This is a genomic window from Arthrobacter sp. 05L44, assembly GCF_056397605.1.
The window spans coordinates 1-220356 of record NZ_JBFTNS010000003.1 but is presented as its reverse complement, the minus strand read 5'-3'; the positions used below and the strand labels follow the sequence as shown (position 1 = coordinate 220356).

Annotated in this window: 217 protein-coding genes, 4 tRNA genes and 1 pseudogene (1 of these 222 only partly in view); 101 read left to right on the top strand and 121 right to left on the bottom strand. The window is 68.9% G+C overall.

What is annotated here, in order from left to right; all coding sequences use genetic code 11:
- The 4 genes in view from AC1DHY_RS09815 to AC1DHY_RS09800 are tightly spaced (at most 20 nt apart) and all read left to right on the top strand, a layout consistent with a single transcriptional unit that may run on beyond the window.
- Nucleotides 1-676 carry the 3' end of a DUF4118 domain-containing protein gene (locus tag AC1DHY_RS09815; RefSeq protein ID WP_476878959.1) on the top strand. 2057 nt of this gene lie to the left of the window's left edge, so only the last 676 of its 2733 coding nucleotides appear in the window; its start codon lies off the left edge, out of view; its stop codon occupies nt 674-676.
- Complete coding sequence (locus tag AC1DHY_RS09810; protein WP_476903538.1) at nt 673-1347, top strand: response regulator; 675 nt, start codon at nt 673-675, stop codon at nt 1345-1347. The genes AC1DHY_RS09815 and AC1DHY_RS09810 overlap by 4 nt, the downstream gene beginning before the upstream one ends.
- A gap of 20 nt (nt 1348-1367) precedes the next feature.
- On the top strand, nt 1368-1970 hold the full coding sequence (locus AC1DHY_RS09805) for a DinB family protein (protein ID WP_476878113.1): 603 nt from the start codon (nt 1368-1370) through the stop codon (nt 1968-1970).
- 11 nt (nt 1971-1981) lie between these two features.
- The gene (locus AC1DHY_RS09800) at nt 1982-3757 is read left to right on the top strand and encodes a sensor domain-containing diguanylate cyclase (RefSeq protein WP_476878112.1); all 1776 of its coding nucleotides are present in this window, start codon (nt 1982-1984) and stop codon (nt 3755-3757) included.
- Here the strand turns inward: AC1DHY_RS09800 and AC1DHY_RS09795 are convergent.
- Nucleotides 3754-4887, bottom strand: coding sequence for an acyl-CoA dehydrogenase family protein (locus AC1DHY_RS09795; RefSeq protein ID WP_476878115.1), 1134 nt, complete (start codon nt 4885-4887; stop codon nt 3754-3756). The two genes, AC1DHY_RS09800 and AC1DHY_RS09795, sit on opposite strands and share 4 nt — an antisense overlap.
- 360 nt (nt 4888-5247) lie before the next feature.
- On the opposite strand from AC1DHY_RS09795, the gene AC1DHY_RS09790 reads away from it, so the two are divergent.
- The 4 genes from AC1DHY_RS09790 to AC1DHY_RS09775 all read left to right on the top strand — a co-directional run bounded on the left by AC1DHY_RS09790 (nt 5248) and on the right by AC1DHY_RS09775 (nt 8872).
- Entirely contained in the window at nt 5248-6978 is a 1731-nt protein-coding gene (locus AC1DHY_RS09790) for an AMP-binding protein (RefSeq protein ID WP_476903537.1), read from the top strand.
- Between the two features lie 2 nt (nt 6979-6980).
- A complete protein-coding gene (locus AC1DHY_RS09785) occupies nt 6981-7487 on the top strand; it encodes a MarR family winged helix-turn-helix transcriptional regulator (RefSeq protein WP_476878110.1) in 507 nt (168 codons plus the stop codon).
- 60 nt (nt 7488-7547) lie between these two features.
- Entirely contained in the window at nt 7548-7976 is a 429-nt protein-coding gene (locus tag AC1DHY_RS09780; RefSeq protein ID WP_476878109.1) for a DUF1761 domain-containing protein, read from the top strand.
- Between the two features lie 263 nt (nt 7977-8239).
- Nucleotides 8240-8872 carry a class I SAM-dependent methyltransferase gene (locus AC1DHY_RS09775; RefSeq protein ID WP_476878108.1) on the top strand — a complete coding sequence of 211 codons (633 nt, stop codon included), beginning with the start codon at nt 8240-8242 and terminating at the stop codon, nt 8870-8872.
- Nucleotides 8873-8909: 37 nt separating this feature from the next.
- Here the strand turns inward: AC1DHY_RS09775 and AC1DHY_RS09770 are convergent, their stop codons facing one another.
- The 5 genes from AC1DHY_RS09770 to AC1DHY_RS09750 are packed head-to-tail and all read right to left on the bottom strand — an operon-like array spanning nt 8910 to nt 13831.
- On the bottom strand, nt 8910-9509 hold the full coding sequence (locus AC1DHY_RS09770; RefSeq protein WP_476878107.1) for a hypothetical protein: 600 nt from the start codon (nt 9507-9509) through the stop codon (nt 8910-8912).
- Between the two features lie 6 nt (nt 9510-9515).
- Nucleotides 9516-10292 carry an enoyl-CoA hydratase gene (locus AC1DHY_RS09765; protein ID WP_476878106.1) on the bottom strand — a complete coding sequence of 259 codons (777 nt, stop codon included), beginning with the start codon at nt 10290-10292 and terminating at the stop codon, nt 9516-9518.
- Nucleotides 10289-11269 (bottom strand): 3-hydroxyisobutyrate dehydrogenase, encoded by a 981-nt coding sequence (gene mmsB / locus AC1DHY_RS09760; protein WP_476878105.1) that lies wholly within the window; start codon nt 11267-11269, stop codon nt 10289-10291. The genes AC1DHY_RS09765 and mmsB overlap by 4 nt, the downstream gene beginning before the upstream one ends.
- Nucleotides 11262-12332, bottom strand: coding sequence for an enoyl-CoA hydratase/isomerase family protein (locus AC1DHY_RS09755; RefSeq protein WP_476878104.1), 1071 nt, complete (start codon nt 12330-12332; stop codon nt 11262-11264). The genes mmsB and AC1DHY_RS09755 overlap by 8 nt, the downstream gene beginning before the upstream one ends.
- A complete protein-coding gene (locus AC1DHY_RS09750) occupies nt 12332-13831 on the bottom strand; it encodes a CoA-acylating methylmalonate-semialdehyde dehydrogenase (RefSeq protein ID WP_476878103.1) in 1500 nt (499 codons plus the stop codon). The genes AC1DHY_RS09755 and AC1DHY_RS09750 overlap by 1 nt, the downstream gene beginning before the upstream one ends.
- Before the next feature lie 155 nt (nt 13832-13986).
- On the opposite strand from AC1DHY_RS09750, the gene AC1DHY_RS09745 reads away from it, so the two are divergent.
- Both AC1DHY_RS09745 and AC1DHY_RS09740 read left to right on the top strand, forming a co-directional pair.
- The gene (locus AC1DHY_RS09745; RefSeq protein WP_476878102.1) at nt 13987-14793 is read left to right on the top strand and encodes an exodeoxyribonuclease III; all 807 of its coding nucleotides are present in this window, start codon (nt 13987-13989) and stop codon (nt 14791-14793) included.
- Nucleotides 14794-14824: 31 nt separating this feature from the next.
- Nucleotides 14825-15754 carry a DUF8083 family protein gene (locus AC1DHY_RS09740; protein ID WP_476878101.1) on the top strand — a complete coding sequence of 310 codons (930 nt, stop codon included), beginning with the start codon at nt 14825-14827 and terminating at the stop codon, nt 15752-15754.
- Here AC1DHY_RS09740 and AC1DHY_RS09735 read toward each other — a convergent pair.
- The 12 genes from AC1DHY_RS09735 to AC1DHY_RS09680 form a co-directional block, all read right to left on the bottom strand.
- Nucleotides 15733-16818, bottom strand: a complete 1086-nt coding sequence (locus AC1DHY_RS09735) for a LacI family DNA-binding transcriptional regulator (protein ID WP_476878100.1) — start codon at nt 16816-16818, stop codon at nt 15733-15735. The genes AC1DHY_RS09740 and AC1DHY_RS09735 overlap by 22 nt on opposite strands.
- A gap of 86 nt (nt 16819-16904) precedes the next feature.
- Nucleotides 16905-17159, bottom strand: a complete 255-nt coding sequence (locus AC1DHY_RS09730) for a hypothetical protein (protein WP_476878099.1) — start codon at nt 17157-17159, stop codon at nt 16905-16907.
- Nucleotides 17160-17178: 19 nt separating this feature from the next.
- Entirely contained in the window at nt 17179-18069 is an 891-nt protein-coding gene (locus tag AC1DHY_RS09725) for a carbohydrate ABC transporter permease (protein ID WP_476878098.1), read from the bottom strand.
- Entirely contained in the window at nt 18066-19103 is a 1038-nt protein-coding gene (locus AC1DHY_RS09720) for a carbohydrate ABC transporter permease (protein WP_476878097.1), read from the bottom strand. Before AC1DHY_RS09720 ends, AC1DHY_RS09725 begins: the two co-directional genes overlap by 4 nt.
- A 6-nt stretch (nt 19104-19109) precedes the next feature.
- Nucleotides 19110-20393 (bottom strand): ABC transporter substrate-binding protein, encoded by a 1284-nt coding sequence (locus AC1DHY_RS09715; RefSeq protein ID WP_476878096.1) that lies wholly within the window; start codon nt 20391-20393, stop codon nt 19110-19112.
- 202 nt (nt 20394-20595) lie between these two features.
- Nucleotides 20596-21207: a hypothetical protein gene (locus tag AC1DHY_RS09710; protein WP_476878095.1), complete on the bottom strand. Its 612-nt coding sequence runs from the start codon at nt 21205-21207 to the stop codon at nt 20596-20598.
- Nucleotides 21204-21872: an Asp23/Gls24 family envelope stress response protein gene (locus AC1DHY_RS09705; protein WP_476903536.1), complete on the bottom strand. Its 669-nt coding sequence runs from the start codon at nt 21870-21872 to the stop codon at nt 21204-21206. Before AC1DHY_RS09705 ends, AC1DHY_RS09710 begins: the two co-directional genes overlap by 4 nt.
- The gene (locus AC1DHY_RS09700) at nt 21869-22237 is read right to left on the bottom strand and encodes a hypothetical protein (RefSeq protein ID WP_476878093.1); all 369 of its coding nucleotides are present in this window, start codon (nt 22235-22237) and stop codon (nt 21869-21871) included. The genes AC1DHY_RS09705 and AC1DHY_RS09700 overlap by 4 nt, the downstream gene beginning before the upstream one ends.
- Nucleotides 22234-22425, bottom strand: coding sequence for a hypothetical protein (locus AC1DHY_RS09695; protein WP_476878092.1), 192 nt, complete (start codon nt 22423-22425; stop codon nt 22234-22236). Before AC1DHY_RS09695 ends, AC1DHY_RS09700 begins: the two co-directional genes overlap by 4 nt.
- Nucleotides 22422-22952 (bottom strand): Asp23/Gls24 family envelope stress response protein, encoded by a 531-nt coding sequence (locus AC1DHY_RS09690; RefSeq protein WP_476878091.1) that lies wholly within the window; start codon nt 22950-22952, stop codon nt 22422-22424. Before AC1DHY_RS09690 ends, AC1DHY_RS09695 begins: the two co-directional genes overlap by 4 nt.
- A gap of 99 nt (nt 22953-23051) precedes the next feature.
- Nucleotides 23052-23495, bottom strand: coding sequence for a hypothetical protein (locus AC1DHY_RS09685; RefSeq protein WP_476878090.1), 444 nt, complete (start codon nt 23493-23495; stop codon nt 23052-23054).
- Between the two features lie 149 nt (nt 23496-23644).
- On the bottom strand, nt 23645-24346 hold the full coding sequence (locus tag AC1DHY_RS09680; RefSeq protein ID WP_476878089.1) for a TetR/AcrR family transcriptional regulator C-terminal domain-containing protein: 702 nt from the start codon (nt 24344-24346) through the stop codon (nt 23645-23647).
- Between the two features lie 266 nt (nt 24347-24612).
- On the opposite strand from AC1DHY_RS09680, the gene AC1DHY_RS09675 reads away from it, so the two are divergent.
- From AC1DHY_RS09675 to AC1DHY_RS09650, 6 genes are all read left to right on the top strand, one after another.
- Nucleotides 24613-24870 carry a hypothetical protein gene (locus AC1DHY_RS09675; RefSeq protein WP_476878088.1) on the top strand — a complete coding sequence of 86 codons (258 nt, stop codon included), beginning with the start codon at nt 24613-24615 and terminating at the stop codon, nt 24868-24870.
- Nucleotides 24871-24941: 71 nt separating this feature from the next.
- Nucleotides 24942-26030, top strand: coding sequence for a helix-turn-helix domain-containing protein (locus AC1DHY_RS09670; RefSeq protein ID WP_476878087.1), 1089 nt, complete (start codon nt 24942-24944; stop codon nt 26028-26030).
- A 493-nt stretch (nt 26031-26523) separates the two neighbouring features.
- Entirely contained in the window at nt 26524-26931 is a 408-nt protein-coding gene (locus tag AC1DHY_RS09665) for a (R)-mandelonitrile lyase (protein ID WP_476878086.1), read from the top strand.
- Between the two features lie 28 nt (nt 26932-26959).
- Complete coding sequence (locus AC1DHY_RS09660) at nt 26960-27946, top strand: aldo/keto reductase (RefSeq protein ID WP_476903535.1); 987 nt, start codon at nt 26960-26962, stop codon at nt 27944-27946.
- A 32-nt stretch (nt 27947-27978) separates the two neighbouring features.
- Entirely contained in the window at nt 27979-29202 is a 1224-nt protein-coding gene (locus AC1DHY_RS09655; RefSeq protein ID WP_476903534.1) for an MFS transporter, read from the top strand.
- A gap of 130 nt (nt 29203-29332) precedes the next feature.
- A complete protein-coding gene (locus tag AC1DHY_RS09650) occupies nt 29333-29671 on the top strand; it encodes a YciI family protein (RefSeq protein ID WP_476880286.1) in 339 nt (112 codons plus the stop codon).
- Nucleotides 29672-29708: 37 nt separating this feature from the next.
- On the opposite strand, the gene AC1DHY_RS09645 is transcribed toward AC1DHY_RS09650, so the two are convergent.
- Nucleotides 29709-30413 carry a class I SAM-dependent methyltransferase gene (locus AC1DHY_RS09645; protein ID WP_476880287.1) on the bottom strand — a complete coding sequence of 235 codons (705 nt, stop codon included), beginning with the start codon at nt 30411-30413 and terminating at the stop codon, nt 29709-29711.
- A 513-nt stretch (nt 30414-30926) separates the two neighbouring features.
- On the opposite strand from AC1DHY_RS09645, the gene AC1DHY_RS09640 reads away from it, so the two are divergent.
- Nucleotides 30927-31541: a polysaccharide deacetylase family protein gene (locus tag AC1DHY_RS09640; RefSeq protein WP_476880288.1), complete on the top strand. Its 615-nt coding sequence runs from the start codon at nt 30927-30929 to the stop codon at nt 31539-31541.
- Nucleotides 31542-31757: 216 nt separating this feature from the next.
- On the opposite strand, the gene AC1DHY_RS09635 is transcribed toward AC1DHY_RS09640, so the two are convergent.
- The 3 genes from AC1DHY_RS09635 to AC1DHY_RS09625 form a co-directional block, all read right to left on the bottom strand.
- A tRNA-Phe gene (locus AC1DHY_RS09635) sits at nt 31758-31833 on the bottom strand.
- A 48-nt stretch (nt 31834-31881) separates the two neighbouring features.
- Nucleotides 31882-31955 (bottom strand) — tRNA-Asp (locus AC1DHY_RS09630).
- Nucleotides 31956-32069: 114 nt separating this feature from the next.
- Nucleotides 32070-32142, bottom strand: a tRNA-Glu gene (locus AC1DHY_RS09625).
- Nucleotides 32143-32338: 196 nt separating this feature from the next.
- On the opposite strand from AC1DHY_RS09625, the gene AC1DHY_RS09620 reads away from it, so the two are divergent.
- A complete protein-coding gene (locus tag AC1DHY_RS09620) occupies nt 32339-33400 on the top strand; it encodes a PHP domain-containing protein (RefSeq protein WP_476880289.1) in 1062 nt (353 codons plus the stop codon).
- Nucleotides 33401-33427: 27 nt separating this feature from the next.
- Here the strand turns inward: AC1DHY_RS09620 and AC1DHY_RS09615 are convergent, their stop codons facing one another.
- Nucleotides 33428-34030 carry a LysE/ArgO family amino acid transporter gene (locus AC1DHY_RS09615; protein ID WP_476903533.1) on the bottom strand — a complete coding sequence of 201 codons (603 nt, stop codon included), beginning with the start codon at nt 34028-34030 and terminating at the stop codon, nt 33428-33430.
- Between the two features lie 68 nt (nt 34031-34098).
- Here AC1DHY_RS09615 and AC1DHY_RS09610 point away from each other — a divergent pair, with 68 nt between their 5' ends.
- The 4 genes from AC1DHY_RS09610 (at nt 34099) to AC1DHY_RS09595 (ending at nt 38192) form a co-directional block, all read left to right on the top strand.
- On the top strand, nt 34099-34980 hold the full coding sequence (locus AC1DHY_RS09610) for a LysR family transcriptional regulator ArgP (RefSeq protein WP_476903532.1): 882 nt from the start codon (nt 34099-34101) through the stop codon (nt 34978-34980).
- A gap of 94 nt (nt 34981-35074) precedes the next feature.
- Nucleotides 35075-36094 (top strand): DMT family transporter, encoded by a 1020-nt coding sequence (locus AC1DHY_RS09605; RefSeq protein WP_476903531.1) that lies wholly within the window; start codon nt 35075-35077, stop codon nt 36092-36094.
- A gap of 9 nt (nt 36095-36103) precedes the next feature.
- Nucleotides 36104-36544 (top strand): metallopeptidase family protein, encoded by a 441-nt coding sequence (locus AC1DHY_RS09600; RefSeq protein WP_476903530.1) that lies wholly within the window; start codon nt 36104-36106, stop codon nt 36542-36544.
- A 214-nt stretch (nt 36545-36758) separates the two neighbouring features.
- On the top strand, nt 36759-38192 hold the full coding sequence (locus AC1DHY_RS09595; RefSeq protein ID WP_476878140.1) for a C40 family peptidase: 1434 nt from the start codon (nt 36759-36761) through the stop codon (nt 38190-38192).
- A 54-nt stretch (nt 38193-38246) separates the two neighbouring features.
- On the opposite strand, the gene AC1DHY_RS09590 is transcribed toward AC1DHY_RS09595, so the two are convergent.
- The 5 genes from AC1DHY_RS09590 to AC1DHY_RS09570 form a co-directional block, all read right to left on the bottom strand.
- Entirely contained in the window at nt 38247-39092 is an 846-nt protein-coding gene (locus AC1DHY_RS09590) for an ABC transporter permease (protein ID WP_476878141.1), read from the bottom strand.
- Nucleotides 39093-39132: 40 nt separating this feature from the next.
- Nucleotides 39133-40128 (bottom strand): ABC transporter ATP-binding protein, encoded by a 996-nt coding sequence (locus AC1DHY_RS09585; RefSeq protein WP_476903529.1) that lies wholly within the window; start codon nt 40126-40128, stop codon nt 39133-39135.
- Nucleotides 40125-41270 carry a LolA family protein gene (locus tag AC1DHY_RS09580; protein WP_476878143.1) on the bottom strand — a complete coding sequence of 382 codons (1146 nt, stop codon included), beginning with the start codon at nt 41268-41270 and terminating at the stop codon, nt 40125-40127. The genes AC1DHY_RS09585 and AC1DHY_RS09580 overlap by 4 nt, the downstream gene beginning before the upstream one ends.
- Before the next feature lie 66 nt (nt 41271-41336).
- Complete coding sequence (locus AC1DHY_RS09575; protein ID WP_476903528.1) at nt 41337-44111, bottom strand: PEP/pyruvate-binding domain-containing protein; 2775 nt, start codon at nt 44109-44111, stop codon at nt 41337-41339.
- A gap of 51 nt (nt 44112-44162) precedes the next feature.
- On the bottom strand, nt 44163-45197 hold the full coding sequence (locus AC1DHY_RS09570) for a universal stress protein (protein ID WP_476878145.1): 1035 nt from the start codon (nt 45195-45197) through the stop codon (nt 44163-44165).
- Nucleotides 45198-45587: 390 nt separating this feature from the next.
- Here AC1DHY_RS09570 and AC1DHY_RS09565 point away from each other — a divergent pair, with 390 nt between their 5' ends.
- Nucleotides 45588-46268 carry an FAD-binding protein gene (locus AC1DHY_RS09565; RefSeq protein WP_476878160.1) on the top strand — a complete coding sequence of 227 codons (681 nt, stop codon included), beginning with the start codon at nt 45588-45590 and terminating at the stop codon, nt 46266-46268.
- A 72-nt stretch (nt 46269-46340) separates the two neighbouring features.
- Here the strand turns inward: AC1DHY_RS09565 and AC1DHY_RS09560 are convergent, their stop codons facing one another.
- On the bottom strand, nt 46341-47000 hold the full coding sequence (locus AC1DHY_RS09560) for a copper resistance CopC family protein (RefSeq protein ID WP_476878146.1): 660 nt from the start codon (nt 46998-47000) through the stop codon (nt 46341-46343).
- Nucleotides 47001-47112: 112 nt separating this feature from the next.
- On the opposite strand from AC1DHY_RS09560, the gene AC1DHY_RS09555 reads away from it, so the two are divergent.
- Nucleotides 47113-48555 (top strand): NCS2 family permease, encoded by a 1443-nt coding sequence (locus AC1DHY_RS09555; protein ID WP_476903527.1) that lies wholly within the window; start codon nt 47113-47115, stop codon nt 48553-48555.
- Nucleotides 48556-48726: 171 nt separating this feature from the next.
- Entirely contained in the window at nt 48727-49674 is a 948-nt protein-coding gene (hutG, locus tag AC1DHY_RS09550) for a formimidoylglutamase (RefSeq protein WP_476878148.1), read from the top strand.
- Nucleotides 49675-49709: 35 nt separating this feature from the next.
- Here hutG and AC1DHY_RS09545 read toward each other — a convergent pair whose 3' ends face one another.
- Nucleotides 49710-51014, bottom strand: coding sequence for a cation:proton antiporter (locus AC1DHY_RS09545; protein WP_476878149.1), 1305 nt, complete (start codon nt 51012-51014; stop codon nt 49710-49712).
- A gap of 189 nt (nt 51015-51203) precedes the next feature.
- Between AC1DHY_RS09545 and AC1DHY_RS09540 the strand changes: the two genes are divergently transcribed.
- Nucleotides 51204-51440, top strand: a complete 237-nt coding sequence (locus tag AC1DHY_RS09540; protein WP_476878150.1) for a hypothetical protein — start codon at nt 51204-51206, stop codon at nt 51438-51440.
- 128 nt (nt 51441-51568) lie between these two features.
- Here AC1DHY_RS09540 and AC1DHY_RS09535 read toward each other — a convergent pair whose 3' ends face one another.
- From AC1DHY_RS09535 to AC1DHY_RS09520, 4 genes are all read right to left on the bottom strand, one after another.
- Complete coding sequence (locus tag AC1DHY_RS09535) at nt 51569-51805, bottom strand: hypothetical protein (RefSeq protein WP_476878151.1); 237 nt, start codon at nt 51803-51805, stop codon at nt 51569-51571.
- A 151-nt stretch (nt 51806-51956) separates the two neighbouring features.
- Nucleotides 51957-53549 carry a histidine ammonia-lyase gene (gene hutH, locus AC1DHY_RS09530; RefSeq protein ID WP_476903526.1) on the bottom strand — a complete coding sequence of 531 codons (1593 nt, stop codon included), beginning with the start codon at nt 53547-53549 and terminating at the stop codon, nt 51957-51959.
- 34 nt (nt 53550-53583) lie between these two features.
- Nucleotides 53584-55281 carry a urocanate hydratase gene (locus AC1DHY_RS09525; protein WP_476878153.1) on the bottom strand — a complete coding sequence of 566 codons (1698 nt, stop codon included), beginning with the start codon at nt 55279-55281 and terminating at the stop codon, nt 53584-53586.
- A 154-nt stretch (nt 55282-55435) separates the two neighbouring features.
- A complete protein-coding gene (locus AC1DHY_RS09520) occupies nt 55436-56287 on the bottom strand; it encodes an IclR family transcriptional regulator (protein ID WP_476878154.1) in 852 nt (283 codons plus the stop codon).
- Between the two features lie 364 nt (nt 56288-56651).
- On the opposite strand from AC1DHY_RS09520, the gene AC1DHY_RS09515 reads away from it, so the two are divergent.
- Nucleotides 56652-56909 carry a hypothetical protein gene (locus tag AC1DHY_RS09515; RefSeq protein ID WP_476903525.1) on the top strand — a complete coding sequence of 86 codons (258 nt, stop codon included), beginning with the start codon at nt 56652-56654 and terminating at the stop codon, nt 56907-56909.
- 130 nt (nt 56910-57039) lie between these two features.
- Here AC1DHY_RS09515 and AC1DHY_RS09510 read toward each other — a convergent pair whose 3' ends face one another.
- Both AC1DHY_RS09510 and AC1DHY_RS09505 read right to left on the bottom strand, forming a co-directional pair.
- Nucleotides 57040-57789 (bottom strand): 3-hydroxybutyrate dehydrogenase, encoded by a 750-nt coding sequence (locus AC1DHY_RS09510; RefSeq protein WP_476903524.1) that lies wholly within the window; start codon nt 57787-57789, stop codon nt 57040-57042.
- A gap of 63 nt (nt 57790-57852) precedes the next feature.
- A complete protein-coding gene (locus AC1DHY_RS09505; protein WP_476878157.1) occupies nt 57853-59232 on the bottom strand; it encodes an MFS transporter in 1380 nt (459 codons plus the stop codon).
- Between the two features lie 133 nt (nt 59233-59365).
- Between AC1DHY_RS09505 and AC1DHY_RS09500 the strand changes: the two genes are divergently transcribed.
- Entirely contained in the window at nt 59366-60283 is a 918-nt protein-coding gene (locus tag AC1DHY_RS09500; protein ID WP_476878158.1) for a LysR family transcriptional regulator, read from the top strand.
- A gap of 28 nt (nt 60284-60311) precedes the next feature.
- On the opposite strand, the gene AC1DHY_RS09495 is transcribed toward AC1DHY_RS09500, so the two are convergent.
- Nucleotides 60312-61268 (bottom strand): spermidine synthase, encoded by a 957-nt coding sequence (locus AC1DHY_RS09495; protein WP_476878159.1) that lies wholly within the window; start codon nt 61266-61268, stop codon nt 60312-60314.
- Between the two features lie 182 nt (nt 61269-61450).
- Here AC1DHY_RS09495 and AC1DHY_RS09490 point away from each other — a divergent pair, with 182 nt between their 5' ends.
- From AC1DHY_RS09490 to AC1DHY_RS09465, 6 genes are all read left to right on the top strand, one after another.
- Nucleotides 61451-62341, top strand: coding sequence for a hypothetical protein (locus AC1DHY_RS09490; RefSeq protein ID WP_476903523.1), 891 nt, complete (start codon nt 61451-61453; stop codon nt 62339-62341).
- Nucleotides 62338-62769 carry a phage holin family protein gene (locus AC1DHY_RS09485; RefSeq protein ID WP_476877874.1) on the top strand — a complete coding sequence of 144 codons (432 nt, stop codon included), beginning with the start codon at nt 62338-62340 and terminating at the stop codon, nt 62767-62769. The genes AC1DHY_RS09490 and AC1DHY_RS09485 overlap by 4 nt, the downstream gene beginning before the upstream one ends.
- Nucleotides 62770-62784: 15 nt before the next feature.
- A complete protein-coding gene (locus AC1DHY_RS09480; RefSeq protein ID WP_476877875.1) occupies nt 62785-63381 on the top strand; it encodes a DUF3618 domain-containing protein in 597 nt (198 codons plus the stop codon).
- An 81-nt stretch (nt 63382-63462) separates the two neighbouring features.
- Nucleotides 63463-64584, top strand: a complete 1122-nt coding sequence (locus tag AC1DHY_RS09475) for a YihY/virulence factor BrkB family protein (RefSeq protein ID WP_476877876.1) — start codon at nt 63463-63465, stop codon at nt 64582-64584.
- Nucleotides 64585-64659: 75 nt separating this feature from the next.
- Nucleotides 64660-65511 carry a universal stress protein gene (locus AC1DHY_RS09470; protein WP_476903522.1) on the top strand — a complete coding sequence of 284 codons (852 nt, stop codon included), beginning with the start codon at nt 64660-64662 and terminating at the stop codon, nt 65509-65511.
- A gap of 66 nt (nt 65512-65577) precedes the next feature.
- Nucleotides 65578-66582: a zinc-dependent alcohol dehydrogenase family protein gene (locus tag AC1DHY_RS09465; RefSeq protein ID WP_476877878.1), complete on the top strand. Its 1005-nt coding sequence runs from the start codon at nt 65578-65580 to the stop codon at nt 66580-66582.
- On the opposite strand, the gene AC1DHY_RS09460 is transcribed toward AC1DHY_RS09465, so the two are convergent.
- Nucleotides 66563-69454 (bottom strand): glycosyl hydrolase family 65 domain-containing protein, encoded by a 2892-nt coding sequence (locus AC1DHY_RS09460; RefSeq protein WP_476877879.1) that lies wholly within the window; start codon nt 69452-69454, stop codon nt 66563-66565. The genes AC1DHY_RS09465 and AC1DHY_RS09460 overlap by 20 nt on opposite strands.
- Nucleotides 69455-69596: 142 nt before the next feature.
- Here AC1DHY_RS09460 and AC1DHY_RS09455 point away from each other — a divergent pair, with 142 nt between their 5' ends.
- Nucleotides 69597-71669: a heavy metal translocating P-type ATPase gene (locus AC1DHY_RS09455; RefSeq protein ID WP_476903521.1), complete on the top strand. Its 2073-nt coding sequence runs from the start codon at nt 69597-69599 to the stop codon at nt 71667-71669.
- Here the strand turns inward: AC1DHY_RS09455 and AC1DHY_RS09450 are convergent.
- Entirely contained in the window at nt 71666-71839 is a 174-nt protein-coding gene (locus AC1DHY_RS09450) for a cation-transporting P-type ATPase (RefSeq protein ID WP_476903520.1), read from the bottom strand. The two genes, AC1DHY_RS09455 and AC1DHY_RS09450, sit on opposite strands and share 4 nt — an antisense overlap.
- A 296-nt stretch (nt 71840-72135) precedes the next feature.
- On the opposite strand from AC1DHY_RS09450, the gene AC1DHY_RS09445 reads away from it, so the two are divergent.
- The 6 genes and pseudogenes from AC1DHY_RS09445 to AC1DHY_RS09420 all read left to right on the top strand — a co-directional run.
- Nucleotides 72136-72516, top strand: a complete 381-nt coding sequence (locus AC1DHY_RS09445; RefSeq protein WP_476877881.1) for a hypothetical protein — start codon at nt 72136-72138, stop codon at nt 72514-72516.
- Nucleotides 72517-72595: 79 nt separating this feature from the next.
- Complete coding sequence (locus tag AC1DHY_RS09440; protein WP_476877882.1) at nt 72596-73120, top strand: RNA polymerase sigma factor; 525 nt, start codon at nt 72596-72598, stop codon at nt 73118-73120.
- Nucleotides 73117-74334: a LysM peptidoglycan-binding domain-containing protein gene (locus tag AC1DHY_RS09435; protein WP_476877883.1), complete on the top strand. Its 1218-nt coding sequence runs from the start codon at nt 73117-73119 to the stop codon at nt 74332-74334. Before AC1DHY_RS09440 ends, AC1DHY_RS09435 begins: the two co-directional genes overlap by 4 nt.
- 110 nt (nt 74335-74444) lie before the next feature.
- The gene (locus AC1DHY_RS09430; RefSeq protein WP_476903519.1) at nt 74445-75017 is read left to right on the top strand and encodes a hypothetical protein; all 573 of its coding nucleotides are present in this window, start codon (nt 74445-74447) and stop codon (nt 75015-75017) included.
- Nucleotides 75018-75383: 366 nt separating this feature from the next.
- Nucleotides 75384-75905: a hypothetical protein gene (locus tag AC1DHY_RS09425; RefSeq protein WP_476877885.1), complete on the top strand. Its 522-nt coding sequence runs from the start codon at nt 75384-75386 to the stop codon at nt 75903-75905.
- 180 nt (nt 75906-76085) lie between these two features.
- A pseudogene (locus AC1DHY_RS09420) lies at nt 76086-76166 on the top strand (Type 1 glutamine amidotransferase-like domain-containing protein); the annotation flags it as partial.
- 138 nt (nt 76167-76304) lie between these two features.
- Here the strand turns inward: AC1DHY_RS09420 and AC1DHY_RS09415 are convergent.
- The 4 genes from AC1DHY_RS09415 to AC1DHY_RS09400 form a co-directional block, all read right to left on the bottom strand.
- The gene (locus tag AC1DHY_RS09415; protein WP_476877886.1) at nt 76305-77108 is read right to left on the bottom strand and encodes a glycosyltransferase family 2 protein; all 804 of its coding nucleotides are present in this window, start codon (nt 77106-77108) and stop codon (nt 76305-76307) included.
- A complete protein-coding gene (locus AC1DHY_RS09410; protein ID WP_476877887.1) occupies nt 77105-78484 on the bottom strand; it encodes a PIG-L family deacetylase in 1380 nt (459 codons plus the stop codon). The genes AC1DHY_RS09415 and AC1DHY_RS09410 overlap by 4 nt, the downstream gene beginning before the upstream one ends.
- On the bottom strand, nt 78478-79581 hold the full coding sequence (locus AC1DHY_RS09405) for a hypothetical protein (RefSeq protein WP_476877888.1): 1104 nt from the start codon (nt 79579-79581) through the stop codon (nt 78478-78480). The genes AC1DHY_RS09410 and AC1DHY_RS09405 overlap by 7 nt, the downstream gene beginning before the upstream one ends.
- 129 nt (nt 79582-79710) lie before the next feature.
- Nucleotides 79711-80388 (bottom strand): O-methyltransferase, encoded by a 678-nt coding sequence (locus tag AC1DHY_RS09400; protein WP_476877889.1) that lies wholly within the window; start codon nt 80386-80388, stop codon nt 79711-79713.
- 105 nt (nt 80389-80493) lie between these two features.
- Between AC1DHY_RS09400 and AC1DHY_RS09395 the strand changes: the two genes are divergently transcribed.
- Nucleotides 80494-81153 (top strand): GntR family transcriptional regulator, encoded by a 660-nt coding sequence (locus AC1DHY_RS09395; RefSeq protein WP_476877890.1) that lies wholly within the window; start codon nt 80494-80496, stop codon nt 81151-81153.
- On the top strand, nt 81150-82337 hold the full coding sequence (locus AC1DHY_RS09390) for an MFS transporter (RefSeq protein ID WP_476903518.1): 1188 nt from the start codon (nt 81150-81152) through the stop codon (nt 82335-82337). The genes AC1DHY_RS09395 and AC1DHY_RS09390 overlap by 4 nt, the downstream gene beginning before the upstream one ends.
- A gap of 10 nt (nt 82338-82347) precedes the next feature.
- On the opposite strand, the gene AC1DHY_RS09385 is transcribed toward AC1DHY_RS09390, so the two are convergent.
- Nucleotides 82348-82674, bottom strand: coding sequence for a thiamine-binding protein (locus AC1DHY_RS09385; protein ID WP_476877892.1), 327 nt, complete (start codon nt 82672-82674; stop codon nt 82348-82350).
- 131 nt (nt 82675-82805) lie between these two features.
- Between AC1DHY_RS09385 and AC1DHY_RS09380 the strand changes: the two genes are divergently transcribed.
- Together AC1DHY_RS09380 and AC1DHY_RS09375 are read left to right on the top strand one after the other, a co-directional pair.
- Nucleotides 82806-83474 (top strand): TetR/AcrR family transcriptional regulator, encoded by a 669-nt coding sequence (locus tag AC1DHY_RS09380; RefSeq protein ID WP_476877893.1) that lies wholly within the window; start codon nt 82806-82808, stop codon nt 83472-83474.
- Nucleotides 83475-83478: 4 nt separating this feature from the next.
- Complete coding sequence (locus AC1DHY_RS09375) at nt 83479-83895, top strand: YkvA family protein (RefSeq protein ID WP_476877894.1); 417 nt, start codon at nt 83479-83481, stop codon at nt 83893-83895.
- Nucleotides 83896-83904: 9 nt separating this feature from the next.
- On the opposite strand, the gene AC1DHY_RS09370 is transcribed toward AC1DHY_RS09375, so the two are convergent.
- The 5 genes from AC1DHY_RS09370 to AC1DHY_RS09350 form a co-directional block, all read right to left on the bottom strand.
- Nucleotides 83905-84627 carry an ANTAR domain-containing protein gene (locus AC1DHY_RS09370; protein WP_476877895.1) on the bottom strand — a complete coding sequence of 241 codons (723 nt, stop codon included), beginning with the start codon at nt 84625-84627 and terminating at the stop codon, nt 83905-83907.
- Nucleotides 84627-84869, bottom strand: coding sequence for a hypothetical protein (locus AC1DHY_RS09365; RefSeq protein ID WP_476877896.1), 243 nt, complete (start codon nt 84867-84869; stop codon nt 84627-84629). The genes AC1DHY_RS09370 and AC1DHY_RS09365 overlap by 1 nt, the downstream gene beginning before the upstream one ends.
- Before the next feature lie 65 nt (nt 84870-84934).
- Entirely contained in the window at nt 84935-85246 is a 312-nt protein-coding gene (locus AC1DHY_RS09360; protein WP_476877897.1) for an AzlD domain-containing protein, read from the bottom strand.
- A complete protein-coding gene (locus AC1DHY_RS09355) occupies nt 85243-85998 on the bottom strand; it encodes an AzlC family ABC transporter permease (protein WP_476877898.1) in 756 nt (251 codons plus the stop codon). The genes AC1DHY_RS09360 and AC1DHY_RS09355 overlap by 4 nt, the downstream gene beginning before the upstream one ends.
- Complete coding sequence (locus AC1DHY_RS09350) at nt 85995-86447, bottom strand: DoxX family protein (protein WP_476877899.1); 453 nt, start codon at nt 86445-86447, stop codon at nt 85995-85997. Before AC1DHY_RS09350 ends, AC1DHY_RS09355 begins: the two co-directional genes overlap by 4 nt.
- A gap of 156 nt (nt 86448-86603) precedes the next feature.
- On the opposite strand from AC1DHY_RS09350, the gene AC1DHY_RS09345 reads away from it, so the two are divergent.
- The 5 genes from AC1DHY_RS09345 to AC1DHY_RS09325 all read left to right on the top strand — a co-directional run bounded on the left by AC1DHY_RS09345 (nt 86604) and on the right by AC1DHY_RS09325 (nt 92105).
- On the top strand, nt 86604-87602 hold the full coding sequence (locus AC1DHY_RS09345; protein WP_476877900.1) for an ABC transporter ATP-binding protein: 999 nt from the start codon (nt 86604-86606) through the stop codon (nt 87600-87602).
- Nucleotides 87595-89187 carry an ABC transporter permease gene (locus AC1DHY_RS09340; RefSeq protein WP_476877901.1) on the top strand — a complete coding sequence of 531 codons (1593 nt, stop codon included), beginning with the start codon at nt 87595-87597 and terminating at the stop codon, nt 89185-89187. Before AC1DHY_RS09345 ends, AC1DHY_RS09340 begins: the two co-directional genes overlap by 8 nt.
- A gap of 126 nt (nt 89188-89313) precedes the next feature.
- Nucleotides 89314-89688, top strand: coding sequence for a DUF7793 family protein (locus AC1DHY_RS09335; RefSeq protein WP_476877902.1), 375 nt, complete (start codon nt 89314-89316; stop codon nt 89686-89688).
- 86 nt (nt 89689-89774) lie between these two features.
- Complete coding sequence (locus AC1DHY_RS09330) at nt 89775-91301, top strand: putative bifunctional diguanylate cyclase/phosphodiesterase (protein ID WP_476877903.1); 1527 nt, start codon at nt 89775-89777, stop codon at nt 91299-91301.
- Nucleotides 91302-91310: 9 nt separating this feature from the next.
- Entirely contained in the window at nt 91311-92105 is a 795-nt protein-coding gene (locus AC1DHY_RS09325; RefSeq protein ID WP_476903517.1) for a class I SAM-dependent methyltransferase, read from the top strand.
- 39 nt (nt 92106-92144) lie between these two features.
- On the opposite strand, the gene AC1DHY_RS09320 is transcribed toward AC1DHY_RS09325, so the two are convergent.
- Entirely contained in the window at nt 92145-92687 is a 543-nt protein-coding gene (locus AC1DHY_RS09320; protein ID WP_476877905.1) for an ArsR/SmtB family transcription factor, read from the bottom strand.
- A 73-nt stretch (nt 92688-92760) separates the two neighbouring features.
- On the opposite strand from AC1DHY_RS09320, the gene AC1DHY_RS09315 reads away from it, so the two are divergent.
- Both AC1DHY_RS09315 and AC1DHY_RS09310 read left to right on the top strand, forming a co-directional pair.
- Entirely contained in the window at nt 92761-94011 is a 1251-nt protein-coding gene (locus tag AC1DHY_RS09315) for an MFS transporter (protein WP_476877906.1), read from the top strand.
- Between the two features lie 57 nt (nt 94012-94068).
- A complete protein-coding gene (locus tag AC1DHY_RS09310) occupies nt 94069-95415 on the top strand; it encodes an MFS transporter (protein ID WP_476877907.1) in 1347 nt (448 codons plus the stop codon).
- 15 nt (nt 95416-95430) lie between these two features.
- Here AC1DHY_RS09310 and AC1DHY_RS09305 read toward each other — a convergent pair whose 3' ends face one another.
- Together AC1DHY_RS09305 and AC1DHY_RS09300 are read right to left on the bottom strand one after the other, a co-directional pair.
- Nucleotides 95431-96111, bottom strand: a complete 681-nt coding sequence (locus AC1DHY_RS09305; protein WP_476877908.1) for a DNA alkylation repair protein — start codon at nt 96109-96111, stop codon at nt 95431-95433.
- Nucleotides 96112-96189: 78 nt separating this feature from the next.
- The gene (locus tag AC1DHY_RS09300; protein ID WP_476877909.1) at nt 96190-97077 is read right to left on the bottom strand and encodes a glycerophosphodiester phosphodiesterase; all 888 of its coding nucleotides are present in this window, start codon (nt 97075-97077) and stop codon (nt 96190-96192) included.
- A 50-nt stretch (nt 97078-97127) separates the two neighbouring features.
- On the opposite strand from AC1DHY_RS09300, the gene AC1DHY_RS09295 reads away from it, so the two are divergent.
- Complete coding sequence (locus AC1DHY_RS09295; protein ID WP_476877910.1) at nt 97128-98438, top strand: DUF445 domain-containing protein; 1311 nt, start codon at nt 97128-97130, stop codon at nt 98436-98438.
- A gap of 665 nt (nt 98439-99103) precedes the next feature.
- On the opposite strand, the gene AC1DHY_RS09290 is transcribed toward AC1DHY_RS09295, so the two are convergent.
- A complete protein-coding gene (locus tag AC1DHY_RS09290) occupies nt 99104-99880 on the bottom strand; it encodes an SDR family NAD(P)-dependent oxidoreductase (protein ID WP_476903516.1) in 777 nt (258 codons plus the stop codon).
- Between the two features lie 255 nt (nt 99881-100135).
- Here AC1DHY_RS09290 and AC1DHY_RS09285 point away from each other — a divergent pair, with 255 nt between their 5' ends.
- The 6 genes from AC1DHY_RS09285 to AC1DHY_RS09260 all read left to right on the top strand — a co-directional run bounded on the left by AC1DHY_RS09285 (nt 100136) and on the right by AC1DHY_RS09260 (nt 105285).
- Nucleotides 100136-101473: an MFS transporter gene (locus tag AC1DHY_RS09285; RefSeq protein ID WP_476880425.1), complete on the top strand. Its 1338-nt coding sequence runs from the start codon at nt 100136-100138 to the stop codon at nt 101471-101473.
- A 35-nt stretch (nt 101474-101508) separates the two neighbouring features.
- Entirely contained in the window at nt 101509-102387 is an 879-nt protein-coding gene (locus AC1DHY_RS09280) for a transketolase (RefSeq protein WP_476880426.1), read from the top strand.
- On the top strand, nt 102384-103403 hold the full coding sequence (locus AC1DHY_RS09275; RefSeq protein ID WP_476903515.1) for a transketolase family protein: 1020 nt from the start codon (nt 102384-102386) through the stop codon (nt 103401-103403). The genes AC1DHY_RS09280 and AC1DHY_RS09275 overlap by 4 nt, the downstream gene beginning before the upstream one ends.
- A gap of 124 nt (nt 103404-103527) precedes the next feature.
- Nucleotides 103528-104187, top strand: a complete 660-nt coding sequence (locus AC1DHY_RS09270; protein WP_476903514.1) for a GntR family transcriptional regulator — start codon at nt 103528-103530, stop codon at nt 104185-104187.
- A gap of 566 nt (nt 104188-104753) precedes the next feature.
- Nucleotides 104754-104948 (top strand): hypothetical protein, encoded by a 195-nt coding sequence (locus AC1DHY_RS09265; protein ID WP_476878162.1) that lies wholly within the window; start codon nt 104754-104756, stop codon nt 104946-104948.
- Nucleotides 104949-105039: 91 nt separating this feature from the next.
- Entirely contained in the window at nt 105040-105285 is a 246-nt protein-coding gene (locus AC1DHY_RS09260) for a hypothetical protein (RefSeq protein ID WP_476903513.1), read from the top strand.
- Nucleotides 105286-105863: 578 nt separating this feature from the next.
- On the opposite strand, the gene AC1DHY_RS09255 is transcribed toward AC1DHY_RS09260, so the two are convergent.
- The 12 genes from AC1DHY_RS09255 to AC1DHY_RS09200 form a co-directional block, all read right to left on the bottom strand.
- Nucleotides 105864-107087, bottom strand: coding sequence for an MFS transporter (locus AC1DHY_RS09255; RefSeq protein WP_476903512.1), 1224 nt, complete (start codon nt 107085-107087; stop codon nt 105864-105866).
- A gap of 42 nt (nt 107088-107129) precedes the next feature.
- On the bottom strand, nt 107130-107978 hold the full coding sequence (gene narI, locus AC1DHY_RS09250; protein WP_476878164.1) for a respiratory nitrate reductase subunit gamma: 849 nt from the start codon (nt 107976-107978) through the stop codon (nt 107130-107132).
- 2 nt (nt 107979-107980) lie between these two features.
- Nucleotides 107981-108601, bottom strand: coding sequence for a nitrate reductase molybdenum cofactor assembly chaperone (gene narJ / locus AC1DHY_RS09245; RefSeq protein ID WP_476878165.1), 621 nt, complete (start codon nt 108599-108601; stop codon nt 107981-107983).
- The gene (narH, locus tag AC1DHY_RS09240) at nt 108598-110298 is read right to left on the bottom strand and encodes a nitrate reductase subunit beta (RefSeq protein ID WP_476878166.1); all 1701 of its coding nucleotides are present in this window, start codon (nt 110296-110298) and stop codon (nt 108598-108600) included. The genes narJ and narH overlap by 4 nt, the downstream gene beginning before the upstream one ends.
- The gene (locus AC1DHY_RS09235; RefSeq protein ID WP_476903511.1) at nt 110298-114008 is read right to left on the bottom strand and encodes a nitrate reductase subunit alpha; all 3711 of its coding nucleotides are present in this window, start codon (nt 114006-114008) and stop codon (nt 110298-110300) included. The genes narH and AC1DHY_RS09235 overlap by 1 nt, the downstream gene beginning before the upstream one ends.
- A gap of 95 nt (nt 114009-114103) precedes the next feature.
- Nucleotides 114104-114853: a LamB/YcsF family protein gene (locus AC1DHY_RS09230; RefSeq protein WP_476878168.1), complete on the bottom strand. Its 750-nt coding sequence runs from the start codon at nt 114851-114853 to the stop codon at nt 114104-114106.
- The gene (locus AC1DHY_RS09225; RefSeq protein WP_476878180.1) at nt 114843-115652 is read right to left on the bottom strand and encodes a hypothetical protein; all 810 of its coding nucleotides are present in this window, start codon (nt 115650-115652) and stop codon (nt 114843-114845) included. The genes AC1DHY_RS09230 and AC1DHY_RS09225 overlap by 11 nt, the downstream gene beginning before the upstream one ends.
- Nucleotides 115653-115768: 116 nt before the next feature.
- A complete protein-coding gene (locus AC1DHY_RS09220; RefSeq protein WP_476878169.1) occupies nt 115769-116359 on the bottom strand; it encodes a hypothetical protein in 591 nt (196 codons plus the stop codon).
- 64 nt (nt 116360-116423) lie between these two features.
- A complete protein-coding gene (locus tag AC1DHY_RS09215) occupies nt 116424-118754 on the bottom strand; it encodes a glycoside hydrolase family 65 protein (protein ID WP_476878170.1) in 2331 nt (776 codons plus the stop codon).
- A 69-nt stretch (nt 118755-118823) separates the two neighbouring features.
- The gene (locus AC1DHY_RS09210; RefSeq protein ID WP_476878171.1) at nt 118824-119570 is read right to left on the bottom strand and encodes an HAD family hydrolase; all 747 of its coding nucleotides are present in this window, start codon (nt 119568-119570) and stop codon (nt 118824-118826) included.
- A 231-nt stretch (nt 119571-119801) separates the two neighbouring features.
- Nucleotides 119802-120812: a LacI family DNA-binding transcriptional regulator gene (locus AC1DHY_RS09205; protein WP_476878172.1), complete on the bottom strand. Its 1011-nt coding sequence runs from the start codon at nt 120810-120812 to the stop codon at nt 119802-119804.
- Between the two features lie 232 nt (nt 120813-121044).
- A complete protein-coding gene (locus tag AC1DHY_RS09200) occupies nt 121045-121662 on the bottom strand; it encodes an alpha/beta hydrolase (protein WP_476878173.1) in 618 nt (205 codons plus the stop codon).
- 227 nt (nt 121663-121889) lie between these two features.
- On the opposite strand from AC1DHY_RS09200, the gene AC1DHY_RS09195 reads away from it, so the two are divergent.
- From AC1DHY_RS09195 to AC1DHY_RS09170, 6 genes are all read left to right on the top strand, one after another.
- Complete coding sequence (locus tag AC1DHY_RS09195; RefSeq protein ID WP_476878174.1) at nt 121890-122153, top strand: DUF6458 family protein; 264 nt, start codon at nt 121890-121892, stop codon at nt 122151-122153.
- 836 nt (nt 122154-122989) lie between these two features.
- Nucleotides 122990-123841 carry a DeoR/GlpR family DNA-binding transcription regulator gene (locus AC1DHY_RS09190; protein WP_476878175.1) on the top strand — a complete coding sequence of 284 codons (852 nt, stop codon included), beginning with the start codon at nt 122990-122992 and terminating at the stop codon, nt 123839-123841.
- A complete protein-coding gene (locus tag AC1DHY_RS09185; RefSeq protein ID WP_476878176.1) occupies nt 123838-124824 on the top strand; it encodes a 1-phosphofructokinase family hexose kinase in 987 nt (328 codons plus the stop codon). The genes AC1DHY_RS09190 and AC1DHY_RS09185 overlap by 4 nt, the downstream gene beginning before the upstream one ends.
- A gap of 2 nt (nt 124825-124826) precedes the next feature.
- The gene (locus AC1DHY_RS09180; protein WP_476878177.1) at nt 124827-126905 is read left to right on the top strand and encodes a PTS fructose transporter subunit IIABC; all 2079 of its coding nucleotides are present in this window, start codon (nt 124827-124829) and stop codon (nt 126903-126905) included.
- A 59-nt stretch (nt 126906-126964) separates the two neighbouring features.
- Nucleotides 126965-127243, top strand: coding sequence for an HPr family phosphocarrier protein (locus AC1DHY_RS09175; RefSeq protein ID WP_441402245.1), 279 nt, complete (start codon nt 126965-126967; stop codon nt 127241-127243).
- Nucleotides 127244-127426: 183 nt separating this feature from the next.
- Nucleotides 127427-127714: a DUF7218 family protein gene (locus tag AC1DHY_RS09170; protein ID WP_476878178.1), complete on the top strand. Its 288-nt coding sequence runs from the start codon at nt 127427-127429 to the stop codon at nt 127712-127714.
- A gap of 34 nt (nt 127715-127748) precedes the next feature.
- Here the strand turns inward: AC1DHY_RS09170 and ku are convergent, their stop codons facing one another.
- Nucleotides 127749-128834 carry a non-homologous end joining protein Ku gene (gene ku, locus AC1DHY_RS09165; RefSeq protein ID WP_476903510.1) on the bottom strand — a complete coding sequence of 362 codons (1086 nt, stop codon included), beginning with the start codon at nt 128832-128834 and terminating at the stop codon, nt 127749-127751.
- 109 nt (nt 128835-128943) lie between these two features.
- On the opposite strand from ku, the gene AC1DHY_RS09160 reads away from it, so the two are divergent.
- Complete coding sequence (locus AC1DHY_RS09160; protein ID WP_476903568.1) at nt 128944-131433, top strand: ATP-dependent DNA ligase; 2490 nt, start codon at nt 128944-128946, stop codon at nt 131431-131433.
- A 49-nt stretch (nt 131434-131482) separates the two neighbouring features.
- Here the strand turns inward: AC1DHY_RS09160 and AC1DHY_RS09155 are convergent, their stop codons facing one another.
- Complete coding sequence (locus tag AC1DHY_RS09155) at nt 131483-131737, bottom strand: hypothetical protein (protein ID WP_476880048.1); 255 nt, start codon at nt 131735-131737, stop codon at nt 131483-131485.
- A 78-nt stretch (nt 131738-131815) separates the two neighbouring features.
- Here AC1DHY_RS09155 and AC1DHY_RS09150 point away from each other — a divergent pair, with 78 nt between their 5' ends.
- Nucleotides 131816-132319 carry an N-acetyltransferase family protein gene (locus AC1DHY_RS09150; protein WP_476880047.1) on the top strand — a complete coding sequence of 168 codons (504 nt, stop codon included), beginning with the start codon at nt 131816-131818 and terminating at the stop codon, nt 132317-132319.
- A gap of 314 nt (nt 132320-132633) precedes the next feature.
- On the top strand, nt 132634-134223 hold the full coding sequence (locus tag AC1DHY_RS09145) for an MFS transporter (protein WP_476903509.1): 1590 nt from the start codon (nt 132634-132636) through the stop codon (nt 134221-134223).
- A 116-nt stretch (nt 134224-134339) separates the two neighbouring features.
- Here the strand turns inward: AC1DHY_RS09145 and AC1DHY_RS09140 are convergent, their stop codons facing one another.
- From AC1DHY_RS09140 to AC1DHY_RS09120, 5 genes are all read right to left on the bottom strand, one after another.
- Nucleotides 134340-135128, bottom strand: coding sequence for an SDR family NAD(P)-dependent oxidoreductase (locus tag AC1DHY_RS09140; protein WP_476880045.1), 789 nt, complete (start codon nt 135126-135128; stop codon nt 134340-134342).
- Nucleotides 135129-135159: 31 nt separating this feature from the next.
- Nucleotides 135160-136002, bottom strand: coding sequence for a hypothetical protein (locus AC1DHY_RS09135; RefSeq protein WP_476903508.1), 843 nt, complete (start codon nt 136000-136002; stop codon nt 135160-135162).
- A gap of 55 nt (nt 136003-136057) precedes the next feature.
- A complete protein-coding gene (locus AC1DHY_RS09130; protein ID WP_476880043.1) occupies nt 136058-136402 on the bottom strand; it encodes a GNAT family N-acetyltransferase in 345 nt (114 codons plus the stop codon).
- Complete coding sequence (locus AC1DHY_RS09125; protein ID WP_476903507.1) at nt 136399-137727, bottom strand: acyltransferase family protein; 1329 nt, start codon at nt 137725-137727, stop codon at nt 136399-136401. The genes AC1DHY_RS09130 and AC1DHY_RS09125 overlap by 4 nt, the downstream gene beginning before the upstream one ends.
- Nucleotides 137728-137842: 115 nt before the next feature.
- Complete coding sequence (locus AC1DHY_RS09120) at nt 137843-138100, bottom strand: metal-sensitive transcriptional regulator (protein WP_069950339.1); 258 nt, start codon at nt 138098-138100, stop codon at nt 137843-137845.
- Nucleotides 138101-138303: 203 nt separating this feature from the next.
- Between AC1DHY_RS09120 and AC1DHY_RS09115 the strand changes: the two genes are divergently transcribed.
- From AC1DHY_RS09115 to AC1DHY_RS09095, 5 genes are all read left to right on the top strand, one after another.
- Complete coding sequence (locus AC1DHY_RS09115) at nt 138304-139125, top strand: SGNH/GDSL hydrolase family protein (RefSeq protein ID WP_476877871.1); 822 nt, start codon at nt 138304-138306, stop codon at nt 139123-139125.
- Between the two features lie 86 nt (nt 139126-139211).
- Nucleotides 139212-139421: a dodecin gene (locus AC1DHY_RS09110; RefSeq protein WP_476877838.1), complete on the top strand. Its 210-nt coding sequence runs from the start codon at nt 139212-139214 to the stop codon at nt 139419-139421.
- A 17-nt stretch (nt 139422-139438) separates the two neighbouring features.
- Entirely contained in the window at nt 139439-140410 is a 972-nt protein-coding gene (locus AC1DHY_RS09105) for an aldo/keto reductase (protein WP_476877839.1), read from the top strand.
- Nucleotides 140411-140626: 216 nt separating this feature from the next.
- Complete coding sequence (locus AC1DHY_RS09100) at nt 140627-140890, top strand: GlsB/YeaQ/YmgE family stress response membrane protein (protein WP_476877840.1); 264 nt, start codon at nt 140627-140629, stop codon at nt 140888-140890.
- 121 nt (nt 140891-141011) lie between these two features.
- Nucleotides 141012-141437 (top strand): YtxH domain-containing protein, encoded by a 426-nt coding sequence (locus AC1DHY_RS09095; protein ID WP_476877841.1) that lies wholly within the window; start codon nt 141012-141014, stop codon nt 141435-141437.
- Between the two features lie 57 nt (nt 141438-141494).
- Here AC1DHY_RS09095 and AC1DHY_RS09090 read toward each other — a convergent pair whose 3' ends face one another.
- The 5 genes from AC1DHY_RS09090 to AC1DHY_RS09070 form a co-directional block, all read right to left on the bottom strand.
- Nucleotides 141495-142298, bottom strand: a complete 804-nt coding sequence (locus AC1DHY_RS09090) for a putative protein N(5)-glutamine methyltransferase (RefSeq protein WP_476877872.1) — start codon at nt 142296-142298, stop codon at nt 141495-141497.
- 220 nt (nt 142299-142518) lie between these two features.
- On the bottom strand, nt 142519-143439 hold the full coding sequence (locus AC1DHY_RS09085) for a serine/threonine-protein kinase (protein ID WP_476877842.1): 921 nt from the start codon (nt 143437-143439) through the stop codon (nt 142519-142521).
- Nucleotides 143436-143732: a hypothetical protein gene (locus tag AC1DHY_RS09080; RefSeq protein WP_476877843.1), complete on the bottom strand. Its 297-nt coding sequence runs from the start codon at nt 143730-143732 to the stop codon at nt 143436-143438. Before AC1DHY_RS09080 ends, AC1DHY_RS09085 begins: the two co-directional genes overlap by 4 nt.
- A gap of 108 nt (nt 143733-143840) precedes the next feature.
- On the bottom strand, nt 143841-144344 hold the full coding sequence (locus AC1DHY_RS09075) for a MarR family winged helix-turn-helix transcriptional regulator (RefSeq protein ID WP_476877844.1): 504 nt from the start codon (nt 144342-144344) through the stop codon (nt 143841-143843).
- A 132-nt stretch (nt 144345-144476) separates the two neighbouring features.
- A tRNA-Lys gene (locus tag AC1DHY_RS09070) sits at nt 144477-144549 on the bottom strand.
- A gap of 202 nt (nt 144550-144751) precedes the next feature.
- Here AC1DHY_RS09070 and AC1DHY_RS09065 point away from each other — a divergent pair.
- The 3 genes from AC1DHY_RS09065 (at nt 144752) to AC1DHY_RS09055 (ending at nt 147416) form a co-directional block, all read left to right on the top strand.
- The gene (locus AC1DHY_RS09065) at nt 144752-145408 is read left to right on the top strand and encodes a hypothetical protein (protein ID WP_476877845.1); all 657 of its coding nucleotides are present in this window, start codon (nt 144752-144754) and stop codon (nt 145406-145408) included.
- Nucleotides 145409-145780: 372 nt separating this feature from the next.
- Nucleotides 145781-146398: a DUF47 domain-containing protein gene (locus tag AC1DHY_RS09060; RefSeq protein ID WP_476877846.1), complete on the top strand. Its 618-nt coding sequence runs from the start codon at nt 145781-145783 to the stop codon at nt 146396-146398.
- A gap of 1 nt (nt 146399) precedes the next feature.
- Nucleotides 146400-147416 (top strand): inorganic phosphate transporter, encoded by a 1017-nt coding sequence (locus tag AC1DHY_RS09055; protein ID WP_476877847.1) that lies wholly within the window; start codon nt 146400-146402, stop codon nt 147414-147416.
- A 45-nt stretch (nt 147417-147461) separates the two neighbouring features.
- Here AC1DHY_RS09055 and pstB read toward each other — a convergent pair whose 3' ends face one another.
- The 4 genes from pstB to pstS form a co-directional block, all read right to left on the bottom strand.
- Complete coding sequence (pstB, locus tag AC1DHY_RS09050; protein ID WP_476877848.1) at nt 147462-148241, bottom strand: phosphate ABC transporter ATP-binding protein PstB; 780 nt, start codon at nt 148239-148241, stop codon at nt 147462-147464.
- A 46-nt stretch (nt 148242-148287) separates the two neighbouring features.
- The gene (pstA, locus tag AC1DHY_RS09045; RefSeq protein WP_476877849.1) at nt 148288-149397 is read right to left on the bottom strand and encodes a phosphate ABC transporter permease PstA; all 1110 of its coding nucleotides are present in this window, start codon (nt 149395-149397) and stop codon (nt 148288-148290) included.
- A complete protein-coding gene (gene pstC, locus AC1DHY_RS09040) occupies nt 149398-150330 on the bottom strand; it encodes a phosphate ABC transporter permease subunit PstC (protein WP_476877850.1) in 933 nt (310 codons plus the stop codon). It lies immediately after the preceding gene.
- A gap of 119 nt (nt 150331-150449) precedes the next feature.
- On the bottom strand, nt 150450-151568 hold the full coding sequence (pstS, locus tag AC1DHY_RS09035; RefSeq protein ID WP_476877851.1) for a phosphate ABC transporter substrate-binding protein PstS: 1119 nt from the start codon (nt 151566-151568) through the stop codon (nt 150450-150452).
- Nucleotides 151569-151829: 261 nt separating this feature from the next.
- Here pstS and AC1DHY_RS09030 point away from each other — a divergent pair, with 261 nt between their 5' ends.
- The 5 genes from AC1DHY_RS09030 to AC1DHY_RS09010 all read left to right on the top strand — a co-directional run bounded on the left by AC1DHY_RS09030 (nt 151830) and on the right by AC1DHY_RS09010 (nt 157585).
- A complete protein-coding gene (locus AC1DHY_RS09030) occupies nt 151830-152957 on the top strand; it encodes an FUSC family protein (protein WP_476877852.1) in 1128 nt (375 codons plus the stop codon).
- Nucleotides 152958-153021: 64 nt separating this feature from the next.
- Entirely contained in the window at nt 153022-154395 is a 1374-nt protein-coding gene (radA, locus tag AC1DHY_RS09025) for a DNA repair protein RadA (RefSeq protein ID WP_476877853.1), read from the top strand.
- A 134-nt stretch (nt 154396-154529) separates the two neighbouring features.
- The gene (locus AC1DHY_RS09020) at nt 154530-154871 is read left to right on the top strand and encodes an SHOCT domain-containing protein (RefSeq protein WP_476877854.1); all 342 of its coding nucleotides are present in this window, start codon (nt 154530-154532) and stop codon (nt 154869-154871) included.
- A complete protein-coding gene (locus tag AC1DHY_RS09015) occupies nt 154871-156943 on the top strand; it encodes a copper-translocating P-type ATPase (RefSeq protein WP_476877855.1) in 2073 nt (690 codons plus the stop codon). Before AC1DHY_RS09020 ends, AC1DHY_RS09015 begins: the two co-directional genes overlap by 1 nt.
- A 9-nt stretch (nt 156944-156952) precedes the next feature.
- Complete coding sequence (locus AC1DHY_RS09010) at nt 156953-157585, top strand: class I SAM-dependent methyltransferase (protein WP_476877856.1); 633 nt, start codon at nt 156953-156955, stop codon at nt 157583-157585.
- Between the two features lie 40 nt (nt 157586-157625).
- Here AC1DHY_RS09010 and AC1DHY_RS09005 read toward each other — a convergent pair whose 3' ends face one another.
- Both AC1DHY_RS09005 and AC1DHY_RS09000 read right to left on the bottom strand, forming a co-directional pair.
- Nucleotides 157626-158798 (bottom strand): fatty acid desaturase family protein, encoded by a 1173-nt coding sequence (locus AC1DHY_RS09005; protein WP_476877857.1) that lies wholly within the window; start codon nt 158796-158798, stop codon nt 157626-157628.
- Nucleotides 158799-158811: 13 nt separating this feature from the next.
- Nucleotides 158812-159882, bottom strand: a complete 1071-nt coding sequence (locus AC1DHY_RS09000) for a ferredoxin reductase (protein WP_476877858.1) — start codon at nt 159880-159882, stop codon at nt 158812-158814.
- A 98-nt stretch (nt 159883-159980) separates the two neighbouring features.
- On the opposite strand from AC1DHY_RS09000, the gene AC1DHY_RS08995 reads away from it, so the two are divergent.
- Complete coding sequence (locus AC1DHY_RS08995; protein WP_476877859.1) at nt 159981-161183, top strand: PucR family transcriptional regulator; 1203 nt, start codon at nt 159981-159983, stop codon at nt 161181-161183.
- 50 nt (nt 161184-161233) lie between these two features.
- Here the strand turns inward: AC1DHY_RS08995 and AC1DHY_RS08990 are convergent, their stop codons facing one another.
- Nucleotides 161234-162592, bottom strand: a complete 1359-nt coding sequence (locus AC1DHY_RS08990; RefSeq protein WP_476903506.1) for a protein kinase domain-containing protein — start codon at nt 162590-162592, stop codon at nt 161234-161236.
- Nucleotides 162593-162794: 202 nt separating this feature from the next.
- The gene (locus AC1DHY_RS08985; RefSeq protein ID WP_476877861.1) at nt 162795-164408 is read right to left on the bottom strand and encodes a peptide chain release factor 3; all 1614 of its coding nucleotides are present in this window, start codon (nt 164406-164408) and stop codon (nt 162795-162797) included.
- A gap of 331 nt (nt 164409-164739) precedes the next feature.
- On the opposite strand from AC1DHY_RS08985, the gene disA reads away from it, so the two are divergent.
- A complete protein-coding gene (disA, locus tag AC1DHY_RS08980) occupies nt 164740-165816 on the top strand; it encodes a DNA integrity scanning diadenylate cyclase DisA (RefSeq protein ID WP_476877862.1) in 1077 nt (358 codons plus the stop codon).
- A gap of 19 nt (nt 165817-165835) precedes the next feature.
- Here disA and AC1DHY_RS08975 read toward each other — a convergent pair whose 3' ends face one another.
- A complete protein-coding gene (locus tag AC1DHY_RS08975; RefSeq protein ID WP_476877863.1) occupies nt 165836-166525 on the bottom strand; it encodes a hypothetical protein in 690 nt (229 codons plus the stop codon).
- Nucleotides 166526-166792: 267 nt separating this feature from the next.
- Here AC1DHY_RS08975 and AC1DHY_RS08970 point away from each other — a divergent pair, with 267 nt between their 5' ends.
- Entirely contained in the window at nt 166793-167629 is an 837-nt protein-coding gene (locus tag AC1DHY_RS08970; protein WP_476877873.1) for an HhH-GPD family protein, read from the top strand.
- Between the two features lie 7 nt (nt 167630-167636).
- Here the strand turns inward: AC1DHY_RS08970 and dhaM are convergent, their stop codons facing one another.
- From dhaM to AC1DHY_RS08945, 5 genes are all read right to left on the bottom strand, one after another.
- Nucleotides 167637-168311: a dihydroxyacetone kinase phosphoryl donor subunit DhaM gene (dhaM, locus tag AC1DHY_RS08965; RefSeq protein ID WP_476877864.1), complete on the bottom strand. Its 675-nt coding sequence runs from the start codon at nt 168309-168311 to the stop codon at nt 167637-167639.
- Entirely contained in the window at nt 168308-168934 is a 627-nt protein-coding gene (gene dhaL, locus AC1DHY_RS08960; RefSeq protein WP_476877865.1) for a dihydroxyacetone kinase subunit DhaL, read from the bottom strand. The genes dhaM and dhaL overlap by 4 nt, the downstream gene beginning before the upstream one ends.
- Before the next feature lie 2 nt (nt 168935-168936).
- Complete coding sequence (dhaK, locus tag AC1DHY_RS08955) at nt 168937-169938, bottom strand: dihydroxyacetone kinase subunit DhaK (RefSeq protein ID WP_476877866.1); 1002 nt, start codon at nt 169936-169938, stop codon at nt 168937-168939.
- Nucleotides 169939-170352: 414 nt separating this feature from the next.
- Nucleotides 170353-170862, bottom strand: coding sequence for an amino-acid N-acetyltransferase (locus AC1DHY_RS08950; RefSeq protein WP_476877867.1), 510 nt, complete (start codon nt 170860-170862; stop codon nt 170353-170355).
- 69 nt (nt 170863-170931) lie between these two features.
- Nucleotides 170932-173055, bottom strand: a complete 2124-nt coding sequence (locus AC1DHY_RS08945) for an alpha/beta fold hydrolase (protein ID WP_476877868.1) — start codon at nt 173053-173055, stop codon at nt 170932-170934.
- A 124-nt stretch (nt 173056-173179) separates the two neighbouring features.
- Between AC1DHY_RS08945 and AC1DHY_RS08940 the strand changes: the two genes are divergently transcribed.
- Nucleotides 173180-173626 carry a Rieske (2Fe-2S) protein gene (locus tag AC1DHY_RS08940; protein WP_476877869.1) on the top strand — a complete coding sequence of 149 codons (447 nt, stop codon included), beginning with the start codon at nt 173180-173182 and terminating at the stop codon, nt 173624-173626.
- A 120-nt stretch (nt 173627-173746) separates the two neighbouring features.
- On the opposite strand, the gene AC1DHY_RS08935 is transcribed toward AC1DHY_RS08940, so the two are convergent.
- The 4 genes from AC1DHY_RS08935 to lysS all read right to left on the bottom strand — a co-directional run bounded on the left by AC1DHY_RS08935 (nt 173747) and on the right by lysS (nt 178733).
- A complete protein-coding gene (locus AC1DHY_RS08935) occupies nt 173747-176239 on the bottom strand; it encodes an ATP-dependent Clp protease ATP-binding subunit (protein WP_476903505.1) in 2493 nt (830 codons plus the stop codon).
- 307 nt (nt 176240-176546) lie between these two features.
- Nucleotides 176547-176873, bottom strand: a complete 327-nt coding sequence (locus AC1DHY_RS08930) for a histone-like nucleoid-structuring protein Lsr2 (protein ID WP_476903504.1) — start codon at nt 176871-176873, stop codon at nt 176547-176549.
- Between the two features lie 136 nt (nt 176874-177009).
- Nucleotides 177010-177198 (bottom strand): hypothetical protein, encoded by a 189-nt coding sequence (locus tag AC1DHY_RS08925; RefSeq protein WP_476878551.1) that lies wholly within the window; start codon nt 177196-177198, stop codon nt 177010-177012.
- 2 nt (nt 177199-177200) lie between these two features.
- On the bottom strand, nt 177201-178733 hold the full coding sequence (lysS, locus tag AC1DHY_RS08920; RefSeq protein ID WP_476903503.1) for a lysine--tRNA ligase: 1533 nt from the start codon (nt 178731-178733) through the stop codon (nt 177201-177203).
- A 66-nt stretch (nt 178734-178799) separates the two neighbouring features.
- On the opposite strand from lysS, the gene AC1DHY_RS08915 reads away from it, so the two are divergent.
- Genes AC1DHY_RS08915 through AC1DHY_RS08905 form a run of 3 tightly spaced genes read left to right on the top strand, consistent with a single transcriptional unit; the run spans nt 178800 to nt 181249 of the window.
- The gene (locus tag AC1DHY_RS08915; protein ID WP_476878549.1) at nt 178800-179696 is read left to right on the top strand and encodes an alpha/beta fold hydrolase; all 897 of its coding nucleotides are present in this window, start codon (nt 178800-178802) and stop codon (nt 179694-179696) included.
- 45 nt (nt 179697-179741) lie between these two features.
- A complete protein-coding gene (locus AC1DHY_RS08910) occupies nt 179742-180368 on the top strand; it encodes a thymidine kinase (RefSeq protein WP_476878548.1) in 627 nt (208 codons plus the stop codon).
- A 47-nt stretch (nt 180369-180415) separates the two neighbouring features.
- Nucleotides 180416-181249, top strand: a complete 834-nt coding sequence (locus AC1DHY_RS08905; protein WP_476903502.1) for an alpha/beta fold hydrolase — start codon at nt 180416-180418, stop codon at nt 181247-181249.
- Nucleotides 181250-181303: 54 nt separating this feature from the next.
- On the opposite strand, the gene AC1DHY_RS08900 is transcribed toward AC1DHY_RS08905, so the two are convergent.
- The 15 genes from AC1DHY_RS08900 to dacB all read right to left on the bottom strand — a co-directional run bounded on the left by AC1DHY_RS08900 (nt 181304) and on the right by dacB (nt 196627).
- The gene (locus tag AC1DHY_RS08900) at nt 181304-182776 is read right to left on the bottom strand and encodes an MDR family MFS transporter (protein ID WP_476903501.1); all 1473 of its coding nucleotides are present in this window, start codon (nt 182774-182776) and stop codon (nt 181304-181306) included.
- A 93-nt stretch (nt 182777-182869) separates the two neighbouring features.
- Nucleotides 182870-183757, bottom strand: a complete 888-nt coding sequence (gene panC / locus AC1DHY_RS08895) for a pantoate--beta-alanine ligase (RefSeq protein WP_476903500.1) — start codon at nt 183755-183757, stop codon at nt 182870-182872.
- A gap of 1 nt (nt 183758) precedes the next feature.
- Entirely contained in the window at nt 183759-184679 is a 921-nt protein-coding gene (locus AC1DHY_RS08890; RefSeq protein ID WP_476878544.1) for a Rossmann-like and DUF2520 domain-containing protein, read from the bottom strand.
- Nucleotides 184672-186195 carry a PH domain-containing protein gene (locus AC1DHY_RS08885; protein ID WP_476903567.1) on the bottom strand — a complete coding sequence of 508 codons (1524 nt, stop codon included), beginning with the start codon at nt 186193-186195 and terminating at the stop codon, nt 184672-184674. The genes AC1DHY_RS08890 and AC1DHY_RS08885 overlap by 8 nt, the downstream gene beginning before the upstream one ends.
- A gap of 74 nt (nt 186196-186269) precedes the next feature.
- Complete coding sequence (locus AC1DHY_RS08880) at nt 186270-186782, bottom strand: PH domain-containing protein (protein WP_476878543.1); 513 nt, start codon at nt 186780-186782, stop codon at nt 186270-186272.
- Entirely contained in the window at nt 186763-187287 is a 525-nt protein-coding gene (locus AC1DHY_RS08875) for a DUF3180 domain-containing protein (protein ID WP_476903499.1), read from the bottom strand. The genes AC1DHY_RS08880 and AC1DHY_RS08875 overlap by 20 nt, the downstream gene beginning before the upstream one ends.
- The gene (gene folK, locus AC1DHY_RS08870) at nt 187284-187841 is read right to left on the bottom strand and encodes a 2-amino-4-hydroxy-6-hydroxymethyldihydropteridine diphosphokinase (protein WP_476878541.1); all 558 of its coding nucleotides are present in this window, start codon (nt 187839-187841) and stop codon (nt 187284-187286) included. Before folK ends, AC1DHY_RS08875 begins: the two co-directional genes overlap by 4 nt.
- Nucleotides 187838-188197, bottom strand: a complete 360-nt coding sequence (gene folB / locus AC1DHY_RS08865) for a dihydroneopterin aldolase (protein ID WP_476878540.1) — start codon at nt 188195-188197, stop codon at nt 187838-187840. The genes folK and folB overlap by 4 nt, the downstream gene beginning before the upstream one ends.
- A gap of 12 nt (nt 188198-188209) precedes the next feature.
- On the bottom strand, nt 188210-189145 hold the full coding sequence (gene folP / locus AC1DHY_RS08860) for a dihydropteroate synthase (RefSeq protein WP_476878539.1): 936 nt from the start codon (nt 189143-189145) through the stop codon (nt 188210-188212).
- Between the two features lie 12 nt (nt 189146-189157).
- Nucleotides 189158-189760: a GTP cyclohydrolase I FolE gene (folE, locus tag AC1DHY_RS08855; RefSeq protein ID WP_476903566.1), complete on the bottom strand. Its 603-nt coding sequence runs from the start codon at nt 189758-189760 to the stop codon at nt 189158-189160.
- A 63-nt stretch (nt 189761-189823) separates the two neighbouring features.
- Nucleotides 189824-191887: an ATP-dependent zinc metalloprotease FtsH gene (gene ftsH, locus AC1DHY_RS08850; protein WP_476878538.1), complete on the bottom strand. Its 2064-nt coding sequence runs from the start codon at nt 191885-191887 to the stop codon at nt 189824-189826.
- A gap of 201 nt (nt 191888-192088) precedes the next feature.
- The gene (gene hpt / locus AC1DHY_RS08845; protein WP_146336115.1) at nt 192089-192640 is read right to left on the bottom strand and encodes a hypoxanthine phosphoribosyltransferase; all 552 of its coding nucleotides are present in this window, start codon (nt 192638-192640) and stop codon (nt 192089-192091) included.
- 31 nt (nt 192641-192671) lie between these two features.
- Nucleotides 192672-193709 carry a tRNA lysidine(34) synthetase TilS gene (tilS, locus tag AC1DHY_RS08840; RefSeq protein WP_476878552.1) on the bottom strand — a complete coding sequence of 346 codons (1038 nt, stop codon included), beginning with the start codon at nt 193707-193709 and terminating at the stop codon, nt 192672-192674.
- Between the two features lie 98 nt (nt 193710-193807).
- Nucleotides 193808-194938 carry a zinc-dependent metalloprotease gene (locus AC1DHY_RS08835; protein WP_476878537.1) on the bottom strand — a complete coding sequence of 377 codons (1131 nt, stop codon included), beginning with the start codon at nt 194936-194938 and terminating at the stop codon, nt 193808-193810.
- A 165-nt stretch (nt 194939-195103) separates the two neighbouring features.
- Entirely contained in the window at nt 195104-196627 is a 1524-nt protein-coding gene (gene dacB, locus AC1DHY_RS08830) for a D-alanyl-D-alanine carboxypeptidase/D-alanyl-D-alanine endopeptidase (RefSeq protein WP_476878536.1), read from the bottom strand.
- A 153-nt stretch (nt 196628-196780) separates the two neighbouring features.
- On the opposite strand from dacB, the gene AC1DHY_RS08825 reads away from it, so the two are divergent.
- From AC1DHY_RS08825 to AC1DHY_RS08810, 4 genes are all read left to right on the top strand, one after another.
- On the top strand, nt 196781-197269 hold the full coding sequence (locus AC1DHY_RS08825) for an inorganic diphosphatase (protein WP_441406094.1): 489 nt from the start codon (nt 196781-196783) through the stop codon (nt 197267-197269).
- A gap of 127 nt (nt 197270-197396) precedes the next feature.
- Complete coding sequence (locus AC1DHY_RS08820) at nt 197397-198737, top strand: carboxylesterase family protein (protein ID WP_476903498.1); 1341 nt, start codon at nt 197397-197399, stop codon at nt 198735-198737.
- Nucleotides 198738-198787: 50 nt separating this feature from the next.
- Complete coding sequence (locus AC1DHY_RS08815) at nt 198788-199420, top strand: DUF429 domain-containing protein (protein WP_476903497.1); 633 nt, start codon at nt 198788-198790, stop codon at nt 199418-199420.
- The gene (locus AC1DHY_RS08810) at nt 199393-199548 is read left to right on the top strand and encodes a hypothetical protein (RefSeq protein ID WP_476879339.1); all 156 of its coding nucleotides are present in this window, start codon (nt 199393-199395) and stop codon (nt 199546-199548) included. The genes AC1DHY_RS08815 and AC1DHY_RS08810 overlap by 28 nt, the downstream gene beginning before the upstream one ends.
- Before the next feature lie 33 nt (nt 199549-199581).
- Here the strand turns inward: AC1DHY_RS08810 and AC1DHY_RS08805 are convergent, their stop codons facing one another.
- Nucleotides 199582-201969, bottom strand: coding sequence for a phosphoketolase family protein (locus AC1DHY_RS08805; protein ID WP_476903496.1), 2388 nt, complete (start codon nt 201967-201969; stop codon nt 199582-199584).
- A gap of 215 nt (nt 201970-202184) precedes the next feature.
- On the opposite strand from AC1DHY_RS08805, the gene AC1DHY_RS08800 reads away from it, so the two are divergent.
- Nucleotides 202185-202784, top strand: a complete 600-nt coding sequence (locus AC1DHY_RS08800; RefSeq protein ID WP_476903495.1) for a hypothetical protein — start codon at nt 202185-202187, stop codon at nt 202782-202784.
- A gap of 27 nt (nt 202785-202811) precedes the next feature.
- Here the strand turns inward: AC1DHY_RS08800 and AC1DHY_RS08795 are convergent, their stop codons facing one another.
- Nucleotides 202812-203666, bottom strand: a complete 855-nt coding sequence (locus tag AC1DHY_RS08795) for an HAD family hydrolase (RefSeq protein WP_476879342.1) — start codon at nt 203664-203666, stop codon at nt 202812-202814.
- 92 nt (nt 203667-203758) lie between these two features.
- A complete protein-coding gene (gene serS, locus AC1DHY_RS08790; protein ID WP_476879343.1) occupies nt 203759-205039 on the bottom strand; it encodes a serine--tRNA ligase in 1281 nt (426 codons plus the stop codon).
- A 78-nt stretch (nt 205040-205117) separates the two neighbouring features.
- Between serS and AC1DHY_RS08785 the strand changes: the two genes are divergently transcribed.
- The gene (locus AC1DHY_RS08785; RefSeq protein ID WP_476879344.1) at nt 205118-206227 is read left to right on the top strand and encodes a diacylglycerol/lipid kinase family protein; all 1110 of its coding nucleotides are present in this window, start codon (nt 205118-205120) and stop codon (nt 206225-206227) included.
- 28 nt (nt 206228-206255) lie between these two features.
- Here AC1DHY_RS08785 and AC1DHY_RS08780 read toward each other — a convergent pair whose 3' ends face one another.
- From AC1DHY_RS08780 to AC1DHY_RS08770, 3 genes are all read right to left on the bottom strand, one after another.
- Entirely contained in the window at nt 206256-206471 is a 216-nt protein-coding gene (locus AC1DHY_RS08780; protein ID WP_476879345.1) for a hypothetical protein, read from the bottom strand.
- 94 nt (nt 206472-206565) lie between these two features.
- Nucleotides 206566-207546, bottom strand: a complete 981-nt coding sequence (pheA, locus tag AC1DHY_RS08775; RefSeq protein WP_476903494.1) for a prephenate dehydratase — start codon at nt 207544-207546, stop codon at nt 206566-206568.
- Between the two features lie 15 nt (nt 207547-207561).
- Nucleotides 207562-207888 (bottom strand): rhodanese-like domain-containing protein, encoded by a 327-nt coding sequence (locus tag AC1DHY_RS08770; RefSeq protein WP_476903493.1) that lies wholly within the window; start codon nt 207886-207888, stop codon nt 207562-207564.
- A 191-nt stretch (nt 207889-208079) separates the two neighbouring features.
- Here AC1DHY_RS08770 and AC1DHY_RS08765 point away from each other — a divergent pair, with 191 nt between their 5' ends.
- From AC1DHY_RS08765 to AC1DHY_RS08750, 4 genes are all read left to right on the top strand, one after another.
- Nucleotides 208080-209534: an amidase gene (locus AC1DHY_RS08765; protein WP_476903492.1), complete on the top strand. Its 1455-nt coding sequence runs from the start codon at nt 208080-208082 to the stop codon at nt 209532-209534.
- A 108-nt stretch (nt 209535-209642) separates the two neighbouring features.
- A complete protein-coding gene (locus AC1DHY_RS08760; protein ID WP_476903491.1) occupies nt 209643-210755 on the top strand; it encodes an alcohol dehydrogenase catalytic domain-containing protein in 1113 nt (370 codons plus the stop codon).
- A 102-nt stretch (nt 210756-210857) separates the two neighbouring features.
- Nucleotides 210858-212327 carry a peptide MFS transporter gene (locus tag AC1DHY_RS08755; protein ID WP_476879575.1) on the top strand — a complete coding sequence of 490 codons (1470 nt, stop codon included), beginning with the start codon at nt 210858-210860 and terminating at the stop codon, nt 212325-212327.
- Nucleotides 212328-212332: 5 nt separating this feature from the next.
- Nucleotides 212333-213199: an aminoglycoside phosphotransferase/kinase family protein gene (locus tag AC1DHY_RS08750; protein WP_476879574.1), complete on the top strand. Its 867-nt coding sequence runs from the start codon at nt 212333-212335 to the stop codon at nt 213197-213199.
- Here AC1DHY_RS08750 and AC1DHY_RS08745 read toward each other — a convergent pair.
- The gene (locus tag AC1DHY_RS08745) at nt 213183-213644 is read right to left on the bottom strand and encodes a DUF4190 domain-containing protein (RefSeq protein ID WP_476879573.1); all 462 of its coding nucleotides are present in this window, start codon (nt 213642-213644) and stop codon (nt 213183-213185) included. The two genes, AC1DHY_RS08750 and AC1DHY_RS08745, sit on opposite strands and share 17 nt — an antisense overlap.
- 130 nt (nt 213645-213774) lie before the next feature.
- On the opposite strand from AC1DHY_RS08745, the gene pgm reads away from it, so the two are divergent.
- Nucleotides 213775-215448, top strand: coding sequence for a phosphoglucomutase (alpha-D-glucose-1,6-bisphosphate-dependent) (gene pgm / locus AC1DHY_RS08740; RefSeq protein ID WP_476879572.1), 1674 nt, complete (start codon nt 213775-213777; stop codon nt 215446-215448).
- Nucleotides 215449-215551: 103 nt separating this feature from the next.
- On the opposite strand, the gene AC1DHY_RS08735 is transcribed toward pgm, so the two are convergent.
- From AC1DHY_RS08735 to AC1DHY_RS08720, 4 genes are all read right to left on the bottom strand, one after another.
- Complete coding sequence (locus AC1DHY_RS08735; protein ID WP_476879571.1) at nt 215552-216718, bottom strand: GGDEF domain-containing protein; 1167 nt, start codon at nt 216716-216718, stop codon at nt 215552-215554.
- A gap of 103 nt (nt 216719-216821) precedes the next feature.
- A complete protein-coding gene (locus AC1DHY_RS08730; protein WP_476879570.1) occupies nt 216822-217343 on the bottom strand; it encodes a 2'-5' RNA ligase family protein in 522 nt (173 codons plus the stop codon).
- Nucleotides 217344-217389: 46 nt separating this feature from the next.
- Nucleotides 217390-217995, bottom strand: a complete 606-nt coding sequence (locus AC1DHY_RS08725; RefSeq protein ID WP_476879569.1) for a malonic semialdehyde reductase — start codon at nt 217993-217995, stop codon at nt 217390-217392.
- A 128-nt stretch (nt 217996-218123) separates the two neighbouring features.
- A complete protein-coding gene (locus AC1DHY_RS08720; protein WP_476879568.1) occupies nt 218124-218912 on the bottom strand; it encodes an aminoglycoside phosphotransferase family protein in 789 nt (262 codons plus the stop codon).
- Nucleotides 218913-218967: 55 nt separating this feature from the next.
- Between AC1DHY_RS08720 and AC1DHY_RS08715 the strand changes: the two genes are divergently transcribed.
- On the top strand, nt 218968-219465 hold the full coding sequence (locus AC1DHY_RS08715) for a hypothetical protein (protein ID WP_476879567.1): 498 nt from the start codon (nt 218968-218970) through the stop codon (nt 219463-219465).
- Nucleotides 219466-219767: 302 nt separating this feature from the next.
- A partial coding sequence (locus AC1DHY_RS08710; protein WP_476903490.1) for a DUF222 domain-containing protein occupies nt 219768-220356 on the top strand: 589 nt, incomplete at its 3' end.

The window sequence follows — 220356 nt, the reverse complement described above, 5'->3', positions numbered from 1 at the left end:
ACAGGAACTGCTCGAAACCATCGATGAGTGCTCGGACCGGCTCGATGCCCTGGTGGGCAACCTGCTGGACATGTCCCGGATCACCTCCGACACGGTCACCCCGCTGCTCCGCCCGACGCGCTGGTACGAGGTGGTCAGCGGCGCCCTGCACGGGATTGACGCCGGCCGGGTCCGGGTGGAACTGCCCGCCAACATGCCCGAGGTGGATGCCGACCCCGGGATGCTCGAACGCGTCATCGCGAACATCGTCGAGAACGCCGTCAAATACGCCCCGCACTCGGACATCGTCCTGACGGGCACCGCGGGCGGTCTGGGCGCCGGCGCAGTCGCGGGCCGCCCCGCCGGAGAAATGCGGATCATCGACCACGGCACGGGGGTCCCCGCGGAGCAGGTGGTGGAGATGTTCCGTCCCTTCCAGCGGCTGGACGACGCGAACCGGGCCACCGGCGTCGGCCTCGGGCTGGCCGTCGCGAAGGGGTTCACCGAGGCGATGGGCGGCCGGCTGACCGCGGAAACCACCCCCGGCGGCGGCCTGACGATGGTGGTCAGCCTGCCGCTGTCCGAGGGTGCGCCTGTCGCTGAGCGGCCCGAGCAGGCACCGTTGGAGCCGCAATCCGCCCTGCTGGGACGCCACCACGCGCCGCCGATCCTTTCCTCCCCCACGGACATGCCATGACCGCCGTCCTGGTGGTCGACGACGACCCGTACCTGCTGCGGGCCCTGCGGATCACGCTGCGCGCCCACGGCTACGACGTCACGGCGGCCGAGGACGGGCAGTCCGCGCTGGCGGCCGCGGCCCGGACCCCGCCGTCGCTGGTCATCCTGGACCTGGGCCTGCCGGACATGGACGGCGCCGCCGTCCTGGCGAAACTCCGGGGCTGGAGCCAGGTCCCGGTGCTGGTCCTGTCGGCCCGCCACGGCTCCACGGACAAAGTGCAGGCCCTGGACGCCGGCGCGGATGACTACATCACCAAACCGTTCGGGCTGGACGAACTCCTGGCCCGGCTGCGGGCCCTGCTGCGGCGCAGCGCCGACAGCAAGGAACCGTCCGTCGTCGCCACGGACGCGTTCACCGTGGATCTCGGCAAGCACCGCGTCACACGCGGCGGCGAAGACATCCGGCTCACCCCGACGGAGTGGAAAATGCTGGAGGTCCTGGTGCGGAACCCCGAGAAACTCGTCACCCAGCAGCAGCTCCTGTCCGAGGTCTGGGGTCCGGCCTACGCGAAGGAAACCAACTACCTTCGGGTGTACATGGCCCAGCTCCGCCGCAAGCTCGAACCCGACGCCGCCGCTCCCCGGCACCTCCTGACCGAGGCCGGGATCGGCTATCGGTTCCTGCCCTGAGCACGGGTAGGATGCCGGGCATGGACCAAAAAGCGATACTGCGCCGCTACCTGCGCCTGCGCCGGGAAGAACTGCTGGCCAAGCTGGACGGACTGGACGAATACAGCATCCGCCGCCCGCTGACCCCCACCGGAACCAACCTCCTGGGCCTGGTCAAGCACGTGGCCAGCGTCGAGATCGGCTACTTCGGCGAGGTGTTCGGCCGTCCCCACGGCCAGCCCCTGCCCTGGCTGGACGACGACGCCGACCCGGACGCGGACCTCTGGGTCACCGCCGATGAAACCCGGGACCAGATTGTGGAACTGCACCGCACCTCTGCGGCCCACAGCGACGCCACCATCGAAGCACTTCCCCTCGACGCCCCGGGCGAGGTGCCGTGGTGGCCCGAGGAACGCCGGAACGTGACCCTGCAGCAGATCCTGGTGCACATGTGCGTCGAAACGGCCCAGCACCTGGGCCACGCGGACATCCTGCGCGAACTCATCGACGGGACCGCCGGGAAGGGCCCGGGCGACCCGAACCTCACCCCGCGCACTGCCGGGGACTGGGCCGAACACACCGCCAGGATCGATGCTGCCGCGCAGGCCGCTTCCTCGGTTTCCGGAAGCGCAGCGCCGCAATAGATACTTGGGCAATGAATATTCACAGCGCTCTCGCCCGGGAGAACGCTCGGCAGCCGCCGCTGCCCGAGGTCCCCGCGCAGATGCGGGCCGTTTTGAACGGCATCCCGGCGATGGTCGGCTACTGGGACCTCGACCTGCGCAACCGGCTGGCGAACGACGCCTACCGCGAGTGGTTCGGCGTTTCCCCCGAAGAATTGCACGGCATCCACATCCGGGATCTGCTCAGCGACACCGTGTACGAGGCCAACCAGGGCTACATCCAAAAGGTGCTCGACGGCGAACCCCAGCTCTTCACGCGCACGCTCACGGACGCCTCCGGCACGGCCCGTTTCACCGAGGTCTCCTACATCCCGGACCTGCGCGAAGGCGGCAACGGCGGGGTGCAGGGCTTCTTCGTGATGGTCACGGACATCACCGAGCGGGTCCTCGCCGAGCGCCGGCAACAGCGCGACACCGACCGGTACCGCGCACTGGCGCGCAGCGTCCCCGGCGTTTTTGTGCTGCTCTTCGATTCGGACCTGCGCTACCTGATCGCCGAAGGCCAGGAGCTGGAGTCCTTTGGCTACCGTTCCGACGAGCTCGAAGGCAGGCTCATCCACGAGGTCCTCGACGGATCCCTCGCCAGGGAACTGGAGCCCCGCTACCGTGCCGCCCTGGCCGGCCAGGAGGTCTCCTGGAACCGGAAAATCGGGCCCCGCACCTACCGGCTCAAAGCCGGCCCCGTGTATTCGGACAACGACGCCACCGCGGGCATGGTGGTGGCGGTCGACATCACGGACCGGCTCCGGCAGGAACACATGTGGTCCGGCCTGCACGAGATCGCCACCGCCGTCGCCCGCAACGCCGCCCCCGCGGCCATCTCGGAGCGGGTCGCCTTTATTGTCCGGGACCTCTTCAGCGTGGATTCGGCCGCCGTCGTCCGCTTCACCGGTCCGCTGGCGGCCGAAATCGTGGCGATGGCGCCGGCGCTGCCGCCAACGCTGAGCCGCACCCATGTCTTTTCGCCGACCGACATCTCGGCCACTGTCCGGGTGGCCGTGACCGGCAAACCCGCCCTGGTGGTCTACAGCCCGGAAGGCGGACCGGCCGCGGAGCAGATGCGGGCGGGCGGTTTCCAGTCCGGGGCCGGGGCGCCCATCCGGGTCCACGGCAGCCTCTGGGGTGTGTTGAGCCTGACCTCGAAGTCCAGCGCCGGCGTCACCGAGGCCATGCTCGAACGGCTCGCGCAGTTCGCCGAGCTGGTGGAGATCGCGATCGGCAACACCGAGGCCCGCGCCAGCCTGGAGCTGCAGGCCACCACGGACGAACTCAGCGGCCTGCCCAACCGGCGCGCGCTGGAACAGCACCTCTCGCACGAAATCGAACTGGCGGCGTCGCGCGGAACCAGCCTCAGCGCCGTCGTCATCGACATCGACCACTTCAAAACAGTCAACGACACCCACGGCCACCTGATGGGCGACGTCGTCCTCGCCGCCGTCGCGGACCGGCTGCGCGGCGTCGCCCGCCAGGACGAGATCGTGGCCCGCTTCGGCGGGGAGGAGTTCGTTTGGCTGATGCCCGGGACGGACGGCGCGGAGGCCCTCATCGCGGCCGAACGGGCCCGTGCCGCCATCGAAACGGAACCGTTCGGGGAGGTCGGATCCATCACGGTCTCGGCCGGGGTGTGCGAACTCCGCGACGCCGGCAGCCACAGCCTGCTGGCCTGCGCGGACCGGGCGCTGTACGCGGCCAAGCACGCCGGACGGAACCGCAGCGAGCGCTACGGTGCGACCGGCCAGGCCTCCTAGACGAAGGCCGACTTCCCGGTCACGGCGCGGGCCACGATCAGCGAATTGATCTCGTAGCTGCCCTCGTACGTGTACAGGATCTCGGCGTCACCGAAGAGTTTGCCCATCTCGAAGTCGCTGCTGATCCCGTTCCCGCCCATCAGCGAGCGCCCCATCGCGACGGAGGCCCGGGCCAGCCGGGTGGTGGTGGACTTCGCCATGGCCGCCTGCACCATTTCCAGCTTGCCCTCCTGCTGGATCCGGGCCAGCTGGGCCATCAGGGCCAACGAGACGCTCGCGTTGCCCAGGATCTCGGCCAGCTGCTGCTGGACCAGCTGGAAGCGGGCCAGTTCCTTGCCGAACTGCTTACGCTCCAGCGCGTAGGCCCGGGCGACGTCGAACGCGGCCAGCTGGATACCGGCGCCCTGCCATCCCACCCAGGCGCGCGAGTCGCGGAGCAGTTCGTTGGCGCGGGAAAAATCAGTGGCGCCGGGCAGCAGGTTCGACTCCGGGATCCGGACCTCGTCCAGCACGATGTCCGCGTTCTGCATGATCCGCAGCCCGATCTTGTTCGCGATCTTGGTGGCGGTGTACCCGGGGCGGTCCGTCTCGACGATGAAACCCTTGATCTGCTGGTCGGCGACGTCACGGGCCCAGACCAGGGCGAAGTCGGCGATGGTTCCGGCGCCGATCCAGCGCTTGGCGCCACTGATCACCCATTCGCCGCCCTCCAGCCGCGCAGTCGTGGACAGGCCGCCGGCGATGTCCGAGCCGTGATCGGGTTCCGTGAGGGCAAACGCGCCCAGCTGGCTGAAGGCGGTCAGTCCGGGGAGCCAGCGGGCCTTCTGCTCCGCCGAGCCGAGTTCGTCGATCATTCCAACGATCAGTTCGTTGTGGATCCCCACGAGGGCGGACAGGGAGACGTCCGCCCGGGCCACCTCCACGTACATCAGGCCCTTGAAGAGCTTGGACGTCCCGTCCGTCTGCAGGCCGCCGAGGCCGTACTTGCCCAGCTCCGCCAGCAGCCCGAAGGGGAACTCTTCACGGTTCCAGTAGTCGATGGAAGCCGCCCGGATCCTGCTCTGCAGGAACTCGCGGATCTCCTGGTACCGTGCCCGCTCGTCGGCCGGCAACAGGTCCACGATGTACATCAGGTCCGCGTCCGGGAACGGGGGTGCTGCGGGCGGTGCGGCGGGCGGTGCGGCCGGTGCCGGCGCCTGCGCCGTCGCCGTGGCCGGACGTTCGGCGGAACGCTCCCCTGTACGCTCCCCGGCGCTGCTGCGGCCGGGGGCCGCCGGGACGGCGGTCTGTCCGCTGACACTTCCTTGTGACTGCACGGGCACGTATCCCTTCGTAATGTGCGGCGCATTGGCAGCAACATCGACTCTTCCAAACCCTTGGATGTCCTAGTATATTGCACAGTGACATTGATCACTAGGGATGTGAATCACAAGGCCAGCGGCGGCCGTCACCGGACCGCCCGGCTGAGACCGGCTGCGAAAGGTGCACCCATGACCGTCACCGAGGAATTCCGCGCTGCGAGGGACCGGCTGCTGGCCCTGCGCGGGGACTACACCGCCGCCCGCGAGGAGTTCCAGTGGCCGCGCTTCCGGGAGTTCAACTTCGCACTCGACTGGTTCGACACGATCGCCGCCGACCCGGCCAAAGCCGACCGTCCGGCCCTCGTGATCGTGGAGCAGGACGGCACGGCCACCCGGCGGAGCTTCGCGGACCTCGCCGCCCGCTCCGCCCAGGTGGCCAACTGGCTCCGCAGCCAGGGCGTGCGCCGCGGGGACCGGATGATCATYATGCTCGGCAACCAGGTGGARCTCTGGGAGCTSATGCTGGCCGGCATCAARCTSGGSATCGTGATGATCCCGACCACCACGTTGATGGGCCCGGACGACCTGAAGGACCGGGTGGAACGCGGCGGAGCCAATTGGGCCGCCGTCGGAAGCACCAACATCGACAAGTTCGCCGGCGTCCCCGGCGACTACACGCTGATCGAGATCGGCGGGAACGACGCCGGCGGGACGGCGCAGGCCCTGCAGTACAGCGGGGCCGGCGGCGCGGCGACGGACTTCGTCCCGGACGCGCCGACACTGGCCGACGAAACCCTGCTGCTCTACTTCACCTCGGGCACCACATCCAAGGCCAAACTCGTGGAGCACACGCACACGTCCTACCCGGTGGGCCACCTCTCCACCATGTTCTGGATCGGGATGGAACCGGGTGACGTGCACCTGAACGTAGCCTCCCCCGGCTGGGCGAAGCACGCCTGGTCGAACGTCTTTACGCCCTGGATCGCCGAGGCCTGCGTTTTCATCTACAACTACGGCCGCTTCGACGCGAAGGCCCTGATGGAGCAGATGGACCGCGAAGGGGTCACCAGTTTCTGCGCCCCGCCCACTGTCTGGCGGATGCTGATCCAGGCCGACCTCACCCTGCTGAAGAACCCGCCCACCAAGGTGGTCTCCGCCGGCGAGCCGCTCAACGCCGAGGTGATCGACCAGGTCAACCGTGCCTGGGGCCAGACCATCCGGGACGGTTTCGGCCAGACCGAGTCCACAGTCCAGATTGCCAATACCCCGGGCCAGCCCATCAAGATCGGCGCCATGGGGAAGCCGCTGCCCGGCTATGACGTTGTGCTGGTGGACCCGGCCACCGGCGCGGAGGCCGACGACGGCGAGCTCTGCCTGCGCCTGGACCCGCGCCCCGTGGGGCTGATGAAGGCCTACTACGGCGACCCGGAGAAGACCGCGGAGGCCTTCCGGGACGGTTACTACCACACGGGTGACATGGCGAGCCGGGACGAACGCGGGATCATCACCTACGTGGGCCGGGGCGACGACGTCTTCAAGTCCTCCGACTATCGGCTCTCCCCCTTTGAACTGGAGAGTGTGCTGATCGAGCACCCGGCGGTGGCGGAAGCCGCCGTCGTCCCCTCCCCCGACCCGCTGAAACTCTCCGTCCCCAAGGCCTTCGTGGTCCTCGCCGCCGGCCACGAGCCCGGACCGGAGCTCGCCGAGGACATCCTGCGCTACTGCCGCGAGCGCCTGGCGCCGTTCAAACGGATCCGCCGGCTGGAGTTCGCGGAACTGCCCAAGACGATTTCCGGCAAAATCCGGCGCGTGGAACTGCGGCACAGCGAGGAACTGCGCCACGGGCCCGGCGGCCTGTCCACCGGCCTCGGCGTCGAATACTCGGAGGCGGATTTCCCCGCGCTGAAGGGACAGGGCTAGGCGTGGGCACGCCGCTGCCGCGGGATCCGATCGCCGACGCCCAACGGAACTGGGAACGGCACGGGTGGGCCGACGTCGCCGCCCCGATGGCGGCGATCACGGCGATCATGCGGACCCAGCAGATCCTGCTGGCCCGGATCGAGGCCGCGCTGAAGCCGTTCGGGCTGACGTTCGCGCGCTACGAACTGCTGGCCCTGCTCAGCTTCGCCCGCAGCGGCGCGCTGCCCATGAACAAGGCAAGTGCCCTGCTCCAGGTCCATCCCACCTCGGTGACCAACGCCGTCGACCGCCTGCAGGACGCCGGCCTGGTCCTGCGGTCCCCGCACCCCACCGACGGCCGGACCACCCTGATCGAACTTACTTCGGAGGGCCGCACCCTCGCCAAACGGGCGACGGCGGTGCTCAACGCGGAGGTCTTCGGCCAGTCGGGGTTCGCGGACCCGGACGTGGAGCAGCTGATCCGCATCCTGGGCCGCTTTCGGAGCAATGCCGGGGACTTCAGCGGCTAGGCCATACACTTCCCTTGCGGGGCCCGTCGGCCGGATGGACCCGGAGCTGAGGAGAACGCAATGATTCCCGAGATCAACATCTGGGCGGTACTGCTGGCAACCTTGTCCAGCATGGTGGTCGGGTCCGTCTGGTACACGCCCAAGGTGTTTGGCAACTACTGGATGCGCGTCGCCAAGGTCACGCCCAGCGGAGAGGCCCGGGACGCCGTCAAGCCCATCCTCATCACGCTGCTGGTGAGCCTGGTCAGCGCCTGGGTGCTGGCCGGATCGGCGGCCATTTCGCAGAACTTCTACGGCGGCAATTTCCTGGCCAACACCCTGGTGACCGCCCTGATCCTCTGGGCCGGGTTCACGGCGGCCCGCTTCATCACGCACGACGCCTTCGAGGGGCGCCCCGTGGGCCTGACGGTGCTCAACTGCGCCCACGAATTCGTGACCCTGATGGTGATGGCCCTGATCATCGGCCTGTTCGGAATTTCCGCCACGTAGGTACCCGGACTGGCGGGCTGGTCGCCGGGGGCCGTCGCCGGGGCAATTGCGCGTCGGCGATACGCATCCGACCCAGCGACGCTCAAATAACCCGGCGCTACGGGTATTACCGCCGCGTGGGGTCTTTTCCGCGTCGCGAAGGGGTTTGCTGGTCGCCGGGGCAAGTGCGCGTCGCGGCGGCGCGGGTGCCCGCCTAGACTGGGTTGGCGGCCGGAGCGGCAGGCGCCCGGCAGTGTGGGACGGCGCCCGGAGGAGAGCTGCACATGGAATTCGACGAATCGTTCTGGGACGAACGGTACCGCGAGCACGGCCGTCACGGGTCAGTGTGGAGCGGGCAACCGAACGCCCAGCTGGTGGCCGAGGCCTCGGATCTCCGGCCGGGTTCCGCGCTCGACGTCGGGGCCGGAGAAGGCGCCGACGCCGCGTGGCTGGCCCGCCGCGGCTGGCGGGTGACGGCGGTCGATATCTCGTCAGTGGCCCTGGCCCGGGCATCCGCCGCGCTCGACGACGAACCGGAGACCGCCGCCCGGATCACCTGGCTGCACGAGGACCTGACGGCGTCGCCGCCGCCGGCCGGTACTTTCGACCTCGTCTCGGCGCAGTATCTGCATTTGCCGGCACCCCAGCGGGAGGGCGTGTACAGCCGGCTGGCCGCGTCCGTCGCTCCGGGCGGGACACTGCTGATCGTGGGCCACCACCCCGCGGACCTGGAAACGTCAGTGCGCCGGCCCTCCACCCCCGGGTTGCTCTTCACCGCCGAACAGATCGCGGCGGACCTCGACCCGGTGGAGTGGGAAATCCTCACCTGCACGGCACGGCCGCGCGCCACCAGCGATGCCGACGGCGCCCCGGTGACGGTCCAGGACTCGGTTCTCCGCGCCCGCCGCCGGGCATAACGCCGCCACCCGCCCGCGGGCTGGCCAACCCGGGCGGCTACCGGCCCGTGCCCAGCCGCTCCCGCAGGCCGGCCGCGAGCCCGGCGATGGTCAGGAGATCGAACAGGCCGCCGCCGACTTCCACCAGTCGGCGGCGCTTGACCCCGGCGAGCCGGAGCCTCAGGTGAACCCGCGTCCCGGCCACCGCGCCAGCGCTCTTAGCCGCCCCAACCGCGCCCTCCGCCCCATTCTGGAGCGGCACCGGCCGCAGCACAATTGCCCAGCTGATCCGCAGCGCCCCGCGCTGCGACCGGTGGACCAGGGCACGCGGCGGATCCACCGTGACGATTTCAAACGTGGCGCCGGGGCCGCCCCAGTCGGGAATGACGTCGCCGGGCCGGAGCCCCTGCAGCACCGGGTCAATGGTGCGGAGCGCCCGGCGGCCAGCCGGGAGGACGGCTTCGACCCACCGGGGCAGGTACCACCCGGACCGCTGCTTACCCAGCTGCACCATCCACGGCCAGACGGTCCCGGGCGGCGCCGGCAGGTCGAACCCCCGGTCCATCACCACATCGGCGTCGGGCACCAGCGCGTCCCCGGGGAGCAGGGCATGGGTCTCGTCCGCTGAGGCCCCGACGCCAAGAAACCCGGTGTTCACGGCAACCTACCGGTGGTTGAATTCGGGCTGCCGCTTCTCGCTGAACGCGGCCATGCCTTCCTTCTGGTCCTCGGTGGCGAACAGCGAGTGGAACACACGGCGTTCGAACAGCACACCCTGCGCCAGTCCGGTTTCGAAGGCTGCGTTGACCGCTTCCTTGGCCACCATCGCAACGGGTTTGGACTTGGACGCGATGACCTCGGCGGCCTTTACGCCTTCCTCTACGACGTCCGCGGCCGGCACCACGCGGGACACCAGGCCGGCGCGCTCGGCCTCCTCGGCGTCCATAAAACGGCCCGTGAGGATCATGTCCATCGCCTTGGCCTTGCCGACGGCGCGGGTGAGCCGCTGCGACCCGCCCATCCCGGGGAGGACCCCCAGGTTGATTTCGGGCTGGCCGAACTTGGCGTTGTCCCCGGCAATGATGAAGTCGCACATCATGGCCAGTTCGCAGCCGCCGCCCAGGGCGAACCCGGAGACGGCAGCGACCACGGGGATGCGCAGCCGGGTGAAGTCCTCCCAGCCACGGAACCAGTCCGCCGCGTACATCTCCATGTAGCCCTTGGACTGCATCTCCTTGATGTCGGCGCCGGCGGCGAAAGCCTTGGCCGAACCGGTCAGCACTACGGCCCCGATGCCGGGATCGGTGTCCATCGCGGACACTGCGGCCACGAGCTCGTCCATGGTGTCCTTGTTCAGGGCGTTCAGCGCCTGGGGCCGGTTGAGCGTCACGACGCCCACGCGGCCGCGGCGCTCCACCAGGATGTTTGTGTACTCGGTCATGCCTGTCCCCTCGACTGCTGGTCGGTTTTGTCCCGGATGTCGGTGATGATGCCGGAGAAGTCCCGCCCGGCACCGCCTTCCGCGGCAAACGTATCGTAAATTTCCGAGGCCAGGGGTCCCAGCCGGGCGGCGACGCCGGTGCTTTCGAGCGCGTTGAGCGCCAGCTTCAGGTCTTTGGCCATCAGCGCCCCGGCGAAGCCCGGCTGGTAGTCGCGGTTCGCCGGGCTGGTCGGCACCGGTCCGGGGACGGGGCAGTTGGTGGTCAGCGCCCAGCACTGGCCCGAGGCCGCGGAGGCGACGTCGAAAAGGGCCTGGTGCGTCAGGCCAAGCTTCTCGCCGAGGACAAAGGCCTCGCTGACCGCGATCATCGAGACGCCCAGGATCATGTTGTTGCAGATCTTAGCGGCCTGGCCGGCGCCGTGGCTGCCGCAGTGGACCACGCGTTTACCCATGACTTCGAGCATCGGCTTTACCGCGGCGAAGTCCTCCTCAAGCGCGCCGACCATAAACGTCAGGGTCCCCGCTTCGGCGCCCACCACGCCGCCCGACACCGGAGCGTCGACGGCCCGGTGGCCGGCCTCGACGGCCAGGGCGGAGGCCTCGCGGGCCTCGTCCACGTTGATGGTGGAGCAGTCCAGGAACATGGTTCCGGGTTCCGCCGCGGCCAGCAGCCCGGGCTGGCTTGGATGTCCCGGCTCGCCGGGGGTGCCGCGGTAGGCGTCGAGCAGGTGTTTGCCGCTGGGCAGCATGGTCAGCACGACGGCGGCGCCAGCCACGGCCTCCGCGGCGGTGTCCGCGGTGGTGATCCCGTGGGCACGCGCGGCTTCCAGCGCTGCGGGCACCACGTCAAAGCCGGTAACGGTGTAGCCGGCCTTGACCAGGTTGACGGCCATCGGCCCGCCCATGTGGCCCAGACCAAGGAAGGCGACGGTTCCTGCCACGGGCGCGGGGGTCTCCGGCGCTGCGGTCTCAGACATTGTTTTTCTCCTTCGGAGCGAGCTGCAGTTCACGGTCACCGAGCGGGGCGAAGTAGGCCTCGACGTCGTCCTGGCGTACCTCGGCGAGGCTGGCCGGCGTCCAGCGCGGGGTGCGGTCCTTATCCACCACCTGCGCGCGGATGCCTTCGCGGAAGTCGGCGCCGGCCAGGAAGCGCAGGCCCACGCGGTACTCCTGTGCCAGGGCGTCCGCCAGGCTCAGGCCCCGCGCGCGCCGCAGCGATGCGAGGGCCACTTTGACCGCCGTCGGGGACTTTGCCTCGATTGTGTCGGCCACGTCCGCGGCCTCCCCGCCGACGGTGCGCAGCCGGCGGAGGATTTCCCCGGCGTCGTCGGCCGAATAGCAGGCGTCGATCCACTCCTGCTGCGCGGCCAGGACCGACGGCGGGGCGTCCTCGGCGAACCGGGCGACGGCGGCGTCCACCGGTTCGGTTTCGAGCGCTTCGGCCAGATCCGCGAGTTGCGCGGCGGGGACAAAGGTGTCCGCGAGTCCCAGGAACAGGGCCTCGGAGCCGCTAAGGTGGGCGCCGGTCAGGGCCGCGTGCGTGCCGGTTTCGCCGGGCGAGCGGGAGAGCAGCAGGGTCCCGCCGACGTCGGGCACAAAACCAATGGTGGTTTCCGGCATGCCCATCCGGGTGCGTTCGGTGACGATCCGGACCGAGCCGTGCGCGGAGATCCCCACCCCGCCGCCGAGGACCAGCCCGTCCATAAAGGCCACGTAGGGTTTGGGGTATTCGGAAATCAGCAGGTTCAGCCGGTATTCGACCGCCCAGAAGTCCGCGGTGGCATCCCCGTCGCCGTCCACCATGTCCCGGTAGATGGCCACGATATCCCCGCCGGCGCACAGGCCGCGCTCACCGGCCCCGCGGACCAGGACGGCGGCGACGGCGTCGTCGTCCGCCCAGAGGGTGAGCTGGTCCAGCATTGCCGCAGCCATCCCGGCGGTCAGCGCGTTGACCGCTTTGGGCCGGTTCAGGGTGACGACGCCGAGCCGGCCGCGGCGCTCGAACAGGACTTCTGCGCCGTCGGCCGCCTGCTCCGTCATCAGCTGCCTTCCGGCATCACGAAGCTGGCGCCCTGGCGGATCCCGGAGGGCCAGCGGGTGGTGACGGTCTTGGTCTTCGTGTAGAAGCGGAACGCGTCGGCGCCGTGCTGGTTGAGGTCACCGAAGCCCGAGGCCTTCCAGCCGCCGAAGGTGTAGTATGCGATGGGCACCGGGATGGGGACGTTGATGCCCACCATGCCCACCTGGACGCGGCTGGCGAAGTCGCGGGCGGCGTCGCCGTCGCGGGTGAAGATGGCGACGCCGTTGCCGAACTCGTGCTCGCTGCAGAGCCGGAGCGCCTCGTCGTAGTCCTCGGCGCGGAGCACGCTGAGGACCGGGCCGAAGATTTCCTCCTGGTAGATCGTCATGTCCTTGGTGACGTTGTCGAAGAGCGTCGGCCCCACCCAGAAGCCGCCGTCGTAGCCGTCGACCTTCAGGCCGCGGCCGTCTTCGAGCAGGGTGGCGCCCTCCTCGACGCCGGCGGCGATGTAGCCCTCGATCCGTTCCTTGGCGGACGCGGCGACCACCGGGCCGAAGTCCGAGTCCTTGGCCAGGCTGTGGCCGACCTTCAGGTCCGCGATGCGTTCCTGCAGCTTGGCCACGAGCGCGTCGCCGGTCTTTTTGCCGACGGGGACGGCGACGGAGATGGCCATGCAGCGTTCCCCGGCGGATCCGAAGCCGGCGCCGATCAGGGCGTCCGCGGCCATGTCCAGATCGGCGTCCGGCATGATGACCATGTGGTTCTTGGCGCCGCCAAAGCACTGGGCGCGCTTGCCGTTCGCGGCGGCCGTGGCGTAGATGTACTGCGCGATCGGGGTGGACCCGACGAAGCCGATGGCCTGCACGCGGGGGTCTTCCAGCAGCGCATCCACGGCTTCCTTGTCGCCGTTGACCACGTTGAACACACCGTCCGGCAGCCCGGCCTCGGTGAACAGCTCGGCCAGCCGCAGCGGCACCGACGGGTCCCGTTCGGAGGGCTTGAGGACAAATGAGTTGCCGGCGGCCAGGGCCGGCCCGGCCTTCCAGAGCGGGATCATGGCCGGAAAGTTGAACGGTGTGATGCCAGCGACGACGCCGAGCGGCTGGCGCATGGAGTGGACGTCGATGCCGGTGCCGGCGCTGTCGGAGAACTCTCCCTTGAGCAGGTGCGGTGCGCCGGCGGCGAATTCCACCACCTCGATGCCGCGCTGGATGTCACCCTTGGCGTCCAGGAAGGTCTTGCCGTGCTCGGAGGAGAGCAGGGTGGCCAGTTCGTCCATGTTCTGGTTGACCAGGTCCACGAACTTGAGCAGGATCCGGCCGCGGCGCTGCGGGTTCATCGCGGCCCACTCCAGCTGGCCCTTCTCCGCGTTCGAGACCACGTTGCGGACCTCTTCGGCGCTGGCCAGCGGCAGCCGGGCCTGGACCTCGCCGGTGCAGGGATCGTAGACGTCGCTGAAGCGCCCCGAGGTGCCCTCGATGTGCTGTCCGCCGACGTAATGGGAAAGCTCACGAACCATGATGGAATGCTCCTTTGCATGTGACCTAGATCATCTCTGCACCCGAATATACTCGGACTTCCTACTAATTTCCAGAGTGCTCCGCCGCCGCGGACAGCCGCCCCCGCCGGTCCCGGCAGCGCCGCCCCGCGGCCAAGTTCGGTAAGTTAGGACCTGTGAAGATTGCTACCTGGAATGTGAACTCGCTCCGTGCCCGTGCCGACCGCGTGGAGGCATGGCTGCAGCGCACCGACTGTGACGTCCTGGCCATCCAGGAAACCAAGTGCAAGGACGAGAACTTTCCCTGGGAACTCTTCGAGAGCATGGGCTACGAGGTGGCCCACTTCGGCCTGAGCCAGTGGAACGGGGTGGCCATCGCGTCCCGGGTGGGACTCGAGGATGTTGAGCGCACCTTTATGGACCAGCCCTCCTTCGGCAAGGGCGGCAAGGACGAGGTCCAGGAGGCCCGTGCCATCGGGGCCACCTGCGGCGGCATCCGGGTCTGGAGCCTCTACGTCCCGAACGGCCGGGCGCTCGATGATGAACACATGCCCTACAAGCTGAGCTGGCTGGACATGCTCCGGGAACACGCCGAGGGCTGGGTCCGGTCCGACCCGGCGGCCCAGATCGCCCTCATGGGTGACTGGAACATCGCCCCGCGCGACGAGGACGTCTGGGACATCGACTACTTCCGCTCCGCGGGCCTGACCCATGTGAGCGAACCCGAACGCGCCGCCTTCCACGCCTTCGAGGCCGCCGGCTTCACCGACGTCGTCCGCCCCCACACTCCGGGCCCCGGGGTCTACACCTACTGGGACTACACCCAGCTGCGCTTCCCGAAGAAGGAAGGCATGCGGATCGACTTCGTCCTGGCCTCCCCCGCCCTCGCCGACCGGGTGACCGGCGCCTCGATTGACCGCGAGGAGCGCAAGGGCAAGGGCGCCTCGGACCACGCCCCGGTGATTGTAGAGCTGGCCGGCTGATGACCGCCCGCCCGGCAAGCGCAGGCCCGCAATGACGGGCAACCTCTACCGGGGCCAGGCCGGGCTGCCGTTTTCCTCCACGCTCCGGGTCTACGAACCACTCGAGGCCTTCCCCGCCGAGCAGCAGCGTGCCCTGCGGGACGCCGGCGCCCGGTCGGAATCACGCGCGGCGGTCGAAAACGCGGAGCTGCTGGCCTCCCTGGGCCGCATCACCCGCCCGGGCGGCGACCCTTTCCCCACCGGGCAGACCGACCTGGTGCGGATCCTCGCTGTCAGCGGCGCCACCGGTTCCGGCGCCACCGGGAACCCCGGCTCCTGTAACGACGACGGCGGCTCCCATAAGGACGACGACGGCGTGGTGCCCGCCGCGCTGCTGTATTGCCCCAGCCAGCTGGTGCTCCGGGCCGGACTGGCCGCCAACGCCCTGATGGAAGGCATCCACGGCCCGCTGGCCCAGCTGCTGATCCCCGAAGAGCAGCGCGACCGCCACCAGGAGCGCATTGACCAGGTCAAGGCCCGGGAAGGGACCGGGCGGGTCCACACCCGTGCCTCCACCTGGGGGATCCCGTTCAGCTGGTTCTGCCTCTTCCAGGAATCGGACCCCACGGATGTGGTGGAGGCGGGCGGCCGGATTCTCACGGTGCGCATCCGGGCCACCCTCGGCGCCGCCCTGCAGCGGGTCCGGCACGCCGTCGCGCACCTGGCCCTCGCGGCGCCGGACCTGGACATGCTGGAGGACCTGACCCAGCTCACGGAGTGGCTGGAACTCTTCCACCCCGGGTCGGTGGTCGAACTCGACTACGGCGCCGTGGCGGACAAGGTCTACCCGGACGATTCGCCGCTGGATGTCAGGCTGGGGATCGAGTGCCTGGCCGAGGGTGACATGACCGGAGCTGCGGCCGCCTACCGCCGGCTGGCCTCCCGCTGGATTCCGATCCGTCAGTTGGCCCGCGCCTCCTGAGCATGGCGTGAGGGCAGCGGCGGGGCCGCCGTCGTATCCCGGACAATCAGCCGGTGCGGCGCCACGGTGGAGTGCACCGACCCGGCGATCCCGTCGAGCTCATCAAGCAGCATCTTGGTGCCGAGCTCGGCTTGTTCATCCGGGCGCTGGCCGACCGTGGTGAGGCCGATGGCGGCGGAGAATTCGTGGTCGTCGATGCCCACCACGGAGAGATCCTCCGGCACACGCACCCCGGCGCGGCGGGCTTCGAAGAGCACGCCCATGGCCATCTCGTCCGAGGCGCAGAAGATCGCCGTCGGCTTGGGCCCGGGCTGGTCCCACAGCCGCTGGAAGGCGTCCTGGCCGCTGCGGACGGTGAAGTCCCCCCACTCGTCCCACTCCGGCCGGACGTCCAGGGCTGCCTCGGCCATCACGTCCTGGAAGGCTTTGATGCGCACCCGTGGAACGTCGAAGTTCAGGTCTGTTTCGTCGTCGCCGTGCAGCAGCGCGATCTCGGTGTGACCCAGGCCGATGAGGTGCCGGACCGCCGTGGCGGCGGCCTCGTAATCGTCGATCCCGATGTAGGCGCAGCCCTCGACGTGGCCGCCCACCACAACCAGCGGGATGTCGATCTTCTGCAGGTGCTCGAGTTCCTCGCTGCTGAGAGCCATACAGAGGACCAGGAGGGCGTCGATCTGCTTGTAGACCATGGTCTTGCTGAACAGGCGTTCGCGGTGGCTGCCGTGGCCGCCGAGGTTGAAGAGCGAGAGGTTGTACTGGCGGCCGTGCAGTTCCCGGTCGGCGCCCTCAATAGCCTTGGAGAAGAACCAGCGGCTGACGAACGGGGCCAGCACGCCGATGGTCCGGGTCCGGCCGGTGGCCAGCCCGGATGCCGAGGAGGAGGCCACATAGCCCAGGGCCTCGGCCACGGCCAGGATTTTCTCCCGGGTGGCGGGTGAGACCCGGGGCAGTCCACGGACGGCGCGGGAGACGGTGGCGGTGGAAACGCCGGCCGCGGCTGCGACGTCCTCGATACTGACGCCGGAGTGTCCGCCGCGTTGCGCCCTGTCAGTTGTCCGTGCCACCGTGTCCCCTTGTCGACCGGCAGCAGGTGCGCTGCCGGCGTGCCGCCCCCACGGCGCCCATCGTTCCTAGTCGAGTGCCGCCGCCCTCACCGCCGCCGGGATCCGGTGCGGCCGGGCAAACGCCGCCGCAGCCGGACCATCCCATAGAGGGCCAGCAGGGTTGCGAGCAGTCCCAGCGCCCAGCCGAGGGCCGGCTGGGCGGTCACCTCCATCCAGACGGTGACCGCCAGCAGGACCACGGCCCAGAAGCCCAGGAACCCGATAATGATGTCGAAGTCCTCGCCCGAACGCACCCTGCGGTGCGTCGGGTGGATTTCGCCCTGGCCCTGTCCGTGTGCCATCAAGCTGCCGCCACAGCCATCACTTGACGGCGCCGGCGGTCAGGCCCGCGACGATCTTGCGCTGGAAGACCAGCACCAGGATCACGAGCGGGATGGTCACGATGGTGCCGGCCGCCATGATCGCGGTGTACGGGATCTGGTTGGGCTGCGCGCCGGCGAAGCTCGCGATCGCGACGGTGACCGGCTGGGTCGCGTCGGACGAGAGCTGGCTGGCGATCAGGAATTCATTCCACGAGGAAATGAACGCCAGGATGGCCGTGGTGAAGATGGCCGGCGCCGCGAGCGGCATGATCACCTTGCGGAATGCCTGCCCCTGCGTGCAGCCGTCCACCCGGGCCGATTCCTCGAGCTCCCACGGCATTTCGCGGAAGAAGGAGGTCATGGTGTAGACGGTCAGCGGCAGCACGAACGAGATATTCGGGATGATCAGGGCCTGGTAGGTGCCCATCCAGCCGATGTTGGTGAACAGCTGGAACAGCGGGGTGATGAGGGCGACGCCGGGGAACATGGATGCGCCCAGGATGAAGCCGAGCACCAGGTACTTGAACCGGAAGTTCAGCCGTGCCAGCGCGTAGGCCGCGAAGACGCCGATGAGCAGCGACACCACGGTGACGACGACGCCGATGAACACGCTGTTGAGCAGCGCCTGGCCGAAGTGGTTGCCGAACGACGTGTCGAACGCGGTCTTGAAGTTGTCCAGGGTCACGTGCGACGGCAATACCGAGGTGTCGTAGGTGAACCCCACGTCGCGGAACGCCGTCACCACCATCCAGTAGGCCGGCGCCAGGCACCAGATCAGGATGACAACCGCACTGATGTAGGTGCGGCCCTGGGCCCATTTCTCCCGGTTCTGGGCCGTCTTGCGCCCCCGGTCCTGCTGCGCGCGCAGCTCGGTCGCGGCGGTGGTCATTTCTTCCCCTTACTAGCGCCGGTCTGCTGCTCCACAACATTCGCGCCAAGGAAGCGCACGAAGATGAAGGCGACAAGGAAAATGATGATGAACGTGATGGTCGATAGCGCCGCCGCCACGTTGAAGCCTTGCCTGATCTGGTTAATCACCAGGATCGAGAGCGTGGTGGTGTTGTTGGCCCCGCCGGTGAGGATGTACGGGAGGTCGAACATACGCAGCGCATCCAGGGTGCGGAAAAGGATGGCCACCATCAGCGCCGGCTTCACCAGCGGCAGGGTGATCATCCGGAACCGCTGCCAGGCCGATGCGCCGTCAACCTTGGCTGCCTCGTACACCTCAGCGGGAATCATCTGCAGGCCGGCCAGGATGAGCAGCGCCATAAACGGCGTGGTCTTCCAGACGTCGGCAATGATGACCGCCCACTTGGCCGGCCACTCACTGCCGGTCCACAGAATGGAGGTGTTGAAGAGCTTGTTGGCGATGCCCTCGAAGGCGAAGATGAACAGCCACAGCTTGGCCGTCACGGCGGTGGGGATGGCCCACGGCACCAGCACGGCCGCGCGGACCATGCTGCGGCCCTTGAAGGTGCGCGCCATGATGATGGCCATCCAGAAACCGAGCACGGTTTCCAGGGTGACCGTGACGATGGTGAAGAAGAAGGTGGTGGCGGTCGCGGACCAGAACTGGGAGCCGAGGGTGCCCGGCGGGCAGGCCACGCTGCCGCCGTTGGGCGACGTACACTGCTGGCCGAGCCAGTTGACGTAGTTCTTGAAACCGGCCGGGCCGCCTTCGGCGAAGAGGCCGGTGGCCGGGTCCAGCCCGGCGTCGGCCTGGAAGGACATGATGATGGCGCTGACGATCGGGTAAACAATGACGACGGCCAGCGCGATGATGGTGGGGGCGAGCAGCCACGAAGCCCACTTACCCTGGCTCGCGATGGCGTTGTCCTCCCCCACCCCCTTCGGTGCGTGGTGGGGTTCGACCCCGCCCGACGCCGGCTTCTTTACCGGCGTCGGGCCCAATTCGGTTGCCATGAGTGACTACTTTGTCTGGGTTTCGATGGACTTCTGCATATCGGACAGCGCTGCGTCCACTGCCTTCTCACCCTTGATGGCCGAGTATGCGTTGTCCTGGATGGCCTTGGTAACGGCCGGGTAGAACGGGGTCACCGGACGCGGGACGGCGTTCTCAATGGAGGTCTTCAGCACGGGCAGGTACGGCAGCTTGGCGACCAGTTCCTTGTCGTCGTAGAGCTTGCTGAGCACCGGGGCGAGGGAGCCCTGCGTGGCGAAGAACTTCTGCGTTTCTTCGGTGGTGAGGAACTTCAGGAAGTCCAGCGCGGTGGCCTTGTTCTTGGAGTAGACGCTCATGCCGGCGCTGTGGCCGCCCAGGGAGGAGGCGCCGGGGCCGTCCTTGCCCGGGAGGGCGGTCATGCCGAGGACGTCCTTGACCTTGGACGAGCCTTCGGTGGTGGCCAGGTTGTAGACGTACGGCCAGTTGCGCAGGAACAGCAGCTTGCCGTCCTGGAACGCCTGGCGCGATTCCTCTTCCTTGTAGGTGATGGCTTCCTTGGGGATGTTGCCGTCCGCGTAGGCCTTGGCGAGGTTACCCAGGCCGGTCTTGGCTTCCTCGGTGTTCAGGCTCGGCTTGCCGTCCTTGTCGAGCACGGACCCGCCGAAGGAGTTGATCGCCTCGGAGGCGTTCACGGTGAGGCCCTCATACTTCGAGAACTGGCCGGAGTAGCATCCGATGTTCTTGGCCTTGGCGATTGAGCACATGCCCATCATTTCGTCCCACGTCTTGGGCGCGGTGGGGACGAGGTCCTTGCGGTAGTAGAGGATGCCGCCGTCGGAAGACTCGGGTGCGGCGTAGAGGGTGCCCTTGTAGGAGGCGGCCTCGAGCGTCGGCTTGAGCATGCCGGCGGTGTCGAGGGCCATCTTGTCCTTGAGCGGCTGGAGCCAGCCCTTGGCCGCAAACTCGGCGGTCCAGACGACGTCCACGCTGACAACGTCGTAGTTGGCGTTCTTGGCCTGGAAGTTCTGGACCAGGTCATCGTGCTGCTGGTCGGCCTGGTCGGTCTGTTCCTTGAACGTGACCTTCTCGTTCGGGTGCGCCGCGTTCCACTTTTCGATCAGCGGCCGCACAACGTTGCTGTTGTCCTTGCCCTGTACGTAGGTGATGGGGCCCCGGCCGTCCAGGTTTGCTGCCGCGTCGCCGCCGCCCGCGGAGTTACCACCGCCGCCTCCACCGCCTGCACAGGCCGAGAGGGAGAGGGCCAAAACACCGGCCGCGGCTACGGGAAGTAGGTATTTACGGGTTTTCATGCAGGTGCTCCTCGCTGAGTACCGGTTCGTACCGGTGGTGCAGTTGGTGTGGTGGCAATCACACTAGCGACACGATGGTGAGGAATGCAAGCGTTTACATTAAACCTTTACGCAACGGAGACCGGTGCAGGCCGGTCCGGTGCTGGTGTTCCGGGTGGGGCACATGTTTCCGGCGGCTAACCGCACGTGCCAGCGGATGCGTTTAGCGGACGCGCTCGGCGCGCCCGAACCGGGACCGGGCGCCGGCCCCGAGGTGGATCAGCACGGGGGTTCGTTTGCCCACGACGGCGTCGAGGGCCTCGACCAGCGCCGACACCTCGGCGGCGAGGGCGTGCGGCGCGACACCCTGGCGGGGCTGCACCCGGATCCGGAGAGCCGGCTCGCCGTCGAACTCGTAGGTCCCGACAGTGGCGCCGGCCAGGTCCGGCCGGTCGGCAAGGGCGGCCCGGAGGGCCTGCGCCGCCACACCGCCGCCGATCCGGACGTTGCCGGGCACATCCCCGGCATCGTCCTCGGCGACCAGCAGGTTGGCGCGGCCTTTGCCCTGTTGGGCAAGCCAGGCGACCATGGCCACGATCACGGCCAGCAACAGGACCACGATGAGGATCCACAGCCAGCTTTCGGGGCGGCCGGGGAGCCGGGTGCGGTCCACGAGTCCGCGGACCCCGCTCCATGCCCCTGCCGACCAGCCCTGCCACCAGCGGCCGACCGCCGGCACCGTCGCCAGCAGGATCAGTAGCCCTCCGATCGCCAGCAGCTTGGCGCCAAGGATGGCGAGCAGAATCCGGTTGAGGATCCGGGGTGTGCTGTTCACGCGCCGATCACCCCCGACGAGGCCAGATTGACCCGCACCTCAGGCCGGGGCGTGAGCGCCATGTCCGTGAGCTCTGCCTCTACGGCGGCCTGGATGTCTGCCGCGCGAAGGGGCACGCCGGAGGTCGGCCGGACGTTCACCAGCACCTGCCGCCTGGAGACCACCACCATCACCTGTTCCTGGGTGACGTTGGCGGCGAGCCGTGCACGCCGCGCCAGGGCGGAGGCGATCACCTCATCGTCGACCACGACGCCGGCCCTCGGATCGGCCAGCACGTGGCGGGCACGCCGGCCCGGCAGCACGGCGTTGAGGAAGAAGAACAGTCCCGCGGCCAGCAGCACGGCCCCGGTGACGCCCAGCAGCAGCGGCGGGACGCCGGCGGGGAGCTCGATGATGCGCTCGGCCGCGGCCTGCGGGTCAATCAGCCACGGCGGCTGCCCGACCGCACGGACGGCGGTCTCGAGCAGGGCGTAAACACACAGCCCGATCACCAGGATGGCCGCAATGACGGAGGCGGCAGCCCTGGAAGAGCTGGTTTCCCGGGCCAGGACCTTGGCCATCCCGGGGGCACTCGTTCCGGTGTCCGGTCCGGACGTGGGATCCGACGCCGGGGCGGCCGGCCTGCTCCCTGTTTCGCCATACTGGCGCTCGGCTGCCTGGCTCACCGGACCCGCCCTCCCTCTGTGATGCTTGCTCCGCTGATGCGGATGTCCACCCGACTAAGCTGCGCGCCGCTCAGTTCGGTGACCCGCCGCAGGATCTCCGCTTTGGCTGCCACGGCACGGTCCCAGATGGGGCCACCGAAGGCCGTGACGCGGGCCGGATCACGGAGCACCGAGGAGAGCGACGGGACGGCGATCGGGGTGACCAGCGAAAGGGCCAGCAGGCCGTCGTCGTCCGTCCAGTCAGCCCTTACGTCGGGGGCGGGGACGCCCAGCGCTTCGGCGGCCGCGGCGCGTGCCACGCTGGTCAGCGCCTGGGTGCTGATCCGGTTGTGTCCGGCCAGGCTCCGTCCGGTGCCGTCAGTCATGAGGAGGAACGCCTGCCCGTGATGGCGTCGACGACGCCGCGCAGGTCCAGTTTCCCTTCCGCCGCGCGGCCCAGCAGGGCTCCGATAGCCATAAAGAGCAGGGATCCGAGGAAGCCCCAGACCCCAAACGCGAAGGACATAAAGGCAAGGAAAGCGCCGGCTGCGATGCCCGCCACGGTCAGGTTCACTGCAGGGCCTCCCTCACGGGCCGCACGTCTCCGGCGGCCGCCGGCTTGGGCGGTCCGGGGACGAAGACGTCGTGGATTTCGATGTTCACTTCAATGACCTGCAGTCCCACGAGCTCCTCCACAGCGGCGTACACGGCGGCGCGGATCTGGTCCGCGAGGGGGTGCAGCGGGGTGCCGTAGAGGGCCACGAGGTCAATGTCGACGGCCACCTGGGTCTCGCCCACCTCGGCCCGGACGCCGGCGGCGTGATCCGGACTGCCCACGGCGTCGCGGATCGCACCCAGAGCGCGGGACGGTCCAGTGCCCAGGGAGTACACGCCCGGAACCGAGCGGGCGGCGATGCCGGCCACCTTTGCGACGGCGGCTTCGGAAATCACGGTGCGGCCGGTCGCGGCGGACGCCGCGAAGGGCAGCCCTGCCTCCGGCAACCGCGTCTCCGGCAGGCGGGTCTCCGGCAGGCGGGTCTCCGGCAGTCCTGCCGCCGGACCGGCAGCCGGGTTGGTGGATTCAGGATTCTGGTACTCCATGAGGCACTCCCCCTTCTCTTTGACACCACCCTAGCCCTTGGGGCCCACCGCGGGGCCACATCACCGGGATTTCCGGAGCGGGCCTGCGGCGGGAGCGCCCTACTTGCAGTTAGCGGCGATCCAGCCGGTCACAGGAGCCATGGCGTCCTGGAACTTGCCGCTGGAGAAGACGGTCTGGTCGCTCAGGCCGGCCACGGCCACCTGGTTGAGCCTCGCGAAGGCGGCCTTGAGGCTGTCCGGAACCCGCTCCGCCGTGCGGCTCAGTTCGGCCTTGTGCTGCTCGAGTTCGGCGGTCTTGCCCTGCGCGGCGGAGAGCGGGAGCAAGGACGCCCCCGTGGCCTGCTCGGAGATGGTCTTGCAGGCTTCGGCCGCGGTCGCAAAGTCACCGAAGGGTCCGGAGGTCTTGGTGGGGCTGGGGGTGGGAGTCGCCGTCTGCGCAGGGGCCGACGACGGCGGGGCCGCAGCTTCCGGCGCCGAGCACGCGGTCAGTGCCAGGGCGGCGAGGAGGGCGGTAACGGTCAGCTGGTGTGCAGTTTTCTTCACAATCACTTTTCTGGTCGAGATTGCGCCGCAGGCCGCCAGGGGGCGGTCCGCAGCGATGGCGTTCTTCCCCAGCGTGCGAGTCTAGCCGTGGCGGCCGGCGTGTCCCCAACCCGGGCGCCGTCGCCGACGCATCAACATGCGATGCCCGGTCAGGGCTGCGGGAGCCCGGCGGGCGGAGAAAGGCGTGCGGCGAGTCCGGTCAGCAGGATGGTGATTCCCTCGTCCAGTTCGCCGGCGCCGTCGTACTCGGCCAGGACCGGGGCCAGCGCGCGCAATCGGGGGAACTCCTTTGCGGGCAGCCGGTGCAGGCCCAGGCGGAGCACGGCCTCGTTTTCATCGGGATCCACAATGAATTCCTGCAGTTCGTTGAGGATGTGCCCGTAAAGGTAGCCGTAATAGGCGCGGTAGACGTGCAGCGCGTCCGCTGGGGCAAATCCGGCGTGGATCAGCAGCGCCAAAATCTGTTCGAGCGGCCGCAGGGTTCCCAGCGGCCGCAGCCCCAGCGGCGTCGACAGCGGCCGGGTCACCAGCAGGGGCACCACGTTGGGGTGGCGGAGTGCCAGCAGGCGGAAGTCGTGGGCGGTGCTGCGCAACTGCGCCTGCCAGTCGGCGGCGCCGGCATCGATCACCAGCTCATTCAGGACCAGCTCCGTCACACCGTCCAGTAGTGCGGCCCGGTTTTCCGCGTACCGGTACAGGCTCATCGGGTCCCGGCCCAGCCGCTGTCCCAGCCGGCGCATCGTGAGTGCCTCCAGCCCCTCGGCGTCCACCAGGGCCAAGGCTGCGGAGATAACGAGTTCGCGGCTAAGCGGCTTCCGCTCGCCGGGTGCCTGGTTCTCGTCGCGCGTCATGGGATTCCGTTTCGGGTGGGTGCGGCAATTCGCCGAATGGCAGGAACCGCATTGCTTAATGCCTAGTCTGCGCCTAGAGTCTACAACGTAGGGTTGTTGTTTCGGCCGGTCTCCCCCGGACCGGATGGCAACGCCCACCCCGGGAATCAGCTGCACAGTCAGCGCACCGGGAGCACCACGCCTCAGCGCCGCGTGCACGAAGTTGAGGCTCCCGCTGCTATAGCCACATGGCGGCGCCCAATGCACTCCGAGGAAATGAGCCGATCATGGCAACTTCTCACTACGACCAATTCCTGCAGGAAGCCATCACCCGCGATCCTGCATCCAACCACGCCATGGGCCGGGACCGCCTCTACGGCCTGTACACGAGCTGGTGCGTCCTTGGCGAGACCACCCCGGGCCCCGAAAATGCCTTCTGGGCCGCAATGAAGAAAAAGCGCATCCACCCCACCCGGACAGGCCTGCGGATGACTGGCACGGCCGCGGCCGATTACATCCTCACCAGCTACCCGGACATGGTCTAACCCCACAGTCCGCCCGCGAATCGGGTCCATAGGCCGTTACCTCAGGCAACCGGACCGACTATGATCCGGTCATGCTCAATCCTGCAGGTGGCCGCGGTACGCCTGAAAACCTGACTTCCGGCACCGGCCCCGTTGGCGCGGATGCCGGCCAGGGAGGCCCCGGCCACGGCTTCCGGCGCCTCTACGACGTTCCGGAGCGGTTGACGCCGCCCCAACGCTTCGAGCACTGGCGCCACTGGTACAGCCAGGCGGTGGAAACGCCCGTGCGGCTGGAAGCTACCGGCCCCGTTTCGCCGCATTTTGCCCCCACCGCCACCAGCTTCAGCGGGCCTGGATTCAGCTTGATTGAGCTCCGGAACGGGCCTGCCGCGGGTGCGTGGGAGGCCAACGGCGACCTGGATGATCTGCGGCTTGCGTATTTCGTGAAGGCACCTTCCGGGACCTACAACTTCTCGGGCGAACCGGTCTCCATCCAGTCGCCGCGGGTCCGGTTCCTTGACCTCACCCACGGCGGCAAGTTCCGCGCCCCGGCGGGAATGCACGTTATTCAGCTCAACCTTGCTAAATCCGGCCTGGGCGTGGACGGGGTGAGGGCCACGAGGCTGGCCGAGGTGGAGAACCTCATTCAGCATCCTGTGCTGCGCTCCCTCCTGATGCCCCTGCTCTTGAACTGCAGGGCCGCGGGGATGGAGGCGCATGCGGAGGCCGCCAGCGCCGTCCTGCGCTCCGCGGTGACCGCGCTGACCTCGTCCTTGCTCGGCGTCCCAGCCGCACCGGAATCGCTGGCGCCCTCGCAGCGGCTGGCGGTCAAGAACTACCTGCACAGGAACTATGCCTCGGAAAACATGGGTTCGGAAGCAATAGCGGACCACTTTCACGTGTCCCGGCGCACCCTGTTTACCCTGTTCGAAGGCGAGGACTTGGGGATCGCCGCACGGGTCCGGCTCCTGCGGACCGCACGGGCCCTGGAGTTGCTTCGTGACCCGGAGTGGCGGCTCCAGACGGTGGACCGGATTGCCGCTACGGCAGGTTTCGCCAACACGCAGGCCCTGCGACGGGCGCTCAAGGATGTCACGGGCCTTGGGGTGCGGGAATTGCGGGATGACCACTCAGCGCTCGAGGAGCGGCTTGCCGCGCTCCGGCGAACGCTCGGCGCCTGAAGGCGGCAGCGACCCCGGTCCCCCCAATGACGACCGGGGGCACTCCCTACCCCGCTGTTGGAAGCCTAAATCAGCCTTCGGGCCGCCGTCCCGGACAGGGCACAAGGCCGCACGAAGTGATCGAAATTCGGGCAGAAACGCATTATCTGAGCCATCGGGCGTTCAGCGACGACGACGGCGGTGCGCAGGCCGGAACGCGGCCGCACCCGCCGCCTTTGGAAGTTTTTAGGGCGCGAGATGTCGCACCGCTGATCGCCGACATGGCCCGGGAGGGGAACAGGTGGTCGGGCGACTGCATTGGGGGGTCAATCGCCCGACACATTTTGGATTATTCGCCGTCGCGGCCGGTTTGTCCACGGTGTTTTTCTTCCCACACTTTCGGACCCAGAGTGGCCCTGCCAAGGGTGGTACTGACGGAGACTCCCTCAGCGCCGAATGCGGCCGTAGCGTGGGTGGGACGTTGCAATTCCCCGGATAGTGAGAGCAGGCCCGCATGAACATCGAACCCACCAAACCCACCGGCAAGAACCCGCCCGAGCAGTTCGTCGGTGATGTCTGGCTGGATCCCATCGCGCTGCCGCACGAAACCGACCAGCGCATGGTGGTCGCCACGGTCCGCTTCGCTCCCGGCGCCCGGACTGCGTGGCACTCCCACGCCCGCGGGCAGTTCCTCCGTGTCACCCAGGGCATTGCCCGGTTCGGCGGACGCGACGGCAAGATCATCGAGGTCCACCCCGGGCAGACGCTGTACACCCCGCCGGGCGAGGAGCACTGGCACGCCGCGGCACCTGGCTGCTATATGGAGCACATCGCCATGCTGGAGAACGGCGATGACCCCGCCAAGACCACCACCTGGCTTGAGCACATCACGGACGACCAGTACAACGGCACCCGCCCCTGATACCGACCGACCTGCAAGGAGACCAATCATGCACACACGTACCCTCGGACAAGGCCTGACCGTCTCGGCCGTCGGCCTGGGCTGTATGGGCATGTCGCAAAGCTACGGGCCCAACCCGGGCAGCCGTGAGGACATGATCGGCGTCATCCGCTCCGCCGTCGACCTCGGGGTGACCTTCTTCGACACGGCCGAGGTGTACGGACCCTACGTGAACGAAGAACTCGTGGGCGAGGCCCTGGAGCCGATCCGCAGCCACGTCCAGGTGGCCACCAAGTTCGGCTGGCGTATCGAGGGCGGCAAAAGCGTGGGCCTCGACAGCCGGCCGGAACAAATCCGCCGGGTCGCCGAGGCCTCGCTGCAGCGGCTGCGCACCGACGTCATCGACCTCTTCTACCAGCACCGCGTCGACCCCGCCGTGCCCATCGAGGAGGTCGCCGGCACCGTCGGTGAGCTAATCGCGGAAGGCAAAGTCCGGCACTTCGGGCTCTCAGAGGCGTCGGCAGGAACCATCCGCCGGGCGCACGCGGTGCAGCCGGTGACGGCGGTGCAGAGCGAATACTCGCTCTGGACCCGCGACCCGGAGGCCGAGGTGCTGCCAACGCTCGCCGAGCTGGGTATCGGGTTCGTGCCGTTCAGTCCGCTGGGCAAGGGCTTCCTGACGGGGACGGTGGGCACGGCCACCACCTTCGCCGAGGGCGACGTCCGCGCCACCATTCCCCGCTTCACCGAGGAGAACCGGTCCGCCAACGCCGCACTCGTCGGGCACGTCACCGGCCTCGCCAGCAGCAAGGGAACGACGCCGGCGCAGATCGCCCTGGCATGGCTGCTCGCCCAGCACCCATGGATCGTGCCGATTCCGGGCACCCGCAGCACCGCCAGGATCGAGGAAAACGCCGGCGCCACGGCGGTGGCCCTGTCCGCGGACGACGTCGCCGACCTCGACGCCCTCGCCCGGCGGATCGGTGTGCAGGGCGCCCGCTACAACAGCCAGCACCTGGGCTACGTCAACCGCTGACGCCAACAGGTCCGCACCTACCCAGAAACCCCATGACCCAAACACACCCCAGCCCCGCCCGCTCCACCGCCCCCGCCCGTGGCCGCGGCTTCATCGCGGCCACCGTGTCATTTGTTTCCGTGTTCGCTGCGGGGGCCTCGCCAATACCTCTGTACGACGCCTACCGGAAAGCCGACGGCCTGACGAACGACCAGTTCTCGCTGGCCGCCGTCGCCTATTTCGTCTGCGCCGTATTCGCCCTGGTGTTCCTGGGCCGGCTCTCGAACCACTTCGGCCGCCGTCCGGTGTCCCTCGCCGCCCTGCTGATTGCCGTCGCCGGCTGCCTCACGTTGCTGGCGGTCCACAGCTTCCTGCCGCTTCTCGCCGGCCGCGCCCTTCAGGGACTCGCGGCCGGCCTGGCATCCAGTGCCATCGGCGCGTACGTCGTCGACACCGCACCGCGTCGCCCACCGTGGCTGGTCGCGGCCGTCACCACCGCCGCTGCGACTATCGGGCTCGCCCTCGGCGTCTTCCTCTCCGGACTGCTCGTCGAGTTCGCAGCGGTTCCGCGTGCACTCACCTATTGTGTGTTTGCGGCGCTGCTGCTCGCCTGCGCCGCAGCCCTTGCCACCCGCCCCGAAACCGTTCCCCGCGCCCCCGGCGCCTGGTCCTCGCTGAAGCCGCACCTGGCGGTGCCGGCCGCGTCCCGCCCCTACCTGCCCCTGGCGTCGGCCATCTTCGTCGCCACCTGGGCCTTCGGCGGCTACTTCACGTCCTTCGGGCCCTCCATCGCCGCGGACAACCTCGGCTCGCACAGCCCCCTGGCCGCAGCCGCCGTGTTCGCCTCCTACATGGCGCCCGGTTTCCTCGGCGGTTTCATCGCCGGCCGCTTCACCCCGGCGGCCGCCCAGCGGACCGGGATGACGCTGGTCGCCGTCGCCGGCGTCGGCCTGACGGTGGCCAGCACCGCCGGAATCCTCGGACTGTTCATCGGGGCAGGCGTCGCCGGCGGCATCGGGATGGGCATCGCCACCTCGGGCAGCATCAACACCCTCCTGCCCGAGGCGCTCCCCCGGGAACGCGCGGGCCTACTCGCCGTGATCTACTCCATTTCGTACACCGGATCGGCAGTCCCCAGCCTCATCGCCGGGCAGGCCAGCCGGGTGATCAGCCTCCCGGTCATCACCGCCGGCTACGCCGTCCTCGCCCTGGTGGTTTGGATCGGAACGCTTGTTGCTGCCCGAAGCCCCCGGGCAATCCCATCCCACAGCAGCTAGGCGGCCGGTCCCTGCACCTGCAGGGAGATTGCCGCCCTTGGACTAGCGTGGGAAAAAGTTCGCCGCCGCCTGTCGTTTTGACGGTGTCCCGGGCGTCGTACTGGTGTAGCGACCGCCAAGAAGGAGAGAAATGAAACACCTGCTCTTGATCCCGAACAATGCCGACACCTGGAACGCGCTCCCGGAGGCCCGGATCAACGCGATTATGCAGGCCCACACCTCGCTGCAGCAGGAACTCAGGGCCTCGGGCGAATTCGTGACGGCCCATGAGCTGAGCGAGGAGGCGAAGTTTGTCTCCTCGGACGGCGGCCGGCCCACAGTCACCGACGGGCCCTTTGTGGAGACCAAGGAATTCCTGGCCGGGTACTACATCGTGGACTGCGTGGACATGGACCGGGCGGGGGAAATCGCGGCCAAGCTCGGGGAGGCAGAACTGTGGCCGATCGAAATCCGCCGGATCGACGCATAACCACGGCGCCGCCGGCTGACCACACTTTCGCCTGCTGTCAGGTGGCTTCGAGGACGAAGAAGATGAAGGACAGGAATGCCGACTTCTCACCGCTCAGGATGCGCGGCGGAAGGAGCTCTTTGGGCGTGTCCGGAACCGGCTCTGGTTCGCTGACGGCGGCCACGCGGTAGCCGGCCGCCGTGAACGCGCTGAACATCGCGTGCAGCGGGCGGTGCCAGAAGGTCAGGACCGCCGGTTCGCCGTCGAACTCGTAGTCCTCGGAGTACTGCCGGATGGCGAAATAGTCTTCGGCCGGTTGGGTGACGACGGTGACCGTGGGGTGGTTGACCGACAGGATCAGGCGGCCGCCGGGCTTCAGCACACGCCGGAGGTCTTCGAGGGGCGCCGACCAGTCCTCGAGGTAATGCAGCACCAGGGAACAGACGACGTCGTCGAAAGAGTTATCGGGGAACGGAAGCGGCCCGCCGAGGTCGGCCACGTGGAGGTCCGCGGCCGCCCCCAACCGCTGCCGCGCAAGCTCGAGCATCGCCGGGCTGGCGTCGAAGCCGGTGACGGCCGCGCCCCTGGCACTGAGGGCAGCCGAGAGGGGCCCGGAGCCGCACCCGGCGTCCAGGATCCGGCGGCCGTCGACGTCGCCGGCGAGGGCCAGCATCGCCGGCCGCTCGTAGTAGGCGTTCAGGAGGCTGGAGTCATTCTCGGCCGCGTAGCGCTCGGCGAAGTTGTCGTAGTGGTTGGCCTTCACGGAAACCCGCTCTCAGGAGAACACTGCTGGTCGTTACGGTCAGCCCGATCGTAACAACACGGCCGGCGGCGGCTGACCCAGGGTGAACGACGTGGCCGCCTTGAAGCACGGGGGCATGCCCGGGCAGCCGGGCCTAAAATACGCACGGCACGGATTGGCGGGGCATCAGACCCGCTGAGGAGTCGTACCCTTAGCCTCAGGCGGGACTCTTCACCGGGGCCAGCCGTTGCGTGCCAAATTCCTGGCGCGGCCAGCTTCCCCGCTGGGTTTCACTGTGAAGAGATCGGACCATTTGCTGTGGCATGGACTCCGGACCGGAGGTCATTCATTTTGACCGCCGCCGCCCTGGCACTGACCGGCTGCGCCCCTGATCGCCAAGGAACCGGGACGGCCGGACCGGACGTACCCCGCCGGGCGGGACCGCCGCGGGTTGATACCCCGGGCAAGAGAGCCGCGGCCGCGGCCCACATCGGCACTCCCTCCGCAACCGCTTCACCGTCGGATCAGCATCCGTTGGACCTCCCCGCGCTGCCGGGACCGATGTTGACCCGGAACCAGGTGACGGCGGCGTTCGCCCGACGCCCCGCGACGTACTGGGGAGTGGAAGCGCCCGGGGTGCTGACCCGGCTGCCCCCGGCAACCGCCGGGGTGGCGCTGACGTTCGATTTTTGCGGCGGGATAAATGGCACTGGAGCGGACCTGGCCCTCCTGTCCGTCCTGCGGCAGCAGGAGATCCCGGCCACCTTGTTCCTGAACTCCCGGTGGATCACCGCCAACCAGGCGCTGGCCCAGGACCTGGCCGCTGACCCGCTCTTCGAACTCGCCAACCACGGAACCGCCCACCGCCCCCTGTCCGTCACAGCTAGGAGCGCATACGGGATCCGGGGCACCAGGAACCCCGGCGAGGTCTACGACGAGATCATGACCAACGACGCTCGCCTCGCCGACCTCACCGGGGCCCGTCCACGCTACTTCAGGCCCGGAACCGCGCATCTGGACGAGGTCTCCGCCTCAATCGTCCGTTCCCTGGGTTGTCGTCCCGGTCGGATTCAGCATCAACGGCGACGCCGGCGCCACATTTCCCGCCGCGACGGTCACTCGCGAGATATCCCGGGCACGGGCGGGTGACATTGTCATCGCCCACGGCAACCACCCCGCCGGTGGCACCGCCGCCGGGCTCACGCACGCCCTGGCCCTCATGAAGGACCGAGGCGAGACCTTCCTCCCGCTCCCCCGGACAAGTAGCACCTGATTTCACCGGGGGTTTGTGCGGGAGACAGGACGCGAGACAACGAAAAAACCCCGCCGTTCCCGTGTAGACACTGGGAACTGCGGGGTTCTAGCTGGTGGCTCCGACCGGCGTCGATCCGGTGACCTTTCGATTTTCAGTCGAACGCTCTACCAACTGAGCTACAGAGCCTAGGTGACATGTCACCTTGACGGCCGGAATTTCTTCTGGCAATCAGAGCGACCCTGACGGGACTTGAACCCGCGACCTCCGCCGTGACAGGGCGGCGCGCTAACCAACTGCGCTACAGGGCCTTACTTTTACTACGTTTTCCTGCTGTTTCTTGCATCTTGCGGAATCGCTTCCGCAATTTTTCAAGGCCTTTAGCCTACCAGACTTTTTCATCCGGCTTGACCAGTTTCCTTGCGTACCCCCAACGGGATTCGAACCCGTGCCGCCGCCGTGAAAGGGCGGTGTCCTAGGCCGCTAGACGATGGGGGCCAGGACGCCATCCGGTAAAACCGCGTGAACGAGGGCAAAAATGTAGGGCCGAAGCCTGCCGTTTTTGTTCCCTTCGGGTTCCTCCGAACTGGACCTATAAAACTATAGGGCCAAGTTCCGGAATCTCCAAAATCCCTCCCTCCTCCCGGGAATAGGCTCTGGACACAGCCACTGTGGCTGTGCAATTGATGGTCGGATGGACGCCACTGCTGCCCTCAACGAGATCGCCTTCTGGCTCGAACGTGAACGCGCCACCACCTTCAAAGTGCAGGCATTCCGGAAGGCGGCCGAACTCATCGGCGGCCTGGCGCCCGCCGAGTTGGCGGCCCGCACGGCCGACGGCCGGCTGAAGCGGACGAAGGGCATCGGCGACAGGACGTTCGCGGTCATTGCCCAGGCGGTCGACGGCGGCGTCCCCGACTATCTGGCGGACCTGCGCGAGCGCGGCGCCGCTCCCCTGGCCGAGGGCGGCCAGGAGCTGCTGGCGAACCTGCGCGGGGACCTGCATATGCACAGCAACTGGTCCGACGGCGGCTCGCCGGTCGAGGCCATGCTGGACGGGGCCCGGATGTTGGGCCGCGAATACGTGGCCCTGACCGATCATTCCCCCACGCTCCGGATCGCCAACGGCCTGAGCGAAGAGCGGCTCGCCGCGCAATTGGAGCTGATCGCCACCATCGAGGAGCACCGCCAGGCAGCGCCGGCCGGGAGCAAGGCTGCGCCTGCCGGTCCGGCGCAGCCCCGCCTGCTGGCCGGGATCGAGGTGGACATCCTCGAAGACGGGACGCTCGACCAGGCTCCGGAACTACTGGACAGGCTGGACGTGGTGGTGGCCAGCGTCCACTCAAAGCTCCGCTCGGACCGGAAAACCATGACCCGCCGGATGCTGGCCGGGATCGAGAACCCGCACACCAAGGTGCTGGGACACTGCACGGGCCGGCTCCTGAACGGGAGCCGCGGAACCCGGCCGCCGTCGGAGTTCGACGCGAAGCGGGTGTTTGCCGCGTGCGCGGAGCACCACGTGGCCGTGGAGATCAACGCACGGCCGGAGCGGCAGGATCCTCCCGATGAGCTGATCCAGCTGGCCCTCGACGCCGGCTGCCTGTTCAGCATCGACAGCGACGCGCATGCTCCGGGCCAACTGGACTTTCTGCAATACGGGGCGGAGCGGGCCGCCCGGAACGGCGTCCCGGCGGAGCGGATCATTACCACCTGGCCCGTCGACCGGCTCCTCCAGTGGACCCGCGGGGAGCACTGACCCGCCGGCCCGCGGCGGCAGCGGCGCTCAGGTCAGCAGCAGGACGGCGAGGGTAACCATCACCACGGCGATGCCGGCGTCGAGCACCCGCCATGCCGTGCGGCGCCGGAACAGGGCCGTCAGGAACCGCGCCCCCACACCGAGCGCGGTGAACCAGGCGATGCTGCCCAGCCCGGCCCCGGCGGCGAACCACCAGCGCCCCGTCTCGCCCTGCGCGGCCGCGAGGGAACCGAGCAGCAATACGGTGTCGAGGTAGACGTGCGGGTTCAGCCATGTGAAAGCCAGGCAGGTGCCCAGCACGGCGCCCCGGCTGAGGATCTTGTTCCCTTTCTCCGGATCCAGCTGTTCGCCGCGGACCGCGCGCCGTGCCGCCAGCAGCCCGTAGGCCAGCAGGAAGGCCGCGCCGGCCCACCGGATGACCACCAGGGCCGCCGGCGCCCGGTCCAGCAGGACTCCTATCCCGGCGACGCCGAGGACGATCAGCACGAGGTCGGACACGGCGCAGACCGCCACCACCAGGGCCACATGGGAACGCTGGATCCCCTGGCGGAGGACGAAAGCGTTCTGCGCGCCGATGGCAACAATGAGGGACAGGCCGGCGGAGAGGCCGGACAGCAGGGGAACGATCACCAGTCCACGGTAGGTCCCGCACCAAAATGAAACCAGTTAAAGTTTCTCCACATACATAAGATGAGCTAATGATCGATATCGCCCCCGAGCAGGCCCGGACATTGGCGGCCATCGTCGCGCTCGGTAGTTTCGACGCCGCGGCCGAGCACCTCTCCGTCACCCCGTCGGCCGTCAGCCAGCGGATCCGCGCCCTTGAGGCCGCCGTCGGCCGCCCGGTGCTGACGCGGGCGCGTCCGCCCGGCCCCACGGAGTCCGGGAAGGCCGTGGTCCGGTTCGCCCGGCAACTGGAGCTGCTGTCTGCCGACCTCGCCGAGGAGCTGCGGCCGGGCGCCGGGTCACAGCTGGTCCGCCTGACACTGGTCATCAACAGCGACTCCCTGCATACCTGGGCGCTTCCGGGGCTCGCGGCCGTCGCGGGACGGGTCCAGCTCGAAATCCTCCGCGAGGACCAGGATTACTCCCTGGAACTCCTCCGCAGCGGCGCCGCGGCAGCCGCTGTCACGACCACCGCCAAGGCAGCACCCGGCTGTTCCTCCCGGCGGCTCGGCGTGATGCGCTACCTGCCGGTCTGCACGCCGGACTTCGCCGCCCGGTGGTTTCCCGACGGGGTTTCCCCGCACACCCTGGCCGTGGCTCCGGTGATGGTCTTTGACCGCAGGGACGGTCTCCAGGACCGGTACCTGCGGTCGGTGGGCACTCCGGTCCCCCGGCCGCCCCGGCACTTCGTCCCGGCGGCCCATGAGTTTGCCGAAGCCATCCGCTGGGGGATGGGGTGGGGGCTGCTCCCCGAGATTGAAGCCGCCGAGGAACTGCGGGACGGCGCCCTTGTGTCGCTGGATCCTGCAGCCCATGTGGACGTGCCGCTGCATTGGCAGCAGTGGCGGCACGGCTCGGCCGCACTCGACGAAGTCGCGGCGGCGATCCAGGCCGCCGCACGTCCGCTCCGCTGAGCCGGAGACCCGGCGCCGCGGTTTGGCAGGAACTCGACTAGACCTGACCGATTTCCGCCAGCCCCGGTGTCCGTCCACCGGCTAGATTGGCACCATGGCAACAACCGCCGAGACAGGCACCCCCCACCCGGACCACCCCCAGCCGGACAGCACCCACGAAGCAGCCTCACATGCGGCACCCCCGGCCACACCCCCGGCCCCGATCAAGACCGGACAGATCAGCCGGCTCGGCATCGCAGCCGTTGTGGTGACGGTGGTGCTCTGGGCGTCGGCCTTCGTCGGCATCCGGGCAGTCGGACCCAGCTTCTCCCCCGGGTCCTTGACCCTCGGGCGGCTCGCAGTCGCCGCCGTCATCCTGGGCCTGGTGGTGCTGCCCCAGTTCCGGAAGTCCGCCGTGCTGCCCCGGGGGCGCGAGTGGTGGCCCATCCTGGCCTACGGTGTGATGTGGTTCGGGGGCTACAACCTGGCCCTCAACGCCGCCGAGCACATGCTCGACGCGGGCACGGCAGCCCTCCTGATCAACGTCAACCCCATCCTCGTCGCCGTGATGGCCGGGATCATCCTGAAGGAAGGCTTCCCGCGCTGGCTGATCATCGGCAGCCTGGTGGCCTTCGGCGGAGTGGCGGTTATTGCCCTGGGATCCGGCCAGCGTTCGACAGCGGATGTCGCCGGAGTGCTGCTGTGCCTGCTCGCCGCAGCCCTCGCGGCGGTCAGCGTAATCGTGCAGAAGCCGGTCCTGCGCAAGTTCCCCGCCGCCCAGGCCACCTGGTTCGGGATTATGGTGGGCGCCGTCTGCTGCCTGCCCTTCAGCGGACAGCTCGTCACCGAAGTGCAGGCCGCACCCCTGTCGGCAACGTTGGGGCTGGTCTATTTGGGCGTCTTCCCCACCGCCATCGCCTTCACCACGTGGGCCTACGCCCTCTCGCTGATCGACGCCGGCCGGCTGGCCGCCACCACCTATCTGGTCCCGGGCACCACCATCCTGATCTCCTGGCTGGTGCTCGGCGAAATTCCCACTGTCTGGGGCCTGGTGGGCGGCGTGATCTGCCTCGCCGGCGTCGCCCTGACCCGGCGCCGCTCCCGGCCCGCCGCGGGCTCGCGGAGCAGGGCCTAAAGTGAGGGGATGACCGGCTCCCTGCCTCCCGGCCTGCCCATTGTGCCCGAGGGCGGCGGCCCCACGGACGACGGCGGCGGCCCGTTCCCGATGTCCGAGGACGAGTTCGAGACCGCGGTGGGCGAGGCCCTGGACCGGATTCCGCACGAACTGGCCCGGACCATGACCAACGTGGCCGTCTTCATCGAGGATGACTACACCCCGCAGCCCGGGGAGGATCCGGACACGGTGCTGCTGGGGCTCTATGAGGGGGTGCCCCTGACCGAGCGGGACTCCTGGTGGGACGCCGGCTCGCTGCCGGACCGGATCACCATCTACCGCCGGCCCATCCTGGAGCTCTGCGCCTCCCGCGAGGACGTGGTCGAGGAGGTGACGGTGACCGTGGTCCACGAAGTCGCCCACCATTTCGGCATCAGCGACGAGCGCCTGCACGAACTCGGCTGGGGCTAGCCCCCGGGCTCCTTCTGCAGCCGGATCAGGCGACACGCCCGCCGCAAATCCGGCCAAATGACATTCTTGTTGTTTATGTTACTGATGTGACCTTTGTTGCCAAAGTTGCATTTGGCACGTAGCCTCGTGCCTGCTGGGCGATCCGCAGAGGTGGCATTTTTATGTGCCAATTTCAGACCTCGCTCGTTCCAGCCTGACTGCAGCGAGGTTTTCCATGGCTTGGACCCGACCCGGCGGCAGGGCTGCGGCCCTAGGCACCGCCGTCGTACTGCTTGGTACGCTGGCGCTCCCCGCACAAGCCTCGCCGGCGACGTCCGTTTCCGCCATCCGGGTGCCGGCTACCGAGGATCTCCCCACGCCGGGCGACATCGCTGCCGCGAAATCCAATGAACACGCCACGGCGGACCAGGTGACCCGCATCGACCGCATCCTGGCCGAAGCCTCCGCCGCCAAGGAGACGGGCCTAGCGACCTCGCTCGCTGCCAACAACGCCTACGCGGATGCCCTCGTTGAGCTCGGCATCCGCCGGGACGCCGCGGCGCTGGCCGAGGCAAAAGCCACCGCCGCCGAAGCCGCGCAGGCCAAGGCACGCAAACTGGTCGGCCAACTGGCCGGGGACCTCTACCGCAACGGCGGTATGACGCCTGCACTGGACAGCCTGGTCGGCGGGGACGGCAGGGCCCTCCAGCAGGCCGCGACCCTGGAAGCCCTGGCAGCCAACCGGAGCCGCGCTTTCCAGGAGTCGGAGACGGCTGCGGCCGCGGCACAGTCCGCGAAAGATGCCGCGGCCGACGCTGACCGGGCCGCCGACGACGCCGCCCGTACGGCGGAATCACGCAAGGCCGACGCCGAACGCGCCGACGCGGACCGGCTGAAGGCGGTCTCCGACGCTGCGGCGCAGCGGACGGTCCTGGTCAGCCAACTGGCGACGCTCCGCAACACCACGGTGGCCCTGGAGTCGGCACGGGTGGACGCCCTGGACCGGCAGCGCCAGCAGGCCCAACTGGCCGCGCTGACGGCCGCGCCCGCGTCCGGCGGGCAATCCGCCCCGGACGCACCCCCGGCACAGGCCGGTTCCTCGCCGGCAGCCCCGGACCGGCCGGCCGCCCCCGCGCCGCAGCCGCCCGCAGCAAATACCCCGGCCCCCGTGGCGCCCGTGGCCCCCGAGCCCGCGCCTGCACCCGCTCCCGCGCCCGCTCCTGCTCCTGCACCTGCTCCTGCACCTGCACCTGTTCCCGCTCCTGCCCCCGCCCCCGCTCCCGCGCCTTCGCCGGGCGGCTCTAACGAGGTGGCCATTTCGTCCGCCCTCGGCAAGGTGGGCGCACCGTACTTCTACCTCTACGGCGGGACCGGCGCCCGTGGTTTTGACTGCTCCGGCCTGGTCCAGAACGCCTTCGCGGCCGCCGGGAAGAGCCTGCCACGCACCGCTGCCGAGCAGTTCGCGCAGGCGCCCGTGAAAGTACCCCTGGCTGCGGCCCAACGCGGGGACCTCCTGGTCTGGGGCTCGGCGCCGGGCTTCTACCACGTCGCCATCTACCTTGGCGGGGGCCGGGTGGTCCAGGCGCTGAATCCGGAGAGCGGGATTACCGTGACGGACCTGGCGTCCATGGCCGGGATGCAGCTGTACCCGTACGCCGCCCGGTACTGACCAGCGCGCCGGGACGTCTCCGACGGCCGTCCTAACCGTGGGCGGGCAGTGCGTCTACGAGAGCACGTCCTTCGTCGCGAAGCGGGCGTAAGCGAGGGAGCCGAACACGGCCAGATATGCCCCCTGCAGCAGTGCGTTGGCCCCGAACGAGTCCCACACGACCGGCAGGCGCAGCAGGTCGCCGAAGTCCAGCCAGCGGTGGCTGAAGAGCCACGGATGCAGCCAGTCCAGCTGCGGCAGGGCGTCCGCGACCTGGGACACAACGGCCAGCACCACCGTGGCGGCCATCGCCCCGACGGGCACGTCGGTGAGGGTGGACATAAACAGGCCGATCGCTGAGAGCCCCACGAGGGACACGGCCAGGTAGGCGGCGATCAGGAGCAGCCGCACGAAGGCGTCGGCGGCGCCGATGGTGTCCCCCGACAGCAGGGTCACAGGCCCCACCGGGAACAGTGCGGCCCCGATCCCGGCTCCGACCAGGGCCACGGTCAACGGCGCCACGACGGCGAACACGACGGCGCCCGCATACTTGACCACCAGCAGCCGGACCCGCCCGGCCGGGGCAGCCAGCAGGTACCTGAGGGTCCCGAGCCCAGCCTCGCCGGCCAGGGTGTCGCCCGCCACCACTCCGATGGTGAGGGGCAGGAACAACGGAACAGCCACCAGCATGGCGGTGACGCCGACAAACAGGCCGTTCTGGCTGATCCGGTCCAGGAAAGCCGGGCCTCGTCCGGGCGGCACGGCCGAGGAAAGCCGGACGGCCAGGGCAATCAGCACGGGGATGGCAGCCAGGGCGAGCAGCATGGCCCAGGTCCGGCGCCGGCGGAACAGCACGGCCAGCTCGGAGCCGAGCAGCCGCAGCCCCGGCGTGCGGCGGCCAGCCGGTGCCGCTGCTGGCACTGCTGCAGGCGCGGGTGCCGGTAGCGGTTCCGGCAACGGTTCACTGGGCAACGTCGAACCCCTCCCCCGTCAGCTCCACGAAGCGGTCCTCCAGACTGCCCTGTTCCACGGTGAAGCCGCGCACCCGGACGCCGGCCGCCACGAGGGCGGCCACCATTTCCTCAGGCGCGGGCTGGCCCGCACCGGGCCCGGCCGGCAGCGGCGCCGTCAGCACCTCGCCGACCGCCCCGGAACCCCCGCCGTCGGGATTCCAACCGTCAGCGGTCAGTCCCAGGCCGGCCAGCACCCCGGCAGCAGCGCCGGGGTCGGGGGTGAGCAGGCGGATCCTGGCCCGCCCGGCACGCCGGAGTTCCGGGAGCGGGCCCTGGGCGACCAGCCGGCCGGCGCTCATGATCGCGGCGTGGGTGCAGATCTGTTCCACCTCGGCTAGCAGGTGGCTGGAGACAAAGACAGTGGCCCCGTCCGCGGCGAGGGAACGCACCAGGTGGCGCACCTCGCGAGTGCCCTGCGGGTCCAGGCCGTTGGTTGGCTCGTCCAGCACCAGCAGCTCCCGCGGCGCCAGCAGGGCGTTGGCAATCCCCAGCCGCTGCTTCATGCCCAGCGAATATGCCCGGACTTTTTTGTCCGCCGCGTGGGCCAGGCCCACCCGTTCCAGCGCCGACCGCACCCGGGCCCGGCGCGTCCCCGCCGCGGTTTCCGGGTCAGCGGCGTCGAACCGGGCGAGGTTGGCGGCCCCGGAGAGGAAAGGGTAGAAGGCAGGACCTTCCACCAGCGCCCCGACCCGGGGCAGGACGCTGCGGAGCTGCCGCGGCATGTCCTCGCCCAGGACACGCACTGAGCCGCCCGACGCCGCGGCCAGGCCCAGCATGATCCGGATGGTGGTGGTTTTCCCCGAGCCGTTGGGGCCCAGGAAACCAAAGACGGAACCTTTGGGGACGGCGAGGTCCACGCCGTCGACGGCCAGTTGCCGGCCGAAGCGTTTGCTCAGGCCGCGGGTTTCAATGCTCAGCTCGGTGGATGGCGCGACGGCGGTCACCGGGCGGCGGCCGCGGCCTGGAGCCGATCCAGCGGGACGGACCCGGCGAACACCCGGCCGTCGTCGAGGATCAGCAAGTTCACCAGTGCACTGGAGAGAAGCCGGCCGCCGGCTACTGGGACCGCCGCCCTGGCCAGCAGGGATGCAGCCGCGCCCGGTCCGCTGGTTTCCGGGGCGCCCGTCTCAGGACCGCCGGATCCGGGGGCGCCCGCCGGCAGTTCGACGACGGATTCCCACCCGGTGCCGGTGACTTTGGCCCGGTTCTTCATCAGTTTGGCGGGCTCTTTGGACATCTTGTTATGGTCCTTCGCGGCCGCGCCGGACCGGTCCTTCGCAGCTCCCGGCTTGTGGTCCGGGACCGGGATCTCCTTGACGGTGGCGCCGGCGGGCGGGCTGAACCGGAAGAGCGCCGGGTCCGGGGTATCCAGGGACAATTTGGTGAAGGCTACGCTGAACGCCGGTTCCGACTGCCCGCGGGAGGTCACCTCGACGCCCAGCGGCATACCGTTTTGGCCGTCCACCGAGATCTCGACGGATTCCAGCAACGTGACCTGTGACCGGGGTTTGAGCACCAGCTGGTACGCCGCGCGCCCGGCCACCTCGGTGTCCGGCCCGACCGTCAACTCGCTGCTGCGGTCCAGTTTGGCAAGCAGCTTGGCCGCCAGCGCATCGGGGGTGGGCATTGCGTCCTTCCCCGGCGCGTGCCGGGTCCCGGCTCCGGCCGGAAGGACCGCGTGCTCGGCGGTGTTGTCCTTGGAGTTGTAGAACCAGACGTCGTTCCCGTGCCGGACGAGGTCGCGCTCGGCGAGCCGGTCCATCACCTGGATGCGGGCGTTGTCCGCCCCGTCCCGGTAGACCCGTGCGGTGTGCGGTGCGGTCAGCAGCTCCAGCCACGCGGTGTCTGCAGTTGCCGTGCCCGGCCCGGATTGGGGAAGTGCCGGGAGCCCCAGGCTGGAGGTCTGTTCCAGGGTTCCCGAGTAGGACGCATCCCGGTGCTGCGCGATCAGGGCGAGCACCTGCTCCGGCGTCTTGGCGGGCAACGGATCCCCGGCGCTGGCGGGCAGGGACCCGGCGAGCGCTCCGGCGGCGATCACGGCAGGAACGGTTGCGGCCGGCAGCCAGCGCAACCAGGTGCGGGTCATAACGACCGCGCTCCAACATGGCAGCTCATAAATCAACAGTACGCCCGGAACGGACGGCTGCGACCGTCAGCGGACAGATTCCTCCGGCGGCCCCGCAGCGGGCCGGCCGGCGGCCGGCGGCGGCTCCGGGACCACGGTTCCGGCGGCGCCGTCGACCGTGACGCGTTGCCCGGTTGTGATCAGCGAGGTGGCGTCGGGGACGCCGACCACGGCCGGGATGCCGTACTCCCGGGCGACGACGGCGCCGTGTGAGTTGGGGCCGCCCATTTCCATCACGAGTCCGCCGGCCGTGAGGAACAACGGGGTCCAGCCCGGGTCGGTGGAGGGTGCCACGAGGATCTCGCCGGGCTCCAGCCGCGCCCCGAGAGGCTCCAGGATCACGCGGGCGGCGCCGCTTACCGTGCCGGCCGAGGCAGGACTGCCCGTCAGCACACCGGGTACTCCTGCCCCTCCCCCGGCAGCGCCGGACTGCACGGCCTCGGGTTCGGTCCCGTCCGAAAGAAGGACCCGGGGGATGTGCCGCCGGCCAAGTTCGTGGTCGTAGGCCTCACGGCGCCGGGCCACCAGCTGGTGCAGCACCTCTCCGGCGAGTGCTGCCCGGACCTCCACCAGGTCGAGGAAAAAGACGTCGTCCGCGGCCCCGATACGGCCCGCCGCCGCCAGGTCGCTGCCGATGGCCTGCAATTGCGCCCGCACCGCCGCGAGCGCTTCAACAATGTGGTACTTCGGGAGTTCGCGCAGGCCGGCGAACATCCGGACGCGCCGGAGCGCAGCGCGCACCAGTGCACCCCGCAGCCTGCTCCGCTGTCCCGCAGCCGCGCTCAGGCGGTCCACCTGCGCCTCGGCCTCGCGCGCAGCCTTGCGGAACTGCCGGTCCGGGGCCTGGTCCGGGTCCTCCAGCCGCAGGTAGTTGGCCAGGACGCCGAGGATGTGCGCCGGGTCGTCGGACCAGCGGGGCATCCCCAGGTCTATCTCGGCCACGGCCCGGTGCCCGTAACGGCCCAGGAAACCGGCCAGCCCGGACTGCACGACGGCGGGCAGGGCGTGTTCGCGGTAGCGCCGGGCGAGCTCCTGCACCCCGGCGCCGGGAGAAGCCTCGGCGAACACGGCGGCCCCGGCGGCATCCTCCCGGATGGCCATGGCGAGGTGCCAGAGGGCCAGGTCCATCTCCGTGGTGACGTTGTCCGGGAGCCCGCGCAGGACCGGCTGCAGCGCCCCCGGCCCGGCGGCGGAGCCCAGCAGCTTCCCGGCGGCGGCCAGCAGGGCAAAGCCCAGCGCCGGCACCGGCAGGATATTGGGCACCACCGGGAACAATTCACGGCCGAGGATGCGCTCCACGTGGTCCAGCCGCTGCTCCGCCGTCGAACCGGCCTGAACCACCAGGGCGGCGCGGAAGCGTTCACCGAACGCCTCCACCCGGCGCAGCGCGGCATTCGGCCGGAACAGCGCCCGGAGCAGGGACGCCGGGACCCGGGCCCGCGCCGCCACGGGGACCACGTGCCTCAGCAGCCGCCACGGGGACCTGCTGGTCACCGAGAACCGCGGGTCATCGAACAAGCCGCGCAGCACCGTGGCGGAACGGGCCTCCATGACGTCAAAGACCCGCGGAACAATAGCCCGCCCGACGCCGCTGCGCGCCACCGCGGTCAGGTCAAAGAACAGCCGCTGCCCGGCCTGGACGTAGGGTGGCGGACCGTCGTGGGGTACCGGCACCTCAAAGTGCGCGGCCCGTGCCACCGACGCGGCGATCAGCCGGAAGCCCGCCAGTCCCATGGGGGTCAGCGGCCGGGTCAGGCCCTGCGCCAGGCTGAAGCACAAGTAGACGCGGGTTCCGTTGTGGACGGCGGCCCGCTCGGGCAGCGGATACAGGGTGGTGATCGGCCGTGACTGCGTCAGCCACACCCCGCCCGCGTCATCGATTGCCCATTCGATGTCCTGCGGGGCACCGAAGTGCAGTTCCGCACGGCGGCCCAGCAGCTCGAGCGCCAGCAGTCCGGCGTCGTCAATGCACGGTTCCGCGCCGGCGGCCGGCTGGACGATCCGCTCGGTGCCGCCGCCCGGCAGCGCCCGGATCGCCACGCCCTTGCTGCCGATGCGGCGCTCCAGGATCCTGCGGGTCGCGCTGTCGACGACGAAGTGGTCCGGGTTGACGGCCCCGGACACCACCGACTCGCCGAGGCCCGGACTGGCATCGATCACCGCCTCGTGCCGGCGGCCGGTGACAGGGTTGGCTGTGAACAGGACGCCGGCCACGGTGGCGTCCACCATCGTCTGGACCACCACGGCCAGCGACACCGTGTCCGGGCTGATCCGGTGGGTGGCGCGGTAGCTCACGGCGCGGTCGGTCCAGAGGGAGGCCCAGCACCGCCGCACGGCGGCCAGGACGTCGTCGGCCCCGACAACGTTCAGGAAGGTGTCCTGCTGCCCGGCGAAGCTGGCGAAGGGAAGGTCTTCGGCGGTGGCCGAGGACCGGACTGCGACGGCGGCGCCCGGTCCCAGCGCGGCGTAGGCGTCGCGGACGGCCCCGGCAATATCGGCCGGCATCTCCGCGGCCAGGACCAGGGCGCGGGCGTCGGCGGCCAGTGCGGCGAGCGCCGGGAGGTCGTCCGGGGCGGCCGCGGCCAGTGCGGCGTGGACGGCGTCCAGGCCGGCGGACGACGTCGCCTGCCGGTACGCCCGGGTGGTCAGGCAGAAGCCCGCCGGGACCGGGAGCCCGGCACGGATCATTTCCCCGAGGTTGGCGCCCTTGCCGCCGACCTCCGGCAGCAGTGCGGCCTGCTCCAGGCCGAGGACCAGCCGGGGCTCCGGCCGCGGCCCGCCGGGAACGGGTGACTGGCCCATCTGCCGCTCCTTCCTTCGCTGCGAAAGCGCCTGTCCCGGGGTGCGGGGCTGTTAGTCCCCGAGCATGGGTCCGAAGCTGGGCCTGTCGGCCAGCCGCGGGTCCTCCCGGTCCGGGACCACCATCACGGGGCCCTTGGCGTGGTGCAGGATGCCGTCGGAGGTGGATCCCAGGAGCATCCCGGCGAATCCGCCGCGGCCGCGGGTGCCCACGACAACCAGCTCGGCGTGCCGGCTGGCCTCGACCAGGATGTCGATCGGGGACCCGTCGACCAGCTGGGTGGTGACCTCCAGCCGCGGGTAGTGGCTCTTGAGCCAGGCGACACCCGCGTCGAGCTGGACCCGGATATCGGCGAACAGGGCTTCGCGGTCCATCGGGGCCGGAACCCAGGCCAGAGAGCCGCTGTACTGCGGGACGGCGCACACCAGGCGCAGCGGCGCGCTGAGGCGTTCGGCCTGGGCCGCGGCCTCGAGGACCGCCACCCGGGCCTGTTCGGAGCCGTCGACGCCCGCCACCACCACGTTTTCAACGAGCTGCCGGCCGGACTTCTCCCGCTCGGCCCGGACGTGTTTGTCGTCAGTGGTCTCGCCCAGCCGGTCACCGCATATCAGCGGCACGGTCACCGTGGGGCATTTGGCGTGGGCGGGCAGTGCGCTGGAGACCGAACCGAGCAGCCGGCCCACAAAACCGCCCCGGCCGCGGGTGCCGAAGACCAGCAGCTCGGCGGTTTCGGTCATCTCCAGCAGGACCCCGGAGGCGTCGCCGTTTTCCACCGAGGCGTCGACTTCAATGTTGTAGCGGGCCACCTTGTCGAGTGCCTGCTTCAGGATGGCTTCTGCGCCCTCGCGGATCACCGAGTCGTCCACCGTGGCGTAGCCGCCGTCCAGGCCGGATGCCGCGAAGACCGGGACGGAGTATGCGGTGACAATATGCAGCGGCCGCTGGCGACGCTCGGCTTCGCGGGCAGCCCACACCAGGGCGCAGTGGCTGTGGTCCGAGCCGTCCACGCCGACCACGATTCCCCGGGGCGCGGGGCGCTCGCCGGGGGCATCGCCCACCGGATCCGGATGCACCTGTTCTCGGGCCATGGGGTCCGCCTCCTCGCGTTACGTGGCTGTGTTGCGGCTATTCTGCCAGATCAGTCCTGCCGCGGGCGCCATCGGGGGCACGGGCAAGGTTTACCCAGTGTTTACACGGCCGGCCGCCGGCACACATACGCGGGGATTCGGGGCCGGAGGGGCTCCGCCGCCCGGCGCGAGGCCGCAAAATCCGCGCGGTTCCGGGGCAAACAAGCACGTCTGATGACCCCCTAGGCACGGCCGACAATCTTGGGTATTCTCTGAGGCATTGCCGAACCGAGATTCGTCTTTCAGATCGCCGACTTCCCTGGGAGCGCGACCGGACGGATTGGCGGAGAGGCGTTCCGGGCACTGGCCCGGGATGACCCATTTTTCGAGGAGGACCCCGGAGTGTCGAGCATGCCTGTGTGCGGCGGAATCGAGCGGACCAACACTGTGGTCATCGGTACGGGTCTGTCCGGTCTGGCGGTCGCCAGTGAGCTGCAGCGCCGCGGCGTCGGCGCCATTGTGGTGGACGGGCTGGACCTGCTCGGGGCCGGGAATCCGGCCAACACCTCATCGCTGCAGCGGTGCGACGCCGCGGACGCCGCGTCCCTGCGCGAGCGCAACGAGATCCTCCGGCACCTGCGCAACTACGCTGCCAGCCACAACCTCGATATCCGCAGCAACGTCCGCGCCCTGCAGCTGGACCACCTGGAGGCCGACGGCGGATTCGCCGCGGACGGATTCAGCGGGTTCCAGGGCGCCGGTTTCGACGCGCCCGGGCTGCCGGGCCCGGCCCAGCAGTGGGCCGTGAGCACCCCCAATGGCGTCCTGTACGCGGACCATCTGGTCCTCACACGCTGCGCGCACAGCCAGTTGCGCCGCATGCTGGCCGAGCTCGGGGTCGCCGCGGGACAAAACCTGATGGCCGCCATGCACGCGCTGGGCATGTACCTCGTGGGGGTCGGCGAGCTGATTACGCCGACGCCGAAGGAAGTCCTGCGTCAGGCCAAGCTGGTGGGGCAGGCGATTTCGGCGAAGGTCCACCCGGAGGGGATGCCGGCGCTGCTGTCCGGCGGGCTGGCCCTGCCGGCCTGAGAGCCCGACTCTTCCGACGCCGGTCGCCGCCCGCTGGCGCCAGCTGCTGCTATCGGCGTCCCTGCGCCTCCGTCAGCTTTTGCTGCTAACGTCCGTCCCGCCGTCGTCGCCGGCAGCGTCAGCCTCGCCGTCGTCGCCGTCCTTCAGGCGCCGCTTCGCCATCAGCCCCAGCGTCACCAGGATGCCGACCGCCACGGCGACGAACAGCACGATGCTCCAGGGGAAGGGTTGGGAGGCGTCGGGCACTTGCGTGGGCGCGATGGTGGTGCCCGGGGGCGCGGTGCCCAGGGTCGGAACCGACCCGCCCGCGGTTCCGGCTCCCGCCGTCGAACCTCCGGCCGCTGCGGTGGCCGTAAACGTGAAGGTACCGTCGATCGGGTGCCCGTCCGAGCTGGCCACCCGCCACTGCACGGTGTAGGCGCCGGCCGGAGCGCCCGACTTGAGCTTCTGCGAGACCACGTTGTCCACGATCTCCGCCGCGCCGTCGGCCCAGTTGGTTCCGCCGGCGTCGTTGACCTTGATCTGGGTGCCGAGCGCCAGGGGATGGTTGCTGAGGGTTAGCGATACCGCGGCCGGCGGAACGGGAACTGTCGCGTTCGCAGCCGGGCTGGTCGACTCAACGGCGTCGTGGGCCGACGCCGGACCGGCACCCAGCAGGGCGGTGCCCAGCAGGACCACCGCCACCGTAAGGAGGCCCAGCAGGGCGCCCGGAAGTTTTCGGATGAAACGCATGGCAGGCCCGCTCCTCGTGTTGGCTTCCTTACAGACTAGGCGAGTTTGGCGGGTGGGCGCCGTCACGCCTAATAGGATTTAGCTAACACCCCTTTTCCCTCCCGGAGGACCAATGCTTAAGCAGGGCTCTGCACTCGACCGGTATTTCAAGATTTCCGAGCGGGGGTCGAACTTCTCCCGCGAGATCCGCGGCGGGTTCGCCACCTTCTTCGCCATGAGCTACATCGTGGTGCTGAACCCGTTGATCCTCTCCGGCCCGGACTCGTCCGGCGGAACCCTGGGCTTCGCGGCCGTGGCCGCCGTGACCGCCTTTGTGGCCGGCATCCTGACCATCCTCATGGGGGCCTGGGCCAAGCACCCCTTCGCGCTGGCCACCGGCCTGGGCGTCAACGCGTTCGTGGCCGTCACGGTCGCCACCAACCCGGGCCTGACCTGGCCGGACATGATGGGCCTGGTGGTCCTCTCCGGCGTCACCATGCTGATCCTGGTGCTGACCGGTTTCCGGACCGCCGTGTTCAAGGCCGTCCCGGAGGGGCTGAAAACGGCGATCGTGGTGGGCATCGGCCTGTTCATCGCCCTGATCGGCCTGGTCAACGCCGGCTTCGTCCGCCGCATCCCCGACGTCGCGGGCACCACCGTCCCGGTGGGCCTCGGCTTTGACGGCAAGCTCCTGGGCTGGCCCACGCTGGTGTTTGTGGTGGGCCTGATCCTGACCATCGCCCTGGTGGTCCGCAAGGTCAAGGGCGCCATCCTGATCGGCATCATCACCTCCACCATCCTGTCCGTGATCCTGGAATTCACCCTGCACATCGGCCCCAGCTTCGACGGCAAGAACTTCAACCCGCAGGGCTGGTCCCTGGTGGCGCCCAAGTTCACCGAGTGGGCCGCCCCGGACCTCTCCCTGATCGGCAAGGCCAACCCGTTCGGCGCCTTCGAGCACCTCGGTGTGGTGGCCGCGACCCTGCTGGCCTTCGTGATCCTGCTGAGCATCTTCTTCGACGCCATGGGCACCATGGTCGGCCTGGCCACCGAGGCCGGGACCATCGACAAGGACGGCAACATCCCCAACGTGGACCGGGTCCTGCAGATCGATGCCCTCGGCGCGATCGTAGGCGGCGGCGCGTCCGTTTCGTCCAACCAGATCTACGTTGAGTCAGGCGCCGGCATCGGCGAAGGCGCCCGCACCGGCCTGGCTTCGATCGTCACAGGCCTGCTGTTCCTGGTTGCCATGTTCTTCACCCCGCTGATCAACCTCGTGCCGTTCGAGGCCGTGGCCCCGGCGCTCGTCGTCGTCGGTTTTATGATGGTCTCCCAGGTCGGCAAGATCGACTGGCAGGACTGGGGCATCGCGATCCCGGCCTTCCTGACCTTCACCCTGATGCCGTTCACCTACTCGATCGCCAACGGCCTCGGCGCCGGGTTCATCTCCTTCGTCGTCATCCGCCTGGTCCAGGGCCGTGCCCGCGAAGTGCACCCGCTGATGTGGGCCGTGGCCGCCGCCTTCCTGCTGTTCTTCGGCATCGGCACCATCGAGGCTGCGCTCGGTATCCACTAGGACCCGGCTTCCGCCTTCCCGCCCGCCGAGTTGGTACTTCGCGGCAGTGTTTCGCCAAAACATCGCTGCGAAGTGCCGACTCGGCGGCGTTTAAGCGTGGTTTCCGGGATTTCGGACACCCCGACGGCGGCGCTGCTGGCTTTCCGGGCCCGGCTGCGGTGAGCTTGGAGCATGCTTTCCGCCGCCCCCCTCACCGATGTCCCGCCGCAGCCCTGGACAGGCAGGTTCGACGGCGACGGCGCTGAACACCGCCGCTGGTGGCAGGCGGTGTCGCCCTGCACCGCGGACCGACTCGCCGCGGCGCGGCCGGCCGTCATCCTCGGCTTCGGCAGCGACGCCGGGGTGCGCCGGAACAAGGGCCGGACCGGGGCGGCGGCCGCGCCGGCCGCCATCCGCGCCGCCCTCGGCCCGCTGGCCTTCCACCTGGACCGGGACGTCCTCGACGCCGGCGACGTCACCGTGGACGGGGACGCCCTGGAGGCCGGGCAGGAGCGGGCGGGCCGCGCCATCACGGGGCTGCTCGACGCCGGTGCACTGCCCGTGGTCCTGGGCGGCGGGCACGAGACCGCGTTCGCCAGCTACCTCGGCGTCGCCGGTTCCGCGGCCGTCCGCGGCGGCGTCCGGTTGGGCGTGCTCAACATGGACGCCCACTTCGACCTCCGCGACGAACCGGTGCCCAGCTCGGGAACCCCGTTCCTCCAGATGGCCCGGGCGGAAGCCGCCGCGGGCAGGGAACTGCAGTACGCCGTCGTCGGAATTTCCGAGCCCAACAACACCCCTGCGCTGTTCCGGACGGCCGCGGAACTCGGGGTGGACTACCTGCTGGACGAGGACTGCGCACCGGACGCTGTGCAGGACTTCGTGGCGGGTTTCCTGGACCGGGTGGACGCCCTGTACCTGACCATCGACCTGGACGTGCTCCCGGCATCCGTGGCGCCCGGCGTCAGCGCCCCGGCCGCGTACGGTGTCCCGCTGCCGGTGATCAGCGCCGTCTGCCGGCAGGTCGCCGCGAGCGGGAAGCTGCTGCACCTTGACGTCGCGGAACTGAACCCGGAGTTCGACGTCGATGGCCGCACCGCCAAGGTCGCAGCCCGGCTGATCAACACCCTCCTGCGCTAACCGCCAGCCCGGGCCAGGCCCGAGAGATCAGGGGATCAGATGGCCGTGTGCGGCGCCTGGCCCTCGTCGCCGTGCTGTTCGACGGCCCGGCGCTGCCGCAGGCGGTCGAGCCGGTTCATCACGGGCGCGGTCGTGGCGCCGTGCAGCACAATCGACAGGGCCACCACCAGCCCCACGAACGCCCAGAGCTGTTCGGCCTGCGCGCTGAAGTTCCCGTGGCCGAGGGCGAAGGCGAGGTAGTAGAGCGAGCCGATGCCGCGGATGCCGAAGAAGGAAATGGCGGTCCGTTCCCGCGGGCCGGTCTTGCCCCGCGCGAGCCCGGCCCAGCCGGCCAGCGGGCGCACCAGCAGCAGGAAGGCCAGCGCCACGAGCACCTCGGCCCAGCCGATGCCGGCCAGCAGGCCGCGGGCGATCGACCCGCCCAGGAGCACCAGGATCACCACGGTCATCAGCCGCTCGAGCTGCTCGACGTAGGAGTGCATCACCCGGTGGAACCCGTGGGTGCGCTCGGCGGCCCGGATGGTGACGGCGCAGACGAAGACCGCCACGAACCCGTAGCCCTCCAGCATCTGCGTCACGCCGTAGGCCAGGAACGTCGCCGCCAGCGCCACGAACCCCTCGGAGTGGTCGGAGAGCCGCACGCTCTCGTGCCGGGCCCCGAAGAAGAGGCGCCCCAGGAGTTTCCCGGTTCCCAGACCCAGCACCACGCCGATCCCGATCCGCCAGAGCACGTCCATGGCGAACCAGTGCCCCAGCCAGTCCGTCGTCCCGGCGCCGGCCAGGCTGATCGCGATGGCCAGGTAGACGAACGGGAACGCCAGGCCGTCGTTCAGGCCGGCCTCGGAGGTCAGACCGAACCGGATCTCGTCCTCGCGCTCGGTTTCCCCTTCCTCGTCGGCCGGCTCCCCCACCTGCACCTCGGAGGCGAGGACCGGGTCGGTCGGGGCGAGCGCGGCGGCCACCAGGAGTGCCGCGCCCAGGCCGAAGCCCAGGAACCAGAGCCCCAGCAGCGTCAGGCCGACGATGCACAGCGGCATGGCCAGGCCGAGCATCCGCCAGGTGGTGGACCACGCCCGGCGGCCGAGCGGACGGTCGAGCGCCAGCCCGGCGCCCATAAGGGAGATGATGACGCACACTTCTGTCAGGTGGGTGACGAATTCCCCGTGTTGCAGCGGGTCGGGGTCCGGCAGTGACGGAATTACGGTGAAGGCCAGCATGCCGGCGCCCAGGAACACCATGGGCATCGAGAGGGGCGCGTTGCGCAGCAGTTTGGGCAGGACAGCCGCGATGAACACGGCAACACCGGCCGCGGCGAAGACAATACTGGGAGCATCGAACATGCGTGCGTTCTCCTTCCGATCCCGGGCGCCGGCCCGGAATGGGTCGGGGCGCCGTTCCAACGGAACGGCGCCCCTCGCCTCAAAACATATACCGCCTTCTGCACACTATCTGCTCAGGGCGGGGACGCCACGCCGGACAGACTAGAATGTAGGGTGGCCAACCGGCCTGATTCTAGGAAAGACCAGTTAATGAACACACACACCATGCAGACCCAGGCCTCTGACGCCACGTCGATCAAGCTCTCGTTTGCCAGCGCCCACGAGGTCCACCACGGCCTCGAGAAGGCCGTCAACACCCTTATCGCGTCGGCCGTCCAGGACCGCCGCTGCGGGATCCGGGTTACCCGCCACGAGCCGGGCGCCTACACGGTAGCGCTCGACGAAACGGTTCCTTTCGGTGAAACCCACGAGGACATCGCCGCCTAGTCTGGCGGCACACGCGAACCAGTTTGGCGGCACACACGAAGGGCCGGTGGGGATACTCCCCCACCGGCCCTTCGTTTTTGCCCGGCCGCGCTGAGCCGCGCTGCTTCGCCGCAGATACCTGCAGGTACCTAGCTGCGCCGCACCTGCACGCCGTCGGACTTCAAAAACAGCTGCGCCTCGGACGGGGTGCCCGGCACCAGCCACAGCACGTTGCCGCTGGATGACACTTCTTCGACTTCCCCGGCCGACAGCACCTGGGCGTGCTTCAGGATTTCCACCCGGTCACCCGCCTTCAGGCTTTTCCAGTCGGAAACCGTGGCGGCGAACGCCGTGCGCCTGGACAGGACAGTCCCGCGTGCTTTCATGAACTTCTACCCCTTTGTAGGTTCCTGCCACAACATCTTTGGTGTGGGCTTACTCATATTTTTACTACACTTCCCGGGCCCCCGCCGACCGTGTCGCCGAACATTTCGGGGGCGCCGGGAAATCCCCGCATGCCGCGTATTTTCTTTGCCGTCAGGCCAGATTTCCGACGGCGGATTCGGCGGCCGCCCGGACCTTCCCGGAGGCGACCAGCACGTCCGCCGCTTCCAGTTCGGGTGACAGGAACCGGTCCGTGCCCGGGCCCTCCACCACGGAGCGCAGCACGTCGATGACGGCGGCGCCGGCCGGGCCCGGGGTGAGCTCCCCGCCGGAGAGCTGTGTCCGGATGTCCAGCGCGCGGGCCGAGGTCACCAGTTCGATCGCGAGGACCCGGCGCAGGTTCTCCACCGCGCGGCGGAGCTTGCGGGCCGCGTGCCAGCCCATGGAGACGTGGTCCTCCTGCATCGCCGAGCTCGGGATCGAGTCCACTGACGCCGGTACGGCCAGCCGCTTGTTGTCCGAGACCAGCCCGGCCTGCGTGTACTGGGCGATCATCAGGCCGGAATCGACGCCGGGATCGGCGGCGAGGAATGCCGGGAGGCCGTGTGAGCGGGCCGGGTCCAGCATCCGGTCGGTGCGGCGCTCGGCGATGGAGCTCAGGTCCGCGACGGCGATGGCCAGGTAGTCCAGGACATAGGCCACCGGGGCGCCGTGGAAGTTGCCGTTGGAGCTGACCCGGCCGTCCGGGAGCACCACGGGGTTGTCGATGGCGGCGGCGAGCTCGCGGGAGGCCACCAGGGCCGCGTGGTCCACGGTGTCGCGGACTGCGCCGGCCACCTGGGGTGCACAGCGGAGCGAGTAGGCGTCCTGGACCTTGGTGTCGTTGATGCGGTGCGAGGCCACAATCGGAGAGTTGGACAGGACCCGCAGCATGTTATCCGCCGAGGCGGCCTGCCCCGGATGCGGCCGGAGCGCGGCGTGCAGCTCGGGCAGGAACACCTGGTCCGTGCCGAGCAGCGCCTCGACGCTGAGCGCGGCGGTGATGTCCGCCGTCGTCAGCAGCTGGCGGAGATCGGCGATGGCCATCAGCAGCATGCCGAGCATGCCCTCGGTGCCGTTAACCAGCGCCAGGCCTTCCTTCTCGGCCAGGGTGACCGGTTCGATCCCGTGCGCGGCGAGGAGCTCGGCGACCGGGCGGGCACCCTTTACGCCGTACAGTTCCCCGTCCGGGCCAGTGGCTTCGCCTTCACCCATAAGGACCAGCGCGCAGTGCGAGAGCGGGGCGAGGTCGCCGGAGCAGCCGAGGGAGCCGAATTCGCGGACCACGGGGGTGATGCCGGCGTTCAGGACGTCCACCATGGTCTGCAGCACCACGGGACGGACCCCGGTGCGGCCGGAGGCGAGGGTCTTGGCGCGCAGGAACATGATGCCGCGGACCACTTCGCGTTCCACGGCCGGGCCCATACCGGCGGCGTGGCTGCGGATGAGCGACTTTTGCAGCTGGGTGCGCAGTTCGCCGGGGATGTGCCGGTTGGCCAGCGCCCCGAAGCCCGTGGAGATGCCGTAGGCGGGGACGTCGCTGTGGGCGAGGTCGTCGATGTGGGCGCGGACCTTCGCGACGGCGTCGAGGGCGTCCTGGGCGATGGTTACGTGCGCGTCGAGGCGGGCGACGGCGACGACGTCCTCGGGGGTCACGCCGCTGGAGCCGAGGGTGACGGTGAGCGGTGAGTGGGTGGTGAGGGTCATTGCGACCTTCCTAAATTTGAGGGTGGGGGCTGGGTTAGCGGGTTTCCAACATGGGGATGCGGACGCCGCGTTCGTTGGCGACCTCGACGGCGCGGTCGTAGCCGGCGTCGGCGTGGCGGATAACGCCCATGCCGGGGTCGTTGGTGAGGAGGCGTTCGAGCTTCTGCGCGGCGAGGTCGGTGCCGTCGGCGACGGAGACCTGGCCGGCGTGGATGGAGCGGCCGATGCCGACGCCGCCGCCATGGTGCAGGGAGACCCAGGTGGCGCCCGAGGCGGTGTTGAGCAGGGCGTTGAGCAACGGCCAGTCGGCGATCGCGTCGGAGCCGTCGGCCATCGCCTCGGTCTCGCGGTACGGGGAGGCGACGGAGCCGGAGTCCAGGTGGTCGCGGCCGATCACGATAGGGGCCTTGACCTTGCCTTCCTTGACCAGCTGGTTGAACAGCAGGCCGGCCTTGGCGCGTTCGCCGTAGCCGAGCCAGCAGATGCGGGCCGGCAGGCCCTCGAATTCAACGCGCTCGCCGGCGGCGTCGATCCAGCGGTGCAGGTGCTTGTTCTCGGGGAAGAGTTCCTTGATGGCCTTGTCCGTGACGGCGATGTCCTCCGGGTCGCCGGAGAGTGCCACCCAGCGGAACGGGCCGAGCCCCTCGCAGAACAGCGGCCGGATGTAGGCCGGGACGAAGCCGGGGAACTCGAATGCACGGTTGTAGCCCCCCTTGCGGGCCTCGTCGCGGATGGAGTTGCCGTAGTCGAAGACCTCGGCCCCGGCGTCCTGGAATTCGACCATGGCCTGGACGTGCTTGGCCATGGACGCCTGGGCCTTCTTGGTGAAGCCCTCGGGATCGGCGGCGGCCTCGCGGTGCCATTCCTCGACGGTGATGCCCTCCGGCAGGTAGCTCAGGGGGTCATGCGCGGAGGTCTGGTCCGTCACGATGTCCACGGTGAGCTCGCTGGCGTTGTGGCGGCGCAGGATTTCGGGGAAGACCTCGGCGGCGTTGCCGACGTAGCCCACGGACCAGCCGCGGCGTTCTTCCTTGGCTTTGAGGACCTTGGCGATCGCGGTGTCGAGGTCGGTCTCGACCTCGTCGAGGTAGCGCTTGCCGGCCCGGCGGCGCAGGCGGGTCTCATCGACGTCGACGATCAGGCAGGCGCCGTCGTTGAGGGTGACGGCGAGCGGCTGGGCGCCGCCCATGCCGCCGCAGCCGCCGGTGAGGGTCAGGGTGCCCGCGAGCGTGCCGTTCTCGTCCCCGGTGAGTTTCCGGGCGATCGCGGCGAAGGTTTCGAAAGTGCCCTGCAGGATGCCCTGGGTGCCGATGTAGATCCAGGAGCCCGCGGTCATCTGGCCGTACATCATGAGGCCCTCGGCCTCGAGGCGGCGGAATTCGGGCCAGTTGGCCCAGTCGCCGACCAGATTGGAGTTGGCCAGCAGTACGCGGGGCGCCCATTCGTTGGTCCGGAAGACACCGACGGGTTTGCCGGACTGGACCAGCAGGGTCTCGTCCTTCTCCAAGGTTTCCAGGGTGCGGGTGATCGCGTCGAACGCCGCCCACGAGCGGACGGCCCGGCCGGTGCCGCCGTAGACCACGAGGTCGTCCGGGCGTTCTGCCACCTCGGGGTCCAGGTTGTTCATCAGCATCCGCAGCGGGGCCTCGGTCTGCCAGCTCTTGGCGCTGAGCGTGGTGCCGCGGGCTGCTTTGACCGGGCGGGCACCGGTGGTGAAATCGGCGGGTGCCATGGTGGCTCCTTCGTATCTGGTGTTCGGGAAGAGGTTCTGTATCAACTAAAGCCTGTCGGCCGCACCGGAAACAGGGGGTTCAAACGGGTACTGTCCGGAATGCCAGACCCGACCGGCCGCGCTAAAGCGCCGGTTCCCGGACCCGGAACGGAGCCTAGTGCGCGCTGGTGGGGCTGGGGCGGCCGTGGATCCGGACGGAGAGGTCATCGGCGACTTTTTTGACCCGCGCGGCGAGGACCGGCCACTGTTCGGCGGGCAGTTTGTCCTCCAGGAATGTGACGGCGACGGCGGCGGTCGGCCAGCCGGTGTGGTCGGTGACGGCGGCTGCGATCGATCCGAATCCCGGGGTCACCTCGCCGTGCTCGGTGGCGTAGCCCCGCTGCCGGACCTGGTCCAGGTGGGAGGACAGCACCGAGTACTTGGTAATGGGCGTTTCCGTCTCATGCCGGGCACTGAAGGCCGCGGCGTTCGGGTACAGCGCCCGGACCTGGGACTTCGGCAGCGCGGCCAGGATGGCCCGGCCGCTGGCGGTGAGGTGGCTGGGCAGCCGGACGCCGACGTCGGTCACGAGGGAGGGCCGGTTCTTGGCCCGCTCCTCCACGATGTAGAGCACGTCCCGGCCGTGCAGCACCGCCAGGTGGGCGCTCTCGCCGATGACATCCACGAGTGTCGCGAGCATCGGCCGGCCCAGCCGCGAGAGCGGTTCCTGCCGGGAGTACGCGGAGCTGAGCTCGAAGGCGCTGATGCCGAGCCCGTAGCGCTGCTCCTCGTGCAGGTGCAGCACAAAACCGTTGGCCTCCATCACCCCCAGCAGGTGGTAGACGCTGGAGCGCGGCAGCCCCAGGGACGTGGCAATGTTCGACGCCGCCATCGGCCCGCGCTTGGAGGCCAGCAGTTTCAGGATGCGCAGCGTGTTCTCGGCCGCTGGCACCTTGGAGGCGGGCCTGGCGGCTGCCGCCTTAGGCTCGACGGCGGGTGCCTCCGCGGGCAGGGTGGTGGTGGTCATGTGGTCCTCTTCAGCATCGGCCGGTGTCCGGTATCCCGTACTTAAGCATGCCTCCGGATGGTGCCAGCCGGGAGGATCCCGTTCGCACGCGTGTCTGGAATCCCAGACAATCCTGCTGCCTGCTGGGCGGAAGGAAGCTCCGCGGCCGGAGCCTCCGGAGCGGGCGCAGCGTCCAAGTATCCCGCGCCGCCGCCCAAGTGGTGCCGGGCAGGGAAGGGGTAAACGTTACTCGTGTGACTGGTGGGACCGGAGCCTAGGGTGGCTGCACGGGGGCACCGGAACGGCGGCGGTCAGGCTGGGGAGCCCGCATCACCCGGGCCGGGCCCCCGCGAAGGATGTCGGTTCGCGGGCAAGGAGCACTCCCATGGGTCATTCACAGACGGCAGGCACGCGGTCTGCGGGACGGCTCGGCCGGGTCCTTGGCCGCGCCGCACACACTCTTCGCGGCGAGCGGGTCCCGTTCCGGATCGGCCAGGTGGTGGTGGGCGACGACCCCTTCAATGGCCGCCGGCAGGGGACCGTGGTGGCGGTCAGGGCACCGTTCGTGGGGCTGCGCATCCCCGGGACACCGGCCGGAACCCTGATGTTCTTCGATTACCGGGACGTGCGGTCCGCCGAATAGGCGGGCAGGCGGGCCCGCCGGGAGGACCGCAAGGCCACCCGGCCACTCCGGCCGCCCCGGCCTTAAGACGGAAGACCCGCCCGGGCAGGAATGCCCGGGCGGGTCTGCAGCCGATCCCTGTTGCGCAGGGTTAGCGGGCGGACCAGCCGCCGTCCATCGTGTAGCTGGCGCCGGTGACCATACCGGCGTCGTTCGAGGCCAGCCACGCCACCAGGGAGGCGACCTCCTCCGGCTCCACCAGGCGCTTGACGGCGGCCTCGGTAAGCATGATCTTGGTCAGCACCTCGGACTCGGGAATGCCGTGTACCTTGGCCTGGTCGGCGATCTGCGACTCCACCAGCGGGGTGCGGACGTAGCCGGGGTTGATGCAGTTCGAGGTGACCCCGTGGGCGCCGCCTTCCAGGGCCGTGACCTTGCTGAGCCCCTCGAGGCCGTGCTTGGCGGACACGTAGGCCCCCTTGAACGGCGAGGCCCGGAGCCCGTGGACCGAGGAGAGGTTGATGATCCGGCCGAACCCGTTGGCGTACATGTGCGGCAGCGCGGCGCGGATCAGCAGGAACGGCGCTTCCAGCATGAGGGTGATGATGCGGCGGAAGTCGGCCGGATCGAACTCCTCGATCGGGCTGATGCGCTGGATCCCGGCATTGTTGACCAGGATGTCGCAGTCCAGGCTGAGCGTCTGCAGGGCCTCGACGTCGAGCAGGTTGACGGCCCAGGCGGTGCCGCCCACCTCGTCGGCGAGGGCGGTAGCGGCGGCCTCGTCGACGTCGGCGACCACCACCTTCGCTCCCCTTGCCGCGAGGGCGCGGACGCTGGCCGCGCCGATCCCGCCTGCACCGCCGGTGACCAAGGCCTTGCGGCCGTTGAGCGTATTTTCCATTACCCAGCCTTCCAGTTCAGAGATTCAGCGTGATCAGAGTCAAGCACGTCGGGGTGATGCGGGTCAGCGGCTGGCCGCGACGGCCAGGCCTTCGCGTTCGGCGTCGGCCCGGTCAACGTCCTCGAGGGCGACGCCCTTGGTTTCCTTGAGGCTGAGCACGGCCACCGTGGTGATGGCGCACGCGACAACGAGGTAGATGGCGGTGGGCAGCCAGGATCCGGTGTCCTTCAGCCACGCCGTGGCCAGGAGCGGCGCCAGCGAGCCGGCGAAGATCGAGGTGACCTGCGAGCCGAGGGAGACGCCGGCGTAGCGCATCCGGGTGGGGAACAGCTCGGACATCAGGGCGGGCTGGCCGGCGTACATAAAGGCGTGCAGGCACAGGCCGATCGTCACCGCGAGCACGATGATCACCGGGTTGCGGGTGTCGAACATCGGGAACGCGAAGAACGGCCAGGTGGCCCCGGTGATGGCGCCGACCAGGTAGACCGGCTTCCGGCCCCAGCTGTCCACCAGCCGGCCCACCTGCGGGATTACGAGGAAGTGGATAACGTGGGCGATCAGCAGGGCCAGCAGCAGCGAGGAGGTGTCGTACTTGTGGACGGACTTCAGGTAGACGATCGCGAAGCTGACCACGAGGTAGTACATGATGTTCTCGGCGAAGCGGAGGCCCATGGCCTGCAGGATGCCCTTGGGGTACTTGCGGATCACTTCGCGGACCCCGAAGCTCACGGCCTGCTCCTGCTCGAGCTGCGCCTTGGCCTCAAGGAAAATCGGCGACTCGGAGACGTGGGTTCGGATGTAGTAGCCGACGAACACGATCACCGCGGAGAGCCAGAACGCCACGCGCCAGCCCCAGCCGAGGAAGTCGGCGGCGCTCAGGACGTTGGACATGATGAACAGGACCAGGGTGGCCAGCAGGTTGCCGACAGGGACGGCGGCCTGGGGCCAGCTGGACCAGAAACCGCGGGACTCGTTGGGGCTGTGTTCGGCCACGAGCAGCACGGCGCCGCCCCATTCACCGCCGAGCGCAAAGCCCTGGATGAAGCGCAGCGCAACCAGCAGCGCCGGGGCGAGGTAGCCGATGTCGACGAAACCCGGCAGGCAGCCCATCAGGAAGGTGGAGACGCCAATGATGACAATGGTCAGCTGCAGGGTGGGCTTGCGGCCCAGCTTGTCGCCGATCTGGCCGAAGACGACGCCGCCGAGCGGGCGGGCCACGAAACCGACGGCGTAGGTCAGGAAGGCCTGGATGATGCCGTCGAGCTCGTTGCCGGAGGCGGGGAAGAAGTACTTGCCGAACACCAGGGTGGCGGCGGTGGCGTAGAGGAAGAATTCGTACCATTCCACGACGGTGCCAACCATGGATGCGGCGACGATTTTCTTGAGGCCTGCACCCTTGGGGGCTGCGGCGGGGGGTGTTGCGGAGCGTTGGTCTACGCTCATGTCGATCTCCTTAGTGTCCACGATGACACGCGCTGTGATGCACGGCACTGAAAATGGGCTTCATCGAGTATTGCCGCAGATTTAGAGCGGTTCAATGGCCAAAGCGGCACCATGTATGTGCAGAATTGCAGATATGAACGCTAACCCGGATGACCTGCTGGTCCTGCTGGCCGTCTCCCGTTCGGCAAAATTCACGACGGCGGCCCAGGCCCTGGGCCTGAACCACACCACCGTCTCCCGCCGGATCGCGACCCTTGAGAAGGCCCTTGGCGGCCGGGTGCTGTCCCGGGCCGCCGGCGGCTGGGAGCTGACCGAGCTCGGCGCCGCCGCCGTCGCCGTCGCGGAACAGGTGGAGGGCGCGGTGCGGTCGCTCGAGCAGCCCGGAACGACGCCGGACCCGGTCACCGGCGTCGTCCGCATGACGGCCACCGACGGCTTCAGCGCCTATATCGCCGCCCCGGCGGTGGCCCGGCTCCGCCGGCACCACCCCGGGCTCAGCGTCGAAATCATCACGGTGACGCGGCGGGCGTTGCAGCAGCGCTCCGGGCTGGACATCGAGGTGGTGGTCGGCGAGCCACAAGTGCACCGGGCGGAGGCGGCCCGGCTGGGCGAGTACATGCTGGGCATGTACGCCTCGCGCAGCTACCTGGCCGAGTACGGAACCCCGGCCTCGGTGGAGGAGTTGAAGGCGCACCCCCTGGTGTATTTCGTGGACTCCATGCTGCAGGTTGATGACCTCGATGCGCCGCGGCGGCTGGTGCCGACCATGCGGGACGGGCTGAGCTCCACCAACGTGTTTGTCCACGTTGAAGCGACCCGCGCCGGGGCCGGAATCGGCTTCCTGCCGTGCTTCGCCGCGGACCTGCACCCGGACCTGGTCAGACTGCTGCCGGACGAGTTCGCGGAGCGGCTCCCCTACTGGATGGTGCTGCGGCCGGACTCAATGCGCCGGCCGGCAGTGGCCGCCGTCGTCCAGGCCCTGCGTGAGCAGACGGACGCCCACCGCGAAGCGCTCATGGGGCGCGGCGGCTACGCATCGATTGCTCCGTAGGCGCCGTTTTGGGGCGTAAAAAGGGCAGTTACGGAGCAGTCGGCGACGACGGCGTCGGGCCGGGTGCCGCCGGTGCCGTCGCCGGGGACGCCGGGGCTTCGGGGTCGTGGCGGACGGCGGCACCACCGGCGAAGGCCCGGACCTTGGCGTCGTTCCAGATGTGGGCGGGCACAGCGCCGCCCAGCAGGCGCCGGGCCAGGCCCGGGTCCTCGTCGAACGGCAGGTCGCTGCCGGCGATGATCATGTTGCCGTAGCGCCGGCCTTTGAGCATGGCGGGGTCGGCGATGATCATGGTGTGCGCAAAGGCCGCGGCAATGGTGGCGGCGTCCTCGCGGGCGTTGCTCAGGGCCGGGGCGTCGCCGGAGTTCACCACGTAGATCCCGCCCGGGGCCAGGACGTGCCGGGCGTGGGCGGTGAACTCGCTGGTGGTCAGGGGCCGCGGGGTGACGGAGCCGGCGAAGACGTCCCGGATGATGAGGTCCCGCGTTTGTGGCGTGAGGGCCTCGGTCACTTCCCGCGCCTCGCCCACCCGCAGGCGCAGGAGCGGGGCCTTGGGGAGGTCGAACCAGCCGCGGACGTACTCGGCGAGCTTGCCGTCCAGCTCCACCACCACCTGGCGGGCCTCCGGATAGGCAGCATGGAAGTAGCGTGCCAGCGAGCACGCCCCGCCGCCCAGGTGCAGGCCGCGCAGCTTGGGCCGTCCCGCCGGCGGCCAGCGAGATTCCACCAGGGCCGCGATCCAGCGCATGTATTCGAAGTCGAGGAACAGCGGATCGGCGAGGTCGATGTGGGAGCTCATCACGCCGTTGATCCGCAGCAGCCACCCGGTGGAATTGTCCTGGTCCGGGATCAGCTCGCAGTCGCCGGTGTCGATGTAGTAGACGCCCGCGGCGGGACCGTCCGGGCGGGTGCCCTTGGGCGCATCCACCACTCCCGGCGTCGAGGTTCCGGCGTTGCGGCCGGCCGCCCTGCCCCGCTTTGCCATCAGGCGCCCGCCGTTCCGTCCATGCTTCAACCCTAACCGGCGGGAACCCAGCAATTTCAAAATGGACCTTGCAACCAGATGCCAAGCATGCTTACCATCTAAAGGTAATCATGCTTACTATTCGCGTTCGGCGCTGCCGGTGCTCCTCCCCGGCGGCAGATCTACAAGGAAAGAGAGCGACGATGACAGAGAACCAGTGGCCCCAGGACAGCGGCTACGGCACCCCGGGAGCGCCAGCGGGTACCCAGTTCGGCGCGGAGCCGGAGCTGCGGCCAAGCACAACTTTCCCGTCGGCCGCAGGGTCGGCCTCCAAGACGGACACCGCCAAGGACGAGGCCGGCGAAGTGAAGCGGCAGGCCGCCGATTCGGCGCAAAACGTGACCGAGACGGCGAAGGCCGAGGCCGCGAATGTGGCCGGCGAAGTCAAGAGCAACGCCAAGGACCTCCTTAACCAGGCCCGGAGCGATCTCACCGCGCAGGCCGGGACCCAGCAGCAGAAAGCCGCCGAGGGCCTGCGCTCCATCTCCAACGAACTCCACACGATGGCCGCAGCCTCGGACCAGCCCGGCGTCGCCACCGACCTCATCCGCCAGGCCGCGGAGCAGTCCTCCTCAGTGGCCTCATGGCTGGACAACCGTGACCCTGGGTCGCTGCTGAACGAAGTGAAATCCTTCGCCCGCCAGCGTCCGGGCACCTTCCTGCTGGCCGCCGCCGGCGCCGGCATCCTCGCCGGCCGCCTGAGCCGCAGCCTCAGCGCGGGAGCTCCGGACACGGCCGCGACGGCCTCGTCCCCGTCAACCCGGCCGGCCGCCCCCATCACCCGGGTTCCCGATGCCGGCGTCGCGGTCCCCCCGCCGCCGGTTAGCTACCCGGAAACGACGACGGCGGGCGCCGCCGGAACGTACCCGGAGACCACGACGGCGGGCGCCGAGACCTACCCGCCCAGCCCGCTCGAGGGTTCCGGCACGCAGGCGGACCCGTGGGCCAACGACCCGCTGGCCGCCGATCCCTACCGTATTGACCCGGCCATTGATCCCGACCGTAAGGATCCGTTCGACGGAGGCCGTCGATGAGCAGCGAGATGCCTACGGGCGCCCCGATGCCTCCAACGGAGGCCCACGTCAAAGCCGAAACCAACTCCCTGGGCGATCTGCTCGGTGACGTTACGCGGGACATGTCCACCCTGATGCGTCAGGAAGTGGAACTCGCGAAAGCCGAGCTGAAGCAGACCGCCGGCCGGGCCGGCAAGGGCAGCGGCATGTTTGCCGGTGCCGGCATTGCCGGCCACTTCGTCCTGCTGTTCCTCTCCCTTGCCCTGTGGTGGGGACTCGGAACGCTGATGGGGCTGGGATGGTCCGGCGTCATCGTCGCAGTTCTCTGGGGCATCATCGGCGCCGTCCTGGCCTCGGTGGGGCGCAAGGAACTGAAGGCCATCAAGGGTATGCCGCAGACGGCGGAGACCCTCCAGGAGATCCCCCCGACCCTCAAGCCCAGCCACTAGAGCGAGGAAAACACCATGAGTGAAAACCCGGATGCCATCCGCGCAGACATCGAAGCAACCCGCGCCCGGCTCGGCACCAACGTCGATGCCGTCGCGGACAAAGTGACCCCGTCCCACATCGTCCAGCGCCAGACGGACAAGGTAAAGGACGCAGTCTTCGGAGTGAAGGAGAAAGTCATGGGAGCAACCGACCACACGGCCGGCAACGTGCACTCCGCCGGCGGCAGCGCCGCCGCGCACCTGAGCGATGCCGGCTCTGCCGTCGCCGACGCGCCGCACCAGGTAAAGGTAAAGGCCCAAGGCAATCCCCTCGCCGCCGGTCTTATTGCCTTCGGCGCTGGCCTGCTCGTGTCCTCGCTGGTCCCTGCCAGCCAAAAGGAACGCGAAGCGGCCGACGCGCTGAAGACGGCCGCCGAGCCGCTCACCAACGAGCTGACCGAAGCCGCGAAGCACGTGGCCGAGGGCCTCAAGGAGCCTGCCCAGGACGCCATGGAGAACGTCAAGGCCACGGCCTCCGACGCCGCCCAGAACGTCAAGGGCGAGGGCCAGGTTGCCGTCGCCGACGTGAAGGACCGCGCGGCCGACGCCAAGGACAACGTCCAGCAGGCCTAGCCAGACCCGGCAGACGGCCGGCTGCCCCGCTGACGCGTGTGGGCAGCCGGCCGCTGCGCTTAACCACGAAAGAAGATTCCGATGGCCAAGAACCACACTCCGGCTCAAACCGGCTCCATGGACGACGCCGAAACCGCCGAGAGCAGCACCGCCAAAGCCCGCACTGCGCCCGCACCGGATGACTCCCGCAAGCCGGAGCGCCCCACGGATGTCAGCAAGCCCTCCTGGAAGTACATCGCCAAGAAGACCCTCCGCGAGTTCACCAAAGACCAGTGCCCCGACCTGGCCGCATCGCTGACCTACTACTCGGTGCTCTCGATCTTCCCGGCCCTGTTGGCGCTGGTTTCCCTGCTGGGCCTCTTCGGAGACGCCCAGAAAACCACATCGGCGCTGCTGGACATCGTTCAGGGAATCGCGCCGGGCGAGACGGTCAAGACGCTCCGCCCGGTGGTGGAGGAGCTGGCCGGCTCACCGGCTGCGGGCCTCACGTTCATCCTCGGCCTCCTCACCGCACTCTGGTCCGCCTCCGGCTATGTCGGGGCGTTCGGCCGGGCCATGAACCGCGTGTACGAGATCGACGAGGGCCGGCCCTTCCTCAAGCTGCGCGGCACCATGCTCGGCGTCACGGTCGTCAACCTGCTGATCGTCGTAGTGCTGGCCGCGATGCTCGTGCTCAGCGGGCCCGTGGCGGAGTCCGTCGGGAACATCATCGGCCTGGGCGCGGCCTTCCTTGCCGTCTGGAACATCGCCAAGTGGCCGGTGATGCTGGTGCTGGTCATTGTGGCGATTGCCATCCTCTACTACGCCACCCCCAACGTGAAGCAGCCGAAATTCCGCTGGATGAGCATGGGATCAGCCATTGCCCTCGTGGTCTTCCTGGTGGCTTCCGTGGCCTTCGGGTTCTACGTGGCCTACTCCAACAGCTACAACAAGACCTACGGGGCCATCGGCGGAGTGATCATCGCGCTGCTCTGGCTGTGGATCCTGAACATGTCGCTGCTGTTCGGCGCCGAGTTCGACGCCGAAACCGAGCGGGGCCGCCAGCTCCAGGCCGGCATCGAGGCCGAGGAGACCATCCAGCTCCCGCCGCGGGACACCAAGCAGAGCGACAAGCTGCAGGCCAAGGAGGAAGAGGACATCAGCCGCGGACGGGAGCTGCGGGAAGAACACAGCGGCCGCGGTCCGCGGGACCAAAGCCCCTAGCCGCCGGGGGCCGCGCCGGTTGTAATAGGCACACGCACCGCTGGGGGTGCTACGTCCGCCTAATCGGGAGGATCCATGCCGGCGCCCGCAGCAGGTTCAGGTAGAGCCGCCGTCGCCGTGGGCTATGACGGCTCCGAATCCTCGCAGCTGGCCGTCCGCTGGGCCGCCGAGTACGCCGCCGCCCATGATCTTCCGGTCCGTGTGGTGCACGTCTGGGTCTGGCCGATGTTCACCAAGGACCTGGGCCCGGTCAAGGGTGTTGCCGGCAGCGGCCTCCGCCACTCGGCGGAAGCCATCCTCGCCGAAGGTGTCGGCCTGGCCTACGGCGTGGACCCGGGGCTCGCCGTCGAGGGCGTGATGGAGGCTGGACTGCCGTCGAAAGTCCTGCGGGAGGCGGCCGACGGCGCGGCCCTTCTGGTGGTGGGCAGCCGCGGGATGGGCGGGGTCCTCGGCCACCTGGCCGGATCGGTGTGCCTGGAGCTCGCCGGCGCCGCGCCGTGCCCGCTGATGGTGGTCCGCCGGCCGCACCTGCCCGGCCGGCCCGTCTTCGCCGGCATCGACGCCGAACCCGGCAGCTCGGCGGTGCTGGCTGCCGCCGCCGGGTTGGCCGCCGCCACCGGCGCCGAACTCAGGCTTATCCACGTGGACCCGGGCCGCGGCGGGGAGGGCACGGACCATGGCCGGCACGCCCCGCTGCACGGCCAGGAGCTGTTGGATTACGCGCTGGGGGCGGCCGAAAAACTTGCCCCGGCCCTGCCCGTCACCGGAACCCTGAAAGAGGGCCACGCCGCGGCCCGGGAACTGGTGGACGCCGCCGAGGACGCGGATGTGCTGGTGCTCGGCACCCACCACCGCGGGCGGGGCATAGGCAACACAGTTTCTGCAGTGCTGCACAAGGCGGCCTGCAATGTCATGATTACCCGCTGATTCCGGGCTCCGGGACACGCGGCCGCCGCACCCGGGATCTGGAGTCGGGCCAGAAAGGGAGGCTCCGTGCGAGCCTGGTGGGTTGCGCAGCCGGGACCGATCGACACTGGTCCGCTGCTGGCCGGCGAGCGCCCCGACCCCGTCCCCGGCCGCGGGGAGGTCCTGGTGCGTGTCCGGGTCTGCGGGGTGTGCCGCACCGACCTGCACTTGGCCGAGGGTGACCTGGCGCCGCGGCGTCCCGGAGTTATCCCCGGGCACGAGGTGGTCGGGGAGGTCATTGGCAACGGCGCGGGCGCCACCCGGTTCCGTCACGGCGAGCGGGTCGGCGTGGCGTGGCTCGGCGGGACGTGCCGTTCCTGCCGTTTTTGCCTGCGGGGCCAGGAAAACCTGTGCTTGTCCCCCACGTTCACCGGCTGGGACCGGGACGGCGGCTACGCCGAGCTCATCACGGTCGCCGAAGACTTCGCCTACCGGGTGCCCGATTCTTTCCGTGATGAGGAGGCGGCGCCGCTGCTGTGCGCCGGCATCATCGGCTACCGGGCCCTGCTCCGTGCCGAGCTGCCCATCGGCGGGCGGCTGGGCATTTACGGCTTCGGCGCCTCCGCCCACCTGGCCGCGCAGCTTGCGCTGAACCAGGGGGCCAGGGTGTACGTGATGACGCGGTCGCCCGCGGCGCAGCGCCTGGCCCTGCAGCTCGGGGCCACCTTCGCCGGCGGCGCCGACGACGACCCCCCGGACCCGCTCGACGCGGCCATCCTGTTCGCCCCGGCCGGCAGCCTGGTGCCGCCCGCGCTGCGGGCCCTGGACCGGGGCGGAACCCTCGCCGTCGCCGGCATCCACCTCAGCGAGATCCCGCCACTGGACTACGCCGCGGACCTGTTCCAGGAGCGGCAGCTGCGCAGCGTCACGGCCAACACCCGGGCCGACGGTGAGGAGTTCTTCCGCCTCGCCGCGGAGATCCCGCTCCGGCCCACCACCGTGGTCTACCCCTTCGACGCCGCCGACCTTGCCCTGCAGGACCTGGCCGGCGACCGGGTGACCGGCGCCGCAGTCATCCGCGTTGCCCCGTGACCGGCTGCGGGAATTCGTGCTGCTCCCCGGCCCGGAGCAGGATCTCGCGGTTCCCCACCCGGACCAGGACGGGGGCCGCGTCCCCCGGGGCGGCGGCCACCAGCAGCCGCCCGGTGTCCAAGTGCACAGCCAACAGCTGGTCGCGGTAACGGACGCTGAAGTCGACGCGGCGGAGCTCGGCCGGGAGCCGCGGCGTGAAGCCGAGGGCGTCGCGGGTGATCCGCAGCCCCGCGAAGCTGCGCTGGACAACGTCGATCGTGCCGGCCATGGCGCCCAGGTGGATGCCCGAGCTGGTGGTGCCGCCCTGGGTGTCGTCCAGGTCCGCGTCCAGGGCCTCCCGGAAGGTGGCCCAGGCGCGTTCCGGATCGCGCTGCGCGAGGACCGAGGCGTGGGCCACCCGGCTCAGGGTGGAGCCGTGCGCCGTGCGGGCAAGGTAGAAGTCCACGGTCGCGGCCATCTGCTGCGGGGTGACCGGGTACCCCAGCCGCCCCAGGAACCCCACCAGCTGGTCCTCGCCCAGGAGGTAGAACAGCATCAGGACGTCCGCCTGTTTGGCCAGCCGGTAGTGGTTAGTGCTGTCCCCCTCCGCCTCCAGGATCAGGTCCAGCCGCTCAATGTTGCGGTACCGGCGGCGGTAGCCGGCCCAGTCCAGTTCCCGGAGCCCGCCGTAGCCGGCGAACTGGCTGATGATGCCCCCGCCGTGGAACGGCACGAACATGCGCCGGCTCAGGGTCGCCCAGTGCGCAATCTCGGCCGCGGTGATGCCCAGCCGCGCCCGGAGGTCCGCCATGTCAAAGCCCTGGACCGACCGCATGATCCACTCCGCCTGGTCGAAGACCCAGGCGGCCATGACGTTGGTGTACGCGTTGTCGTCCAGGCCGCCGCCCGGACGGTCCGGCGCACCGGTGTGGTACTCGTCGGGGCCCATAACGCCGCGGAGGTGGAACCTGTCGCCGGCGGCGTCGTAGTCCGCCATGGAGGCGAACAGGCGTGCGACCTCGACAATCAGTTCCGCCCCGTGCCGGGTCAGCCAGCCGCGGTCCTGGGTGGCTTCGAAGTATTGCCATGCGTTGTAGGCCACTGCCAGGCCCACGTGCCGCTGCAGGTGCGAGTAGTCCGGCAGCCAGTGCCCGGAGAGTTTGTTAAAGAGCAGCCGGGGTGTCTGCTCGGTGCCGTCGCTGCCGCTTTGCCACGGGAAGAGCGCGCCGCGCAGCCCGGCCGCCCTGGCCGCGTCGCGGGCTGTACCGAGCCGGCGCCAGCGGTAGTCGATCAGTTCACGGGCAACGGCGGGAAGCCGGGAGTTCAGCACCGGCAGGACGAACAGCTCGTCCCAGAACACGTGGCCGCGGTACCCCTCGCCGTGCAGCCCGCGGGCGGGCACCCCCGCGTCCAGCTCGGCGGTGTGCGTGGTCAGCGTCTGGAGCAGGTGGAAGACGTGCAGGTTCAGGATCAGCTGGGCCTGGGCCGGGGCATCCGATTCGATGACGAACGGTGCCAGGAGCAGGGACCAGGCCTTTTCGTGCTCCGCGAGGAGCGTCTCGAAGCCGCCCGCGCGCGCCAGCACGGCCTGCGCCCCGGTGAGTGGCGAGGATACGGCGTGGTCCCGCGAAGTGGCGATCCCCACCGTCTTGGTGACCGTCACCGGGGTTCCGTCCGCCACCGGGATCTCGAAGCGGTGCGCGTACAGTCCGCCCTGCCGTTCAAAGGTGCCGTTGGCCGGGCCGGAGACTTCGGTGCGCAGGGCCAGGGCGACGCCGATCCCGCTTTGGCTCGTCTGCACCTGGACGCAGAGTCCGACGGCGCCGCGTCCGGCGTCGCTGTCCGCCGCCTGCACGTCCGTCAGGTGCCGTTTGGACAGCTGCGCATCCTCCGGGACGTTGGCATTGGTGACGTCTGTATCGCAGCCGCTGCGGACGCTGATGCTTCCGCTCCACCCGTCGGCGGTGAGCACGGTCTGCAGGGCGGCGAGGTGGGGGTCGGCCATCGAGACGATCCGGCGCTGCACCAGCTGAAGCCGCCGCCCGGCGTCGTCCTCCAGTTCCGCTTCCCGGGTGAGCAGTGCGCGCGTGAGGTCCAGCGTGCGGCGCTCCCGGCGGAGCGCCAGGCCGCCCTCGGACCACCAGCCGCCGTCGCCGATCCGCACGTCCAGGTGCAGCCAGTCGGGGATGTTGACCACGTGTTCGTCCACGGTTTTTTGGCCCTGCACCACACTGTCCAGCCGGTTGTAGACCCCCGCCAGGTAGGTGCCGGGATAGTGGATGGCGCCGCCGCGGTGTTCCGGGGCGGCGCCGCGGGTGGCCAGGTATCCGTTGCCGAGGGTGGTGAGGGCCTCGCGGTGGCCCTCGTGGGCCGGGTCGAAGCCCTCATAGACCAGCTTCCACGGGTGGGTGATGACCAGGCCGATGTCGAGTTCACCGACGTCCTCCACCACGATGTCCGCGCCGGCGGCCTCCAGGGCGGCCCGCCGCCCGGCCCGGTCGATGCCGACCACCAGGCCGAAGCCCGCCGCCATGCCCGCTGCCACGCCGGCCGCTGTTGCTTCCACCGCCATGGCCCGGTGCGGCGCGATGTCCAGGCGGCGGACCGCTGCCAGGGCGGGCGGGACCGCGCCGGGGTCGTCCCGCCCCGGCCCGCGTCCCTGTCCGCTGACGACGACGTCGAAGACGCTGTCCAACCCGGCGGCCGCGAGCAGCGCGCCGGCGTCGGGGGCGGAGGTGGCCAGCAGCACCGGGACCCCGCCGGCGCGGAGCCGGTCGAGGAGCGCCACGGTGCCCGGGTATGCCCGCTGAACGGTGTCCAGGACCACCTCGAGGGCAAAGACCACCCCGTCGACGGGCGCCAGTGCGGCTGCGGCTGTGGGCGACTCCGTCATGCGCTATTCGTACCAGTCATCGCGGCTGCGTGACAGTGGCGGGCGGCCCGGGGATTGGGCCGGTCCGCGCAGTAGGATGCAGGTATTCGCAGATGCCGGGTCTTGGACGAGGGTCTTGTACGAGGGACGAGGCGGGACAGCCGTGAAAATTGCGCTCCGGTATCCGCTGGTTGCGGGTACGGTCGCCGCCCTGCTGGCGGTGGTGCTGCTGCTGGCTTCCGGGCAGGAGCCCATCGCGCGGATCGCGGCGAGCATTTACGCCCTTGCCGTCGCCGCCTATCTCGGGGTGGGTATGGTCCGCAGGCTGGTCCGCGGCCAATGGGGCATCGACATCCTGGCCGTCACCGCGATCGTCAGCACCGTCCTGGTGGGCGAATTCGTGGCTTCAATGATCATTGTGCTCATGATGGCCGGCGGAACGGCCCTGGAGGACTACGCGGCGGGCCGGGCCAAGGGTGAGCTGACGGCCCTGCTGGAGCGGGCGCCGCAGACGGCCCACCGGGAACGCGCCCCGGACCAGGACCCGGCAGCCACTGCCGGAGAAACCGCCCCCACCACGGACGGCCAGCATGAGGACGTGGCGGCCACCGACGTCGCGGTCGGCGACATCCTGCTGGTGCGGCCCGGCGAGGTGGTGCCCCTGGACGGGGTGCTGCTCTCCGGATCCGGGACATTCGATGAGTCTTCGCTGACGGGCGAGAGCCTGCCGGTGGAGCGGGCCGCCGGCGACGGACTCATGAGCGGGTCGGTGAACGGCGAGGCGGCCATCCGGATGCGGGTGACGGCGCGGATGGAGGACTCCCAGTACAGCCGCATCATCGCCCTGGTGAAGGAGGCCGCGGAGAGCAAAGCGCCCATGGTCCGGCTGGCCGACCGGTATGCGGTCCCGTTCACTGCGCTCGCCTACGTGCTGGGCGCCGTCGGGTGGATCATCAGCGGCAGCCCGGCCCGTTTCGCGGAAGTACTGGTGGTCGCGACGCCGTGCCCGCTCCTGATCGCCGCGCCGGTAGCGTTCCTGGGCGGCATGAGCCGGGCGGCCCGCGGCGGAATCATCGTCAAATACGCCGGGGTCCTGGAGCTGCTGGGCCGGATCCGGACCGCTGCGTTCGATAAAACGGGAACCCTCACGTACGGCCGGCCCGCGCTGGTCGAGATCCGGACCGCCGGCTCCTTTTCCGAGGACGAGGTCCTGCGCCTGGCCGCCTCCGCCGAGCAATATTCCTCCCACGTGCTCGCCGCATCCGTTATGGACGCCGCCCGGTCACGGACCCTGGCCTTCGAAAGCGGCTCCGGGGCCACCGAATACGCCACGCACGGGGTGCGGGCCAGGTTTGGCGGCCAGGAGGTCGCCGTGGGCAAGCCTCAGTTTGTGGCGGAGTCGGCCGCCGGAGTGGAGGAAACGGACCTGGCCAGCGGGCAGCTCGCCATCTACGTCGGTGTGGGCGGGGAATTCGCCGGCTGCCTGGTGATGAGCGACCCGATCCGCGGCGAGGCCCGCCGCACGCTGGCCGAGCTCCTCGCCCTGGGCGTCACCGAAACGGTCATGCTCACCGGCGATGCCCGGCCCACCGCCGAACACATCGCCCAGGCAGCCGGGCTCACCGACGTCCGGGCGGAGTGCCTGCCGCCGGACAAGGTGGAGGCGGTGCGGACGCTCCCCCGCAGGCCGGTCATGATGGTGGGCGACGGCGTCAATGACGCACCGGTCCTGGCAGTCGCCGACGTCGGGATCGCCATGGGCGCGCGCGGCTCGACGGCGGCCGGTGAGTCCGCCGACGTCGTGATCATCCTGGACGACCTGTCCAAGGTGGCCTCGGCGGTGCGGATCGGGCAGCGGACGGTGAAGGTGGCGTTGCAGAGCATCTGGATCGGCATCGCGTTGAGCGTTGCGCTGATGATCGCCGCGGCGGCGGGCTACGTTCCGGCGATTGCCGGCGCCCTGTCCCAGGAGCTGGTGGACCTCGCCACCATCCTGAACGCGCTGCGGGCCCTCAGTTCCGGGCAGCCGCGGGGCCCGGGTGGGACCCGCCACGAGATGCCCACCAGCAGCGAGAGGACAAAGAAAAAGCGCCCCAATGCCCAGGGCCACGGCGGCAACAATCCGGACGATCCGCTGCAGTTCCAGTGCCAGGGGGCTCGGCGGACCGTGACTATGGCGGGGAGGAGTTCACGGAGTTTGGCAGCGGCATGTTGGGCCCGCTCCTGCTGGATCTAGGCGAACACCCCGTTGACCACGATCACCACCACGATCGCGACTCCCAGCTGCGGCATCCCGGCGAAGAAATGTGTCAGCTCCGCGAGCAACTTCCGCCAGGCGGGCACCGCACGGACCTGGGGCAGCCGGTTGGGCCCGGTACGCCCTGCAGGATTGGGATTTGGGGGCACTTGGTTCCCCGTCTCCGAATACGACACTGAAGTCGACCGTGCCAGCTCGTGGCTGATGAAGGGCCTACCGCCGGAGGACGCAGCCGCCCGGACCGTTCGCTATCTTGAGCGGGACTGGGGTGTCCAGATTCTGGCCGGCAAGTTGGAACTACTTGCTCAAGGCCTCGGCGGCGTCGACCTGTCCGAATAGTACGCAGGCAGCTAAGGGTCAGGGCGCCGAGGCTGCCAGGAATCCCCATCGAATTCGGGAGCGCCTTCCAGGCCACCGGCGTACACCACCCGGTACTCTTCAATTCATGACGCCAGCGATCGCCCTAGCTTTCTGTGCCTTGCTCGGACTTCTTGCCGTGTTTCAGCTTCTGCTCATCATCGGCCTCCCGTTCGGCCGGTTCGCGTGGGGCGGCCAAAACCCGGTGCTTCCGGCGAGGCAACGGATCGGAAGTGCAGTCGCAATCGTGGTCTACGCGGCCTTTGCGGTGGTCGCGCTCGAGCGGGCGGCGCTGGTTTCGATCCTGCCGGAACCCCTCATAGCTGTTGTCGCAATGTGGGTAATTGCGGCCTATCTCTTGGTTAGCGTGCTGCCGAACCTTGCATCAAAGAGTAAGTACGAAAGGCGCACGATGGCGCCCGTGTCACTTGCGCTTGCTGGTCTCGCATTCCTGGTCGCCGTGAGTTGAGCTGGCCGCGAGCGCTTGCGCCGGTACGGAGTTTTCGAATTCTCGTTACATTTTTCTGTCTGCCGGACATTAACTGGGCATGAGCCTGCAAACTATGGGGGAAGGCGTGGATCTGGAGAGGGAACAACGGTTCCTGGCCGCTCACGCGGAGACTCATGACCGTATCTATCGCTATTTTCGTCGAAGGACGGACAGCGCCGCCACCTCCGAGGACCTGTCTGCAGAGGTCTTCAGGATTGTCTGGGAGAAGTCCGGACATGGGGATGACCTCGCGGCCATCGTCATCTTCGGCGTGGCCAAGAACGTGCTCCGAAACCATGACCGGTCGATGTCCCGGTCCGCCGGACTCATCGGGGCTTTACGGCTGGAGCGCATGGACGGAACATCCGCGGAAGGATCTGACGTCCTGGACGGCATCGGCCTCTTGGACCCGAAGGAGCGGGAGGTGTTGCTGCTGACGTACTGGGACGGACTGACCGCTGTGGAAGTATCCCTGCTCCTGAACATCTCAGCGGCTGCGGTGCGCATGCGCTTGCACCGTGCCCGAAAGGAACTCGCCCGAATACTTCCGAAACAGACGGTGCCAAAGGGAGCAGCAGAATGAAACAAGACCAAACTGTCGCCGAGCTGCTCTCAGCTGCCGATCCTGCCCTCGCGGTCACCGAAGACGAACTGGTTCACAGCCGCCAGCGGTCACTAGCCTTCGCGGATTCCGAGGTGACCCACATCGCCGTCGGCGGTTCCGTCCACGATTTCCACCGCGCGCCCGCCAAACGACGTTGGGGCCGGTTGGTCGCGGCCGGACTTGCGGCTGCGGCAGTCGCTTCCTTGATACTCGTCGCCTCGAACCTCGCCTTGCACTCCGACGACACGGCGGCCGGTCCGGCTGTCGCCGATGCCACGGCCACGGCCACCACGGCTGCTACACCGGCCAGCACGGGGAAATCGTCCCTGACCGGGGCAACGGTCGCAGATTCGTTCGGGAATGTGGACTACTACACCACCGTCCGTGGTGACACGGCAGCGGACGTTGCTACGTCCTTTCGCATATCCGAAGAGAAGCTCGATGAATTCAACGGGCTTCTACCCGGGAACGTGCTCGCACCGAACACTAAGCTTCGACTGATCCCGCCGCCGGGGCCGATGACGGGCGCAAAAGGGACGGCCGCCGTCGACGGCAACGGCATCCCCACGAGTTACACCATCGAACCCGACGACACCCTTGGCGGGATCACGTACCGGTTCGGCATAACCGAGGAGCAACTGGCCGAGGCGAACAAAGTCCCGTACGTGTACGAGAAGGGCAACAGATACTTTGTCGTTGCCGGCAAACACATCCGGCTGCAGAAGAATCCCGTTGACAGCCGATCCGGCACGGGACCAACCGTCAACAACTCATTCGGACTGGCCGTCTTCTACAGCACCGTTGACGGCGACTCCCCCGACAGCCTGGGCTACAAGTTCCGCGTCACCACCGGCCAGCTGCTGCAGTACAACCCGTTCCTGGCCGCGGACCGGCCCATCCCTCCGGGGACCAGGGTGAGGCTTATACCCGGTGAGCTAAAGATCGACGGCGCGCAGGGCACGTTCACGGCCGACGCCAACGGGATTCCCCAGACCTACACCACCGCGCCCGGGGACACCGAACGCCAGATAACCTTCCGGTTCGGGCTCTCGGAGGTGGCTAACTTGGATTCGGCGAACCGCCCGCTCACCGGCCCCGGCCGGGTCTGGTACGAGTTCAGCGACCTGCCCTCCGGGGAGGTGGCCCCGGGCCAGACCATCAGCCTCAACCTGACCAGGCCCCTTCACAAATGACCCACGGAATCCACGGACCATGCCGTTGCCGCGTATAGGCTCTGCTTGTTGTAGCCCGCCAGGGCTGTAGCGGTCCGTGTCCCGCCCGTGAGAAGGAAGCGCCTACCCGCATGAGCTACGAACAGCCGTCCCCCTACCAGCAACCGTGGCCGGCTCAGCACCCGGGGCCGCTGAGTCCTGCCGGGTTGCTCTCCCCGCGGGACGCCCAAAAGTCCCAAAGGTGGAGGCTCATCCTGGGTTGCACTTCGTTGGTCCTCACCTTGTTCTCTGGCTTCTATGCCTACACGAACATCGCCTCAGTCATCCGTGCGAAGAACGCCATCGAGGCTTCTGGCGGCTTCGTCTCGGAGAGCGCCATGGCCCTGGCCGTTGCGATCATCGGGATCTTCTGTGTCCTTGCCATCGCGTACACGGGCATCGGTGCTTGGAACATCGCCGCCCGGCACTCTACAGCTAAGCCTCCCCTCATCGCCGCGATTATCCTGGCCGCCGCGGCCTGCGTCCTCATTGTCGTCTACATTGCGGCCAAGCCGGCCGGGGGATTCCAGATCGGCGGTCTCAGCCTGAATGCGCTCATCGTTGCCCGCGCTGCTATTGTCCTGCGGCTGAAGCCGACCGCCGCCCATACCCCGGCGCCCGATTGGGCCAACTGGCCGGCCGCCCGACGAACCTTGGGGGATTGATGCGGCAGGAACTTTTGGATCTCCGTCCGGCACCTCAGGCAAATAGGCCGCCTGCGCTACCCATCGTTTACCTCGTTCTCAGTATCTGCGCCCTGGCAACAACAAGCACCGCCGCCCTCCTGTGGTCTCCCATCGACACGGACTTTATTTCCCGCGCCGACGACGCCGGGTGGGATACAACCATGCTCCTGCCCCACCAAATGGAACTCTCCATCGTCGTGGACGCGTCAGTGCTCCTTGCACTTGCCCTGGTAGTAACCGCGACCTATGGAGTCTGGGCCTCCCGCCGACGGGTGAAATCGCCACGCTAGCCGAGGAGAATCATCATGAATCTTTTCCGGGCTGGCGGCGATGGAGAGTCGGGGAATGATCAGCGCAGCGGATGGTGAGGGTTTCGTGGTTCGTGTGGGGGGCCGGCCGCGGGATGAGGTCATGCAGTTGCTGCGCCGAGCCGACGTCCTGCTCAATGTTCACGCCGAAACGCTGCTGGCGCACCCCGCGTTCGACGCCCCGGAGGGTCAAAGCCTCCGAATCGTGGAGCGAACGGTGGAGCAACTCGGCTTCACGCATGGCGCGGTTCAGTCCGATGTCTTCAGCGCTGCAGAAAGTCAAGGCCTCGCGCTCTGCCCCCTGGTGACGGGCCCCCATCTCCGGTTGGCGATGATGGGCCAGTCGAACGCGCCGGACTCCAACTTGTCTGCGGGCCGCGCACCGGCAGGAGCAATCCACGTCGCTTCCGAACCGCCTAGCGAGGACGTGGAGTACCCCAAGGGTTTTTACCTCCGTGTCGTGGACGGCCGGCCCTGGTTGCGGGGTTACCGGTGCGATGACGCGTACACGTGGACACCAGACCAACGCCTTGCCTTTGTCATGCCAGGCGGCGCCTAAAGGCCGACGCCTTCTCTGATTTCTGGGAGACAGTCCGACGTGTGGTCTGGCTCCATGCCGGACTGTGGACAACTGCTGACTAGGTGTGTAGCTATTGAAGGGCCGCACGCCCGTGAGTCCCAGCCTGCGGCCCACAGCCGTAGTCACATCCACTATTCAAGCCGCGACCCTGGAGGCACAGTGAAGCTCCTGCTCACCTCGGGCGGTGTGACAAATCCGAGCATCCGGTCGGCGCTCGTCCAGCTTCTCGACAAGCCGATCAACGACCGCCCGATCGCCGGCGACCAGCGCTACGGCGGTCCCGGCTACTCGAAGGCGGAGATCGACGCCGCCCGCAGCCTTGACCGCTTGGCACGGGGCTGGGCACCCATTGAGCCGCCACAGTCCGGACGGATAGCCTCAGTTGCCGGCGGCGGCAGGCCTCTGGCGGCCCAGCGAGCGCAGGTACGCGCCGAATCCCTGCGGCGCCCGCGCCTGGGTCCGGCCGGAGGTCACCACCCGCATGGTGTCTGTGGCGAGGACGGTAAACGCGAGGCCGCGCAGGCTCTGGACCAGGGTGCGGTCCTCGTGGGATTCCAGCGGGGAGAAACCGCCCGCGGCGAGGTAGGCCGAGGCGCGGACACCGAAGTTTGCCCCGTAGATGTGCGGGTGGTTTTCCTCGAAGGGGTGCCGGTCGAGCCAGCGGCGCAGCAGCTCGGGATCCATCCCGGCTGGATCGGGTTCCACGGATCCCAGCACGGCGTCGGCGCCGGCTTCGGCGAACTCGAGTTGACGCAGCAGCCAGTTGGCCGGGACCTGCGAATCGGCGTCGGTGTTGGCCAGCCACGTCCGCCCGGGCCACGGCAGCGGTGTGGTGCGCTGGCCTGGGGTGCGCCGCGGGGGTTTTAGCACGGCCGCGCGAACACCGGCGGCCCGGCTCGCCCCGGCGCTCCCCAGCCGGACTTCAAGGGCGCTGAAGCGCGGATCGGCGTCGACGTACCGTGCGGCGATATCCGCGGACCCGTCGGTACAGCTGTCCAGGACCACGGTTACCCGGACGGCGACGTCGGGGCGCCGGCGCTGCAGCCCGTCGGCGGCGCACTGCACCGCCGCAAGCGCGCGCTCAAGATGCTGGTCCTCGTTGTGGGCGGGCATCACCACGGCGATGGCGTCGATGCCGGGCCGGCGTTGCGGGGCCAGGGCGGAGGCCGCCTGGCCGCTCACGGGAGCGCCCCCGGGGCCCGAAAGACCTCCAGCACGAAGTCGCGCTCCCGGTACTGCCCGGCGTCGGCCCACCCAAGCTGCTGGCGGGCAGCGGCGTGGACCGAATCGCCGTCGAGCTCCCAGCCGTCAATCGGGTGCCGCCAGTGGCACAGCGCCAGGGTGCCACCGGGCAGCAACGCCGCATCGATCCGCGCGAACAGTCCGGACAGTTCCTCCGGCGAGAGGTAATAGCCCACCTCGGAGACCACAATCAGGTCAAAGTTGCCCTCCGGCCAGTCGTCCGGCACGGTAAGGTGGCGGGTCCGGGCGTCCGGCAGGTGCGCCAGCCGCCGCGCCGCGTGCGCCAACGCCGCGCTGCTCGCGTCGACGGCCACGAAGCTGCCGCAGCGTTCCGCGAGCTCCACGCTCAGGGTTCCGATCGAGCAGCCGATTTCCAGCCCCGCAGAGTAGTTACGGCCCGGCAGCGCCGCGAGCGTCAGGGCCCTTTTGCGGTGTTCGTACCAGCTGGTGGTGTACTCCCAAGGGTCCTCGGCGCGGGCGTGGACCGCATCAAATAAGCCCTCCGCGTCCGCTGCGGCGTAGCCCCGGCCGGCTCCTGCGGGCGCCTGCGGGCGCTGCCAGGCGAAGGTCTCCCAAGTCCGGGAGAAGTGCTCCAGGAACGGCGCCGGGAGCAGCACCTCATCTCCCGGCTGCCCGGAGAGCGGCAGAACCTGGGAGGTGTGCGCCGCCATGGCCTGCGCCTTGGCGTGCTGCTCCGCCGGAGTCAGCGGGAGCCGCAGCCAGGTCTGCCAGGCCGGGTCCTGGGCGCCCGCCCACAGCCAGTACCAGACGGGGTACTCCAGCAGCCCGTGGCCCGCGGCGGCGGCCGCTTCCGCCGCGGCCGATCCCAGGGCGTCGTGGTCCGTGTGCCCGTCGTTCCGGTAGGGCGCCACGAGCACGATCCGGTCCGCGGGCAGGCCGGTGGCGGCGGCAGCCTCCCGGACCGCGGCCAGGACCGCCGCCCGGTGGTTGGCGAGTTCCCCGTCCGGAAGCCCGAGGTACCGCCAGCCGGCATCCGGGACAAGGACCCCGAGCGCCCCGGCGAATTCGCGCAGCCGCAGCTGGGCCAGCTCCGCCGGAGTGGTGCTGGGCGAATCGGGGTGCGAGGCTTCCCCGGCCGTGCAGAGCACCACCCGTACGTCCGCGCCGAGCCTTTTCAGCCGGGCCATGAGACCGCCGGCGCCGAGGGATTCGTCATCCGGATGGGCGGCCAGGACAATAAAGGCCCTGCTGGCCAGGCCGGCGTCGTCCAGCGGAAGCTCGGGCAAAGCGGTGAGACCGCTCTGCGCCCACTCGGCCTCGCTGGTTCCGGCGTCCTGGTGCGAAAAGGTCACCATGCGTGGTCCCCCTTGAACGTCAGGGCACCCAGCTGGGCGTCGTCGCGCATCGCGTGGTGCTGCCGGATGTAGAGCGCGAGGTCGGCCATCCGTTTGCCGTAGCGCCGGTCGAACGCCAGCGGCCCCGGCCCGAGGTTCTGGCTGACCAGCGCCTGGATGCGTTCGACGGCGGTGGCCACACTGCCGCGGATGCGCAGCGCCTCACTCCAGGCGCCCGGTCCGGAAAGTTCACCCGCGTCGATCCGGGCCGCCGTCCGGGCGAGGTACTGGGTGAGGCCGGCCAGGGTGCGGTCGATCTCGCCGAGGTGCGCGAGGGCCAGCTGGTCCGGTTCGCGGCCGGCGTCAGCGGACTTCTGCAACGCGTCCAGGTAGCCGCGGGCCACGGCGACGGCGCCGCCCAGCCAGCAGGCGGCGACCCCCATCCCGCCCCAGGCGAAGCCCGGACGCCGGTAGTACCAGCCGTCGCCCCCCAGCGGGACGGCCGGGACTGAAGCAAAGTGCACCGTGCCGCTGGGGATTTCGCGCAGCCCCAGGCTGGTCCATTCGGGGTCCGCGAAGCTGACGCCTGCGTCGTGCAGGTCCACGGCGAAGGCAGCACGGCCGCCGCCGTCCAGGTGCGCGGTCACCACGGCGTGGTCGAGTTGCGCGGCGATGGAGCACCACGGTTTGGAGCCGGTCAGCACGACGCCTGCGGCGTGGTCCTCGGCGTTCAGGGCCAGCCCGGGCCCTTCAGCGGCGAAAACCCCCCAGGTGCCCTCGAATCCGACGACGGCGCATCCGGCGCCTGGTTGTTGTTCGCCCGGCGGGGCAGCCGCCTGGGCGAGGATTGCCCCGGCGTCCAGGTGGGGTTCGAGGATGCGGCCGGCGGCAACGTCGACGGCGGTCACTGAGGCCAGGAGCTCCCAGAGGAAGGCGGTCCGGCCGCCGCCGGGCCGGGGCGCGGCCGCTCCCGCATCCGTGGCAAGGGCCAGAAGGGCAGGCACGTCCCCGACGGCGGCCTCGGCGGCGGCCAGCAGCGGCCCGAGTGCGGCCAGCTCGTCCGGCGCGGAACTGATCCGCACAGGCCCGGGGTGGGGGGCATTCTGGGTCGGGCTCATTCTCTGGCCTGCTCCTTTGCGACGATGGTCCGTGCGGTAAGTGCTGTCAGTGCCGGAACGGCTGCCGCAGCAGTCCGCCGGCGAACTCTAAGCATACTTACCATTGTGCAGGGCCGTGTCGCGGGGAACCTACCGGACCAGGGCGAGGGCAAACCCGTCCCAGCCCTTGGAGCCCACGGTCTGGATGACCGTGGCATCCAGCCGGGGGTCCGAGCCCATCATCTCCAGCGAGGCAACAATCCCCGGGGCGTTGACGGGGTCCAGGGCCGGCTCGAGGACAGCGCCCTCCCACACCACGTTGTCCATGACCACCGTGGTGCCCGGCCGGCCCAGCCGGATGGCCCACTCCAAATACTGCGGGTTGTTTTCCTTGTCCGCGTCGATGAACACAAAATCAAAGGGCCCGGCCCCCTCTTTTTCCAGCGCGGGCAGCGTGTCCAGGGCCGCGCCCACCCGGATGTCAACGAGGTGCCCCAGCCCGGCGTTCTCGAGGTTGGCGCGGGCCACCTCGGCGTGCCTGGGCTCGTATTCGCAGGTGACCAGGCGGCCGCCGTCGGGCAGGCCCTCCGCCATCCAGAGGGTGCTGAACCCCGCCAGCGTTCCGATCTCCAGCACCCGGCGGGCGCCCGAGAGCTGGACCAGCAGCTTCAGCAGCTTGCCGGCGTTCGGGGCGACTTCGATGGGCGGCAATCCGGCGTCGAGGGCCGCCGCGGCGGCATGCCGCAGCGAGTCGTCGGGGCGGATTACGGCACCGGAGAGGTAGTCCTCGACGGCGATCCAGCGGGACGTGGGCTGATGCTCGATCATGCGGCCAGTCTTCCAGCTGGGTCCGCCGGTGGGTAGGCCCCAAAACCACGGGTCGGCCCCATCTGTATAGTTGTATACAAGTATATTTTTTAGCGGGACAGCACAATGTCAGAGGCACAGGCACGCAACACCGGAGCCCACTACGTATATGGGGAGCTGAAGCGCCGCATCCTGGACCTGGAACTCAAACCCGGGGAGCGCCTGTACGAGCCAGCCATGGCTGCCGCCCTCCGGGTCAGCCGCACACCGCTGCGTGAAGCCATCCGGCGGCTCATCTCGGAAAGCCTCCTTGAGCAGCAGCCCACCGGCGGCGTGGTGGTGCCCGCCCTCGACGAGACGGTCATTTCGGAGCTCTACTCAGTCCGCGCCGCCCTGGAATCCCTGATGGCCCGCGAGGCCTGCGCGAAGGCCACAAAGGCGGACATCGAGGCGCTGGAGGGAATCGTCGAGCGGAACGCCGCCCTGGTGCACTTCGCCGATGAAACCATGAAGCACGGCACGGCCCTCCACGCCAAGATCGCCAGCATCGCGGGCAACTCCTGGGCGCGGCGCTTCCACGACCAGATCAGCAGCCAGATGGAGCGTTACCGGTACTTCACGAACAATGCCCAGCAGCGCAGGGACGTGGCGCTGGCCGAGCATCGCGTCCTGTTGGACGCGATCGCCGGCGGCGACCCTGAGGAAGCCGCCCGGATCGCGTTCAGCCACGTGATCGGCGCGAAGGACGAAGCCCTGCGCGCCATCTCCGGCCGCGACCTCTCATGATCGACAACCTCGGCCGCGGCTCGGCGACTGCACTCCTGATTCATTCGGCCCTGATCCAGGCGGTGACCTTCCTGGTCCGCCCCGCCGCGACATACCGGGCGCTGGAGCTGGACGTTCCGGGTTTTGCCTTGGGCCTGCTAGCGGCCAGTTATGCGGTGTTCCCCCTGCTCCTTGCCGTCCCGACCGGCGGTCTGGTGGACCGGCTGGGCGAGCGACGGCTCATGGCCATTGGCTCCGCCGTCGTCTTGTCCTCGTCCGTGTTTCTGGTGCTCTGGGGTACCTCGGTCCCGGCGCTGGTGGCCGGGACCTCCCTGCTCGGCGCGGGCCAGCTGGCCTGCGTGGTGGGCCAGCAGGCCGTGGTGGCCAACAATGCGTCACCGGCTCGGATGGATTCCGCGTTCGGCTTCCTCACATTCGCCGCCTCGCTGGGGCAGGCGCTTGGTCCCTTGGCCATCTCGCTAGTGGGCGGCGCGTCCATCCGGCCCGACACGCAGGCGATTTTCCTGCTCGCCGCGGGCATGAGCCTGGTGATGTTCGTGACGACGTTTGGTGTGTCCGCGAAGGTCAGCAGCGGAAACCGCAGGGTCAGGGCGGCCGACGGCGGCCCGGGCGGTGTGCGGTCCCTGCTGCGGACCCCCGGGGTGGTCCAGGCGCTGGCGACGAGCGCCGCCGTCCTCGCCGTCGTTGACCTGACCGTGGTGTACCTGCCTGCGCTGGGTACCGAACGCGGCCTCACGGCCGCCACCGTGGGGCTTCTGCTCACGGTCCGGGCCTGCTTCTCCATGGTCTCCCGGCTGGGGCTGGGCGCGGTCTCCCGGGCGCTGGGGCGGACCCGCCTGCTGGTGCTGAGCCTGGTCCTTTCAACGGCAGCCCTCGCGGTCGCCGCCATACCGATGCCCGAATGGCTGCTGTTTGCGGTCATGGCGGCGCTTGGCCTGGGCCTGGGCATCGGCCAGCCCCTGACCATGTCCTGGCTCTCGTCGCGGGCCCCGGACGGGCAGCGCGGACGTGCCCTGGCGCTCCGGCTTGCCGGGAACCGGGTGGGGCAGGTGATCCTGCCCAGCGCCGTTGGTGCCGTCGCGGCGGGGCTGGGCGCGGGCGGGGTGTTCCTGGCGTCGGCCGCCGTGATCGGCGGGACGCTGCCCCTGGTCCGCAGTGTCAGGCTCGACGGCGAGCCGGACTAGGGACTCGCGGCTACTCCCCCAGCGCCTGTTCGAGCCGGTCGAGCTTTCCGGTCAGTTCGCCGGTGTAGCCGGGCCGGATGTCGGCCTTGATCACCAGGGAGACGCGGCTGCCGAAGCGGCCCACGGCCTCGGTGGCCCGCTTCACGACGTCGAACACCTCATCCCAGTCCCCCTCGATGGTGGTGAACATGGAATCGGTGCGGTTCGGCAGCCCGGATTCCCGGACAATCCGCACGGCCTCGGCGACGGCTTCGTGGACCGAGGCGTCATCCGCCCCGGAGCCGGCGGGCGCGTTCGCGGGGAGGCCGGAGGGTGCGACAGAAAATGCAAGCAACATGGCTTTAGTCTGCCACGCAGAACGCGGCGGGCAGGCTCCGAACGGGGACCAGCCCGGCCCGCGACACGTCACAAAGCGCGGTACCGGCCGGTAACAGGTTTCCTCAACCTTTGCGTTGCTAACCTGAGCAAATGAACCGGGGAGTAGACCGCAGGCCGCTCCGAGCGGACGCTGCACGCAACGTGAACAAGATTATTGCCGCGGCCCGCCAGTGTTTCCGCGAGCATGGCCCCGAGGTGCCGTTGCAGACCATCGCCGTCACGGCGGGCGTAGGCCCGGCCACGCTGTTCCGCAATTTCGCGGACAAGGAAGAACTCGTCCTCGCGGCCCTGCACCAGCAACTGAAACTGGTGGTCAACCCGGTGATCGACCAGGCCCTGGCCGGCCCGGATGCCGCCGAGGGCCTGTTCCGGGTGGTCGAGGCGCTGATGGGTGTTGCCAGCAACGAGGCCAACCTGCTGGGCGCGGTGGCCGGCCGGCGCGGTGTGCTCACCGGGATCACCGGCGACCTGATCGAGTCCGTGGCCGTGCTGCTGGGCCGCGGCCAGGGCCAGGGAACGCTGCGCAGCGACATTTCGATGACGGACATGATCCGGCTGATGGCCATGCTGATCGGGGTGGTGGACACCATGGAAGCCGGATCGGATGCGTGGCGCCGTCCGGTGGCCCTGGTGGAGGACGCCATCCGCGCCGAGCGGCCCGACCGTCCGCTGCCGGCCCAGTCGCTGGTGCCCGGCACCACGTACGGGACGGCTTTCGGCGTCGGATTCGGGGCAACCTACGGGACCACGTACCGTTGACCCCATGACGTGGGAAACCGCTGCCGGCGTGCTGGGCGGCCTATTGCTGGTGTATGCCGTGCTGTTGCTGCTGCTGTGGGGGTATGCCCGCCGGCACCCCGAGACGGTCACCATGAAGGATGCCCTGCGGCTCCTCCCGGACCTGCTGCGCCTGATCCGGCGGCTGCTGGCCGATGGCACGGTGGCGGTGGGAGTCCGCGTCCGGCTGGCCCTGCTGCTGGTGTACCTGCTGTCCCCGATCGACCTGGTGCCCGATTTCCTGCCCGTGATCGGCTACGCGGACGACGTCATTATTGTTGCCCTGGTGCTGCGCTCGGTCATTGCCCGGGCCGGCGTGGACGCCGTGGAACAGCACTGGCCCGGCACCCCGGAGGGCCTGCAGCTGATTCTCAAGCTGGCGGGGCTTGGCACGGCCCGGTAGCCGGCCCGGCTAGCCCCGGAAGTCCGCGGGACCGGGCCCGGAGTCGAACCGGTGCAGGATTTCCTCGGCGACGTCGCGCAGTTTGATGTTTCGGTTGTTGGAGGCACGGGTCAGGAGGGCAAAGGCTTCGGCCTGGGAGCACCGGCTTTGGCCCATCAGGATCCCGGACGCGAGGCTGATGATCGAGCGCGACTGCATGGCCTGCAGCAGGTCCCGGTTGGCGGCCTGGGTGGCGGCGATCCGCACCGCGAGGCGCGTCGCCCGCCCGGCCATCTCGGCGAACGCGGTGCAGCGGCTGGCGATGCCGGCGTCGAAAACGCCGGACCCTGCCGCATAAAAGCCCAGGGACGCCTTGGCGTTCTTCTCCAGCCCCAGGCCGATGCCCAGCAGGCTGTGATGGCCCCGCAGTGCCGCCGCCCGGAGGTACTTACTCCACCGCCCGTCCGCGGCGGCGTCCCGGACCACCGCCGAACCGCCGTGTTCCAGCACTTCCAGCCCGGGGCCCTGCAGGAGACGGTCCTGGAGCTGTTCGAGCACCAGCGCCTCGGGGCAGGAGCCGGCCAGGATGGTCGCGTTCCTGGGCCGCCGCAGCCGGACCGAACACCGCACGGGGCCTCCGACAATCTCCTCCGCGAAGTCCGCAGCGGCACCGGACAGGCGCTCGGCGGAGGCCTGGAGGTCGGCGCTTTCCAGCACCAGGTCCTGCAGGCGGTCCGAAAACTGAGGCTGCATCAATCCTCCGCGGGTTTGTCCTTGGCCTCGTGCTGCTGATGGGCCTCCTGGAGGTGCTGCTGCAGTTTCTCCTCGGCGTCGCGGCGTCGGCGGGCCATCTCCCGCAATTCCCGGGTGGATTCGGTGCCGGGGGAAACGAAGTGTTCATGCGGCTTCGAGTGCTGCTCCTTGCCGGAGGCGGCCGCGTCGGCGGGGTCCGGGCCGGGGGCAGCCGGGGTCGGAGCGTCGTTGTCAGTCATCATCAGATGCTCCCACCGGGCATCCGGTCCAGCTAGGGACTAAAGACCGTTGAGGAAATGGATCCGCGTCAGGGCCAGCCGAGCAACCGGAGTCCGGCCGCGGCGCCGGCACCGGCCAGGACCACCACCAGGAACGGGGCACGGAACCAGAGGGCGATCGCCGCGGCGGCGAGGGCACCCAGCCGGGCATCCAGGGCCAGGGACTGTCCTGACGCGACCGTGTTGACCACCGTCAGGGACGCCAGCAGCCCGATTGTCATGGTGCCCGCGACCCGTGACATCCGCGGATTGCGCAGCAGGCTGGCGGGCACAAGGTAGCCCACCAGCTTCCAGGCGTACGCCAGCACGCAGGAGAGCAGGAGCCAGAGCCAGAGCGTCATGACGCCTCCCCCCGGCGGCCGTGGAGGCGCCGGTCAGCCTCGTGCTGCTCGGCGTAGGGGTCGACGTCGGGCTCCAGCCCTTCGTCGCTGCGGCCGTGGCTGAACCAGCCAACCAGTGCCGCGACGAACGCGGCGACCAGGATCGGCACGCCGGCCGGCACGAACGGGACGGCCAGGACGGTGGCGAGGGCACAGACGACGGCGATCGCGACGGGTTCACGGCCTTTGAGCCGCGGCCACAGGAGGCCAAGGAACGCCGCAACGGCGGCGCCGTCGAGCCCCCACTGTTTCGGGTCCCCGAGCGCACTCCCGGCCAGCGCTCCGATGGCGGTGAACAGATTCCAGAGAACGAAGATGCCGATACCCGCGGTCCAGAAACCGCGGCGCTGCTCCACGGGGTCGGTCTGGCCGGTGCTGGTGGCGGTGGATTCGTCGATGGTGACGTGGGCGGCGGCGAACCGGCGCCAGCCGCGCGGCTGCAGCAGGGCGTTGAGCTGCATACCGTAGATGCCGTTGCGCATCCCCAGCAGGGTGGCCGCGCTCATGGCCGCGACCCCGGAGCCGCCGCCTGCCACGACGCCGATGAACGCGAACTGCGAGCCACCGCTGAAGAGCAGCAGGCTCAGGGCCATGGTCTGCCAGAAATCCAGGCCGGACGTGACCGACAGCGCCCCGAAAGACACCCCGTAGAGTCCGGTGGCGATGCTGATGGAAAGTCCCACGCGCACCGCCGGGGACTGCGTGAACTTCACCGGAGCCGCTTCGGCGCCGGTTTTGTCAGGCTCCAGGCCCAGGCGATGAGGGGTGCCTGCAGCGGTAGGCGGATGCTGTGCACCCGCCGTTGCGTCGGGGTTCCCGCCGGGCCGAAGGCCGTACGGAGCGCCTCGAGGTGCCCGGCGAGGAAGGCCGTAAACATTACGGCCACACCGGAGGCCGCAACGCGGCGGGTCTGCGGGACCAGGAGTCCGGCCGCGGCGCCCGCTTCCGCGAACCCGCTGACGGCCACCCACTCCTCGCGGGACAGCACGGCAAGGGGGCCGTTGGACCGGGTGCCGGAGTCGTCGCGGCAGAGGTACCCGGGAACCACCTGCGCAAAGAACCCCGGGTCGCGGAAGTGTTTTGCCGCACTGGCAAGCAGCAGTCCGCTGAGGGCGGCCGCGGAAAGTGTCTGGGTGGCCCGGGGTGACCAGCGGAAAGGCATGGAACCATGCAACCACAGCCGCGGCGCACCGGGTAACCGGGCCTGTAACCTGCCCGCCGGCGGGTCACCCGCCGCCGGACGGCAGGCGCTGTGACCTGCGAAAACGGGACTTTGCGCAGGGGTCCGCCGGGCCTCAGCCGGAGTACCTTGTTGACTATGAGCAGTGTGGTGGAGCTGACCGGCGTCGTGAAGCGGTTCGGGGCCGTGACGGCTCTGAATGGACTGGACTTCGAGGTGGCTGCCGGGGAGGTGCACGGCTTCCTGGGCCCCAACGGTGCCGGCAAATCCACCACGCTGCGCCTGCTGCTGGGAATGCTGCGCGCCAGCGCCGGATCCATCCGGGTGCTGGGGCTCGATCCCTGGCGCGACGTGGCCACGCTGCACCGGCGCCTCGCCTACGTTCCCGGCGATGTCGCGCTGTGGCCCAACCTCACCGGCGGTGAGGTCATCGAGCTCCTCGGCCGGCTGCAGGGCGGGCAGGACCGGGCCCGGCGCGACCAGCTGCTGGAGTTGTTCGAGCTGGACCCCACGAAGAAAGCCCGGACCTACTCGAAGGGCAACCGGCAGAAAGTGGCCCTGGTGGCCGCACTGGCCACGGACGCCGAATTGTTCCTGCTGGATGAACCCACCAGTGGCCTGGACCCGCTGATGGAGGACGCCTTCCGCGGGTGCGTCCGCGAGCTCAGGGCGCAGGGCCGGACCGTCCTGCTCAGCAGCCATATCCTCAGCGAGGCCGAGGCGCTCTCCGACAGGGTCAGTATTATCCGGGCCGGCCGGGTGGTGGAATCCGGTCCCCTTGAACAGCTCCGGCACCTGACCCGCACCTCGGTCACGGCCGACGTCGCCGCGGTGCCGCCGGAACTGGACCGTTTGGCGGGGGTGCACGACGTCGTCGTGGCCAACCACCGGATCAGCGCCCAGGTGGATCCGGTCGGCCTGGGGCCGTTCCTGCAGGCCCTGACCGGCGCCGGGCTGCAGGCCCTCACCAGCCGGCCGCCGACGCTCGAGGACCTGTTCCTGCGGCATTACGGCTCGGGAAACGGTGCGGACGTGCCGGGTTCCGGGAACGACGCCGAGCACTCCGCCGCCGCCGGTTCCGGCCGCGCGGCCGCCCGCGGACGGGGAAGCGGAGGGACGGGGGCCGGGGATGCCTGAGACGTTGGCCGGCACCGGGATGCTGGTGCGGCTGGGGCTGCGGCGGGACCGCTGGCTGCTTCCCGTGTGGGTGTTCGGGTTTGCCCTGGTGGCGTTCTCCACCTCGGTGGCCGGCGCGGACCTCTACCCGGACGTGCGCAGCCGGACTGAGGCCGCCAACGCCCTGAACGCCACCGCCTCCATGGTCGCGATGTTCGGACGGATCTACGATCCCGCCTCGCTGGGCGCCCTCTCGCTGATCAAGTACACCGCGTTTATGACCGCCATCCTCGCGGCCCTGATGGTCATCCTCATCATCCGCCACACCCGCGCCGACGAGGAGAGCGGCAGGCTGGAACTGCTCGGGGGCGGCCGGCTGGGACGCGACGCCGCCCTCACCGCGGCGCTTGTCATCGGCCTCGTCGCGAGCCTCGGCGTCGGGTTGCTGTCGGCCGCGGCACTGGCCGCCGGCGGGCTGCCCGCCGCGGGGTCCCTGGCGTTCGGCCTGGGCTGGGCCGCCACCGGGATGGCGTTCAGCGCCGTCGCCGGGGTCGCGGCGCAACTGACCGCGAGCGCACATGCCGCCACCGGCCTGAGCGTAGGCGTCATCGCCGTCACTTACGGCCTGCGCGCCGTCGGCGACCTCGCAGAACCCGGCCCATCAGTGTTCTCCTGGCTCTCCCCGATCGGCTGGAACCAGCAGATCCGGGCTTTCGCGGGCGACCAGTGGTGGGTGCTTATCCTGCCGGTCGCGCTCTGCGTCCTGCTGATTCCGGCGGCTTTCGCCCTGCGGGCGCGCCGGGACCTGGGCGCCGGGCTGCGGGACGAGCGCCCGGGGCCGGCCGTCGGCTCATTGACCGGCGTCTGGGCCCTGGCTGTGCGTCTGCAGTACCGGGTGTGGCTGGCGTGGGCCGTCGCGTTCGCCGTGTTCGGGGTGGTGATCGGGTCCCTGGTGGGAAACGTCGAGCAGATGCTGAGCTCCCCGAATGCCCGCGACCTGATCGCGCTGCTCGGGGGCGCCTCGGCGCTCCGCGACGCCTTCCTTGCCGCGGAAATCAGCATCATGGGCCTGCTCGCCGCGGCCTATGGCGTGTCGGCGGCGAACCACCTGCGCGGCGAGGAGTCCGCGGGCCACACCGAGGCGTTGCTCGGCACGGCCGCCACCCGCATCCGCTGGGCGGGCAGCCACTTAGTGTTCGCGCTGGCCGGGGTGGCCGTGCTGATGGCGCTGGCGGGGGTCTGCATCGGTGCGGGCGCGGCGGCCGCCGTCCAGGACTCCGGGCTGGTGGGCCGCTCCGTCGTCGCCTCGCTGGCCCAAATACCGGCGGCGTGGGTGCTGACCGGCGTGGCGCTGGCGGTGTTCGGCTGGGCGCCCCGGTTGGCCGGCGCGGTCTGGGGAGTGCTTCTGGGCTTTGTGGCGCTGGGAGAGTTCGGGGTGCTCTGGAACGCCCCGGGCTGGCTGATGGACCTCTCGCCGTTCCGGCATTCTCCGCTGCTGCCGGTCGGTGCCGATGCGCTGCCGGCCCTGGCGGCCCTGACCGTCACGGCCGCCGGCCTGGCCGCGCTGGGGTTCCTGGGCTGGCGCCGGCGTGACCTGGCCGCCTAGCTGTAAGTGCCGGTGCCGCGACGTCTGCACAGCCACATGGCGACTTTTGGCCGGGAAATACGCCGTCAGGGGTACCTTTGAGGAGTTGCAGAAGGTCTCGACGACTGATGGGGATGGGATGTGGTCATGGCACCGGTGACTGTCGACGGCGGAAAAGGCAGTGTCGAACTGAGCGACGGCGGCTTCGTCCACCTGCGCTGGCTGCCCAAGGTCGACATCCTCGTTGAGGATGCGCGGGCCGCCATGGCGACAGTCAACGAGGTCTGCCAGGGCCGGGAGTACCCGATGCTTGTGGACATGGAAGCGGTGGCGTCGGTGAGCCGGGAGGCCCGCGCCGTGTGGTCCATCCCCTGCAGCGCCTCGCGCATCGCGTTGCTGGGCCGCTCCCCTGTGGACCGCGTCCTGGCGAACTTCTTCCTCGGGGTGCACATTCCGCCGTGCCCCACGCGGTTTTTCACCTCCCGCAGCGAGGCATTGGATTGGCTCCATGTCGACCGCTGACCGGCCGGCCGCGCCCGCTACGGGGCGCACGACGGCGGACCGGACCGCCGCCGTCGAACGCTCCTTTCGAAGACGCGACCACTCGCATGGGAGTTGATGACCCGCGGCTTGAGCAGCTGGTCGATGGCATCGTCCGGCTCGCCGCGGGCGAACTGGCCGCACGCATCGAGCCGTCCGAGCTGGGCGACGCGATTGACGCCGTCATCACCGGTATCAACCTCCTGGCCGAGGAGCTCGGCCATATCCACGCGGAGCTGGAAGATAGGGTGGCCGCCCGCACGGCCATGTTGCGCAGGACCCAGGTAAAACTGGAGTTGATGGCCAAGACGGACGCGTTGACCGGGCTCGCCAACCGGCACCTGCTCAGCGAGCGCATCCACGAGGCGATCGTCGGCGCCGACGACGGCGTCAGCGTTCCGGCGGTGCTGGTCCTGGACCTGGACACCTTCAAGGCCATCAACGACGCCCTGGGACACAGTGCCGGGGACGCGGTGCTGACCGAAGTGGCCAGCCGCCTCAACTCGGTGGTGCGGATCTCCGACACCGTTTCGCGCCTGGGCGGCGACGAATTCGCCGTCCTCATCAAAGCTGCCAGCGAGGAGGAAGTCCTCCACATCGCGCACCGCGCCCGGGACGCGCTGCGGGAGAGCATCAGGATCGGCGCCGAAACCGTGTGGACGTCGGCCAGCATCGGCGTTTGCGTCTTCCGGCCCGGTAATTCACCGGAAGAACTGATCCGCAACGCGGACATCGCCATGTACCAGGCCAAGGCCGCCGGCCGGAACAAGGTCATGCTGTTCCATCCCGACATGCTTAACGCCGTCCAGGAACGGTCCCGGATCACGGCCGAGCTCCGGAGCGCCGCGGCCGGCGGGGAGCTGGCGCTGCTCTATCAGCCGGTGATTGAGCTGGCCACGGGCAAAGTCGCCGGCGTCGAGGCCCTGGTCCGGTGGCATCACCCCGTGCACGGGACCATCATGCCGGACCGTTTTATCGGCATCGCTGAAGAAACCGGCCTGATCCTTGAGCTGGGCCGGTGGGTCCTGAACGAGGGAATCGCTCAGCTTGGCCGCTGGCGGGACGCCGCGCCGGACCTGCCGGACTTTGGCGTGCACATCAACCTGTCCGCCGCCGAGCTCCTGCGCAGCGACCTGGTGGACGACGTCCGGGAAACGCTGGCCAAGTACAGCCTGGACCCGAGCCGGCTGGTCCTGGAGATCACCGAGACCGTGCTGATGTCCCGGGGCGCCGGCGAGGAACAGGTCCTGGACCGGCTGCGGGCCCTGGGCGTGGGCCTGCAGATCGATGACTTCGGAACCGGCTACTCATCCATCAGCTACCTCAGGTCGCTGCCGGCAGACACCGTGAAAGTCGACCAGTCGCTGATCAAGAACCTGGAGTCCGATCCGCAGCAGCAAAAGTTTGTGGCCGCCGTCCTGCAGCTGATCTCCTCCGTTGAGCTCAAAGCCATCGTGGAAGGCATCGAAACGGCCGGCCAGGCTGCCCAGCTGCAGGCCATGGGCTGCCTCTACGGCCAGGGCTACTACTTCGGCCGCCCCATGGCGGCCGACCAGATCCTGGACTTGCTCCGCGGCCCGGGACTGCGCCGATAGAGTTAGGCCATGTCCAAGTTCTGGCACCACGTGCTGATGGTCCCCACCGTGGTGCGCCTCGCCTCGAAGGCACCGAAAGACCCGAACACCGCGTGGGACCGCTACTGGACCGGCATCAGCAGCACCGGCCGCACCGGGGACGTTCTCTGGGACTCCGGTTCGGCGCTCGAGCACAACCAGTACAGCGCCCTGGTCCTTGACCACTTCGACCCGGCCCTGGCGGTGATCGACGTCGGCTGCGGCAACGGCACCCACACCCGCTGGCTGGCCGGGCTCTTCCCCGGCACCCGGGTCCTCGGGATCGACGTGTCGCCGTGCGCCATCGACCGGGCGGTCATGGAGGCCCGGGACGTGCCCAACGCCGAGTTCCTCGTGCTGGACGCCACCGAACCGGGCGCCGGCGAGGCCCTGCTCGAACGGCTGGGACCCGCCAACGTCTTTGTCCGCGGCGTCTTCCACGTCCTGAAAACCGATAAACAGGCGGCCCTGGCCGCCAACCTGCGGACCGCGGTGGGAACCCGGGGGCGGGCGTTCCTGACCGAGACCAACTTCCTGGGCAGCAGCCTCGACTACCTCTCCGAGCTGGGCGCGACACACCACAACGTGCCCCGGCAGCTCCGGCGGGCGCTCGAGAACCTCCCCCGGCCGGGACGTTTCGGCGCGCCGGAGCGGCAGGGTGTGTTCCCGGCGTCGGACTGGCAGCTGATCACGGACGGCCCGGTGAGCATCGACGTCGTCCCGATGAATCCGGGCGGACTGCCGCAACAGGTCCCCGGCTATTTCGCGCTGCTCTCAGGCGCCTGACCAGCGCGGATGCTCCGCCATTGGTTAGCGGCTTCGCGCCTAGTCGGGCGAGCGGTGCAGGACGAAAATCCCGCCGTAGGCGGGCTGGTCCGGCCTCTGCCGGTCGCTGTCCATGTACTCGCTGAGCACGGCGTGGATCCGCGTGGCCACGTCCTCGGCGTCGGCGTCGGAGAGGTGCAGGACAAACCGCGACAGGCTGGCCAGGGCATCCGGGCCAGCCTCGGCCAGCTCCTCCCGGAACGCTTCGAGCGGAGCCAGCGGGCCGTCCGGGCCGGCATCGCGCAGTGCAGTGTCCAGGTTCCAGGACCGCCCGGTGGACCGGTAAGGCTTCTCCAGCGCACCGCTCTCCCCCGTGCGGACCTCGGCCGGCTCAAGGAATCCGGCCGACAGCAACTGCCTAACGTGGTAGAGCATGGTCCCCGGGTCCTGGCCCAGCCGGTCCGCGAGCTGCTTATTGGTCAGCTCATGCAGCCCGCAGAGGCGCAGGACGCGCAGGCGCAGCGGGTGGGCGAGGGCTTTGATTTCGCGGGCGTTCGCGGTGGGATTCTTAGAGTCCGCTCCCGTTGGCTTGGCGTCCGTCATGGCTCGATCCTACAACTGATGTACTGAATTCAACCCCCTTGAATTTTCTCAATCAATAGGGGAGGGTTCAGCTATGACAACCGACGCCGTACAGGTCACGACCCGGGACCGGGCACCGCTCGGCGCCTCTTACTGGAAGCTGTGGACTTCCTCCGGCCTGTCCAACCTGGCCGACGGCGTCTTCAAGATCGCCCTACCCCTGCTGGCCATCCAGCTGACGCAGTCGCCCACCCTGATTGCCGGATTGAGCGTCGCCGCCACCCTCCCGTGGCTCCTCTTCGCGCTCACCGCCGGTGCCTTGGCCGACCGGCTCGACCGCCGCAAGCTGATGCTGTGGGCCAACCTCAGCCGCGCCGTCCTTCCGGCCCTGCTGATCGCCGCGCTGCTCCTGGGCTTCGGGTCCATCTGGGCGCTGTACGCCGTCGCGTTGCTGGTGGGTGTTGCCGAGACGCTGTACGACACCTCGGCGCAGTCGATCATGCCGCAACTGGTGGGCCGGGATCAGCTCTCGCGCGCCAATGGCCGGCTTTACGCCGTCGAGCTCACCACCAACCAGTTCGTCGGCCCGCCGCTGGGCGGGCTCCTGGTGGGCCTTGGCGTGGCCGCTGGATTCGCCGTGCCGGCCGCTCTATGGCTCGCCGCCGTCGGAGGCCTGTTCCTGGTCCGGGGGACATTCCGGGTTGAACGGGAGCAGAAGACCACCCTGCGGTTCGACATTGCCGAGGGCCTGCGGTTTCTGTGGCACCAGAAAATTCTCCGCACCCTCGCAATTATGACCGGGGTGTTCAACTTCGCCTCCAGCGCGGCGTTCGCGGTCCTCGTGCTGTTCGCCGTGGGGCCGGCGTCGGCCATGCGGCTGTCCGAGGCCGGCTTCGGCCTACTCCTGACCGCCTCCGCCGTGGGTGCCCTCATCGGCTCGCTCGTTGCCGAGCGGGCCGAGGCCAGGCTCGGCCGGCCGATGTCCCTGGCCCTCACGATCGTCGGCGGCGCGCTCTTCGTGGGCGCCCCCGCCATCACGGACAACCCCTACATCCTGGCCGTTTTCCTCTTCGTCGGCGGCATGCTGGTGGTGCTCTGGAACGTCATCACCGTCTCCCTGCGCCAGCGCATCACCCCGAACCGCCTCCTCGGCCGGATGAACAGCGCCTACCGGCTGCTCGCCTGGGGCACCATGCCGCTCGGGGCGGGGGCCGGCGGCCTGCTCGCGCAATGGCTGGGCCTGCAGGCCATGTTCGGCATCATGGGTGCCCTGACCCTGGCTCTCCTTGTCATGATGCCCGTACTCACGGAGAAGGCCATCGCCGCGGCGGAAAGTCCCGCGTGACCGGCATGCTAACGGCCCCTGCAGCTAGGCTCTAGGCCTATGGGGTGAGGGGGAATCATGGGCACCGCTGACGACGGATCGCCGGCAAAGGAGGCGAAGCTGCGCCACTATCCGGCGTTTGTCCGGTTCTGGCTGGCCTCCACCGTGTCCGACTTCGGCACCTACATCACCACCGTCGCCCTCTCCGTTCTGATTCTGGTGACGATGAACGGCACGCCGCTGGACCAGGGCCTGGTGAATGCGGCGCGATGGGCCCCCTACCTTCTCTTCGGCCTGGTCGCCGGCGTCTGGATTGACCGGTTTCCGCGCCGGACGGTCCTGATCGGCGGAGACCTCGGCCGCGGCCTGATCCTCGCCACGGCGTGCGGGGCAGCGCTGACCGGGATCCTCACCATCCCCGCGCTGGTGGTCCTGATGTTCGTTTTCGGAACCCTCGCGCTGACCGGCGATGCCGCGTTCCAGAGCTTCATTCCCCAGCTGGTCCCCCGGCCGCTGTTGGTCCGGGCGAATGCCCGGCTGCAGCAAAGCGACACCGTGGCACAGACCACCGGAAGCGCGGTGGCCGGCGGCCTGGTGGCCCTGATCACCGCCCCTCTGGCCCTCCTGGTGGATGCGGTCTCCTATGTCTTCTCCGCCGCGGCGCTCTTCACCCTGGAGCAGCCGGCAGGCCGGCTTCCGCCCCGCAGCGGCGAACGGCTCCGGCACAAGATTGCGGAGGGCCTGCGGTGGGTCTGCCGCCATCCGCACCTGACGCCCCTGGTGTGGAGCACCCACATCTGGTTCATCGGGTCGGCCATCCTCGGAACCGTCCTGCCCACCCTGGTCCTGCATGACCTCGGGCTGGGGGCACTCGGGCTGGGACTGGTGATGGGCTGCGCCGGGGTCGGCGCCGTCGTGGGGACGACGCTTTCCACCCGCCTCGGGGACCGCTGGGGTACGGGCCGGGCCATCGTGGCCTCGCGCCTGGTCGAGCCGCTGGCTGTTGCTGTGGTGGCCCTTTCGCCGCTCGTCGCGGGCGCCGCCCCCGCCGGCGGGGCCACCACGCCACCGCTGGACTGGCCCGGAGAACTGTGGGCCGCATTTGTCCTGGCCGGCGCCGGGCAGCTGCTGTTCGGCCTGGCCATGGGGGTCGAAGGGCCGTTGGAGATGGGCTACCAGCAGGCGGTCACCCCGGACCGGCTCATCGCCCGGATGAGTGCAACCAGGCGGTCGGTGAACCGCGGAATGATCGTCGTCGGAGCCCCGCTGGGCGGCCTCATCGCCGCGCGCGCCGGGACGGATGCCGCACTCTGGGTATCTGTAGCGTTCCTGCTGGCGGCGTTGCTGGTCCTGCTGTTCTCGCCCTTCAGGGATGCCCGGATCGAGGCGCAGCAGCTCACCGACGAGGAAGCCGTGGCACCCTAGCGGCGCGCCATGGCTCTAACCCGCCCGGCGGACCATCTCGGTAATCCAGACGGGGGCGAACGGCGAGGTGCAGCCCGGCGCCGTCGGATAGTCCTTGAGTACTTCCAGGCGTTCGCCGATCCCGATGGCACGGCTCCGCTGCCCGGCGTGCTCGATGCCGATCTGCGCCAGGCAGTGGTTCATGGCCCACTGCAGGCGGTCCGGGGCATCCTTCATCTGCGCCTCGATGATGTCCAGAAGCCCGTCCAGGTCGAGGCCGGCAGGGTCCTTCGCGACCCGCTCGGTGGTCAGCGCCCAGCCGCCACTGGCGACCACCGGGTCCGGATCGGAGAACCAGCGCTGCCGCAGCTCCTCGGCGTGCGGGTTCTTCTTCACCACATAGTTCACCAGCCAATCGTGCACCTTCGGGGCGATCGCGTCCCGCAACATGGCGTCCAGATCGTCGGGACCGAACGACGCCGGGCGGCAAACCAGGATTGCCAGGAGCCGGGCGGGCGTTCCTCCGGTTTCCCATAACCGGACGGCGAGTTCCTGCTGCGTCTTCAGCCGCTTGGCGATGGCGCGCAGTTCACTGAGTTTCACGCCGTGATCGTCGCCGTGTTTTTCGTTCACCCGCCGGACCTTCGGGTCCTCGAGCAAAGCCAGCTCGGCCAGCACCGCGTGCACGGACGCCGGGTCCGCTGCTGCCTTGGTCATGCCCGTCTCCTGTCCGGCAGCGGGCGTCGCCCGCCGCCAAAATCCGCCGCCTCTAGACCCCAGCCTAATCTCGCCCGGCTAGAGCGGCGCCAGCACCCGGGCGAGGACGTCGGCGGGCCGGTTGGTGGTGATCTCCTGGATGCCCAGCTCCCGGCACAGGTCGACGTCGGCCGCCGAGTCCACTGTCCAGACCCGGAACCGGCGCCCGGACTCGAGCCAGCGCTTGACGGTGCGGGCATGCCCGCGCACGTAGCTGATGCCGGGCCCGGCCAGTCCCACGCGGCATTCGTCGAGGATCTGTTCGCCCTGGGTCTGCGCAGCCTTGAGGACGTTGGCCACGGCGCCGCCGGTGAGCGCTCCGAGGCCCAGTTCCTCCCGGAGCTCCTCTACGTTTACGTCGTCGATGAGCTGGCAGACGGCCTCGGCCGGAACGGACTGCAGCAGGTGGTTCACCGAGTCGGGGCTGAAACTCATAAAGGACACCCGGATGTTGTCCAGCCGCGAGGTACTGCGGTCCCAGCCCTCGGCCTCGAGGATCTCCAGCACCCGGTCCTCGAGCTTGAGCTGGTAGGGGCTGGGGTGCTTGAGTTCGATCGCCAGCCCGATCTCCCGGCCGGCCAGGCGCAGGATGTCCAGCAGCTCCGGGAGCGTCAGGAACTGCTCGGACCGGGCACCGTACTCCTCCGGAATGCGGGCGCCCTTCCATGAACTGAAGTCCAGCAGCCGCAGTTCGGCCAGGGTCCGGTCCGCGACAGGGCCGGTGCCGTCCGAGGTGCGGTCGAGGTTGGCGTCGTGGAGCAGCACGGCGTGCTGGTCGCGAGTGAGGTGGACGTCGCATTCGACGCCGTCGGCGCCGTCGGCGATTGCCTGCAGATATGCGGCCCTGGTGTGCTCGGCGAAGGCGCCGCTGGAGCCCCGGTGGGCATAGATCAACGGGCGGGCGGCGGCGGAGTCCTCGGTGCTCATGCTGACACGTTAGCGGACGCCGGTGGCCGGTGCCGGGCTAGGCTGGGCACATGCAGGTGAACACTGAGCGACCCGTCCGCCCCGCTGCCGCCGAAGCGGGCGTCGAACACACGCTGTCCGCCGCGGATGCCGGCAAAGCCGCGGCGCTGCGGAAGATGAAGCTGGTGGCCGTCTCCCTGCTGATCGGCATGGCTGTGATCTTTGTTGTCGCGTTCGCCTTGCAGAAGCAGTACCCGTGGCTTGAGTACGTCCGGGCCGCGGCCGAGGGCGGCATGGTGGGCGCCCTGGCCGACTGGTTCGCCGTCACGGCCCTGTTCAAATACCCGCTGGGCCTGAAGATCCCGCACACCGCCATCATCCCGCGCCGCAAGGACCAGATCGGGGCGTCGCTGGGCGAATTCGTCGAGACCAACTTCCTCTCCGAACAGGTGGTGAAGGAAAAGCTCGCCAGCGTGGACATCGCAAGGAAAGTGGGCGGCTGGCTGTCCGGGCCGGGCGGCCCGGAGCGGGTGGCCAAGGAGGGCGCCGCCGTGATCCGCGGTGCGTTCACGGTCCTGAACGACGACGACGTCCAAGCAGTCATCGAGGGCATGGTCCGCAAGCACCTGCTGGCTCCGCCGTGGGGGCCGCCGGTGGGCCGGCTCGCCGAGCGGGTGTTCGACGACGGCCACCACCACGCGCTGGTGGACCTGCTGGTGGACCGCACGGTGGACTGGGTGCGGGACAACCACGAGACAGTCAACCGGCTGGTCACGGACCGCTCCCCCACCTGGGTGCCCAACTTCGTCGACGGGCTGGTGGGCGACAAGGTGTATCTGGAGATCCTGAAGTTCACCCGGGCGGTGCAGTCGGACCCGCAGCACCAAGTCCGGGTCTCCATCGACAAGTACCTCAAGGAACTTGCCCGGGACCTGCAGCACGATCCGGTCATGATCGCCCGCGCCGAAGGGATCAAGGCGCAAGTGCTGGGCGATCCTGAGGTCCGCGAACTGGCCTCGCGCACGTGGGGCACGGTCAAGGCAGCGCTGCTGGCCGCCGTCGACGATCCGCACAGCGAGCTGACCGTCAAGTTCAAGGCCGCAGTGCACGACTTCGGCACCCGCCTGGTGGTCGACCCCGAGCTGGCCGGCAAGGTCAACACGTGGATCGGTGACGCCGCCGGGTATCTCGTAAACAACTACCGCGCGGACATCGCAGGCGTCATCACCGACACCGTCGCCCGCTGGGATGCCGAGGAAACCTCGCAGAAAATCGAACTGCAGGTGGGCAAGGACCTGCAGTTCATCCGGATCAACGGCACCGTGGTGGGCGCCCTGGCCGGGCTCGCCATTTTCACCGTGGCGCACCTGCTCTTCGGCTAGGGTCCGGCACGGGCCAGAAATATTTGGGTGTCTCCTCGCCTTAGCAGCGCAACTGCCGCACCCCTTCGTCTCGAAACCCTAGGGATTCGAGCCACTGAAGTTATGAGACACATGGATCCAGGCGCCCAGGTATGCAAAGGGGCGCCGTTTCGGGCTGAAAGCCTCGGGACATGAGGAAAGCCCCTCGGGAGGGGCTTTCAATGGGAATGGACGTGCTTGCGTGGATTGGTCAGCGGTGACGCGCTCCTAGGACTCATGTCGTTTGCGGCGGAAGGTGTGCCGCCGCCAATTTGTAGCAAAGCTTTCCGTCCAGTTCCCGCGGTCGGATCCACACTTGGTAGCCTTCCGCTGCGGCGAAAAGTTCTCGTCCGTTCCTGCTGTCGGGAGCCAGCCACAGGGCGGAAGAATCGGGCATGACGTCCTCAACAATCCCTGCCCGGACGACCGAGAAGTCCTTGCGGATTTCCACCGGTGTACCGACCAGCCGACTCCAGTCATGGTAGGGGTATGGGTTAGCAGTCATCTTCGAACCTCGTTTCTCGGGCCTGGCGCCGGGATTTTCGTCGTACGCCCGGATAGACGTAGCGGGGACCGGGCACCACTCCCCTGAGGGCTTGAGGGTTCTTGAAGTCGTGTCCCCCGGCCCTGCAGGCGCAGGGACTTCGTTAGTGGAGGTGGCTCCCACCGTTGATGTCGATAGTGGTGCCGGTGAGATATGCGGAATCCTCGGAGGACAGGAAGGTGATGACTGCGGCCACTTCGTCGGTGGTGGCGTTTCGGCCAAGGGGGATGCCGGCATTGATGGCGGCTTCCTGTTCCTCAGTGCTGCCGACGCGGATGTTGGTGTCCACAGCCCCGGGGGTGATGGCGTTGATGGTGACGCCGGTGGTGCCGAGTTCGCGGGCGAGTGCCTTGGTGAAGCCAAGGATGGCGGCCTTCGCGGCGGAGTAGGGAACCTTGCCGAACACGCCCCCTCCACGCTGGGCAGAGACAGAGGACATGTTCACGATCCGGCCCCAGCGGTTGGCGATCATGTCCGGGAGGAACGCCTTGGTCACCAGGTAGGTGCCGGTGGCGTTGACATCCATGATCTTGTGCCAGAGCTCCAGAGTGGTTTCGAGGAACGGGACCGGGGAGGTAATGCCGGCGATGTTGGCCAGGGCGCCCACCGGGGGAAGATTGCCCTGCTTGACCTCGGCCGCTACTGCGGCCTGGGCGGTGATGACGGAGGCTTCGCTTGCTACGTCGATTTCGTGCCCGAAAGCGGGGACGTCGAATTCGTTGCCGATCTCGGTTGCGACTTTGGCAGACTTCTCGCCATCGAGATCCAAGATCACGACCGCCCACCCCTGACTGGCGTAGCGGCGGGCAGTGGTGATGCCGATGCCGCGCTCAGAGGTGGCCCCGGTCAGGACTGCGGTGCGCTGGTTGGTGTGGCTCATTGGTGCTCCTTGAAAACCTAGGGGGTATTGCGTTCGGCAGACAGAGCGACCCGCCGGTGTTACTCGTCGGCGAGACCGCCCTAATTTGCAGGGTGATGTGAATCACTGTAAGCCGACCGACTGTCAACAGTCAACTCTAGACATTGACTGTTGACACTGTTCATGACCTGCGTCACTATTGTTCGTGTCAGGTTTGTTAACAGTCGACAGCGTCGGAGCCCCGGGCCCCTCGCTCATCGAAAGGGACGAAACTCCATGAGCAATGAAGCTCTGAAAATGCGGGGCCATGTACACGGCACCAAGGACGCCAAAAGGGTCGCCATTGGCTCCAGCGTCGGCGCAGTGATTGAGACGTATGACTTCATCGGTTTCGGCACCGCAGCGGCGCTGTATTTCGGAACGGCCTTCTTCCCCGGCAGTGACCCGGTGACCGGGACGCTGGCCGCATTCGCCACCCTCGGCGTCGGCTTTGCTGCCCGTCCGATCGGCGGCATCATCGGCGGCCATCTCGGCGACAAGCTCGGCCGCAAGCCGGTGCTGGTCTCCTCCCTTATTCTCATGGGAATTGCCACCTTCGTCATTGGACTGCTCCCCACCTACAGCCAGGTCGGCCTGCTGGCCCCCGCCCTGCTGGTGTTCGTCCGCATCGTCCAGGGCTTGGCCTTCGGCGCGGAATGGGGTGGCGCCATCCTGATGAGCTACGAACACGCGCCTTGGAAGTCGAAGGGCAAGTTCACAGGCATGGTCCAGGCCGGCTTCCCGGTCGGGCTTCTGCTGGCCAACCTGGTTTTCCTCTCGAGCGCACAGCTCGGCGGCGAGCTGACCTGGCGCATCCCGTTCCTCGCCAGCATCGTGCTGGTGATCGTAGGCCTGATCATCCGTTCCAAGGTCCCCGAGTCCCCGGTCTTCGATGAGGTCAAGGACTCCGGCACCATCGTGAAGTCCCCCATCGTGGAGGTCATCAAGACCGACTGGCGGAACATCGTCAAGGGCATCGGGCTGCGCATTGCAGAGACCGCCGGCTACGCCGTGTCCATCACCTACATGATTTCCTACCTGAACGCCCAGCACCTGGCGGACAAGACCCAGACCCTGCTGGCCCTGTGCATCGCCTCGGCAATCGGCATCTTCGCCACCCAGGCCTGGGGAGCGCTAACCGACCGGATCGGCCGGCGGCCCCTCTATGTGTGGTCCTGCGCCTTCGCCCTACTGTTCGCGATTCCGATGTTCCTCTTGGTCAACACGGGAATGTTCTTCTTCATTATCGCCACCCTCGTGATCTCCTACGCCGTCTGCCAGAACTCACTCGCCGGCGCCCAGGGCGCGTGGTTCCCCGAGCTGTTCCGGGCCAACACCCGCTCCTCCGGGGCTTCGCTGGCCTACCAGATTTCGGCCACCGTCTCCGGTTTCACCCCGTTCATCACCACACTGCTGTTCGTGAGCTTCGGCTGGATGGGCCCGGCGCTGCTGTTCGCCTTCTACGCAGCCATCGGCCTCTTGGCCGCCATCAACACCAAGGAAACCTGGGGCAAGCGTGAGCGCGAGTTCGCTGACGAAGCCACCAAAAGCACCCCCAACATGGTGAACGTTTGATCACCGCAACGACCCAAACGAAATCGGAGCTAACAATGCCAACACTTACCGCCGAGCGCGTGGACCAGGACCGCGTGACGAAGATCAGCGCCGCGGCCTACCGGATACGGCACCACGCCCTCAACATGGGGGAGGTGCAGGGACAGGGCTACGTGGGCCAGGCACTCGGCGCAGCGGACATGCTCGCCACCGTCTACGCGGACCAACTGAACTTCCGCGCCGAGGACCCGCACTGGGAAGCCCGCGACCGGTTCCTGCTCTCCACCGGCCACTACGCCATCGGCCACTACGCCGCGTTGGCCGAGGCCGGAATCGTGCCCGTGGAGGAACTGGAGACCTACGGCTCCGATGACTCACGCCTGCCCATGTCCGGGATGTCCACCTACACCCCCGGCATGGAAATCTCCGGCGGCTCCCTGGGTCACGGCCTGACCATCGCCGTCGGCATGGCCCTGGGACTGCGCTACCAGGGCTCAAACGCCCGAGTGTTCAACTTCCTTTCCGACGGGGAACTGGACGAAGGCTCCACATGGGAGGCCGCCATGGGGGCCCACCACCACGAGCTCGGCAACCTCACCGCGATGGTGGACATCAACGCCCTGCAGGCGGACGGCAAAACAGATACCGTGCTGCGGACCGAACCAGTGACGGAAAAATGGGAAGCGTTCGGCTGGTACACCCAGCGGGTAGACGGGAACGACGTCAGCGCGCTGCTGGCGGCATTCGACAACGCCGCCGCCCAGGCCGCCGCCGTCGGACGCCCCTCAGTAATCCTGTGCGATACGAAGGTCGGCCGCGGCGTTCCGCTGCTCGAGAACCGCGAAAAGGCGCACTTCATGCGCATCGAAGAACACGAATGGCAGACCTGCCGCGAACAACTCACCGCCGGCTACGAAGGAAAGGCTTCAGCATGAACACCACCACCGAGGCCCCCGACACCAGCACAGCCGCCAAGCCGAAGCTGAAGACCTCGGCGATGATCGCGTCCTTCGCGGACGCCGGCCAGAAGACCGACTCCGCACCGTTCGGGCACGCCCTGGTCAAGGCCGCGCAGGAAAACGACAAGATCGTGGGCCTCACCGCCGACCTGGGCAAGTACACCGACATGCACATCTTCGCCCAGGCCTTCCCGGAGCGGTTCTTCCAAATGGGCATGGCCGAACAGCTCCTCTTCGGCGCAGCCGCCGGCTTCGCCGAAACCGGGCTTGTCCCCTTCGCCTCCACCTACTCGGTGTTCGCCGCCCGGCGTGCCTACGACTTCCTCTGCTTGGACAGCGCCGAACCGAACCTGAACGTAAACATCGTAGGCGGCCTCCCCGGACTGACCACAGGGTACGGGCCCAGCCACCAGGCCACCGAGGACATGGCTATCTTCCGTGGTATGCCCAACCTGACCATCGTGGACCCCTGCGACTCGATCGACATTGAACAAGCCGTCCCCCAACTGGCGGCCAGCGACGGCCCGACCTACCTGCGCCTGCTGCGCGGCAACGTCCCTACCGTCCTCGACGAGTACGGCTACACCTTCGAACTTGGCAAGGCCAAGGTTCTGCGTGGCGGCAACGACGTCGTGTTCATCTCCTCCGGCCTGATGACCATGCGCGCCCTTCAGGCCGCCAAGGCACTTGCAGCCCACAACGTTGACGTCGCGGTCGTCCACACCCCGACCATCAAGCCGTTCGACGCCGAAACGGTCCTCGCCGAGATCAACACCGACCGCCTCGCCGTCACGCTGGAAAACCACTCTGTTATCGGCGGCCTGTTCGAAACGGTGGCCTCCGCCGTCGTCACCGCAGGGGTGGGCAAGCGCGTGGTTCCCGTGGCGCTGCCGGACCAGTTCCTCGACGCCGGCGCCCTACCCACCCTGCATGACCGCTACGGCCTCGCCGTGGACCGCATCGTCGCCAAAGTCCTCGCCGAACTCAGCTGACCGCCCGGGATTGGCTGCTCAGAACTCAGAAAGCACGGCCCCGGCGCCCGCCGGAGCCGTGCTTTCTGCCGTATCATCAAACAACCAACTGTAAACAGTCGACGTATAACACTGAGGACGGGCCATGGCCGGAACGACAGCCCCGCTGCTGGGATTGCAGAAGCAGAACCTGCGCGAGCAGGCGGTTTCAGCACTGCGCACCGCCATCACCAGCGGAGAGCTGGAGCCCGGACGGCACCTGGTCGAAACCGAACTTTCGGAAATGCTGCAAATCAGCCGAGGAACGCTGCGTGAGGCGCTCCGCCAGTTGGAACAGGAAGGTCTGCTGTCCTCGGGCCCGCGCGGCCGACTCTCGGTACGGCACCTGGACGGAAAAGAGATCCGCGACATTTTCGCCGTCCGGGCCGCCCTCGAATCTCTGGCCGCACGCACCCTGTGTGAGCTCGCTGACCGCGAAGCTGCGATCGCCTCCCTGCACCTGACAGTTGACGCAATGGAGGCGGCTCAGAACGCGTCATTGGAAGAGCGGATCGAATCCGACATGGAATTCCACCGGACCCTGTGCCGGCTGACCGGAAATGAAACACTGCTCCACTCCTGGGAATCACTGGAGGGATCCATCCGGATGTCCATCATGTTCGCTGGGCGGGAAAAAGGAGTCAGGAACATGGGCGTGGATCGGCACCGCGAGATCGTCGCGGCCATCGAAACCGGTGACGCCACCTTGGCCCGCAAAACGATCCGCGAGCACATGGACGGAGCCGCGGACAACCTCGTCGCCTAGGTGTACGCAGAGGGCAGTCCCTTCCACCTTCATACGGCGAGCAATGCCGCTACAACCAGCTCTTCACGGTAACGCGGCCACGAATTGCTGTGGGTTGCACCGCGCAATCAGAGGCGCTTCAATCTCCGTGCGCCGATCCCCCAGCAGCCGTCCGTCATGCGACTTTCGGCGGTATCGCGGTCTGTTTGCGACCCTATTTGGCGCCGACGCCAAGAATCTAAGGACCCGCTGCCTAGCGGCGCGTGGCGTGTAGCTGAGGCCCGCCAGGCTCCGTGACATGCCTTCCTCCCGGACTGTTTTGATCTCTCTACTCGCCATAGCCGCCGGCTACGCGGTGATCTTCGGAGCCGTGAACCTGCAGCGCCAGACCGAAGGCGGCAGCTTTCATAGGACTGTGGGTCGAATCTGGGTTGTTGCTATGTACGTCGCGGTTCTGACCTCGTTCGGACTCAGGACCATCGAAGGCGGGTCAATTGGCTCCACGCACTCTCGGCGCTGACCGTCTGAACACTGACGGCCAGGACTGCGGGCCATCTCAAAGAAAACATCAAGGCCACCGAAGTTTCATGACCGGAAGCTACTCCGGCCTAATCGGCGCCTTTGTGGGCCTTCTGGCAGTGGCATCGCGCCGCATTTCCCAGCTCGCCATCTATGATCTACCCCTCAGTGGGCTGCTGATCGTGGCCCTCCTCGGCACGGCCGCAATGACACTCTTTGGTATCGCCCAATTCGGCAAGACACAGACGTTCTCAAGCGCTTGAAAAGGGATCCCTAAACGAACGCAAGGGGGACCGCCGGGCCAGATCCGGGTAATACACTCGATGCAAGAAGTCAGCTGAAAGGAAACACGAAATGACCGGAGTTGGTTCGGTATTTAGTCGGGAACCTGGTATCAAGACGTTCTACCTTATTGACGATGCATCTGCCGCAGGGTCCTATGATCTGTTGCAAGATGAAAGGTATTCGACAGTCGTTGATGAACTAATAGCGGGTCGGGATATAAAGGCGATTGAGGTTTACTGCGAGGTTACCGGCGGAAATATCGCCGAGGGCAAGGCTGCGGTAGACGAATTCCGCTACTTACTCAGCGGGAAGTAGTTGGATTGATTCGAGCCCGGGCGCTTTTCGACAGGCGGCCCGCGACCAACATCACGGCAAACGACGGCGCTGTGCTCAAGCCCCGAGACACGGCCGTCGCCTACCTAGTGGCGGTGCCAGGTAGCCGTGCCGCAAGCCGGTCGTCGAAAGCGCAGCCTGGCAGAAATTCTTCCTTCGGCGCTGTTGCTCGCCTTTAAAGGCACGTTTACCCTGCGCTATGAGATGCACGGTGAAGGTGCCCTAACCGCTACCCTCCGGACCGTCTTTCGTCGGAATTTCTTGGGATCCTCCCGACGGGGCGATTCTCATAACTACGTCTCGAAACCTTTTGGCTGAATCGTTGTATCCGACGTCGGTTATGAGACAGCCATCGGGCAGCCATGACAAAACTCATCCGCATGCACGCGTTTCAACGCGGCAGCAGTCGACCGAGCGGCAGCAGGCAGTTCTTCTGGCCTGAGGAGCACTGCCGGCTGGCCCCCTCCGTTGATCGCGGCGCATCCACCCGCCCCTGCCCATCGGCCGGTCGCGGCAAAGGCATGGGGGCAGCCCGGCGGCTGTCAGACTGGCGGCGCGGCTCAGGCGGGCGCGACCGTGGCCCGGGGCCGGCCGTGCAGGGCGAAGACCGTGAAGGCCAGCGCCGCGAGCGCCGTGACCACCAGCAGGAAGAGCCCGATGGAGTAGCTGTGGGTCGCGGCGTCGTACGTGGCCCCCATGACCAGCGGCGGGAAGTACCCGCCCAGGCCGCCGGCGGCGCTGACCACCCCGCTGATGCTGCCCACCTTCCCGGCCGGGGCCAGCACCCCCACCCAGGCGAACACGCCGCCGGTGCCCAGGCCCAGGGCCGCCGCCATGGCCACGAACGTCAGGCCGGCGGGCACATCGCCGTCGGGCTGCAGGTTCACCACCCAGGCCAGCAGGGCGACGCCGGCCAGGGAAAGCACCACCACGGGCTTGGGGCCGAACCTGTCCGCCAGCACCCCGCCGACCGGCCGCGCCAGCACGGCGGCAAGGGCGAACCCCGCCGTCCGGGCACCGGCGGCGCTCGGATCGAAGCTGTACACGTCCCGCAGGTAGGTGGGCAGATACGTCGCAAAGGACACGAAGCCGCCGAAGACCACGGCGTAGAGGAAACACATCTTCCAGGTGACCGGTGTCTTCGCGGCGTCGAGGAGTTTGGGCAGCACCGGGGCGTAGTTCCGGCTCCAGCCCGGCGCCTCCCGCATCAGGAACCATACGAGCGCCGCCATAACGGCCAGGACCCCGGCGATCAGCAGGTGCGTGGGAAAGTAGCCGATCCAGGCCACAAGCCGCGGGTTCAGGAACGCGGCCAGGGCCGTGCCTCCCATCCCGGCACCGAAAACTCCGGTCGCGAAGCCGCGCCGGGAAGGTTCGTACCAGGCGCTGACGAAGGGGATGCCGACGGCGAACACCGTCCCGGCGATGCCGAGGACCAGGCCCGCGCCGAGCACCAGCGCGAAGGAGCGGATGGTGCCGCCGACGGCCACCAGCAGGATCGGGACAATGGCCGCCAGCAGGACGAAGCTGAACAGGACCCGGCCTCCGTACCGGTCCGTCAGGGCCCCGACGACGATCCGCCCGAGCGAGCCGACGAAGACCGGCATCGCGACCAGGATGCCGGTGGTGGCCGGGTTGAGCTGGAGGTTTTGGGTGTAGAAAGCCCCGAGGGTGGCCACGGAGTTCCACGCCCAGAAGCCGGCCACGGAGGCCGCGGTGGCGAGCACGAGGTTGAGCATCCGGCCGTGCGGGACGGCCGCGGCGGGGTTCGCTGTTCCGGCCACGGGGGCCTCCTTTCGGTGGGGCGGGGACTCGGGCGGGTCCGGTTACCGGTTCCTGGTATCCCGGTCCCGGGTTCCGACGGCGGACCAGCCGCGCCGGGCGGCGGTGCCGGAGGGCCGCGGGGCCCCGGCGCTGTTCCGGCCCCGGGTGCCGCCGGCCGCAACTGGGGCGCGGTCCCGGGACCGGTACACGATGTAGGGGCGGAAGAGGTAGTGGAACGGCGCGGTGAAGGCGTGGACCAAGCGGGTGAACGGCCAGATCACAAAGAGCGCCATGCCCACCAGGGTGTGCAGGTGGAAGGAAAACGGGGCTGCCGCCATCGCCCCAATGTCCGGCTGGAAGATGAACAGCGACCGGAACCACGGGGCCACGGTCTCACGGTAGTTGTGGCCGTGCTCGCCCTCGAACACGCTCGCCAAAGTGGTCCACAGCCCGAACACCAGGGCCGCCGTAAGGACGACGTACATGGTTTTGTCGTTGGTGGTGGTGGCCATAAAAACTGGGCCGGTGGTGCGGCGGCGGTAGATCAGCAGGAGGATGCCGCCCAGTGTGCCCACCCCGGCGATGCCGCCCACCAACAGGGCATTCAAGTGGTAGAACTCCTGGCTCATTCCCACGGCCTGGGTCCACGCCATGGGGATGACCAGGCCGAAGAAGTGCCCGGCGATGACGGCGAGCAGGCCGAAGTGGAACAGCGGCGAGGCGATCCGCAGCAGCCGGGATTCGTAGAGTTGCGAGGAGCGGGTGGTCCAGCCGAACTGGTCGTACTTGTAGCGCCAAACCAGGCCTCCCACCAAAACCACCACCATCACGTACGGCAGGACGCCCCAGAGCACAATGTCCAGGGTGGAAAGTGCGGCTGCCGGGTCGGTCCCGGTCTCGGCTGCGAGCATGGTCAGGCCCCTTTCACGGGCAGCAGGCGCGGGTCGTAAGGGTCCAGGCCCACCGACTCGGCGGGGGGTCCGTAGCCGGCCATCCGCATCACAGCCTGTTCATCCGCGGGCGATTTCCCGGGCAGGGTGGCGCAGATGGCCTGCAGGATCCGGGCGTGCGGGAGCTTGTCACGGAGCAGCCCGAGCCGCAGCATCTCCAGGCTGGCCCGGAACCGGCCCAGCAGGCCGCGGCCGGCGTCGAGGTCCACCAGTGCGGCGAACTCGAGCACCATGGGCAGGTAGTCCGGGAGTTCCCCGTGGGTGTCCACCAGGATGTCGCTTTGCCGGTAGGTCTGCTTGAAGTTCCCCAGCACCTCGCCGCGGTGCCGGGTGTCGCCGTCGGTCCAGTAGGACAGGTGCAGGGCGTGCCGCTTGCCGAGGTCGAACTCGCGGACGTAGTGGGCCTGCACCTCCATCAAGGGCCTCGTTTCCAGCAGGTCCAGCACCTCGGCGAAGTCGGCCACCGCCCCGGGAAACTCGGCGAGTGCGGCCCGCATCAGCGGCACCTTCCCGGTCAGGTCCTCGTCCGGGTAGGACAGGCACCAGGCGGCCGCCAGGTAGACCACCTGCTCGCGGCGGCTCATGGCTGGTCCTCCGCCGCTGCCAGGGTGTCCGGCTCCGGTTCCGGGCCTTTCGGCGGGAAAAGCCCCTGAGGTGCACCCGTCCCGTCCCAGTTCAGCAGGTTAACCCGCCCCCGCAGCGTGGTCTCTCCGGGGGCCGCCCCGGAGGTCTGCCGGTCCCGCAGGGCGTGGAAGGTCTCCACCGCGACGGGCACGGGACGGCCGCTGGCTTCCCCGAAGGGCGAGGAGTCCTGCATGCCGGGGCCGCCGTCGAAGTCCAGCGAGCACCCCATTTCCTCAAGGTCGTGGGCCTGTTCCACGTGCGCCTTGGGAATCACGTACCGCTCGTCGTACTTGGCGATCGCCATCAGCCTGTACATCTCGTACATGCTCTGGCTGTCCATCCCCACGGTTTCGGGGATGGCGTCGTCGGGGTCGTTGCCGAGGCTGATGCCACGCATAAAGGAGCGCATCGCCGCGAGTCTCCGGAGTACCGCGGTGACCCGGTCCGTGTCCCCGGCGGTGAACAGCTCGGCAAGGTATTCCACCGGGATGCGCAGGGCGTCGATGGCGCCGAAGAGGTTGCCGGCGTCCTCACCGTCGTGCCCCTGGTCCCGGAGCAGGTCCACCACCGGCGACAGCGGCGGCACGTACCAGACCATGGGCATGGTCCGGTATTCCGGGTGCAGCGGCAGCGCCACCTTGTAGACCTTCGCGAGGGCGTAGACCGGCGAGCGCCGCGCGGCGTCGATCCAGTCCTCGGGGATGCCCTGCGCCCGCGCCTCGGCCTGCACCGCGGGGTCCTCCGGGTCCAGCAGCACGTCCATCTGGGCGTCGTAGAGTTCCTGCGGGTCGGTGACGGCGGCCGCGGCGGTGACGGCGTCGGCGTCGTACAAAAACAGCCCCAAATACCGCAGCCGGCCCACGCAGGTCTCCGAGCACACCGTCGGCAGCCCCACCTCGACCCGCGGGTAGCAGAAGGTGCACTTCTCGGCTTTCCCGGTCTTGTGGTTGAAGTAGATCTTCTTGTACGGGCAGCCGGTGATGCACTGCCGCCAGCCGCGGCACCGGTCCTGGTCCACCAGCACGATCCCGTCCTCGACGCGTTTGTAGATGGCCCCGGACGGGCAGGAGGCCATGCAGGACGGGTTCAGGCAGTGCTCGCAGATCCGCGGCAGGTAGAACATAAACGTCTGCTCGTAGGCGAACTTGATCTTGTCCTCGGACTCGCGCCGGACCTTTTCCACGATGGGGTCCAGGTGGCCGTGCTCGGCGGAGCCGCCGAGGTCGTCATCCCAGTTCGCGGACCAGGTGATCTTGGTATCCTCGCCGGTGATCAGGGACTTCGGCCGGGCCACGGGGAAGTCGTCCCCCAGCGGGGCGTCCACGAGGGTTTTGTAATCGTAGGTCCACGGCTCGTAGTAGTCCTTGAGCTCCGGCTGGACCGGGCTGGCGAAGATCCCGAGCATTTTCTTGACCCGGCCGCCGGCTTTGAGCACCAGTTTGCCGCGTTTGTTCAGCACCCAGCCGCCGTGCCACCGCTCCTGGTCCTCGTAGCGGCGCGGATACCCCTGGCCGGGGCGGGTTTCGACGTTGTTGAACCAGACGTACTCGGTGCCGGCCCGGTTGGTCCAGGCCTGTTTGCAGGTCACGGAGCAGGTGTGGCAGCCAATGCACTTGTCCAGGTTCATGACCATGCCCATCTGGGCCATTACACGCATCAGTACTGCACCTCCTGGGACCGGCGCCGGACGGTGGCCACCATGTCCCGCTGGTTTCCGGTGGGGCCAAGGTAGTTGAACGCGTACGCCAGCTGGGCGTAGCCGCCGATCAGGTGCGAGGGTTTGACCAGCAGCCGGGTGACGGAGTTGTGGATGCCGCCGCGCCGTCCGGTGGCCTCGGATTTGGGGACGTCGATGGTGCGTTCCTGCGCGTGGTGGACGTAAACCACCCCGGCGGGCATCCGGTGGCTGACGATCGCCCGGGCCACGAGGACGCCGTTGATGTTCAGGCACTCCACCCAGTCGTTGTCCTTGACCTCGATCGCGGCGGCGTCGGCCGGGCTCATCCAGACCGTGGGTCCGCCGCGGGAGAGCGAGAGCATCAGCAGGTTGTCCTGGTATTCGGAGTGGATGGACCATTTGGAGTGCGGCGTCAGGTAGCGGACCACCACTTCCATGGACCCGTCGCGGCCCAGTTTGGGTTCGCCGAAGAGCCGGTGCATGTCCAGCGGGGGCCGGTAGATCGGCAGGGCCTCGCCGATATCCCGGATCCAGTCGTGGTCCAGGAAGAAGTGCATCCGCCCGGTCAGGGTGTGGAAGGGCTTGAGCCGCTCGATGTTGATGGTGAAGGGCGCGTAGCGCCGGCCGCCGGTCTCCGAGCCCGACCATTCCGGCGAGGTGATGACCGGGACCGGGCCGGCCTGGGTCTGGGCGAAGGTGATGAACTTTTCCTCGGAGCCTTCGGACAGGTCCGCCAGTTTCCGGCCGGTCCGGACTTCCAGATCCTTGAACCCCTGGACGGACAGGGCACCGTTGGTGGTGCCGGAAAAGGCCAGGATGGCTTCGGCCAGCTTCGCGTCGGTGTCCAGCGCCGGCCGGCCGTCGGCGGCGCCGCCGAGCATCACGCCGTTGGCTCGCCGGAGCCGCTCCAACGGGCCGGCGAGTTTGTAGGTGACGTTCTTGACTGTGAAGCCCAGTTTGTCGGCCAGCGGCCCGACGGCGGCCAGCTTGTCCGCGACGGCGGTGTAGTCCCGCTCCACCACGGAGAAAATGGGCATGTTCTGTCCCGGGACCGCCGGGATGGACCTGTCCCGCCAGTCCCGGACCGTCCCGCCGGGCTGGGCGAGCTGGCCGGGGGTATCGTGCTGCAGGGGCACGCTGACCAGGTCTTTGCGGACGCCCAGGTGGGTTTTGGCCTGCCGGGAGAATTCCTCCGCGAGCAGGTGGAAGGTGTCGAAATCCGTTTTGGTTTCCCACGGCGGGTCGATCGCGGGGGTAAAGGCGTGCACAAACGGGTGCATGTCGGTGGAGGAGAGGTCGTTCTTCTCGTACCAGGTGGCCGCGGGGAAAACGACGTCGGAGAGCAGCGTGGTGGAGGTCATCCGGAAATCGGCGGAGACCAGGAGGTCCAGTTTCCCCTCCGGGGCGTGGGCGTGCCATTTCACGTCGCGGGGTTTAAGGACCTCGGCGTTGTCCTCCCCCAGGACGTTGTGGTGGGTGCCCAGCAGGTTCCGCAGGAAGTATTCGTTGCCTTTGGCGGAGGAGCCGAACAGGTTGGAGCGCCACAGCACCAGGGTCCGGGGCCAGTTTTCCGGGGCGTCCACGTCCTCGATCGCGGGGTTCAGGGTGCGGTTCTTGAGGGCCTCCGCGATGTACCCGGGGGTGTCCGCCGCGGTCCCGGCGGCGACGGCGGCCTCGGCCTCGTCCGCGAGGTCCAGCGGGTTCCGGTCGAACTGCGGGTAGAACGGCATCCAGCCGAGCCGGGCGGACTGGGCCATGGCGTCCGCGGTGTGCATGCCGTCCAGGGCGCCGGTGGAGAGCGGGGACTTCAGCGCATCGGCCGAGTAGCCGTCCTGCCGCCACTGGCCGGTGTGCATGTACCAGTAGCCGGTGCCGATCATGGTCCGCGGCGGCCGGGACCAGTCCAGCGCGTTGGCCAGCGAGACCCAGCCGGTGGCGGGGCGGGCCTTTTCCTGCCCGACGTAGTGCGCCCAGCCGCCGCCGTTGCGGCCCAGGCAGCCGGTCAGCATCACGAGCGCCAGGACGGCCCGGTAGGTGGTGTCGCCGTGGAACCACTGGCAGATGCCGGCGCCCATGATGATCATGGACCGGCCCTTGGATTCCTCGGCGTTGCGGGCGAACTCGCGGGCCACCCGGATGCAGGCCTGCGCGGGGACGGAGGTGATCTCCTCCTGCCACGCCGGCGTGTAGGGGGTCCCGGCGTCGTCGTACCCGGCAGCCCAGTCCCCCGGCAGCCCCTCCCGGCCGACGCCGTACTGCGCCAGCATCAGATCGAAGACGGTGGTGGCCAGTTCCCCTTCGAGTTCGACGACGGGTACCCCGCGGCGGAGGACGCTGCCGTTGCCGCCGGCGTCCTCGAAACAGGGCAGCAGGATCTCGGCGCTTTCCCCGGATACCTCGCGGAGGGACAGTGCCGGTTCGATGCCCTCAAGGTCCAGGTTCCATTTGCCCTCGCCGCTGCCGGAGTAGCGGAACCCCATGGAACCGTTGGGGACGGCGGGGCGTCCGGAGGCTTTGTCGAACACAACGGTGCGGAAGGCCGCGTCCTCGGCAAGCGACTCGGCCGGCAGGTCCTGTGCGGTGAGGAACTTGGCCGGGGTGAGGGTGCCGTCCCCGCGCCGTTCCAGCCGGACCAGGAACGGCAGGTCGGTGTACTGCCGGACGTAATCGGTGAAGAAGGGGACCTCGCGGTCGACGAAGAATTCCTTGAGCATCACGTGCCCCATCGCCATGGCCAGCGCGGCGTCGGTTCCGGCCTGGGCGGGCAGCCACTCGTCGGCGAACTTGGTGTTGTCGGCGTAGTCGGGACTGACCGTCACCACCTTGGTGCCGCGGTACCGCACCTCGGCCATCCAGTGCGCGTCGGGGGTGCGGGTGACCGGGACGTTTGAGCCCCACATCATCAGGTACCGCGCGTCCCACCAGTCCCCGGATTCGGGGACGTCGGTCTGGTCCCCGAACACCTGCGGGCTGGCCACCGGAAGGTCGGCGTACCAGTCGTAGAAGGATGTCATCACCCCGCCGATCAGCTGGATGAAGCGGGTGCCCACTGCGTGCGACACCATGGACATCGCCGGGATGGGCGAGAACCCGGCGCAGCGGTCCGGGCCGTAGGTCTTGATGGTGTTGACGTGGGCTGCGGCGGCGATTTCCACGGCTTCCCGCCAGGAGACGCGGACCAGGCCGCCCTTGCCGCGGGCCTGCTGGTAGCGGCGGCGTTTCTCCGGGTCCCCGGCGACGTCCGCGAAGGCGAGCACGGGGTCGCCCAGCCGGGCTTTGGCCTCCCGGTACATTTCGACGAGCACGCCGCGGGCGTAGGGGAAGCGGACCCGGGTGGGTGAGTAGGTGTACCAGGAGAAGGCCGCCCCTCGAGGGCAACCCCGGGGCTCGTATTCGGGACTGTCTGGGCCGACGGAGGGGTAGTCGGTCTGCTGGGATTCCCAGGTGATGATGCCGTCCTTGACGTACACCTTCCAGGAGCAGGAGCCGGTGCAGTTCACCCCGTGTGTGGAGCGGACCACCTTGTCGTGGCTCCAGCGGTCCCGGTAGAAGATGTCGCCCTTGCGGCCGCCTTCCCGGAACACCGCCCTGCCGTCCGCGGTCTGGTCCCACTTCGTGAAGAAACGGCCCAGCTTCAACATTGCATCCGAGGCGGGTCCGTCCAACCCCGCGGCGCCTTCGGCAGTCATGCCCCCAAGCTAGGGGCCACCTATCGGCTTCGATAGGGCCTTACGGCACTGGGGGTCCCGGGGCGTGCGGGCCGCATGAGACCCGCTGCGAGGGCCTAGGCGAAGGGTTCGAGTTCGACGCCGGCCTTCTCCAGGGCGGCGCGGATCGCGGCGGCCACCTCGACCGACCCGGGGGTGTCCCCGTGCAGGCAGATAGAGTGCGGCGTGCGGGTGACCACGGTGCCGTCGACCGCGAGGACTTCGCCCTTGAGGGCCAGCCGGAGCGCCCGTTCGACGATCTCGTCGGGATCCTCAATGACGGATTCCTCCTCCTGGCGCGGCACGAGGCTGCCGTCCGGGAGGTACGCGCGGTCGGCGAAGGCCTCATGGAACACCGGGTTCCCGGCGTCCCGGGCGATGCCCAGCAGCGCCGAGCCTTCCAGGCCGAGGATGGGCAGTCCCGGGTCGTAGGCCTGGATGGCGGCGACGACGGCGGATGCCTGTTCGGTGTCGTGCGCCGTGCGGTCGTAGAGGCCGCCGTGCACCTTGACGTAGTCCACCGAGGCACCCACGGCATGGGCCACGCCGTCGAGCGCGCCCAGCTGGTAGAGCACGGCGCCGAAGAGGTCGTCGAAAGTCATGTCCAGGGAGCGCATGCCGAAGCCGGCGAGGTCGGGGTAGCCCAGGTGGGCGCCGACCCGAACATCGAGTTCGTAGGCGGAGCGGCAGGTGTCCAGCATCGTCACGGGGTCCCCGGCGTGCAGGCCGCACGCGACGCTGGCGCTGGTGACCAGCCGGAACATCGCGGCGTCGTCGCCCATGGTCCAGGAGCCGAAGGACTCCCCAAGGTCAGCGTTAAGATCCAAGGGTTTCGCCTTCCACTACTGGCCCGGCGTCGGCTGTCCCGGTGCCGGGTTTCAGCTCTCCGGGGATGGTCTCCGGCATGGGGCCGAAGGCTTCCTTGGCGTTCTCGACGACGGCGCGCCCCATCATCCGGTTGCCGACGCCGCCCACCACTGCGCCGACGCCAAAGGGCAGCGCCCGGCCCAGCAGCGCGGTGCCCTGGCGCTTGAGCAGGTTCTGCAGGAAGGCCCGCTGGATCCGCTCCCGGACCGACCCGAACCCGATCATCGGCGCACGGCGGGCGAAGAGGGTTCCCCAGGCCTGGGTGGGTCCGCGGCCCTGGCCGGCAGCCTGCCCGCTGAGCGAACTCAGCAGCGCCGTGCCTTCTTCGCCGAGCATGATGGCCATCACCACGGTGCTGGCCTTTTCCGGGTCGACCATCCGCACCCCGTGCAGCTCGGCCAGCGAGGTGGCGAACAGGGCGGTGGCTTCGAGGAATCCGACGGTGGCGGCAGCGGAGAGGCCAAGGGCGGCCACGGTGCCGACGCCGGGGATCACGGCAGAGCCGCCCACGAGGGCGCCGCCGCCGGTGACGGCGGTCAGGTAGTTGCGTTCCAGGATGGCGGCGAGCTGCGCCGCGGTGGCGTGCGGGTGTTTCCGCTGCAGCCGGCGCAGGTTCGCCAGCACCAGCGGCCGCTGGATTTCTACGGCGCGCAGGAGCATGTTGTGGACGCCGGGCTTGGGCTTGCCGTCGGCGTCGAACATGGCGCTGTGGGCGGTCTTCTGGGCAATTTTCATTGCCGGGTTGCTGCGCTTGGCCATCATCGCCTCTCGTGAACCATAAGGGTGCTGAACATTGTCCAGCATTAACTCTAGGCCACACACCATCCGGCCGCTCCGGGACGGCGGCCCCGGGCCCCCGCCGTCGGGCTACGCCGCTAAAGCACCCAGGATTCGGCGAGGGCCAGGAACGCCGAGGACGACGGGCCCAGCGGGCCCGGGCAGACCGCCGGGGCGCCCGGCCATTCCACCCCGAATTCCACGAGCCGGCCGGTGCTGCAGGGCAGGTAGACGTTGCTGAGGGCGGCGCTGCCGGCCCCGAGCTGGAAGTCCGGCGCCGCGAACTTCCTCCGGTCAAGGACGCCGGTGATGGCCAGTTCCGCCTTGGCCCCTGTGGCGCGGAAGCCGGTGGCGGGATCCACCACCACGGTGAACTCGTCGTGGGTGTGGCTGATCCCGGTCAGCGGAAAGCGGGCCGCCTCCGGGAAGAAGCGGGTGAGCTCGGTGGCCAGGGTTTCCGCGAGGGCTGCGTTGGGGCCGTAGCTGCGCCAGCCCTGCAGGGTGGCCACCAGCAGGGCGTTGCCGGCACCCCAGCGCGACCAGTCGGCCTGCCAGAATGTCGCGAAGCAGCTGGCGGCCTCCCCCGGAAGCTGGGCGCCGCCGGCATCCGCCGGGTGCAGCGCCAGCCCGGCGTTGATCCCCACAAAGGCAAGGCTGCGCCGCGCCGGTGCGGTGGCCGTGTTCTCCATGAGAGGAGCCTAACGGGACGGCGCCGCTCCCACCCGCTGGACACGGACGGCGCCGCCGCGGCGGCTAGTTGACGGCGCGCACCACCGGGATGGACGCCGTCGCCGGCCCCGGGAACACTGTGGGTTCGGGGCTCGCGACGGCGTGCAGGGGCACCGTCACGGGGTCGCTGCCCACCGTGAACCGTTCGCCGCGCACCTCGATCTCGAGCGGGGCACCCTCGCGGGTGGTCAGCCGGATTGCGGCGTGGTCCAGTTCGACCCGCAGCAGGCCGCCGCGGAGCTTGAGGTGGAAGGCTAACCCGTCCCATTCGGCGGGCAGCCTCGGATCGAAGTACGGCACCTCACCCTGGTCTCGCAGGCCCGCGAACCCGCTGACCAGCGAGCTCCAGACCCCGCCGGTGGAGGCGATGTGGACGCCGTCGATCGTGTTGCCGTGGGTGTCGTCCAGGTCGATGAACACGGCGTGGGTGAAGTGGTCCAGCGCGGCCTGGCCGTAGCCGACCTCGGCCGCCATGATGCCCTGCACGCAGGCAGACAGGGTGGAGTCTCCGGTGGTGATGGGGTCGTAGAAGTCGAAGGCTCGGCGCTTCTCCTCGGCCGTGAAGTCCTGCCACTGCAGGAACATCGCCAGGACCGTGTCCGCCTGCTTGAGGACCTGGTGCCGGTAGATCACCAGCGGGTGGAAATGCAGCAGCAGCGGGTACTTGGACCGCGGCGTGTCCCAGTCCCACGGCTCCAGGGTCATGAAGTCGTTGTCCTGGGAGTGGACCTGGAGGTCCTCGTCGAACGGGACGTGCATCCGGTTCGCGGCCTGTTCCCAGAGCTCCCGTTCGGCCGGGTCGATCCCCGGGTGGTCCAGCGCCGCGGCCGTGCGCAGGTTAAAGCGGGCCATAACGTTGGTGTACAGGTTGTCGTTGACGACGGCGGTGTATTCGTCCGGGCCCGTGACGCCATGGATGTGGAACAGCCCGTCCTTGCCAAAGAAGCCCAGGGAGGCCCACATCCGGGCCGTCTCGATCAGCAGGTCGGCGCCGAGGGTTTCCTTGAACTCCGCGTCCCCGCTGGCCCAGATGAAGCGGTTGGTGGCGAAGGCGATGGCGGCAGCGATATGGAACTGTGCCGTGCCGGCGGCGTAGTAGGCGCTGGCTTCCAGGCCGTTGATGGTGCGCCAGGGGAACAGGGCGCCGTCCACACTGAGCTCCTTGGCGCGGACCCTCGCTTCGGGCAGCAGCTCGTGGCGGAACTCAAGGACCTGCCGGGCGTTGCCCGGGTTGGTGTAGGTCAGGTAGGGCAGCAGGTACACCTCCTGGTCCCAGAAGTAGTGCCCGTCATAGCCGGAGCCGGACACGCCCTTGGCCGGGATGCCGGCCACGTCGGCGCACGCCGTGGCCTGGGCCAGCTGGAAGAGGTTCCAGCGGATGGCCTGCTGGAGTTCGTCCTGGCCGCCCACCACAATGTCGCTGGTGGTCCAGTAGTCGCGGTAGTGCGCCGCGCTTTCGGCGAAGATCTCGGCCACCGGCAGCAGGGACCGTTCGGCGGTGTCGGCCAGGTCCTCGTCCGCTGAGCGTCCCACCGCGTAGCTGACGCTCTTCTCCAGGAGGAACGGCACCTCCGGGCTGACGGCCAGGACGTAGCGGACACTGCTGTCGTCCTGGTCCGTCTGGGTGTCGAAGGGCTGCACGCCGGCGGAGGTCCAGTGATCCACGGCCATGCCGAGCCGCTGCTTGGACTCGGCCGCTTCCCAGGCGAGGCGGAGCGAGCCGTCGGAGCCGTCCAGCCGCAGCGGAAGCAGCACGCGGCCGGCGTGGCGGCCTGCGCGGCGGGGATCGTGCGCGGAGTGGTCCTCCACCGGCTGGTCCTGCCGGTTGACCACGGCCGAGGTCACATCCGCGGAGATGTCCCGGTCGGCGGCGACCTCAAGGGAGATGCCCAGGGCGCCGCGGGCCTGATAGCTCACCGCACGCCGTTCCGTGGTGGTCACCGTGGCGCCGGAGCGGCACTGCCAGACGATCCGGCATTCGTAGACGCCGGTGGCAAAGTCCACGCTGCGCCGGTAGTCCAGCACGGTTGATTCCTCGAGGCTGAGCATCTCGCCGTCGATGACCACCACAAAGTTGTTGGCGTCCGGGACGTAGAGGATGCGCTGGCCGGTGCGGGCAAATCCGTACGCGTTTTCCGCGTGCTTGATGTCCCAGATCTCGTGGAAGCCGTTGATGAAGCTGCCCGGAAGTTCGGCGTCGGCGGCGGCCCAGTGGGCGCCGCGGATGCCGAGGTGGCCGTTGCCCAGGCTGAACAGGGTCTCCAGCGTTCCGGCGTTGCCCGGCAGGTGGACGGTTTCCACGAGCTGCCAGGGGTCATTGGGGAACCTGGCGCGGTCCGAGGTGATGAGAGCCATGGTTGGGGTCCTTTGGCGGTGACGGTTGTGCGGGTAGGTGCGGGTGGGTGTTGCCGGTGATCTGGCGGGCTAGAGCAGCTCGGCCAGGTCGTTGACCACGAGGGTGGCGCCGGCGTCGAGCAGGGTCTTCCGCCCGGCTCCGCGGTCCACGCCGATGACCGAGTGGAAGCTCCCCGCGCTTCCAGCCTGGACACCGGAGACGGCATCTTCGACGACGACGCATTCCTCGCTGGGAAGCCCCAGCAGCCGCGCCGCGTACTGGTAGGTGTCCGGGTTCGGCTTGCCGGGCAGGCCTTCGGATACCGCGACGACGCCGTCCACCACCACCGGGAAGTAGTCCGACAGGCCGGCGGCCTTGAGCACCGGGACGGCATTCCGGGAGGAGGAGACGACGGCGAGTTTCAGGCCGCGCTGGAGCGCCGCTTCAATGAAGCGCAGCGAGCCCTCGTAGGGCTGCACTCCGCCGGCGGCAACGATGTCGTTGAAGACCTTGTTCTTGCGGTTGCCAAGGCCGTGCACGGTGTCGTGCGCGGGGTCGTCATCCGTCGGGCCCTCGGGCAGCACAATGCCGCGCGAGGCCAGGAAGTCACGGACGCCGTCGAAACGCGGTTTGCCGTCGATGTGGTCGAAGTAGTCGCTCTCGCGGTAGCCCTGCGCTTCCGGGACGGTGGCGAGGAAGCCGTCGAAGAGTTCCTGCCAGGCGCGTTCGTGCACCACCGCGGTGGGGGTCAGGACGCCGTCGAGGTCGAACAGGATGGCGGTGGCGCCGGCCAGCACGTCGGCCGTGCCGGGGGCGCTGTTGGAAATCTCAGTCATGGGGCGGAGGTCCTTTCAGACGGTCGCATGGATCGTGTGTGGGAAATGATGGGCGGGGCCGCCGGGGCGGGGCGGCCGGTGGCCGGTGGAGGCTGCGTTGCCGGGCTTGCGGGTTTCTGCCGGGACCGGCTGCGGACGACGGCGGTCCTGCTGCCGGGCCGGGGTCCCGGCCCGGGTCACGGCCGGGAGTCCGGGATGCCGGAGCGGGCCGGCGGTCCGGGCTGGCGGAGATCAGCGTCGGCGTCGGGTACTCCTGCGCTCGATCAGCTTGGTCTCCAGCAGGTGCGTGGCCGGCGGATTCGGCAGCCCGGACCGGTGGAGCCGTTCGATCAGCAGGTTGGCTGCGAAGGCCCCCTGGTCGGCCACCGGCTGCGCGATGGTCGTCAGCCCGAGGAACCAGCTCATTTGATGGTCGTCTATACCAATGATGGAGACGTTTTTCGGTGCTGACAAACCGAGATCCCGCAGGGCCATGAGCGCGCCAAACGCGGTTTCGTCGCAGCCGGCGAACACCGCGGAGGGCATCCGGCGGTTTTCGATCAATTCCGTCATGGCCCGACGCCCGCCCTCGATGCTGGATTCGGCGTCGAGCACCAGGTCCGGATCCACGGTGAGCTCGTGCTCCGCCAGGGCCCGCTCGAATCCGCGCCGCCGGGCATCGGCCGTGTCCACGGACCGCTCCCCCGGTTCCCGTCCGGCCAGCATTGCCAGGTCCCAGTGACCCAGGCCGAGCAGGTGCCCGGTGGCCCGGCGCGCCGCTTCTTCGTTGTCGATTCCCACGTTGTCCCACGGGACGCGGTTCATGCCGACGCTCGCGACGGCGAGGCCGGAGGCTTCCAGCGCGGCGATCTCATCGGCGTCGAGGGCCACATTGAGCAGCAGAACCCCGTCGACGCGCTGGGCGAGCCCGGCCAGGTCGCCGAAGATCTTGCGCTGCACACTGGGCCGGTTGCGGAGGCTGATGAGCACGGTGTCGAAGCCGCTGTCCGCGAACACTTCCTCGGCGGCCTCGACGGCCTGCGCGAAGAACCACGCGGTGGCGGTAGGGGCGATGATGGCCACGGCACCGGTGGTTCCCCCGGCGAGCCTTGCAGCGGCGGAGGATGCCTTGTAGCCGAGCTTGGCGGCGGCGTCGGCGACCTTGGCCTGTGCCTGTTCGGACACGTTGGGCAAGTCCCGGAGGGCGCGGGAGACGGTGCAGATGGAAAGCCCGGAGAGGGCGGCGACGTCCTGGATTGTCACGCGTGGAGCCTTAGCCATGCGACACGGGCCTGGACCTTTCTTCCCCCTGGAGTAGTGGGCCGGATCAAAATGGCCAAAGTAAACTGTAAACGCTTATAAATTCGCTTCGCAAGTGGTGGCGGCCGTTCCCGGGGTGAATTCTTTTGGGGCCAGCGGGCCCGGGTTCGCGCGGCCCGCCGGCCCGACTGCTGGGGCGGCGCGGGAGCTCAGACTGCTGGGACGGAGCGGGAGCTCAGCCCAGTACGTAGTGGCGCAGGAACGCGCCGACGTCCACGAGTTCGGCACGGGAGATCGAATGCCCCATCCCGGGGTAGCTGCGGGCCGTGAGCTGGGTGTTCAGGTCCAGCCACTCCTTGGTGTGCGCGGTGGCGTCGTCGTTAATCACCGGATCGTTCTTGTCCCGGCCCCAAAAGAACGGCGGCCGCGTGCTGAACGATTCGCTCATCGCCAGCAGCTCGTTGTCCAGCACAAAGCCGGACAGCCCGACGACGGCGCGGAATCCCTCCGGCCTGAGCCGCAGCAGGGTGCTCGCCATGGCCATGCCCTGGGAATAGCCGAGCAGGGTCACGCTGCTGTGCCGGGCCTTGACGCCGTCGATCCAGCTGAAGACGGAGTTCGTCGCAGTGATGACGTCGGCAAAGTCGTGGGTGAGAAAGTAGTCCAGCAGGAACCAGCCGTAGTCGTCGCCGATCACCTTGGGTCCGCGCAGGGCCGCGCAGGTGAACTGCGGCGGGAGGCTGGGGAAGAGCTCCGCCATCCGGGTTTCGTCCGTGCCGTAACCGTGCAGCATCACCAGCAGCGGGGTCCCCGCCCGTTCGGGCTCCGGCTTCGACCAGATGACAGTGTCCATGCGGCAAGCCTAGCCAGCGGCAGGACCGGGCGCCGGAATGCCGGAGCCGGCGGGCCGCCGGGGCTCGAAGCACCCCGTCCCCGTCGCGCCGGCACCCCGATTACGCCCGGTTTTCCGGCGAGGCGGGGCCAAAATCGTTGAAACGACACGTACCGGGCTGTAGCGTGACGCTCGTCAGCATGCTTAGCACCACCTATCGGTCCTGACCGGACATCAAGGAGCAAGTCATGAGAATCGGTTCCTCCATCTTCCTCATCGCCATCGGCGCCATCCTCGCCTGGGCCATCTCGCCAGGATTGATTCCCAATGTGGACCAGACCATGATCGGCTACATCCTTATGGTGGTCGGCGTCATCGGGCTTGTCGCGTCGCTGATCCTCGCTTCGCCGGGCCGCAGCCGCACCCGCCGCGTGAGCGAAACCCGCTCCGTCGTCGACCCCAACACCGGCGAGACCATCACCCGCAACGAGAGCCGCGACGCCGGCATCTGATCCGCCGCGCTTTCACGCCAGGCTGGCGGCTCCGGCCGCAAACACACCTCGAACTGACCCGCACGCCGGGCCGGACCAGCAAGGTCCGGCCCGGCGTCCGGCGCTTAACGGACCCCGCGAAACCAACCAGCACCTTCCCGCGGCATCGCGAGCTCACGGGCCCGATCCCGGGATGGACATGCCCATCTCCCGGCACAAAGGCTGGACATAACCCATATATGTCCACCCCCTAGGCCAACCAATGGACATGCCCATCCCGGCCGGCCTCTAGAAACGGACATGTCCATCCGGCTGTCCCAAGGAACCGACATGTCCATCGGGCGGCGCGGAGATTGAGCATGTTCATTGCTGCGGGCCGGGAATGCGCATGTCCGCAGGCCAGGGATGCGTATGCCCGAGGAGTGCGCCGAAGGATGGACATGCCCATCTCTCGTCACGACGGTTGGACATAGCCCGTATATGCCCACTCCTCGGGCCAAACAATGGGCATGTCCATCCCGGTTCGCCCCGAGGAATCGACATGTCCATCGGTCGGCGCGGAGAACGGGCATGTCCATTGCTGCGGGCCGAAGAATGGGCATGTCCGCAGCCCAGGATGTGCATGCCCAAGGGGTGGGCCGAACGATGGGCATGTCCATCCCGGCACCCCACGGATGGGCATGTCCGTCCGGCGCGGAGGGGCCCGTTCTGTGTTCCTGTTGTTTTTCATTGACAAAGCCACAAGAACACAGATAAAGTCAATCAATTCCACTTAGCTGTGATGGGGGTCACCGAAGCCGGGCGGAAGGAGCAGCATCCGAACCAGCATTCGCAGTAACCGTCGCAATGGAGGGCACGTGTTCGCCGAGGAACGCCAGCAATTGATCGTGGAGCTCGTCGCTGCCAGCGGCCGGGCCAGCGTCACGGACCTCGCCGAGCGTTTTAGCATCACCACGGAGACGGTCCGCCGCGACCTGGCCGCCCTTGAGATCGCCGGCACTGTCCGCCGGGTCCATGGCGGCGCGGTGTCACCCGAGCGGATCAGCACCACCGAGGAAAGCATCACCGAGCGCACCATCCAGCGGCCGTCCGAGAAGACCCGGATCGCCCAGGCCGCCCTCGCGCTTATCCCGCAGGGCCGCTCCGGCAGCATCCTCATCGACGCCGGCTCCACCACCGAAGTCCTCGCGGAACTCCTTGCGGCCCGCACGGCCGGCGGCCGCTCGACAACAGGCACGGCAGCAGCCGCCGGAACCACGGCGCCCGCATCAACCCAGTCCCCCGGCGACGGCGAGCTCGTGGTCATCACCCACGCCCTGCCCATCGCGGGGAAGCTTTCCGGCGAGGCGGGGATCGGGCTGCACCTGTTGGGCGGGAAGGTCCGCGGGCTGACCCAGGCCGCCGTTGGGCAGTCCACCGTGGAAGCCGCCCGCCGGATCCGGCCCGACATCGCCTTCGTCGGCACCAACGGCATCTCCGCAACCTTTGGACTCAGCACACCCGATCCTGAAGAAGCAGCCGTCAAGGCCGCCTTCGTCCAATCAGCCCGCCGCATTGTGGTGCTGGCCGATTCCACCAAGCTGGACGCTGAAACGCTGGTCCAGTTCGCCTCCCTGAAAGATCTGGACACCGTGATTACAGACTCCCAACCGAGCCCGGACCTCGCCGCGGCACTCGCGGACGCCGGAGTGGAGGTGGTGGTCGTATGATCGTCACCTTTACGGCCAACCCCAGCCTGGACCGCACCGTGGCCCTGCCCGGACCGCTGCTCCGGGGCGAAGTCCAGCGCGCCGTTTCCGTCCGGCAGGAGTCCGGCGGCAAGGGCGTCAACGTCTCCCGCGCCCTGGTCGCCTCCGGCCTGAAAACCATCGCCGTGCTTCCGGGCGCGGAGGCGGACCCGGTGCTGGCCGGGCTGCGGGACACAGAGGTACCGTTCGCGGCCCTGCCCATCGGGGAGCCGCTGCGCAGCAACGTGGCCCTCACCGAGCCGGGCGGCGTGACCACCAAGGTCAACGAGCCCGGGCCGGTGCTGAGCGGGGAACAGCAGGAGGCCCTGATCGGGCTGTTGCTGGATTCCTCCCGCGGCGCCAGCTGGGTTGTCCTGGCCGGTTCCCTCCCGCCGGGTGTTCCGGCCGACTTTTACGCCACCGTGACCCGGCGGCTGCGTTCCCTGCACGACGGCTCAGAGGCACCCCTCGTCGCCGTCGACTCCTCCGGCGAACCCCTCGCCGCCGCGGTCTCCGGGGACGCCCCGGGGAAACCGGACCTGCTCAAGCCCAATGCCGAGGAACTGGTGGAACTGGCTGCCGCAGCCGGCTTCGCCACCAATAAGTCCGCCGAGGAACTCGAGGCTGACCCGGAGGCTGCCGCGGCGGCCGCCGGCGCCCTCGTCCGTTCCGGAGTGGGCGCCGTACTCGCAACCCTTGGTTCCAAGGGTGCGGTGCTTGTGACGGCCGACGGTGCGTGGCTCGCCACGCACCCGCCGGTCAAGGCGGTCAGCACGGTCGGCGCCGGCGATTCGTCGCTTGCCGGCTACCTGCTCGCCGCCAGCCAGGGCGCCGCCCCGGCCGATTGCCTGCGTCAGGCGGTGGCCCATGGTGCCGCCGCTGCTTCCCTGCCCGGGTCCACCGTCCCGGCAGTGCACCAAACAAACCCCGCCGCCGTAACCATCACGGCCCTGAAGAAGGATTGACAGTGACCCAGCTCATTACTACCGAACTGGTCGAGCTCGACCAGAATCTGGGCAATACGCCCGAGGACGTGATCCGGCACCTGGCAGGCAGAGTTGCGGCCACCGGACGCGCCACCGAAGTCGAGGGGCTTTTTGCCGACGCCTTCGCCCGCGAGTCCAAGACCGCCACCGGCGTGCCCGGCGGCATCGCAATCCCGCACTGCCGTTCGACGGCGGTCTCCGAGGCCACGCTGGCCATGGCCCGGCTGTCCCGGCCCGTTGATTTCGGCGCCAAGGACGGCCCCGCCGACCTCGTCTTCTTCATCGCGGCCCCGGAAGGCGCGGACCAGGAGCACCTGAAGCTCCTCTCCAAGCTGGCCCGTTCGCTGATCAAGAAGGACTTCACCGGCGCCCTGCGCGCCGCCGGCACGCAGGCCGAGGTGGTGGAACTGGTCGAGGGCGCCCTGGCGGACAAGCCGGCCAGCCACGCCGCCGATGTCCCGGCCGACGCCGCACCCGCCGCCGGTGCAGCAGCCACCGCCGGGGCCTCCGGCACGGCCGCCGCCTCCGGCACTGCTCCGCGTGCCAAGCGCCTGGTCGCCGTCACGGCCTGCCCCACCGGCATCGCGCACACCTACATGGCCGCCGACTCGCTGGTGGCCGCGGCCCGGGAAGCCGGCGTGGACCTGCAGGTCGAAACCCAGGGGTCCTCCGGGGCCAAGGCACTCGACCCCGCCGTCATCGCCGCTGCCGACGCCGTGATCTTCGCCGTCGACGTCGACGTCCGCGGCAAGGAGCGCTTCGCCGGCAAGCCCGTCATCAACGCCCCGGTCAAGCGCGGCATCGACGAGCCCGACAAGATGGTCCAGGAGGCCCTCGCCGCCGCGGACAACCCGCACGCCCGCCGCGTCCCGCACTTCGGCGCGGAGGAACAGGCCGAGCATGAGGCCGAGGAAAAGGGCGAGCACATCGGCCAGAAGCTGAAGAAAGCCCTGCTCACCGGCGTCAGCTACATGATCCCGTTCGTCGCAGGCGGCGGTCTGCTGATCGCCCTCGGCTTCCTGATGGGCGGCTACCTGATCACGAAGTACGCGGACACGATCGTTGTCCAGAACAGCCTCTTCAACCTCCCCACCGAGTTCCCGGACAACGCGTGGGGACCGCTCGGCGCCTACCTCGGCGCCGTGCTGTTCAAGATCGGCGCACTGTCCCTGGGCTTCCTGGTGCCGGCACTGGCCGGCTACATCGCCTACGCGATCGCTGACCGTCCCGGCATTGCTCCCGGCTTCGTCGCCGGTGCGGTCGCAGGGTTCATGGGCGCCGGCTTCCTCGGCGGCATCGTCGGCGGCCTGCTCGCCGGTTACATCGCCCTCGTGATCGGCCGCCTGCAGGTCCCCCGCTGGCTGCGTGGCCTGATGCCTGTCGTCATCATCCCGCTGCTCGCCTCGCTCGTGGCCTCGGGCCTGATGTTCCTGATCCTTGGCGGCCCGATCGTCGCCATCACCAAGGGCCTGAACGCCTGGCTGTCCGGCCTCACCGGCGCCGGCGCGATCGCCCTCGGCGTGATCCTGGGCCTCATGATGTGCTTCGACCTCGGCGGACCCGTCAACAAGGTCGCCTACTCCTTCGCCGTCGCCGGCCTGGGCGCGGCGTCCCTGGACAACCAGGCACCGTGGCAGATCATGGCGGCCGTTATGGCCTCCGGCATGGTGCCGCCGCTGGCCATGGCCCTCGCCTCCACCGTCCTGAACAAGAAGCTCTTCAGCCTCGCCGAACAGGAAAACGGCAAGGCGGCCTGGCTGCTCGGGGCATCGTTCATCTCCGAAGGCGCCATCCCGTTCGCCGCGGCCGACCCGCTGCGCGTTATCCCGGCCAGCATGGTGGGCGGCGCCGTCACCGGGGCCATCTCGATGGCCGCGGGGGTCGGATCCAAGGCCCCGCACGGCGGCATCTTCGTCTTCTTCGCGATCGATAACTTCCTGATGTTCGTCGTCTCGATCGCGGTGGGCACTGTGATCACCGCCCTGTCCGTGATCGCCCTCAAGCGCTGGGCAGTCAAGAAGACCGTTGATACGGTTGAACCGGTTCCAGTAACCGTCTGAGCCGGTCCGCGACAGACCTTCCCAAGCTGATAATCCCAAGCTGAACCCAAGGAGCAACAATGACCGAACGTAACGCCACCATTGCCAGCCGCGTGGGGCTGCACGCCCGCCCGGCCGCCATCTTTGCCGAGGCTGCAGGCGAGTTCGATCTCGACATCACCATCGCCCGGCTCGGCGAGCCGGAAGATGAGGCCATGGACGCCGCCAGCATCCTGTCCCTGATGAGCCTGGGCGCATCGCACGGCGAAGTTGTGGTGTTGCGTGCCGAGGGCGACGGCGCGGACGCCGCCCTGGACCGCCTCGTCCAGATTCTCGAGACGGACCACGACGCCGAATAGCAGCACCGTCCGGCGCCAGCGCCCGGACACCTAACGGTGCACGAAGGCCCGGCCACCCCCGACGAGGGATGGCCGGGCTTTTGCGTTGCTTGTCAGTACCCGGTGGCCCGGCTAGTTTGGAAACGCGCGGCGGCACCGTCCGCCGGCCGTCCAGATGGTCCCCGGCCGAAGGAGATGACAGCAATGCCCACGAAGAAGGGTGAGCCCCAGGGTTCTGAAAGCCCGAGCATCAAGGACCCGGAAGTCTACGAAGCCCTGCTGACGGACGGCGCATCGAAGCAGAAGGCGGCCCGCATTTCCAATGCCGCCGCTAAACGTGGCCGTTCATCGGTCGGCCGCAAGGGCGGGAAGTCAGGCGACTACGAGGACTGGACGGTCCCGCAGCTGCGGGACAAGGCCAAGGAGATCGGGCTCAAAGGCTACTCGGCCAAGAACAAGAGCGACCTCATCTCCGCCCTGCGGAACTCCTGAGCCGATGACGGCGCGGCCGCGGGCGGACCCGGGTTCAAGCCCCCTTGCGCGCCTCCCCCTTGGCGGTGCTGCTCTTGGCTGCGGCGCCCGCCTTGGCCGTGCTGGTCTTGGTGGCGCTGCTCCTGGCCGTGCCGCTCTTGGCGGCGGCGGTCTTGGTGGCCGGCTTGGCTCCCGCTTCCTTCGGGGCAGCCTTCGCCGTGGCCTTCACGGCGGCCCGCGGGGCAGCCTTGGCCCGGGTCGCTTTAGCCGGCGCAGCCTTCGCCCCGCCGTCGTCCGCAGCGCCAGCAGCGCCGCCGTCGGCGTCGTCGGCAGTCCGGGTGCCGGCGCCCGCCGCACCCCGCTTCCGCTCGATGCTGCGCTTCAGCGCGTCCATCAGGTCGATCACCTCGCCGGATCCGGCCTCCGCGGCCGGTGCGCCGAAGGTCTCCTCGGTGTCCAGCGATTCGCCCTGGTCGATCTTGGCGTCGATCAGCTGCCGCAGCTGCAGCTGGTAGTCGTCGGTGAACTGCTCGGGCTCGAAGTCGGCGGCCATCGAGTCCACCAGCGCTGCGGACATCTCCCGTTCCTGGGCCGAGATCCGCACGCTGGTTTCCAGCGCCGGGAAGTTCGCCTCACGCACCTCGTCGGCCCAGAGCAGGCCCTGCAGCACCAGGACATCGCCGCGGATCCGCAGCGCGCCCAGCCGGGTCTTCTCCCGGAGCGCGAACTGCACGATCGCCACCCGGTCGGTGTCCTCCAGCGCCCGGCGCAGCAGCACGTAGGCCTTGGGCGACTTCGCGTCCGGCTCGAGGTAGTAGCTCTTTTCGAAGGTCATGGGGTCCAGCTGCTCGGCCGGCACGAACTGCACCACCTCGATCTCGTGGCTGTTCTCCGCGGGGATCGATTTGAGCTCCTCGCGGCTGAGGATCACGGTCCGGCCTTCGTCCTCGTAGGCCTTGTCGATGTCCTCGTAGTCAATGATCTTGCTGCAGACCTCGCAGCGCCGCTGGTAACGGATCCGCCCGCCGTCGGCGTTGTGAACCTGATGGAGGCTGATGTCATGGTCCTCGGTGGCGCTGTAGACCTTCACCGGCACGTTGACCAGGCCGAACGCGATGGCGCCTTTCCAGATGGCTCTCATGGCTCAAGTGAACACCAGAGCCGCCCGGAGGTGAAGTCTTTTGGCTGAGGGCAAGCAGCGCGTACGGGTCGAAGGCAGGGAACTGGTCCTCACCAACCTGGACAAGGTGATGTATCCGGAGACCGGAACCACCAAGGCCGATGTGCTCGCGTACTACGCCGCCGTGGCGCCGGTGCTGATTCCGGCCGCGGCAAACCGGCCGGCCACCCGGAAGCGCTGGGTCCACGGCGTGGGAACCGCGGCGGCGCCGGGCGAGATGTTCTTCCAGAAGAATCTGGATCACTCCGCGCCGGGGTGGGTGCCGCGCGCCTCCATCACGCACAAGGAGCGGACCATCCAGTACCCGCTGGTCAACGACGCCGCCACGCTCACCTGGCTGGCCCAGATCGCGGCGCTGGAAATCCATGTTCCGCAATGGCGGGTGGATTCGCACGGCAACGCCATGCCGCCGGACCGGTTGGTGCTGGACCTGGACCCCGGCGACGGCGCCGGCCTGGCCGAATGCGTGGAAGTGGCCGTCCTGGCCCGGAGCATCCTGCAGGACGTCGGCCTGGATCCGGTCCCTGTCACCAGCGGCAGCAAGGGCATCCACCTCTACGCCGCGCTGGACGGGGCCCAGAGTTCGGATCAGGTCTCGGACTTCGCCCACGAGCTCGCCCGCGCCCTGGAAGCGGACCACCCGGACCTCGCCGTGAGCGACATGAAGAAGACCCTGCGCACCGGAAAGGTGCTGGTCGACTGGAGCCAGAACAACGCGGCGAAAACCACCATCGTGCCGTACTCGCTGCGCGGCAGGCTCCGGCCCACGGTCGCCGCGCCCCGGACCTGGCGGGAGCTCCGCTCACCGTCCCTGCACCACCTCGACTACCAGGAGGTGATGAAGCGGCTCAAGGCCGGCAAGGACCCCTTCGCAGCCATCTCGGGCGCCCCGCACGGCCCTTCCCCGACCTCCCCGACGGCGGCCGGCGGCTACCAGGGCATCCCCGCCGGCACCCCCGGCGACGCCAGCGGCGGTGACACCGACCCCCGCCTGGAAACGTACCGCGCCAAGCGGAACGCATCCGCCACCCCGGAACCGTTCACGGCAGAGCAGCACCGCGGCAATGGCGACGGCGACGGCAACGGCGGGACGTTGCGGGAGAGCTTCGTTATCCAAGAACACCACGCCAGCCGCCTGCACTTCGACTTCCGGCTGGAGCGCGACGGCGTACTGGTCTCCTGGGCGCTGCCCAAGGGGGTCCCCACCACCAAAGCCAAGAACCACCTGGCCGTCCAGACCGAGGACCACCCGATGGACTACGCCGCCTTCGAGGGGACCATCCCGAAGGGCCAATACGGCGCGGGCACGGTCAGCATCTGGGACAGCGGGTACTACGAGTGCGAGAAATGGATCGCCGGCAAAGAGGTCATCGCCACCCTCACCGGCCGGGAGGACGGCCCGCTGGGCGGCACCCGGCGTTTCGCCCTGATCCACACCGGCCAGGCCAACGACCAATGGCTCATCCATCTCATGGACGCCCCCGGGCACGACCAGCACCCGGCCCCGGCCCGCCCGCAGTCAACGACGGCCCATGCCCAGCCGGCGAGCGCCGCACCGGACCCCGCCGGGCTGGCACCGATGCTGGCCAGCGCCGGAACCCGCGCCGACCTGCCCGGCAAGGACTGGCAGTTTGAACTGAAGTGGGACGGCATCCGGGCGCTGGTCCTGGGCGACTCGGAGCGGATCCGGCTGATCAGCCGCAACGGCAACGACATGACCGCCAGCTACCCGGAACTCACGGACCGTTCCTGCTGGCCGCCGCAGGACTTCGCCGCCGACGGCGAGATCATCGCCGTCGGGCCCGCCGGCAGACCGGACTTCGGACTGCTTCAAGGCCGGATGAAGCTGACCAAGGCCGCCGACGTCGCCAAAGCCCGGGCCGCAACACCGGTGCGCCTGATGCTGTTCGACCTGCTGACCGACGGCGGCAAGGACCTCCGCCGCCTCCCCCTCCGGGACCGGCGGACACACCTCGAGGCTTTCCATACCGGCGTCGGCGGTTCCGGGGACGGCGGAGTCCGGGCCTTCCCGGTGGAGCTGTCCGCGGTGATCGACGCCGACGTCGGGCACCTGCTGGAAAGCGCCGAGGAACTCGGCCTGGAAGGCGTGATGGCCAAGCGCGTCGATGGCCGCTACGTCGGGCAGCGGAGCCGGTCCTGGTTGAAACTGAAGTTTGAAAAGACCCAGGAGGTGGTGGTGGGCGGCTGGCGGCCAGGCAACGGCGGCCGCAGCAATTCGGTCGGGTCGCTGCTGCTGGGCGTGCCCGAGGGCAAGTCGCTGCGCTACGTGGGCCGGGTGGGCAGCGGCTTCAGCACCCGTGAACTCAAGGAACTGCGGCAGCAACTGGACGCGATCCCGCGTAAGACCTCACCCTTCGCCGAGGTTCCCGCGGAAGACGCCGCGGACGCCCGCTGGGTGTCGGCCCGGCTGGTCGGAGAGGTCACCTTCGGCGACTGGACCGGCGGTGGGAAGCTTCGGCACCCGGTCTGGCGCGGCTGGCGCCTCGACAAGGCGCCGGAGGACGTGGTTGTTGAGGAAGCCGCCGCCGAACACGACTGAGGGCCCGCCGTAACGGGCCCTCGCGTCCTAGTTGTGGTGCGGGCTCTGCCTAGTTGTGGTGCGGGATCTGCGGCCGGCTTTGCCGGTGCATGGCCGCGTCGGCCACCTGCTGGCCCTGCTGCCCGCGGGAAACGTCCCGGTCCTTCGGATGGCGGTGCTCGCCGCTGCCGTCCGGCCATTCGTGGCCGTCAGCCGCCGACGGCGGCTCCGGGCGCCTGGACTCGGGCCCGGGTGCCTCGTCCATGGATTCCGCAAGATGACTGGCTACGTCCGGCTCGATCTCTTTCGAGTGATGATCCGCCATGGGCCTTCCTTTCTGCGATGAAATGAAGCGTCCCCCAATCGTAGGTCTGCGCCCGTGAGATGTCTCTAGGCTAGGGGCATGGAATACAGGACCCGCCAGGCCACCCCCGATGACGCCGACGCCCTGGTCCGGATGCACACCGCCGTGCACGAGGAGTGCTACGGGCACCAGCTGCCGGCCCGCTTCTTCGAAGACCGCCGGGCCACCATCGACCTCCGGGTGGAACGCCGCCGCCCCTACCTGGCCAGCGCAGAGCCGCGCATCATCGCCCTGGATGAGAACGACGAGATTGTTGGGTTCGCCGACGCCGGCCCCGGCCGGGACGAAGACCGGCCCGGGCAACTGGAGCTGTACTCCTTCTACACTTTCCGCCGGACCTACGGCTCCGGGCTCGGCTCTGCCCTGCTGGCAGCCGCCATCGGCACCTCCCCTGCGTACCTGTGGGTGCTCGAGGACAACCCCCGGGCGCGGGCGTTTTACGCCAAGCACGGGTTCCGGCCCGACGGCGAACGGAAACTGTTGCCGGCCGAGTGGTCGGCTCTGCCCGAGATGCGCCTGGCCCGGCCTGCCCTGGAGAACTGAAGCGGCGCCCGCACGGCCCCAAAACCGGGCTGGTAGGGGACCGCGGAGGGGCACAAACGGGCCCAAACCGGACCACAAACTGGCCGCGCCGGAAAAAATTTGCGGGGAAACTAAGCGAACTGCCTACTTCCCAAGAACCACGCGGATAAATCGGCCATTGGCGTGCCCCGAATAGCACCCTCCGGAGCCCCGAAAACGGAGGATCATACGGCACCAAAATCGGAAACTCCAGAGGAATCCCGTAAAATTGAGAGCCTGCCCGGAGCGGGGCAGCTACAAGTCGCAAGCAAATGATCTCCCTAGGAGCTTTCCAAATGCCCACAGACCGAAGCAGGACCGACTCTTCCGCAGGCGTTGTTAACGCCGGCGGGACTAACCAAGGCGCACCACAGGGCGTCAAGAAACCGAAGCTGCGCCGACGTCGGCTCCGCGAGTCCGACGTCAACGTCGTCGACCGCCCGATGCTCAAAAAGGCACTCGGCGGCACCATCGTCGGTAACACCATGGAGTGGTACGACGTCGGTGTGTTCGGTTACCTGATCACCACCATGGGCCCGGTATTCCTGCCGGAGGCGGACAAGTCCGTCCAGACCCTCTTCCTTCTCGGCACCTTCGCCGCCACCTTCATTGCCCGCCCCCTCGGCGGCGTTGTGTTCGGCTGGCTCGGCGACAAGATCGGCCGGCAGAAGGTCCTCGCCGCGACCCTGATGATCATGGCCGCCAGCACCTTCGCCGTCGGTCTCCTGCCCGGCTACGCCCAGATCGGTATCTGGGCCGCCGTCCTGCTGGTTCTCTTCAAGCTCATCCAGGGCTTCTCCACCGGCGGCGAGTACGCCGGTGCCACCACGTTCGTGAGCGAATACGCCCCGGACAAGCGCCGCGGATTCTTCGCCAGCTTCCTGGACATGGGCAGCTACCTCGGCTTCGCCCTCGGCGCCGCCCTGGTGTCGGTCCTGCAGCTGACCCTCGGCCAGGACACCATGGAGCAGTGGGGCTGGAGGATTCCGTTCCTCCTCGCCGGCCCGCTCGGCCTGATCGCCGTCTACTTCCGTAGCAAGATCGAGGAATCGCCGCAGTTCCAAGCCACCCTGGACGCCCAGGAAAGCCTCGCCAAGGACGCCACCGCGTCCGACGCCGCAGCCTCCAAGGGCCCGGTCGGCATCGTCAAGGCCTACTGGCGCTCCATCATCGTCGCGATGATCCTGGTGGCCGCAGCCAACACTGCCGGTTACGCCCTGACCTCCTACATGCCGACCTACCTCACCGAGTCCAAGGGCTACGACGAGGTCCACGGCACCCTGCTGACCATCCCCGTGCTGGTCATCATGAGCCTGTGCATTCCGCTGACCGGTAAGCTCTCGGACCGGATCGGCCGCCGCCCCGTGCTGTGGATCGGCGCCATCAGCACCATCGTGCTGGCCACCCCCGCCTTCCTGCTGATCGGCATCGGCGAAATCTGGTCCACCCTGGCCGGCCTCGCCCTGATCGCCTTCCCGGTGACGTTCTACGTCGCAAACCTGGCCTCGGCCCTGCCGGCCCAGTTCCCGACCGCCAGCCGTTACGGCGCGATGGGTATTGCGTACAACTTCTCCGTGGCGATCTTCGGCGGCACCACCCCGTTCATCGTCGCCGCGCTGATCAACGCGACCGGCAACGACATGATGCCGGCCTACTACCTGATGGCCACCTCGGCGATCGGCACTGTGGCGATCTACTTCCTGAAGGAATCGGCCCAGATGCCGCTGCCGGGCTCGATGCCCAGCGTGGACACGCAGGCGGAGGCCCGCGAACTGGTCAAGACCCAGGACGAGAACCCGCTGATCGACCTGGAGCACATGGACATGCCGCTCAGCACGCCTGAGGGACACAACGGCGACGCCGGAAGGGTCCCGGCGCCGGCCTAATTTCCGGCCTGCCGGTCCCGAACGTGTAGTCCGAGCCCCGCCCACAAAGGTCCGTCCGTACGCTTTCCCCTGGGAAGCGCGCGGGCGGGCCTTTTGGCGTTGGGAGCCCCGCTGGCCTACTTCGCCCGCCGCGGGGGGCCGGCGACCAGCCGGGCCGGCAGGAGGCGGGTCGCCGCGACGAGCACCTTGTAGCGTTTGCTCGGAATGGAGACGGCTTTGCCCTTGTCGTTATCGGCGAGGCCCTCGCGGACCACCTGTTCTGCCTGCAGCCACATCCAGGACGGGGCCACGGTCTTGTCCATACCCATCCGGTCGTGGAATTCGGTGTGCGTGAAGCCGGGGCAGACGGCCGTGACTTTGACCCCGTGCCCGGCGTAGGCCAGATTGGCCCAGCGGCTGAAGCTCAGCAGCCACGCCTTGGCGGCCGAGTATGTTTCGCGCGGCAGGAACGCGGCCACGCTGGCGACGTTGATGACGCGGCCCGACTGACGCTGCAGCATCCCCTGCAAGGCGGCGTGGGTCAGCTCCAGGGCTGTCTCGACGTGCAGCCGGAGGTGCCGCTTCTCCTCGCTCACGTCGTTATCGGCAAAGGAACGCAGCAGGCCCATGCCGGCGTTGTTGACGAGGATTTCGACCGGACGTGCCGGATCGCTCAACCGGGCGACGACAGCGGCCACGCCGCCGTCGTCCACCAGGTCGGCGGCGAGCGCCTCCGCCCGGATCCCGTAGCGGTTCTCCAGCTCGGCGGCGCTGGCCTGCAGCCGGGCGGCGTCGCGGGCCACAAGGACCACGTTGTGTCCCTGCTCGGCGAGCTGGCGGGCAAACTCGGCCCCCAACCCCGCCGTCGCGCCGGTGATCAGGGCGGTGGTTGCCGTGGCGGACGGGCTCGGAGCTGGTGTGTTCATGGCCACAGCCTAGCCCCGCGCCTCCGGGGTGTCAGGCCAGTGCCGGTCCCGCCGCGAGTTCGCCTTCAGCTGGGCCTTCGGGTGCGGCCTCGACGACGGCTTCGAAGGCCGCTACGGGCTCGGCGGACCCGACGGAGCCGTCCGGGTCGACGGAGCCGTCCGCATCGGCCGTCCGGTAGCGCTGCTGCAGCTCTTCGGAGGCAAGTTCATACCAGGTATGCGCGCCGAAGCTGGGGCTCGGGGTGTCCAGGTGCTGGTAGAGGGCGTCGGCGAGCTGCCCGAGGGCCGTATCGGACAGCGCCGCCACAGTGGCAGCCGGGTCCAGCGTCCCCTCGAAGTAGTCGGAGAGCTCCAGGCCGTCGATGAGGCCGGAGGCCGCGGCCGGAAGGGCATCCGCGGGCCCCTGCTCGACGCCATCAAGGCCGTCCACCTCGGTCGGGAGCTGGCCGTGCACGGTCCCGCCGATGTCGCTGTCCAGGCCCGCCAGGACCTCGCCGCCGGAGCCCACATGCAGCAGGCAGATCGGCAGGTCGGCCGGCTCGTTGAGGCTCAGGCGGAAAGATTCGGCGCCGCTCGGCGCAATCCCGACGGCCGCGGCCACGGGGTCACCGCCGGGCACGGGATCCTGGGCGGCGGCGAGCTGCCGGAGGTACAGCAGGATTTCGGGGTCAAGGTGGGAGGCGCCATGCAGATCGATGCAGACGTCCGCTCCGGCGGCCAGGCGGCTGGCACGGCGAACAATGTGCAGCAGGGCGGGGTAGCTTGCCTGGGTCAGGCATCCGGTGACTTCGAGGGTCACTTGTCCGGGATCAACATCCACACGGACAAGCACACGCAGTTTGTGGTTCACGGGGTTCTCCAATGATACGTCCATGAGCCAGCTGCATAACTCAACCCCCACACTACGAGGTTGTCGCTCCGGTCACAAGCTATGCCCCGGCGGGCGCCTGCTCGGGCCAGTCAATGCACTGCTCGTAGGCATCGTGGTGGCGCAGGTACCGGTAGATGTAGGGGCAGTGCGGGATGATCCGCTTCCCGGACGCAACAACGTCGTCCAGGGCGAAGTGTGCCAACACCCTCGCCAGGCCCTGGCCCGCAAATTTCTCGGCCGTCTCGGTGTGGATGAAGTCCACGTGTCCCGGCCTGTCGATGTAGCGCACCTGGACCGCGAGCTCCCCGCCCACATGCAGCTCATAGCGGTGCAGGGCATCATTTCGGGTGGTGGTGACGTCCGGACTGAACGTGTCTTGCGTTTCTGCCGAGTTCTCCGTCATGGTTCGAGATTGGCACTTAAAGGCGGGTGTGGCAATGGCCGTCCGGCGTCGGAAGCGCCCGCTCCGTGCGCTGTCCGGTCCGGGATGCGGCCCAGCAGCAGGGCTGCCAGGGCGAAGCATGCCGCGCCGCCGCCAAGGAGCCCCAGCGTGAGGCCGTTCAGTGCCGCGTCGGCCACCGGAATGAAGACGACGACGGCGGCAGTCACCACGGCCGCCGCCGGCCGGGCCCGGGCGTGGTCCGACGTCGGAAGTTCCTCGAGCCGCCCGAACAGCACCACCACCGGCAGCAGCAAACTGATAACGGCGGCCAGCGCCAGCGGCCGGGTCCACCACCAGGCCGCCGTTCCGCCGGCCGGCTGCCGAAGGTCCGTGAGCAGGAACAGGCCTGACATACCGGCGAGCAACGGCAGGTGCCACAGGTAGACGGTCATGGAGCGCCGTCCCGCCCGGGCAAGGACCATCCGGACCGCGTCCAACGTCCCGACCCGGGTGATCAGCGGCCGCGCCAGTTGCAGGCAGGCGGCCTGTGAGACGCCGAGAAGGAACAGCGTCAGGTTGGGCGGGTTGAGGTTCACCAGCATGTTTCCGGGGTAGAGCCGCAGTAAGACCAGGACGGCGAGGACCAGGTTGCTTCCCACCGCAAGGGCGACCAACCGCGACGTCGCCAGCCCCTGGAGCGAGCCGTCGGCGACCACAAAGCCCAGTTGCTGCACGGCGCACCAGAGGAACACCATGTTGGCGTAGGCCAGCCCGGGCAGGGCTGCGCGGAGGCAGTCCACGGCCACCACCAGGGAAACGAGGGCGGCCAGGGTCAGCCACGGCGCCCGGGCGTGGAGTGCCGAGAGCCAGGGCAGGTTCAGTTGCGCGGCGAGGTAGGCGGCCAGAAACCACAGCGGCATACCCGCGCCGGCGGCGAGCAGCTGGATCACTTGCGGGTCCACGCCGCTGAGCCGCGCCGCCCAGAGGGCCGTAAACATGGCCGCCAGCAGCACAGCGGCCGGGCGGATCAGCCTGAGCAGGCGGCCCTGGACGAACTCGAGGGCGCTGCCCCCGCGGGCGCGTAGCCGCCGCCAGGAATACAGGCCCGTGACGCCGCCGGCCACGAAGAACAGCGGCATCACCTGCAGCACCCAGACGACCGGCTCGAACCAGGGCTGCTCCCCGAGGGTGTTGGCCGAGGTCACGGTGCCGTCGGGATGCAGCACAGGGCTGACCATCAAGGTGTGCCCCGCGACCACCAGGGCGAGGCAGAAGAACCGGACCAGGTCCAGGACCGGGTCCCGCTCCCGGCTGGCCGTGGCCGGGGCGCCTGCGGGCTGCTGCATGGCCCTCCTTGCCGGTGGGGCGCGGTTGCCGCCGGGTCAACCGGCCGCTCTCCCTCCATTTTCTGCCTCGTCGGGGGGAACACAAGGGGCCGGGATCAGCAGATCCCGTACGGGCTCAGGCGAGCGAGAGGAAGAGCTTTTCCAGTTCGGCGCGGTCCAGGCTGGGGTCTTCCTGTTGCATGCACTGCTGCAGGCCGGTCGCGATAATCGAGAAACCGGCCTTGTCCAGGGCGCTGGAGACGGCGGCCAGCTGGGTCACGACGCTCTTGCAGTCGCGGCCCTCTTCGATCATGCGCGTGACCGCCGCGAGCTGTCCCTGAGCGCGGCGCAACCGGTTGATAACCGGCTTCATGTCGGCGGGATCGAGTTCCATGGGTGCCTCCGGACGTTGAGTGGATTCATTCCATGATATACCCCCCTTGGTATCCGCCATACCCGGGTGGGTATCGAATGGCGTCCTCCAAGGCCCCGCTTGGGCGCGGGATCACCGCTTTTCGGGCCCTAAGTACCTAGTAGTAACAAGCCGGCGGGTGTCATGCTGGGGACGTGAACGCGGCCAGCTTCGGGAATCCGGTGATGGCTCGAAAAGGCGCCTCCGGCGCCCACCCGGGCCCCTGGAAACGCTACGTCGCCCTGGGAGACTCGTTCACCGCCGGCCTCGGCGATCCCGAGCCGCAGAGCCCGGGCGGGATGCGTGGCTGGGCGGATCGGATCGCCGAAGAATTCAGCACCGTGCGGCGCGACTTCTCCTACGCCAACCTGGCGGTCAACGGCCTTGTCCTGCAGCAGATCATCGACCAGCAACTGGCACCGGCGATCGCCCTGAAACCGGACCTCGTCACCCTCTCAGCGGGCGGCAACGACCTCGTCTTCCACCGGCGGGATCCCGATCGGCTCGCCGTGAGCCTGGACGCTGCGGTGGCGGCGCTGGCGTCCACCGGCGCTACCGTGGTCCTGTTCACCGGGCCGGACTGGGGGGACACTCCGGTCTTCGGCCACATCCGGGGCAAAGTGGCCGTCTTCAACGAGAACATCCGGACCATCGCCGCCCGCCACCACGGCGTGATCGCCGATCTCTGGTCCCTCCGGCAGTTGAGCGACCCGCAGATGTGGGATCCGGACCGCCTGCACTTCTCCCCCCTCGGCCACCACACCATCGCCGGAATGGTCCTTGACTCGCTGCAGGTGCCCCACAGCCTCAAGCCCCTGCAGCCCAAACCGCTGCCCGCCGGCACCTGGCGCGAGACGCGGGCCGGGGACCTCGCCTGGGCCACGCACTATCTCTTGCCCTGGATGATCCGGCGGGTCCGGCCCCGTGACGGCGAGACTCCGCCGGCCGCCAAACGCCCCGAGCCGGGGCCGGTTTTTGGTTCCCCCGCCAGCACCGCACGCCCCTAGTCCGGCCGCGCCGCGTCAGCTAGTCTGCAGGAACGGCCCGGCCACGGGGCGGAGACCCAGACCAATGACGATCACGAGGAGCCACGTTGCCTAACCACACCTACAGCATTTCTGAAATTGTCGGGACCTCAACCGAGGGCGTCGATGACGCGGTGCGCAACGGCATCGCCGAGGCCGCTAAGACACTCCGCAACCTGGACTGGTTCGAGGTCAAGGAAATCCGCGGGCACCTGGACAACGGGCAGGTGGCCGACTGGCAGGTCACCATCAAGCTCGGGTTCCGCCTGGAGCGCTAAGGTCCGGGAGGGCCGGGATGCAGTACACCCCGCTGGGCCGGTCCGGCCTGAAGGTTTCGCGCCTCTGTTTGGGCACCATGAATTTCGGTCCGCAGACCGCGGAGCAGGACGCACACGCGATCCTGGACGCCGCGCAGGATGCCGGAATCAACTTCGTCGACACCGCCAACGTCTACGGCGGGTCCAAGCGCCGCGGCTGGACCGAGGAGATCCTGGGCCGCTGGTTCGCCCGGGGCGGCGGCCGGCGGGAGCGGACCGTACTGGCCACCAAGGTTTTCGGCACCATGGCGGACCGGCCCAACGAATCCCGGCTCTCGGCCCTGCACATCCGCCACGCCCTCGACGCCAGCCTTCGCCGGCTCCAGACGGACCACATCGACCTCTACCAGTTCCACCACGTGGACCGGACCACGCCCTGGGAGGAGATCTGGCAGGCAGTCGACGTCGCAGTGCAGCAGGGCAAGATTGTGTACTCCGGCAGCAGCAACTTCGCCGGCTGGCACCTGACGCAGGCCCAGGAAGCCGCTGCGCGGCGGCACTCCAACGGGCTGGTCAGCGAGCAGTCCATCTACAACCTGCTCACCCGCAACGCCGAGCTCGAGGTGATACCCGCCGCGCAGCATTACGGCCTTGGGCTCCTGCCATGGTCCCCGCTGCACGGCGGCCTGCTGGGCGGGGTCCTCAAGAAGGAACAAGAAGGCGTCCGCCGGACCGAGGGCCGCGCCGTTGAGGCCCTCGGGAAACACCGGAACCAGATCCGCCGCTACGAGGACTTCGCGGACGGGCTCGGCTGCGGGCCCGGCGAGCTGGCCCTGGCGTGGCTGCTGCACCAGCCGGCGGTCACGGCCCCGGTGATCGGCCCGCGCACCCGGGAGCAGCTGGACGCCGCCCTCGGTTCGCTGGCGCTGGAACTCGACGCCGGCGCCCTGGAGCGGCTCGATGCCATTTTCCCTGGGCACCGGACCGCCCCGGAGGACTACGCCTGGTGAGCTGCGCCGGCAGACCAACGCAGCCCTCCGACGTCACCCTCCGGACCCTGCCGGGGGGTGTCAGCCGCGGAAACTTCCTGTGAATAGCGGGATTTTGCGGATTTTTCCCCGTTCCGAGTGGCGTTTTGATAGTAAGCATGATTAGTATTTACTCAGAAGGATGAAGCGCACCCGGCAACCCGGGTGTCTCCTCAATGAAAGAGAAGGGCCAATAAAATGGGTTTTTTCGCATTTCTAATTCTGGGTCTTATTGCCGGAGCAATCGCTAAGGCTATCCTGCCGGGTCGTCAGGGTGGTGGATGGCTCATCACGCTGGTCCTCGGTGTAGTAGGCGCTTTCTTGGGCGGCTGGCTCGGCGGCCTGATTTTCAATCGCCCGCTGGGCGGGTTCTTCGATCTTTACACGTGGATCCTCGCAATCGTCGGCGCGCTGATCGTGCTTGTTGTTTACGGCATGATCAGCAGGCGTTCGCACCGCTAAAGCGGTGAGACCGGAAAACCGGTCCCGGGATTAATTCCTGGGGCCGGTTTTTTGGTACTTGGCACGGTTTCAAGAGCAGCAAAAGCACCGATCTCAAGAGCATCAGGAGCAGGAGTACAGCATGAAAGCCAAACTTCTTTTCGGTACCGGCCTCGCGGCCGGGTTCGTCCTCGGATCCCGTTCGGGGCGGGCGGCCTACGAAAAACTCAAGGCCCGGGCCGCAGGCCTGTGGGAAAGCAAACCAGTCCAGGACAAGGTGGCCGCCGCCACGGAAGCAGTCAAGGAGAAGGCCCCCGAGGTTTCCGGCCAGCTCACCGAGGCCGCCCGCCGCGCCGGCACGGTGATCAGCTCCGCCGTCCACCGCGACGATTCGTCCGCAGACGACGGGAACGCCACACCGGCAACCGGCTCGGGCAGCGCGATCCCGGCTCACAGCACCCACCCGGGAACGCCTAACCTGGGCAGCTCCGGCGGCGTCCAAGCCGCCGGCGACCTCAAGGCCGACGACTCCGGGTCCGACACGCCCGCGGAGCCAGGCAAGCACTAAAGGTTTCGCCGAGAGCCCCGGCCCGGGCAGCACCGTCCGGGCCGGGGCTTTGGCATGCTATCCCGCGGATCCCGCCACCACCGTCGCGTCCCTCCGCCTGGAACTGTAGGCGCGGCCCGTGAGCCCACAGGCGGCAAATATTTCCAGCGTTAGCGGCGCCTGGCGGCGGCTGGTCTCGACCAGGACATGGCCGCCGGGGGCCAGCCATTCCGGCGCCCCTTCCGCGACCCGCCGCTGCAAGTCCAGGCCGTCGGGGCCGCCATCCAGGGAAGCCCGAGGTTCGTGCAGGCGCGCCTCGGGCGGCATGGCCCCGATCATCCCCGAGGGAACGTAAGGCGCATTCACCGCCAGGAGCTCCACCCGGCCGCGGAGGCGGCCCGGCAGGGCACCGTATAGGTCACCCTCGTGGACCTCACCGCCCAGCGGAAGGACATTCCGCCGCGCGCAGGCAACAGCGGCGGGGTCGACGTCGGCCGCGTGCAAGTCCAGGGGCCCCGCCATAGCCGCGAGCGCCGCCCCGACGGCGCCGGAGCCGCAGCAGAGATCCACCACCACCGGGGCCCCGCTCCCCCGGCGCCCACCCAGGATCCTGGCGGCCCGCCGGACCAGATACTCGGTCCGGCGGCGGGGTACAAAAACCTGCGGATCCACAGCGATACGGAGGCCACAGAACTCCGCCCAGCCCAGGACATGCTCCAGGGGCAGCCCGGCCACCCGCCGACTGACCAGCGCCTCAAGATCGCCGGGAGTCGCCGCGGCCGCCTCCAGCAGGGCCGCCTCGTCCTCGGCGAAGACGCAGCCGGCAGCGCGCAGCCGCAGAACCACCTGCGCCTGCGGGACCACGTCCGGCACCGACCTCACCACCCTTCGACGCGGCAGCCGCCGCCGTCTTCGTGGGCCCATCCTCATGGGCCCACCTCCGTGGGCCCATGCTATCCAAGGGGCTGCAGCAGCCGGGAGTCCTTCTCCCGCGGCGCGGCGACCCTGCCGGCCGGACCGGCGGCCGGACAGGCGGGAAAACAGCGGGGCCGGCACACGCAGTCTGCGTATGCCGGCCCCGCTGTTTCGGAGGGGTTTTGGGTCAGCCCGCAAGTTTCAGGGACGGTCCCGGGCGGGTAAGCCTGATGGCCAGCTTGAGCGCGGCCGCCGCGGCAGGCCGGCCGGCGGGGTCCATGGCAGTCATGGCAGTCAGCAGGGACTTCCAGCCGGAGCCCAGGCTGGCCGGGATCTCCGGAGCCCGCAGCGTGCGCGCCACCAGCGATTCCACGGGCGTCCCCGGGTAGGCCTTTACACCGGTGAGGCACTCGAGCAGCACCAGCCCCAGCGCGTAGATATCCGTGGCGGCGTGGACGGGTTTTCCGGCCGCCTGTTCCGGGCTCATGTAATGCACGGTTCCTGACGAGTCGCCGGGTTCCGGGGCCGCGCCTGCCGGGGTTGCGATCCCGAAGTCGGCGATTCGTACCGAACACCTCCGGAGCGCACTGAGCAGGATATTGGCGGGTTTGATGTCCCGGTGGACCATGCCCCTTGCGTGGACGTGCACCAGCCCGGACAACGCGGCGGCGGCCCAACCGGCCACCTCCGCCGGGTCCGAGGGGCCATTACGGAGCCGTTCGGCGAGGCTGCCGCCGTAGGCGAATTCCTCGACCAGGAACGGCCGGCCGGCCCATGGGTCGCCCGCCGGCACGGTGCCGGCGGCAACAAAGCCGACGACGGCGGGGTGGTCCAGGGACGCCAGGATGCGCGCTTCAGCGTGGATCCGGTTGGCATGCTTCTCCGCGGGCCCTTCGGCCACCTTGATGGCGACCGTGCGGTTACTGCTGAGGTCCGTGCCGCGGAAGACGGTGGCTGTCGCGCCGCGGCCCAGGAGTTCATGGACCAGGAATCGGCCGGCCGGAGCGCCTGGCATCGGCAGGACCTTGGCATCGAGCCCGGCTCCGGACGCGACGGGGACCGGGACGGGGTGGAGTTCAGCCGGGACGGGGACGGCGAGGATGCTCATGAAAGGGCTGCCAGCGCATTGGGCGTGTGGATGACGCCGTCGAGCTGGAAGCCGCAGGAGCAGCGCCAAACGGGCGGCAGCTGAGCGGTTCCGGCGTCGAACGAATACGCGGACGCGGCGACCAGCGCCGGCTCCGTCCATTCCATCGCCGTCCCGCAGTGGCTGGGCGCATTGTCCGCCGGATTGGCGGGCCCAACGGCGGCCGGTGCGAGCGGTTCTGCCGGGAAGTGCGGCGCGGAGAACGGGGCCGCACCGGCCTCCGGACCGCCGTCGATCGTCAACAACTCAGTCACGACTCCTCCACGCAAACGAATATCTGACACAAGTAGTAAGCATACATATAACTAGCTCAACTAACTAGTTAAGGTGGCTAGCTATTTTGTCAGCGTCCTGCGGCAGGGTCAGTGGCTGGCTGTGTGCTCGTCGAGGGCTTCCGTCATCCGCCGGAGGAAGCCCACCACAATGCGGCTTTCGTCCGGGGTGAGCTCCTCGGCCACAGCCAGCATCCTGCGGTGCATTTCGCCCAGTGTGGCCCGAACCTCGGAGTCCGTTGCCGAGGTGGGGACGATCACCAGGGAGCGGCGGTCGGTGGGGTGCGGTTCGCGGCGCACGTGGCCGCTGCTGACGAGCCGGTCGATCAGGGAGGTGGTGGACGCCGTCGTAATCCCCAGGGTGCGGCTGAGATCCTTGGGGCCGACCCGCTCCCCGGCCGACTGGGCGCGCAACAGGTAGCGCAGGGCCAGCAGGTCGGTCTCGCCCATACCCATGGAGTCGCGGGTGGAGCGCCGGGTCGCAACCTCGGCGGCCCGGTAGCCGCGCAGCGCCTGGAGGACGGCGGTGGGCGGGTCGAGCCGCTCATCCGGCCCATACCAGTACCCTGAGGCTGCAACGCTGTCCGAAGTCATCCTATAATCCTAGCCGAACTTATAACTAGACAGACGTACTTCATCGCGGCCACCTTCCGGCCCGGGACGCAAAAAACCCCCGGCTTCCTGTCGCCAGGATGCCGGGGGTTTTTCCACTCTTCGCTAAAAGAGTGGGCCCTGTGGGGATCGAACCCACGACCCACGGATTAAAAGTCCGATGCTCTACCAGCTGAGCTAAAGGCCCCAGCCGGCAACCCCGACGGCGGGAATTCCTGCCGTCGGCGGGCACGCCGGCCCAGTCCATTTCTGGACGTTAACACTGTACCCCAGAGATCCGTTCGCTTTGTCACCCTGCGCCGCGCGCCGTCGTCGTCCGCTCCCGGCCCTTTGCCCCGGGGGTAGGGGCATGCTCGATTCCCGGAATGCACAGGAGTAGCGTGGTGGCCATGAGCGAGCAAGCAGGAGCCAGCAGCCCGGGACCGCACCGCCACCACAAGCCCAAGCCCTTCGCGCCGATCGATTTCGAGCCGTTCGCCGGCGGCGCCGATCCGGCCCGGGTTTCAGAGGCGGCCCACCTCGCAGCCCAGGCCCTCGTCCGCCGCGGGCGGGACAGCGACGATCCCAAGGTGACGCGGCGGCTGGTCAAACTGGCCGACGAACAAGGCCTCGATTCCATCGCCGAGATGTGGGCGGAAAGTCCTGCACGGTCCCTTCCGGGCGCCCTGTGGCGGCTCTACGCCCTGCGCGCCGCCACCATCCGGGATCCCGAGCGGATCTCCGTTTACTTCAAGGCCGGCAAGGACACCGCCCAGGTGTCCCATGTGGTGGCCGGTGCCGCAGAACCTCCGGGGGCCGATGAAATGAAGTCGATGGCGGACGCCATCCTCTCCGGCGCCTTCGACGGCGAATTCGACGTGGCCCTGGAACGCTCCGCCGCTTTCTGCCGGGTGGTGGCACTGGGCCAGGCCACGCTCGCGGACGGCGCCGAGCACAGCAACGCGAACCACGCGAGCAAGCTCACACGCAATTCGCACCTGCTGGTCAAGACCGCCGAGGACCTTGAGCACGCCGCCAACGCCTGGCGCCTGGGCGAGCTGGACTAGTCCCCGGCCGCACCGGCGCGGCGCCGTTTTCCGCGGCTTCGCACTGCTTTGTGCCCGCTTCTACGCCCGCCCAGGATCGGCTGTCAAGACGCACGACGGAGCCCGGCTGTCAATGTTGACTTGGTCCCGCTGACGTAGAAAACTAAAGGCGGTGCCGAGCCGCGAAACCCCCGGGCTTCAACATTTAGCCGCCTAGAGCGGCCTACCGCCGAGAGGCGTATCCGGTTCGGCACCATTTTCATGCCCTCCCCCGGGGCAAGCGGTTCCCGTAGTGCGATTTGCTGGCAGTAAAGTATTTCCCATGCGCGGGTCACGTTCCACGGCCGGCAGTCCATACCCGTGTAAGCGTCGTCCGGAGACCGGTACCCCCACGTGAAGCTGCGCCTTTTCCCCCAGGAGCCCGCCGGGCTGAACCTGCTGTCCCAGATGGCCCACCAGATCGCCGTGGCCACCGGGACCCTCTCGGAGATCCTCGGCGCCCCCGCCACGGAGCACTCCCGCCTCGTAGAGGACATGCACGATCACGAGGCGAAGTCGGCGGAGCTGCACTTTGCCCTCCTGACGCACATGCGGACCAGCTTCCTGAACCCGCTCCCCCGCGAAGACATGTACGCGCTCTCCCGCTACCTCAACGAGGCCATGGAGAAGCTGGACGCCGCGGCGGACCTCGTATTCCTCTACAAACTCGAGCGGTTGCCCAAGCGCGCGGCCGACCAGCTGGAGATCATCAGCCGGCAGGCCGAGCTCACCGTCGAGGCCATGCGCCAGCTGAACAACCTGGACGACCTCGAGGACTACTGGATCGAAGTCCTCCGGCTCACCAAACGCGCGGAGCGGACCCACCGGGTCTGGGTGGCGGACATGCTCAAGGACATGAAGTCGGCCCAGTACGCCCGCAACCGGGATATCGCTGACCAGCTGGTGGAGGTCACCAAGGACATGCGCCGGATCGCCACCCAGGTTGGCAGCATCATCGTCAAGGAATCCTAGAGTGGCGGTGGCCTTCTTTGCCCTGGTGGTTCTCTTCGCCGGGGCATTCGCCTTTCTGAACGGCTTCCGCGACGCCTCGTCCTCGGTTGCCCTTGCCGTCCGGACCCGGGCCCTGACCCCCACCGTCGCCGTGCTCCTGGCCGGGCTGTTCAACTTCATCGGCGCCGGGCTCAGCGCCGCCCTGGCGCTGGAGGTCAGCCGGACATGGGTGGTCCTCCCTTCGGGCGGGAACGGCCTCACCATCCTCATTGCCGGGCTGCTCAGCGCCGTCCTGTGGGGCATCTACACCTGGTGGCGGGGCATCCCGTCCTCGTCCACGCACGCCCTGGTGGGCGGCCTGGCCGGGGCCGGCGTCGCCAGCGTTGCCGTGGGCGGACATTCGGTGCTGGGGGTGGACCAGTCGCTGCTCGTCCAGGTTGTCCTGCCCCTGCTGCTCTCCCCCGTCATCGCCTTCGCCGGAGCATACCTCCTGGTCTGGCCTGCCACCTGGGCGGCCCGCTACACCCCGCCGAGCGTGGTGAACAGCCGATCCCGCCGCGCCCAGGCCATCGCCGCGGGCGCCGTAGCCTTTGGCCACGGGCTGCAGGACGGCCAGCGCACCAGCGCCGTGCTGATCCTCGGAATGCTGGGCGCAGGCTTCCCCGTGGGCGACTCCACGCCTGTCTGGGTGGCCCTGGTGACCGCGGGCATGCTGACGGCAGGGACCCTGGCCGGGGGCTGGCGGATCTCGTACACCATCGGCTACCGGCTGGTCCGGGTTGACCCCCTGCACGGCTTCGTGGCGCAGTTCTTCAGCAGCGTCATCCTCCTGGTGGGCGCGATCGGCCTGCACTGGCCGATCTCCACCACCCACACGGTCACCTCGGCCGCGCTGGGGTCGGGGACCAACCAGGGATACACGGCCACTAACCGGCGGCTGGTGCTCCGGATCCTCGCGTTCTGGGGGCTCACGCCGGTGCTCACCGCCGCGGTGGCCTTCGTCCTGGAACTGGCCCTCTCACCCCTCGCGGGGTTCTAGGGACCCCTCCGGCCCCGCGGGACCCGTTGATTGGCCGGGCGGGGTTTATCCGAAGCGGCCGGAAACGTAATCCTCGGTGGCTTTTTCGGTCGGGTTGCTGAAGATGGTGTGCGTGTCGCCGTACTCGATCAGCTTGCCAGGCTTGCCGGTGCCGGCGATGTTGAAGAACGCGGTCTTGTCCGAGACGCGGGCGGCCTGCTGCATGTTGTGGGTCACGATCACCACGGTGTATTCGTCCTTGAGCTCGTTGATGAGATCCTCAATGGCGAGCGTGGAGATCGGGTCCAGCGCGGAGCAGGGCTCGTCCATCAGGATCACCTGCGGCTCCACAGCAATGGCGCGGGCGATGCAGAGGCGCTGCTGCTGCCCGCCGGAGAGGCCGGAGCCCGGCTTGGCCAGGCGGTCCTTGACCTCGTTCCAGAGGTTGGCGCCGCGCAGGGACCGCTCCACCAGGGAGTCAGCCTCGCCCTTGGAGATCTTCTGGTTGTTCAGCTTCACGCCGGCCAGGACGTTGTCCCGGATGGACATGGTCGGGAACGGGTTGGGCCGCTGGAAGACCATGCCGATCTGCGAGCGGACCGTCACGGGGTCCACGCCGGGGCCGTAGAGGTTGTCGCCGTCGAGCAGTACTTCGCCCTCCACCCTCGCGCCGGGGATGACTTCGTGCATCCGGTTCAGGGTGCGCAGGAAGGTGGACTTGCCGCAGCCCGAGGGGCCGATGAAGGCGGTGACGGACTTGGCGTCGATGTTGATGTTCACGTCTTCTACGGCCAGGAATTTGCTGTAGTAGACATTCAGGTCTTTGACGTCGATGCGCTTAGACATGCTGTTCCTTCACTTGTGGAGATAGGGACCGGGTGCCGGCCGTGGCCTAGCGGCCGGCCTTCGGGGCGAAGATGCGGGCGACCAAGCGGGCGGCCAGGTTGAGCAGCATCACGAGGATAATGAGGACCAGGGCCGCGCCCCAGGCGCGCTGGTCGGAGGGACCCGGGTTGGACGGCGACGTCGGGTTGAGGATCTGGGTGTAGATAAAGGTCGGCAGCGAGGCCATCCAGCCGCCAAAGACGTTGTTGTTGATGGACGTCGCGAAACCGGCGGTGACCAGGATCGGAGCTGTCTCGCCGATCACCCGGGCAATCGCCAGGGTGACGCCGGAGGCGATACCGGAGATCGCCGTCGGGATGACCACCTTGAGGATGGTCCGCCACTTGCGGACGCCGAGGGCGTAGGCGGCCTCGCGCAGTTCGTTCGGGACGATCTTGAGCATTTCCTCGCTGGAGCGGACCACCACCGGGATCATGAGGACGGAGAGCGCGACGGCGGCGACGGCGCCGGTTTTGGTGCCGGGGCCGACGACGACGAAGAAGAACGCTGCGGCGAAGAGGCCGGCCACGATCGAGGGGATGCCGGTCATCACGTCGACGAAGAAGGTGATGGCCCGGGCCAGTGCTCGGTCCTCACCATATTCGACCAGGTAGATCGCGGTCAGCAGGCCCACCGGCACGGAGATGACCGTGGCCAGCAGGGTGATCTGCACGGTGCCGATCAGCGCGTGGTAGATGCCGCCCAGGACCGGGGCGCCTTCTTCGGCGGCCTTGTTGTCGAAGGCGCCGGTGACGCCGTTCATCGACGTGCCCAGGAAGCCGGGGTCGACCAGGCCGGGCAAGCCCTTGACCAGCACGGTCCAGATCACGGAGATCAGCGGGAGCAGGGCGATCAGGAAGGCGCCGACCACCAGGCAGGTGGCCAGCTTGTCCTTGGCCCTGCGGGAGCCTTCGACGACGGCGCTCCAGCCGACGAGGCCGGCGGCGAAGAGCAGCGCTGAGACGATGCCCCAGCCGAAGGCGTTAAAGCCGACCAGTGCCAGGATGGCGGCGCCGATGACCAGGGCGAGGGCCAGGACAATGTAGGGCGCGGCCTTGGGAAGCTGGCCCTTGGTCAGGGCGGAGCGTTTGCGGACCGGAGTCAGGGTGGAGGTCATCTAGTTGGCTCCCGAGAATTCTTTGTGCCGGGTGATGATCCACCGGGCAATCATGTTCACGCCGAGCGTGATGACGAACAGCACCAGGCCGGCGGCGATCAGCGTGCTCACCTTCAGGCCGCTGGCTTCGGGGAAGTTCAGCGCGATTTCGGCGGCGATGGTCTGGTTGCCGGACTGGATCAGGCTTGCGGTCAGCGCACCGGAGGACAGGACCAGGGCGACGGCCATGGTCTCGCCCAGGGCGCGGCCCAGGCCCAGCATCACGGCGCTGACGATTCCGGGGCGGCCGAACGGCAGTACGGCCATTCGGATCATTTCCCAGCGGGTGGCGCCGAGCGCGAGGGCGGCTTCCTCGTGCAGCTTGGGGGTCTGCAGGAAGATTTCGCGTGAGAGCGAGGTGATGATCGGCAGGACCATAACCGCCAGGACGATGCCTGCGGTCAGGATGGTTTTGCCGGTGGCGGAGGCCGGCCCCTGGAAGATGGGCAGCCAGCCGAGGTTCTTGGCGAGCCAGTCGTAGGCGGGCGCGATTTCCTTGGCGAGGAACGCCGCACCCCAGGCGCCGTAGACGACGGAGGGGATGGCGGCCAGAAGGTCCACCACGTAGCCGAGGCCGGAGGCCAGCCGGCGCGGGGCGTAGTGCGAGATGAAGAGCGCGACGCCGATGGATACCGGGGTGGCGATGACCAGGGCGATGACGGCCGCGATGAGCGTGCCGATGACGATCGGCCAGATGTAGGCGAAGAATCCGTTGCCGCCCTGGATGTCGGCGGCGGGTGCGGTGAACGCCGGGATGGCCTGGACGACCAGGAAGAGCGCAACGCCGAACAGCACAGCGAGGATCAGGCAGCCTGCTGCGAGGGTGGCCCCTGAGAAGACTTTGTCCCCGGCACGTCCTGCGCCCTGGGGTTTGGTCAGGGAGGTGGAGGTCATACCCGGCCCTTCGGTGTTGGTGTTGCGGAAGTGCGAAAACTGGAAAACTGCGGGAACGCGGCTAAGTTCCCCGTCCCGCCGGGCGGCGGGGCGGGGAACTCAGCGGTTCAGTTCAAACCTTACGACTTGACCTTGATGGATTCGACAGCCTTCACAGCCTTTTCGGCCAGGGTGGAGGAGATCGGAGCCGACTTGGCGGACTCGGCGGCAGCCTTCTGGCCCTCGGAGGAGAGCACGTACTTCTCGAAGGACTTGACCAGGTCTACGGTCTCCTGCTTGTCGTAGGTGCTGCAGAGCACGTGGTAGGAAACCAGGACAACCGGGTAGGCGCCGGATTCGGTGGTGGTGCGGTTGAGCTTGATGGCGAGGTCGTTGGCGCCACGGCCTTCGACGGGCTTGCCCAGGTCCACGGCCTTGGAAGCGGCTTCCGGGGAGATCTTGACGAACTCGGAGCCGACCTTGATCTCGGCGGTACCCAGCTTGCCGCTGACGGCAGAGTCGTCGGCGTAGGTGACCGCACCCGGGGTGTCGGTGACCGTCTTGACGACGCCGGAGGTGCCCTTGGCGTTCTCGCCCTTCAGCGAGGATGGCCACACACCATCGGCCTTGTCCTTCCAGACATCGGGAGCCGCGGCGGAGAGGTAGTCGGTGAAGTTCTTGGTGGTGCCGGAGTCATCGGAGCGGTTGACCGGGGTCACCTTGAGGTCCGGGAGCTTGGCGTCCGGGTTCAGGGCGACGATGGCGGGGTCGTTCCACTTGGCGATTTCGCCGCGGAAGATCTTGGCCGCGGTGGGGGCATCGAGCTTGATGTCCTTGACGTCCGGGATGTTGAAGGCGATGGCGATCGGCGAGATGTAGACCGGAACCTCGACGGCGCCGTCGGGGCCGCACTTGTCCTTGGCCTTGGCGAGCTCTTCGTCCTTCAGGTAGGCATCGGAGCCGGCGAACTGGGCCGAGCCGTCGAGGATGGCCTTGCGGCCTGCGCCGGAACCGTCCGGGGAGTACTGCACGTTGACGCCCTGGTTCGCGGAGGCGAAGTTGGTCTTCCACACGTCCATGGCCGCGCCCTGAGCGGAGGAACCAATGCCGGTCAGCGTGCCGGTAACCTTCGGGCCCGACGCCGCAGCGGTGCCTGCCGCGGTGTTGGTTGCGTTGTCCGAACCGCAAGCGGTGAGCGCGAGTGCGCCGGCTGCGATAACAGCGATGGCCGCGTTGCGGCCGAAGCGTGATGCCTTCACTAGATGTACCCCTTCCAGGGTTATTCAGATGCGTGCCGGACCGGAGACGTCCGGGCGATAAAGACGGTGGGTACGGTTTGTACCTCTATCGAAGTTAAGGGCCCCAGGTGAAGGGAAATGTGGCCCAAAGTGAACGACAGGTTAACGACGTCGGACCATTGGTCGACAACTGACGGTTCGCAGTTGCGTTGGCTGCGTCACAGTCGTAGGGGCCGGTGGTGCGCAACCCGGCGGTCCCCGGACTGCAAATAGACTGGGGGCATGGCCGCCGCTACTGGATTCACCGCAAGCGCACGATTCCTGCGCGGCCGGGTCCGCACCGGGTTCATCCGGAGCCGGAAGTCGCTGGTACCGGCCGTCCAAATGACGGCCTGCGCGGTGGGGGCCTACGCCTTCGCCGAGTACGTCCTGGGCCACACCGGGCCGCTGTTCGCCGCCACCTCCTCCCTGATCGCACTGGGCTTCTCCCGCGATCCGCGGCTGCGGCGGGTCGTGGAAGTGGGCCTGGGCTGCACCATTGGCATTGTGGTGGGGGACCTGCTCCTGCACTGGCTGGGCGCCGGGATCTGGCAGGCCGCCGTCGTGCTCCTGTTCTCCATCCTGCTGGCCCGGTTCCTGGACAGCGGGACCATTTTCACCACCCAGCTGGGCCTGCAGTCCCTGCTGGTGGTGCTGCTGCCGGCGCCGGCCGGCGGGCCGTTTACCCGGAGTATCGACGCGGTGGTGGGCGGCGGTTTCGCGCTCCTGGTGACCTTCCTTATCCCCAAGGACCCCCGCCGCGAACCCCGCAACGACGTCAAGAAGCTGCTGCACGAACTGGCGGAGGTGCTCCGAGAGTGCTCCGCCGCCCTCACCAACAGCGATTCCACCCAGGCGTGGCACGCGCTGATCCGGGGCCGGAACTGCCAGCCCATGGTCGACGCGATGCGCCAGACGCTGCGTTCCTCCGGGGAGGTCGCCACACTGGCCCCCGCCTACCGCCGGTACCGGGACGAGTTGGACCGGCTGGCGCAGTCGGTGGACTTTATCGATTTGGCCCTCCGTAACAGCAGGGTTTTCGCGCGTCGGCTGACCAGCGCCATCAACCACGCCGCGCTCTCCGACGAGGCCACGGAGAACATTGCCGAGGTCCTGCAGGAGACGGCGGCGGCGATCGATGAACTGGGACTGGGCCTGGCAGAGGTCAACGACAGTGTCCGCCGGGCCCACCTGCGCACGGCCCGGGTGGAACTGAGCGAAACCGCGGGCCGGCTGCACCCCCGGCTGCTGGACGTGCAGCGGCTCGAGGGGGAAACCGTGGTGATGCTGTTCCGCCCCCTGATGGTGGACCTGCTCGAGGCCTCCGGCCTGGACCCGGACGACGCCCGGGACCTGCTTCCCGCCCTCTAGGACCGCACCGTGCGGCCGCCCGGAACCGCACCGGAATGTCAGCGCCCGCGGCTAGGGTGGAGCAATGGCAACAAAGACTTCCCGGGCCGCCAAGGCACCGGGCTATAAATGCGCGGAATGCGGCTGGACCACAGCCAAGTGGGTTGGCCGCTGCGGCGAGTGCCAGGCCTGGGGCACGGTGGAAGAGACAGGCGCCGCGGTGGCGCGGACGACGGCGGCCACCACCGTTCTGGAGCCGGCCCGCCGGATCGCCGAGGTGGACGCGACGACGGCGGCATTCCTTCCCACCGGGGTGGATGAACTGGACCGGGTGCTGGGCGGTGGCCTGGTTCCCGGTGCCGTGATCCTGCTGGCCGGCGAGCCCGGCGTGGGCAAGTCCACGCTGCTGCTGGACGTCGCGGCCAAGTTCGCCCGGACCGCGCAGGACGTCCTGTATGTCACGGGCGAGGAGTCCGCGGCGCAGGTGAAGCTGCGGGCGGACCGGATCGACGCCGTCGCCGAGTCCTTGTACCTCTCCGCCGAAACGGACCTCGGGCAGGCGCTGGGGCAGGTGGAAAAACTCGAACCCCGGCTGCTGATTGTGGATTCGGTCCAGACACTCAGCAGCGCCGACGTCGAGGGCAGCGCCGGCGGCGTCTCCCAGGTCCGGGAGGTCACGGCCTCGCTGATTGCCGCCGCCAAACGCCGCAATATGACCACCCTGCTCGTGGGGCACGTGACCAAGGACGGTTCGATCGCCGGGCCCCGGCTGCTGGAACATCTGGTGGATGTTGTCTGCCAGTTCGAGGGTGAGCGGCACTCCCGGCTGCGGCTGCTGCGTGCCGTGAAAAACCGGTACGGCCCCACTGACGACGTCGGCTGCTTCGACCTGAACGAGGACGGCATTGTGGGGCTGGCGGATCCCAGCGGCCTGTTCGTCTCGCGCACGAAGGATCCCGTCTCCGGAACGTGCATCACGGTGACGCTGGAGGGCCGCCGGCCGCTGCTGGCCGAGGTCCAGTCCCTGCTCGCCGAAAGCGCCAACGCGCAGCCGCGCCGGGCCACCAGCGGCCTGGACAGCTCCCGGGTGGCGATGCTCCTGGCCGTGCTGCAACAGCGTGCCGGCTGCCTGCTGCATAAGGATGACTCCTACGTCGCGACCGTCGGCGGTGTAAAGCTCAGCGAGCCCGCCACCGATCTTGCCGTGGCCCTGGCGGTGGCGTCCGCGAAGGCCAAGAAACCGCTTCCCCAGCGGCTCATCGCGTTCGGCGAGGTGGGCCTGGCCGGTGAGGTTCGTCCGGTGCCCGGTATCAACCAGCGCATCCAGGAGGCCCACCGGCTGGGGTTCACCCACGCCGTGGTGCCTGCCAGCCCGAACGGCCCCGGCCCCGTCCCGGCCGGGTTCTCCGTCCGCGAGGTGGGCCACCTCGCCGAGGCCCTGGGGTTGCTCATCAGCTGACGGCAACGGACCGCCGGGCCGCTCAACGACGGCGGCGGCCCCTCGCGTGCCGCGGGACGACTTAGGACCCTAGCGCCCACCCCCGCTCCGGCGCACCATGGGAGCAACAGCTTCTCGGAGCGGAGGGACCGGACATGATGTGGGGTTACGGGCAGAACCTGTGGTGGATGTGGCTCTGGGGCATGATGCTCCTGGTCGGAATCGCTGTGCTTGTGCTGCTGGCGGTGCGGGTGTTCGGCGGGACGGGGCACGGCCTGCCTCCGGGCCTGGGGCATCCGGGAGTCCTGGGCCAGCCCGGACACCCCGGCGTGGCCGCCCACCCGGGCCAGCCCGGCCCGGGCCAACCCGGACCGGGTCCGGGGTTCCCCGCCGGCAAGAGCCAGGCCCGGCTGATCCTCGACGAACGCTTCGCACGGGGTGAGCTCACCGTGGAACAATACCGGGACCACGTGAAGGAACTCGGCGAGGGCCCGTAGTGTTCCCGACGGTCCAGCCGCACGGACATCACGGGCATGATGCGGAGCAGGCGGGCGGCGACGATGACCATCTGGTCCACAGCCACGGACAGCACGCGGGCCACAGTGTGGCGATGTTTAGGAACAGGTTCTGGCTGACCCTGGCGCTGTCCGTCCCAGTGGTGCTGTTCAGTCCCATGTTCGGTGACCTGCTGGGCTACCGGCCGCCGGAGTTTCCCGGCTCGGCCTGGGTTCCGCCGCTGCTGGGCACCGTGGTGTTCCTCTACGGCGGCCAGCCGTTCCTGAAGGGCGGCTTCACCGAACTGACGTCCCGCCGGCCGGGCATGATGCTGCTGATCGGCATGGCCATCACCGTCGCCTTTGCCGCCTCGTGGGCCACCAGCGTGGGCGTTGGCGGCTTTGACCTGGACTTCTGGTGGGAACTGGCGCTGCTGGTGACGATCATGCTGCTGGGGCACTGGCTCGAGATGCGTGCGCTCGGCTCGGCGCAGGGTGCGCTGGACGCCCTGGCCGCGCTCCTTCCTGACGAGGCGGAGCGGGTCACGGACACCGGCACGGAGACAGTCAAAGTTTCCGAGTTGGCCGGCGGCGATACGATCCTGGTCCGGCCCGGCGGCAGGATGCCGGCCGACGGCACAGTCCTTGATGGCCGTGCCGACTTCGACGAATCCATGATCACCGGTGAATCCAGGACCGCCCTCCGCTCCCCCGGCGACGCCGTGGTGGCGGGAACCGTCGCCACGGATAACAGCGTCCGGGTCCGGGTCTCGGCCATCGGGGCGGACACCGCGCTGGCCGGAATCCAGCGCCTCGTGGCCGAAGCCCAGGCGTCCTCGTCGCGGGCGCAGGCCCTGGCGGACCGGGCCGCGGCCTTCCTGTTCTACTTCGCCGCCGGTGCCGGTGTGGTGACGTTCGCGGTCTGGACCCTGCTGGGCAGCGTGGCCGACGCCGTTGAACGCACCGTGACCGTCCTGGTGATCGCCTGCCCGCACGCCCTCGGCCTGGCCATCCCGCTGGTCATCGCGATCTCCACGGAACGGGCGGCCCGCGCCGGGGTGCTGATCAAGAACCGGATGGCGCTGGAACGGATGCGCACGGTCGACGTCGTGCTGTTCGACAAGACCGGAACGCTGACGCAGGGCGCCCCGGAGGTCCGCGCTGTGACCGTCCCCGCAGGGGAGAAAGAGGACCATATCCTGGCCCTCGCCGCCGCCGTGGAAGCGGACAGTGAGCATCCCGCGGCCCGGGCGATCGTCCGAGCAGCCCGCGGACGCGGCCTTGGAATCCCCGCCGCCACGGACTTCACTTCGCTGACCGGCCGGGGTGTCAGCGCCCTAGTGGAAGGCAGGCGGCTCCACGTGGGCGGCCCGGCGCTGCTGCGGGAACTCGGCGCCGCCGAACCCGCCGAGCTGGCCACCACCACTGCCGGCTGGGCGGACCGGGGTGCGGCCGTGCTGCACGTCATCGAGGGACGCAGTGTGCTCGGAGCCCTGGGCCTGGAGGACGCGGTCCGTCCGGAGTCCGCGCAGGCCGTGGCCGCGCTGCAGCAGCGCGGCATCAAGGTTGCCATGATCACCGGTGACGCCCGGCAGGTGGCGGCGGCCGTCGCGGCGGAGCTGAACATTGACGAGGTCTTCGCCGAGGTCCTCCCAGCGGACAAGGACCAGAAAGTCGCCGAGCTGCAGGGCCGCGGCCTGAAGGTGGCGATGGTGGGCGATGGCGTCAACGACTCCCCCGCCCTGGCAAGGGCCGAGGTAGGCATGGCCATCGGCGGCGGTACGGATGTGGCCGTGGAGTCCGCGGGGGTGGTCCTGGCCGGCAACGACCCCCGTGCGGTGTTGTCCATGGTGGACCTGTCCCGGGCCAGCTACCGCAAGATGTGGCAAAACCTGGTCTGGGCCACGGGCTACAACGTCATCGCCGTGCCCCTGGCCGCCGGGGCCCTGGCCTTCGCCGGAATTGTGCTCTCCCCCGCGGCCGGCGCCGTCCTGATGTCCGCCTCGACCATTGTGGTGGCCCTCAACGCCCAGCTCCTGCGGCGCCTGCACCTCAATCCGGCCCGGGTCGGCTAGGCGCCCGCCATGGCTGCCGCCGACCCCACGCCGTCGTTCGGACGGAACTTCGCCCGGCTGGGCCCGCGGATGGACGCGCGCGGGGCCGCGGCCCACCGGCGGCGCCTCGTAGCGGGTGCGCACGGCGCCGTCGTCGAAATCGGGGCAGGCTACGGCGCCACTTTCCCGCACTATCCGCCCGCGGTCACCGGAGTCATAGCGCTGGAACCGGACCCGACGCTCCGGGCGCTGGCAGTCACGGCCGCGGGGGCCGCGCCGGTGCCGGTGACAGTGCTCGACGGCGTCGCGGAGGCACTTCCGGCGGCGGACGCGTCAGTGGACGTCGTCGTCGCCAGCCTGGTGCTGTGCAGCGTGGCCGAACCGGCGGCCGTCCTGGCCGAGGCCGTCCGGATCCTCAAGCCCGGCGGGCGGTTGCTGTTCTACGAGCATGTCCGCTCCACGCACCGCCTGGCAGCCCTGGCGGAGGACCTGCTGACACCGCTCTGGAGCCGGCTGGCCGGGGGTTGCCATCCGAACCGGGACACCACGGCCGCCATAGTGCGGGCCGGGCTGGCCGTGGAGGACCTGGAACGGTTCGGGTTCGCGGCGCTGCCCGGCAACCCGCCGCTGGCGCACGTGCTCGGCTCGGCCGTCAAAGGCTGAGCGGCCCCGGGACCGCAGGCACCGGGGCCGCTGGTACCGCCTAGGCCTTCTTCGGCGGCAGGGCGAGCTTGAAGATCTTCGCCCAGGTGGACCCGACCTGCTTCCAGATGGGGCCGGTGGTGTAAGGCAGGCCGTAGCGCTGGCAGATTTCCCGCACCCTGGGCGCCACTTCGGCGTAGCGGTTCGAGGGCAGGTCCGGGAAGAGATGGTGCTCGATCTGGTGCGAGAGGTTGCCGGTCATCAGGTGCATGAACTTGGACCCGGAGATGTTAGCGGAGCCGATCATCTGGCGCACGTACCAGTCGCCGCGCGTCTCGCCGTCGACCATTTCCTCGGTGAACGTGTCCGTGCCGTCCGGGAAGTGCCCGCAGAAGATCACCGCGTGCGCCCAGACGTTGCGGACCGCGTTGGCGGTCAGGGTGCCGTACAGCGCCTGCTTGCCCGATCCGCTGAGCATGGCGACGGCGGGGGTGGCGGCATAATCCTTGGTGAACTGCTTGAGGGCCTTGCGGCCCAGCGCCTTGAGGTCCTTAGTGAGGGCCTCCTTGGACTTCCTGCCCTCGCGGTAGTCGACGAGCTCGAGGTCGTAGATGGCGATGCCCCACTCGAAGACCGGCGCGAGCAGCGCGTTGTAGAGCGGGTTGCCCAGGTTGAAGGGCTTCCATTCCTGCTGCGGGTCCATCCGCAGGAGGTTGTAGCCGATGTCGTTGTCCTTGCCCACCACGTTGGTCCAGCGGTGGTGCAGGTCGTTGTGGGTGTGCTGCCAGGAGCGGGCCGGTGTGACGAAGTCCCATTCCCAGGTGGTGGAGTGGATGTCCGGGTCGCGCATCCAGTCCCACTGGCCGTGCAGGATGTTGTGGCCCAGTTCCATGTTTTCCAGGATCTTGGCGAAGCTCAGCAAGGCCGTTCCAGTGGCCCAGGCGGCCTTGTTCTTGCTGACCAGCAGCGCGGCGCGGCCGGAGATCTCGAGTCCGCGCTGGATCTTGATCATCCGGCGGATGTAGGCGGCGTCATCGGAGCCGCGCTTGGCGAGGATCTCGTCCTTGATGGCATCGAGTTCGCGGCCGAGTTCAGCGACCTGCTCGTCGGACAGGTGCGCGGCGGCGGGCGGCCGCAGCAGCGGGCTGCCGGTCTCGGCCAGGGCCCCGGGCCGCTTCTTTACGACGGCGGCGCCTGCAGTTTCAGTGTCCGGCTTGTCAGCAAGTGTGGTCATAGGGTGGTTCTCCTCAGAGGTCGAGGTTAACGGGTCCGGCGGCTGCCGAAACACACGTCTGGATTAGTTGGCCCGGCTCGCCGTGGACTTCGCCGGTGCGCAGGTCCCGGACCTGGCCGGCCCGCAGCGGGATCAGGCAGCTGTGGCAGATACCCATCCGGCAGCCGCTGGGCATCAGCACCCCGGCGTCCTCGCCGACGTCGAGCAGCGGTGTGCTGCCGTCGGCGTCGACTTCGCGGTCCGAGGCCTCGAAGGTGACCAGTCCGCCGTCGTGCCCCGCACCGCCGGCCAGGCTGGTGCTGAAGCGTTCGATCGTCAGGGTTGCGGAAGGGTCGCTGCCGGGCTCGGCCGGGAGTTCCCAGAGGGCCTCGGCGTCGTCCAGGAAGCCCTCCGGGCCGCAGGCGTAGGCGGCACGCTCACGCCAGTCCGGGCACAGGGTGTCCAGTCCGGCAGGGGTGGTGAAGTCCAGCCGCCCCTGTTCGCCGGTAAACCAGTGGATGACCTTGAAGTTCGGGAACTGGTCCGCGAGCTCGGAGAGTTCCTCACGGAAGATGGCATCGGAGGCCGTCCGTGCCGTGTGGATGAGCACGACGTCGGCGTCCGGACGGCGCGGGACCAGGGTCCGGACCATCGACATCACCGGAGTGATGCCGCTGCCGGCCGTCAGCATCAGCAGCGGGCGGGGGTGCTCGGGGAGGACGAAATCGCCCTGCGGCGGCGCCAGGAAGAGGATGTCGCCGGGCTTAGTAGTGCGCACCAGCGTGCCGGAGACGGCACCCATGTCCGTCACGGTGATGGCAGGGTCCTCGCCTGCGGGGGCGCTCAGCGAGTACGAGCGCCAGTGCCTGACGCCGTTAAGCTCGACGCCGATGCGGGCCCACTGGCCTGCGCGGTGCGCTTGCCAGCCTCGGCCGGGACGGAAGAAAATGGTGGCGGAATCGACCGTTTCTGGAACCACCCGGGTGACTACGCCGCGCAACTGGCGGGCAGAGAACACGGGGTTGAACAGCGACAGAATGTCTTCTGGAGCTAGTGGGGTGGTCAGTAGAGATGCGGCGCGCGCCAGCTTACGGAGCCGGATCATTTATTAACCATATGTCAGTCTAAGTCATAATTCTTCACCCAAGGCATACGATCGACTCAGAGAAACTGTTTCCACGCAACAATTTTTGGATTTCCGCCATGGATGCTACGCCCGCCGCCCACCCCGCTTACCCCGCCTATGACCCGCCGTGGCTGGCGCTGCCGCGGGAGGTCAGCGACATGCTGCGCCCGCGAGTTCCCTTCATTGTGGAGGCCATCATCGAGGCGGTCCCCCAGCTGGTTCCCGCTTACGCCAGGCCCATCGAGGGCCGTTTTGGCCGGGGCCTGCGCCGCGGGGTCGCGACGGCGCTGGATCGGTTCCTGCAGCTTCCGGGCACCACCTTGCCGGCGCTGTCCGAGTCGAGCCGGCAGCTGGTGGCCGGACTGGGCAGCGGCGAGTTCCGGCAGGGCCGGAGCATGGATGCGCTGCTGAGCGCCTATCGGATGGGCGCGAGGGTGACGTTCCGCGAAATGTCGAAGGTCTCCGTGGACAAACACCTGGGCCAGAACGTGGTGGTGGACCTCGGGGAGTCGATCCTCGCCTACATCGACGAGCTCTCCGCGGTCAGCGCCGAGGCGTACGCCTTTGAACAGTCCGAACGCGCCGGGGCGGTGGACCGGCGCCGCACCGAACTGCTGGACCTGCTGCTGCTGGGGCAGGCGGACGAGGCGGCGCTGCGGCAGACGGCGGCGATGGCCGACTGGTCCCTTCCCGCCCGGATGGTAGTGGTGACGCTGCCGGTAGACCGCGCGGGCGGCCTGCGGCTCCGGCTCGGTCCCGGAACCCTGGTGATCGAACGCGAGACCGACGCCGTGGCGCTGGTTCCGGCGCGCACCTCCAAGGCCGCCCGGGCTGACCTGGCGAAGGCGCTCCGGGGCCGTGGCGCCGCCGTGGGGCCGGCCGGCGGCTGGGAAAAGGCTCCGGAGTCCCTGCGGCTGGCCGTGCTGGCGGCATCGGTCTTACCGCACCGCGAGGGCCCGGAGGACCCGCCGATCTGGGCGGACGAGCATCTCGCGGCGGTGGTCCTGGGCGCCGAACCCTCCGCCATCACCGAGTTGGCCAACCGACGCCTGGCACCGCTGGAGGGGCTCCGCCCGGCGCAGCGTGAACGGCTGGCCGAAACGCTGCTGTCCTGGCTCCGCCACTGGGGCCAGCGGGCGCCGGTGGCCGCCGAGCTGGGCATCCATCCGCAGACCGTTGGCTACCGGGCGGCGCAGCTGCGTGAGCTGTTCGGCGATGCGCTGGAGGATCCGGTGGCGCGGTTCGAGCTGCAACTCGCGCTGCACGCCGGGAAGCGCTGACCGGCAGACGGGGTCCGAGAAGGCCGTGCACGCGGACGCGGCGGTTGCGGTTAGCTGGCGGTCACCTCGCGGCTCTGCAGCCGCAGGTCGAGGTCGTTCATAACGATCGCGGCCAAGTCCTCGAGGGTGCGCGTGTCCTCCGCGGTGAACTTCCGCGGCTCCCGGTCCAGGATGCAGAACGTGCCGAGGTTGAAGCCGTCCGGGGTGCGCAGCGGCACCCCGGCGTAGAACTGCAGCCCGAAATCCCCGGCAACGAGCGGGTTGGACAGCGTCCGCACATCCCTCGCTGCGTCCTCGACGATCCAGGGGCCGTCCTGCAGGATCGCCGAGGCGCAAAGCCCCGGGTCCCGGCCGATCTCGGTGACCTCCGTTCCGTGGTGGGCCTTGAACCAGATCCGGTCGTGGTCCACAACGCTCACGATGGCGACCGGCACCGAGAACAGCCGGGCCGCGAGCGCCGCTATCCGGTCGAACGCGCCGTCCTGGGGGGTGTCGAGGATCCGGTACCGCTCGACGGCGCGCATCCGGCCCTCCTCGTCGTGCTCCACGGCCGCGCGCTGCTGCCGGTGCCGGCCGGCACCGTTGATGACTTCCTGGCGCAGGGCAAGGGAGACCTCCCTCGCGTGCGGCCGGGCTGCAGGGTCGCGGGACAGCATGGAGGAGAGCAGTGCCACCCACATCGGGGCTAGCTCCTCCGGGATCTGCGGGTCGTGGAGGAGCCGGGCCACCGCGGATTGGATCGGCGCGCCAGGGTACGCCATCTTGCCGGTCAGCCCCTCGAGCAGCACGAGTCCGAGCGAGTAGATGTCGCTGGCCGGGCCGGCCGGGCCGCCGCCGGCCTGCTCCGGACTCAGGTAAGCGGGAGTCCCCGAGGTGCCGCCGTCGTCGTCGGTGCGGTTGTGTCCCAGCATGGCCGCCACACCGAAGTCCGTCAGCTTTGCCCGGGGGCGGCGGTCGTCGTTGCTGTAGTCGACCAGCAGGATATTCGCCGGTTTGATGTCACGGTGCACGATCCCGCGGTGGTGGATGTAGGAGAGACCGTCGGCGAGGTCATAGCCGATGTGGGCCATATGGGCGGCGGAGAGCGGCCCCTGCAGGGACCGGTGGCGCAGGTCCTGGCCGCGGACGAGTTCCATCACGAGGTACGTGAGCCGGGCGTCGGGATTGCTGAGGTCGGCCCCTGCGTCGTACAGCGTCACCAGGGCGTGATGGCTTATCCCCGCGAGGATCCGCACTTCCTGACCCTGGCGGCGGGTGTGTTCGAGGTCGTCCGCACCGTTGCGGAAAAGCTTGACCGCCACCTCGCGCTGCAACAGTTCGTCGTGGGCCCGGTAGACGGTTGATTGGCTTCCCCTGCCAAGGAGGGCTTCGATCCGGTACCGCCCACTGAGCAGAGAGCCGGATTCCATAGTTGCTGTCAACGAGTTTTCTTGTTCCCTCGATACGGGTCCGCACATGGAATCGGACGGTGCAGTTCTTGAAGCCGACAGGATCGCCAGGCGCCCGCGAAATTAGCAAGGTTACTTATGATACCGCGGAATCCATATTCAGGAAGACCTAACCGCGGAAAAGTTTGGGCGCCCCGGCGGCAGTCCGACGGCGCCCTGCCGGTTATTTGGCCGGGTTGTGCGTGCCGATCGGCACAAGCGTCAGGTCGGGAAGGTTCTTCTCGATCCGGCGCAGCGCCCAGACGTCGTTGAAGAGGGCCAGGTATTCGCCGTCGGAACGCAGCAGCACCTCTGCGCCCTGGACGTTGGCCAGTGCGGGCATGGCGTCCGCCGTCGTGATCCGCGCCAGCGAGTAGGGCAGCCGCTCCAGCCGCATCGGGGCGCTGAAGTCGTGCGCCATCCGGTCCTCGACCACTTCGAACTGCATGGGGCCGACGGCGGCCAGCACGGGCGCCTGGTCACCGCGGATGTCCGACCGGAGTACCTGGATCACGCCCTCGTGCTCCAGCTGTTCGATGCCACGGCGGAACTGCTTGAAACGGCTGGGGTCCTTGGAGCGGGCCACCTGGAAGTGCTCCGGGGCGAACAGCGGGATGGCCGGGAACTCCACGGGCTGTTCCAGGAACAGGCTGTCCCCGACGCGCAGCGACGAGGCGTTCACCAGGCCCACGACATCACCGGGGAAGGCCTCGTCAATCACTTCGCGTTCCCGGCCGAACACCTGCTGGGCGTATTTTGTGGCGAACGATTTTCCGGTGCGGCCCTGGGTGACCACCATGCCGCGCTCAAAGACGCCTGAGCAGACCCGGATGAAGGCCACGTGGTCACGGTGCGCCTTGTTCATACCGGCCTGGACCTTGAAGACGAACCCGGCGAACGGGGCGTCCACCGGCCGGGCGGCGCCGTCGACGTCGGGCCGGGGTGCTGCCGGCGGTGCGAAGTCCACCAGGGCGTCGAGGATTTCCTTCACGCCGAAGTTCAGGGCGGCGGAGCTGAACAGAATCGGCGTCGCCTTGCCCGCATGGAAGGCGTCGACGTCGAACGCGAGGTTGGACTCGATCACCAGGCCGGCGTCGTCGAGGGCGTTGGACCAGTCGCCGCCCTGGCTCTCTGCCGCCTCCTCCGGGGTGAAGTACTCGGTGAGGGCAATGTTGGCGCCGGCGTTGTTGCGCTTGAACTGGGCAAACCGGTCGTTGCGCAGGTCCCAGACGCCGCGGAAGTCACCGGAGATGCCGACGGCCCACGTCAGCGGCATGGGCTGCAGTCCGGTGCGTTCGGTGATCTCGTCCATGAGGGCCAGGGCATCGAGTCCGGGCCGGTCCCACTTGTTGATCACGGTGATGATGGGCAGGTTCCGCTGCTTGCAGACCTCGAAAAGCTTCATGGTCTGGGTTTCCAGGCCTTTGGCGGCGTCCACCAGCATCACTGCGCAGTCGACGGCGGCCAGCACGCGGTAGGTGTCTTCGGAGAAGTCAGCGTGTCCGGGAGTGTCCAGGAGGTTGATGACGGTGTCGCGGTAGGCGAACTGCAGGGCCGCCGAGCTGATCGAGATGCCGCGGTCCTTTTCCATCTGCATCCAGTCGGAGACGGTTTCCTTGCGGTTGGCCTTGCCGCTGGAGGCGCCGGCGGTGCCGATCACCTTGGCGTGCAGGGCCAAGGCTTCGGTCAGGGTGGACTTGCCGGCGTCAGGGTGGGAAATGACTGCGAAGGTCCGTCGCCGGGCTGCCTGCTTGTGAATCTCCTGGACTCGGGCGGGGCTGTGGACTTCTTGAGACACGGTGCTACTTTCGCTGCGGCTGTGGACGGGTCACGGCGCGGAGAGCCCGCGGTACACCCAAGGCTCCAAGTTTATCGCAGGCGGCGGCTGGCCCGGGCTGGCCGGCGAAAATGCGGTTTCCGGCGCCGCCCGGAGAGACAGTTCCGCGGCACCTCCGGACGGACCGTGATGGGCCACTTTGGGGCTTGTCCGTGCGGAAACCGGGCCGGGTTGCCCCTATGATGGTCCATACGGGAAACCGGGCATTTTTGTTCTTGCCGGCCTATGATCGAAAACCGATAAAAACCGGCGCACTAGCGGACTGCGTTCCGCACCTTTGAAGGGAAAACCTATGGCTCGGAGTCCCGAAGATGCACTGAAGGCGACGCTGGCCAGGGTTGCACCGGGGACGGCCCTGCGGGATGGCCTGGAGCGTATCCTCCGCGGACGGACCGGAGCCCTGATCGTGCTGGGCATGGATAAGACCATCGAGTCCATCTGCTCCGGCGGCTTCGAAATCGGCATCGATTTCTCCCCCACCCGGTTGCGTGAACTGGCGAAAATGGACGGCGCCATCGTCTGTGACAAGGATGCCGGGAACATCCTGCGCGCCGGTGTCCAGCTGGTGCCGGACTCAAGCATCGAAACCCAGGAAACGGGCACCCGGCACCGGACCGCGGAACGTGTGGCCATCCAGTCCGGTGTCCCGGTGGTTTCGGTGAGCCAGTCGATGCAGATCATCGCGCTCTACGTCAACGGCCTGCGGCACGTCCTGGAGGGCTCCGAAAAGGTCCTGGCCCGCGCCAACCAGGCCCTCGCCACCCTGGAACGGTACCGCTCACGTTTGGACCAGGTGACCAGCTCCCTTTCGGCGCTGGAGATCGAGGCGATGGTGACGGTCCGGGACGTCGCTGTGACCCTGCAGCGCCAGGAAATGGTCCGGCGCATTTCCGAGGAGATCTCCCAGTACGTCCTGGAACTCGGCGAGGACGGCCGCCTGCTCTCGCTCCAGCTGGACGAACTGACGGTGGGCCGCGGCCCCGGCAGCGACGTCATCATCCGTGACTACTCCAGCCCCAGCGCCTCCGCCGCGGACATTGAGGACGCCGTCAAGTCCCTGGTGAACCTGGGCCCCACCGAACTTATCGACCTCGGCAGGATCGCGGGCATCGTCGGTTTCGCCGGCGGCGAGGCCAACCTCGACGCCGTGGTGCAGCCGCGCGGCTACCGTCTGCTCTCGGGCCTGAAGGCCGTGCCGAAGGCTGTGGCCGACCGCCTGGTGGACCACTTCGGCGGACTGCAGTTCCTGATGGCGGCCACAATCGATGATCTGATGACAGTTGACGGCATCGGCGACCAGCGCGCCCGGACGGTCCGTGAAGGGCTGAGCCGGATGGCCGAGGCCAGCCTGCTGGACCGGTTCCTCTAAGGCATTCGGCGTCCGGGGCCTAGCCGAGCTGGAAGACGGCCTTGGGGCTGGTCTTGTTGCCGAGCCGTGCTGTGAAGACGTAGTAGGCGCCGCCGCCGCCGGGCTGGGCGTCGACCACCTTGCAGCCCTCGGTGGAGCGTTTGCGGTTCCACGGGAAGTTCGCAGTCTCGGTCCGGCCGGCGGGGATTTTCTTGACCAGGTCATCGCTCTCCGCCTGGCAGTCCCGGGAGGAGAAAATCCGGTCCGACCCGCTGGTGACCAGATACTCCATCTGTGAAGTGCCGATGTTGACCTCGCACGCCACCCGGTTCTTGTTGGTGACCTTCAAGGTCAGCAGCGGGCTCTCGTCGGGGCCGTAGGCGGCCTTGTCAGTTGACGCGGTGACAGTCAGGAGCTTTTCGTCGCAGCCCGCGCCCGAGGTGGACGTGGGGGTGGCGGACGGGTCGGGGCCGCCAGTAGCGCCCGGGGTCTGCGGGGAATCGGAGGCCGTGGCCGCCGGCGCCGGTCCCTTGAGGGCGGCCGAAATCGCCGCGAAACCTCCAACGGCGAGCGCGATGACCAGCAGCAGGACGGCCCCCACAACCAGCCTGCGCCGGCGGTAGACGGGGCTGAGGGGTTTCCGGGCCGGCCGGCGGCCGGCCCCGGCCTTTGCGCCGGAGGAACCCTTCGGTCCCGAGCCGCGCGTTCCTGAGTTGCCTTGCCTGACCATGCTTCTAGGCTAGAGAACGCTGCGGGTAATGCTGCCCCACCACGCCGCCGGCCGCCTTATGGTGCGCGTCTCTATTAAGCTGGGTCGATCAAAGCATTAGCCGAACCCCCAGCCCTTCCAGCAACCGCGCCCGTGCCGGTCCCGCCTGCCCCGGCCGCGCCAGCCCCACTCATTCCGTTGGCCGAACTGCACACCGCCCTGGCGTCCTGGTTCGCCGGGACGGCCCGGGACCTCCCGTGGCGCGACGCCGGCTGCTCCGCCTGGGGCGTGCTGGTCAGCGAGGTCATGCTTCAGCAAACCCCGGTGGTCCGGGTGCTGCCCGTGTGGGAAGAGTGGCTTCGGCGCTGGCCGGCTCCGGCCGATCTTGCCCGGGAAGCTGCCGGCGAGGCCGTCCGGTCCTGGGGCCGGCTGGGCTATCCGCGGCGTGCCCTCCGGCTGCATGCTGCCGCCACCGCCATCGTGGAAAACCACGGCGGCGAGGTTCCCGGGAATTACCCGGAGCTGCTGGAGCTGCCGGGGGTGGGCAGCTACACGGCGGCCGCCGTCGCCGCGTTCGCGTTTGGCCGCCGGGCGACGGTGGTGGACACCAACATCCGCCGGGTCCACGCACGGCTGTTCGCCGGATCCGCGCTGCCGGCGCCGGCCCTGACGGCCGCTGAAATGCGGCTGGCCGAGCAACTGCTGCCCCACGACGGCGCAGAGTCCGTGCGCTGGAACGCCGCGGTGATGGAGCTGGGTGCGCTGGTCTGCACCGCCCGGGCGCCCAAGTGCGGCAGCTGCCCGGTCCGAGGAGCCTGCGCCTGGCTCGCGGCCGGCGAACCGGCGCCCACCTACACTCCCAAGGGGCAGGCCTGGCATGGCACGGACCGGCAGGTCCGCGGGGCGGTGATGGCGGTCCTGCGGCTGGCCGAGTCCCCCGTTGCCCGCGAACTGTTCTCGGATGCCCCGGCGGACCTGGGCTTCGAAGCGGACGGGATCGGCGTACCGCTCGCAGCGCTGCACCGGCTGAATCCGGCGCCCGAACAGCTGGACCGGGCCATTGCGGGGCTGCTCAGCGACGGCCTCGCCGAACTGCAGCCCGCGGGTTTGCGGCTTCCGGGCTGAGGACGCCCTAGGGTTCGCCGAAGCCGGCCTTGATCAGCCCGCCGAGGTAGTCCACGGCCCGGGCAGCGTCCGCGCCGCTCGCCTCGATGTGCAGCACCGTCCCCTTGCCGGCGCCAAGCATCATCAGCTCCGTCATGGAGGCGCCGTCGACGCCGTTGACGGTCACCTCCGCGTCCATCCCGGCAAGGCCGCCGGCGATTTTCGCAGCGGGCCGGGCGTGCATGCCCGCCTGGTTGATCAGTTCGAAGTCGCCTTGGGCGTCCGGCGGTTGCTGGTGCGGGTGCCCGGCTGCATGCGGATGCGCCGGTGGACGGTAGACAGCTTCAGCCGCCTCCTTGACCGTCGCGGCGTCGGCGCCGGCCTGGGCCGATACCGCGGCCGCCACCAGTCCCTCGATCAGCGGGGCCTCGGCCAGGTGGATCGAGCCCGGGTCGGCGGCGAACTCCACCGCGGACTCCGCCGTCATCACCGCGGAGCCGAGGTCAGTAAGCACCACAACGCCGCTGTCCCCGGCGGCCCGTTCGAGGGCGTCCATGACCTTTTCCAGGCTGGTGCCGATCCGCCCGTCGTCGGTGCCGCCCGCCGCCAGGATCGTCACGTCGGGCGCCATTTGGGCGGCGAGTTCGACGGCGCCGTCGGCGATTTTCTCGCTGTGCGAGACGACGACGAGCGCGACGGTCATCCGGCCGCCCCCGCGGCAGCCCGCAGGATCAGGGCGGTGGAGACGGCGCCCGGGTCGCGGTGGCCGATACTGCGCTCCCCCAGGTAGCTGGCGCGGCCTTTGCGGGCCTGCATGGGATCGGTGGAGACGGCGCCGGCCTCGGCTGCCTCGGCGGCCGCCACCAGGACCTCCCGGACGTCGCCGGCACCGGCTGCTGCGGCGGAGGCGTCCACGGCGGGCGTCCAGGCGTCCACCATCGTCTTGTCCCCGGATTCGGCCTTGCCGCGCGCCACAATTCCGTCGCGGGCGGCCTGCAGGGCTCCCGCGAGGGTGGCGGCGTCGATGTCGGCGGCGTCCCCGAGTGCCGTGGCAGCGCGGAGGAACGCTGTTCCGTAGAGCGGACCGGCCGCGCCGCCCACCTTCGACATCAGGGTCATGGCGGTCAGCTTGAGGGCAGCCCCGGCGGTCTCGGGCGGCGTCTCAGCGAGCTTGTCCATCACAGCTTTGAAGCCGCGGTCCATGTTCTCGCCGTGGTCCGAGTCGCCGATCGGCCGGTCCAGTTCGATTAGTTCCACCCGGTGCTCCGCCATGGCCTCCGCGGACAGTGTCAGCCACCGCACCGCCCAGCCGACATCCAGGCCCATGCTCAGGCTCCCCAGCGCAGGGCGGCGGTGTGCACCGGCGCGTCCCACAGCCCGGTCATCTCGTCATCGAGGCGCAGGACCGTGATGGAGCAGCCCTGCATTTCCAGGGCCGTGATGTAGTTGCCCACCAGTGAGCGGGCCACGGTGACGCCCTGGTCCGCGAGCCGCTGCGCCGCCCGGCGGTAGACGATGTACAGCTCGCTCTGCGGGGTGCCGCCCATTCCGTTGACGAACAGCAGGACCTTATCGCCCGAGGCGAGCCCGAGGTCGCTGACCACCGGGTCCAGCAGGCGGTCCGTGATGCCGTCGGCAGGTTCCATCGCGATTTTCTGCCGGCCGGGCTCGCCATGGATGCCGATGCCGATCTCGATTTCGTTGTCCTCAAGCTCGAAGCTTGGCACCCCGGCGTGCGGAACGGTGCACGCGCTCAGGGCGACGCCCATGCTGCGGACGTTCTGGTTGACGCGGTCACCGATGGCGGCGACGGCGTCCAGGCTGTCGCCGCGCTCGGCGGCGGCGCCGGCGATTTTCTCGATCAGGACGGTGCCTCCGACGCCCCGGCGTCCGGCGGTGTAGAGCGAATCCTGCACGGCGACGTCGTCGTTGACCAGCACGGTGCGGACTTCCACGCCCTCGGCCTGGGCCAGCTCGGCGGCGGTCTCGAAGTTCAGGACGTCGCCGGTGTAGTTCTTGACGATGTGCACGACGCCGGCGCCGGAGTTGACGGCCAGTGTGGCGGGTAGGATCTGGTCCGGGGTAGGCGAGGTGAAGACCGCTCCCGGTACAGCGGCGTCGAGCATGCCCATGCCCACGTAGCCGCCGTGCAGGGGTTCGTGTCCGCTGCCGCCACCGGAGACGAGCCCGACCTTACCGGCCACCGGGGCGTCCTTGCGGACGATGAATTTTGGATCCGGATGGACGGTCACGAGGTCGGCGTGCGCCAGCCCAAACCCCTCCACTGACTCGTCGACCACTGCTTTGGGATCGTTGATGAGTTTCTTCATGGCTGTGCTCCCTGGATGGTTGTCCTGGCTGCTTGTCTCGACCCTACTACCGGGGCCCGACCATTGGTAGGCTCCGGATTCCGCCCCCGCAGGAGCGTTCAGGTGCCTGGTGTGGCCTGTGGTGTAAAGCCCGGCCAGGCGCCGGGACCAAGGGCGGTCCGGGCCTGCAGCCTGCGGGCGGCGGCGTCATCGGCCCCGGCGCCAGGGCCGGAGCCTAAGGCGGGGTCCGTGCCGGATGGATCCGGCTGGACGGGCGCGGCGTCGATCGACATTTGAAATGCGGAGAAATCTGGAAAAACCACGCGATTGTGCAATTTCTGCCTCCGAAGCTGGTGGCCCTCCCCATTGGGCCGCCATCAGTTTATCCACCATGTTGATTTGGCGGAAGGCCCGTTCGGCAGGGGCAGCTGAGGCTTAGATCGTACGGATCATCCGGGTGTTGCCGAGGGTGTTGGGCTTCACCCGGGCGAGGTCCAGGAACTCCGCAACACCCTCGTCATGCGAGCGCAGGAGCTCCGAATACACCACTGGATCCACGGCCGTCTGGTCCGCCATCACGTCAAAGCCGTGTTTCTTGAAGAAGTCCACCTCGAAGGTAAGGCAGAACACCCGGGAGATGCCCAGCGCCTTGCCGTCCTCCAGCAGCCGCTCCACCAGCAGGTGGCCGACGCCCTTGCCGCGCCACGCATCGGAGGTGGCCAGGGTGCGCACCTCCGCAAGGTCCTCCCACATCACGTGCAGTGCCCCGCAGCCGATCACCTCGCCGTCGGCCGCTTCGGCTATCCGGAACTCCTGCAGGCTCTCGTAATAGGCCACCGTTTCCTTGGCCATGAGGATCCGCTGATCGGCCAGGGGTGCCACGAGGGTCTTGATGGCGGCGACGTCGCCGGTGCGGGCCGGGCGGATGCGGATCGAGTCAGTCACAGCCCCAATCCTACGGCGCGGGTTGCGGGAGGCCCGCGCCGGGCCCCGAGCAGGGGCCCGGCGGGGGGTTTAGAGGCCCAGCTCGTCCGGCACGGGCAGGTCCTTGTCCAGCAGGTTCCGGGCCAGGAAGTGCTCGACGACGCCGTACCAGACCTTGGCATGCTGCGGCTGCAGGATCCAGTGGTTTTCGTCCGGGAAGTACAGGAACCGGTGCTCGGTCTCGCCGTTCTCGTCGGCCGCCAGCTGCGATTTGGACAGCAGCTCGTACCAGAGCCGCAGCCCCTCCCCAATGGGCACCCGGTAGTCCTTGTCGCCGTGGATGACCAGCATCGGGGTGCGGATGTTCTCCACGTGCAGGTGGGGCGAGTTCTCCGCGGCCATCTCCACGGTCATTTCCTTGAGCCAGTACTGCGCGGCGTCGGTGGTCGGACCGAACTGGTCCAGGGCCCACAGGCTGGCATGCGTGACGATCGCCTTGAACCGGTCCGTGTGCCCGGCCACCCAGTTGGCCATGTAGCCGCCGAAAGACCCGCCCATGGCCGCGGTGCGCGTCTCGTCGATGTCGGCGCGCTGCTCCACGGCGTCCGTGATGGCCATCAGGTCCTGGAAGGGTGCCTTGCCCCATTCGCCCCAGCCGCGCTGGATGTGAGCCTGGCCGTAGCCGGTGGACAGGGCCGGGTCCGGGAGCAGGACGGCGTAGCCGCGGGCCACCAGCAGCCACGGGTTCCAGCGCCAGGTCCAGGCGTTCCAGGATCCCAGCGGGCCGCCGTGGATCCAGAGCAGCAGCGGGGCCGGGTTGCCGGCCGAGGCGCCTTCCGGCAGTGCGAGGTAGCCGGGAACGCGGTCGCCGGTGGCGGACGTGGTTTCCACCCGCTCCAGCGTGCCGCGGTAGGCCGGGCGGTCGGCGGGCGCCGGCAACCTGGTGACCTCGCCGCTGGCCAGGTCGATCCGGACCGCTTCGGCGGGGAATTCGTAGGAGCTACGCAGGGCGTAGGCCGCCGTTCCGTCCGGCGAAACCGAAAGATCGGTGTACGCGGCGGCGTCGGCCGTCAGGCGCACCGGGGCCGCATCGCCGGCTGCGTTGCCTGCGTCGTCGGGCACGTCGATCCGGAATACCGGGGACGCGCCGTCGTCGTCCGCGGTCACCAGCAGGGCAGAACCGTCCGGCAGCCAGGCGGCGGGGTGGGGCCAGCGGTCCCAGTTGTGCGCGAGCGGAGTCAGTTCCGCGTCCGGGGTGCCGAGGTCGAGGAGGTGCAGTGACACCCGTGGCGCCTGTTCCGGCGTGGTGTCGGATTCGCTGACCACGGCGAGGGTCCGGCCGTCCGGGCTGACCGGGCCGGGGAAGTAGCTCATGCCTTCGGTGTCCAGCAGGACCTGCCGCGTGCCGGTGGCGACGTCCACGGCCACCAGCATGGTCCGGGAGTCCGCGTTGGCCAGGGGCCGGGTGAAGGTGCTGTAGAGGGTCTTCCCGTCGGGGCTGACCACGGTTTCAGCGTCGCGCAGCCCGTTGCCGGCATCCGGGGTCAGGTTCCGCAGCTTGACCGGGGCCGCGGCGTCCACGGTCGCGGGCTTGCCGGGTTCCGGCTGGTCCCCGGGTACGACGGCGAAGAGGCGCGGCTGGGCGGGGCCCAGGTCCGCGTCCCAGTACCGCACGGGATAGCCGCTGTGCAGGATCGCGGCCACCTTGTTGTCCTGCCTGGCCTTGCGGCGCTCCTCGTCGTTATCCTCGCCGGTGGACCCGGCGAGGACTGAGGCCGTGACGAACAGTGCGTCCGCCTGTTTAGCGGCCAGCAGGCCGCTAACGCCGCCGGCCCGTGACAACGCAACCCGGGCCTCGCCGCCGTCGGCAGGAAGGACCCAGAGGGCATTGACCGGATCGGCGTCCGGGCTTTCCGGGTCGGGACGCGCGGAAGTGAAGTAGAGGCTGCCATCGGCGGCGAACACGGCGCCGGCCTCCCCCTTGGCGCTGCGCGTGATCCGCCGGGCCTGCTTCTTCCCGGCCGGATCCAGTTCCCAGAGGGCGGTGCGGTACTCGGTGCCCTTGTCGTTCAGCGTGGCCACGGTGGTGACCAGCCTTCTGCCGTCCGGGCTGAGGGCCAGGCCGCTGACCCTGGGGATCGCGAGGTAGTGGTCCAGGTCGTGGAACGGGGTCTCGGGCTGTTCAGCCGGGGTCTGCATGTCAGTAGAAGCCATGCCCCGATTCAACACGCCTTGTGCCCCGGATCACACTCCGTTCACTGAGAGTGAAACACTCACTTCAGACTGAAATGCTGCCGAATCGGAGCGGACTTTCAGGGAGTGTTGGCATGATGGGTCCATGAACCCTGAAAAGTCCTTGCCCCGACGCTCCCTACTCCTTGGTGCCGGCGCCCTGGGCGGCAGCGCCTTGGGCCTCTCGGCCTGCGCAGGTTCGCCCGCTGGGCCGCCGTCGTCCTCAGCGGCAGCGGGCCCGTCGGTGCCGGCTGGCACCGCCGTCCGGATCGGCAAGTTGAGCGAGGTGAAGGTCGGCTCCACCGCCACGGGAAACATCAATGGCAAGACGGTGGTGATCTTCCGGCAGGATGACAAGACCGTCGTGGCGTACGACGCGGCCTGCACCCACGCCGGCTGCCCGGTGGCCCCGGCCGGACAGGACTTCCAGTGCCCGTGCCATGGATCCTCCTTCAAGGGCTCCGACGGCAGCGTGGTCAACGGTCCGGCACAGGCGCCGCTGGCGAAGCTGAACGCGGCCATCGACGGCGAGTGGATCACGGTCAAAGCCTGAGGCCTGCCGGGCAGGACCGACGCGGGCCGACGCAGGACAGACGGCAGCACAGACGCACAGAGGGCCCCGGCCGCTTCCTGGGAAGCGGCCGGAGCCCTCTTGCATTCGTAGCTTTTGCGCCTAGACGCTCGGAGCGATCTCCGGGATGCGCGGCTTGGCGTTACCGGCGAAGGTGAACTTCGCCTCGTCGCCTTCACCCTCGACGTCCACCACCACGATGTCGCCGGAGTGCAGTTCGCCGAAGAGGATCTTCTCGGAGAGCTGGTCCTCGATCTCGCGCTGGATGGTCCGGCGCAGCGGCCGGGCGCCCATCGCGGGATCGTAGCCGCGGGTGGCGAGCAGCACCTTGGCCGCGGGCGTGAGCTCGATGCCCATGTCCTTGTCCTTGAGGCGCTTCTCGAGGCGGTTGACGAACAGGTCCACGATCTCGATGATCTCGTCCTGGGTCAGCTGCGGGAAGACCACGACGTCGTCAACACGGTTCAGGAACTCGGGGCGGAAGTGCTGCTTGAGCTCCTCCGTGACCCGGGCGCGCATCCGGTTGTAGCCGGTCTGCGTGTCCGTGCCGGACTGGAAGCCGGTTGCAACGCTCTTGGAGATGTCCCGGGTGCCGAGGTTCGTGGTCATGATGATCACGGTGTTCTTGAAGTCCACCACACGGCCCTGGGAGTCGGTGAGGCGGCCGTCTTCGAGGATCTGCAGGAGCGAGTTGAAGAGGTCGGCGTGGGCCTTCTCCACTTCGTCGAACAGGACCACGGAGAACGGACGACGCCGGACCTTCTCGGTCAGCTGGCCGCCTTCCTCGTAGCCCACGTAGCCCGGAGGGGCACCGAAGAGCCGGGACACGGTGTGCTTTTCCGAGTACTCGGACATGTCCAGCGTGATGAGGGCGTCTTCCTCGCCGAACAGGAACTCCGCGAGGGCCTTGGCGAGCTCGGTCTTGCCGACGCCGGTGGGGCCGGCGAAGATGAACGAGCCGCCCGGGCGCTTCGGATCCTTGAGGCCCGCACGGGTGCGGCGGATCGCCTGGGACAGGGCCTTGATGGCCTCGTCCTGGCCGACAACACGCTTGTGCAGTTCGTCTTCCATCTTCAGCAGGCGCGAGGACTCTTCCTCGGTCAGCTTGAAGACCGGGATACCGGTGGAGTTCGCCAGCACCTCGGCGATGAGATCCTCATCCACCTCGGAGATGTCGTCCATGCCGCCGGTCTTCCACTGGCGTTCCTTCTCCGCACGCTCGGCAATGAGCTTCTGCTCCTTGTCGCGCAGTGCGGCGGCGCCCTCGAAGTCCTGCGCATCGATCGCGGATTCCTTCTCGAGCTTCATGGCCGAGATCTTCTCGTCCATGACCTTGAGCTCCGGCGGGGCGGTCATGCGGCGGATGCGCAGCCGCGCGCCGGCCTCGTCGATCAGGTCGATGGCCTTGTCCGGCAGGAACCGGTCCGAGATGTAGCGCTCGGACAGGCTGGCCGCCGAAGCGAGTGCGCCGTCGGTGATGGTCACGCGGTGGTGCGCCTCGTAGCGGTCACGCAGGCCCTTGAGGATCTCGATCGCGTCGGCGACGGAGGGCTCCTTGACCTGGATCGGCTGGAAGCGGCGCTCCAGGGCGGCGTCCTTCTCGATGTGCTTGCGGTATTCATCCAGGGTGGTGGCGCCGATGGTCTGGAGTTCGCCACGGGCCAGCATGGGCTTCAGGATCGACGCGGCGTCGATGGCGCCCTCGGCGGCACCGGCACCCACCAGCGTGTGGATCTCGTCGATGAACAGGATGATGTCACCACGGGTGCGGATTTCCTTCAGCACCTTCTTCAGGCGCTCTTCGAAGTCACCGCGGTAGCGGGAGCCGGCCACCAGGGACCCGAGGTCCAGGGTGTAGAGCTGCTTGTCCTTGATGGTCTCGGGGACGTCGCCGCGGACAATCGCCTGGGCGAGGCCTTCGACGACGGCGGTCTTGCCGACGCCGGGCTCACCGATCAGCACCGGGTTGTTCTTGGTGCGGCGGGAAAGGACCTGCATTACGCGTTCCATTTCCTGCTCGCGTCCGATCACCGGGTCAAGCTTGTTCTCCCGGGCGGCCTGGGTCAGGTTGCGGCCGAACTGGTCGAGGACCACCGAGCCGGCCGGGGTGCCTTCAGCCTGGCCGGAGCCGACGCCTGCGCCGGTGGTTTCCTTGCCCTGGTAGCCGGAGAGCAGCTGGATGACCTGCTGGCGGACACGGTTCAGGTCCGCTCCGAGCTTGACCAGCACCTGGGCCGCGACGCCCTCGCCCTCACGGATGAGGCCGAGCAGGATGTGCTCGGTGCCGATGTAGTTGTGGCCCAGCTGCAGGGCCTCGCGCAGCGAGAGTTCCAGCACCTTCTTGGCCCGCGGCGTGAAGGGGATGTGGCCGGACGGGGCCTGCTGGCCCTGGCCGATGATCTCCTGCACTTGTTCGCGGACCCCGTCGAGCGAGATGCTCAGGGATTCGAGGGCTTTGGCGGCAACACCTTCACCCTCATGGATCAGGCCCAAGAGGATGTGTTCGGTACCGATGTAATTGTGGTTCAGCATGCGTGCCTCTTCTTGGGCAAGCACAACTACGCGACGGGCACGGTCCGTAAATCGCTCAAACATTTCGCCACACTCCTAGCTACGACGTACTTTGATGCTACGTGGCGGAGTTCGAGATTTGTGGCTTGTTCGCCACGGGGGAAACCGTGGGTCTCCGCGGCGGGGTAGCGGGGCCAGGACGCCGCCACCGCGCCGCCTCCGGCGAGGGCCTGCGGCCGCGCCCCGTGGCCCCGGGCCGGGGAGCGGCCTCCGCGGACGGAAAGGCCCGGTGAGGCTGCACCGGCTGGTGGAAATGGGGAAGCCCCCGCCGGAGGGCGGGGGCTTCCTCATATGCAATTGCTCCGGGGTGCTGCACCCGGCATGGCCGCTGCTAGGAATTTGCCTTTTGGTAGGCTTCCTGAATTTCGGCCTGGATACGGCCGCGGCTGTTTACGGCATAACCGTTGTCCCGGGCCCACTGGCGAATCTGCGCCGAGTCCTGGTTACGGCCGCCCGCAGCTTTTGTCCGGGTAGCCCGGCCGCTTGATGTCTTTCGCGCGTGGGACACATACCGCTCGACTGCCGAGCGTAGTTCCGACGCATTGCCCGACGACAAGTCAATTTCATAACTGACGCCATCAAGGCCAAACCGGACAGTTTCGTCCGCGGATCCCCCATCCAGATCATCAACAAGGATGATTTTAACTTTCTGTGCCATAAAGACTCTCTTTTCAAAAGGTCGAGTTTTTAGAAAAGCAGGATGTATCTGAAGAAATTATCCATCTTTATATGGCTCAGAGTCAAAGTGAAAATGGTTGCCCAAAGGAAATCCGGGCAGGAATAGCCCGCCGGTATTACGGCTGTTCGGGGGAATGCCCGGACCCGGCGGCGGGATTTTGCTCCGGACCGCGGGCGGAAGCCTCCGCCTGGGCCCGCGCCTCTGCCTTGCGCTCGGATTTGTCGGCATTAAAAATCGACTTCATGGCGAACCAGAAGAGGAGCCCCACCACAACGGACGGGAGCAGGACGGCAATGTATTCCATAATCAGTTGCCTTCGGGCTTGAGCAGCGGGAAGAGAATGGTCTCGCGGATGCCGGCGCCGGTGAAAAGCATGACCAGCCGGTCGATGCCGAGGCCGATGCCGCCCATGGGCGGGGCACCGTATTCAAGGGCCCGGAGGAAGTCCTCGTCCAGCTGCATCGCTTCGACGTCGCCCGCGGCGGAACGGCGCGACTGCTCCGTGAGCCGTTCACGCTGGATCACCGGGTCGATCAGCTCGGAGAACGCGGTGCCGCGCTCCATACCGCCGATGATCAGGTCCCAGGCCTCGATCAGCCGGTGGTCCTCGCGGTGCTGGCGGGCCAGCGGCTGCGCGGAGGGCGGGTAGTCGTAGACGAACGTGGGGTTGAGCAGGGTGGGCTCGACCAGCTCGCCGAAGAGCTCCACCACGAGCTTCTCGGCGTCCCAGGCCGCATCCACCTTGACCTCGTGCTTGGCCGCGATGGCCAGCAGTTCCGGAACGGTGGTGTCCGGGGTGATCTCCTGGCCCACGAAGTCGGACAGCCCCGGGTAGACGGCCATCCAGGCCCAGTCGCTGTCGAGGTTGATCTCCCCGGCCTCGGTCTGGAGCACGCGGCCCACGCCGGCGGCGTCGGCCGCGTCAAGGATGAGTTCCTTGATGCGGTCCGCCATCACGAACTGGTCGGCCCAGGCCTCGTAGCTCTCCAGGGTGGTGAATTCGGGGCTGTGGGTGGAGTCGACACCCTCGTTGCGGAAGACCCGGCCCATGTCATAGACGCGGTCGATTCCGCCCACCACGGTGCGCTTGAGGTACAGCTCGGTGGCGATCCGGAGGGTCATTTTCTGGTCGAACGCGTTCATGTGCGTCTCGAACGGGCGGGCCGTGGCGCCGCCGTGCACCAGCTGGAGCATCGGGGTTTCCACCTCCACGTAGCCCTGGCGGTGCAGGGTTTCGCGGATGGAGCGGGTGATCGCGGCGCGGGTGTAGACCATCTCGCGGGCCTCGTCGCGGACGATCAGGTCCACGTAGCGCTGCCGGACGCGGGTTTCCTCGTTCAGTTCGGCGTGCAGCACGGGAAGCGGCCGCAAGGCCTTGGACGCCATGGACCAGGAATCGGCCATCACGGAGAGTTCGCCGCGGCGCGAGGAGATCACCTCGCCCTTGATGAAGACGTGGTCGCCGAGGTCCACCAGGGACTTCCAGTCGGCGAGCGCCTCTTCGCCGACGTTGGCCAGGCTGACCATCACCTGCAGCCGGACGGCTTTCCCGTCCAGGCCGCCCTCCTGCAGGGTGGCGAAGCAGAGCTTGCCGGTGTTGCGGATGAAGACGATGCGGCCGGTCACGCCGACGACGTCGCCGGTGGTTTCATCGGCCACGAGGTGGGCGTACTTTTCGCGGACTTCGGTCAGCGAGTGGGTGCGCTCGACCCCCACCGGGTACGCCTCGACGCCGCGCTCGATCAGCTTGGCGCGCTTCTCCATACGGACCAGCGTCTGTTCGCTGGCATCGTGCGGCTCGGCGGCGTTGTTCGGGACGGGGGCGTTTTGGGAAGTCACAATCCCTAAGTTTACCGGGCGTTCAGCCCCCTCCGGTCCGGCGGGCACGGGAATAGACTCGAGGCTGTGGAGACAAGCACGATTCCGACGGACGACGGCGCGGGGCACCTTGAGGTGCACAGCTTCCCGCCCGCGCCGGAAGCGGCCGCCGGGGCCGGCGTCGTGCTGGTGCACGGGACCCTGGTCACCGACGCCCTGTACCGATCCTTCGCCCGGAGCCTGGGCCGGCTGCTCGGCCGTCCGGTGCACAGTTACAACCGCCGCGGCCGCGCCGGTTCCTCGGCCCAGCCCGCGGACTATTCGGCGGCCACGGAAGTGGCTGACCTCGCCGCCGTGCTCCGGCACACCGGTTCAACCGACGTCGTCGCCCACAGTTACGGCGGCTTCGTGGCGCTCCAGGCTGCCCGCACCCACCCCATCCGCCGCATGGTGACCTACGACGCGGCGGTGTCATTGGCGGGGAACCTGGCCAGCCGCTGGCGGCCGGAACTGGAACGCTCGGTGGCGGCCGGGGAACTAGACAATGCGTGGGCGCTCCTGGTCCAGGGCCTCGAGACCGCGGGTCCGGTGTCGAGGCTGCCGCTGGGTGCCCTGCGGATGCTCAGCATCCTCTCGGCCCGGACCACCCTCGGCGCGGAAATGCGGGAACTGCTGCCCACGGCCGTCGCCGAGATGCGTGCCGTGCTGCCCGCCGACGCCGGGCTTGCGGACTTCGCCGCCATCACCGCGCCGACGCTGATGCTCACCGGCGGGTGGAGCCCGGCCTACTTTGCCGACACGGGGAGGCAGCTGGCGGCGGCCGTCCCCGCCATTGAGTTCGCCTCGGTCCCGGGCCAGCTGCACGAAGGACCGATCCGGCCCGGGAACCGGCGGCTCGCGCTGATAGCGGCCAGGTTCCTGCTGGACGGGGTGGACATTCCGGCGCGGCTCAGGATCCGCCGCCGGCTGCGGCAGGCCCGCTGACTTCTGGCACTAGAATCGGGGGCGACCTATGTCGAAAGGACCCCCTTGGCCAAGCTCTACTTCCGCTACGGCGCGATGAACTCCGGCAAGTCGACGGGCCTGCTGCAGGCCGCCTTCAACTACGAAGAGCGCGGCCAGCGGGTGCTGCTGGCCAAACCGGACATCGATACCAAGGGCGACGCCGACGTCGTGTCCCGGCTTGGGATGACCCGCTCGGTGGACTTCCTGATCCCGGCCGGGGCGTCGACGAGGCAGCTGTTCTCGGCCCAGGCCCACGGGGACGATCCCGACGCCCTCCTCCAGCACGTGGACACGCCGCCCGTGGCGTGCCTGCTGGTAGACGAGGCGCAGTTCCTGGAGCCGGAGCAGGTTGACGACCTCTTCCGCATCGCCGTGCTGGACAACGTTCCGGTGCTGGCCTACGGCATCCGCACGGATTTCCGCACCCGCGCCTTCCCGGGGTCCCTGCGGCTCCTGGAAATTGCGCACACCCTCGAAGAGCTCAAGACCATCTGCCGGTGCGGCCGGAAGGCCATCTTTAATACCCGCCGGATCGGCGACCACGTGGTGTTCGACGGCGACCAGGTGGCCATCGACGGGCAGGACGCCTGGTACGAGTCGCTCTGCGGCTCGTGCTACCTCGAGATCTCCGGCGGCCGGCTGGGCAGCTGAAGCCGTCCCTGCTGTGCGGACCCGGGCGGCTCGGCTAGGCTCGGAGCATGACCCGCGAGAACATCAGAACCCCCGACGGCGGCACCCTTGAGCTTTTCAGCACGGGCGCGGAGCTAGCCGCGGCGGGTTCCGGCGTCGTCGTCGTCCCGGCCTCCATGGTGACGGCCGCCGACTACACCCGGTTCGCGCAGAAACTCAGCGCCGCCCTGGGCCGCCCGGTCCATACGTTCAACCGCCGCGGCCGCGGCTCCTCGTCCCCGCAGGCGGAGGACTACACACTGGACGCGGACATCCGCGATCTCGACGCCGTGATGAAGCACACCGCCAGCACGGACGTCTTCGGGCACAGCTTCGGCGGGGCGGTGGCGCTGCACGCCGCCAGGACCCTGCCGGTGGAACGCCTGGCGGTGTACGACCCCGCCGTGTCGGTGAACCACAGCGTTTCCGCCGACTGGATCCCGGAGTACGAGCGCCTGACCGCCGCCGGCGACGACGACCGTGCCCTCGCCGTCCTGGTGCGCGGCCTCGAGACCGGCAGCGCGCTCTCGAGGATGCCGCTGTCCATGCTGACGCTGGCGAACAAACTGACCGCCGGCACGCCCGTCGGCAAGCAGCTGCGCGAACTGATGAAGACCGGCGTCCGCGAGATCAGGGCGATCATCGCGGCGGACATGCCGGCCGAGCCGTTCCTGGAGCTGCCGCTGGAGACGCTGATCGTTGTGGGCGAAAAGAGCCCGGCATACTTCGGGGTGGCCTGCGGGCAGATCCATGACGTGCTGTCCGGCTCCAGCTACACCATCCTGCCGGGCATGGGCCACGACGGCGTCAACAAGGCCCCGGACAAGCTCATCGCCGAACTCAGCGACTTCTTCGCCGGCTAGGCCCACGCCGGGCCGGCCGGCTGCCGGACCGGCGCCCGCGGACGCCGGCTGCGGTCAGTGCCCGCCCGGTCCCGCGGCGCCTTCGGTCTTGCGCATCAGGGCCGCGAGTACGACGGCGGCGAGCGCGATGGCCGCTGCGGTCAGGAACGCCGCGTGCATACCCGCGGTGATGCCCGAGCCGGCCGAGACGACGGCGAAGATGGAGACCAGCAGGGCCGTGCCGGCAGCGCCAGCGACCTGCTGCAGGGTGCTCATAATGGCCGAGCCGTGCGAGTAGAGGTGCGGCGGCAGCGGGTTCAGGCCCGTGGTGAAGGCCGGGGTGAACAGTAGGGCCAGGCCCAGGCTCAGGGTGACGTGCAGCGCGATGATCCAGCCGACCGGGGTCTGGGCGTCCAGCGTCGAGAACTGCCACAGTGACAGCACCATCAGCACGGACCCGGTCACGGTCAACGGCAGCGGACCGAACTTGTCGAACAGCCGGCCGATCACCGGGCCCAACAGGCCCATCGCGAGTCCGCCCGGGAGCAGGGCGAGTCCGGTTTCCAGTGACTTGAGGCCGCGGACTTCCTGCAGGTACAGGGGCAGCAGGATCACGGCGCCGAACAGGGCGATCATCGCGACCACCAGCAGCAGCACGGACACGGTGAACATCCGGAAGTTGAACGCGCGCAGGTCCAGCAGGGGCGCGTCGGAGCGCTGCAGCCGCACCTGGCGCAGGACAAAAGCCAGGAGTGCGACAACGCCGACGGCCAGCGCTGCGACCGCACCGGTGGCGGCACTGCCCTGGCTGCCGCCGATCTGGCTCAGCCCGTAGACCACACCGCCGAACGCCGGCACGGTCAGGATCACGGAGAGCGCGTCCAAGCGGGTTTTTTCCTTTTCGCCGATGTTGCGCAGGAACCGGGCGCCGATGCCGAACGCGAGCAGGGCGATGGGCAGGACGAACACGAACATAAAGCGCCAGGAGAAGTTCTGCAGGATCAGCCCGGAGACGGTAGGTCCCATGGCCGGTGCGACGGAGATCGCAATGCTGACGTTCCCCATCACGGCGCCGCGCCGGGAGACGGGCACCAGGGTCAGGATGGTGGTCATCAGCAGCGGAAGCATAATCGCGGTGCCGCCGGCCTGGACGATCCTGGCCAGGAGGAGCACCTCAAAGCCCGGGGCGACGGCGGCCAGCAGGGTGCCGCCGGAGAACAGTCCCATGGCGAGCATAAAGACAGCGCGGGTGGAGAGTCGCTGCAGGATGAATCCGGTGGTCGGGATGACCACGGCCATGGTCAGCATAAAGCCCGTGGCCAGCCATTGGACGGTGGGGGCATCAACGTTCAGGTCCACCATCAGCCGCTGCAGGGCAACGTTCATGATGGTTTCGTTGAGGATCACCACAAAGGTCGCCACCAAAAGGGTCGCGATGATGGTGACGGACTCCCGGGACAGTTTCTCCGGCGCGGCCACCCCCGCGGCGGGGCTTACCGTGGTCTGCGCGGGGTCGCTGGGTGCGCTGGGCGAGACATCTGTAGACATGGTGTTCCCTCAGGGAGTTGAGACGGGGGTTCGGCGCGACGGCGCTGCCTCAGTTGCCAACCATTCTATTCGCCCGCTCATTCCCGCCGCGGGTCAGGAATCCAGGGGGACGTTGTCGATCAGCCGCACCGGCCCGACTTTGGCCGCGATGAGGACCAGGCCCTCGCCGCGGAACGGGGTCTCCCGGCAGTTCTCCGCGAGCGGTTCGAGCGTGCGCGGATCCACGACGTCGAAATAGTCCAGTTCCACGAGCGGCTGCGATTCCACCAGGGCCCGGGCGGAGTCTAGGTCCAGCGGCTGGTGGGCGTTGGCACGCTCCTCGACCAGCCGCAGCGCCCGGGACAGGACCAGGGCGGCGTCGCGTTCGGCCGCGGTGAGGAACCGGTTCCGGCTGGAGAGCGCCAGGCCGTCCGGGGAACGGACGATCGGGACGGGCACGATTTCCACAGGGAAGTTCAGGTCCGCCACCATCCGCTGGACCAGGGTCAGCTGCTGGGCGTCTTTCTGGCCGAAGTACGCCCGGTAGGCCGCCTGCCCCGCGCCCGGCAGTCCGTAGTGCAGCAGCTTCGCGACCACCGTCAGGGCGCCGTCGAAGTGCCCAGGCCGTGAGGCGCCCTCCCACTTGTTGGCCAGGGCCCCCGACGTGATGCGCACCATCGGTTCCCCGCCGGGGTAGACCTCCTCGACAGAGGGGGCGAAGGCAAGATCCACGCCCTCCGCCTCGAGCAGGGCCAGGTCCGCGTCAAGGGTCCGCGGGTAGCGCTCAAGGTCCACGGCCTCGCCGAACTGCAGCGGGTTGACGAAGATGCTGGCCACCACCACGTCGTTTTGTTCGACGGCGGTCCTGGCCAGCTGGGCGTGGCCCTCGTGCAGGGCGCCCATGGTGGGGACGAGCCCCTGCGAGCTGCCCCGTTTGGCGGTGAGCAGCCGTGCGCTTTCGGCGCGCAGCTCGGCAGCCGTGGTCACGAGCCGGATAGCCATGTCAGGGTCCTTCCTCGGGGATCGGGCCGCCGGCGCCGGGCGCCTCGAGCGCCCGCTGGATACCGTCGGCCTGTCCTGGCTTCAGCAGGCCGCGGCTTCCGGCCCTGCGGGCCGTTGCCCGGGCCATGGCCAGGTACGCGTCAAGAATATCGCCGCCGGAGCCGCGGTCGAGTTCGCGGAGTGCCTCCGTGTGCGCGGCGACCGTCCCCGCATCCCCGCGGGCCACCGGACCGGTGAGGGCCGACTCCCCCGAGGCGAGGGCGTTTTCGAGGCTGGCGCGCAGCAGGGGGCCCAGCATACGTTCCGGGGCGTCGACGCCCACCTCACGCAGGAGTTCGGAGGCCTGCGCCACCAGGGTGACCATGTGGTTCGAGCCGTGGGCCAGGGCCGCGTGGTACAGGACGCGGTCCCCCTCCGCGATCGCTACCGGCTCCGCCCCCATCTCGACCACCAGGGCCTGCGCGATGGGCAGCATTGCCGGGTCGGCGGTGACACCGAAGCTGCAGTCAAGCAGCCGGGTGAGGTCAAGGCTCATCCCGGTGAATGTCATGGCCGGGTGCAGCGCCAGGGGCACGGCGCCGGCGGCGCGGACCGGACGCAGGATCCCGACGCCGAAGCGGCCCGAGGTGTGGGCCACCAGCTGCCCGGGCTGCCACGCACCCAGCTTCGCGAGACCCTCGACGAGCGGGCCCAGGGCGTCGTCCGGGACGGCCAGGAGCACCAGCTCGGCGCGTTCCACGATGTCCTGCACCTCGAGGATGGGAACGCCGGGCAGCAGGGTTTCCGCGCGTTCGCGGCTCGCTTCCGAGACCGCGGAGACCCCGACGACGGCGTGCTCTGCGGCGCGCAGCGCAGCCCCCAGGACGGCGCCCACCCTGCCGGCTCCGATGATTCCGACGCCGAGGCGTCCTGGCTTAGGCATGCTGCGGCCCTTCCGTTGGTACGTGGTTCTCCGGACCGGGTCCGGGGTGGTTGGTGCCGGCACGCCAGTGTTCACTGGTTTGCCGGCGCCGGGCAGTCCGGGCCCGGGCGGCCTGCGCGTTGAGCAGGTCCCGTGCCTCGTCCAGCCCGGCCTGGATCAGCCGGGGCACCACCGGCCCGGCCGTGGTGTGGAGGACGAGGTCGGCCACCCGGAAGCGCCGCGCCACCGGGCCTTGCTGCAGGGCGATCGACTGGGTCCGCTGGTGCGGAACGAGGACCAGCTGGCGCCACCAGCGGCCGGACCGGAGCAGCAGCGCGGTCTCGGTGGCCGCGAAGCCGTTGCGCCGCCAGCCCAGTGGTGCCAGCAGGCGGGCACGGCGCGGGGTGGTGACAAAACCGCCGTCGTCGGGTGCCCCCGGCACGGCAGGCCGGGCACCGGGCCCGTGCGACCGGCCGGTGCCCGCGAGGCCGGTCAATCCCGCCGTGAACACCCGCGCCGGGTCCGGGGTGCCGGGATCGGGCAGGACTAGGGAGAGCATGGTGAACACCTCAGCGTAGGTGCCGACGGGCAGCAGGGTGGTCCGGGACGAGCCCTCGCCGTTGCCGCCGGAGGTTCCGTACCCGGCCACATTCACCTGGATCCGGTACCAGCCGAACACCCGCCACAGCGGCGGCTGGAGAACCCGCAGGGCCTGGATCCGTCCCGGCGGCAGGGTCTGCGCCAGGGTGTCCAGCAACCCGTAGCGGAGCCGGATGCCGTCGGGGGAAATGGCGGCCGTGAAATTGAACCCTTTGTTGAACGAGTTCCAGTACGCGGMTACCAGGCCGAGGCCGGCCGGGATCAGGTACAGGTAGAAGCCCCTGTTCTCGGTGACGGCGGACAACAGCACCGACGCCGCGGCACCGAGGACAATAGCCACGCTCTGCTCGCTGAGCACCAGGGAGCCCAGCAGGCGTCCCGGCGGCACGGTCAGCACGGTGTGCTCGGGCGCCTCCACCGCGGGGGCCGGCGGGCGGCCCGCGGCCGGTTCCGGGTTCGCGGCAACTTCTGGAGTTCCGGGAGTTCCGGGGATTCCGGCTGCCGCCGGGGCGCCACCGGCGGGTGTGGCGCCGCCGGCGGCGCCGGCGAGGATGGTCGCGCGGAGCTGGCGGGCCTCATCCGCGCGCAGGTACGCCAGGTGTACGGCGGACTGGCCGGCGTCGGCCACTTCGAACCGGAGCTCGGCGAGCCCGAAGATCCGGGCCAGCAGCGGCTGCACGACGTCGATGGCCTGGACCCGGTCCAGCCTGGCCTGGCGCTGCTGCTTGAACAGGAACCCGCTGTTGACCCGGACGTAGCCGTCGGCGACCTGGTAGCGGGTGAAGTACCAGCTCAGCACAAACCCCAGGACGGTCAGCAGCAGTACCCCGCCGCCGCCGAGCAGCAGCCACGGCGCCCGTCCGGCGAACCTGTCGTCAAAGACCGGCCCGCCCTGGAGCAGGCGTTCAAAGGAGTCCCGGCCGAAGAAGACAAACATCGCGGCCAGCGCCACCCAGCCCCGGACAAAGGGCGACGCCGGATGGACGCGCCGCCAGTCCTCGCCGTCGGCGGTCACAGTCCGGCCAGACGGGCCTCGCCGCGGGCGGAGAGCTGTTCGCGCAGCCGCGCGCCCTCGGCCGCCGGCAGGCCAGGGATCTGGGCGCTGGTACCCGCAGAGGCGGTGTGGAGCTTGACGGTGCACAGGCCCAAGGCGCGTTCCACCGGACCGGCCCCGATGTCGACGTACTGCATCCGTCCGTAGGGCACCACCAGCACCCGCTGGAAGAAAATGCCGCGCCGGATCAGGAGATCGTCCTCGCGTTCGGCATAACCGATGGACCGCACCTGGCGCGGGATAAGCACCAGCCGCCAGATGGCAACCAGGAGGGCGGCGGCCGGCACGGCGATGGCGAGCCACAGCGGGGGCCAGTCCCAGGCACCGCCCAGGACCAGGATCAGGGGCAGGGACAGGAGGACGACGGCGGCTAGGTTGCCCAGCGCCCACCCCGCCACCCGGACCGGGACGTACCGCGGCGACACCCGCCGCCAGTCCACCCCGGGCGGGTCAATCGCCTCGGTACGCATATTCGCCCTCAGCCTTGGGTTTGCCGCGTTTGCCCTGCACCCCGGGGGTTCCCTCGGCGTCGCCGTCCTCGGGGGGAATCCGGCAGAAGCGCTCCACGAGCAGGCCGACCACCACCATGGCCAGTCCGCCGCCGGCCATCGCCAGCGTTTCCCAGGTGATGGACTGGCCGCTGCGCACGTTCCAGAGCCTCAGGTGGTCGAAGAAGATTCCCGCGTGCCAGCCCAGCAGGACCGTTCCGGTGTAGGCGCAGGCCTGGGCGAGGACCAGCGTCCATGCGGCCAGGATCGGGTTGAGCAGTTTCTTTTTCTTGCCGTTGCGCCAGCGGAGGACGCGGATGCCCAGGATCAGGGTGGCGGCCACGATCACACCCATGGTGACCAGGGCTGTCAGCGGGAGCACTGGTGTGTCCAGGCTGTAGCGGGCGGCAATCAGGGCCGCCAGCCAGCCGAAGACGGCCACCGAGACACCAATGACCAGCAGCAGGAGCGGGTTGATGAGCTTCACGAGGCCTCCGCCGCGCCGGCTGCACCGGCCACGCCGCTGGGGTCCTCGAAGCCGTCGAACGGTTCGAGGTCGGGGAAGTCGGGGGCCTTCACGGCGAGGTCCCCCACCCGTTCACCGTTGAGCTCGGCCGCGGGGTCGATCAGGGACCAGGGGTACAGCACGAAGGCCCGCTGCGCCACGCGTGGGTGCGGGAGCGTCAGGTCGGGGTCGGAGCTCACCACGTCGCCGTAGGTGATGATGTCCACGTCCAGGGTGCGCGGGCCCCAGTGGACCTCACGGACGCGCAGGTGCTTCTGCTCCACCGCGTGGCAGTGCTCCAGGAGCTCTTCCGGGGACAGCGAGGTTTCGACGGCGATGACCATGTTCAGGAAATCCGGCTGGTTCGGCGGCCCGCCCACGGCCTTGGTCTGCACGATCGGGGAGATCGCGAGCAGCCGCACTTCCGGCGGATCGACGAGGTCGGCGACGGCGGCGGAGAGGGTGTCGTTGCGTGCCCCCAGGTTGCTGCCGAGGGCGATCACGGCGCGGGTGTAGCACGCAGTGGGCAGGCTCATGGCCGTCCCCTGTGCACGCTGACGGACACGTCGCCGAAGTCGACCTCGATGGGCGCCTTCGGCTTGTGCACGGTGATGTCGACGGCGGCTACCGGGAAGCGGCGGAGAACGTCGTCGGCGATCCGGACGGCGAGGGCCTCGATCAGGTTCAGCGGCGTCCCGGTGATCCACCCCTTGATGCACTCGGCCACCTCGCCGTAGTGCGCGGTGTCGAGGACGTCATCGCTCGCGGCCGCCGGGCCGAAGTCCAGGTGCAGCACGGCGTCGACGACGAACGGCTGGCCGTCGCGGCGTTCGAAATCGAACACCCCGTGATGTCCGACGGCGGTGACGCCGCTCAGTGTGATCCGGTCCATGGTGTGCCCGGCCTAGCTGTTGCCGGGCACGGCCGGTACCGGCGCGGGGGCGATGCGGGCGGCGACCTTGACGGCGTCGAGGCTGGGGCCGACGTCGTGCACGCGGACAGCCCACGCACCGCGGTAGGCGCTGATCGCTGTGACCGCTGCGGTGGCGGCGTCCCGCTCTTCGGGCTGGGCGGCCTTGCCGGCGACGGTCAGGAGGCTGCCCAGGAAGCGCTTCCGGGACGCGGCGACCAGGACCTTGTGGCCCATGGCCTGCAGCACGTCGATGTTCTGCAGCAGTTCCCAGTTCTGCGCCTCGTTCTTGGCGAAGCCCAGGCCCGGGTCCAGGATGAGCTGCTCCGGGGTGGCTCCGGCGGCATACAGTTTGTCGCGGATGCCGGCGAGCTCGGCGGCGACCTCTTCGGCGACGTTGCCGTACTCGGCCAGCGAGTCCATGGTTCCGGCGTCGCCGCGGCGGTGCGTGAGGACGTAGGGCGCGTTGCTGCGGGCCACCAGCTCCAGCATTGCCGGTTCGATGGTCAGGCCGGAGACGTCGTTAATGATTGTGGCGCCGGCGGCGAGGGCGGCCTCGGCGGTGGCCGCGTGGGTGGTGTCGATGCTGACCAGCGCACCGGCCTTGGCCAGCGCCTCGATCACGGGCAGGACCCGTTGCTGTTCCTCCTCGACGCTGACCTCGGCGGCACCGGGCCGGGTGGACTCCCCGCCGACGTCGATGATGTCCGCGCCGGCGTAGCACATCCGCAGGCCGGCGGCGATGGCGGTGTCCGGGGTCGCGTGCCGGCCGCCGTCGCTGAAGGAATCCGGGGTGACGTTGAGGATCCCCATCACGAGCGTCCGGTCCGTGGGCAGGTCCTTGAAGCTGGCGGCCGGGCGCGGCTTGCGCAGCACGGGCAGCGGCGAGGTGGCAGGTCCGGTTCCAGGGGCTGCGGCGAGGGAGTCCATAGTCTGTTTTTGTTACCTTCCGAGAATGAGGCTCATGGCTTCGGCGCGGGTGGCCGGGTCATGCAGCTGCCCGCGGACCGCGCTGGTGACGGTCTTCGCACCGGGCTTGCGGATGCCGCGCATGGACATGCAGAGGTGTTCGCATTCGACGACGACGATCGCGCCGCGCGGCTTGAGGTGGGTGACGAGGGCTTCGACGATCTGGGTGGTCAGCCGCTCCTGGACCTGCGGGCGGCGGGCGAACATGTCCACCAGCCGGGCCAGCTTGCTCAGCCCGGTGACCTTGCCGTCGTGGGAGGGAATGTAGCCGACGTGGGCCACCCCGTGGAACGGCACCAAGTGGTGCTCGCAGGTCGAGTAGAACGGGATGTCCTTGACCAGCACCAGTTCCTCATGGTCGAGGTCGAAGGTGGTGGCGAGGATTTCCGCCGGGTCGTGGTGCAGTCCGGCGAACATCTCCGCGTAGGCCTTGGCCACCCGCTTCGGGGTGTCCTGCAGGCCGCTGCGGTCCGGGTCCTCGCCGATGGCCAGCAGGATCTCGCGGACCGCCGCCTGGATCCGCGGGCGGTCCACCTTGGAGCCGTGCTGGTCGGAGGCCTCCGCCGGCCCTCCCACGGGGAGGGAACCGGCGGTGGCGGGAACGTCGTCGTCGTCGAAGTAAGAAGTCACAGAAGAAGCCTAGCCGGGATGGCCGTCAGGCCCCAGATCCGTAACGCCGCCCTCGAAAGGCTCCTGCCCGGGCACTCCCTGGGCGTGCGGCGGCCGGGCGTCGAGGGGTTCCTCGAGCCGGGCCTCCTTGGCTTCTTCCTGCGCCTCGCGCTCGGCCTTTTCCCGGCGGGACTCGACCGGTCCGACCGCCTGGATGGGGCGGCTCTCCTTGGACAGCCAGATCTCGCGGAAGTCGCGCTTCCGGATGTCCGCGAACACCTGGGCGATCTCGGCCTGGTTGAGGGTCTCCCGTTCCAGCAGCTCCACGGCCAGCTGGTCCAGGACGTCGCGGTTCTCGACCAGGATCGCGTAGGCCTCGTCGTGGGCGTTCTCGATCAGGCGGCGCACCTCCTCGTCCACCACATAGGCGATCTGGTCCGAGTAGTTGCGTTCGTGGCCGGCGTCGCGGCCCAGGAACGGCTCGCCGCCGCCCTGGCCGAGGCGCACGGCACCAACACGCTCACTCATACCGAATTCGGTGACCATCTTGCGGGCGATCCCGGTGGCCTTCTCGATGTCGTTCGAGGCGCCCGTGGACGGGTCGTGGAAGACGAGTTCCTCGGCCACACGGCCGCCCATGGCGTAGGCCATCTGGTCCAGGAGCTCGTTGCGGGTCACGGAGTACTTGTCGTTTTCCGGGACCACCATCGTGTAGCCCAGGGCGCGGCCGCGGGGCAGGATGGTGATCTTGGTGACCGGGGCGGAGTTCCGCAGTGCCGCCGCCACCAGGGCGTGGCCGCCTTCGTGGTAGGCGGTGACCTTGCGTTCATGTTCCTTCATGACCCGGCTGCGCTTCTGCGGGCCGGCCATCACCCGGTCGATTGCCTCGTCGAGGGCGCGGTCGTCGATCAGGTTGGCGTTCGAGCGGGCCGTGAGGAGCGCCGCCTCGTTGAGCACGTTCGCGAGGTCCGCACCGGTGTAGCCGGGGGTCTTCTTCGCAACGGCCTTGAGGTCGACGCCGGGCGCCATCGGCTTGCCCTTGGCGTGGACCTTCAGGATCTGGTCGCGGCCGATCAGGTCCGGGGCCTCAACCGAGATCTGCCGGTCGAAGCGGCCCGGGCGGAGCAGGGCCGGGTCGAGCACGTCGGGCCGGTTGGTGGCCGCGATGAGGATGACGTTGGTCTTGACGTCAAAGCCGTCCATTTCAACCAGCAGCTGGTTGAGGGTCTGCTCGCGCTCGTCGTTGCCGCCGCCGATGCCGGCACCACGGTGCCGGCCGACGGCGTCGATCTCGTCGACGAAGATGATGGCCGGCGAGTTGGACTTGGCCTGTTCGAACAGGTCGCGGACACGGGAGGCGCCCACGCCGACGAACATTTCGACGAAGTCGGAACCGGAGATCGAGAAGAACGGCACGCCTGCCTCGCCGGCGACGGCGCGGGCCAGCAGGGTCTTACCGGTGCCGGGAGGACCGTAGAGCAGCACGCCCTTCGGGATCTTGGCGCCCACGGCCTGGAACTTGGCCGGTTCCTGCAGGAATTCCTTGATCTCCTGGAGTTCCTCCACGGCCTCGTCGGCGCCGGCGACGTCGCTGAAGGTCACCTGCGGCATGTCCTTGTTGACCATCTTGGCCTTGGACTTGCCGAACTGCATGACCTTGGAGCCGCCGCCCTGCATCCTGGAGAGCAGGAACCAGAAGAGCACGCCCAGCAGCAGGACGGGCACCAGCAGGGAGAACAGTCCGGAGAACCAGTTGCTCTCGACGGGCTGGTCGGTGAAGCCGCTCGGCGGTTTCGCGGCCGTCACGGCCTTGACGACGTCGGTCGCGCGGGCGTTGACGAAGTAGAACTGGACGTTCTTGCCCTTGTTCTGCCCGTCCGCCTGGTAGTCGTCCCGCAGCACCAGGTCCACGCGGTTCTCGGCGTCGAAAATTTTGGCCTGTTCCACCTTGCCGGTGGACAACATTTCCAGTCCCTTGTCGGTATCGACACGGGCGGAGCCGCCCGGGGCCAGGGTTGCAAAGGCCAGCAGGAGCATGCCGATAACGACGACAATCCAGATGCCCGGGCCCTTGAAGAAACTCTTAGCTTTCATCTGATCGGGGGCTGGCCCCGTCCCTCCTGGTAGTGCTGCACGGCGACCGAATTGCGCGCGTGTGGTGCTGCGTCAGGTTCTAGCTATACACCGTCGCAGTAAGTCACGCACGGTCACGGCCAAAAGTTCCCTGTCGGCGTAGCGGAGGGCTGTGCGGGGGCCGGACAGACCCGGCGGCGGGCCGGCGGGAACCGCCGGGGCTTACTCGTAGACGTGCGGCGCCAGGGTGCCGACGAAGTCCAGGTTGCGGTACTTCTCGGCGTAGTCCAGGCCATAGCCGACGACGAATTCGTTCGGGATGTCATAGCCGACGTACTTGACGTCGATCTGGACCTTCGCGGCGGTGGGCTTGCGGAAGGCGGTGCAGATTTCCACCGAGGCCGGTCCGCGGGATTCCAGGTTGGTCTTGAGCCAGGAGAGGGTGAGGCCGGAATCGATGATGTCCTCGACGATCAGGACGTCTTTGCCCATGAGGTCGGTATCGAGGTCCTTGAGGATGCGGACGACGCCGGAAGACTGGGTGCCGGAGCCGTAGGAGGAGACGGCCATCCAGTCCATCGACACGTGGCTGTGCAGGGCGCGGGCAAGGTCAGCCATGACCATCACGGCGCCCTTGAGCACACCGACGATCAGCAGATCGCGGCCTTCGTAGTCCTTGTCGATCTGGGCAGCGAGTTCTGTGATCCTGGTCTGGATCTGCTCCTTGGAGTACAGAACGTGCTTGAGGTCTGCCTGGACGTCGTTTGAATCCACCAATGGCTCCTGTGTAGATGCGGGGGTGCGACTATTTGTGCGGCGGTTTTTGAGGCCGGAATACAAGCTTCCCACAGCGGGCGCCCTCGCGGGGACCGGCGGCGGGACCGGACTGCCCGGCCGCGGTCAGCTGGGCCAGCGAGAGCCGGTACACGCTCACACCGCCGGGCAGCTCCACCGGCCCGGCGGAGCCGTGCCGGCGCAGCAGTGCCTCGGCCGCCAGCAGCCGCTGGTAGCTGGGCTGTTGGCCGCCGACGGCGGCAGCCGCTTTCGCGATCACCCGGAACCTGATCGCCGGGGCGAGTTCGCCCAGCTCGGCTTCGGGCAGGGCGATCTCCCCGCCGGTCCGTTCCTGCAGGCGGACGAAGGTGTCATTCGCCACAGCCTCGAGGTAGTCGGCGTCCAGCTGCAGGATGGACGCCGTCCGGGCCAGCGACTCGGCGACTCCCGGGCCGAGTTTGTCCTCCAGCATGGGCAGCACCTCAACCCGGGTCCGGGACCGGGCAAAGGCCGGGTTCTCGTTGCTCGGGTCATGCCACGGGTCCAGTCCCTCCACGGCACAGATCTCGAGGGTGTCGTCGCGGCGCAGGCCCAGGAACGGCCGCAATAGGTGCCCCCGGGCGGGCCGCATACCGGCGAGCGAGCGGGTTCCGGACCCGCGTGCCAAACCCAGGAGGACCTGTTCGGCCTGGTCGTCGAGGGTGTGGCCGAGCAGGATGGCGGTGGCGCCGGCGTCGTCCGCGGCGGCTTCGAGGGCAGCGTGCCGGGCATCCCGCGCGGCGGCTTCCGGCCCAATCCCGGATGAGGCGACGTCAACTGTCCGGACCTGGACCGGGGAGAGCTCCAGCTCGCGCAGCACCGCGGCGGCCGCGGCGGCAACGTCAGCGGACCCGGGCTGGAGCTGGTGGTCCACCACGACGGCGCCGACCGATACGGGGTGGCCGTCCACGTGGCCGCGGCGGCCGAAGTACGCGGCGACGGCGGCGAGGGCGAGAGAGTCCGGGCCGCCGCTGCAGGCCACGAGGACGCGTGCGGGGTAGCCGGCGTCGGCGAGGGCGTCCTGCAGCATTTTCCGGGCTTTGCCGACGACGGGCGCCAGCCTGCCGGGCCGGCGTCGTTCCCCGGATGCGGCGGGGAGGTCCGGTGGGGTGTGGGAGGGCACGTGGATTAGAGCCCCATCCGGTCGAGCCAGAGCTTGGAGTCGTGGATCTCCGGCTCGGTGGGGAGGTGGTCCGCTGACTCCCAGACCCGGTTGAAGCCCTGCATTCCGGCGGCGTCCACTACTTCCCGGACGAACTTGGAGCCGTCGCTGTACTGCCGCATCTTCGCGTCCAGGCCCAGCAGGCTGCGGATGAATTTCTCGATGGCGCCCCGGTCCTGGCCGCGGGCGTTGAAGCGCTGGCGGATCGTCTTGACGGAGGGGACGATGCTTGCGTCCACGGCGTCCATCACCACGTTCGCGTGGCCCTCGAGCAGGCTCATCACGGCCGTCAGGTGCGAGATCGCCGCGCGTTCCGCGGGGTCCTGCAGCAGGTCCAGGATGGCGCCGCGGCCCGGTGCCGAGCCGGTGGCGGAGCGGTCCTTGAGCGCCTTCGCGGCCGCGGCGGCGCGCTCCATGATGGAGTCGACGTTGCCCAGCAGGTGGACGCTGAGGTCCTCGATTTGTTCGAGCATGTGGTGCCGCAGCCACGGGGCGGCGGCGAACTGCACGCGGTGGGTCTGCTCGTGCAGGCATACCCAGAGCCGGAAGTCCTCGGGCGCGACGTTCAGCTCGCGCTCCACGGCGACGATGTTCGGCGCCACCAGCAGGAGCCGTCCAGCGGCAGGGGCGGTGGAGTTCGGGGCGAGGGCGGAGAAGGGGTCGTACTGGCCCAGGACCTTGCTGGAGAGGAAGGCCAGGATCGCGCCCAGCTGGCTGCCGGTGATGGCGCCGCTGACGCTTGCCGCGCCCGGGCTCACCGCGCCGCGGCGGCTCTCGAGCATTTTCTCGATGGCCGGCTGCAGCATCACGGCGAAGCTCTGCGTGTTCGCCTTGGCCCAGGATGCGCGGTCCACCACCAGGACGGAGGAGTCACGGAGGTCGCGGGCGGCTTCGAGGCCGGTGATGTCGTGCACATGCGGAACCGAAATATCCGCCATCAGGCGCAGGTTCTCCACCGCGGCCCCGATCTCGGCGGACTTCAGCGGCGGTCCGGCCGGGGTGAGCCGCGCGGCCGTGGACGCGGCGAGGTCCCAGTTGATAAGGGCCTGGGCCCGGGCTGATGTCTCGGTTGATGTCTCGCGCGAAGAGGACTCCATAGCCCCCATCAGATCACAGGGGGCCGACGATCCGCCTTAAATTCGTCGGGCGGCGAACGCACCCAGCCGCCGGCCGGCCCCGGCCCGCGGCCCGTTTCGACGGTTCCCTGCCGATTAGACGTCTCCAGGCGCCGGATACGCGGGGAACCGTCGAAACGGCGCCCGTCAGCGGCAGCCGCAGGCCGCCAGCACCGAGGCGGTCCGGTCCAGGGCCACCTTGTTTCCGGCCGCCCCGGGGGTGAGACCGTTGCCAATGAAGGAGAAGACCAGGAGCCGGCCGTCCGCGTCCACGACGTAGCCGCTGAGTGCGATCACAGTGTTCAGCGTCCCGGTTTTGGCCCGGACCAGGCCGGCGCCGCGGGCGGTGCTGGTGTCCGTGTAGCGGCTGCCCAGTGTTCCGGTCAGGCCGGCCACCGGGAATCCGGCCAGGGCGGCGCGGAGGCGGGTGTCGGGTCCGGAGGTCATGGCGCGGACGACGGCGGAAAGCTGCCGGGCGGAGACGTGGTTGTCCAGGGTCAGCCCGGCCAGGTCCGCGGCCCGCAGCGTGGCGTCGGGGATTTTCAGGTCGTCGACCTGCTGCAGCACGGCGGCGATTGCACCCTCGAACGTGGCCGGCTTGTTGCTCGCCGCCGCGACCATCCGGCCCATCACCTCGGTGAGGTAGTTATCCGACGTCCGCAGCAGGAGGTCAACCTGCTGGCTGACTGTCGCGGACTGGACCTCGGCCAGGACGGCCCCTGCCTGTGCGCCGGCCTGGCCGGTGGCTGCGGGTTTTGGCGCCGCGGCCACCCGGGCGACGCCGGGCTTCACGGTGATCCCGGCAGCGGCCCCGTTGGCCGAGAGCCGGTCAGTGAACGCCGCGGCGGCCGTCATGGCGGCGTCCCGCGGGCGCGGCCCGGTGGTGACGGCGGGGTCGAAGCGCGCCGAGTTGAGCGCGAGCGGGAACAGCGGCGCGATCTCGCCGGCCGCGACGTCGTCCGGGCTCCAGGCCGGGCTGAGCGAGGGACCCTTGAACAGGGTGTCGTCCAGCAGCACGGAAACCGGGCCGGAAACCCCGGCCTTGCGCAGCGCGGCAACGGTCGAGGCCGCTAGCGTGTCCAGGCCGGCATGACCCAGGACCGCGTCCGGCGCCGACTTGCCGGCGCCCAGCAGGACGTCTCCCCCAGCGGTCAGGACCACGGTACCGGGCGTCGGGCCGGCCACCACGGTAGTGCTGAAACGCCGGTCGGGGCCCAGTGTGCGGAGCGCGGCGGAGGCCGTCAGGAGCTTGATGTTGGAGGCGGGGGCACGGAGCTCGTCGCCGGAACGGTCAAAGAGGACGTTGCCGGTGATGGCGTCCTGCACCACCCCGCTGAAAGAACCGGCGCCGTCGGCCTTCAGGGTGGCTGCGAGCTGGGTGGCGAGGACCTTGGCGTCGGGCACAGGGGCCCCGTCCGTGAGCGGACGCCGCCCGCCGACCGAGGACGACCCGCTGCCGCCGGCAGCGCTGAGGGTCGCAGGCACCTGCTGCCAGGAGCCCGCCGGGGCCGGCTCCGGCGGCAGGGCGGGGCCGGTGAACCCGGGGCTGACGGCGATGCCTGCCGGGATGCCGAGGACCACCACCAGGAGGGTCAGGAGCAGCATCGGGGCCGTGCGCCCCAGCCTTCCGGGAGCCGGAGGCGTGCCGTCATGGCCCTGTGTGCGTTTCATGCTGGTGCTGGTCCTTTAGTCCCGAAATGTCCCCACTAGTTCCTGAAACCTGGGCCTGTCGCTATATCCTCAATAGTAGTCGGCGGCACCGGCACTGATTTTTTCGGATGCCATGTGTGCCGCGCACCCCCTGAATCCGTCAAGGAGCATTCCATGAAGCATGACGTGACCATCGAGATCCCCAAGGGATCGCGCGTCAAGTACGAAGTCGACCACGAGACCGGCCGCGTCCGCCTGGACCGCGTCCTGTTCACCTCCATGCAGTACCCGACGCACTACGGTTTCTTCGAGAACACCCTCGGTGAGGACGGCGACCCGCTGGACGCGCTGGTGCTGCTGCAGGACTTCGACCTGCACCCCGGGGTGATCGTCGAATCCCGCCCCATCGGCGTTTTCAACATGACCGACGACGGCGGCGGCGACGCCAAGGTTCTCTGCGTGCCGGCGGACGCCCGCTTCGACCACATCAACGAGATCAGCGATGTCAGCGAATTCCTGATCAAGGAAATCGAGCACTTCTTCACCCGTTACAAGGACCTGGAGCCCGGCAAGTGGGTCAAGGCCGAGGGCTGGGGCGACCGCGCCGCCGCCGAGGCCGAGCTCGAAGCCTCCATCAAGCGTTTCGTTCCGCACACGCACTAACGCGTCCTCATCAGGAACGCGGGGTACCCTCCGGCCGTATGGCCCGGGCCGGGGCCCCGCGTTGCTGTTTAACGCAGCCACTTTGCGCTGCCAGCCGCGGGTCAGGATTGTGTGAAATTGTTGGTTCATGAGTGCCGAGCCCGTTTTTAGCCCGCCCTGCGGCCCGGTGACCGGATGGCGCGACGGCGACGTCGTCCGCGCCACCGGGATTCCCTATGCCACCGCCGCACGGTTCCAGCCGCCGTCGGCCGCCCCGGACTGGGCGGAACCCCTGGCGGCCACCTCACCCGCCCCTGCCTGCCCGCAGGCGCCGGTCCCGTTCCTGGACGAGATCCTCGGAACCCGCTACGGCGAACTCCCGGGCAGTGAGGACTGCCAGCGCCTCTCGATCACCATGCCCGCCGGACTCACCGACGGCGGCCTCGACGGCGGCGAACGGTTGCCGGTTATGGTGTGGCTGCACGGCGGTTCCTACACGTCGGGCTCGGGCGACCTCGCGATCTTTGATCCCACCGCCCTGGTCGCCGAGAACCGCGTGATCGTGGTGTCCGTAACGTACCGCCTGGGCCTGTTCGGCTACCTGGCCGCGGGGACCGGCCGGCCCGCCAACCTCGGCCTGCTCGACCAGCTCGAGGCCTTCCGCTGGGTCCAGCGCAACATCGGCGCTTTTGGCGGCGATCCGGCAAACGTGACGGCGTTCGGCCAGTCCGCCGGCGGCGACGCCGTCGCCCACCTGATGGCTACGCCGGAGGCCCCCGCCCTGTTCCGCCGCGCGATCATTCAAAGCGCCCCGCTGGGCATCACCCGCGGCCGGGAGAAAATGAGCCGCGCCATGGGCATCGCCGCCACGGCCGTCACCGCAGAGACCCCGGCCATGGATGTTGTGGAAATCGAGGGGCACGTCTCCCAGGTGGCCCGGAAGTACGGGCTGATTGCGGCCATGCCGTTCGGCACCCAGTACGGGCATGACCCGCTGCCAGCAGAGGCCGGTATCGAGGACGCCTGGAACACCACGGCTCCCGGAATCGAGGTCCTCATCGGGCACACCTCCGAGGAAGCCAGGATGTTCCTTCCGCGCAACAGGGCCATCGGGCGCCTCGCAAAGGTCCCGCTGCTCGGGAACGCCGCGCTCAAGGCCATCAACTGGGCCGTGACCGAGGCGGTCTACGGCAGGGCCTCCCGGAAGTTCGCCCGGCGCCACGCCCGCGCCGGCGGCAGGGCCTACAGCTACGTCCTGTCGTGGGCCGCGCCGGGCAACTTCTACGGGGCCTCGCACACCGTGGACTTGCCCCTGCTGTTCGGCAACCGGCGGACCTGGGAAGGCGCCGGGCTGGTCGAGGGCGCAAGCTGGGAGGACATCAACGCTGCGGGCCGGCAACTCCGGGCCGTATGGGCGCGCTTCGCCTCCGGGAAGGGCCTGGAGCCCAGCGGCGGGATTCCCGGCGCGTTCCGGTACCGGGCGATCTGAACCGGAACGGGACCTGTGCGAACTCCCCTGAGCGCGGCCGGCGGACGGCAGTGAGGACACTCGGCGTCGACCTCGCCGCATCGACCAAGAAGACGGCGGCCGCCGTCGTGGAATGGAGTGGCGGGTCCGCCCGGCTTCTGTCTGTCAGCCTCGACGTCGACGACGCCGGGATTGTGCGCCTCTTCGGCGCCACCGATATGGCCGGGATCGACTGCCCCGTGGGCTGGCCGGACGCGTTTCTGCCCTTTATTGCCGGGCATCTTGCCGGCACCCCGCGCCCGGTCCTGGATCATGACGGAATCGAGGGCCGGCGGCTCCTGGCCTACCGGGACACGGACCGCTTCGTCACGGCCCGGACCGGGCTGATCCCGCTCAGCGTCTCAGCAGACCGGCTGGCGCACCCGGCCATGCGCTGCGCCGTGATCCAGGCCAAGATCGCGGCGGAGTTCGGCGCCCAGGCCAGGGACGGAAGTGGTCGGCTGGCCGAGGTCTACCCGGCGGCGTCCCTGAAGCTCTGGGGCCTGCTGGCGCGGGGCTACAAAGGCCGCGGCGCACCGGAAACAGAGCGCCTGGGCAGCCTCCTGGCCGGACTTCGGGACGCCGCCCCTGGCTGGACCTGGCCGGGCACGAGGAGCAACTGGCCGGCTCGGACGACATGTTCGATGCCCTGGTCGCGGCCCTGACCGCCCGGGCCGTGGCCGTTGGCGCGAGCATCCGCCCCGACGCCGCCCACGCCGGGGCCGCCCGGTCCGAGGGCTGGATCCATCTGCCCACCGGCGGCCTGGAGGCGCTCACCGCGCCCCGGGCCTGACCCGCCGCGATCGCGCCCAGGCGAGGGTCGCCCCTAGCCGCCGAGGCTCCAGCCGCTGATCTCCTTCGCGTCCTCGCCGTGGGCCCGTGTGTGGTTGTGGGCCACGATGCGCTGGTCCTGCAACGACTGGCGCAGCAGCGAGTGCCGTTCCGCCAGGCCCGGCACCCGGTCGATCGCGTCGATGGCCAGCTGGAACCGGTCGATGCCGTTGAGCATGGCCATATCGAACGGTGTGGTGGTGGTCCCCTCTTCCTTGTAACCGCGCACGTGCAGCCCCTCCTGGTTGGTGCGGCGGTAGGCCAGCCGGTGGATCAGGGACGGGTAGCCGTGGTAGGCGAAGATGATGGGCTTGTCGGCGGTGAAGATGCCGTCAAAGTCCCGCGACGAAAGTCCGTGCGGGTGCTCGGCGGCGTCCTGCAGCCGCATCAGGTCCACCACGTTGACCACCCGGATCTTCAGTCCGGGTGCACCGGCCTTTAGCAGCTCCGCGGCCGCGACCGTCTCCACGGTGGGGACGTCGCCCGCGCAGGCCAGCACGACGTCGGGCTCCTCGCCGGGGACCTCGGACCCGGCAAACTCCCAGATCCCCAAGCCCCGCTGGCAGTGGTGCGCCGCGTCGGCGGGCCCGAGCCAGGTGGGAGATGGCTGCTTTCCGCTGACCACGATGTTGACGTAGTCCCGGGACACCAGGCAGTGCTCCATCACGGAGAGCAGCGTGTTGGCGTCCGGCGGCAGGTAGACGCGGATGACCTCGGCCTTCTTGTTCACCGCGTGGTCGATGAATCCCGGGTCCTGGTGCGAGAAACCGTTGTGGTCCTGCTGCCAGACATGCGAGGAGAGCACGTAGTTCAGGGAGGCCACGGGCTGGCGCCACGGGAGGTCGCGGTGGACCTTCAGCCACTTGGCATGCTGGTTGAACATCGAGTCGACAATGTGAATGAAGGCCTCGTAGCAGCTGAAAACGCCGTGCCTGCCGGTCAGCAGGTAGCCCTCGAGCCACCCCTGGCACAGGTGCTCGCTGAGGACTTCCATCACCCGGCCGGCGCGGGCAAGGTGTTCGTCCACCTCCTCGATCCGGTACTGCCAGACCTTGTCCGTCACCTCATAGACATCCTGCAGCCGGTTGGACGCGGTCTCATCCGGGCCGAACAGGCGGAAGGTCTCCGGGTTCAGGGCGATGACGTCGCGGAGCCAGGAGCCGAGGGTGATCATGGCGCTGACCCGGTCCCTGCCCGGCTGGGCGACCTCCACGGCGTGGTCCGAGTAGCCGGGCAGCTTTAGGTCCCTGAGCAGGATGCCGCCGTTGGCGTGCGGGGTGGCGCCCATCCGCAGTTCCCCGGCCGGGGCGTTGGCGGCGACGTCGGGGCGGAGCCGGCCCTCGGCGTCGAACAGTTCGTCGGGCCGGTAGGACTCCAGCCACCGGCCGAGCTGCGCGAGGTGCTCGGAGTTGGTGCGGACCTCGGCGAGCGGCACCTGGTGGCTCCGCCACGTCCCTTCCACCTGCAGCCCGTCCACGGTTTTCGGCCCGGTCCAGCCCTTCGGCGAGCGCAGCACGATCATCGGCCACGCGGCGGCCGGGACCGACCCGTCACCCTGTCCCCCGGTGCGCCGCCCGGCCTGGATCTCCCGGATGTCTGCCAGGCAGCGGTCCAGCACGGCGGCGAAGTCCCGGTGCGCGGCCGCGGTGTCGTCCGGGTCCGTGACGGTCACGAAGTGCGGCTCGTGCCCGTAGCCGCGCAGCAGCTGCTCCAGCTGGGCTTCGGGCATACGCGCCAGGATGGTCGGGTTGGCGATCTTGTAGCCGTTCAGGTGCAGGATCGGCAGGACGGCCCCGTCCGACGCCGGGTCCAGGAAGTTGTGGGAGTGCCAGCTTGCAGCGAGCGGCCCGGTCTCGGCCTCGCCGTCACCGATGACGACGGCGGTGATCAGCTGTGGGTTATCAAAGACAGTGCCGTACGCGTGGGCCAGCGAGTACCCGAGTTCGCCACCCTCGTTGATGGAGCCCGGGGTTTCCGGTGCAGCGTGGCTGGGGATGCCGCCGGGGTACGAGAACTGCCGGAACAGCTCCGCCAGGCCGTCTTCGTCCGGGCCAACGTTGCTGTAGATCTCCGAGTACGTCCCTTCCAGCCAGGCGTTGGCCACCACGGCGGGTCCGCCGTGGCCTGGACCGGCGACGAACAGCATCTCCTGGGCGTCCCGGCGGATGACCCGGTTCAGGTGCGCGTAGATGAAGTTCAATCCCGGGGTGGTGCCCCAATGGCCGAGCAGGCGGGATTTGGTGTCTTCGGCGCTGATTGGCCGGCGCAGCAGCGGATTGGCCCGCAGGTAGATCTGCCCCACCGAAAGGTAGTTCGCGGCCCGCCACCACCTGTCGACTAGGCCCAGGTCCGCGGCGTTGTCCCCGTCCGGCGTTGCTTGCACTGTCCGCTCTTCGACCTCATCAGCCACCGTTGTACTCCGCTCCGGTCCGTGCCGCCGTCGGCGGCGCCTGACCCCATCGCAACATCTTCCGTGCGCCCGGCACAAGCCCGGTGCCAGGGGCCGGGCGGGCCGGCGGGCGGCCCGGGGCGGGTCTGTTACGGGGCCGGCACCTCGTGCTTGCCTCCGGTTTACCACGCGGTAGTGTGGCATCCAGAATGTTCACGCTGACCATCAACCAGACCGACAGCCGGCGCGACGGCGACCGTGTGCCGCAGCTCCTCAAGGACCTGCGGCACATTCCGGCGCGCCTCGATTTCGACCGCTCCGTCGAGGACGAAGTCCAGGGAATCGTTGACTGCCCGCGGCAGGCCGTCGAGGCCGCGCTGATCGCGCTGCGGACCGGCGCCTGGTATGTCGGGATCGGCGTGGGCCCGGTCAATGAACCGCTGCCGAACCAGATCAAGGACGCGTCCGGCCACGGGCTGGTGTACGCCCGCCGCGCCGTGGACCGGCTCCGGAACGGCAAGGACCGTATCCCGGTGGCGGTGGAGGGCCCCTTCGCGGACCTGGCCGCCGAGGCCGAGGCCGTCCTGCGGCTCCTGGGCCACATTGTCCACGACCGCAGCGCCGCCGAATGGCGGGTGCTGGACCTGCTCACTCCCGGGGTGCGCGGCCAGCAAAAAGCCGTGGCGGAGGAGCTCGCCATCACCACGCAGGCAGTCAGCAAGGCGGTGGCGCGGGCGCAGTGGAACGAGGAGCACGCGGCCCGGCCGGCGGCCGCCCGGCTGCTCGCCCTGATCCTCGAGGTCCGCTAGGCCCCCTCGGCGGGCTCCCGGGGTCCGCTAGGACCCGAGGAGGATGCTGCGCAAAACGTGCGCGGCGCCGTCGTCGTACACCGAGTGGGTGACCTCGTCGGCGGCGGCAATGACTTCGGCGGGTGCCTGGCCCATGGCCACGCCGCGGCGCGCCCAGGTGAGCATCTCGATGTCGTTCCGGCCGTCGCCGACCGCCACCGTGCGGTGCGCGTCGATGCTGAGCCGTGAGCGCAGCTGTTCCAGGGCGCTGGCCTTGGTGACCCCGGCCGCCGCGATGTCCAGCCACGCCGTCCAGCCGACGGAGTAGGTGACGCCGGCGAGGCCGACGTGGCGGATGGCTGCGTTGAACTCCTCCGGTGTGTTCTCCGAGCTGAACACCACAACGCGCACGGCCGTGGCCTCAAGCATGGTCTGGAAGTCGACGCCGATCGCCTCGACGCCGAAGCTGGCGTCCTGGAAGCGCTCGGTGGAGAGGAAGTTGCCGTCGGCGTCCTCGAGAGCGTACTTGGCGGAGGGCAGCCGCTTGCGGAGCGCCCGGAGGGCGGGGCCGGGATCGAAGGTGGCTTTGTGGAGCACTTCGTAGCCGTCCGGCAGCCCGGAATCAACCCGCAGGGTCACGCCGCCGTTGGAGCAGACCGCGTACCCGTTGTCGATGCCGATGTGCTCGATGATCGGCAGGGTGGCGTTGAGCGAGCGGCCGGTCGCGATCATCACTTTGTGCCCGGCGGCCACGACGGCCTGGGCGGCTTCCCGGACGGGAGCGGACATGTGGCCGTCGTGGTCGACGAGGGTTCCGTCGACGTCGAGGGCGATCATCATTTTGTCATTTGCATCTCGCTGGTCATCGTTGCCAGCGACTGAGGCTTCAGTCAATGTAGTCATCTAACAAGTAGACCAGACACCGCCGACAGCTGGTAGGACGCGCGCCACAGCAGGGTGTGAAGCGTTGGTGAACAGCTGCCGACGGCGGGTGGCTAGAGGACGGGGAGGACCGTCATGCCGCCGAGGTACGTCTGCAGGGCGGCCGGAACGTTGACCGAACCGTCCGGGTTCTGGTGGTGCTCCAGGATCGCGACAATCCAGCGGGTGGTGGCCAGGGTGCCGTTGAGGGTGGCCACGGCACGGGTGCCCTTGGGTGCGCCGTCCTCGTTCAGGACGCGTTCGCGGATGTTGAGCCGGCGTGCCTGGAAGGTGGTGCAGTTGGAGGTGGAAGTCAGCTCGCGGTAGGCGCCCTGGGTGGGGACCCAGGCTTCGCAGTCGAACTTGCGGGCCGCGGAGGTGCCGAGGTCGCCGGCAGCGGTGTCGATCACCCGGTAGGGCAGCTCGCACTTGGCCAGCATCTCCTCTTCCCAGGCCAGCAGCCGCGCGTGCTCGGCGGGCGCCTCTTCAACGGTGGTGTAGATGAACATTTCCACCTTGTTGAACTGGTGGACCCGGATGATGCCGCGGGTGTCCTTGCCGTGCGATCCGGCCTCGCGGCGGTAGCAGGAGCTCTGCCCGGCGTAGCGGATCGGTCCGCCGCTCAGGTCCAGGATTTCGTCGGCGTGGTAGCCGGCGAGGGCCACCTCCGAGGTCCCGACCAGGTAAAGGTCGTCCTCCGCCAGCCGGTAGATCTCGGCGTCGTGCTTGACGTCGAATCCGGTGCCCTGCATGGTTTCCGGGCGCACCAGGGTGGGGGTGATCATGGGGACGAAGCCGGCGTCGATGGCCTGCTCCATGGCCATCTGCAGCAAGGCCATTTCCAGCCGGGCCCCGACGCCGCGCAGGAAGTAGAAGCGCGATCCGGAGACCTTGGCGCCGCGCTCCATGTCAATGGCGCCGATCAGCTCGCCGATTTCCAGATGGTCTTTGGGCTCGAAGTCGGGGAACTCGCGGGGCGTCCCGACCGTCTTGACCACCACGTAGTCGTCTTCACCGCCGGCGGGGACGCCGTCCTCGACGAGGTTGGGGATGCCGCGGAGCAGTTCCTCCTGCGCGGACTGGGCGACGTCGGCCTCCGCGGACGCCTCCTTGACCGATGCTGCGAGCACCTTGACCTCGGCCAGCAGGGCCTGCTTTTCCTCGCCCTTGGCCTGGGCCACCTTCTTGCCGAAGGCGTTCTGCTCGGCCCGCAGGTTCTCGAAGCGGATCAGCGCCGCGCGCCTGGCGGCGTCCGCCGCGATGATCGCGTCCACCACGGATTCGTCGGCGCCGCGGGCGCGCTGGCTGGCACGGAACTTGTCCGGATTGTCGCTGAGGTCTTTTACGTCGATCACCGGATAAGACTATCGAACCCGGGGGCCGTCCTCCGGCAGTCCTGCCGCAGGGTACACGCGGGATAGTGTTGGACCAACATGCGCGACTGGCTGCTTTACCTCGTCATCGCTGGAGCCCTGGTATTCGCGGTCTCCAGCTGGTGGGGCGTGCGCCGGCTCAAGGCCAAGCACATCCGCAGCGCCGTCTGGGAAGAAACGCACAATCCGGACCTGGCCACCCAAAAGGTCGCCGTGGTGCTGAACCCGATCAAGTCCCGGTCCGCGGAGGCCCGTGCCCTGGTGGAAAGCGCCTGCCTCGCGGCCGGCTGGGAGGCGCCGCGGTTTTTTGAAACCACCGCGGAGGACCCCGGCTTCTCGCAGGCGCGCGCCGCCGTCGAGTACGGGGCCGACGTCGTCCTGGTGGGCGGCGGCGACGGCACCGTCCGTGTGGTGGCCGACGCCCTCGCGCACACCGACATCGCCATGGGGCTGCTTCCGCTGGGCACCGGCAACCTGCTGGCGCGCAACGTGCACCTCGATATCGGGGACCTGCGCGGCTGCGTCGAAATCGCCCTGTTCGGGCACCAGCGCTTCATTGATACGGCCCGGCTGAAAGTGGAGAACGCCCTGACCGGGCAATCCGCGGAGCACGCGTTCCTGGTGATTGCCGGGATCGGCATGGACGCCGAAGTGGTGGGTGACACCAACGACGGGCTGAAGAAGGCCGTGGGCTGGCTGGCCTACACCGAGGCCGGGGTGCGTCACCTGCCCGGCCGGCGCAAACGGGTTTCCATTGCCCTGGACGACCAGCCGGAGCAGTCCAGGAAGATCCGGAGTGTGCTGTTCGCCAACTGCGGGCTGATTCCGGGCGGGATCGATTTCATTCCGCAGGCCATGATCGACGACGGCATGCTGGACGTGGTGGTCATGAGCCCGCGGAGCGCGATCGGCTGGGTGGCGATGTACTGGAAAATTGTGCTGAAGCACAAGCGGACCCTGCCGGTGATGACGTATTACCGCTCCGGAAAGATTGTCATCAAGTGCGCCGAGCCGATGCCGACGCAGATCGACGGCGATCCCTCGGGCGAAGCCACGTCGGTCACGGTCCAGGTGGAGCCCCGGTCCCTGCTGGTCAGGGTTAAAGAAGACGCCGCACGCCAGGTTTCCCTGAACGGCGGCGCGGCGGCAGGAGCGTCGGGGGCCGGGTAGGCCCCGCACCCGCCGGGCGGTATCCGGCCTAGCTTGCTTCCTTCTTGGCTTCGGCTTCCTTCTTTGCCTCTTCCGCTGCCTTCGCGGCGCGCGCCTCGGACTGCTCGCGAATCATCGCCTGCTCCTCCTCGAAGCGCAGCCGGTCCGCGCGGTCCGCGTCGTCGCCGTCCCAGTCCTGGTTGTCGGCCGTCGGCTTGGGATTGACAATCATTCCCTGGCCGTCATTTTCTGTGGTGTCTGACATGACCCGCTCCCTCCGGTAGAGGACTTCCCCAATATGGATCAGGCAAGCATACGCACAGTTTTCAAGTGGTGGAAGTGCCGCGTGGGGCGTTTGTCTACGCTGTGGGCGAAGCCTCCGCGTTATATTCCTGAACCACGGATGCCCCGGCAAGTATATCTTTGACCCATGCATGGGCCGCCCGGAATGCCTGGTCCGAGGTGTGGGGTGCCACCTCCGCGCGCTGTCCGTCGGCCCGGCCGTAGGAGCCCAGGAACCGCGTGGCGGGGCTGATCCGGTGGAGCCCGGCGAGGGCGTCGGCCACCCGGGCGTCACTCGCGTGCCCGTCGGCGTCGATGCTGAAGAAGTAGTGCCCTAGATACTGGCCGGTGGGCCGGGATTCAATCCGGCTGAGGTTCACGCCGCGGGTGGCGAACTGGTCCAGGATTTCCATCAATGCACCGGGTCGGTCCTCGGGCAGCGGCACCACCACGGTGGTCTTGTCAGCGCCGGTCCGCTCGGGGAGTTCGCCGGGCCGGCCCACCAGCACAAAGCGGGTGACAGCGCCCGGGTTGTCGCCGATATTCTCGGCCAGGACAGCCAGGCCCGGCTGTTCCGCGGCGACAATCGGCGCGCAAATGGCGGCGTCGTAGTGCGGATCGCCGTCCAGCAGGCCCATGGCGGCGGCCGCCGTGGACGATCCCGGAATGTATTCCGCATTGGGCATATGAGCGTCAACCCAGAGCCTGCACTGCGCCCACGCGTGGCCATGGGTGGAGACCCTTCGGACGTCCTCAAGGCGGACGCCGGGCCGTGCCACCAGCACGAAGCTAATGGGCACAAGGGCTTCTCGCAGGATCCGGAGTTCCTGGCCCGTGGCAATCGCGTCCAGGGTGGCCGTCACCCCGCCCTCGACGGAGTTTTCGATCGGAACCATCGCCGCGTCCGCGGACCCGTTACGGACCTTGTCCAGCGCCGTGTTGACGTTGGAGGAGGGAATCCGGACGGCCTCGGCGGCGCCGGGCACCTGCATCAACGCCGCCTCGGTAAAGGTTCCCTCGGGGCCGAGGAACGTGTAGGTGACGGGCGACGCGGGCATGGTTTCTTCTTTCGCTTACAGGATGACGGGCTTGAGGCCGTTGTCGGACACGAGCGGCAGGCCGTTCTCGAGCCACTGGTCCATTCCCCCGGCGACGTTCATGGCGGAGTAGCCGTGGCCCACCAGCCACTGCGCGGCCCGGAAGGAACGCCCGCCGGTGCGGCAGATGACGTAGAGGTCCTCGTCCGGGTCCAGTTCCTCGAGCCGGCCCGGGAGCTGGTCCAGGGGGATGTGCACAGCACGTTCGGCGTGGCCGGCCGCCCACTCGTAGTCCTCGCGGACGTCCAGGATCCGGGCCGCTTCGGGAATGTCGGACACGGTCACGGTGTCGATGTCGCTCATGGTGGTCCTCTCCGCTGAAATACAAAACAAAGTCCGCCCCCAGCGTATCGCCAGCGGTCGCAGCCGGGTCCAACCGGAGGGCACGTTACGCTTCTGCAGAGAGCAAAGGAGACCTATGCCAGCCCTTCGGCCCACTACGCGCAGCACCGGAACGGCCCGGATTGACGGCGCCCTCCGGCGGGTGTGGGCACGTGGCTGACCTCCATGACCTCTCCGCTGTGGCCTTGCGCGACGCCCTGCGCTCCGGCGAGCTGTCCGCGCGGCAGGCCGCGGCCCATTTTCTCGAACGGATAGAGGCCGCGAACCCCGGCCTCGGGGCGTTCATCACCGTCACGGCGGACGACGCCCTCCGGGACGCAGACGCCGCGGACCGCCGGTACGCCCGCGAGGCAGCCCCCGGCGGCGACGGCACGGCTGCCCTCCCGCTGCTGCACGGCATGCCCACCGCCTTCAAGGACCTGACCGACGTCGCCGGCGTCGTCACCACCCACGGCAGTGCCGCCCTGGACCACAAGCCGGCCCCGGCTGACGGCGCCCTCGCCGCGGCGTTGAAGGATGCGGGTGTAGTCTCCCTGGGCAAGACGCAGGTGCCGGAATTCGGGTTGACCGCCTACAGCGAGAACCGGATCGCCCCACCCTCACGCAACCCGTACGCCCTCGGCCGGAGCTCCGGCGGCTCCTCCGGCGGCAGCGCGGCCGCCGTCGCAGCGGGCCTCGTGCCGTTCGCCCCGGGATCCGACGGCGGCGGCTCCATCCGGATCCCGGCCGCAGCCTGCGGCCTCGTGGGCCTGAAACCCGGACGGGGACTGATTCCGGCCGGGGAAAGTACGGGTGACCCGGCCCGGCTGGTGGTCGCAGGTCCGTTGGCCCACTCCGCCGCCGATGCCGCCCTGCTGCTGGACGCCCTCGTCCCGCCGCCGGCGTCGGCGCCAACCGGAGGAGCACTCCCCGGCTACCTGCGGCAGTCCGCCCAGGATCCACCCCCGCTGCGGATCGGCGTCAGCCTGGACAGCCCGTGGCAGGCGGCCTATCCCTTCACACCGGACCCCGAGGCCCTCGACGCGCTCCGTGCAGGGATCCGGCTGCTCGAAGCGGCCGGGCACCAGACCGGCGAGGCAGCCATCCGCTACGACAACCGCTACCCCGGCGCGTTCACCACCGCCTGGACCGCCGGCGTCGGGAACGCCCGCATCGCCCCGCAACGCGAAGCCCTCCTGGCGCCGCTGACCCGGACGTTCCGCCGCAGGGCCCAGCAGCGCAGCGCGTCGAAGCTGAACGAGGCCCTCGCGTTCCTGCGCCAGTTCGAGCGGGACACCGTGGCGCAGTTCTCAGCCTGGGACCTGGTCCTGAGTCCGGCCCTGGCGCAGACGCCCCGGCCCGTCGGCTGGTTTACCGGCGCGGCGCACGGTGACGGTTACTGGCCTGCCGCCGAATGGCCGGGCGACGCGGACGAGGACTACCGGAAGCAGTGCGAATTCGCTCCGTGGTCCTCGCTGGTGAACGTGTGCGGGCTGCCCGCCATCAGCATCCCGGTGCACTGGACCGGCCCCACACCCGGCACGGGCCTGCCGATGGGCATCCAGCTGGTGGGACCCGCAGGGTCCGAGGCGCTGCTGCTCCAGGTGGCCGTCCAGCTGGGTTTCTGACCCGCCGGCACCGGGAATAACCCAGGAATTACCTGCCAGTGGCGGCGTGGGGTTTACTGGTGCCAACGCCGTTACCAACCAATGCCGTTAGCAACAGGAGAGGGATCGATGAAGATCACCGGTGCAGTACTTGAGGAAATCGGGCGGCCCCGCCCCTTCGCGGAGTCCGCCCCGATCAGCATCGCCGAGCTGGAACTCTCCGCTCCCGGCCCGACGGAAATCCTGGTCCGGCTTGAGGCCGCGGGGATCTGCCACTCGGACCTGAGCGTCGTTGACGGCAACCGGGTACGCCCGGTGCCCATGCTGCTGGGCCATGAGGCCGCCGGCCGGGTGGTCGAGGTCGGAGCGGACGTCACCGATTTGGAGCCCGGCCAGCGCGTGGTGATGTCCTTCCTGCCGCGTTGCGAGCAGTGCGAGAACTGCGCGGCGGACGGTCGCCTCCCCTGCACCGCCGGGTCCAAGAGCAACGGCGAAGGAACGCTCCTGCACGGCTCCATGCACCTGAGCCGGGACGGCGAGCCGGTCTTCCACCACCTCGGCGTGTCCGGGTTCGCCAGCCACGCCGTCGTGGACCGGGCCTCGGCGGTACCGGTGGGCGATGACATCCCGCCGGACATCGCCGCCGTGCTGGGCTGCGCGGTGCTGACCGGCGGCGGCGCCGTGCTGAACGCCGCCAAACCCCGGCCTGAGGACAGCATCATGATCGTCGGGCTCGGCGGGGTAGGAATGGCCGCCCTGATTACCGCGGTCTCCCAGGGCGTCTCGAGGATTGTCGCCGTGGACACCCTCGACGAAAAACTTGAGCACGCCCGCCGGCTCGGCGCCCACGAGGCCTACACCCCGCAGGAACTGGCGGACCAGGGCATCAAGGCCAGGTTCGTGGTCGAATGCGCCGGCAGCGCCCGGGCGTTCGAGACAGCATTCGCCGCCACCGACGTCGGCGGCACCACCATCACGGCGGGGCTTCCGTCCCCCGACGCCCGCGCCCAGCTCTCTCCCCTGACCATCACGGCGGAAGCCCGCACCGTCGTCGGCAGCTACCTCGGGTCGGCGGTGCCGGCCAGGGACATCCCCAAGTACGCCCAGCTGTGGCGGGACGGGAAACTTCCGGTCGAGGAGCTCATTTCATCGCGGATTGCTCTGGCCGACATCAACGAGGCCATGGACCAGCTGGCCGACGGCAAGGCAGTGCGCCAGGTGATCATGTTCGACGCCGAATAGCGAGGCCGCGGGGGCGACACGGAGAGGAAACACACCCGTATTGACTTGATCCGCGCCGCCGCGGATGTGACAATCGCGCGCCGCGGTGTCAGCATTAAGTAAATGAGCACAACTCATTTAGATAATCCCCCCGCTACAACGCCGGGCGATACCTCGTTTTTTGGCCACCCAAAGATGCTGGCCAGCCTCTTCTCGGTAGAGATGTGGGAGCGCTTCTCCTTCTACGGAATGCAGGGCATCCTCCTCTACTACATGTACTTCACGGCCGATCAAGGCGGCCTTGAAATCAACAAGGCCCTCGCCGCCAGCCTGGTCGGCGCCTACGGTGGCGGTGTCTACCTCTCCACCATTCTGGGCGCCTGGCTCGCGGACCGGCTCTTCGGCTCCGAGCGGGTCCTCTTCGGCGCCGCCATCATGATCATGGCCGGCCACATCGCCCTCGCCCTGATCCCCGGGGTTCCCGGCCTCATCGCCGGCCTGGTGCTGGTGGGCGTCGGCTCCGGCGGACTGAAAGCCAACGCGACCGCCCTCGTCGGCAGCCTGTACCGCGAAAAGGACGAACGCCGCGACGCCGGGTTCTCCATCTTCTACATGGGCATCAACGCCGGCGCCCTGATCGGTCCGCTGATCACCGGCTGGCTGCAGGAAAGCCAGGGCTTCCACTGGGGCTTTGGCGCCGCCGCCGTCGGTATGGCAATCGGCTTGTGCATCTACGCCCTGGGCCGCAACAAGCTGCCGGAAGACGCACACCGCGTGCCGAACCCGCTGCCTGCCGCCCAGCGCACCCGGTACGGGCTGGTCTTCGCCGGCATCGCCGTTGTGATCGCCGCCCTGCTCGCCACCGGCACCGTCAACGCGGACAACCTCGCCATGTCCATGGCCTACGCCGCCATCGGCGCGTCCGCCCTGTACTTCGTGCTCATCTTCACCAGCAAGAAGGTCAACGCCACCGAGCGCAGCCGGGTCACGGCCTTCATCCCGCTGTACATCGCCTCGGCTGCATTCTGGGCCCTGTTCCAGCAGCAGTTCACCTTCATCGCCGTGTACTCGGAGGAGAAGCTGGACCGGAACCTGTTCGGCTGGGAAATGCCGGCGGCATGGGTCCAGTCCATCAACCCGGTCTTCATCATCGTCTTCGCCGGTGTTATGGCCGCCATGTGGACCCGCCTCGGCCGCAAACAGCCCGGCTCGGCGCTGAAGTTCTCGATTGGCCTGTTCGTGATGGGCCTGGCATTCCTGGCGTTCATCCCGCTGGCCGGCGACGGCAAGACGCCGCTCCTGGCGCTGGTGGGCATCCTGCTGCTGTTCACGCTGGCGGAGCTGTTCCTGTCCCCGATCGGCCTGTCCGTGACCACCAAGCTGGCACCGAAGGCCTTCCACACCCAGATGGTCGCCCTGTTCTTCCTTTCGATCTCGCTGGGCACCACCCTGGCCGGCATGCTGTCCGGGCTCTACAACCCTCACGACGAGCTGCCGTACTTCATCGGCGTCGGCGGAACGGCCATGATCCTGGCCGTCGGCCTGGCCGCAGCCTCGCCTGCCATCAAGAAGCTCATGGGCGGCGTACGCTGACCTGAATGAAACCCCGAGATCGCCCGCCGGTAGAGTCGCGCGTCTACGTCCCCGCCCTTGGCGAGGCGTCCGACGTCGAACTTATGCCGGCGGGCGATGTCACTGAAGGCGTGGTGCGGATCGGCGGGACCATCCGGCGGCCACATCAGCCGCAGAGTTTCGCCGTCGCCGCGTACCTCGACTGGCTGGAGGATGCGGGCTTCGACGGTTCACCGCGGTTCCTGGGCCGGGACGCCGAGGGCCGGGACGTTCTGACTTTCCTCGCCGGGCAATGCGCCGGTGCCGATCCGGAGGCCTGGGTGCAGTCCGAGGAACTCCTGGCCTCCGTCGCCCGGCTGGTCCGCCGGCTGCACACGGCGTCGGCAGGTTTCGTCCCGGCCGCCCATCCGTTTCCGCCCCGCTTCCTCCCGTCGGGCGCAGCCGGCCAGGATCCGGCCGAACTGGTCTGCCACCTCGACGTCACCGCGCAAAACGTGGTGGTCCGGGACGGCGTTGCCATCGGTCTGGTGGACTTCGACCTCGCCGGCCCCACCACGGCCTTCAAGGATTCCTTCAACGCGGCGTCGCACTGGGCACCCCTCCGGGACCCCGCCGATGCCTGGCCGGGCTGGGAAGACACCGACCCCTTCCGGCGGCTCCGGATCTTCGCCGACGCCTACGGCTGGGGCGATCAGGAACGCCGGGCGCTGCCGGCGTTCGGGGTGGAGGCGGCCACGCTGAGCTACCAGCGGATGGAACACAACGCCAAGGCTCTTGGCGGCGGCTGGGCCCGGATGTGGGACGACGGGGTCGGCGGGCTCATTCTGCGCCGGCGCGACTGGCTCCACGCCAACGCCCAGCGCTTGGTGGACGCACTTACCGGGCGGAGATGAACTCCGCGTTCGTGAACACGACGCCGAGCGTCACAACCACCAGCAGCGTGATGGCAATCGCGACGTAGCCGAGGACCAGGCCGGCGATGGCCAGGCCCCTGCCCCCGGGCTCACGGTGCAGGGCGAGGTGACCGAGGACGACGGCGGCCAGCTGCGGGAGCAGGAAGAAACCGAGTCCGAGGAAAGCCGCGATGCCGCAGCACAAACTCGCAATACTCAGGCCCTTCGAGGCCGGCGCGACGCCGTGATAGTACGGCTGTCCGTAGGCATCGGCGTACGGGGGCGCCGGCTGGCCGTAGGCATCGTACGTCCCGGCCGGCTGGCCCAGCTGCGGGGCGGCGGCGGGCATCGGCGGAACGTGGCCGTCGGTGTACGACGGGCCGTACGACGGCGGCTGGTAGTCCCGCTGTGGCTCGCCTGACCCGGGCCCGGGCTGCTCCGTCATGAAAATCCCTCCGCTGTGTGTACGTCAAGATTATCCCCGCACAGGGTCCCCGGCGGGGCGGCCGGCGTCACAGCCGGACGATTCAGGCCAAAGCATGTTCCGCGACCACCTCGTCTGGCATGCTGGAGCCATGGCTAGCCGCGCGGGCACAGTTGCCCAACCCCAAGACCTTGTTGACCTCACTGCGCTCCTGGATGCGTACTACGACGTTTCTCCGGACCTGGGTGACCCGGGACAACGCGTCGCCTTCGGCACCTCCGGGCACCGGGGCTCGAGCCTGAAGGCGTCGTTCAACGAACCCCATATCGTCGCGATCACGCAGGCCATTGTGGAGTACCGCGCCGGGCAGGGCATCACCGGCCCGCTGTACCTCGCCAAGGACACCCACGCCCTGAGCGAGCCGGCGCAGAACTCGGCGCTGGAGGTGCTGGCTGCCAACGGTGTGAACGTCCTGATCGACGCCCGCCACGGCTACACGCCCACCCCTGCCCTGAGCCACGCCATCCTGACCCACAACAACAACTCCCCCGCCGGTGCACCGCAGGCCGATGGCATTGTGGTGACCCCCAGCCACAACCCGCCCGGCGACGGCGGGTTCAAGTACAACCCGCCGCACGGCGGACCGGCGGACACCGACGCCACCGGCTGGATTGCCAACCGCGCCAATGAACTGCTCGAAAACGGCCTGCGCGGGGTCAAGCGGGTACCGATAGCGGACGCCCTGGCCGCCGACACGACCGGGAAGTTCGACTTCCTGTCCAGCTACGTTGATGACCTGCCATCGGTGCTGGACCTGAACGCTATCCGCGACGCCGGCGTCCGGATCGGCGCCGATCCCATGGGCGGCGCGTCAGTGGACTACTGGGGTGAAATCGGCGAGCGCCACCACCTGAACCTCACCGTCGTGAATCCGACCGTCGACCCGCAGTGGGCCTTTATGACCCTGGACTGGGACGAGAAGATCCGGATGGACTGCTCCTCGCCGTCGGCCATGGCGTCCCTGATCAACCGGATGGCGGCCGGTGCGGACGGGTCCGCACCGTTCGACATCGCCACCGGCAACGACGCCGACGCCGACCGGCACGGCATTGTGACTCCGTTTGTCGACGGGCAGGGCGGGTTGATGAACCCCAACCACTACCTCGCCGTCGCCATCGATTACCTGTACCGGCACCGCAGCGGGTGGAACCCGCAGTCCGTGATCGGCAAGACCCTGGTGTCCTCCTCGATCATCGACCGTGTGGCCGGGAGCCTGGGCCGGAAGCTGGTCGAAGTGCCGGTGGGCTTCAAATGGTTCGTCCCCGGGCTGCTGTCCGGCGAGGGCGCCTTCGGCGGCGAGGAATCCGCCGGCGCTTCCTTCAACAAGATGGACGGCAGCGTCTGGACCACGGATAAGGACGGCATCCTGCTGGCCCTGCTGGCCTCCGAAATCACGGCGGTCACCGGCACGTCGCCCTCGCAGCTGTACAAGGGCCTCACCGACCAGTTCGGCGACCCTGTCTACGCCCGCATCGACGCGGCCGCGACGCGGGAGCAGAAAGCCGCCCTGGGCAAGCTGTCGCCGTCGGACGTCACGGCCACGGAACTCGCGGGCGAGACCATCACCGCGAAGCTGACTGAGGCGCCCGGCAACGGAGCGGCCATCGGCGGACTGAAGGTGGTCACCGAGAACGCCTGGTTCGCGGCCCGCCCGTCGGGCACCGAGGACGTCTACAAGATCTACGCGGAGTCCTTCAAGGGCGCCGAGCACCTCAAGCAGGTCCAGGCTGAGGCCAAGGCCCTGGTGGACGGGGTTATTTCCTAGCGGGAAGGGATGTGGGCGCCGGCCGGTGCGGCCGGCGCGACGCGCCAGCGGCTGGCGCACCGGTGGCTGGCTGGCGCCCGACGGGCCGGCCCGCTGTGTCGGCCTAGGCCCGCTGGCCGTCGCGGAGGTTTGCGGCAAGCACTGACTGGTCACGGCCCAGCGTCTTCGCCCGGTACAGGGCGGCATCAGCCGAGGAGATCAGCGCCTGCAGGTCCACGCGGGCCGGGCCGGTGGAAGCTATTCCGTAGCTCACAGTCGGCAGCTGTGGCTCCACGGATGGCTGTGCTTCCTGCAGCCGCCGGCTGATGGTGGCTGCCATCTCTTCGGCGCGTTCCGGGCTGACACCCGGCAGGAGGAGGACGAATTCCTCGCCGCCGTAGCGTCCCACGAGGTCGGTGGACCGGACGGATGCGGTGCAGGCAGCGGCGAAGGTCTGCAGGGCCACATCCCCGGCCGCGTGCCCGTACCGGTCGTTGACGGACTTAAAGTGGTCGAGGTCGGCGAGGATCAGCGACGCCGTTGTCCTCGCGTTGCCCAGGCGGCGGAGTTCGTTCTGCGCGAGGTCAAGAAAGGCGCTGCGGTTCAGAAGTCCGGTGAGGCCGTCGAAGGTGGCGCGGGCACGGAGGTCCCGGGTCAGCTGTTCGTTGCTCAACTCCGCCATGGCGAAGGAGGCGATCACCAGGACCATCGAGGTGAGGAGCGTCGTCGCCACCGAGCCGAAGTAGGTAACGAACACGGGACCGTTGGGACCCTCGAGGATGAAGGCGGTGAGCCGGCCGGCGTAGTAGACGGCAAGAAGCGCGGCGCCGAAGGCGAGGGGGCGGTGCACCCGGGAGTAGTCCACATCGAGCAGGAACAGTTCGCGGGAGCAGAGCCCCAGCATCAGCCCCATGACGCCCAGCAGCGCTATCCCGCCGGACCAGTTATTGGTGGCCGGATGGTCCAGCACCGACAGGATGCCCGTTACCGCGGGCCCGGCCAGGAGAGCCCACAGTGGCGGGTTTCCGCAGCGCAGCGACCGGCCGCCGGCCCACATGGCCCCGGCCCCGCCCACCAGCAGGATGTTGCCCAGCGGGTTCGCCCACACCTGGTGAACGGTGCCGTCCAGCAGGTAGGAGGAGGATCCGGTCAGGAAGAGCAGCAGTGCTGAGCACCACCAGCCGCTGAAGGGCGAGCGGGTCCGCCGGAAGGTAATGAAGTAGAAAAGACAGAGCAGGGTCAGGGTGACCACGGCCAGCGACACGCGCAGCGTCGAGGTGTCGAGCATCATCCTGTGACTCCCCCAGCGCGCACCCAGTGACCCCAGAATCCGTCGGTGTCAGTCTTAATTTGCCCCAAGTATTGCACCTCGGACGAAAAATGAAGAGGCCCACTCATAATGTGGCGTCCCACAGCGTCACCACCCGCCGCGTGGTGTGGCCGCCGTCCGGTGCCATGTCCACCAGCGCGATCCGGTCCAGCGCCAGTTGGGCCCCAGGCAAGGGCGAAAGGGTGCCCCGGTGGGAGACATGCGGACGGTATCCCGTCAAGGTGTAGCCGGGGGTGGCGACCCGGCCCGGCAGCGCCCCCACTGCACCCACAAGGGCCTCGTGGAGGGCCTGGAGCGCGGCACTGGGCTCGATCAGGCTGACTGGTACCGAGCCGTCGCGGCCGAATCCCGCGTGGCCGCCAACGGGGACGGAAGTCCCCAACGCTGCCCGCACGGGTGCATCCATCAGCCCGGCCATGCGGGCACAGAGGAGGTCCCCGCCGCCGTCGTTGCCGCCGCCGGTTCCCGGGGGAAGCTCGACGGCGTCGAACTTCACCAGCGTGATGTGCATCGGCCACGCGTCGCGCGGGAATACCATCCCGGTGGTGACCGGTTCGAGGAAGGCAACCACGATCAGGTTCCGCATGGGGCTAGTCTGCCACTGCCCTCCGACACGGCGGCCCGCCGGGCGATTAGACGGTGCGGACCACGTCGTCGTAAGCGAACTTGGGCTTCGGTGCGCCCCAGGCTTCCTCGGCGGCCTGGCCGATGTTGACCACCATAAAGCTCTTCTGGCTGCCGTCGGGGAAGAAATCGGCGTCGATCTTGCCGAAGTCTGCGCCCGTCATGGGTCCGGCGGAGAGGCCGAGGGAACGGACGGCGAGGATGAAGTAGCCGGCCTGCAGGTGCGCGTTGTTGTTGCCGGTGGCTGCAGCGAGGTCCGGGGCGGCGTCGTACATGGCCTTGGGGGCGTTGTAGCCCGGGAGGAAAGTGTCCCACTGCTCGTGCCAGGCCGTGTCGACGCTGAGGACGGCGACCAGCGGGGCGGACGCGGTCTTGGCGCGGTTTCCTGCGGAGAGGGCGTCAACCAGGGTGGCGCGGGCCTCGTCCGAGCGGACGTAGGTGACGCGCAGCGGCTGCGAGTTGAAGGCGGTGGGACCGAACTTGGTCAGCTCGTAGATGGCGCGGGCCTGCTCTTCGGTGACTTCCCCGGTGAAGGCGTTCGCCGTGCGTGCCTGGGCAAAGATGGCATCCACCGCTGCGGCGTCGATTACTGCTTCTTCATGGGCGAGGGTCATTCGCGTCCCTTTCGGTGGGCTTCGGCCCCGGTCGGGGCGCTGGTGCGTTCCCTAAGTGCAACGGAGCCGCCGGGCGGCTGCTTCCCGGCGGGAACAGTGAGGTCGGCCACAACCGGCGGCCGGTGTGGTCACTGCTGTGCGGCAAGGAGCAGCATCCGGGCACTGTCGCGCCGGTACATTGCGGCGTGGTCGTTGAGCTCCGTGCGGCCGGTTTCGGCGGCCCGGTTGTCGGAGTACTCGGCGAGTTCGCCCAGCCGGGCGCTCAGCGTTTCCAGCACGTCCCGGCGCTCGAAGGGGTAGCCGTAGGCCTCGATCAGTGCGTCGAGGCGGGCGATTTTTTGGGACGACGACGGCGCCCCGGCACCTTGCTGCCCGCCGTCGTCGTTCGTTGCACCGTCACCCTTGCCGTCGCCGAGCCCTTCGATCAGCGGCACCAGCTGGTACGCCAGGTAGGCGAAGTCCCAGATCCTGGGCCCGGGCGACGCCGCGTCAAAGTCGAAGACACCGGCGAACCGGTGGTTTTGGAACACCATGTTGTACGGGGCGAAGTCGTTGTGGCAGATCACCTCAACCGGGTGATGGGTTGGCAGCTGCCAGGTCAGGGACGCACGGGCCAGCTCGGTGCTGGCGTCCTGGATCCGGCGGAGCAGGGCGGCCGCCTCCTGCAGGATGGAAGGGTGCCAGATCCAGGGCGGCAGCGAGTACTGGACAACGTCCCCCGGCAGGAACGAGAGGATTTCGCGGCCCTGCGGATCCATGCCGAGAGCCGTCGGGACACGGTCGATTCCTTGGGTCCGGAGTGCCTCGAGCAGGGCGTGGACGGCGGGTGTCCAGGGACCCGAATTTCTGCGCACGGTATCCCCCACGCGCACCACCACGCTTGAATTTCCGCCAGCAAGGACCTCTTCGTGCACCACCGAACCAATCTAGACGACCGTGGGGCCGGGGCTTGGCAGCGTGCGAGGATAAATTATGGCAAGCACCCGCCCCGGAACGGCCCCGCTGTTTGATTCCGGCCGCATGTTTTACGGGAAGACGCCGCGCTGGATCTTCGCTGGTGTTGGCCTGCTCCTGGTTGCCAGCTTCGTTGGCGCGCTGGTCTCCGGCGCTGGCCGCAGCCCGGGTGGGCTCGCGGCCCTGGCCGCCGCGATGGTCTTCATTGCCGTGTTCTCCTTCGGCTATTCCCGGATCCGCCTCACGGAGGACACGATCATCCTCACCTGGCTGCCGCTGTACCGCGCCCGCATCCCGCTCTCGCAGGTCCGGTCCGCATCACCACAAACCATCACGGGTCTGCAGTATGGGTTCGGGCTGCGGCTCGGCGGTTTCGGACTTGGACTGATCCAGGACACCGGACCCGCCATCCGGCTTGAGGCCAACCACGGCTACATCCTGAGCCTCGGCACCGACGAACGACGCACCCAACTGCTCACCGCACTTGCCGACGCCGGAGTGCCCACGACTCTGTAGTCGGGCTGGAGGTTGGGTTTTGGGCGGGGGTCCGACGGCGGCGGGTGTTGGTAGCGCTGCCCGACGCATCGGATGACGCTGCCACATTGCCACGCGACGGGTCGGGACTTTCTTCCCTGTCTAGGGGTGGTTGTCTTCGGGTGTCTCTTTGAGGCGGTCGCTATTTTGTCGTACCCCCTTGGGAGACTTGGTTTATGGGAAGCGGTGCAGCTCTCGCGTTTCGTCCGGCTGGTGGGCCGGACGGTGATCAGCGCGGTGCGCAGCCGGGCTGTGAGCTTGCCGGCGGTGCGGTGTTGGGTGGTGTGCTGGAGGACTTGCGGGGGTTCAGTGCGACGGCGGTCGCGGACGCGGCGTTGTTCGGGGTCCGTGAGGCCGCGGAGTTCGCGGCCCGGGTCGAGGAGATCTCCCGGACCGTGGAGTACCTGCAACTCATCGCTGCGTCAGCGGTCGAACGCACCCGCACCGACGCCGCTGCCACCAATGACCCGGTCCTGGATGACGGGTACCGGCGCCCCGGGGATTTCCTCCGCGCCCGCCTGCATATCAGCGCCACCGAAGCGCACCGCCGGCTGGCCCTGGCCGGGGACGTGCTGCCCCGCACCGGGACCACCGGCCAGCCCCTGGCACCCCGGCACGAGGAACTCGGCGCCGCCCTCGCCGCCGGAACCCTCGGTTCCCGGTCCGCCACGATCACCAGCCAGGCCCTGGACCGGGTCCGGCCCGTCACCGACCCCGACACCACCACCCGGATGGAACACGCCCTGACCGCCACCGCCACCGAGTACGACCCGGACTTCCTCACCCGCATCGCCCGCCGCTGGATCGACGCCCTCGACCAGGACGGCACCGAACCCTCCGAAGAAGTCCTCCGCCAACTCCAGGGCGCCTTCA

Excerpts from the sequence above, each read along its gene's own strand:
- AC1DHY_RS09810 (WP_476903538.1), top strand. The coding sequence starts at position 673 with ATGACCGCCGTCCTGGTGGTCGACGACGACCCGTACCTGCTGCGGGCC.
- AC1DHY_RS09805 (WP_476878113.1), top strand. The coding sequence starts at position 1,368 with ATGGACCAAAAAGCGATACTGCGCCGCTACCTGCGCCTGCGCCGGGAA.
- AC1DHY_RS09800 (WP_476878112.1), top strand. The coding sequence starts at position 1,982 with ATGAATATTCACAGCGCTCTCGCCCGGGAGAACGCTCGGCAGCCGCCG.
- AC1DHY_RS09795 (WP_476878115.1), bottom strand. The coding sequence starts at position 4,887 with ATGTACATCGTGGACCTGTTGCCGGCCGACGAGCGGGCACGGTACCAG.
- AC1DHY_RS09780 (WP_476878109.1), top strand. The coding sequence starts at position 7,548 with ATGATTCCCGAGATCAACATCTGGGCGGTACTGCTGGCAACCTTGTCC.
- AC1DHY_RS09775 (WP_476878108.1), top strand. The coding sequence starts at position 8,240 with ATGGAATTCGACGAATCGTTCTGGGACGAACGGTACCGCGAGCACGGC.
- AC1DHY_RS09765 (WP_476878106.1), bottom strand. The coding sequence starts at position 10,292 with ATGACCGAGTACACAAACATCCTGGTGGAGCGCCGCGGCCGCGTGGGC.
- mmsB (WP_476878105.1), bottom strand. The coding sequence starts at position 11,269 with ATGTCTGAGACCGCAGCGCCGGAGACCCCCGCGCCCGTGGCAGGAACC.
- AC1DHY_RS09755 (WP_476878104.1), bottom strand. The coding sequence starts at position 12,332 with ATGACGGAGCAGGCGGCCGACGGCGCAGAAGTCCTGTTCGAGCGCCGC.
- AC1DHY_RS09750 (WP_476878103.1), bottom strand. The coding sequence starts at position 13,831 with ATGGTTCGTGAGCTTTCCCATTACGTCGGCGGACAGCACATCGAGGGC.
- AC1DHY_RS09740 (WP_476878101.1), top strand. The coding sequence starts at position 14,825 with ATGACGGGCAACCTCTACCGGGGCCAGGCCGGGCTGCCGTTTTCCTCC.
- AC1DHY_RS09730 (WP_476878099.1), bottom strand. The coding sequence starts at position 17,159 with ATGGCACACGGACAGGGCCAGGGCGAAATCCACCCGACGCACCGCAGG.
- AC1DHY_RS09725 (WP_476878098.1), bottom strand. The coding sequence starts at position 18,069 with ATGACCACCGCCGCGACCGAGCTGCGCGCGCAGCAGGACCGGGGGCGC.
- AC1DHY_RS09720 (WP_476878097.1), bottom strand. The coding sequence starts at position 19,103 with ATGGCAACCGAATTGGGCCCGACGCCGGTAAAGAAGCCGGCGTCGGGC.
- AC1DHY_RS09715 (WP_476878096.1), bottom strand. The coding sequence starts at position 20,393 with ATGAAAACCCGTAAATACCTACTTCCCGTAGCCGCGGCCGGTGTTTTG.
- AC1DHY_RS09700 (WP_476878093.1), bottom strand. The coding sequence starts at position 22,237 with ATGACTGACGGCACCGGACGGAGCCTGGCCGGACACAACCGGATCAGC.
- AC1DHY_RS09690 (WP_476878091.1), bottom strand. The coding sequence starts at position 22,952 with ATGGAGTACCAGAATCCTGAATCCACCAACCCGGCTGCCGGTCCGGCG.
- AC1DHY_RS09680 (WP_476878089.1), bottom strand. The coding sequence starts at position 24,346 with ATGACGCGCGACGAGAACCAGGCACCCGGCGAGCGGAAGCCGCTTAGC.
- AC1DHY_RS09675 (WP_476878088.1), top strand. The coding sequence starts at position 24,613 with ATGGCAACTTCTCACTACGACCAATTCCTGCAGGAAGCCATCACCCGC.
- AC1DHY_RS09670 (WP_476878087.1), top strand. The coding sequence starts at position 24,942 with ATGCTCAATCCTGCAGGTGGCCGCGGTACGCCTGAAAACCTGACTTCC.
- AC1DHY_RS09665 (WP_476878086.1), top strand. The coding sequence starts at position 26,524 with ATGAACATCGAACCCACCAAACCCACCGGCAAGAACCCGCCCGAGCAG.
- AC1DHY_RS09660 (WP_476903535.1), top strand. The coding sequence starts at position 26,960 with ATGCACACACGTACCCTCGGACAAGGCCTGACCGTCTCGGCCGTCGGC.
- AC1DHY_RS09655 (WP_476903534.1), top strand. The coding sequence starts at position 27,979 with ATGACCCAAACACACCCCAGCCCCGCCCGCTCCACCGCCCCCGCCCGT.
- AC1DHY_RS09650 (WP_476880286.1), top strand. The coding sequence starts at position 29,333 with ATGAAACACCTGCTCTTGATCCCGAACAATGCCGACACCTGGAACGCG.
- AC1DHY_RS09620 (WP_476880289.1), top strand. The coding sequence starts at position 32,339 with ATGGACGCCACTGCTGCCCTCAACGAGATCGCCTTCTGGCTCGAACGT.
- AC1DHY_RS09610 (WP_476903532.1), top strand. The coding sequence starts at position 34,099 with ATGATCGATATCGCCCCCGAGCAGGCCCGGACATTGGCGGCCATCGTC.
- AC1DHY_RS09605 (WP_476903531.1), top strand. The coding sequence starts at position 35,075 with ATGGCAACAACCGCCGAGACAGGCACCCCCCACCCGGACCACCCCCAG.
- AC1DHY_RS09600 (WP_476903530.1), top strand. The coding sequence starts at position 36,104 with ATGACCGGCTCCCTGCCTCCCGGCCTGCCCATTGTGCCCGAGGGCGGC.
- AC1DHY_RS09595 (WP_476878140.1), top strand. The coding sequence starts at position 36,759 with ATGGCTTGGACCCGACCCGGCGGCAGGGCTGCGGCCCTAGGCACCGCC.
- AC1DHY_RS09580 (WP_476878143.1), bottom strand. The coding sequence starts at position 41,270 with ATGACCCGCACCTGGTTGCGCTGGCTGCCGGCCGCAACCGTTCCTGCC.
- AC1DHY_RS09575 (WP_476903528.1), bottom strand. The coding sequence starts at position 44,111 with ATGGGCCAGTCACCCGTTCCCGGCGGGCCGCGGCCGGAGCCCCGGCTG.
- AC1DHY_RS09570 (WP_476878145.1), bottom strand. The coding sequence starts at position 45,197 with ATGGCCCGAGAACAGGTGCATCCGGATCCGGTGGGCGATGCCCCCGGC.
- AC1DHY_RS09565 (WP_476878160.1), top strand. The coding sequence starts at position 45,588 with ATGCCTGTGTGCGGCGGAATCGAGCGGACCAACACTGTGGTCATCGGT.
- AC1DHY_RS09560 (WP_476878146.1), bottom strand. The coding sequence starts at position 47,000 with ATGCGTTTCATCCGAAAACTTCCGGGCGCCCTGCTGGGCCTCCTTACG.
- AC1DHY_RS09555 (WP_476903527.1), top strand. The coding sequence starts at position 47,113 with ATGCTTAAGCAGGGCTCTGCACTCGACCGGTATTTCAAGATTTCCGAG.
- hutG (WP_476878148.1), top strand. The coding sequence starts at position 48,727 with ATGCTTTCCGCCGCCCCCCTCACCGATGTCCCGCCGCAGCCCTGGACA.
- AC1DHY_RS09545 (WP_476878149.1), bottom strand. The coding sequence starts at position 51,014 with ATGTTCGATGCTCCCAGTATTGTCTTCGCCGCGGCCGGTGTTGCCGTG.
- AC1DHY_RS09540 (WP_476878150.1), top strand. The coding sequence starts at position 51,204 with ATGAACACACACACCATGCAGACCCAGGCCTCTGACGCCACGTCGATC.
- AC1DHY_RS09535 (WP_476878151.1), bottom strand. The coding sequence starts at position 51,805 with ATGAAAGCACGCGGGACTGTCCTGTCCAGGCGCACGGCGTTCGCCGCC.
- hutH (WP_476903526.1), bottom strand. The coding sequence starts at position 53,549 with ATGACCCTCACCACCCACTCACCGCTCACCGTCACCCTCGGCTCCAGC.
- AC1DHY_RS09525 (WP_476878153.1), bottom strand. The coding sequence starts at position 55,281 with ATGGCACCCGCCGATTTCACCACCGGTGCCCGCCCGGTCAAAGCAGCC.
- AC1DHY_RS09520 (WP_476878154.1), bottom strand. The coding sequence starts at position 56,287 with ATGACCACCACCACCCTGCCCGCGGAGGCACCCGCCGTCGAGCCTAAG.
- AC1DHY_RS09515 (WP_476903525.1), top strand. The coding sequence starts at position 56,652 with ATGGGTCATTCACAGACGGCAGGCACGCGGTCTGCGGGACGGCTCGGC.
- AC1DHY_RS09510 (WP_476903524.1), bottom strand. The coding sequence starts at position 57,789 with ATGGAAAATACGCTCAACGGCCGCAAGGCCTTGGTCACCGGCGGTGCA.
- AC1DHY_RS09505 (WP_476878157.1), bottom strand. The coding sequence starts at position 59,232 with ATGAGCGTAGACCAACGCTCCGCAACACCCCCCGCCGCAGCCCCCAAG.
- AC1DHY_RS09500 (WP_476878158.1), top strand. The coding sequence starts at position 59,366 with ATGAACGCTAACCCGGATGACCTGCTGGTCCTGCTGGCCGTCTCCCGT.
- AC1DHY_RS09495 (WP_476878159.1), bottom strand. The coding sequence starts at position 61,268 with ATGGCAAAGCGGGGCAGGGCGGCCGGCCGCAACGCCGGAACCTCGACG.
- AC1DHY_RS09490 (WP_476903523.1), top strand. The coding sequence starts at position 61,451 with ATGACAGAGAACCAGTGGCCCCAGGACAGCGGCTACGGCACCCCGGGA.
- AC1DHY_RS09485 (WP_476877874.1), top strand. The coding sequence starts at position 62,338 with ATGAGCAGCGAGATGCCTACGGGCGCCCCGATGCCTCCAACGGAGGCC.
- AC1DHY_RS09480 (WP_476877875.1), top strand. The coding sequence starts at position 62,785 with ATGAGTGAAAACCCGGATGCCATCCGCGCAGACATCGAAGCAACCCGC.
- AC1DHY_RS09475 (WP_476877876.1), top strand. The coding sequence starts at position 63,463 with ATGGCCAAGAACCACACTCCGGCTCAAACCGGCTCCATGGACGACGCC.
- AC1DHY_RS09470 (WP_476903522.1), top strand. The coding sequence starts at position 64,660 with ATGCCGGCGCCCGCAGCAGGTTCAGGTAGAGCCGCCGTCGCCGTGGGC.
- AC1DHY_RS09460 (WP_476877879.1), bottom strand. The coding sequence starts at position 69,454 with ATGACGGAGTCGCCCACAGCCGCAGCCGCACTGGCGCCCGTCGACGGG.
- AC1DHY_RS09445 (WP_476877881.1), top strand. The coding sequence starts at position 72,136 with ATGACGCCAGCGATCGCCCTAGCTTTCTGTGCCTTGCTCGGACTTCTT.
- AC1DHY_RS09440 (WP_476877882.1), top strand. The coding sequence starts at position 72,596 with ATGAGCCTGCAAACTATGGGGGAAGGCGTGGATCTGGAGAGGGAACAA.
- AC1DHY_RS09435 (WP_476877883.1), top strand. The coding sequence starts at position 73,117 with ATGAAACAAGACCAAACTGTCGCCGAGCTGCTCTCAGCTGCCGATCCT.
- AC1DHY_RS09430 (WP_476903519.1), top strand. The coding sequence starts at position 74,445 with ATGAGCTACGAACAGCCGTCCCCCTACCAGCAACCGTGGCCGGCTCAG.
- AC1DHY_RS09425 (WP_476877885.1), top strand. The coding sequence starts at position 75,384 with ATGATCAGCGCAGCGGATGGTGAGGGTTTCGTGGTTCGTGTGGGGGGC.
- AC1DHY_RS09410 (WP_476877887.1), bottom strand. The coding sequence starts at position 78,484 with ATGGTGACCTTTTCGCACCAGGACGCCGGAACCAGCGAGGCCGAGTGG.
- AC1DHY_RS09405 (WP_476877888.1), bottom strand. The coding sequence starts at position 79,581 with ATGAGCCCGACCCAGAATGCCCCCCACCCCGGGCCTGTGCGGATCAGT.
- AC1DHY_RS09400 (WP_476877889.1), bottom strand. The coding sequence starts at position 80,388 with ATGATCGAGCATCAGCCCACGTCCCGCTGGATCGCCGTCGAGGACTAC.
- AC1DHY_RS09395 (WP_476877890.1), top strand. The coding sequence starts at position 80,494 with ATGTCAGAGGCACAGGCACGCAACACCGGAGCCCACTACGTATATGGG.
- AC1DHY_RS09390 (WP_476903518.1), top strand. The coding sequence starts at position 81,150 with ATGATCGACAACCTCGGCCGCGGCTCGGCGACTGCACTCCTGATTCAT.
- AC1DHY_RS09385 (WP_476877892.1), bottom strand. The coding sequence starts at position 82,674 with ATGTTGCTTGCATTTTCTGTCGCACCCTCCGGCCTCCCCGCGAACGCG.
- AC1DHY_RS09380 (WP_476877893.1), top strand. The coding sequence starts at position 82,806 with ATGAACCGGGGAGTAGACCGCAGGCCGCTCCGAGCGGACGCTGCACGC.
- AC1DHY_RS09375 (WP_476877894.1), top strand. The coding sequence starts at position 83,479 with ATGACGTGGGAAACCGCTGCCGGCGTGCTGGGCGGCCTATTGCTGGTG.
- AC1DHY_RS09370 (WP_476877895.1), bottom strand. The coding sequence starts at position 84,627 with ATGCAGCCTCAGTTTTCGGACCGCCTGCAGGACCTGGTGCTGGAAAGC.
- AC1DHY_RS09365 (WP_476877896.1), bottom strand. The coding sequence starts at position 84,869 with ATGATGACTGACAACGACGCTCCGACCCCGGCTGCCCCCGGCCCGGAC.
- AC1DHY_RS09360 (WP_476877897.1), bottom strand. The coding sequence starts at position 85,246 with ATGACGCTCTGGCTCTGGCTCCTGCTCTCCTGCGTGCTGGCGTACGCC.
- AC1DHY_RS09350 (WP_476877899.1), bottom strand. The coding sequence starts at position 86,447 with ATGCCTTTCCGCTGGTCACCCCGGGCCACCCAGACACTTTCCGCGGCC.
- AC1DHY_RS09345 (WP_476877900.1), top strand. The coding sequence starts at position 86,604 with ATGAGCAGTGTGGTGGAGCTGACCGGCGTCGTGAAGCGGTTCGGGGCC.
- AC1DHY_RS09340 (WP_476877901.1), top strand. The coding sequence starts at position 87,595 with ATGCCTGAGACGTTGGCCGGCACCGGGATGCTGGTGCGGCTGGGGCTG.
- AC1DHY_RS09335 (WP_476877902.1), top strand. The coding sequence starts at position 89,314 with ATGGCACCGGTGACTGTCGACGGCGGAAAAGGCAGTGTCGAACTGAGC.
- AC1DHY_RS09330 (WP_476877903.1), top strand. The coding sequence starts at position 89,775 with ATGGGAGTTGATGACCCGCGGCTTGAGCAGCTGGTCGATGGCATCGTC.
- AC1DHY_RS09325 (WP_476903517.1), top strand. The coding sequence starts at position 91,311 with ATGTCCAAGTTCTGGCACCACGTGCTGATGGTCCCCACCGTGGTGCGC.
- AC1DHY_RS09320 (WP_476877905.1), bottom strand. The coding sequence starts at position 92,687 with ATGACGGACGCCAAGCCAACGGGAGCGGACTCTAAGAATCCCACCGCG.
- AC1DHY_RS09315 (WP_476877906.1), top strand. The coding sequence starts at position 92,761 with ATGACAACCGACGCCGTACAGGTCACGACCCGGGACCGGGCACCGCTC.
- AC1DHY_RS09310 (WP_476877907.1), top strand. The coding sequence starts at position 94,069 with ATGGGCACCGCTGACGACGGATCGCCGGCAAAGGAGGCGAAGCTGCGC.
- AC1DHY_RS09305 (WP_476877908.1), bottom strand. The coding sequence starts at position 96,111 with ATGACCAAGGCAGCAGCGGACCCGGCGTCCGTGCACGCGGTGCTGGCC.
- AC1DHY_RS09300 (WP_476877909.1), bottom strand. The coding sequence starts at position 97,077 with ATGAGCACCGAGGACTCCGCCGCCGCCCGCCCGTTGATCTATGCCCAC.
- AC1DHY_RS09295 (WP_476877910.1), top strand. The coding sequence starts at position 97,128 with ATGCAGGTGAACACTGAGCGACCCGTCCGCCCCGCTGCCGCCGAAGCG.
- AC1DHY_RS09290 (WP_476903516.1), bottom strand. The coding sequence starts at position 99,880 with ATGAGCCACACCAACCAGCGCACCGCAGTCCTGACCGGGGCCACCTCT.
- AC1DHY_RS09285 (WP_476880425.1), top strand. The coding sequence starts at position 100,136 with ATGAGCAATGAAGCTCTGAAAATGCGGGGCCATGTACACGGCACCAAG.
- AC1DHY_RS09280 (WP_476880426.1), top strand. The coding sequence starts at position 101,509 with ATGCCAACACTTACCGCCGAGCGCGTGGACCAGGACCGCGTGACGAAG.
- AC1DHY_RS09275 (WP_476903515.1), top strand. The coding sequence starts at position 102,384 with ATGAACACCACCACCGAGGCCCCCGACACCAGCACAGCCGCCAAGCCG.
- AC1DHY_RS09270 (WP_476903514.1), top strand. The coding sequence starts at position 103,528 with ATGGCCGGAACGACAGCCCCGCTGCTGGGATTGCAGAAGCAGAACCTG.
- AC1DHY_RS09265 (WP_476878162.1), top strand. The coding sequence starts at position 104,754 with ATGACCGGAAGCTACTCCGGCCTAATCGGCGCCTTTGTGGGCCTTCTG.
- AC1DHY_RS09260 (WP_476903513.1), top strand. The coding sequence starts at position 105,040 with ATGACCGGAGTTGGTTCGGTATTTAGTCGGGAACCTGGTATCAAGACG.
- narI (WP_476878164.1), bottom strand. The coding sequence starts at position 107,978 with ATGCTCGCAGCCGAGACCGGGACCGACCCGGCAGCCGCACTTTCCACC.
- narJ (WP_476878165.1), bottom strand. The coding sequence starts at position 108,601 with ATGAGCCGCCGCGAGCAGGTGGTCTACCTGGCGGCCGCCTGGTGCCTG.
- narH (WP_476878166.1), bottom strand. The coding sequence starts at position 110,298 with ATGCGTGTAATGGCCCAGATGGGCATGGTCATGAACCTGGACAAGTGC.
- AC1DHY_RS09235 (WP_476903511.1), bottom strand. The coding sequence starts at position 114,008 with ATGACTGCCGAAGGCGCCGCGGGGTTGGACGGACCCGCCTCGGATGCA.
- AC1DHY_RS09225 (WP_476878180.1), bottom strand. The coding sequence starts at position 115,652 with ATGGCCAAGCGCAGCAACCCGGCAATGAAAATTGCCCAGAAGACCGCC.
- AC1DHY_RS09220 (WP_476878169.1), bottom strand. The coding sequence starts at position 116,359 with ATGGAGAACACGGCCACCGCACCGGCGCGGCGCAGCCTTGCCTTTGTG.
- AC1DHY_RS09215 (WP_476878170.1), bottom strand. The coding sequence starts at position 118,754 with ATGGCTCTCATCACCTCGGACCGCGCCAGGTTCCCCAATGACCCCTGG.
- AC1DHY_RS09210 (WP_476878171.1), bottom strand. The coding sequence starts at position 119,570 with ATGACTGAGATTTCCAACAGCGCCCCCGGCACGGCCGACGTGCTGGCC.
- AC1DHY_RS09200 (WP_476878173.1), bottom strand. The coding sequence starts at position 121,662 with ATGGACACTGTCATCTGGTCGAAGCCGGAGCCCGAACGGGCGGGGACC.
- AC1DHY_RS09195 (WP_476878174.1), top strand. The coding sequence starts at position 121,890 with ATGAGAATCGGTTCCTCCATCTTCCTCATCGCCATCGGCGCCATCCTC.
- AC1DHY_RS09185 (WP_476878176.1), top strand. The coding sequence starts at position 123,838 with ATGATCGTCACCTTTACGGCCAACCCCAGCCTGGACCGCACCGTGGCC.
- AC1DHY_RS09175 (WP_441402245.1), top strand. The coding sequence starts at position 126,965 with ATGACCGAACGTAACGCCACCATTGCCAGCCGCGTGGGGCTGCACGCC.
- AC1DHY_RS09170 (WP_476878178.1), top strand. The coding sequence starts at position 127,427 with ATGCCCACGAAGAAGGGTGAGCCCCAGGGTTCTGAAAGCCCGAGCATC.
- ku (WP_476903510.1), bottom strand. The coding sequence starts at position 128,834 with ATGAGAGCCATCTGGAAAGGCGCCATCGCGTTCGGCCTGGTCAACGTG.
- AC1DHY_RS09160 (WP_476903568.1), top strand. The coding sequence starts at position 128,944 with ATGTATCCGGAGACCGGAACCACCAAGGCCGATGTGCTCGCGTACTAC.
- AC1DHY_RS09155 (WP_476880048.1), bottom strand. The coding sequence starts at position 131,737 with ATGGCGGATCATCACTCGAAAGAGATCGAGCCGGACGTAGCCAGTCAT.
- AC1DHY_RS09150 (WP_476880047.1), top strand. The coding sequence starts at position 131,816 with ATGGAATACAGGACCCGCCAGGCCACCCCCGATGACGCCGACGCCCTG.
- AC1DHY_RS09145 (WP_476903509.1), top strand. The coding sequence starts at position 132,634 with ATGCCCACAGACCGAAGCAGGACCGACTCTTCCGCAGGCGTTGTTAAC.
- AC1DHY_RS09140 (WP_476880045.1), bottom strand. The coding sequence starts at position 135,128 with ATGAACACACCAGCTCCGAGCCCGTCCGCCACGGCAACCACCGCCCTG.
- AC1DHY_RS09135 (WP_476903508.1), bottom strand. The coding sequence starts at position 136,002 with ATGGACGTATCATTGGAGAACCCCGTGAACCACAAACTGCGTGTGCTT.
- AC1DHY_RS09130 (WP_476880043.1), bottom strand. The coding sequence starts at position 136,402 with ATGACGGAGAACTCGGCAGAAACGCAAGACACGTTCAGTCCGGACGTC.
- AC1DHY_RS09125 (WP_476903507.1), bottom strand. The coding sequence starts at position 137,727 with ATGCAGCAGCCCGCAGGCGCCCCGGCCACGGCCAGCCGGGAGCGGGAC.
- AC1DHY_RS09120 (WP_069950339.1), bottom strand. The coding sequence starts at position 138,100 with ATGGAACTCGATCCCGCCGACATGAAGCCGGTTATCAACCGGTTGCGC.
- AC1DHY_RS09115 (WP_476877871.1), top strand. The coding sequence starts at position 138,304 with ATGGCTCGAAAAGGCGCCTCCGGCGCCCACCCGGGCCCCTGGAAACGC.
- AC1DHY_RS09105 (WP_476877839.1), top strand. The coding sequence starts at position 139,439 with ATGCAGTACACCCCGCTGGGCCGGTCCGGCCTGAAGGTTTCGCGCCTC.
- AC1DHY_RS09100 (WP_476877840.1), top strand. The coding sequence starts at position 140,627 with ATGGGTTTTTTCGCATTTCTAATTCTGGGTCTTATTGCCGGAGCAATC.
- AC1DHY_RS09095 (WP_476877841.1), top strand. The coding sequence starts at position 141,012 with ATGAAAGCCAAACTTCTTTTCGGTACCGGCCTCGCGGCCGGGTTCGTC.
- AC1DHY_RS09085 (WP_476877842.1), bottom strand. The coding sequence starts at position 143,439 with ATGAGCATCCTCGCCGTCCCCGTCCCGGCTGAACTCCACCCCGTCCCG.
- AC1DHY_RS09075 (WP_476877844.1), bottom strand. The coding sequence starts at position 144,344 with ATGACTTCGGACAGCGTTGCAGCCTCAGGGTACTGGTATGGGCCGGAT.
- AC1DHY_RS09065 (WP_476877845.1), top strand. The coding sequence starts at position 144,752 with ATGAGCGAGCAAGCAGGAGCCAGCAGCCCGGGACCGCACCGCCACCAC.
- pstB (WP_476877848.1), bottom strand. The coding sequence starts at position 148,241 with ATGTCTAAGCGCATCGACGTCAAAGACCTGAATGTCTACTACAGCAAA.
- pstA (WP_476877849.1), bottom strand. The coding sequence starts at position 149,397 with ATGACCTCCACCCTGACTCCGGTCCGCAAACGCTCCGCCCTGACCAAG.
- pstC (WP_476877850.1), bottom strand. The coding sequence starts at position 150,330 with ATGACCTCCACCTCCCTGACCAAACCCCAGGGCGCAGGACGTGCCGGG.
- AC1DHY_RS09030 (WP_476877852.1), top strand. The coding sequence starts at position 151,830 with ATGGCCGCCGCTACTGGATTCACCGCAAGCGCACGATTCCTGCGCGGC.
- radA (WP_476877853.1), top strand. The coding sequence starts at position 153,022 with ATGGCAACAAAGACTTCCCGGGCCGCCAAGGCACCGGGCTATAAATGC.
- AC1DHY_RS09020 (WP_476877854.1), top strand. The coding sequence starts at position 154,530 with ATGATGTGGGGTTACGGGCAGAACCTGTGGTGGATGTGGCTCTGGGGC.
- AC1DHY_RS09010 (WP_476877856.1), top strand. The coding sequence starts at position 156,953 with ATGGCTGCCGCCGACCCCACGCCGTCGTTCGGACGGAACTTCGCCCGG.
- AC1DHY_RS09005 (WP_476877857.1), bottom strand. The coding sequence starts at position 158,798 with ATGACCACACTTGCTGACAAGCCGGACACTGAAACTGCAGGCGCCGCC.
- AC1DHY_RS09000 (WP_476877858.1), bottom strand. The coding sequence starts at position 159,882 with ATGATCCGGCTCCGTAAGCTGGCGCGCGCCGCATCTCTACTGACCACC.
- AC1DHY_RS08995 (WP_476877859.1), top strand. The coding sequence starts at position 159,981 with ATGGATGCTACGCCCGCCGCCCACCCCGCTTACCCCGCCTATGACCCG.
- AC1DHY_RS08990 (WP_476903506.1), bottom strand. The coding sequence starts at position 162,592 with ATGGAATCCGGCTCTCTGCTCAGTGGGCGGTACCGGATCGAAGCCCTC.
- disA (WP_476877862.1), top strand. The coding sequence starts at position 164,740 with ATGGCTCGGAGTCCCGAAGATGCACTGAAGGCGACGCTGGCCAGGGTT.
- AC1DHY_RS08975 (WP_476877863.1), bottom strand. The coding sequence starts at position 166,525 with ATGGTCAGGCAAGGCAACTCAGGAACGCGCGGCTCGGGACCGAAGGGT.
- dhaM (WP_476877864.1), bottom strand. The coding sequence starts at position 168,311 with ATGACCGTCGCGCTCGTCGTCGTCTCGCACAGCGAGAAAATCGCCGAC.
- dhaL (WP_476877865.1), bottom strand. The coding sequence starts at position 168,934 with ATGGGCCTGGATGTCGGCTGGGCGGTGCGGTGGCTGACACTGTCCGCG.
- dhaK (WP_476877866.1), bottom strand. The coding sequence starts at position 169,938 with ATGAAGAAACTCATCAACGATCCCAAAGCAGTGGTCGACGAGTCAGTG.
- AC1DHY_RS08945 (WP_476877868.1), bottom strand. The coding sequence starts at position 173,055 with ATGGCTTCTACTGACATGCAGACCCCGGCTGAACAGCCCGAGACCCCG.
- AC1DHY_RS08940 (WP_476877869.1), top strand. The coding sequence starts at position 173,180 with ATGAACCCTGAAAAGTCCTTGCCCCGACGCTCCCTACTCCTTGGTGCC.
- AC1DHY_RS08935 (WP_476903505.1), bottom strand. The coding sequence starts at position 176,239 with ATGTTTGAGCGATTTACGGACCGTGCCCGTCGCGTAGTTGTGCTTGCC.
- AC1DHY_RS08930 (WP_476903504.1), bottom strand. The coding sequence starts at position 176,873 with ATGGCACAGAAAGTTAAAATCATCCTTGTTGATGATCTGGATGGGGGA.
- AC1DHY_RS08925 (WP_476878551.1), bottom strand. The coding sequence starts at position 177,198 with ATGGAATACATTGCCGTCCTGCTCCCGTCCGTTGTGGTGGGGCTCCTC.
- AC1DHY_RS08905 (WP_476903502.1), top strand. The coding sequence starts at position 180,416 with ATGACCCGCGAGAACATCAGAACCCCCGACGGCGGCACCCTTGAGCTT.
- AC1DHY_RS08900 (WP_476903501.1), bottom strand. The coding sequence starts at position 182,776 with ATGTCTACAGATGTCTCGCCCAGCGCACCCAGCGACCCCGCGCAGACC.
- panC (WP_476903500.1), bottom strand. The coding sequence starts at position 183,757 with ATGGCTATCCGGCTCGTGACCACGGCTGCCGAGCTGCGCGCCGAAAGC.
- AC1DHY_RS08890 (WP_476878544.1), bottom strand. The coding sequence starts at position 184,679 with ATGCCTAAGCCAGGACGCCTCGGCGTCGGAATCATCGGAGCCGGCAGG.
- AC1DHY_RS08880 (WP_476878543.1), bottom strand. The coding sequence starts at position 186,782 with ATGCGTACCGAGGCGATTGACCCGCCCGGGGTGGACTGGCGGCGGGTG.
- folK (WP_476878541.1), bottom strand. The coding sequence starts at position 187,841 with ATGAGCCTGCCCACTGCGTGCTACACCCGCGCCGTGATCGCCCTCGGC.
- folB (WP_476878540.1), bottom strand. The coding sequence starts at position 188,197 with ATGGACCGGATCACACTGAGCGGCGTCACCGCCGTCGGACATCACGGG.
- folP (WP_476878539.1), bottom strand. The coding sequence starts at position 189,145 with ATGGACTCCCTCGCCGCAGCCCCTGGAACCGGACCTGCCACCTCGCCG.
- ftsH (WP_476878538.1), bottom strand. The coding sequence starts at position 191,887 with ATGAAAGCTAAGAGTTTCTTCAAGGGCCCGGGCATCTGGATTGTCGTC.
- tilS (WP_476878552.1), bottom strand. The coding sequence starts at position 193,709 with ATGCTGCAGGACGCCCTCGCCGACGCCGGCTACCCCGCACGCGTCCTC.
- AC1DHY_RS08835 (WP_476878537.1), bottom strand. The coding sequence starts at position 194,938 with ATGGAGTCCTCTTCGCGCGAGACATCAACCGAGACATCAGCCCGGGCC.
- dacB (WP_476878536.1), bottom strand. The coding sequence starts at position 196,627 with ATGAAACGCACACAGGGCCATGACGGCACGCCTCCGGCTCCCGGAAGG.
- AC1DHY_RS08825 (WP_441406094.1), top strand. The coding sequence starts at position 196,781 with ATGAAGCATGACGTGACCATCGAGATCCCCAAGGGATCGCGCGTCAAG.
- AC1DHY_RS08820 (WP_476903498.1), top strand. The coding sequence starts at position 197,397 with ATGAGTGCCGAGCCCGTTTTTAGCCCGCCCTGCGGCCCGGTGACCGGA.
- AC1DHY_RS08810 (WP_476879339.1), top strand. The coding sequence starts at position 199,393 with ATGTTCGATGCCCTGGTCGCGGCCCTGACCGCCCGGGCCGTGGCCGTT.
- AC1DHY_RS08800 (WP_476903495.1), top strand. The coding sequence starts at position 202,185 with ATGTTCACGCTGACCATCAACCAGACCGACAGCCGGCGCGACGGCGAC.
- AC1DHY_RS08795 (WP_476879342.1), bottom strand. The coding sequence starts at position 203,666 with ATGACTACATTGACTGAAGCCTCAGTCGCTGGCAACGATGACCAGCGA.
- AC1DHY_RS08785 (WP_476879344.1), top strand. The coding sequence starts at position 205,118 with ATGCGCGACTGGCTGCTTTACCTCGTCATCGCTGGAGCCCTGGTATTC.
- AC1DHY_RS08780 (WP_476879345.1), bottom strand. The coding sequence starts at position 206,471 with ATGTCAGACACCACAGAAAATGACGGCCAGGGAATGATTGTCAATCCC.
- pheA (WP_476903494.1), bottom strand. The coding sequence starts at position 207,546 with ATGCCCGCGTCGCCCGTCACCTACACGTTCCTCGGCCCCGAGGGAACC.
- AC1DHY_RS08770 (WP_476903493.1), bottom strand. The coding sequence starts at position 207,888 with ATGAGCGACATCGACACCGTGACCGTGTCCGACATTCCCGAAGCGGCC.
- AC1DHY_RS08760 (WP_476903491.1), top strand. The coding sequence starts at position 209,643 with ATGAAGATCACCGGTGCAGTACTTGAGGAAATCGGGCGGCCCCGCCCC.
- AC1DHY_RS08755 (WP_476879575.1), top strand. The coding sequence starts at position 210,858 with ATGAGCACAACTCATTTAGATAATCCCCCCGCTACAACGCCGGGCGAT.
- AC1DHY_RS08750 (WP_476879574.1), top strand. The coding sequence starts at position 212,333 with ATGAAACCCCGAGATCGCCCGCCGGTAGAGTCGCGCGTCTACGTCCCC.
- AC1DHY_RS08745 (WP_476879573.1), bottom strand. The coding sequence starts at position 213,644 with ATGACGGAGCAGCCCGGGCCCGGGTCAGGCGAGCCACAGCGGGACTAC.
- pgm (WP_476879572.1), top strand. The coding sequence starts at position 213,775 with ATGGCTAGCCGCGCGGGCACAGTTGCCCAACCCCAAGACCTTGTTGAC.
- AC1DHY_RS08735 (WP_476879571.1), bottom strand. The coding sequence starts at position 216,718 with ATGATGCTCGACACCTCGACGCTGCGCGTGTCGCTGGCCGTGGTCACC.
- AC1DHY_RS08730 (WP_476879570.1), bottom strand. The coding sequence starts at position 217,343 with ATGCGGAACCTGATCGTGGTTGCCTTCCTCGAACCGGTCACCACCGGG.
- AC1DHY_RS08725 (WP_476879569.1), bottom strand. The coding sequence starts at position 217,995 with ATGACCCTCGCCCATGAAGAAGCAGTAATCGACGCCGCAGCGGTGGAT.
- AC1DHY_RS08715 (WP_476879567.1), top strand. The coding sequence starts at position 218,968 with ATGGCAAGCACCCGCCCCGGAACGGCCCCGCTGTTTGATTCCGGCCGC.